At 70.9% G+C, this 165,865-nt stretch carries 147 protein-coding genes, 4 tRNA genes and 3 pseudogenes (1 of these 154 only partly in view); 88 read left to right on the plus strand and 66 right to left on the minus strand.

The features are described from left to right. Window positions 1–266, minus strand: partial view of a YtxH domain-containing protein gene (locus ACN6LD_RS00485; RefSeq protein WP_319189016.1) — the 5' portion only. 40 nt of this gene lie to the left of the window's left edge; the window shows 266 of its 306 coding nt (coding positions 1–266); the start codon lies at window positions 264–266; its stop codon lies off the left edge, out of view. Window positions 267–423: 157 nt separating this feature from the next. Here ACN6LD_RS00485 and ACN6LD_RS00490 point away from each other — a divergent pair. The 3 genes from ACN6LD_RS00490 (at window position 424) to ACN6LD_RS00500 (ending at window position 831) form a co-directional block, all read left to right on the plus strand. Beyond that, a tRNA-Asn gene (locus ACN6LD_RS00490) sits at window positions 424–496 on the plus strand. Between the two features lie 5 nt (window positions 497–501). Then, window positions 502–574, plus strand: a tRNA-Asn gene (locus ACN6LD_RS00495). Between the two features lie 180 nt (window positions 575–754). Continuing rightward, window positions 755–831: transfer RNA gene (locus tag ACN6LD_RS00500), tRNA-Ile, on the plus strand. A gap of 123 nt (window positions 832–954) precedes the next feature. Here ACN6LD_RS00500 and ACN6LD_RS00505 read toward each other — a convergent pair. Further along, window positions 955–1,632, minus strand: coding sequence for a tyrosine-type recombinase/integrase (locus tag ACN6LD_RS00505; RefSeq protein ID WP_445042163.1), 678 nt, complete (start codon window positions 1,630–1,632; stop codon window positions 955–957). Window positions 1,633–1,782: 150 nt separating this feature from the next. On the opposite strand from ACN6LD_RS00505, the pseudogene ACN6LD_RS00510 reads away from it, so the two are divergent. Next, window positions 1,783–2,229: pseudogene (locus ACN6LD_RS00510) on the plus strand (XdhC family protein); the annotation flags it as partial. A gap of 414 nt (window positions 2,230–2,643) precedes the next feature. On the opposite strand, the gene ACN6LD_RS00515 reads toward ACN6LD_RS00510, so the two are convergent. The 6 genes from ACN6LD_RS00515 to ACN6LD_RS00540 form a co-directional block, all read right to left on the minus strand. Beyond that, window positions 2,644–3,870, minus strand: coding sequence for a hypothetical protein (locus ACN6LD_RS00515; protein WP_445042164.1), 1,227 nt, complete (start codon window positions 3,868–3,870; stop codon window positions 2,644–2,646). Between the two features lie 118 nt (window positions 3,871–3,988). Beyond that, window positions 3,989–5,812 carry a LamG domain-containing protein gene (locus ACN6LD_RS00520; RefSeq protein ID WP_445042165.1) on the minus strand — a complete coding sequence of 608 codons (1,824 nt, stop codon included), beginning with the start codon at window positions 5,810–5,812 and terminating at the stop codon, window positions 3,989–3,991. 697 nt (window positions 5,813–6,509) lie between these two features. Then, complete coding sequence (locus ACN6LD_RS00525; RefSeq protein ID WP_445042166.1) at window positions 6,510–8,777, minus strand: LuxR C-terminal-related transcriptional regulator; 2,268 nt, start codon at window positions 8,775–8,777, stop codon at window positions 6,510–6,512. 1,340 nt (window positions 8,778–10,117) lie between these two features. Then, a complete protein-coding gene (locus tag ACN6LD_RS00530; RefSeq protein WP_319189030.1) occupies window positions 10,118–10,738 on the minus strand; it encodes an HAD family hydrolase in 621 nt (206 codons plus the stop codon). Between the two features lie 31 nt (window positions 10,739–10,769). Then, entirely contained in the window at window positions 10,770–11,759 is a 990-nt protein-coding gene (locus tag ACN6LD_RS00535) for an LLM class flavin-dependent oxidoreductase (protein WP_445042167.1), read from the minus strand. Window positions 11,760–11,859: 100 nt separating this feature from the next. Then, window positions 11,860–13,116, minus strand: a complete 1,257-nt coding sequence (locus tag ACN6LD_RS00540; RefSeq protein WP_445042303.1) for an MFS transporter — start codon at window positions 13,114–13,116, stop codon at window positions 11,860–11,862. Between the two features lie 117 nt (window positions 13,117–13,233). On the opposite strand from ACN6LD_RS00540, the gene ACN6LD_RS00545 reads away from it, so the two are divergent. Beyond that, window positions 13,234–13,995 (plus strand): DeoR/GlpR family DNA-binding transcription regulator, encoded by a 762-nt coding sequence (locus tag ACN6LD_RS00545; RefSeq protein ID WP_319189034.1) that lies wholly within the window; start codon window positions 13,234–13,236, stop codon window positions 13,993–13,995. A gap of 15 nt (window positions 13,996–14,010) precedes the next feature. Here ACN6LD_RS00545 and ACN6LD_RS00550 read toward each other — a convergent pair whose 3' ends face one another. Then, window positions 14,011–15,591, minus strand: a complete 1,581-nt coding sequence (locus ACN6LD_RS00550) for a GMC family oxidoreductase (RefSeq protein ID WP_445042168.1) — start codon at window positions 15,589–15,591, stop codon at window positions 14,011–14,013. A 172-nt stretch (window positions 15,592–15,763) separates the two neighbouring features. Here ACN6LD_RS00550 and ACN6LD_RS00555 point away from each other — a divergent pair, with 172 nt between their 5' ends. After that, on the plus strand, window positions 15,764–17,347 hold the full coding sequence (locus ACN6LD_RS00555) for a GMC oxidoreductase (RefSeq protein WP_445042169.1): 1,584 nt from the start codon (window positions 15,764–15,766) through the stop codon (window positions 17,345–17,347). A gap of 24 nt (window positions 17,348–17,371) precedes the next feature. Here ACN6LD_RS00555 and ACN6LD_RS00560 read toward each other — a convergent pair whose 3' ends face one another. Further along, window positions 17,372–18,979, minus strand: a complete 1,608-nt coding sequence (locus ACN6LD_RS00560) for a PucR family transcriptional regulator (protein ID WP_445042170.1) — start codon at window positions 18,977–18,979, stop codon at window positions 17,372–17,374. Window positions 18,980–19,105: 126 nt separating this feature from the next. Here ACN6LD_RS00560 and hisD point away from each other — a divergent pair, with 126 nt between their 5' ends. The 5 genes and pseudogenes from hisD to ACN6LD_RS00585 all read left to right on the plus strand — a co-directional run. Beyond that, entirely contained in the window at window positions 19,106–20,431 is a 1,326-nt protein-coding gene (gene hisD / locus ACN6LD_RS00565) for a histidinol dehydrogenase (RefSeq protein WP_319189040.1), read from the plus strand. Window positions 20,432–20,526: 95 nt separating this feature from the next. Continuing rightward, window positions 20,527–22,137: an APC family permease gene (locus tag ACN6LD_RS00570; protein WP_319189041.1), complete on the plus strand. Its 1,611-nt coding sequence runs from the start codon at window positions 20,527–20,529 to the stop codon at window positions 22,135–22,137. Next, window positions 22,134–22,802 carry a ThuA domain-containing protein gene (locus ACN6LD_RS00575; RefSeq protein ID WP_445042171.1) on the plus strand — a complete coding sequence of 223 codons (669 nt, stop codon included), beginning with the start codon at window positions 22,134–22,136 and terminating at the stop codon, window positions 22,800–22,802. Before ACN6LD_RS00570 ends, ACN6LD_RS00575 begins: the two co-directional genes overlap by 4 nt. 43 nt (window positions 22,803–22,845) lie before the next feature. After that, on the plus strand, window positions 22,846–24,633 hold the full coding sequence (locus tag ACN6LD_RS00580; RefSeq protein ID WP_445042172.1) for a thiamine pyrophosphate-binding protein: 1,788 nt from the start codon (window positions 22,846–22,848) through the stop codon (window positions 24,631–24,633). Between the two features lie 204 nt (window positions 24,634–24,837). After that, window positions 24,838–25,335 (plus strand): annotated as a pseudogene (locus tag ACN6LD_RS00585) (GlxA family transcriptional regulator); the annotation flags it as partial. Between the two features lie 196 nt (window positions 25,336–25,531). On the opposite strand, the gene ACN6LD_RS00590 reads toward ACN6LD_RS00585, so the two are convergent. Beyond that, window positions 25,532–25,972: an alpha/beta fold hydrolase gene (locus tag ACN6LD_RS00590; RefSeq protein WP_445042173.1), complete on the minus strand. Its 441-nt coding sequence runs from the start codon at window positions 25,970–25,972 to the stop codon at window positions 25,532–25,534. 24 nt (window positions 25,973–25,996) lie between these two features. Here ACN6LD_RS00590 and ACN6LD_RS00595 point away from each other — a divergent pair, with 24 nt between their 5' ends. Continuing rightward, the gene (locus ACN6LD_RS00595) at window positions 25,997–26,695 is read left to right on the plus strand and encodes a TetR/AcrR family transcriptional regulator (protein ID WP_445042174.1); all 699 of its coding nucleotides are present in this window, start codon (window positions 25,997–25,999) and stop codon (window positions 26,693–26,695) included. Here ACN6LD_RS00595 and ACN6LD_RS00600 read toward each other — a convergent pair. Beyond that, on the minus strand, window positions 26,590–29,058 hold the full coding sequence (locus tag ACN6LD_RS00600) for a SpoIIE family protein phosphatase (RefSeq protein ID WP_319189050.1): 2,469 nt from the start codon (window positions 29,056–29,058) through the stop codon (window positions 26,590–26,592). The two genes, ACN6LD_RS00595 and ACN6LD_RS00600, sit on opposite strands and share 106 nt — an antisense overlap. Before the next feature lie 139 nt (window positions 29,059–29,197). Between ACN6LD_RS00600 and ACN6LD_RS00605 the strand changes: the two genes are divergently transcribed. Then, the gene (locus ACN6LD_RS00605) at window positions 29,198–30,661 is read left to right on the plus strand and encodes an aldehyde dehydrogenase family protein (RefSeq protein WP_445042175.1); all 1,464 of its coding nucleotides are present in this window, start codon (window positions 29,198–29,200) and stop codon (window positions 30,659–30,661) included. Window positions 30,662–31,099: 438 nt separating this feature from the next. On the opposite strand, the gene ACN6LD_RS00610 is transcribed toward ACN6LD_RS00605, so the two are convergent. Beyond that, the gene (locus ACN6LD_RS00610) at window positions 31,100–31,552 is read right to left on the minus strand and encodes a hypothetical protein (protein WP_319197887.1); all 453 of its coding nucleotides are present in this window, start codon (window positions 31,550–31,552) and stop codon (window positions 31,100–31,102) included. Between the two features lie 141 nt (window positions 31,553–31,693). On the opposite strand from ACN6LD_RS00610, the gene ACN6LD_RS00615 reads away from it, so the two are divergent. Next, window positions 31,694–35,251 (plus strand): BTAD domain-containing putative transcriptional regulator, encoded by a 3,558-nt coding sequence (locus ACN6LD_RS00615; RefSeq protein WP_445042176.1) that lies wholly within the window; start codon window positions 31,694–31,696, stop codon window positions 35,249–35,251. 151 nt (window positions 35,252–35,402) lie between these two features. On the opposite strand, the gene ACN6LD_RS00620 is transcribed toward ACN6LD_RS00615, so the two are convergent. Further along, window positions 35,403–36,602 carry a N(5)-(carboxyethyl)ornithine synthase gene (locus tag ACN6LD_RS00620; RefSeq protein WP_445042177.1) on the minus strand — a complete coding sequence of 400 codons (1,200 nt, stop codon included), beginning with the start codon at window positions 36,600–36,602 and terminating at the stop codon, window positions 35,403–35,405. Window positions 36,603–36,667: 65 nt separating this feature from the next. After that, window positions 36,668–36,940, minus strand: coding sequence for a hypothetical protein (locus ACN6LD_RS00625; protein ID WP_319193221.1), 273 nt, complete (start codon window positions 36,938–36,940; stop codon window positions 36,668–36,670). Between the two features lie 750 nt (window positions 36,941–37,690). Between ACN6LD_RS00625 and ACN6LD_RS00630 the strand changes: the two genes are divergently transcribed. From ACN6LD_RS00630 to ACN6LD_RS00655, 6 genes are all read left to right on the plus strand, one after another. Then, window positions 37,691–38,782, plus strand: a complete 1,092-nt coding sequence (locus ACN6LD_RS00630; RefSeq protein ID WP_445042178.1) for a LacI family DNA-binding transcriptional regulator — start codon at window positions 37,691–37,693, stop codon at window positions 38,780–38,782. A 391-nt stretch (window positions 38,783–39,173) separates the two neighbouring features. After that, window positions 39,174–40,562, plus strand: a complete 1,389-nt coding sequence (locus ACN6LD_RS00635) for an ABC transporter substrate-binding protein (protein WP_319193224.1) — start codon at window positions 39,174–39,176, stop codon at window positions 40,560–40,562. 98 nt (window positions 40,563–40,660) lie between these two features. Continuing rightward, window positions 40,661–41,605: a carbohydrate ABC transporter permease gene (locus tag ACN6LD_RS00640; protein WP_415924926.1), complete on the plus strand. Its 945-nt coding sequence runs from the start codon at window positions 40,661–40,663 to the stop codon at window positions 41,603–41,605. Beyond that, window positions 41,602–42,540, plus strand: a complete 939-nt coding sequence (locus tag ACN6LD_RS00645) for a carbohydrate ABC transporter permease (protein WP_319193227.1) — start codon at window positions 41,602–41,604, stop codon at window positions 42,538–42,540. Before ACN6LD_RS00640 ends, ACN6LD_RS00645 begins: the two co-directional genes overlap by 4 nt. Before the next feature lie 46 nt (window positions 42,541–42,586). Next, complete coding sequence (locus ACN6LD_RS00650; protein ID WP_445042179.1) at window positions 42,587–44,713, plus strand: beta-galactosidase; 2,127 nt, start codon at window positions 42,587–42,589, stop codon at window positions 44,711–44,713. A 127-nt stretch (window positions 44,714–44,840) separates the two neighbouring features. Next, window positions 44,841–46,538, plus strand: coding sequence for an RICIN domain-containing protein (locus tag ACN6LD_RS00655; protein WP_445042304.1), 1,698 nt, complete (start codon window positions 44,841–44,843; stop codon window positions 46,536–46,538). A gap of 210 nt (window positions 46,539–46,748) precedes the next feature. Here ACN6LD_RS00655 and ACN6LD_RS00660 read toward each other — a convergent pair whose 3' ends face one another. Beyond that, window positions 46,749–48,179, minus strand: a complete 1,431-nt coding sequence (locus tag ACN6LD_RS00660) for a glycoside hydrolase family 43 protein (RefSeq protein ID WP_319193230.1) — start codon at window positions 48,177–48,179, stop codon at window positions 46,749–46,751. A 552-nt stretch (window positions 48,180–48,731) separates the two neighbouring features. Between ACN6LD_RS00660 and ACN6LD_RS00665 the strand changes: the two genes are divergently transcribed. The 3 genes from ACN6LD_RS00665 (at window position 48,732) to ACN6LD_RS00675 (ending at window position 54,732) form a co-directional block, all read left to right on the plus strand. Next, the gene (locus ACN6LD_RS00665) at window positions 48,732–50,300 is read left to right on the plus strand and encodes a sigma-70 family RNA polymerase sigma factor (protein ID WP_445042180.1); all 1,569 of its coding nucleotides are present in this window, start codon (window positions 48,732–48,734) and stop codon (window positions 50,298–50,300) included. 271 nt (window positions 50,301–50,571) lie between these two features. Continuing rightward, complete coding sequence (locus ACN6LD_RS00670) at window positions 50,572–52,878, plus strand: family 43 glycosylhydrolase (RefSeq protein WP_445042305.1); 2,307 nt, start codon at window positions 50,572–50,574, stop codon at window positions 52,876–52,878. A gap of 369 nt (window positions 52,879–53,247) precedes the next feature. Continuing rightward, window positions 53,248–54,732 carry a ricin-type beta-trefoil lectin domain protein gene (locus tag ACN6LD_RS00675; RefSeq protein ID WP_445042181.1) on the plus strand — a complete coding sequence of 495 codons (1,485 nt, stop codon included), beginning with the start codon at window positions 53,248–53,250 and terminating at the stop codon, window positions 54,730–54,732. A gap of 37 nt (window positions 54,733–54,769) precedes the next feature. Here ACN6LD_RS00675 and ACN6LD_RS00680 read toward each other — a convergent pair whose 3' ends face one another. The 11 genes from ACN6LD_RS00680 to ACN6LD_RS00730 form a co-directional block, all read right to left on the minus strand. Beyond that, window positions 54,770–55,831: a LacI family DNA-binding transcriptional regulator gene (locus tag ACN6LD_RS00680; RefSeq protein WP_445042182.1), complete on the minus strand. Its 1,062-nt coding sequence runs from the start codon at window positions 55,829–55,831 to the stop codon at window positions 54,770–54,772. A gap of 121 nt (window positions 55,832–55,952) precedes the next feature. Continuing rightward, complete coding sequence (locus ACN6LD_RS00685) at window positions 55,953–56,348, minus strand: macro domain-containing protein (protein ID WP_445042306.1); 396 nt, start codon at window positions 56,346–56,348, stop codon at window positions 55,953–55,955. Beyond that, complete coding sequence (locus tag ACN6LD_RS00690; protein WP_445042183.1) at window positions 56,345–57,274, minus strand: SDR family oxidoreductase; 930 nt, start codon at window positions 57,272–57,274, stop codon at window positions 56,345–56,347. The genes ACN6LD_RS00685 and ACN6LD_RS00690 overlap by 4 nt, the downstream gene beginning before the upstream one ends. Window positions 57,275–57,789: 515 nt before the next feature. Next, window positions 57,790–58,953, minus strand: coding sequence for an FAD-dependent oxidoreductase (locus ACN6LD_RS00695; RefSeq protein WP_445042184.1), 1,164 nt, complete (start codon window positions 58,951–58,953; stop codon window positions 57,790–57,792). A gap of 120 nt (window positions 58,954–59,073) precedes the next feature. Further along, entirely contained in the window at window positions 59,074–59,922 is an 849-nt protein-coding gene (locus ACN6LD_RS00700) for an LLM class flavin-dependent oxidoreductase (RefSeq protein WP_319198371.1), read from the minus strand. 271 nt (window positions 59,923–60,193) lie between these two features. Continuing rightward, window positions 60,194–61,288 (minus strand): glycoside hydrolase family 5 protein, encoded by a 1,095-nt coding sequence (locus ACN6LD_RS00705; RefSeq protein ID WP_319198218.1) that lies wholly within the window; start codon window positions 61,286–61,288, stop codon window positions 60,194–60,196. Window positions 61,289–61,817: 529 nt separating this feature from the next. Next, the gene (locus ACN6LD_RS00710; RefSeq protein WP_319198220.1) at window positions 61,818–62,855 is read right to left on the minus strand and encodes a rod shape-determining protein; all 1,038 of its coding nucleotides are present in this window, start codon (window positions 62,853–62,855) and stop codon (window positions 61,818–61,820) included. Window positions 62,856–63,285: 430 nt separating this feature from the next. Continuing rightward, window positions 63,286–64,818 carry an FAD-binding protein gene (locus ACN6LD_RS00715; protein ID WP_445042185.1) on the minus strand — a complete coding sequence of 511 codons (1,533 nt, stop codon included), beginning with the start codon at window positions 64,816–64,818 and terminating at the stop codon, window positions 63,286–63,288. 409 nt (window positions 64,819–65,227) lie between these two features. Continuing rightward, window positions 65,228–65,554 carry a CU044_2847 family protein gene (locus tag ACN6LD_RS00720; protein ID WP_057582924.1) on the minus strand — a complete coding sequence of 109 codons (327 nt, stop codon included), beginning with the start codon at window positions 65,552–65,554 and terminating at the stop codon, window positions 65,228–65,230. A 94-nt stretch (window positions 65,555–65,648) separates the two neighbouring features. After that, a complete protein-coding gene (locus tag ACN6LD_RS00725) occupies window positions 65,649–67,196 on the minus strand; it encodes a carboxyl transferase domain-containing protein (RefSeq protein WP_445042186.1) in 1,548 nt (515 codons plus the stop codon). Then, the gene (locus ACN6LD_RS00730; protein WP_319196759.1) at window positions 67,193–68,725 is read right to left on the minus strand and encodes an acyl-CoA synthetase; all 1,533 of its coding nucleotides are present in this window, start codon (window positions 68,723–68,725) and stop codon (window positions 67,193–67,195) included. The genes ACN6LD_RS00725 and ACN6LD_RS00730 overlap by 4 nt, the downstream gene beginning before the upstream one ends. 406 nt (window positions 68,726–69,131) lie before the next feature. On the opposite strand from ACN6LD_RS00730, the gene ACN6LD_RS00735 reads away from it, so the two are divergent. Beyond that, complete coding sequence (locus tag ACN6LD_RS00735; protein WP_445042187.1) at window positions 69,132–70,046, plus strand: ATP-grasp domain-containing protein; 915 nt, start codon at window positions 69,132–69,134, stop codon at window positions 70,044–70,046. On the opposite strand, the gene ACN6LD_RS00740 is transcribed toward ACN6LD_RS00735, so the two are convergent. Further along, a complete protein-coding gene (locus tag ACN6LD_RS00740) occupies window positions 70,036–70,635 on the minus strand; it encodes a hypothetical protein (protein WP_319196761.1) in 600 nt (199 codons plus the stop codon). The two genes, ACN6LD_RS00735 and ACN6LD_RS00740, sit on opposite strands and share 11 nt — an antisense overlap. A gap of 132 nt (window positions 70,636–70,767) precedes the next feature. Here ACN6LD_RS00740 and ACN6LD_RS00745 point away from each other — a divergent pair, with 132 nt between their 5' ends. Both ACN6LD_RS00745 and ACN6LD_RS00750 read left to right on the plus strand, forming a co-directional pair. Next, complete coding sequence (locus ACN6LD_RS00745) at window positions 70,768–71,541, plus strand: IclR family transcriptional regulator (protein ID WP_319196763.1); 774 nt, start codon at window positions 70,768–70,770, stop codon at window positions 71,539–71,541. Then, window positions 71,538–72,389 (plus strand): SMP-30/gluconolactonase/LRE family protein, encoded by an 852-nt coding sequence (locus tag ACN6LD_RS00750; RefSeq protein ID WP_319196765.1) that lies wholly within the window; start codon window positions 71,538–71,540, stop codon window positions 72,387–72,389. The genes ACN6LD_RS00745 and ACN6LD_RS00750 overlap by 4 nt, the downstream gene beginning before the upstream one ends. 104 nt (window positions 72,390–72,493) lie before the next feature. Here the strand turns inward: ACN6LD_RS00750 and ACN6LD_RS00755 are convergent, their stop codons facing one another. The 3 genes from ACN6LD_RS00755 to ACN6LD_RS00765 are packed head-to-tail and all read right to left on the minus strand — an operon-like array spanning window position 72,494 to window position 75,886. Beyond that, complete coding sequence (locus ACN6LD_RS00755; RefSeq protein WP_445042188.1) at window positions 72,494–73,894, minus strand: NAD(P)/FAD-dependent oxidoreductase; 1,401 nt, start codon at window positions 73,892–73,894, stop codon at window positions 72,494–72,496. Beyond that, the gene (locus tag ACN6LD_RS00760; RefSeq protein ID WP_445042307.1) at window positions 73,887–75,221 is read right to left on the minus strand and encodes an MAB_1171c family putative transporter; all 1,335 of its coding nucleotides are present in this window, start codon (window positions 75,219–75,221) and stop codon (window positions 73,887–73,889) included. The genes ACN6LD_RS00755 and ACN6LD_RS00760 overlap by 8 nt, the downstream gene beginning before the upstream one ends. Before the next feature lie 41 nt (window positions 75,222–75,262). Next, a complete protein-coding gene (locus tag ACN6LD_RS00765) occupies window positions 75,263–75,886 on the minus strand; it encodes a toxin-antitoxin system, toxin component family protein (RefSeq protein WP_445042189.1) in 624 nt (207 codons plus the stop codon). 292 nt (window positions 75,887–76,178) lie between these two features. Here ACN6LD_RS00765 and arfA point away from each other — a divergent pair, with 292 nt between their 5' ends. The 3 genes from arfA (at window position 76,179) to ACN6LD_RS00780 (ending at window position 79,494) form a co-directional block, all read left to right on the plus strand. Continuing rightward, window positions 76,179–77,693 carry an arabinosylfuranosidase ArfA gene (gene arfA / locus ACN6LD_RS00770; RefSeq protein WP_319197013.1) on the plus strand — a complete coding sequence of 505 codons (1,515 nt, stop codon included), beginning with the start codon at window positions 76,179–76,181 and terminating at the stop codon, window positions 77,691–77,693. A gap of 343 nt (window positions 77,694–78,036) precedes the next feature. Further along, window positions 78,037–78,495, plus strand: a complete 459-nt coding sequence (locus tag ACN6LD_RS00775; protein WP_319197011.1) for an RrF2 family transcriptional regulator — start codon at window positions 78,037–78,039, stop codon at window positions 78,493–78,495. Between the two features lie 348 nt (window positions 78,496–78,843). Further along, a complete protein-coding gene (locus ACN6LD_RS00780; protein WP_057582947.1) occupies window positions 78,844–79,494 on the plus strand; it encodes a DUF4360 domain-containing protein in 651 nt (216 codons plus the stop codon). 19 nt (window positions 79,495–79,513) lie between these two features. Here ACN6LD_RS00780 and ACN6LD_RS00785 read toward each other — a convergent pair whose 3' ends face one another. Then, window positions 79,514–79,879 (minus strand): DUF397 domain-containing protein, encoded by a 366-nt coding sequence (locus tag ACN6LD_RS00785; RefSeq protein WP_445042190.1) that lies wholly within the window; start codon window positions 79,877–79,879, stop codon window positions 79,514–79,516. A 45-nt stretch (window positions 79,880–79,924) separates the two neighbouring features. Between ACN6LD_RS00785 and ACN6LD_RS00790 the strand changes: the two genes are divergently transcribed. After that, complete coding sequence (locus ACN6LD_RS00790) at window positions 79,925–81,055, plus strand: FAD-dependent monooxygenase (protein ID WP_445042191.1); 1,131 nt, start codon at window positions 79,925–79,927, stop codon at window positions 81,053–81,055. Window positions 81,056–81,090: 35 nt separating this feature from the next. Here the strand turns inward: ACN6LD_RS00790 and ACN6LD_RS00795 are convergent, their stop codons facing one another. Beyond that, complete coding sequence (locus tag ACN6LD_RS00795; protein WP_319197006.1) at window positions 81,091–81,858, minus strand: intradiol ring-cleavage dioxygenase; 768 nt, start codon at window positions 81,856–81,858, stop codon at window positions 81,091–81,093. A gap of 418 nt (window positions 81,859–82,276) precedes the next feature. Between ACN6LD_RS00795 and ACN6LD_RS00800 the strand changes: the two genes are divergently transcribed. Together ACN6LD_RS00800 and ACN6LD_RS00805 are read left to right on the plus strand one after the other, a co-directional pair. Then, window positions 82,277–83,212: an arabinan endo-1,5-alpha-L-arabinosidase gene (locus ACN6LD_RS00800; protein ID WP_445042192.1), complete on the plus strand. Its 936-nt coding sequence runs from the start codon at window positions 82,277–82,279 to the stop codon at window positions 83,210–83,212. 169 nt (window positions 83,213–83,381) lie between these two features. Further along, complete coding sequence (locus tag ACN6LD_RS00805) at window positions 83,382–83,546, plus strand: hypothetical protein (RefSeq protein ID WP_415925053.1); 165 nt, start codon at window positions 83,382–83,384, stop codon at window positions 83,544–83,546. A gap of 6 nt (window positions 83,547–83,552) precedes the next feature. Here ACN6LD_RS00805 and ACN6LD_RS00810 read toward each other — a convergent pair whose 3' ends face one another. The 8 genes and pseudogenes from ACN6LD_RS00810 to ACN6LD_RS00845 form a co-directional block, all read right to left on the minus strand. Further along, window positions 83,553–85,409 (minus strand): pyridoxal phosphate-dependent aminotransferase, encoded by a 1,857-nt coding sequence (locus ACN6LD_RS00810; RefSeq protein WP_445042193.1) that lies wholly within the window; start codon window positions 85,407–85,409, stop codon window positions 83,553–83,555. Between the two features lie 183 nt (window positions 85,410–85,592). After that, window positions 85,593–86,648: pseudogene (locus tag ACN6LD_RS00815) on the minus strand (aldose epimerase family protein); the annotation flags it as partial. Between the two features lie 75 nt (window positions 86,649–86,723). Beyond that, on the minus strand, window positions 86,724–87,971 hold the full coding sequence (gene mmsB, locus ACN6LD_RS00820) for a multiple monosaccharide ABC transporter permease (protein WP_319196324.1): 1,248 nt from the start codon (window positions 87,969–87,971) through the stop codon (window positions 86,724–86,726). After that, entirely contained in the window at window positions 87,968–89,521 is a 1,554-nt protein-coding gene (gene mmsA / locus ACN6LD_RS00825; RefSeq protein WP_319196325.1) for a multiple monosaccharide ABC transporter ATP-binding protein, read from the minus strand. Before mmsA ends, mmsB begins: the two co-directional genes overlap by 4 nt. A gap of 32 nt (window positions 89,522–89,553) precedes the next feature. Then, the gene (gene chvE, locus ACN6LD_RS00830; protein ID WP_319196326.1) at window positions 89,554–90,660 is read right to left on the minus strand and encodes a multiple monosaccharide ABC transporter substrate-binding protein; all 1,107 of its coding nucleotides are present in this window, start codon (window positions 90,658–90,660) and stop codon (window positions 89,554–89,556) included. Between the two features lie 141 nt (window positions 90,661–90,801). Continuing rightward, window positions 90,802–91,773, minus strand: a complete 972-nt coding sequence (locus tag ACN6LD_RS00835) for a hypothetical protein (protein ID WP_319196327.1) — start codon at window positions 91,771–91,773, stop codon at window positions 90,802–90,804. A 121-nt stretch (window positions 91,774–91,894) separates the two neighbouring features. Next, on the minus strand, window positions 91,895–92,899 hold the full coding sequence (locus ACN6LD_RS00840) for a zinc-dependent alcohol dehydrogenase (RefSeq protein ID WP_319196328.1): 1,005 nt from the start codon (window positions 92,897–92,899) through the stop codon (window positions 91,895–91,897). Then, window positions 92,896–94,056 (minus strand): mandelate racemase/muconate lactonizing enzyme family protein, encoded by a 1,161-nt coding sequence (locus ACN6LD_RS00845; RefSeq protein WP_319196329.1) that lies wholly within the window; start codon window positions 94,054–94,056, stop codon window positions 92,896–92,898. The genes ACN6LD_RS00840 and ACN6LD_RS00845 overlap by 4 nt, the downstream gene beginning before the upstream one ends. A gap of 258 nt (window positions 94,057–94,314) precedes the next feature. Here ACN6LD_RS00845 and ACN6LD_RS00850 point away from each other — a divergent pair, with 258 nt between their 5' ends. From ACN6LD_RS00850 to yjfF, 6 genes are all read left to right on the plus strand, one after another. After that, window positions 94,315–95,211 carry an SCO2400 family protein gene (locus tag ACN6LD_RS00850; RefSeq protein WP_445042194.1) on the plus strand — a complete coding sequence of 299 codons (897 nt, stop codon included), beginning with the start codon at window positions 94,315–94,317 and terminating at the stop codon, window positions 95,209–95,211. A 508-nt stretch (window positions 95,212–95,719) separates the two neighbouring features. Further along, complete coding sequence (locus tag ACN6LD_RS00855) at window positions 95,720–96,763, plus strand: LacI family DNA-binding transcriptional regulator (protein WP_319187557.1); 1,044 nt, start codon at window positions 95,720–95,722, stop codon at window positions 96,761–96,763. 133 nt (window positions 96,764–96,896) lie between these two features. Next, window positions 96,897–97,901 (plus strand): ABC transporter substrate-binding protein, encoded by a 1,005-nt coding sequence (locus tag ACN6LD_RS00860; RefSeq protein ID WP_319187558.1) that lies wholly within the window; start codon window positions 96,897–96,899, stop codon window positions 97,899–97,901. 94 nt (window positions 97,902–97,995) lie between these two features. Further along, window positions 97,996–99,528, plus strand: coding sequence for a sugar ABC transporter ATP-binding protein (locus tag ACN6LD_RS00865; RefSeq protein ID WP_319187559.1), 1,533 nt, complete (start codon window positions 97,996–97,998; stop codon window positions 99,526–99,528). Further along, window positions 99,525–100,646, plus strand: coding sequence for an ABC transporter permease (locus tag ACN6LD_RS00870; protein ID WP_319187560.1), 1,122 nt, complete (start codon window positions 99,525–99,527; stop codon window positions 100,644–100,646). Before ACN6LD_RS00865 ends, ACN6LD_RS00870 begins: the two co-directional genes overlap by 4 nt. Next, entirely contained in the window at window positions 100,646–101,668 is a 1,023-nt protein-coding gene (gene yjfF, locus ACN6LD_RS00875) for a galactofuranose ABC transporter, permease protein YjfF (protein ID WP_319187562.1), read from the plus strand. Before ACN6LD_RS00870 ends, yjfF begins: the two co-directional genes overlap by 1 nt. Window positions 101,669–101,763: 95 nt before the next feature. Here yjfF and ACN6LD_RS00880 read toward each other — a convergent pair whose 3' ends face one another. Further along, on the minus strand, window positions 101,764–102,201 hold the full coding sequence (locus tag ACN6LD_RS00880; protein ID WP_445042195.1) for an ATP-binding protein: 438 nt from the start codon (window positions 102,199–102,201) through the stop codon (window positions 101,764–101,766). Between the two features lie 166 nt (window positions 102,202–102,367). Here ACN6LD_RS00880 and ACN6LD_RS00885 point away from each other — a divergent pair, with 166 nt between their 5' ends. Together ACN6LD_RS00885 and ACN6LD_RS00890 are read left to right on the plus strand one after the other, a co-directional pair. Continuing rightward, window positions 102,368–102,910 (plus strand): GntR family transcriptional regulator, encoded by a 543-nt coding sequence (locus ACN6LD_RS00885; protein ID WP_445042196.1) that lies wholly within the window; start codon window positions 102,368–102,370, stop codon window positions 102,908–102,910. Continuing rightward, window positions 102,907–103,764: a GntR family transcriptional regulator gene (locus ACN6LD_RS00890; RefSeq protein ID WP_445042197.1), complete on the plus strand. Its 858-nt coding sequence runs from the start codon at window positions 102,907–102,909 to the stop codon at window positions 103,762–103,764. Before ACN6LD_RS00885 ends, ACN6LD_RS00890 begins: the two co-directional genes overlap by 4 nt. Here the strand turns inward: ACN6LD_RS00890 and ACN6LD_RS00895 are convergent. Beyond that, window positions 103,761–104,234, minus strand: coding sequence for a MarR family winged helix-turn-helix transcriptional regulator (locus ACN6LD_RS00895; RefSeq protein WP_319187570.1), 474 nt, complete (start codon window positions 104,232–104,234; stop codon window positions 103,761–103,763). The two genes, ACN6LD_RS00890 and ACN6LD_RS00895, sit on opposite strands and share 4 nt — an antisense overlap. A 115-nt stretch (window positions 104,235–104,349) precedes the next feature. On the opposite strand from ACN6LD_RS00895, the gene ACN6LD_RS00900 reads away from it, so the two are divergent. Continuing rightward, on the plus strand, window positions 104,350–105,369 hold the full coding sequence (locus tag ACN6LD_RS00900) for an NADP-dependent oxidoreductase (protein WP_319187572.1): 1,020 nt from the start codon (window positions 104,350–104,352) through the stop codon (window positions 105,367–105,369). A gap of 97 nt (window positions 105,370–105,466) precedes the next feature. On the opposite strand, the gene ACN6LD_RS00905 is transcribed toward ACN6LD_RS00900, so the two are convergent. Then, window positions 105,467–106,642, minus strand: coding sequence for a serine hydrolase domain-containing protein (locus ACN6LD_RS00905; protein WP_445042198.1), 1,176 nt, complete (start codon window positions 106,640–106,642; stop codon window positions 105,467–105,469). 254 nt (window positions 106,643–106,896) lie between these two features. Here ACN6LD_RS00905 and ACN6LD_RS00910 point away from each other — a divergent pair, with 254 nt between their 5' ends. After that, window positions 106,897–107,742 carry an EI24 domain-containing protein gene (locus ACN6LD_RS00910; RefSeq protein ID WP_445042199.1) on the plus strand — a complete coding sequence of 282 codons (846 nt, stop codon included), beginning with the start codon at window positions 106,897–106,899 and terminating at the stop codon, window positions 107,740–107,742. Between the two features lie 272 nt (window positions 107,743–108,014). Here ACN6LD_RS00910 and ACN6LD_RS00915 read toward each other — a convergent pair whose 3' ends face one another. Beyond that, window positions 108,015–108,992 carry an aldose epimerase family protein gene (locus ACN6LD_RS00915; protein ID WP_445042200.1) on the minus strand — a complete coding sequence of 326 codons (978 nt, stop codon included), beginning with the start codon at window positions 108,990–108,992 and terminating at the stop codon, window positions 108,015–108,017. 15 nt (window positions 108,993–109,007) lie between these two features. Beyond that, on the minus strand, window positions 109,008–109,901 hold the full coding sequence (locus tag ACN6LD_RS00920; protein ID WP_445042201.1) for an SGNH/GDSL hydrolase family protein: 894 nt from the start codon (window positions 109,899–109,901) through the stop codon (window positions 109,008–109,010). A gap of 281 nt (window positions 109,902–110,182) precedes the next feature. Here ACN6LD_RS00920 and ACN6LD_RS00925 point away from each other — a divergent pair, with 281 nt between their 5' ends. Further along, window positions 110,183–110,677 carry a DUF3145 domain-containing protein gene (locus tag ACN6LD_RS00925; protein WP_319187578.1) on the plus strand — a complete coding sequence of 165 codons (495 nt, stop codon included), beginning with the start codon at window positions 110,183–110,185 and terminating at the stop codon, window positions 110,675–110,677. Window positions 110,678–110,803: 126 nt separating this feature from the next. Here the strand turns inward: ACN6LD_RS00925 and ACN6LD_RS00930 are convergent, their stop codons facing one another. The 5 genes from ACN6LD_RS00930 to ACN6LD_RS00950 form a co-directional block, all read right to left on the minus strand. Further along, window positions 110,804–112,084, minus strand: coding sequence for a beta-ketoacyl-[acyl-carrier-protein] synthase family protein (locus ACN6LD_RS00930; RefSeq protein ID WP_266717250.1), 1,281 nt, complete (start codon window positions 112,082–112,084; stop codon window positions 110,804–110,806). 102 nt (window positions 112,085–112,186) lie between these two features. Beyond that, complete coding sequence (locus ACN6LD_RS00935; protein WP_057583001.1) at window positions 112,187–112,435, minus strand: acyl carrier protein; 249 nt, start codon at window positions 112,433–112,435, stop codon at window positions 112,187–112,189. A gap of 81 nt (window positions 112,436–112,516) precedes the next feature. After that, window positions 112,517–113,548 (minus strand): ketoacyl-ACP synthase III, encoded by a 1,032-nt coding sequence (locus ACN6LD_RS00940; protein ID WP_319187580.1) that lies wholly within the window; start codon window positions 113,546–113,548, stop codon window positions 112,517–112,519. 9 nt (window positions 113,549–113,557) lie between these two features. Further along, on the minus strand, window positions 113,558–114,475 hold the full coding sequence (locus tag ACN6LD_RS00945; protein WP_319187582.1) for an ACP S-malonyltransferase: 918 nt from the start codon (window positions 114,473–114,475) through the stop codon (window positions 113,558–113,560). Between the two features lie 89 nt (window positions 114,476–114,564). Continuing rightward, window positions 114,565–115,770: a PucR family transcriptional regulator gene (locus tag ACN6LD_RS00950; protein ID WP_057583007.1), complete on the minus strand. Its 1,206-nt coding sequence runs from the start codon at window positions 115,768–115,770 to the stop codon at window positions 114,565–114,567. 179 nt (window positions 115,771–115,949) lie between these two features. On the opposite strand from ACN6LD_RS00950, the gene ACN6LD_RS00955 reads away from it, so the two are divergent. After that, window positions 115,950–116,642 carry a pirin family protein gene (locus ACN6LD_RS00955; RefSeq protein ID WP_319187635.1) on the plus strand — a complete coding sequence of 231 codons (693 nt, stop codon included), beginning with the start codon at window positions 115,950–115,952 and terminating at the stop codon, window positions 116,640–116,642. Here the strand turns inward: ACN6LD_RS00955 and ACN6LD_RS00960 are convergent. Further along, a complete protein-coding gene (locus tag ACN6LD_RS00960) occupies window positions 116,614–117,429 on the minus strand; it encodes a serine hydrolase domain-containing protein (RefSeq protein ID WP_319187584.1) in 816 nt (271 codons plus the stop codon). The genes ACN6LD_RS00955 and ACN6LD_RS00960 overlap by 29 nt on opposite strands. Before the next feature lie 33 nt (window positions 117,430–117,462). Continuing rightward, window positions 117,463–117,969, minus strand: coding sequence for a GNAT family N-acetyltransferase (locus ACN6LD_RS00965; protein ID WP_319187586.1), 507 nt, complete (start codon window positions 117,967–117,969; stop codon window positions 117,463–117,465). Window positions 117,970–118,065: 96 nt separating this feature from the next. Here ACN6LD_RS00965 and ACN6LD_RS00970 point away from each other — a divergent pair, with 96 nt between their 5' ends. After that, window positions 118,066–118,554: a MerR family transcriptional regulator gene (locus ACN6LD_RS00970; RefSeq protein ID WP_319187587.1), complete on the plus strand. Its 489-nt coding sequence runs from the start codon at window positions 118,066–118,068 to the stop codon at window positions 118,552–118,554. Further along, complete coding sequence (locus tag ACN6LD_RS00975) at window positions 118,551–119,567, plus strand: aldo/keto reductase (protein ID WP_445042202.1); 1,017 nt, start codon at window positions 118,551–118,553, stop codon at window positions 119,565–119,567. The genes ACN6LD_RS00970 and ACN6LD_RS00975 overlap by 4 nt, the downstream gene beginning before the upstream one ends. Here the strand turns inward: ACN6LD_RS00975 and ACN6LD_RS00980 are convergent, their stop codons facing one another. The 3 genes from ACN6LD_RS00980 to ACN6LD_RS00990 all read right to left on the minus strand — a co-directional run bounded on the left by ACN6LD_RS00980 (window position 119,568) and on the right by ACN6LD_RS00990 (window position 122,440). Further along, complete coding sequence (locus ACN6LD_RS00980) at window positions 119,568–120,419, minus strand: DUF4429 domain-containing protein (RefSeq protein WP_319187637.1); 852 nt, start codon at window positions 120,417–120,419, stop codon at window positions 119,568–119,570. Window positions 120,420–120,477: 58 nt separating this feature from the next. Next, window positions 120,478–121,695 carry an alpha/beta hydrolase gene (locus ACN6LD_RS00985; RefSeq protein ID WP_319187589.1) on the minus strand — a complete coding sequence of 406 codons (1,218 nt, stop codon included), beginning with the start codon at window positions 121,693–121,695 and terminating at the stop codon, window positions 120,478–120,480. Between the two features lie 115 nt (window positions 121,696–121,810). Continuing rightward, on the minus strand, window positions 121,811–122,440 hold the full coding sequence (locus ACN6LD_RS00990; RefSeq protein ID WP_445042203.1) for a TetR family transcriptional regulator: 630 nt from the start codon (window positions 122,438–122,440) through the stop codon (window positions 121,811–121,813). Window positions 122,441–122,506: 66 nt separating this feature from the next. Between ACN6LD_RS00990 and ACN6LD_RS00995 the strand changes: the two genes are divergently transcribed. Continuing rightward, window positions 122,507–124,126: an MFS transporter gene (locus tag ACN6LD_RS00995; protein WP_319187592.1), complete on the plus strand. Its 1,620-nt coding sequence runs from the start codon at window positions 122,507–122,509 to the stop codon at window positions 124,124–124,126. A 231-nt stretch (window positions 124,127–124,357) separates the two neighbouring features. Beyond that, on the plus strand, window positions 124,358–124,663 hold the full coding sequence (locus ACN6LD_RS01000; RefSeq protein ID WP_319187594.1) for a small hydrophobic protein: 306 nt from the start codon (window positions 124,358–124,360) through the stop codon (window positions 124,661–124,663). Between the two features lie 194 nt (window positions 124,664–124,857). Here the strand turns inward: ACN6LD_RS01000 and ACN6LD_RS01005 are convergent, their stop codons facing one another. After that, window positions 124,858–125,643: a potassium channel family protein gene (locus ACN6LD_RS01005; RefSeq protein ID WP_445042204.1), complete on the minus strand. Its 786-nt coding sequence runs from the start codon at window positions 125,641–125,643 to the stop codon at window positions 124,858–124,860. Between the two features lie 96 nt (window positions 125,644–125,739). Further along, the gene (gene aceE / locus ACN6LD_RS01010; protein WP_319187598.1) at window positions 125,740–128,487 is read right to left on the minus strand and encodes a pyruvate dehydrogenase (acetyl-transferring), homodimeric type; all 2,748 of its coding nucleotides are present in this window, start codon (window positions 128,485–128,487) and stop codon (window positions 125,740–125,742) included. Between the two features lie 448 nt (window positions 128,488–128,935). Here aceE and ACN6LD_RS01015 point away from each other — a divergent pair, with 448 nt between their 5' ends. The 6 genes from ACN6LD_RS01015 to ACN6LD_RS01040 all read left to right on the plus strand — a co-directional run bounded on the left by ACN6LD_RS01015 (window position 128,936) and on the right by ACN6LD_RS01040 (window position 133,520). Continuing rightward, entirely contained in the window at window positions 128,936–129,373 is a 438-nt protein-coding gene (locus ACN6LD_RS01015) for a DUF3052 domain-containing protein (RefSeq protein ID WP_319187600.1), read from the plus strand. 113 nt (window positions 129,374–129,486) lie between these two features. Beyond that, a complete protein-coding gene (locus ACN6LD_RS01020; protein ID WP_319187602.1) occupies window positions 129,487–129,945 on the plus strand; it encodes a peroxiredoxin in 459 nt (152 codons plus the stop codon). 113 nt (window positions 129,946–130,058) lie between these two features. Next, the gene (locus ACN6LD_RS01025) at window positions 130,059–130,634 is read left to right on the plus strand and encodes a TerD family protein (protein ID WP_057583419.1); all 576 of its coding nucleotides are present in this window, start codon (window positions 130,059–130,061) and stop codon (window positions 130,632–130,634) included. Between the two features lie 141 nt (window positions 130,635–130,775). Further along, on the plus strand, window positions 130,776–131,351 hold the full coding sequence (locus ACN6LD_RS01030) for a TerD family protein (RefSeq protein WP_057583039.1): 576 nt from the start codon (window positions 130,776–130,778) through the stop codon (window positions 131,349–131,351). A 181-nt stretch (window positions 131,352–131,532) separates the two neighbouring features. Continuing rightward, window positions 131,533–132,681, plus strand: a complete 1,149-nt coding sequence (locus ACN6LD_RS01035) for a DUF475 domain-containing protein (protein ID WP_319187605.1) — start codon at window positions 131,533–131,535, stop codon at window positions 132,679–132,681. Window positions 132,682–132,782: 101 nt separating this feature from the next. After that, window positions 132,783–133,520: a TerD family protein gene (locus ACN6LD_RS01040; protein ID WP_057583043.1), complete on the plus strand. Its 738-nt coding sequence runs from the start codon at window positions 132,783–132,785 to the stop codon at window positions 133,518–133,520. A 56-nt stretch (window positions 133,521–133,576) separates the two neighbouring features. On the opposite strand, the gene ACN6LD_RS01045 is transcribed toward ACN6LD_RS01040, so the two are convergent. Next, window positions 133,577–134,323, minus strand: a complete 747-nt coding sequence (locus ACN6LD_RS01045; RefSeq protein ID WP_319187608.1) for a TerD family protein — start codon at window positions 134,321–134,323, stop codon at window positions 133,577–133,579. 175 nt (window positions 134,324–134,498) lie between these two features. On the opposite strand from ACN6LD_RS01045, the gene ACN6LD_RS01050 reads away from it, so the two are divergent. The 3 genes from ACN6LD_RS01050 to ACN6LD_RS01060 are packed head-to-tail and all read left to right on the plus strand — an operon-like array spanning window position 134,499 to window position 139,093. Then, window positions 134,499–135,665: an HpcH/HpaI aldolase/citrate lyase family protein gene (locus tag ACN6LD_RS01050; RefSeq protein ID WP_319187610.1), complete on the plus strand. Its 1,167-nt coding sequence runs from the start codon at window positions 134,499–134,501 to the stop codon at window positions 135,663–135,665. A gap of 24 nt (window positions 135,666–135,689) precedes the next feature. Beyond that, window positions 135,690–138,275 carry a phosphoribosyltransferase gene (locus ACN6LD_RS01055; RefSeq protein ID WP_445042205.1) on the plus strand — a complete coding sequence of 862 codons (2,586 nt, stop codon included), beginning with the start codon at window positions 135,690–135,692 and terminating at the stop codon, window positions 138,273–138,275. Next, a complete protein-coding gene (locus tag ACN6LD_RS01060; RefSeq protein WP_445042206.1) occupies window positions 138,275–139,093 on the plus strand; it encodes an HAD family hydrolase in 819 nt (272 codons plus the stop codon). The genes ACN6LD_RS01055 and ACN6LD_RS01060 overlap by 1 nt, the downstream gene beginning before the upstream one ends. A 52-nt stretch (window positions 139,094–139,145) precedes the next feature. On the opposite strand, the gene ACN6LD_RS01065 is transcribed toward ACN6LD_RS01060, so the two are convergent. Further along, entirely contained in the window at window positions 139,146–139,364 is a 219-nt protein-coding gene (locus ACN6LD_RS01065; RefSeq protein WP_079041556.1) for an FmdB family zinc ribbon protein, read from the minus strand. Window positions 139,365–139,649: 285 nt separating this feature from the next. Here ACN6LD_RS01065 and ACN6LD_RS01070 point away from each other — a divergent pair, with 285 nt between their 5' ends. The 3 genes from ACN6LD_RS01070 to ACN6LD_RS01080 all read left to right on the plus strand — a co-directional run bounded on the left by ACN6LD_RS01070 (window position 139,650) and on the right by ACN6LD_RS01080 (window position 144,458). Continuing rightward, the gene (locus tag ACN6LD_RS01070; protein WP_445042308.1) at window positions 139,650–141,827 is read left to right on the plus strand and encodes a transglycosylase domain-containing protein; all 2,178 of its coding nucleotides are present in this window, start codon (window positions 139,650–139,652) and stop codon (window positions 141,825–141,827) included. Between the two features lie 48 nt (window positions 141,828–141,875). Next, the gene (locus ACN6LD_RS01075; RefSeq protein ID WP_319187616.1) at window positions 141,876–143,162 is read left to right on the plus strand and encodes a polysaccharide deacetylase family protein; all 1,287 of its coding nucleotides are present in this window, start codon (window positions 141,876–141,878) and stop codon (window positions 143,160–143,162) included. 138 nt (window positions 143,163–143,300) lie between these two features. Then, window positions 143,301–144,458 carry an amidase domain-containing protein gene (locus tag ACN6LD_RS01080; RefSeq protein WP_445042207.1) on the plus strand — a complete coding sequence of 386 codons (1,158 nt, stop codon included), beginning with the start codon at window positions 143,301–143,303 and terminating at the stop codon, window positions 144,456–144,458. On the opposite strand, the gene ACN6LD_RS01085 is transcribed toward ACN6LD_RS01080, so the two are convergent. The 3 genes from ACN6LD_RS01085 to ACN6LD_RS01095 all read right to left on the minus strand — a co-directional run bounded on the left by ACN6LD_RS01085 (window position 144,446) and on the right by ACN6LD_RS01095 (window position 147,337). Further along, window positions 144,446–144,997, minus strand: a complete 552-nt coding sequence (locus tag ACN6LD_RS01085) for a DUF4383 domain-containing protein (RefSeq protein WP_319187619.1) — start codon at window positions 144,995–144,997, stop codon at window positions 144,446–144,448. The genes ACN6LD_RS01080 and ACN6LD_RS01085 overlap by 13 nt on opposite strands. 109 nt (window positions 144,998–145,106) lie before the next feature. Next, the gene (locus tag ACN6LD_RS01090) at window positions 145,107–146,489 is read right to left on the minus strand and encodes a hypothetical protein (protein WP_445042208.1); all 1,383 of its coding nucleotides are present in this window, start codon (window positions 146,487–146,489) and stop codon (window positions 145,107–145,109) included. A 74-nt stretch (window positions 146,490–146,563) separates the two neighbouring features. Next, window positions 146,564–147,337 carry a DUF4097 family beta strand repeat-containing protein gene (locus ACN6LD_RS01095; RefSeq protein ID WP_319187622.1) on the minus strand — a complete coding sequence of 258 codons (774 nt, stop codon included), beginning with the start codon at window positions 147,335–147,337 and terminating at the stop codon, window positions 146,564–146,566. Window positions 147,338–147,495: 158 nt separating this feature from the next. Between ACN6LD_RS01095 and ACN6LD_RS01100 the strand changes: the two genes are divergently transcribed. Further along, a tRNA-Val gene (locus ACN6LD_RS01100) sits at window positions 147,496–147,567 on the plus strand. 86 nt (window positions 147,568–147,653) lie between these two features. On the opposite strand, the gene ACN6LD_RS01105 is transcribed toward ACN6LD_RS01100, so the two are convergent. The 3 genes from ACN6LD_RS01105 to ACN6LD_RS01115 all read right to left on the minus strand — a co-directional run bounded on the left by ACN6LD_RS01105 (window position 147,654) and on the right by ACN6LD_RS01115 (window position 150,074). Beyond that, window positions 147,654–149,009: a hypothetical protein gene (locus tag ACN6LD_RS01105; protein ID WP_445042209.1), complete on the minus strand. Its 1,356-nt coding sequence runs from the start codon at window positions 149,007–149,009 to the stop codon at window positions 147,654–147,656. Window positions 149,010–149,041: 32 nt separating this feature from the next. Then, complete coding sequence (locus tag ACN6LD_RS01110; RefSeq protein ID WP_445042210.1) at window positions 149,042–149,461, minus strand: hypothetical protein; 420 nt, start codon at window positions 149,459–149,461, stop codon at window positions 149,042–149,044. 100 nt (window positions 149,462–149,561) lie between these two features. Next, window positions 149,562–150,074, minus strand: coding sequence for a helix-turn-helix domain-containing protein (locus ACN6LD_RS01115; RefSeq protein ID WP_445042211.1), 513 nt, complete (start codon window positions 150,072–150,074; stop codon window positions 149,562–149,564). Between the two features lie 201 nt (window positions 150,075–150,275). Between ACN6LD_RS01115 and ACN6LD_RS01120 the strand changes: the two genes are divergently transcribed. From ACN6LD_RS01120 to ACN6LD_RS01250, 27 genes are all read left to right on the plus strand, one after another. Next, window positions 150,276–150,488 carry a helix-turn-helix domain-containing protein gene (locus ACN6LD_RS01120; protein ID WP_445042212.1) on the plus strand — a complete coding sequence of 71 codons (213 nt, stop codon included), beginning with the start codon at window positions 150,276–150,278 and terminating at the stop codon, window positions 150,486–150,488. Beyond that, a complete protein-coding gene (locus tag ACN6LD_RS01125; protein WP_445042213.1) occupies window positions 150,485–150,778 on the plus strand; it encodes a hypothetical protein in 294 nt (97 codons plus the stop codon). The genes ACN6LD_RS01120 and ACN6LD_RS01125 overlap by 4 nt, the downstream gene beginning before the upstream one ends. Before the next feature lie 80 nt (window positions 150,779–150,858). Continuing rightward, window positions 150,859–151,509 (plus strand): RNA polymerase sigma factor, encoded by a 651-nt coding sequence (locus ACN6LD_RS01130; RefSeq protein WP_445042214.1) that lies wholly within the window; start codon window positions 150,859–150,861, stop codon window positions 151,507–151,509. Next, window positions 151,506–152,273, plus strand: a complete 768-nt coding sequence (locus tag ACN6LD_RS01135) for a BN159_2729 family protein (RefSeq protein ID WP_445042215.1) — start codon at window positions 151,506–151,508, stop codon at window positions 152,271–152,273. Before ACN6LD_RS01130 ends, ACN6LD_RS01135 begins: the two co-directional genes overlap by 4 nt. Further along, on the plus strand, window positions 152,270–153,040 hold the full coding sequence (locus ACN6LD_RS01140) for a hypothetical protein (protein WP_445042216.1): 771 nt from the start codon (window positions 152,270–152,272) through the stop codon (window positions 153,038–153,040). Before ACN6LD_RS01135 ends, ACN6LD_RS01140 begins: the two co-directional genes overlap by 4 nt. Further along, window positions 153,037–153,336, plus strand: coding sequence for a hypothetical protein (locus ACN6LD_RS01145; RefSeq protein WP_445042217.1), 300 nt, complete (start codon window positions 153,037–153,039; stop codon window positions 153,334–153,336). The genes ACN6LD_RS01140 and ACN6LD_RS01145 overlap by 4 nt, the downstream gene beginning before the upstream one ends. Then, window positions 153,333–154,586 (plus strand): AAA family ATPase, encoded by a 1,254-nt coding sequence (locus ACN6LD_RS01150; protein ID WP_445042218.1) that lies wholly within the window; start codon window positions 153,333–153,335, stop codon window positions 154,584–154,586. Before ACN6LD_RS01145 ends, ACN6LD_RS01150 begins: the two co-directional genes overlap by 4 nt. A 78-nt stretch (window positions 154,587–154,664) precedes the next feature. Continuing rightward, window positions 154,665–156,131 carry a UvrD-helicase domain-containing protein gene (locus ACN6LD_RS01155; RefSeq protein ID WP_445042219.1) on the plus strand — a complete coding sequence of 489 codons (1,467 nt, stop codon included), beginning with the start codon at window positions 154,665–154,667 and terminating at the stop codon, window positions 156,129–156,131. After that, window positions 156,128–156,439, plus strand: coding sequence for a hypothetical protein (locus tag ACN6LD_RS01160; RefSeq protein WP_445042220.1), 312 nt, complete (start codon window positions 156,128–156,130; stop codon window positions 156,437–156,439). Before ACN6LD_RS01155 ends, ACN6LD_RS01160 begins: the two co-directional genes overlap by 4 nt. Continuing rightward, window positions 156,436–156,945, plus strand: coding sequence for a hypothetical protein (locus tag ACN6LD_RS01165; protein WP_445042221.1), 510 nt, complete (start codon window positions 156,436–156,438; stop codon window positions 156,943–156,945). The genes ACN6LD_RS01160 and ACN6LD_RS01165 overlap by 4 nt, the downstream gene beginning before the upstream one ends. An 85-nt stretch (window positions 156,946–157,030) precedes the next feature. Next, window positions 157,031–157,477, plus strand: a complete 447-nt coding sequence (locus ACN6LD_RS01170; RefSeq protein ID WP_445042222.1) for a WhiB family transcriptional regulator — start codon at window positions 157,031–157,033, stop codon at window positions 157,475–157,477. A 629-nt stretch (window positions 157,478–158,106) separates the two neighbouring features. Next, window positions 158,107–158,538 carry a hypothetical protein gene (locus ACN6LD_RS01175; protein WP_445042223.1) on the plus strand — a complete coding sequence of 144 codons (432 nt, stop codon included), beginning with the start codon at window positions 158,107–158,109 and terminating at the stop codon, window positions 158,536–158,538. Then, window positions 158,535–159,227 carry a hypothetical protein gene (locus ACN6LD_RS01180; protein WP_445042224.1) on the plus strand — a complete coding sequence of 231 codons (693 nt, stop codon included), beginning with the start codon at window positions 158,535–158,537 and terminating at the stop codon, window positions 159,225–159,227. The genes ACN6LD_RS01175 and ACN6LD_RS01180 overlap by 4 nt, the downstream gene beginning before the upstream one ends. Beyond that, entirely contained in the window at window positions 159,224–159,511 is a 288-nt protein-coding gene (locus ACN6LD_RS01185; RefSeq protein ID WP_445042225.1) for a zinc finger domain-containing protein, read from the plus strand. Before ACN6LD_RS01180 ends, ACN6LD_RS01185 begins: the two co-directional genes overlap by 4 nt. Beyond that, the gene (locus ACN6LD_RS01190) at window positions 159,508–159,801 is read left to right on the plus strand and encodes a hypothetical protein (RefSeq protein ID WP_445042226.1); all 294 of its coding nucleotides are present in this window, start codon (window positions 159,508–159,510) and stop codon (window positions 159,799–159,801) included. Before ACN6LD_RS01185 ends, ACN6LD_RS01190 begins: the two co-directional genes overlap by 4 nt. Beyond that, window positions 159,798–160,025: a DUF6011 domain-containing protein gene (locus ACN6LD_RS01195; RefSeq protein ID WP_445042227.1), complete on the plus strand. Its 228-nt coding sequence runs from the start codon at window positions 159,798–159,800 to the stop codon at window positions 160,023–160,025. The genes ACN6LD_RS01190 and ACN6LD_RS01195 overlap by 4 nt, the downstream gene beginning before the upstream one ends. Continuing rightward, window positions 160,022–160,297 carry a hypothetical protein gene (locus ACN6LD_RS01200; RefSeq protein ID WP_445042228.1) on the plus strand — a complete coding sequence of 92 codons (276 nt, stop codon included), beginning with the start codon at window positions 160,022–160,024 and terminating at the stop codon, window positions 160,295–160,297. The genes ACN6LD_RS01195 and ACN6LD_RS01200 overlap by 4 nt, the downstream gene beginning before the upstream one ends. Beyond that, window positions 160,294–160,437 carry a hypothetical protein gene (locus ACN6LD_RS01205; protein ID WP_445042229.1) on the plus strand — a complete coding sequence of 48 codons (144 nt, stop codon included), beginning with the start codon at window positions 160,294–160,296 and terminating at the stop codon, window positions 160,435–160,437. Before ACN6LD_RS01200 ends, ACN6LD_RS01205 begins: the two co-directional genes overlap by 4 nt. Window positions 160,438–160,439: 2 nt before the next feature. Next, window positions 160,440–160,946: a single-stranded DNA-binding protein gene (gene ssb / locus ACN6LD_RS01210; RefSeq protein ID WP_445042230.1), complete on the plus strand. Its 507-nt coding sequence runs from the start codon at window positions 160,440–160,442 to the stop codon at window positions 160,944–160,946. 9 nt (window positions 160,947–160,955) lie between these two features. Then, entirely contained in the window at window positions 160,956–161,243 is a 288-nt protein-coding gene (locus ACN6LD_RS01215; protein ID WP_445042231.1) for a hypothetical protein, read from the plus strand. Continuing rightward, window positions 161,243–161,428, plus strand: a complete 186-nt coding sequence (locus tag ACN6LD_RS01220; RefSeq protein ID WP_445042232.1) for a hypothetical protein — start codon at window positions 161,243–161,245, stop codon at window positions 161,426–161,428. Before ACN6LD_RS01215 ends, ACN6LD_RS01220 begins: the two co-directional genes overlap by 1 nt. Then, on the plus strand, window positions 161,425–161,961 hold the full coding sequence (locus ACN6LD_RS01225) for a 3'-5' exoribonuclease domain-containing protein (RefSeq protein ID WP_445042233.1): 537 nt from the start codon (window positions 161,425–161,427) through the stop codon (window positions 161,959–161,961). Before ACN6LD_RS01220 ends, ACN6LD_RS01225 begins: the two co-directional genes overlap by 4 nt. A gap of 66 nt (window positions 161,962–162,027) precedes the next feature. Beyond that, a complete protein-coding gene (locus tag ACN6LD_RS01230) occupies window positions 162,028–162,639 on the plus strand; it encodes a hypothetical protein (protein WP_445042234.1) in 612 nt (203 codons plus the stop codon). Beyond that, window positions 162,632–162,892 carry a hypothetical protein gene (locus tag ACN6LD_RS01235; RefSeq protein ID WP_445042235.1) on the plus strand — a complete coding sequence of 87 codons (261 nt, stop codon included), beginning with the start codon at window positions 162,632–162,634 and terminating at the stop codon, window positions 162,890–162,892. Before ACN6LD_RS01230 ends, ACN6LD_RS01235 begins: the two co-directional genes overlap by 8 nt. Then, complete coding sequence (locus tag ACN6LD_RS01240) at window positions 162,889–164,214, plus strand: hypothetical protein (RefSeq protein ID WP_445042236.1); 1,326 nt, start codon at window positions 162,889–162,891, stop codon at window positions 164,212–164,214. The genes ACN6LD_RS01235 and ACN6LD_RS01240 overlap by 4 nt, the downstream gene beginning before the upstream one ends. 67 nt (window positions 164,215–164,281) lie before the next feature. Beyond that, on the plus strand, window positions 164,282–165,244 hold the full coding sequence (locus tag ACN6LD_RS01245; RefSeq protein ID WP_445042237.1) for a hypothetical protein: 963 nt from the start codon (window positions 164,282–164,284) through the stop codon (window positions 165,242–165,244). A 127-nt stretch (window positions 165,245–165,371) separates the two neighbouring features. Continuing rightward, window positions 165,372–165,827, plus strand: coding sequence for a hypothetical protein (locus ACN6LD_RS01250; protein WP_445042238.1), 456 nt, complete (start codon window positions 165,372–165,374; stop codon window positions 165,825–165,827). Window positions 165,828–165,865 lie beyond the last annotated feature (38 nt).

Raw genomic sequence — 165,865 nt, forward strand, 5'->3', positions numbered from 1 at the left:
TTGACGTTGCGGTCGCGCAGCGAGCGCACCCGGCCCGCCACCGACTCCGGCATCCGGTCGCCGACCTTGTCGCTGACCGCGTGGTACGCCTTGCCCGCGTACTGGCGGCCCTGGTGGGCGGCGGTCTCGGCGGTGTTGCGCACGGCGGGGTTCTGGGCGACCTGCCGCGCCGACTTCTTCAGCTGCTCGTAGCGCTCGCGCCCGGCGCGCGTGCCCAGTACGTAACCGACAGCCAGTCCGACGACGAACGTGAGCTTGTAGCGCATGACGGCCACCCTTCCTCGAGTAGGTCCCTGGCACGACACCGGTGCCGGGGGGAACCGATTGGCGGAGCACCCCCCTGCTTGCGCTAATGTATGTGTCGCAGCGAGCGAGCGCTTCCTGGCGAATACCCAGCTAGGCACGTTCGATGCGACGAGGCATTCCCCTGTAGCTCAATTGGCAGAGCAGCCGGCTGTTAACCGGCAGGTTACTGGTTCGAGTCCAGTCGGGGGAGCTCGGTCCCCTGTAGCTCAATTGGCAGAGCAGCCGGCTGTTAACCGGCAGGTTACTGGTTCGAGTCCAGTCGGGGGAGCATCGTGAACGAGGACCCCATGGGGGTCCTTTTTCATGTGGTGTCACACCGGTGGGAACCGTGCAGGCCAGGGGTGCCGTCCCCGCGGTCGCGGCAAGGTCGACCAGCCGGAGCGTGAGATCGTATGAGCGGCTATGCTGCGGCAGACGGCGCGCACTCATGTACGCGACACGCCGCTATGGGGCGGTAGCTCAGCCGGTTAGAGCAGCGGACTCATAATCCGTCGGCCGTGGGTTCGAGTCCCACCCGCCCCACCACTTGCTACGCGGGAAGAAACCTTCTGACCAGGCGCTTAGTCGGTCAGGGGTGGGTACGGCAGGATCTTGGCGGCCCTACTTGATCACATTTTCATGATCGTGGGGACAAGTTGGGGACGCTGGTCACGCGGCGGGACGCAACGCCTCGTTCGGTTCATCCTCATCGGCCCCGGGCCTCTCGCCGGAGCCCTCTTCTGACTCGGGCTCAGGCTTGCCGCGTGCCTCCCTCGCAGGCCTCTCCTTCTTCTGCGGGGACCGGGGCACGACCGCGCTCGTCGACTCTGCCTCGGCGGTCATGAGCTGAGGCAGGACGCTCGTGTACGTGTCCGAGGTGATCTGGCGGGAGCTGTGCCCGAGCCGCTCCTGCACCACCTTGATGTCGGCCTTGCCGAGGAGCGCCAGCGTGGCGGACAGGTGCCGCGTGTCGTGCAGGCGGATCGGCGGAAGGCCGGACAGCTCCACGAGCCGGTTGAACCGTCGGCTGATCCAGTCGGGGTGCAGGGGCTTGCCGTTCTCATGGGTCCAAACTCGGTTGCTCTCGACCCAGGCCTTCTCTCCAGACCACTGCTCACGCTCCTTGGCCTGGGTGGTCCGCCATTCTCGCCACAGCTCGCGAGTCTGGGAGTCGAGGGTGACGGTGCGGACGCTGTCCTGCTTCGGGGCTTCGTCGTACTGCCGGTAGGCGACTTCAACGATCTGCGCGGAGATACGGAACCACGAGCGGGTCAGACACCGCCAGCGCCCGACGCGCGCACGGTCAACCCGAGGCCGTCCTGACCCTCCACGCCATCCCGTGATCAACGTGACTCTCCCCGGGGCCCTGGGCGTTCGTGATCAGCCAGTTCGGACAGGGCGAGGGTTCCGCAGGTAACCGCCAAGGCTTTCACATGTCGCGTACATCCGGCACGGCGAACACGGAGCCGGATGTTTTATTGACTGCGATTTTCCGCCACCGAGGTGGACGCCCGCACCGCGATCTGCGTCCTCACCCACGACGCCAAGTTCGACATCCCACTCCTGCGCCTGGCGCTGAGCCTCCCCGTCGGATACATCGGCGCCATGGGCTCTCGCCGTACCCACGAGGACCGCAACCAGCGGCTGCGCGAGTCAGGGATCACGACGGAACAACACAGCCGCCTCAACCCCCCGATCGGACTCGACCTCGGCGCCCACACACCCGAGGAAACAGCCATCTCCATCGCAGCCGAGATCATCGCCCACACCCACCACGGCACCGGCCGGTCCCTGTCCAGCGGCATGGGCCCCATCCACCCGGCCGCGACCAGTCATTCGCGACCAAGGTCGCCGGCTTCCTCGGAGCCCACCCGCAGCGGCCAAGCCACAGGCACTTGGCCGTACGCCGGGCGCCCCTGCGCGATCCGGTCCTGTACCGGCTGAAGGACTACGAAGTCTGCCTGCGCCGGGCTCTGGCCGCGTGCGTGCGCGTCGTCGAGTGGACTGGTGACCGCGGGGTGCCACGACACTGAGGACGGCGCGGGCCCGGCCCTGGTGGGTACGCCGAAGCACTTGCGCGAGCTTGGCGCTCAAGACCAGGGCGTGCGGCCGGCGGCGACCTCGGCCAGGTCCGCGGGGCGGCGGTGGGCCGGTGGCGCCAGGAGGCGGCGCCAACAGCCGGGCTCCTCGGCGAGGCTCTGCAGGTCCGGCCACAGACAGTGATCAGTCGGCGCCGGGCGCCCGTGCCGCTCGTACAGCCGGATGCGTGAAGTGCGGGTAGGGGTCCGGGTGACCCTGGACCCCTACCTGGTTTTCAGTTGTGCCTGACCGGACGGTGCGCCCGCACGGCGGGTGCCGCTAGAACACCACGATCGGCGCGTTCGGTCCGGGGTCGCGGTCGAATCGGAAGTTGAACCTGGCCTCGCCCTTGTTGCAGGCCATGGTGGTCAAGAAGCCGGATCCATATCCGTAACGGGCGTCGTCGCCGATGCAGGTGCCCCTCTTGACCGACTTGATCTTCAGCTGGCCACTGTCGTTCCAGTAGTCCATATCGAACATTTGGTCCAAGCTGCCGTCACAGCCGTACTGGCGCAGATCCCCGAAATTTGCGTCAAGACAGAAACCGCGGCTGGTTGTGATGTTGTACAGGCCGTTGCCGCGGGGGACGAACTTGAAGGACTCGTTGGCGTTGCGATCCGGATATGGGTGGCCGTTCGTCACCGAGTTTCCGATCCAGTCGCCCACCTCGAGGTAGCGGTTGCCGTCGTGGGCGTTGCGCAGATAGACGTCCGCGTTCGCGGCCAGACGGCGGAACATGACGGCAAAGTGATCGGATCCGAACCCACGGGCGACGCCCCCGTAGCCGGCGATCCGCTCGTTGGACACCATGTAGTCCAGTTCCCTACCACCTTGGTGGGTGGCAGCGCCGGTGATGTACCTGTGCCAACCGGGTCGGGTCGTGAGGTTGCGCGGCTCACGGTTCCAGTCGCCCATCGCGGCCCATATGCGGTTTCCCGCTATCGCGGAGATGCTCTGCAGCAACCCCGCGCCATCGCCGCCTCCGCTCGCCAGCGCGTGCACGCTGAAGAAGAGCGTATTGCCCGCTGTGATGCCGAGCGCCGGCCGGGACGTCGGAAGTCCGTTGTTCCCGTAGAAGGCGGGCCGGGCGATGTGCACCTGATTCACCGCTTGGTCGGTCAGAATGGCGATGTTGACCCGGCTGCTGTTACTGAAGTCGGTACGCACCCAGTAGATGTGCCAGTCGTGGCTCTGACCCTGCGGCCGCCACCGCCATCGCTGTACACGCCAGCCTGCCCACTGATTGTTGTCGCTCAGGTAGCGGGACGTCCACTCCAAAACGGCGCTTCCCGGTGGCCGAGGGCCGGTCTCCTGCAGCGAGACCACGTTGTAGCCGTTGTTGAGGATCTGCGGGATATCGGTCGTCCACTTGTTTCCGCCGCCCTGCATGTTGTAGGTGGCGGGCCGGTAGTCCTCCACCGCCGCCGAGGCGGGCTCCGGTGTCGCGAGTGTGACGAGCATGCCCGCCAGCATGGCTACCGCGAGCATCGGCAAGAGAAACTTCATCCGCGTTCGACCGCTGCCGCTGCAGTGTCTTCCGCGGAATTCCCTGGAAAGGGGAATCCTCATCGAGTGTCCTTTCTGACCGCGCCGGTAACGGCGCGGATGGCGGTTGAGCGGTCGCCTATGCGACGGTGTTCGAGCTGTTGGTGGTGTCGACCGGCGTGGGTGCTGTGACCGCTTGGATCACGACCTGGTTCGGGTAGGCAGCCAGCAGTGGATCGGTGACCGAGGACGGGGCGTCGGTTTCCACCACCACCTGGTCGCGCATCCCGTCGTAGTGGACAGACAGGTTGTAGACCGTCGAACCGTCGTCGGGTTGGGCCAGTCGCAGGGCCGCGTCCTGGACTTCGATGATCTGGGCGAGGGTGAACTGGGGGCTCTTCGCCGTGGTGGGCGTGGGCCACTCGGCCGGGACGTCCCCGTAGGAGGAGGTCCACCCCGGCGGCTTCTGCAGGTCGTCGATGTTGCCGGTGTAGTCCGACGGGAAGGTGATCACCGGTCCGATGTTGGGGTCGTCGAACGCCGCGAGGGCGCAGTTGTAGTCGGCGAGGGCCTGGACCTGCTCCCACTGCAGCTTCGTCGCGGCATCCCGCAAATCGTCCGCCGGCGCGGCGGTCCCCGACACTTCCCTGCCCGTGGTCCTCTGCTCCGGAGTGCACGTGCCGGGCGGCGGGGTGTAGCCCGGATAGGCCTTGAGCACGAGCTTGCCCGCGTACTTGGCGGCCAGCGGATCGGTGACCGAGGCCGGGGCGTCGGTCTCCGCCACCACCTCGTCGTGCATCGCGTCGTAGTAGACGTTCAGCTGGTAGGTGGTGTCACCGTTGGGCTGTACCGCCGCGTACACCGCGTCCTGGATCTCGGTGATCTGGGCGACCGTGAACTGCGGGCTCTTCGCCGTCGTGGTGGGTTTGGGCCAGGAGGTGGGGGACTGCCCGAATTCGTTGCTCCAGAGCGGCGGGATCTGCAGGTTGTCCATGTCGCCGGTGTAGTCGGACGGGAAGATCATCACCGGTCCGATGTTGGGGTCGTCGAACACCGCGAGCGCGCCGTTGTAGGAAGCGAGGGCCTGGAACTGCTCCCACTGCTCTGCGGTCCCGGTGGAGACCCAGTCCACCTCGGTGGCGGACAGGGCCCGGTTGTAGACGCGGAAGTCCCGCATCCGGCCGTGGAAGTACAGGTCCGAGGAGTACAGCGACCGGCCGAGGTAGTTCGCCGTCGTCGTCCCGCCGCCGATCGCGCCCGGGGTGATCGTCACGTTGGTGTTGCGGGCCTTCTCCACGCCGTTCTCGTACAGAATGCCGGTGTTGCCCGTCTGCGTGTACGTCACGTGCTTCCACATGCCGCGCGCCAGCTGGTACGAGGTTCCCGGCCGGGTCTGCTGCTCGGCAGGGAAGGCGCTCAGCGTGATCCCGGTGCGGAACTGGTTCCCGGTGGAGAACAGGTAGCCGTTGCCGCTGGTGCCGTTGGTGTTGCCGAACCCGTACAGGAAGTACGGCTTGCCCATGGTCGGGTCGATCCACACGTCGAACGAGACGGTGATCGAGCTGAGCCCCGACATGATGTTGTTCGGCACCTTGACGTACGTGTTGGAGCCGTTGAAGGCCAGCCCCTGGTCGCCGCCCCAGCCCGCGGCGCCGTTGACCGTGCCGTCACGGCCGTTGCCCGAGGAGTCGTGGGCCACCGTGCCGGACGTCTCGTCCAGCTTGTAGCGCAGCAGCAGACCATCGGTGATCTCGGCCTGCGCAGACCCGGCGGTCGCCAGCAAGCCCGCGACCAGCGCCAGCACCAAGGACAGGGCGGCGACGACAGCGGCGGACACCCGCCGCCACGGCCGGGCACCTGCGCGGACTGAAGGCGAGGCCGCCGGCGCGGCAAGACGACGACGCAGCGCAGACAGGGGGCGGGCGGTCACCTGCCCCGTGTCGGCCGCTTCGGTTCTTTCCATGATTTTCCTTTCGCGTGAAAGCGATGAGCAGACGCCCGATACGACGACTGCTGAATGCACCCGGCGGTGGGAAGCCGAGAACGGGCAGGAGGCTGCGAAGCGCGGAGAAGGCCCTCTCTCCGCTCTGAATTCGCATACGGGAAGGCGCGGCGGCATGCTCCTGCCAGTGCCGTGGCAGGCAACGTTTGCCCGTCAAGGAGCGGCGTCATGGGGGTCCCCCTGCTCGAGCGCAGCCGAGAACCTGGGGGAGCGTGCCGGGCGTCGCGACGGGGCGAACGTTGCCTGTCGGGGCACTAAGCACCCGCGGACGGGGTTGGCCGACACGGCCGGATACACGAAGGCCGTGCGGCAATCGCACGGCGGGCCGGGGGCCGCGTGCAGCGCGGCACGGAAAACGCCTGCCTCGGTCCGTTCCGCCGCCGTGTCCCGGGCGTGGCGGCGACGAACCAGGCCGAGGCTGTCATGCCCCCGGAAGGAACGGCAGGGTCTGTTCCCGCCACGGCTCTTCGCTGATCGCCATCGGTGTGTTGCAGAGGCCTCAGGCGCGTCCCTGGCTGACGGCTGGAAGCTCCTGGCGCAGGAGAGCCTGCCGTGGTGTGAGTCATGCGGACAGGATCGGTGCGGGTCCGCCCAAGGGAAACGGGTACTTCTGCCCACCGGGCCCCGTCCCAGGCCTGGGTATTTCTACGGGGTGGTCCTACGGGGTGGGCGTCTGGTTGGCTGTCCACCAGGACGCGATCCGGGCGCGGGAGCCGAAGTCGAGCTTGGTCAGGATGTTCTCGACGTGGCCGTCGACCGTGCGCGCTGAACGCCCGAGCTTCGAGGCGATCTGCCGGTTGCTCAGGCCCTTGGCGACCAGTGCCGCCACTTCGCGCTCGCGGGGCGTGAGCGGGCCGGGGCCGGCGGCTGCGGAGGTCGGCTCATCAGCGGGGTCCAGGACGTACTGAACGGCCCGGCCGGGCGTGGTGCCGTGGCGGCTGCCTTCCGCGAGCGCCTGCGCGTACGCGGCCAGACCCAGGGCTTCTGCAGCCGCCTTTTCGGAGCGTGTGTGCTGTTCGGCCATGTACGGGCCGAAAGCGGAGATGTCGGTACCGGCCGCTCTCCACAGGGCAGCCGCGGTGCCCAGCAGCCGGGCCGCCCGACCGTGATCGCCGCCGGAGGCGGTGGCCCAGGCGAGGAGTTCGAGCATCCGCGCCACCATCGGGTGGTCGTTGAAGCCCCGCATGTTCTCCAGCGCGGACCGGGCCAGCGCCTTGGCCTCCTCCCGGTCACCGCGGGCCCAGGCGTAGTGGCCCAGCGCCATCAGCGCCTGCGCGCGCCCCCACCGTTCCCCGCGCGCCTCGAAGGCGGCGATCACCTTCCTGCCCGTCGCCGCCGCACGGGGGTCCTGGGCATAGGCCTGGACGTTGGCCAGCGAGAGAAGCCAACTCATCGCTTCACGCTCATCGCCCAGCGCCGTGTGGGCAGCCAGGGCCTCCTCGTAGCGGGGGAGGCTCTCCTCGGGTCGCCCCCGGTAGTGGGCTGATATGCCGCGAAAGCCACTCGCCTGGGCGCGCAGCGACGGGTCGCCCAGCTGCTCAGCCAGTGTTTCGGCCTCGTCCAGCCACCGGTCGGCAGCAACCAGATCGCCCTGCGTCTGCGCCACCCATATGGCGGCGAGGAGCGCCTGGCCCCGCACGGGTGTCGGCTCGGGCGCCGCCGCGAGAATGCGGTCGAGTTGTCGGCGCCCCTCGGTGAGGAATCCGCCGACGATCCAGTGGAAGGCCAGCGCACCGGCCAGCGCGAGCCTGGCCTGAGGGTCGGTGTCCCAGCCCAGGGCCGCCAGCAGGTTGGGGTGCTCGGCACGCAGTCGGGCCAGATCCTGCACCTGGCCGGGGCCGTACCAGCCCTCGTGGATGCGCTGGGCGAGGGCGAGGAAGAAGTCGCGGTGCCGACGCAGGAGCGTGTCCTCCTCCCCGGATTCCGCGAGCCGTTCCCGCCCGTACTGCCGGATGGTCTCCAGCAGGCGGTAGCGCGGCAGGCCCTCGGTCTCGGTGGTCAGCACGACGGACTGGACGACCAGCCGGTCGAGCACATCCAACACCTCGCGCTCCGCGATCCCGTCCCCCGCGCAGACGCCGTCCGCCGCGTCCAGATCGAAACCCCCGGCGAACACCGACAGCCGGTTCCACAGCAGCCGTTCGACCGGAGCGCACAGCTCATAGCTCCAGTCGATCATCCCCCGGAGCGTGCGCTGGTGTGGCCAGGCGGTCGGGCTGCCGACATTGAGCAGTGCGAACCGGTCCTCCAACCGCTCCACCATCTGGTCGACCGTAAGGATGCGCAGCCGGGACACGGCGAGTTCGATCGCCAGTGGCAGTCCGTCCAGATCAGCGCACAACCGGGCGACCTGGGCCCTGTTCGCGTCGCTCACCTGGAACCCGGGCCGGACAGCGGCGGCCCGGTCCTCCATCAGGCGGGCCGCGTCCTGCGGAGACAGCGGCGGAACCGCGAAGACATGCTCGCCCGTGACGCCCAGCGTATGGCGGCTCGTCGCCAGGATGTGCAGCTCAGGGGCGGCGGAGAGCAGCACCTTCGCCAGCTCGGCGCAGACCCCGGCCACCTGCTCACAGTTGTCCAGCACCACCAGCACCCGGCGTTCCGCCAGATACCGCGCGAGCCGCTCCACGGCGGGCCGGGCGCCCAGGTCCGGCACGCCCAGGGCGGTCGCGACCGCATCCGCCACCGCCGCCGGCTCCTCAATCGGAGCCAACTCCACCAGCCACACCCCGTCCGGGAAGGTCTTCGCCAACCCGGCAGCCACCTCGAGTGCCAACCGCGTCTTGCCGACCCCGCCCGGCCCGGTGATCGTCAGCAGCCGAGCTTTCCCCAGCAGGCCGCTGACCTCACAGACCTCCGACTGCCGGCCGACGAAGCTGGTGAACGCCGCGGGCACATTCCCCGTGCGTGACGCCACTGTGGTCACAACTCTCACCTCCCTGCAGCCACCTCACAGAGCAGCTCGCCAAGGAGATTATCCCTATATGCGATGCGAGGGTCGACCCACGAGGTGCTCACCGAAAGCACTCGTCCAGTCACAGAGAGCACTGGCGGCCGGGCGGGTCGAGGGCATGGCCAGTGCCGTGCCTTGCTGCCGCTGTTCCTTCCGCACTGCCGCTGTTCCTTCCGCGCGAATTCAGGCCCCGGGACTCCGGGACTTCGTCACGGAGCCGCAGAGGAGGGCAGCGCGCGTCGCACCGACCAGTAGAGCCTCCACAGCCGCCCAGTCGGCGATGAGGAACGGGGCGCCCTATGGCAACGGCCTGTCGAGGACTCGAAATGGCATGGAGCCGATCCCGCCGGCTCGGGGATGGGGCTCCAAATTGCCCGCAGCGGATTGACCTTCCAACGGCTCTTGCCTCCGTGGGGGCACCAGCCGCCGGGCGGCGCGCATCGCCGTGCCGGCCCTCGCAGTGATCGCGGCGGCCGCCGCCCTGACGCTCCAGCACTCCCGGGACGCCACAGCGCGATGGAACACTTGGACAAGCAACGCCTGCGCGAAAGAGGCTCCTGTCACCGCAGACGACTGGTCCGCCTGCGGCCGAGCACTGATGACCGAGATCAACAACGCTGTTGACGGCCTATGTCGGCGGGCCGCCGCTGGGCGCCAACGGCAACCCTTCCGGCAGGCCTGGCAGGCGAAGACAGCGGAAAGTGTGGCTGCCGCTGTCTCCCGTGTGGCATCCGACCTAGGCCTGTACTTGAATGACGGGCAGCGCAAATACCACGTGCGCACTGTGGAACAACGCTGGAGTAAATACCGTTTACGGCCGGGAGACACGGCCCCGGGCGTACTGGCGTCGCCCAGTCTGGGCGGTGTCGGGACGCAGTCGGGACACAAGGGCAGGAACAGACTGACAAAGGCGAAGGGGTGTCGACACGGCCCGCCCCTTCTGACCTGCAAAAGCGTCATGAATGAGCGTGGACCAGCAAAGGCCGCCAAGATCCCCAAAGGACTCATAATCCGTCGGCCGTGGGTTCGAGTCCCACCCGCCCCACCTGTGCAGGTCTTTGACCTGCGGAAACGTCACATCTGGGGTGCGGATTCCGGGTGTTGGTCTACGGGGCTGAATCCCCTGCTCGTCAGTTCGACTCCGCTGCCGTCGGCGTCAGTCGAACGTCCAGACGCTCGCACAGCCCACCCACGACACCGTCCTGCAGCCGGTGGGCTGATACGTCTGCGCAGGTCAGAGTGACCTGTGATGGGCCGTCGAGCGTGTGGCGCGCCTGGTGTTGCAGCTCAGAGCGGAGGCGGGGGAGCGTCGCTCATCGGGAGGGCAGCCACGCGTCGACGACGGGCGTGAGTTCGGCCCGGCTGTCGAAGACGTGGCCGTTCATGCCGACGGCCTGCGCCGCGCGGACGTTCTCCTCGCGGTCGTCGACGAAGAGGAAGTCGGCGGGTGCGGCGTGCAGGGCGGTGACGCTGTGGCGGAAGGCGGCCGGGTCGGGCTTGGCGGCTCCGATCCGTCCGGAGAAGGCGACGTGGTCGAGGTCGTTCAGCCAGGGCTGGGCGGCGAGGAAGGCGTCCGCGTGGTCCGCGGGGATGTTGGACAGCAGGGCGACCCGGGCGCGGTCCCGCAGGGTGCGCACGTAGGCGACCATGTCGTCGTCGACGCGGGCCCAGCTGTCGATGTCGATGAGCCGCAGCTCTTCGATCGTGTCGGCGTCGGCGTCGCGGAACAGCGTGTGCAGTACGTCCGTCCAGTACGCGGACGCGGTGTGCCGGCCGGCGTCGTAGGGCGGGCGGTGGGCCCAGTAGGCCGTGGTGAAGGCGTCGGGGGAGGTGTGGCAGTGGGCGGCCATCTTCTCCAGGGCGCCCGGGCGTTGGTGGCGGGCAATGACCCCGAAGAGGTCGAAGAGCACGATGCGGCGGCGGTCGGTGGACATACGGATTCCTCGGGGTCTCGGGGTGTTCGGGTCAGTGCCGGTCGGGCAGCGCGCGGGCGAGCGAGTCCAGTGCGGCCAGGCGGTCGGGGCCCGCCGGGGCGAGGACGACGCTGGTCGCGCCGGCCGCGTGGCGGGCGTCGATCGCCGCGCGGGCCTGGGCGGGGGTGCCGGCGATGCTGAGCGCACGGACCCATTCGGCGGGCATCGTCTTCGCGAAGTGTCCGGCATCGGCGCTCGCGGCACGGTGTGCGCGCAGCTCCTCGGCGAAGGGCAGCGGGTCGATGTGCGCGGCCCACTGCGGCTCGCCGACCGACTCCAGGGTCGCGCGGACCCGGGTCAGGGCTGCTTCCTCGTCGTCGTCCACGGCGGCGGCGTCGTAGACGACGATCTCCGGAGAGTTCGCGGCGGCGGGGCCCAGGTTGCGCAGGGAGGCGGTGATGTAGCCGGGGGCGGCGGGCTCGGCCAGGAGCAGTCCGTCGGCGACCTCGCCCGCGACCGCCTGCGACTTGGGGCCACGGACGCCCAGGATCACCGGGGGCACGGTGTCCGGGATCTCGGTGAGGACCACGCCCTCGCAGCGCACGTACCGGCCGTTCGCGGGGCCGGGCTCACCGGCGACGAGCAGCCGCAGCGCTCTCGCGTACTCCTTGATCAGCGTCAGGGGACTTTCGGGCCAGGACCCGACCTGGCGCATCCAGCCGGGCATGCCGTGGCCGATGCCCGCGATGACCCGGCCGGGGTGGAGCTGGGCGAGGGTGGCCAGTTCCATCGCGGCGAAGGCCACGTTGCGGGCGCCGGCGGGCATGATCCCGATGCCGACGGTGAGGTTCGTGGTGGAAGCCAGGACAGTGGCGGCCTGGGCGACACCGCCGCGCCAACCGAGGTCCTCCACCACCCAGACCTGGTCGAATCCCAGCTCCTCGGCACGCCGGACGTAAGGCAGCACCTCGCCGACGGGGAGATCGAGCGGCAGCATGACACCGACACGGCGGCGGGTGGACGGTGTGCGGGAATCGGACATCGGGGGCTCCTTCGGCGAGGCGGGTTTCCATCCCGGCCCTGGTGACCCGGGGAGGAGAGCTTGTGCGGCACGGTTGTCAGGGACCGTGCCGCACAAGCGGTCAGTGGCGGCAGGCCGCGGTCTCGGTGTGGCGGGTGTGGTCGGCTTCCGGTTCGGTTCGGCCTGTGGGGTCGGCGGCCGGTCCGGTCCGGGCGGTGCGGTCGGAGCCGGTGCGGTCGGAGCCGGTGCGCAGGACGCCGGCGCCCACGGCGGTGGTCGCGCACAGCAGGGTCAACAGCACGAAGGCGTGGTTGAGGGCGACGACGTGGGTCAGCCAGCCGATCACGGCGGGGCCGGCGAGCATGCCGACGTAGCCGAGTCCGGCGACGCGGGAGACACTGGCTCCGGCGGCGGAGGGGTCGGCGTGCCCGGCCGCGCTGAACAGCTGCGGGACGCAGCCGGACAGGCCCAGGCCGAACAGCGCCCAGCCGGTGAACGCGGCCCACATCCACGGGCCGAGGGCCACCAGGGTGATGCCGACGGCGGCCATGGCCGCGCCGTGGCGCAGGATGGCCAGGGAGCCGAACCGGGTGGCGAACCGGTCGGCGAGCAGTCGGCCGATGGTCATGGCCGCGGCGAAGGTGCCGTAGGCGAAGGCCGCCGTGCCTGCGGAGGCGCCCAGGACGTCCTTCAGGTGCAGGGCGCTCCAGTCGTTGGCGGCGCCCTCGCACAGCATGACCATCAGCGCCAGGACGGCCAGCAGCCAGACCCGGCCCGTGGTGCCGCGGCCCTCGACGGCCGGTGACGTTCCGGTCTCCTCGGTGGAGTCCGGGCCCTCGACGGCGGGAGCGGCGGGCAGCAGGGCGCGTGCCGTGGTCAGGGCGACCACGACGCCCGCGGCTCCCATGGCGGCCATGGCCGCGGCCGGGGGCAGGCCGGCGCTCGCCGCGCCCGCTCCTGCGAGCGCGGCGAGGACACCGCCGACGGAGAACGTGGCGTGGAAACCGGACATGACAGGTCGGCCGTACGCCTTCTCCACGTGCACGGCGTGGGCGTTCATGCTCACGTCCAGACAGCCGTTGCAGAAGCCGAAGACCAGCAGCGCGGCGGCCAGCGTCCACGGATCGTGGGCGAGACCGGGCAGGAACAGGGTCGTGCCGCAGAGCGCGCCGCCGACGGGCACCACAGTGCGGGCGCCGAGGCGATCGGTGAGCGGACCCGCCACCTGCATGCCCACGAAGGCCCCGAGTCCGAGCACCACCAGCAGGCCGCCGAGTGCGGCGTGGCTGATGCCCACGTGCTCCTCGATCGCCGGGATGTGCACCACCCAGGTGCCCAGCAGGGTGCCGTACAGGACGAAGTAGACATAGGTCGCCATGCGGGCGGCTCGCAGGGAACGTTCCATGCAGACCACCATAACGAACATTTGGAGTGTTTGAAAGTCGGGAGAATGAACAAGTTGATTGTTCGTTTCTTGGTGGTGTTCAATCGCGCTATGAGCAACGCAGACCGGCACGGGCTGATCGCGAAGGTCGTCAGGGACTCCGGGGCCGCCACGGTCCAGGAACTCGCGGAGCTGACCGGCGCCTCGGAGATGACCATCCGGCGCGACCTCGACACCCTCGCCGCCCAGGGCGTCCTCGAACGCGTCCGGGGCGGGGCACGCACCCTCCTGCTGCGGGGCGAGGAGCCCCCCTTCGCGCTGCGCGCCCGTGACGCGGTCGAGGCCAAACGCCGGATCGCCGCCGAGATCTGCGCGCTCGTCGCCGACGGCGAAAGCGTCCTGCTGGACAGCGGCACCACCTGCCTGGAGGTCGCCCGCCTCCTGCGCGAGCGGCCTGTCACCGTGATGCCCCTGTCCCTGCAGGCCATCCAGCTGTTCGCCGAGACGCCCGGCCCGGCCACGCTGGTCGTGCCCGGCGGGCAGCCCCGCGCCGGCGAAGGAGCGCTCACCGGCCCCCTCGCCCTCGCCTCCCTGGCCGCCCTGCGCTTCGACACCGCCGTCATCGGCTGCTGCGGGCTGACCGCGGCCGACGGCCTGACCGCCTACGACCTCGAGGACGCCGCGGTGAAGAAGGCGGGCATCGCCTCCGCCCGACGTGTCCTCGCGGCCGCCGACGGCAGCAAGCTCGGCCACACCGCGTACGCCTACGTCGGCCCCGCGACTCTCCTGCACACCCTCGTCACCGACGCCACCGCGGCCGCCGACGAGGTCGCCGCGCTCGAAGGCGGCGGCACCGTCGTCCGGACCGCCTGACCTCGCGCCCCGGCGTCAGCCCGCCGACGTCCGGATGAAGGAGGCGGCCCGCTCGCCGATCATGATGGCGGGGGCGTTCGTGTTCCCCGTGACGAGGGTCGGCATGATCGACGTGTCCGCCACGCGGACGTTCTCCAGCCCGTGCACCCGCAGTTCATGGTCGACGACCTTGCCCATCATGCAGGTGCCCGACGGGTGGTAGAAGGAGAACGACTGCGTGCGGATGAAGTCGTCGATGTGCTGGTCGCTGTCCGACAGCGGGGCGAGTCCGGCCTCGGCGGCCCCGCGCAGATCCGACCCCAGCAGGGACGTCAGCCGCTGTTCACGGGCGATGCGCATGCACAGCCGGACGCCCTCCCGCAGCCGCCGCCTGTCGTCGGGGTCGTCGAGGTAGTTGTGGAAGATGCGCGGCTTGGCGTAGGGGTGCGAGTGCCGCAGCCGTACCGAGCCGCGGCTCGCCGGCCGGGCGACATAGGGGCCGAACGACATTCCGGGCTCGAGCGGAGCGGCCAGACCCTCGCCCCGGACGATGCCCAGGGCGGCGTGGACCTGGATGTCCGGGGCGGGCACGTCGTCGCCGGAGCTGAAGAAGCCGCCGGTCTCGTTCCACGCCATCGGGCCGGTGCCCTGCTCGCGCAGGAGTCGCTCCTCCGCGGAGGTGTCCGGTCCCAGGAGGGGCTCGGCGTCGCTGAAGAAGCTGATGAAGCACCCGGTGTGGTCCTGCATGTTCCGGCCGACGTCAGGCAGGTCGTGCAGCGGGGTGATCCCTCCGGCGGTCAGTTCGTCGGCCGGACCGACGCCGGACTGGAGGAGCAGGTGGGGCGAGTTGTAGGCCCCGAGGGACAGCACGATCTCACGGTCGACCCGGATCGTCCGCACGGCTCCGAGGTGGTCGACCTCCAGGCCGGCGGCCCGCGAGCCCTCGAAGCTCAGGCGCAGGGCGGTCGTCGAGGGAAGCACGGTGAGGTTCGGGCGACCCGCGGCCGGCTCCAGGAACGCGATCGCGCTGCTGCACCGCAGGCCGTTCCGCTGCGTGACCTGGTGGTAGCCCACGCCCTCCTGGTCGGCCCCGTTGAAGTCCGCGTTGTACTTGTGGCCCGCGTCCTGGGCCGCCTCGACCCACGCCGTCAGCAGCGGGTGGACGGAGTTGGGGTTGCTGACGGTGAGGGGGCCGCCGACGCCGTGGAAGTCGTCGGCCCCGCGCTCGTTGTCCTCGGACTTCTTGAAGAACGGCAGGACGTCGTCGTACCCCCAGCCCGGATTGCCGAGCCGCTCCCACGTGTCGTAGTCGTAGCGATGCCCGCGGACGTACAGCATCGTGTTCATCGAGCTGGTGCCGCCGATGGCCCGGCCGCGGGGCAGGTAGGCGCGGCGGCCTCCGAGACGCGGCTCGGGTTCCGTCTCGAAGTCCCAGTCGAACGCGGTCTTGAGCTGCTGCGAGAACAGCGCGGGGATCTCGAAGAGGCGGCCCCGGGCCGGCGGTCCCGCCTCGATCAGCGCGACCGTGACATCCGGGTCCTCGGACAGCCGGGCCGCCACCGCGCAGCCGGCCGATCCGGCCCCGACGATGACGTAATCGTATGTTTCCCTGTCCATTTCGCCTCCAAGAGCTGCTTCCTGGGAGAGATTAGAGACGCGACGCATGCTCAGCACATGCACGAAGTGAGCAACTCGGGCGGCAGTCGTTACCCATTCCGTGCATGGGCTGTATTCGGGCCGCTGCTTAGGCTCTCTTCGAAATACCGCGGCAAAGAGGGGACCCCGACCCATGTCCGACCCGGTCCGTCATGACTACACGCCCCCGGCGCTCCGGCCCGATGCCCTCGTCTCAGCCGACGCCGCCGAGGAGATCAGCGCCGATGTGCTGATCATCGGCTCCGGCATGGGCGGATCCTCGCTGGCCTGGGCGCTGAAGGACTCCGGTCTCGACGTACTCGTCGTGGAGCGGGGCCATTTCCTCCCACGTGAACCCGAGAACTCACAGCCGACCGAGATGTACATCAAGGGCAGGTACAAAAACGCCGGCTACTGGTACGACGGCGGCAGCGGCAGACCGTTCGCGCCCGGCGTGTATTACTGGGTCGGCGGAAACACCCGTTTCTACGGCGCCATGCTGCCGCGTTTCCGGCGCAGCGACTTCACCGAGGTGGAACACCACGAGGGCGTGTCGCGCGCCTGGCCTTTCGGTTACGACGACCTGGAGCCCTTCTACACCGCCATGGAGGAGTTGCTCCAGGTGCACGGGCAGACCGGTGAGGACCCGACCGAGCCGCCCCGCTCCAAGCCGTACCCGTATCCGGCGCTCCGGCACGAACCGGAGATCGAGAGGTTCTCCCGGTCGCTGCGCAGGCAGGGCCTGCACCCGTTCCACACCCCGAACGCCCTGAACATCAGCACGCAGGCCGATCGTGCCGCCGTGACGACCGCCGACGGCTGTCCGGACGAGACCGGTATGAAGTCCGACGCCGAGAACCGGCTCCTTCTTCCCGCGCTGAGCGACGGCGTGAAGATCCTCACGGGTACGGAGATCACCCGCCTGATCACCTCGCCCGACGGCCGGAAGGTCGTCGCCGCCGAGGCACGGCACGCGGGCCGTGTCCTGCGGATCAACGCCAAGACCTTCGCCCTCGCCGGAGGCGCCGTCAACTCGGCCGCGCTGCTGCTGCGTTCGGGCGGCGACTCACACCCCCGGGGGCTCGGCAACTCGTCCGGGCTGCTGGGCCGCAACTACATGGTCCACAACAGCACGTTCTTCGTCGGAGTGAACCCGCTGCGGACCAACCCCACCAAGTGGCAGAAGACGCTCGGCCTGAACGACTTCTACGAAGCCGGACCGGGAACGCGCTTCCCGCTCGGGAACCTCCAGATGCTGGGCAAGCTGCAGGCCCCCATGCTCAAGCCCGCACGTCCGTGGGCACCGACGTGGGCCCTGAAGCTCATGGCGGCCAGGAGCCTCGACATCTACCTGACGACCGAGGACCTCCCGTCCCGGGACAACCGGGTACGCGTGGACGGCGACCGCATCCTCATCGACTGGACCCCGACCAACCTCGCGCCCCACCACGAACTCGTGCGCCGGGTGACCCGGGCGGTCCGCAGGTCCGGCTATCCGCTGATCTTCACCCAGCGCATGGGCATCGAGACCAACTCCCACATGTGCGGAACGGCCGTGGCGGGTCACGATCCGGCCCGGAGCGTGCTCGACCCCCTGTGCCGCAGCCATGACGTCGAGAACCTCTGGCTGGCCGACTCGTCGTTCTTCCCGTCCTCCGCGGCGCTCAACCCGGCCCTGACGATCGGCGCGAACGCGCTGCGGATCGCCCCGTCCCTGGCCAGGGCGACGAAGGGCTGACCTCGCGACGGCAAGGGCGGTCGGTCAGGTCCGCCGCAGTGTCGGCTTGCGCAGCAAGTCATGTCCCCGTACGGCCAGTTGCAGCCGCTGCTGGTGGCTGACCTGCGCGAGGTCGAGACCGAGGATCTCGGAGAGCCTGTCGAGGCGGTGGTAGAGGGTGCGCCGCTGGATGAAGAGCTCCTCCGCCGCCCGCGCCTTGTTGCCGCCGCAGTCGAGGAAGGTCCGCAGGGTGGGCAGCAGCGGGTTCTTCGCCAGTGCGTCGTGCTCCAGGAGCGGACCGAGCTCGTCCTCGACGTAACGCCTGAGCTCGGGACCCTCGGACAGGGCGACGAGGAGACGCAGGGCCCCCAGGTCGTCGAAGTGACGCACTTCCGTGGTCGAGGCGGCCGCCGCGACGGACGCGGGGCTGCGGCTCTGGCGCAGCGCCAGCGGAAGTGCCGCCGGCTCCACGACGCGGCTGATGCCGGCCCGTACCCCGTGATCGGCCAACAGGGGCCGAACCTGGTCCGCGTCGGTCCGGGTGGGCAGGCCCACGACCGCCACGTCGAAGTCCCCGGTGTCGCCCACGACGGCGGGCCAGCCGGCCTCCTGCAACAGACGGGCGAGGACGTGGTCCTTGACGGTCTCCTCGTCCCCCGCCCAAGCCGTGACGACGATCAGGTCCCGCCCGCGCAGGTCCTGGCCGAGCGCCAGGCCGAGGATCACGAACCGCTCTCCCGTGATGTCGCCGAGCAGCAGCCGGTTGAGCAGCGCCGTCTGGCGCTGGGAGGCACGGGCGCCGCTCTCCCGTTCGCTCAGCAGCGAGATCGCGATGGCCGCGGCGGCCCGCTCCAGCGTGCGCAGCTCGGGCGGGCTCGGCCGCTGTCCGCCGTGCAGGAGATGCAGCCAGCCCCATGACTCGCCCCGGAGCACCACAGGCTGGCGGGCGCATGGCGCGACCTCACGGAACGAGGCCGCCGGGGCGGTGGGCGCCCCGGGGTCCTGCGGCGCGAGCGAGGGATGGCGTTCGTGGATCGCCCGGGAGTGCGCGCTCCACTCGTCCACGACCCGGTCGGCCTCCGGCGTCGCGCCGCCGTACGCCAGCGTCTGATGGGCGACGTCCTCCAGCACCACGGGGTGCCCGGTGCGCCGGGCCAGCTCCCTGACCACGCCGACGTAGTCCTCGTCCGCCAGGAGCAGGTCCATGAACGCCTGGCTGGTGGCCTCCTCGGCGATCAGCTGCTTGACGCGCATCCCGACCAGCACCTCGTGGACCTGAGCAGAGGTCTCCACGAACGGGATCTCGTCGGCGAGTCCCACCAGGGGCAGGCCGACGGCCTCCGCCTCCTCGATCACCGCCTCCGGCATGGAGTCGAACATGCGCCCGGCCAGTTCGATGACGAGGACGGCCGCGTGGGCGTCCGCGAGCCGCCGGATGAAGGCACGCTGCTCGAACTCCGTCGCGCCCATGCCGAGGCCGGCCGTCAGCAGCATCTCCTGACCCGTGAGAAACCGGTGGATGTCCGGGATCTCCCCGGTGTGCACCCAGCGCACGGGACGGTCCAGATTCCGCTCCCCGGCATACACCCGCACGGTGGTGCGCGAGAACACCTCGAGTTCCAGCGCGGTGCGAACCGTCAGGACTTCAGCCATGAGCCACGACCTCGGTGTGTGCAGGACCGGCGGCCAATATTGCACACGTTGTGCCTGTCGTCACATCCCCCGTTTCCCCAGACTTCAGGGCAAGCCCGCAGGCACGACCCCTGCAAGGAGTGCAGAGTGTCAGCTCAACGCAAGACCATCAAGGCTCCTGTCGCCGTGAAGACGGCACGGACCAGCCGTCCGGAAATCGTCGAGACCGTCGCGGACGTGATCGCCGACGTACGGGCCAACGGAGACGCCGCCGTGCGCCGCTGGTCGCAGAAGTTCGACGACTGGGGTCCGGAGTCCTACCGGCTCGGACCCGACGAGATCGCCTCGGTCGTCTCCTCCGTCCCCGAGACCGTCCTCGACGACCTGCGCTTCGTCCAGAAGCAGGTCCGCGGCTTCGCACAGGCCCAGCGTGACTCCCTCACCGACTTCGAGGTGGAGACGCTGCCCGGAGTGTTCCTGGGGCAGCGCAACATCCCCATCGGCGCAGCCGGCGCCTACGTGCCCGGTGGGCGCTATCCCCTCACGGCGTCGGCTCACATGACCGTCCTGACGGCCAAGGTCGCCGGTGTCGGTCGGGTCGCCGCCACGACCCCGCCGGACCGGGGAGCCCCGCCGCCCGTCAGCATCGCCGCGATGCACCTGGCCGGGGCCGACGAGATCTACGTCATGGGCGGGGTCCAGGCCGTGGCCGCCCTGGCCCTGGGCACCGAGACGATCGACGCGGTCGACATGCTCGCGGGGCCCGGCAACGCCTACGTGGCGGAGGCCAAGCGCCAGCTCTTCGGCGAGGTCGGCATCGACCTCTTCGCCGGACCGACGGAGGTGCTGATCGTCGCCGACGGCACCGCGGACCCGTTCGTGGTGGCGACGGACCTGCTGTCCCAGGCCGAGCACGGACCCGACTCCCCGACGGTGCTCATCACGACGTCCGAGGAGGTGGGCACGCGGACCGTCGCCTGGGTGGACGAGCTGCTGCCCGGCCTGTCCACCGGAGAGGTCGCCGGCCGAGCCTGGCGCGACCACGGCGAGGTGATCGTCGTCCCCACCCTGGACGCCGCCTACGCACTCGCCGACGAGTACGCCAGCGAGCACGTCCAGATCCTCACCGCCGAGCCCCGCGAGGCCCTGCACCGGATGCGCAACTACGGCGCCCTGTTCCTCGGGGACAAGACGTGCGTCGCGTACGGCGACAAGGTCATCGGCACCAACCATGTGCTGCCCACCCTGGGCGCGGCCCGCTACACCGGCGGTCTCTGGGTCGGCAAGTACCTCAAGACCGTCACCTACCAGGAGATCAGGGACGCCGGGTCCAGTGCCCGGCTCGGCGAGATCTGCGGCAGGGCCTCGCGCATCGAGAACTTCGAGGGACACGCGCGCTCCGGTGACGTCCGCGCCGCGCGCTACGGATCGGCCCCGCTGGACTGGGCCGACCACGCCTTCGAGCAGAGCTGATCCGCGATGACGGATCGCGCCTTATGCCGGCCCGCTGAAGCGGCCCGGCAGCCGTTCGACAAGGAGCACGTCCCCCTCGACCCACGGAGATCGTCATGTCAGCCACCGACAACGAGGCGCACACCGCGCCTCCATCCACCCCCAGAAGCCCCTCCGCCGGGGCCGCGAGCCCCGTCTCCTCGGCCGCGGACGCGGAACTGCTCGCCGTACTGGGCTACGAGCAGAAGTTCGACCGGAAGGTCAGCCTGTGGGGCAACTTCGCCCTGGGCTTCGTGTACCTCTCGCCCCTCGTGGGTGTCGTGTCCCTCTTCGCGGTCGGTCTGGCGACGGCCGGGGGACCGTCCATCTTCTGGATAGGCATCGTCGGGGCCGGGCAGTTCCTGGTCGCGCTGGTCTTCGGTGAGGTCGTCTCGCAGTTCCCGCTCGCCGGCGGGCTGTACCAATGGGTGAGACGGCTGTGGAACGGGCGCTACGCGTGGTTCAACGCGTGGATCTACATCTGCACCATCACCATCGGTATCACCAGCACCGCGCTCTTCAGCTCGGACTTCCTGGCCAGCCTCTTCGCGGGAACAACCGACGCGCCCGGCATCAGCTCCACCCCCGCCCAGCGTCTGTGGATCGCGATCGGTATGACCGTCGTCTGCCTGATCTGCAACTGTTTCGGCACCAGGACCCTGGCTCTGATCTCGAAGATCGGACTCGCCGCGGAACTGATCGGCATCGTTCTCGTGGGCTTCTACCTGCTGATCTTCGAACGGCACAACTCCGTCTCGATCTTCTTCCAGACCAGCAGCTCCAACCACGACAACTACCTCGTGGCCTTCGTCGCCGCCTCGCTCGTCGGACTCTTCCTCTTCTACGGCTTCGAGGCGTGCGGCGAGATCGCTGAGGAGGTCCCCAATCCCTCCCGCAGCATCCCGCGGGCCATGCAGCTGACCGTGGCCGTCGGTGGAGTGGCCGCGCTCCTCGCGTTCGTCGGGTACGCGCTCGCCGCTCCCGACCTCGGCTCGATCCTCTCGGGCAAGGACACCAACCCGATCCCCTCGATCCTGCAGAGCTCGCTCGGCATCGTGGGGACGAAGGCGGTGCTCACGGTCATCATCACGTCCTTCATCGCCGGTGTGATGAGCCAGCAGGCCGCCGCCAGCCGGATCGTCTTCTCCTTCGCCCGCGACGACATGTTCCCGGGCTCCCGCGTCTTCTCGAAGATCTCCCGCAAGCACCGCGTCCCCATGAACGCGTTGCTGGCCGTGAACGTCGCGCCGCTGCTGATCTACGTGTTCGTCTACTTCTCGCCCGACTCCCTCACCAAGATCGTGTCGTTCCAGGTGCTGGCCGGATACGCGGCGTTCATGATGGTCGTACTGGCCGCTCTGCGGATGCGTCTCAAGGGCTGGCGTCCCGCCGGAGCCTGGACCCTCGGCCGCTGGGGCTTCGTGGTGAACGTGGCGGCCCTGGTGTACGGCGTGCTCGGGATGATCCTGCTCGCCCTGCCCACCGGCGGTGCGGGGACCTCGTTCGTGGACCAGTGGATCGCACTCGTCGGCTTCCTCCTGGTCTCGGCGGTGGGCCTGGTGTACCTGCTGACCATGAAGCCGGACCGCAAGTCCACCGCGCCGGAAGGCGACGCCATGGAGGTGGCCGAGCGCCTGCGCAGCCGCGCCGCTGTCCTTGAGAGCACGACCGGAGGGAACCCCGCATGACACGCGTCCTGTATCTGTACGGAGGCTGGCCGGGGCACAAGCCCTACCAGGTGGCCGAGGAATGGGCCCTGCCGATCTTCAAGAACCTCGGCTTCGACGTCGACGAGACCAACGACGTCTTCTCCCTCGACGCCGACCTCACCGGCTACGACCTCATCGCCCTCAACTGGAACAACGCCCTGCTGTCCGAGGGGCTGACCACAGCCCAGGAGTCGAACCTGCTGAGGGCGGTGGAGAACGGCACCGGGATCGCCGCCTGGCACGGCGCGGCCGCCGCGTTCCGCACCAGCCTCAAGTACCACTGGCTCCTCGGCGGCAGCTTCCTCGAACACCCCGCAGGCGAAGGCGTGAAATACCCCTACGAGGTCACCGTCACGGACACCGGCCATCCCGTCACCGCCGGGGTCAAGGACTTCCGGGTCGCCTCCGAGCAGTACTACATGTCCGTCGACCCCAACAACCACGTCCTGGCCGAGACCGCCTTCACCGGAGAACACCTGCCGTGGCTGGAGGGAAAGACGATCCCTCAGGCATGGACCCGCACCTGGGGCGAGGGCCGGGTCTTCTACAGCGCGGTCGGACACGACCTGGACGACCTCCAGAACCCGGACGTCACCCGCCTGTGCACCCAGGGCTTCGCCTGGGCCGCCCGTCAGAACGTCTGACCCCTGACTCCACCGTCCGACCCGAGCTGATCGGAAACCCACCATGCCCGTCCTCACCGGAGGCCAGATCGTCGCGCGGACCCTGCGCAACTACGGGGTCGACGTCGTAGCCGGCATCCCCGGCCACGGCATCTGGTCACTGACCGACGCCTTCCTCGACGACGAGTCCAGGATCCCCTTCATCCAGACCTTCCACGAGCAGAGCGCCGTCCACCTCGCCGACGGCTACTACCGCGTCACCGGCCGCCCGCAGGCCGCGGTGACCTCCATCGGCGCCGGCGCGAGCAACACCGTCATCGGCATGGGCACCGCGTTCACGGACTCCACCAGCGTGCTCGTGGTCACCGGCGGCCCGCCGACCCACATGCGCGGCCACGGACTGCTCCAGGAACTCGACCGCTACACGGCCAACGACTTCCCCAAAGTCGCCGAGGCCGTCAGCAAACGGCACTGGGTCGTCACCCGGGTCGAGGAACTCCCCTTCGTCCTGCACCGCTGTTTCAACTCCATGCTGACCGGCCGCCCGGGCCCCGTGCACCTCGAAGTCCCCATGGACGTACAGGCCGAGGCCGCGAACGTCGAACTCCACGACCTGGAGCGCCGTATCCCGGTGGGCCGCCAGCACCCCGACCCGGAAGCCGTGGACCGCGCGGTCGACGTGCTGCGCGCGGCCACCCGGCCGGTCATCGTGGTCGGCGGCGGTGCGATCACCTCCGAGGCCTCCGACCAGGTCCTCGCGCTCGCCGAGAAGTGGCAGATCCCGGTCGTCACCACGTGGAACGGCAAGAGCGCCTTCCCCGAGGACCACGAGCTGTTCGCCGGCAGCGTCGGCCAGACCGGCACGATGACCGGCAACGCGATCGCCAGCTCAGCCGACGTCGTCATCTCGATCGGCTGCCGCTTCACCGACTGGTCCGCCTCCAGCTACGCCAAGGGCATCAGCTTCTCGATCCCGCCCGCGAAGCTCATCCACATCGACATCGACCCGCACGAGATCGGCAAGAACTACCCCGCCGAGGTGGGCATCGTCGCGGACGCCCAGCGGGCCGTGGCCGCCATCGTCGACTCCCTGCCCTCCCAGGGCGCCGACCGCTCCGAGTACCTCGCCGAACTCGCAAGCCTCAAGCGGGACTGGGAGGAGAAGCTCGCCGGCCGCCGCGACAGCGACCGCTTCCCGTTCACCTCACAGCGTCCGCTCGGCGCCCTGCGCAACGTGCTCCCGCGTGACGCGATCATCGTCGCGGGCTCGGGCAACACCCAGGGTGCGGTCAAGCAGACCTTCCCGGTCTACTCGCCGCGCACCCACCTCACCTCCGGCGGCTTCTCCTCCATGGGCTGGGCGATCCCGGCCGCCGTCGGCGCCAAGCTGGCCCGGCCGGAGAGCCCGGTCGTGTGCGTCCTCGGCGACGGCGACTTCCTGATGACCTCCCAGGAGATCGCCCTGAGCGTCACCGCCGGCGCACCGGTGATCTTCGTCGTCCAGAACAACGCGGGTTACATGTCGATCCGCGGCGGCCAGCGCAAGCAGACCTCGCGCCACATCGGCACCGAGTTCTCGCACCCCGACGGATCGCCGTACAGCCCCGACTTCGCGGCCATGGGCCGGGCCTTCGGGATCGAGTCGTGGAAGGTGAACGACGCCGCCTCCCTGGAGCCGACGCTGCGCAAGGCGGTCCAGTCCGGGGCCCCCGCCTTGATCGAGGTCCCCACGGACCGCGACGCCGCGGGCCCCTGGGTCCCCGGCTGGTGGGACTTCCCGATCCCGGCGTACATCACGGACGAGCGACAGGAGGAGTACAGCCGTACTCGGGCCACCGAGCAGCACCTCTGACGGTTGGCCCGCTGGTTGCCGGCGGCCGTGGCTCATGGCCGGGTCGACCGACCGTGCGGTCACCGCGACGGCACATGTCGACGATCCCGGCCTTGCCGCAGTGCACAGTCCGAGCAGCCGGCCGGCCTCGTCACCGAACGGGAGCGTCACGCCGGAGAGCTGCTGCGCCGGTGTGCGCTCTCCTCCAGCGCAGCCCGGACGCAGGGGGCCGCGTCCGGCCTGGACATCTGCCTCCATGTCGTACGCAAGGACCACGGCAGCGAGCTCGCCAACCGGGTGGCGCGGCGCTGCGTCGTACCGCCGTGGCGGGAGGGCGGCCAGGCGCAGTACATCGAGCAGCCCGTGCCCGACCCGTCCTCGGCGGGAACGGCGGCGACCCGGCAGTGGGCCCTGGAACGCCTCGACGAGCCGCTGACGCTCGCGGATCTGGCCGGGCACGCGCGGATGAGCGCACGGACCTTCGCACGCCGCTTCCAGGAGGAGACCGGCACCAGCCCCGGACGCTGGTTCATCCAGCAACGGGTCCACCGGGCACGGCAGTTGCTCGAGTCCAGCGATCTGTCCGTGGACCAGATCGCCGGCGAGGTGGGCTTCGCGACGGGAGCCTCGCTGCGACAGCATCTGCACGCGGCGATCGGGGTGTCCCCGCTGGCATACCGCCGTACGTTCCGTACGGCGCCGACGGGCCCGGGTCCCCTGTGAGCCAGGCCCCGAAACCGGGTCCTGGGCGTCCGGGTCCTGGGCGTCCAGGACCTGTGCTTCCGGGTCCTGGGCGGCATCGGGCCGGTCGTGGGGGCATACCCCGCCGGGCTCCGTGCCGGCGGGGTACGGCTGCCGCTCGGCGGTCACCGTGCCTGTCGGCGTGGGCGTCGGCGACCGTCTCGCGGCGGATGTGCGGTCAGCGGTCGAGGAAGGTGTTCACCTCGGTGCCGAACTTGACGGCGTACTGGTAGAGGAACCCGTGGCCGGCGTCCGGGTAGATGTGCAACCGGGCGTCGGGGAGGTGCTCGGACAGCAGGCGGGAGTTCTCGACGGGCATCAGGATGTCGCTCTCGCCGTCGGCGACCAGGACGGGCTGGAAGAGGGACTTCAGGCGGACCAGCTTGGACTTGTCGGTGATGCCCCACTCGGACCACGCGGTGAGCTGGTGATCGCGGGTGGCGAGGCTGGTGGGGGCGTCGGGGCCGGTGGTGCGCTGCCCGAGGCGTTGCAGGAACTCCTTCCCCGCGGCCTGGCTGGTGGGGGTGTTCTTGAAGAAAAGGAAGAGGTAGTCCTCGGGGCCGGGGTTGTCCTTCAGGCTGTGCCGCAGGATGTCGGGGTCGGTGGCGCGCTGGTCCACTCCGCCCAGGACGCCGGCGCCTCCATGGAGCAGGTCGCCGAGGCGGCGGGACCCGCCCGGATCACCGTTCACCGCCGGTTCGCGAACCGGCAGGCACTGCTGGAGGCACTCGCCGTCTCCGCGAAGCGGCAGCTCGTCGACGCCCTCGAGGAAGCCCGGCCGCAGGCCGCTCCCGCACTCGTGGCGCTGCACCGAGTGACGGCGAACGTCCTCCGCGTCAAGAACACCTGGCGCTTCACCCTCCGTCACGCCACGGCTCACACCCCCGCAGCCGCCGCCCTCCGCGAGGAGATCGACACCCACACCGTCGACCTCATGAACCGGGCGCAGCGCGAGGGGCTGATCGCCTCGGATGCAGACCTGGCGTGGACGCGGCAGGTGTACTACGCCCTCCTCGGCGAAGCCGTCGACAGGCCCGGCGCGGAGCAGGACCCTGCCGCACAGGATCCGGACGCAATGGCCACGCTCGTCATCGACGCACTCCTGCACGGCGCGGGCCCCGCGGCTGAGTCGTGCGGTCGGAGCCTTGGGAGCGTTGCCGGCCGACGAGGGAGGGGAGGGGGACGGTCGTGGCCTCGTCGGCCGCGTAGGCGGCCGGGGTGGGACCGCGGCTTCGATCAGTCCGTCTTCGTCGACGGCGGCGAGGTCGGGGAGAGGGCCTGTTCGGCCCAGATGGTCTTGCCGGTGTACGTCTGTCGAGTGCCCCAGCCCTGGGTGAGCTGAGCGACGAGGAGCAGGCCGCGGCCGCCTTCGTCGAAGGTGCGCGCCCGGCGCAGATGGGGACTGGTGTTGCTGGCGTCGGAGACCTCGCAGATGAGGTTGCGGTCGCGGATGAGCCGGAGCTGAATGGGGGCGCCGCCGTAACGGATGGCGTTGGTGACGAGTTCGCTGACCACCAGTTCGGTGACGAAGGCGGCCTCGTCCAGGCCCCAGGCGGCCAGCTGCCGGGTGGCGTCCTTGCGGGTCCGGGCGACCGCTGAGGGATCGGGCGGCACGTCCCAGGTGGCGACATGGGCCGCGTCCAGGGCGCGGGTGCGGGCCATCAGCAGCGCCACGTCATCGGCGGGGTGGTCCGGGAGAAGCGTTCGGAGCACGGTGTCGCAGGTGCTCTCCAGGGAGGGCGCCGGCCGGGCCAGCACCTTGCGCAGTGCGTCGAGACCTTCGTCGATGTCGCGGCCGCGGGCCTCGATGAGGCCGTCGGTGTACAGCGCGAGGATGCTTCCCTCGGGCAGCTCGATCTCGGTGACCTCGAAGGGCAGGCCGCCCAGCCCCAGCGGCGGGCCCGCAGGAATGTCCGGGAACACGACGGCGCCGTCCGGGGTCGCCAGCGCGGGCACGGGGTGGCCCGCGCGAGCCATGGCGCAGCGCCGGGAGACCGGGTCGTAGACGGCGTACAGGCAGGTCGCGCCGATGTCGCCGACGACGCCGTTCGCGCTTTCGGCCTCGGCGGACAGGTGGATGACCATGTCGTCGAGGTGGGTCAGCAGCTCGTCGGGCGGAAGGTCGACGTCGGCGAGGGTGCGTACGGCGGTACGCAGTCGTCCCATGGCGGCCGAGGCCTGGATGCCGTGGCCGACGACGTCGCCGACGACGAGCGCGACCCGGGCGCCGGACAGCGGGATCACGTCGAACCAGTCGCCGCCGACGCCGGCTTGCGCACTGGCGGGGAGGTAGCGGGAGGCGACGTCGACGGCGGCCTGCGGGGGCAGCCGCTGCGGCAGGAGGCTGCTCTGAAGAGTGAGGGAGTTGCGGCGCTCGCGGCTGTAGCGGCGGGCGTTGTCGATGCAGACGGCGGCCCTGGCGGTGATCTCCTCGCCCAGGAGCAGGTCGTCCTGCGCGAAGGGCTCCGGGTGCCGGTGGCGGGAGAAGGTGGCCACGCCGAGGGTGATGCTGCGGGCGCGCATCGGCACGGCCAGCACGGAGTGGAAGCCGTAGTGGCGCATCCGCTCGGCCCGGTCCGGGGTCTGGCTCGCCACCCGGTCCATCGCGGAAGCCGTCACGTTCTCGATCAGCGGCCGGCCGGTGGTCAGGCACCTGGCCGCGGTCGAATCGTCGGGGTACGCGGCCACGGTTCCGCGTTCCACCACGACCTCGGGGCAGCCCTCCAGGACGGACTGGTAGGCGACGCGGCGCAGCATGACGGGGCTGGGCGGCGAGCCGGCGCGCGGATCGTCGCCGCCCTCGATGGCGGGAAGCAGGTCGACGGTGACGAAGTCCGCCAGTTGGGGGATGGCCACGTCGGCGAGTTCCTGCGCGGTCCGGGCGAGGTCCAGGGTGCTGCCGATGCGGATGCTGGCCTCGTTGAGCAGGGCCAGGCGCCCTCGGGCCAGGTACTCCTCGGTCACGTCGTAAGCGGAGAGGAGCACTCCCCGTATCGTTCCCTCGGCGTCCCGCACGGGGGTGAGGAGGGTCGTCCAGACGCTCTCGCTCTCATGGCCCGCCAGGTGCAGGGACTGCTGCAGATGCTGCTGTTCGCCGGTCTCCAGCGCCCGCCGCATGCACTGTTCCGTCCGGTCGCTCTCCGGGTCGACCACGATCTCCGATACGCGCAGCCCCTGCATCGCCGCTTCGGGCAGACCGATCACCAGCTCCATGTTCGCGTTCGCCCGCCGTAGCCGCAGGCCGGTGTCGTAGAGCGCCGTCGTCATCGGGGACCGGGTGAACGCCCACGTCACCAGCGCTTCGTCGGGGAGCGGCGACGCCGGCCGGGCCAGGGGGGAGACCAGGAGCCACTCGCCGCGACCCGTCTTTTCGCCGTCGGGCTCCCGGCGGTGGGCCAGCAGGTTCACTGCGAGGCGGTGGCCGTCCCGGTGCCGGAGAGTCGCCGTCCCGTTCCACCTCGGCAGCGTGTTCAGCGAACGAAGCGTCTCGGCGGGCGGCTCCCCTGCGAGCAGCGACGCCGCGGGCCGGCCGATGACCTCCGTGGACGGGTATCCGAGCAGCTGCCGCGCTCCCTCGCTCCACCCGGTCACGATGCCGTGCGCGTCCACGCGGGCTCCGGCGGTGGCCGACTCGTCGATGGGGTCGTCCGGCCGCCACGCCGCCCGGTCGCCGCCGGCGGTGTCAGAACCCGTCATCGCGTTCATCCGCCCTCACTTCGGTCTTTCCACCGTGCGTCCCGGCCCGGCCACGAGCAACCTACGGGGAGATGGTCGGACATATATGCTCGATAAGGGCGTTAAACCTAAAAGATAGACCAATCCACCGGGGCTGGAGGGTCGTGCCATGACCGTCACCGACGACGAGACGTGGCCGGACGCGGCCGAATGGACCGGGAAGATCTACAGCGGCGGTTGGCGGCAGCCCGAGGGCGGTGTTCAGCCGGTGAACGAACCCGCCACGGGGGAGCGGCTGGCCGAGGTGGGCGTCGCAGCGCCCGCGGATGTCGCCCGGGCCGGGACCCAGGCCGCCCGAGCCCAGCGGGCCTGGGCCGCGACGGCGCCCCAGGAGCGCGCCGAGGTCCTGCTCTGCGCCGCCCGGGCACTGCGCGACAACCGCGGAGCGATCCGCGAGTGGATCGTCAGGGAGTCCGGAGGCGTCCCGGCGAAGGGCGACTACGAGATCGCGGCCGGACTCAGCCAGCTTGCGCAGGCCGCCGGTCTGGCGTCGCTGCCCCGCGGCGAGATCCTGAGCCCGCCTGCGCCCGCCCAGACCAGTTACGCCTGGCGGGTACCCCTGGGGGTGGTCGGCGTCATCAACCCCTGGAACGCCCCCCTGCTGTTCGCCATGCGGGCCCTGGCGCCCGCGCTGGTGCTGGGCAACGCCGTTCTGCTCAAGCCCGACCCCCATACGCCGGTGTCCGGCGGTGTCGTCGTGGCGCGGCTGTTCGAGGAGGCCGGACTGCCCGAGGGGCTGCTCCACGTCCTGCCCGGAGGCACCGGCACCGGTGAGGCGGTCGTGGCCGATCCCCATGTCGCCATGGTCGTCTTCACCGGCTCCACCGCGGCGGGACGGGCGGTCGCGCGCGCCGCGGGCGACGGGCTCAAGCGGGTGGCCCTGGAACTGGGCGGCAAGAACTCGATCGTCGTGCTCGACGACGCGGACATCGACTCCGCGGCGGCGGCCGGGGCGATGAGCTCCTTCGGCTATCAAGGGCAGGCCTGCGTCACCGCCGGACGTCATCTGGTGCACGCCGACGTCGTGGAGTCCTACACGCAGGCGCTGATCAGGCAGGCCGACGAGCTGCGGGTCGGCGACCCGCGCGAGGAGGGCGTGGCCCTCGGCCCGGTGATCAGCGAGCGCCAGGCCGCGAGGATCGAACGCATCGTGGACGAGAGCGTGGCCGCCGGTGCACGGGTGCTGGCGGGCGGACGCCGCGACGGGCTGTTCTACCCGCCCACCGTCGTGGACCGCGTCGAGCGGACCATGCCCGCCTTCACCGAGGAGATCTTCGGGCCGGTCGCGCCCGTCGTCGCGTTCCGTACCGACCATGAGGCCGTCGAGATCGCCAACGACACCGAATACGGCCTCACAGCGGCTGTGCACTCCGGTTCGACGGCGAGGGCCGCGGCCGTCGCCGAGCAGTTGCGCACCGGCATGGTGCACCTCAACGACGTCTCCGCCAAGGATGCCGCGAACGCCCCCTTCGGCGGGATGGGAGCGTCGGGCAACGGCTCCCGCATCGGCGGCACCGCCAACCTGGAGCAGTTCACCCAGTGGCGCTGGATGACGGTCCCGGGCTCCGTGTGACTGCGGGACCTCGGCAGGCCGTGGAGACCGGAGGCCCCGACGGCCTGTGCGGCCCGACGGCCTGTGCGGCCCGACGGCCTGTGCGGTCCGTACGGCCCGTGCGGGCTGCACGGACCGCACGGACCGCACGAAGGGTCCCCCCGACCCGACCCGACCCGACCCGACCCCCGACCCGACCCGGCCCGGCCCGGCCCGACCGCCCGACCGCCCCTTACGGACTCAGCCGGCGCCCTCGGGCAGTGGTTCGTCCAGGACCGGCCCACCCGGAACGGTTCGGTCCTAGGCGCGGGCCGCCCGCACCGCATGTCGGTTCCGGCACCCGATCTCGGCGGCGAGCCGGGCAGGCAGGCTGCCGCAGATGCCTGCCCGGCTCCGACACCGCTCGAGATCACGCCGCTGCAGGAGCCGCTCCGCGGTGTGCGACCTGGTGACGGGAGCTCACCAGGCGGTGTCGCCGCAGGCGCCGGCCCCGGTGCTGTAGTTGTGGACGCAGACCCGCGAGCCGGCGTTGGCGCCGTTCCAGTGGAAGCCGGTCGAGGCGCTGGTGTTGATCACCTCGTAGCCGTCGGACACGGACTTGTAGTCGTACGAGCCGATGACCTTGCGCTCCAGCCACATGACGCAGTCCGCACCGTTCCAGGACTGCACGAGCCCCTGGACGTAGCCGTCGGTGGACCTGCGGTTCATCCAGCCCTTGCAGCTCCCGACCGTGACGTCCTTGCCGGAGATGTAGTCGATGGACTGGACGCCGGCGGAGGACCTGGGCGTCGCAGCCTGGGCCTGGCTGATGCCGCCCAGCGAGGCGGCCAGGGCCACGCCCGAGAGGAGCGCGCCCGTCCGTACGGCCCACTTCACGCTTGTCGCTTCGTCGGCTCCTGTGCGATTACGCATGGTGTCTCCTAGGTTCGTCGGCCCGATTGCGAGGACGAGACCAAGGTGCGCGGCCGACCCTCGGCGAACCTTGGACAAACGTTGAATGGGCTGATCGAAGGTGTTGTGCCAGGGTGGCGACGTGAGACTCGGGGGCGTGCTGTGACGGTTGAGTTCGAATTGCTCGGCACTGTCGAGGCGCGTGCGGACGGCCGCGTCATCGATCTGGGCCATGCCCGGCAGCGGTGTGTCCTCGCCGTGCTGCTGGCGGACGCCAACCGCGTCGTTTCGGTGGACCGGCTCGTCGAGCGCGTCTGGGCCGACCGTCATCCGCAGCGGGTCCGCAACACGCTCTACGGCTACCTCTCCCGTCTGCGGCGCGCCCTGGCCGTCTCCGAAGGGGTGGACATCGTCCGGCGATCCGGCGGCTACGTCCTCGACGTCGAGGCGAGCGCAGTGGACCTCCACCGGTTCCGCGACGTCGCCGCGCGGGCCCGCGAGGCCGTGCGCAACGAGCAGGACGAGCAGGCTGCGACCCTGTTCGGGCAGGCACTCGGGCTCTGGCGGGGGGCCGCCTGCGCGGGTCTGGACACCCCCTGGATCAACGCCCTCCGTGACGCCGTGGAACAGGAACGCACTGCCGCCGAACTGGACCACACCGACGTTCGGCTCCGCTGCGGTCACCACACCGGACTGCCGGCCGAGTTATCCCCCCGGGTCGAGGCCCACCCACTGGACGAACGACTGGCCGGTCAGTACATCCTCGCCCTGTACCGCTGCGGTCGCCCGGCCGATGCCCTCAACCACTACGAGCGGACCAGGCTCCTGCTCGCCGAAGAGCTCGGCTGTGACCCCAGCCTCCCGCTGAAACGACTTCACCAGCAGATCCTCGCCTGCGATCCCGCACTGAACGTCCAGGCCGCCCGCCTCGCCGTCAGACATACGCCGGGATCGGCGCCCGCCCTCTCGCCGCGCCCGTCACCCGCGCCCGCCGCACGGGACGGCGGCGTCCTGCCCGGTCCGCCGACCCCGCGGCCGACCCGGACGAGCGGTCGTCTGATCGGGCGGGCAGCGGAGTTGACGGTCCTCGACCGTGCGATCGAGGACGCCCTGGCCGGTGCGCCGGGGGTGGTGGAGGTGGTCGGGGAACCGGGCATCGGAAAGACACGGCTGCTCGCCGAACTCGGCGAGCGTGCGGGACGGCGCGGCTTCGTGACCCTGGCCGGACGCAGCGTGGAGTTCGACCGGGCTCCGTACGGTGCGTTCGTGGACGCGTTGGACGACCACCTCGCCAGTGTGGACTTCCACCGGCTCCGGCAGGTCGGATCGTCTTTTGGCGCGTTCGCTCTGCTGAGCACGGTCTTCCCCGCACTCTGTGATCGTTTCCCGGCCGGGCCGGAGCCGGTGACGGCGGAACGTTACTGGTTGCACCGGGCGGTGCGGACGATGCTGGAGACGCTGAGTGCCGCCGGCGGGCTCGTGCTCAGCCTGGACGACCTGCAGTGGACGGACGACGGTACAGCCGAGCTGATCGACCATCTGGTACGGCACCCGCCGCGAACGCCGCTGCTGCTCGCCCTCGCCTACCGTCCCCGACAGGCGCCGCCACGACTGGCCGCGGCGCTGGCCCGGGCAGGAGCGGAGGGACGAGCGGCCAGGGTCGAGTTGGGTCCGCTGTCCCCGGCGGAGGGAGCGGAACTGTGCGGGGCCAGGGCAGATCACTGGCGCTTCCGACGACTGTACGAGGCCGGCGGCGGCAACCCGTTCTACCTGGAGGCGCTGACCCGAAGCGCAGCGAACGGAAGCCCGCCGGCGGCCCAGGTCGTCCCGGCGCCCGTCGCCGACGATCTGCCTCCGTCGGTGCGGGCCGCACTGCTGGAGGAGCTGGGCGGTCTGTCGGCCACAGGGCGGGTCTGTGCGCAGGCGGCCGCGGTGCTCGGCGACTCTTTCGACGCCGACATGGTGGCAGTCGTGGCACAGACCGGTGAGGCACAGGCACTTGCCGCCCTGGACGAGGTCGCGGAGCGGGACCTCATACGCCAGATCGGCTCCGCGCGCCAATTCCGGTTCCGCCATCCGCTGGTGCGGGCGGCGGTGTACCAGGGTGCGGGCGCCGGTTGGCGGATCGAGGCGCACACGCGGGCCGCGCACGGCCTGGCGCTGCACGGCGCGCCGCTGACCGCCCAGGCGTCGCACATCCAGCGTTCGGCGCGAGTCGGAGACGAACACGCCGTCGACGTGCTGGTTCGGGCCGCCCGCCAGATGATGACGATCGCACCGGCCACTGCCGCGCATTGGACGCAGGAAGCCTTGCGATTGCTCGGCGAGCAGAGCCGACTGCGGCCGGAACTGTGGCTCCAGCAGGCCACCGCGCTGGGCATGGCCGGACGGCTGCGGGAAAGCCGTGACATCCTGCGCACCGCCGCGTCCCTCCTGCCCGCGCGAGCACGGGGCCGACGGGCCCAGGTGATCGCCCTCCGGGCCACCATGGAGTGGGCGCTCGGCCGGTACGAAAAGGCCACCGCTCTCCTGCTGCGGGAGTTGGCGGACCACGACGGCCGGGTGGAGCCGGAAACCGTCACCCTCGAGTTGGGGGTCGCGGTGGTGGCGCTCCGTACGCACGACTTCTCCACGGCCGTCGACTGGGGCGAACGCGCGTTGCACTCCGCTGAACGTGTCGGCGACCCGCTGCAGACCACCGCGGTTCGCGCTCTCCTGGCACTGGCGCATACGTCGACCGGCGACGCCCGGTCCACCGACTACCTCGACCGTGTGGTGGAAGCAGTCGACGACACCGAGGACCAGCGACTGGCCGGGCGACTGGACACGCTCGTCATGACGGGCTGGGCGGAGATGCTCCAGGAACGCTACGACCCCGCGCTGCGCCATCTCGGCCGAGGCCTGGAATTGTCCCGTCGCACCGGTCAGAGCCTCGTGCTCGCCGATCTGCTCGCGGCCTCCGCCTACGCCCTGATGTGGCTCGGGCGCCTGGACGAGGCGGCGACCTACGCCGAAGACGCCCTGGAGGCGGCGTCGCTCGTCGGCAGCAGCGAGCCGCGCTCGTTGGCCGAGGCGGTGAGCGCGGCGGTCTCGTTGTGGCGGGGAGACTTCGCCGGAGCACTGAAGATCTGTGAGGAGTCACTCGCCACGGCCGGGCCCACGGCGGGCGCGCGCCGGTCGGCGATCGTCGGGATGCTCGGCCACACGCTGTTGCTCAACGGTGATCCGCAAGGCTGTGTCAGCAAGGTGCTCGAAGCGGGCGGCGGTCCGCACCTGTCCCGGTTCGAAGCCATGGTCCGTCCGATGTGGTTCCGGCTGCTGACCGGGGCGGAACTGGCTCTGGGGGACGTGGCAGCCGCCGAGGCGTGGGCCGACCGCGCAGCGGCCGCCTGCGCAGTCCCTGACGGGCCGTCCGGTCGGCGCGGGTTCGTGTTGCTGGCCCGCGCGGAGGTACAACTCGCCCGGCAGAACCCGGCAGCGGGCCCGACCGCGTGCCGGGCCGCTGCCGAGTTCCGCGCGGCCCGGATGCCCCTCAACGAGGCCATGGCCCGCCTGACGGCAGGTACCGCGCTGTCTGCCTCCGGCCGTGAGGCCGAAGGACTCGCGCAGTTGGAACAGGTGAAGGCCCTGTCGGTTGCCTGCGGGGCCCTCGCCGTGTCCCAAATGGCTGATCACGAACACCGGCGAATCGCGTCGACGGGACAGGACGGGGCACGGTGACTGATCACCCCGGGGACCGGCAGGCCGTCCACCGGGGAGCCCTGTCCCCTGGTACGGCTCGAAAACCGCGGGGGAGCGGCAGGCTACGTCCCCCGCGAGCAGCTCGCGGAGCCGGTCCCGGTCCGGCTCCGCGACGGTCTGATGCGATGCGTCAGGCAGGCTGGGCGGCGGAGTGCGCCTCCGGGGCGGGGGCGGGGGCGGGGCTCGGGGGCTCGGAGGGGTGGGGGTAGGAGGCCGACCGGTGCTGGAAGGAGAGGATCTTCGGGTTCAGGACGACGCCGTCGAGGATCTCGATGGCCTTGCCGACCGTGGCGTCGGCCGCCCAGGCCGCAGGGCCGCTCATGACCTTGCGCAGATAGGGCAGGAGTGCCTCGCTGATCTCCCACGTGGCCGAGTTCCACAGGTGGGACGGACTGTGGTCCACCGCGTAGTAGTGGCAGCCCGGCCCCACCGTGGGCATCGGCTCGCCGAAGGTGGTCGGACGGGCCCACGCGAAGCCCATGCCCGCGTCGCAGGCGACGTCGATGAAGAAGGTGCCCGACCGGAACAGGGCGAGTTCCTCGTCGTCGACGAAGGTCAGCGGCGCGTCGGTGTCCTGCCGGACGCAGTTGACGATGATGTCGAACCCGCTGAGGTACTCCGCGAGCGGCACGGGGCCGGCCGGGGTGAGTGCGCGCAGGCGCGACGGATCGTCCTCGTCCTCCTCGAAGTGGCTCATCACGACCGACGGCATCGGCGAGGCCACGGCCGCCGCGGCGCGTTGGGTGAGCACGGTGACGTCGGAGACCCCCATGGCGCCCAGGCCCGTGACCGCTCCGCGCGCCGTGGCGCCGAAGCTGATGACCACGGCGCGCAGACGTCGCCCGTAGCTGCCGGTCAGGCCGCCGAGCTGCAGGGCGTGCAGCACCGAGCAGTAGCCTGCGAGCTCGTTGTTCTTGTGGAACACATGGACGCTGAAAGCGCCTGTGGACGTCCAGTGGTTCATGGCCTCCCAGGCGATGAAGGTCAGCCGTCGGTCGATGCCGGACTGGGTCATCGTCTCGTCCTGCACACAGTGCGGCCATCCCCACAGCACCTGGCCCTCGCGCAGGTCGGCGACGTCGTCGTGCGTGGGTTTGGGCAGCAACAACACGTCGCACTCGGCGAGGAGTCGCTCGCGGGAGCGCAGGCCCGCCACGAGCGGTCCGAGCGCGTCGTCGGCGAAGCCGAACCGTTCGCCGTAGCCCTGTTCGAGGAAGATCCTCTCGCGTACGTCCGGGGCGATCCGGTCGAGGTGGGCGGGGTGCAACGGCAGGCGGAACTCGTTCTCCTTGCGGGAGGAGGCGAGCACTCCGAGACTCATCAGGCTCATACGCTTCCTCGTCATTTCGTTCGCTGCGCTCTTGGCGTGCTCGTCGTGGCTGACCGGGCTCCGGGTCAAGAGCGGTCGGGCCGGTGCCCGAGGACGCGATCGGCCAGCGGGAGGGGCGTCTCGTCCAGACCGTCGACCGACCCGCTCGCGATGCGTGCGCACGTTCCGCGGCAGGCGAGGAGCTGCTTGTCGGCATGGTGTGAAACCACCACCGCCTCCGTGTCGGGTGCGTTGCGGTAGTCGGTGGCGCAGATGAGACAGGCCAGTCCGGAGAGGACTTCCGCGGTCGGTTCGGGACGGCCGCGACGGCGGCCGGAAATCGAGTCCTGTGAATACATGCGTCTCGCATCCTCTTGATCGGTTCAGAGCCGTGCTGATCGGTTCGAACGTGCCGACCGGTCCAGGGCCGTGCGAGATGCCGGAACACCTCGGGGTGTCCCGGAAACCGGGAGATCCGCTACCGCGCTGCGCGGGACCGGGTACGGAAGACGGCGTGAGATGGCGAGCCAGGAGTCATGGTGCGGCTCATTTCCGGCCGGATCCGAGGTGACGCCGGCCTGTGCCGATGCCCGAGGGCGGCGGCCCGAGGGCGACGCCGAAACCGATGACGGCGTGCGAGGTGCGCTCGGTGCCGCAACCGTACTCCCTCCGCACCCGGCGTGTGCCGGGACGCCGGACCCCGGAGGCGACTCGCCGGGGCGTCACCGAGCCCTCGCGGGTTCTCCGGACGGGCATCGGGGAGCGGCAGGGAACACGGAGGGACCGCGAGGACGGGAACCTCGGGTGTCCGCGCGGCGGCCCTCCGCTCCGCGTCCGAGGCGCGTCCGCCCTCGCCCGGATCGCTGTACCTTTTCCGGCGAATGCTGACCTAGGGTCCCATGGTTCCCTGGTCATCCCGTTATCGACGGAATGATTCGTGCGGGACGAGGGCCGTCGAGGCGGGTGGCGTTGCCTTCGGATGACGGCAATGTTGCCTGAACCCTTGACGTGCCCGCTCCGGCTGCGTAGATATGTCTGCGCAGTCATGTCAGCGCAGTCATACACCGAACGGACCGCGTTGCCCGACTGTCGGAGATCAGGAGAGACCCATGGCACGACTCGCAGGCCGCAGCACCGGCACCGCACCACGCAGCATCGACGTGGCGCGGCTGGCGGGCGTCTCGCAGAAGACGGTGTCCAGGGTCATGAACGGTGAGCAGTACGTCTCCGGCGACGTGCGCCGACGTGTTCAGGAAGCCGCTGAGACCCTCGGCTACCGGCTCAACCACGCCGCCCGGGCCCTGGCCTCGGGCCGGACCCGGTCCATCGGCGTGGTGACGCTCGGCACGGCGCTCTACGGCCCCGCCTCGCTGCTGATGGGCCTGGAGCGGGCCGTCCGCGACACGGGATACACGCTCCGCGTGGTCAACACGGTCGAAGGCGACGCCGCGGGCATCGCCGGCGCCGTCGATTCGCTCCTCGACCAGGGCGTGGACGGCATCGTCATCTCCGAGCCGATCGACGAGGAGGGCGACGCCGACCTCGCCATCCCCGCCGACGTGCCGTTCCTGGTCCTCGGGGCGCCGCCGCCGTTCACCGTCCAGCGGGTGGTGACCGCCGGGCTCGTCGCCCACCAACTGGCCCGGGCCGTCACCGAGCACCTGCTCGGCCTCGGCCACCCGACCGTCCACCACCTCGCCGGCCCGCAGCGCTGGTACGCGGCCAGGGACCGGATGGAGGGCTGGCGGGCGACGCTGGCCGCGCACGGCAGGCGCGAACCGCCTGTGATCGCAGGCGACTGGTCGGCCGCCTCCGGATACCGGGCAGGACGCGAGATGGCCGAGGACCACGACGTCACGGCGGTGTTCGCCGCCAACGACGACATGGCCATCGGACTGATCCGCGGCCTGCTGGAAACGGGCCGACGGGTACCGCAGGACATCAGCGTCGTCGGCCTGGACGACATACCGCTGGCCGCCTACGTGACCCCGCCGCTGACGACGGTGCGCCAGCCGTTCGACGCGACGGCCCAGGACGGCCTCAAGCGTCTGGTGCACGCCATCGAGAACCCGGACTCCGACCCCATCCCGGCGGAGGACCCGCCGGTCAACCTCGTGGTCCGCTCCTCGACGGCGCCCCCGCCGAACCGCACGACCGCGTCCGCCCGGACGGCCCCCGCGCCCCGGAGGACCACGGTCTGACCGCCGGGCGCCCGCACCCTGTTCCCCGATCACGATGGGAGACCAGCCCACCCACAGCCCACAGCGCGCCACGCTCATCCGCCTCTCCCCCCACACCCGCACCCCGCACCCGAGTGCGCGAGCCGGCCCGGCCGTATCCGGTCGTCGCCGCGCCCACTCACCAGCGCGGGGCCCGGACACCGCTCCCAGAGCCGTCTGTCCGGGCCCACGCCCCCTCTCGCCTCCTCGGGCGTGAGCCCTTCTGCCGGCCGACGAGCGTGAGGCGCTCGGCCCCGCGGGGAATCCACACCCCGCCGGTCCCGCCGTCCCACCTGTCGAACCCGGCCTGCAGACGCCCCGACAGCACGTCGCCCTGTGCGCCGATTTCCCTACGCCCTCTGCGGAGTCCACCATGTCCGAATTCCTCTCAGCCGCCTCCTCTGCACCCCTGAACCGCCGCGGCTTCCTCGCCGCGACCGGAGCCCTGACGCTCGCGAGCGCGCTCTCCGCCTGCGGCGGCGGTGACAGCGGCTCCGGCGGCTCCTCCGCCAAGGCGGTCAGCCAGGCCGACATAGACAAGGCCATGAAGACGCCCACCGAGCTGACGTTCTGGACCTGGGTCCCGAACATCGACAAGGAGGTCGCGCTCTTCCAGCAGAAGTACCCGGCCATCAAGGTCAAGGTGGTCAACGCCGGTCAGGGCACCCCGCAGTACACCAAGCTGCGCACGGCGCTGAAGGCCGGCAGCGGCGCCCCCGACATGGTCCAGATCGAGTACCAGGCGATCCCGACGTTCACGATCACCAACAGCCTTCTGGACCTCCGGCCCTACGGCGCCGCCGCGTTGAAGAACACGTTCGTCGACTGGACCTGGGGGCAGGTCAGCGGCACGAACGGCGAGGTGTGGGCGATCCCGCAGGACACCGGCCCGATGGGGATGCTCTACCGGCAGGACATCTTCGACAAGCACGGCATCGCGGTCCCCACCACCTGGGACGAGTTCGCCGCCGCCGCCCGCAAGCTCCACAAGGCCGACCCCGACGTCTACCTCACCAACCTCGCCGCCAACCAGGTCGCCGCCTGGCACGGTCTGCTGTGGCAGGCGGGCGCCAAGCCGTACGTCACCTCCGGCAAGAGCGACATCACCATCAGCGTCGACGACGCCGTCTCGCAGAAGCTCGGCGCCTACTGGGGCGGCCTGGCGAAGGAAGGGGTCATCGGCGTCGAACCCGACTTCACCGACTCCTGGTACGCCGCGCTCAACAAGGGCAAGTACGCCACCTGGATCACCGCGGCCTGGGGCCCCGTCTTCCTCTCCGGCTCCGCCAAGGCCACCGCGGGCAAGTGGCGAGCGGCCCCGCTGCCGCAGTGGGACGCGTCCAAGCCGAGCTCGGGCAACTGGGGCGGTTCGACCACCGCCGTCATCCGGTCCACCAAGAACGCCATCGCGGCGGCCCAGTTCGCGAAGTTCCTCAACAGCGACCCGGCCAGCGCGAAGATGTTCGCCACCGAGCAGTTCTTCTTCCCCGCGACCAAGGCCCTGCTCGCGGACGCCTCCTTCGTGGGCGACGCGCCGGCCTTCTACGGCGGTCAGAAGGTGAACCAGGTCTTCGCCGACATCAGCTCCACGGTCAGCTCCTCCTTCCAGTGGCCCCCGTTCCTCGACCAGGCGGCCACCGACTGGACCGAGACCGTCGGCAAGTCCCTGGCCGACGGCGCCGACACCGCCCGCGCGCTCGGGACCTGGCAGTCGAGGCTCACCACGTACGCCAAGAAGCAGGGCTTCACCGTCAAGGGCTGACGGACCGCCGGGTCCCGCTCCGCGGCGCGGGACCCGGCCCGGTTCCCGCCCTCCCCTCGCCACCCTGCACAGCACCATCCTCTTCTCAGAAAGGGCCGATGATGACCGCCACACCCACGGCCTCCCCCAAGGGCCGACGTCGAGACGGGCCGGGACGCCCCGGGCGCGGCGGCGCGAGCCGGCGCCGGTCAGCAGGGCCGCTGTTCGTCGCACCGTTCATGGCGCTGTTCCTCCTGCTCTTCCTCGCGCCGCTCGGCTACGCCGCCTACCTCAGCCTCTTCCAGGAGCGGCTGATCGGCGGCACCGCGTTCGTCGGCCTCGACAACTACACGCAGGCCCTCACCGATCCGCAGTTCCTCCACGGCGTCGGCCGCGTGGCGCTGTTCTTCGTGATCCAGGTGCCCGTGATGCTGCTGCTGGCACTGCTGTTCGCGCTCGCCCTCGACAGCGGCCTGCTGCGGCTCGCCCGGGTGATCCGGCTCGGCATCTTCGTGCCGTACGCCGTGCCGAGCGTGGTGGCCTCGCTCATGTGGGGCTATCTGTACGGCCCGGACTTCGGCCCGTTCGCCCAGATCGCCCGGAAGATGAGCCTGCCCGTCCCCGACTTCCTCAGCGACGGCTGGATGCTCGGCAGCCTGGCCAACATCGTGACCTGGGAGTTCGTCGGCTACAACATGATCATTCTGTACGCCGCGCTGCGCACGATCCCGACCGAGCTGTACGAGGCCGCGGCCATGGACGGCGCAGGCGCCTGGCGCATCGCCTGGTCGATCAAGATCCCCGCCCTGCGCCCTGCGCTCCTGCTCACCCTGCTGTTCTCCGTCATCGGCAGCTTCCAGCTGTTCAACGAGCCCAAGCTGCTGATGAACATCGCCCCGGACGTCATCACGAGCTCCTACACAGCGAACCTCTACGCGTACACGCTCGCCTTCACCGGCCAGCAGGTCAACTACGCGGCCACGGTCTCCTTCCTCCTCGGCCTCGTCATCGTGATCGCCTCCTACGCCGTCCTGCTCACCGCGAACCGCAGGAGGACCCCGTGACCGCCCTCACGCACCCGGACACCGTCGCACCGGCCGACGAGCGCACCGGCGGAACGAGCCGCGGCAGGCGACGCCGGCCGTCGGGCCGCCGCCGCAGCACCCCGCTGACCATCGCGATGCTGGCCGCACTCGCCTACTTCCTCCTCCCGCTGCTCTGGCTGCTGATCGCCTCGACCAAGAGCACGCAGGACCTGTTCAACACCTTCGGCCTGTGGTTCTCGCACGCTCCGCAACTACTGACGAACCTCGGGGACACCTTCGCCCAGGACGACGGCGTCTTCATACGATGGCTGCTCAACACGGTCGTGTACGCGGGCGTCAGCGCGGTCGGCGCCGCGCTCCTCGCCGCCGCCGGCGGTTACGGCTTCTCCAAGTTCCGCTTCCGCGGCGACCGCACCGCCTTCAACCTGGTCCTCGGGGCGGTCATGGTGCCGACCACGGCCCTGGCGATCCCGACCTATCTGCTCTTCGCCAAGGCGGGCCTGGTCAACACCCCGTGGGCGATCATCCTGCCCTCCCTCGTCAACCCCTTCGGCCTCTACCTGATGCGGGTCTACGCCGAGGACGCAGTCCCGGACAGCCTCCTCGAGGCCGCCCGCATCGACGGCGCCGGCGAGGCCCGGATCTTCTTCCGCATCGTCCTCAGGCTGCTCAGCCCCGGACTGGTGACCGTCCTGCTGTTCACGCTGGTCGCGACCTGGAACAACTACTTCCTGCCGTTGATCATGCTGAACGACCCGGACCTCTACCCGGTCACCGTGGGCCTCTCCTCGTGGGCGGCCCAGGCGCAGAACGGCGGGGCGGGCGCCAGCAGCGACATGTTCGCCCTCGTCGTGACCGGCTCCCTGATCTCGATCATCCCGCTCGTCGTGGCCTTCCTGCTGCTCCAGCGGTACTGGCAGAGCGGCCTCGCCTCCGGCGGCGTCAAGCAGTAGCCCGCACCCCTCACCCCACTCCACGTCTTCCCGGAGGTTTCCCCCCATGGCGGCTCTGCCTGCCCGTGTCCTGTTCGGCGCCGCGTACTACCACGAGTACACGCCCGCCTACGATCCCGAACTCCGCCCGGACGAACGGCTGAAGACCGACCTGGACCTGATGGCGGAGGCGAACTTCAACGTCATCCGGGTCGGCGAGTCGGTCTGGTCGACCTGGGAGCCCAGCAACGGCAGCTTCGACCTCGACTGGCTCCAGCCCGTCCTCGACGGCGCCCACGAACGTGGCATCTCCGTCATCCTCGGCACCCCGACGTATGCGGCACCGCAGTGGCTGGCCCGCCAGTACCCGGAGATCACCGCGGAGCGTGCCACCGGGCAGCGGATGGGCTGGGGCGCCCGACAGGAGATCGACTTCACCCACCCCGCGTTCCGCTTCCACGCCGAGCGGGTGATCCGGAAGATCACGGCACGCTACGCCGACCACCCGGCGGTCATCGGCTGGCAGGTCGACAACGAACCGGGCCTGCACCTCTTCCACAACCGCGGTGTCTTCCAGCGGTTCGTGGACTGCCTGCGGGAGAAGTACGGCGACGTCGAGACCCTGAACCGCGAGTGGGGACTGGTCTACTGGTCGCACAGGCTGTCCGACTGGTCCGACCTGTGGACGCCCGACGGCAACGAACAGCCCCAGTACGACGTCGCCTGGCGGGAGTTCCAGGCTCGCCAGGTCACCGAGTTCATCGGCTGGCAGGCCGACATCGTCCGCGAGTACGCCCTCGACGGGCAGTTCGTCACCACCTGCATCTCGTACACCCGCCAGGGGGTGGCCGACGACGAGCTCGCCGCCCGTCTCGACATCGCCTCCGGCAACCCGTACTACGACATGCAGGACGGACTCCTGCTCCCCGACCCCACCCCCGACACCCACGAGCAGGTCTGGAAGACCACCGGCGTCTGGTCGATGTACCAGACCGCCGACTGGATGTTCTCCTCCCGCCAGGAGCCCTTCCTCGTCACCGAGACCAACGCCCAGAGCATCGGCTTCCCTTGGGACAACCGGCCGGGCTACGACGGCCAGTGGCGCCAGGCGGCCTGGGCGCACGTGGCGCGCGGCGCGCGGATGATCGAGTACTGGCAGTGGCAGACCCTGCGCTTCGGCGCGGAGACGTACTGGGGCGGCGTCCTCCCGCACAGCGGACGGCCGGGCCGCACGTACGCCGAAGTGGCCCGTCTGGGAGCGGAGTTCGAGAAGGCCGGCCCGCTGGTCGCCGGTCTCGAACCCGATGCCGACATCACGATGGTCTACTCGACGCCGAGCAAGTGGCTGATGCAGAAGTACCCGCCGCTCGCGACGCCCGACGGCGAACCGGACGCCGCCGCCTACCACCGACTCTTCGACCCCTTCTACCGCGGCGCCTTCGACGCGCGCCGCCAGGTGCGGATCGTGCACGCCCGACAGCTGGGGGACCTGACCTCCGAGGAGGCCGTACGCCGTCACCCCGTCCTCGTCGTCCCGGCTCTGTACGTCGTCGACGACGCCACCCTCGACCGGTTGGCGGCCTACGCCCACGCGGGCGGCCACCTGGTGCTCGGACCCCGTACCGGCTACGCCGACCACGAGGCCAGGGCCCGGCTCACCCCGGCCCCCGGCCGCCTCGCCGACGCCGCGGGGGCGACGTACGACGAATTCAGCAACCTCCAGCAGGAGGTCCCCGTGCACAGTGCGCCCGGCAGCCCGCTGCGGCTCCCGGAGACCGCCGCCGCGACCCGGTGGATCGAGTGCCTGAACGCCACCGACGCCGAGGTGCTCGCCGGGTACGACCACCCGCACTTCGGCCGCTGGCCCGCCGTCACCACCCGCCGTCACGGCACGGGCCGGGTCACCACCGTCGGCACGGCGCCCGGACGCGACCTCGCCCGGGCGCTCGCCGAATGGCTGGCCCCCGCCCCGAGCCACGCGTGGCGGGACCTTCCCGAGTCGGTCACCGCGACGACCGGCGCCTCTCCCGACGGCCGTCGGGTCCACATCGTTCACAACTGGAGCTGGGAGCCCGCACACGCGACCGTGCCGGCCGATCTCTCCGACGTTCTGGACGGCACGTCCGTTCCCGCCGGCGCACGGCTGGACCTCGGTCCGTGGGACGTCCGCGTGCTGGTCACCGCAACACCGTGATTTCCCCGAAGGAGGGGCAGTGAAGAGAAGAACCACAGCAAAGGCGCTGGGCAGCTCCATCGCGGCGGCGGCACTGCTGGCCGGCTCCGTGGCCGGCGCGCAGGCGTACAACCCCACGGGCGGCACCATGTACCAGCTGGGCAGTGAGCCGTGCCTGAAGGGGCGGGGCAACTGCGCGGTCTACCCGAAGTCGGCCGAACTCCCCGGCGGACGGCTGGTCGCGTCGTTCGAGAAGTCGACGGTCGTGACGTCGTCGGGCAGCGCGGCCGGACAGACCCTCCCGGTCTACAAGAGCGACGACGACGGAACGAGCTGGCAGCCGCTGTCGGAGGTCAAGGCGCCGGCGTACCTCTCCAAGGACCCCAAGTACGCCAAGTACACGAGCAACTGGACCAACCCGTACCTGTACGTCCTCCCGCGGAGCGTCGGCGGGATGAAGGCCGGCACGCTGCTCCTGGCGAGTGTCGTCTCCGGTGACGACGCCTACTACAAGGAGCACAAGGCGGCCGACCCGAACTGGACCCCGTCCAACGACGGGGACCGCAGCGATCTGGCCATCGCCCTGTACTCCAGCACCGACGACGGCAGGACCTGGAAGATCCAGAACGTCGTGGCGACCGGCGGCCGGCAGGGCGGCAGCGCGGGCGCGGTCGGCCAGAACATCGCCGCCGCCAACACGTACCGGCAGGTCGACCCGCTGTGGGAGCCGTACCTGATGGTCTACAAGGGCAAGCTGGTCTGCTACTACTCCGACGAGAACGACTACGTCGGCTTCGACCCGGTCACCGGCGTGCCCCGGAAGGACCCCGCCGACGACACGGCCACCGACTCGCACGGCCAGATCCTCGTGCACCGGACCTGGGACGGCAGGAGCACCGACTGGAGCGACCCCGTCGTCGACGTCTCCGGATCCGTCCAGGACATGGGCGGCGGCAAGACCGAGATCGGCGGCGGCCGGCCGGGCATGACCAACATCGTGCCCACGGCCGACGGCAAGTGGATGCTCACCTTCGAGTACTGGGGCGGCGGGGCGAACACCCGCTACGTCATCGCCGACGACCCGCTGAAGTTCTTCAAGGGCAGCCAGACGGGCATGTCGGTCGGCTCGCTGCCGGTCGTCGCCGGTTCCCGTCCGCTCGCCGGCGGCGGCAGCCCGGTGCTGATCCGGCTCCCCGACGGGCGCCTGGTCTACAACGCGGCGAACAGCGGCAGCGTCTGGGTCGACGACAGCGGACGCAGCGACGGTGTGTGGACGGAGTACCAGACGACGTCGCCGGCCGGCTACAGCCGCAACCTCCAGTACGTCGACGGCACCGGCCGCGTGGTGATCCTCAACAACCAGGGCACGTCCACGATCGCCTACGCCGAGGTCGACCTCGGTGAGTCGGCGGGCGCCTACTACCGGCTGGTCAACCGCAGGACCGGCCAGGTGATCGGCACCGGCAACAGGACGAACGACGCGAACCTCGGCAACGGGAACACGCCGGACGTGGTCCTGGAGGACTCCGGAGCGGCGGCGATACAGGACACCCAGTACTGGCATGTGGTGACCGAGCCCAACGGCGGTACGACCCTGCTGAACAAGTCCGGCGGTCGCGCCGCCGCCATCTGGACGGGCAAGGCCACCGCCGGGCAGCGCATCGGCCAGTGGGTCGACGACAGCTCGACGGGCAGCTGGACCCTCGTCAAGAGCTCGGACGGCTACTACAGGCTCCAGGCCGTCAAGAACACGAGTCTCTTCCTCACAGGCGCCTCCACGTCGGCGCCGCTGACCCTCCAGACGGCGGCCGACGACGGCTCGCAGGACTGGAAGCTCGTCCGCTAGCCACCGGTGGTCCGGCAGCCGTGCCGGACCACCGGATGTCTGCCGTTCGACGGTCGCCGGCCGGGACCGGGCGGCGAGGTAGGAGCCCGTGCGGTCCTCGGGGATGCCGGACAGCGGGGCGACCCGGGGCGGTCTCGCAGGTACGCGGAGCCGCCGCCCGCGGACGGGACGCCGACGCTCCCCCGTGGAGGCGCCGGCGTCCCGGTCGGGTCAGTTCGTCAGGCGGAAGGTGGCGTCGCTGCGTCCCGTCGCGGTGGTGATCGGGTCGAGCTTCAGGTAGTAGGCGTAGTGGCGGATGTAGTGGTCGGGGTGGTTGTAGGACTGGAACGACGACCAGCTCGGGTCGGCGAGCCCGGCGACCTGGCGGAAGGTGGCGTCGGCGGCGAACTGGGCGGTGCCGTCGTTGTGGACCAGCTGGAAGTCGTAGTTGGCGTGGCGCAGGAAGTAGCCGGGGAAGCTCACCGACTCGAAGGAGACGGTGCCGGTGCCCGCCAGGCCGGGCCGCATCCGGAACTGCGCGTCGGGGCCGGTGGCGTTCTGGTCGATGCGCACGTCGAAGTTGACGTGCTGCACGTACCGGTCCTGGAAGTTGTACGACTGGAGCCGCTGGGCGGGGGTGTTGGGGAAGCGTGCGAGGACGCGGCTTTCCTCGGCGGCCGTCAGGTTCATGATCCAGCCGTGGCGCTTCTTCGTGCCGCCCATGTTGTAGCTGCTCGAAGCCTGCTTCTGGTAGGAGGCCGGGTTGGCCGGGTCGGTCGTCAGGACCGGCATGTATCCGCCGCTGGAGGCGTACTGGTCGAGGTAGAGGGCCCACTTGTTGGTGCCGTTGAACTTCATCCACATGGGACCCTCGACCATCGACCCGGTCAGGCCGACGCCGGAGAGGTCGCCGAGGTTCGTCCAGGCGCCGAGGATCGAGTTGCTGCCCTCGAGGGTGATCTGCCCGTCGCCGGAGGCCCGCACGTAGCGGTAGGCGCCGACGCCCGACGGCATCTCGATGATCTGCGTGTCGATGATCTCCTGGGCGCCGGGGCGCTCGATGTAGGTCTGGGGGGTGGTGATGGTGTGGAAGTCGCTGGTGCGGGCGTAGTAGATGCGGTGCTTCGTCTTGCCGTTGAGGGGCACGTTCGTCGCCCAGTACAGGACGTAGTCGTTGGTCTGGGGGTCCCAGATCGCCTCGGGGGCCCAGGCGTTGCGCCCGTCGGGGATCGCGCCGGCGACGTTGAGCAGCCACGGCTGCGACCAGGTGGCCAGGTCCGTCGACTCCCACACCACCAGGTTGCGGCTGCCGTTGTTGATGGAGGAGTCCCAGGTCTGCCCGCAGCTGATGCACAGGTCGGTCGCGATGATCCAGTACTTGCTGCCGTCGGGGGATCTCACGAGTGCGGGGTCGCGCACTCCCTTCGTGCCGACCGTGGAGCGCAGGACCATGGCGCCGCCGTTGAGGTCGTTCCAGTGCAGGCCGTCCGTGCTGTGCGAGAGGTACATCTGCTGGTTGGTCGACCCCTCACCGGTGAAGTGCACCATCAGGTAACCGGGGTCGGCGGCCGCCGCCTGCTGAGGTGTGGTCAGGGACTGGGAGGTGAAGAAGAGGCCGACGGCGACCAGTATCGCCGCGAGCCGGGTGAGAACCCTTGACATGCGCGCTTCCTGTCTTTCTGCGGGTGCCGGGACGGGGGTGCAAGCGGGGTGTCAGGCGTGTGGCCGCGGGAGCCGGCCGACGAGCTGTTCCGTATCGGTGGATGCGGGAGCGCTCATGACGGAGGCCTCCTTGCTTCACACCGCGGAGCGGGGGTCGGAGGCGGGCCGGAGGTTCCGGCGGGCCCCACCTGGTTCGAAATTGCGAACATTGTTCGTGAATTCGGCAAAAGTTAAAGGGAGGTAAACGTGGGTGTCAAGAGGGGAGATGTCAGGAGAATCGGCGTTCCTCCCCTCGTCCTCGGGACGGGTCGTGCGGTGGACTGGTGCGGCGGGGTGGTGCGGCGGAGTCATGTGCAGGGGTCGTGCGCAGGGGTCCTGTGCAGGGGTCCTGTGCACCGGAGACGCGCCGACGCGTCGCGCATAACGAAAATCGCCGAACGGAACCGGGCGCGCGGTGGGACCTGGAAGCGACCCGAGCAGAACCTCCGGGTTTGCTCCTGGCACACTGTCGCCCGCGACAGATCGGCAAGGCGACGGGGCAGGTGAGGCGGGGTGCGCTCGCGGGACGCGCAGGAACGGCCGGACGTCGCCGTCGTCACGGCGGCGCGGGCCGGGGACCGACAGGCCTCGGAACAGCTCGTACGGGACTGTCTGCCACTGGTCTACAACATCGTCGGGCGCGCGCTGGACGGCCACAGCGACGTCGACGACGTGGTCCAGGAGACGATGATGCGGGTCCTGGACGGGTTGCCCGGGCTGGAGCGGCCGGATCGGTTCCGGTCCTGGCTCGTCGCCATCACCGTGCGGCAGATCCGTGACCGGTGGCGCAGGGGGCGGACCTGGCCGGCCGCGGATCCCCTGGAGGAGAGCGTCCACGACACGGACCCGCAGGCCGACTTCTCCGACCTGGTGGTTCTTCGGCTTGCGCTGTCGGGCCAGCGGCGGGAAGCGGTGGAGGCGACCCGCTGGCTGGAGGACGAGGAACGCGAGGTGCTCGCGCTGTGGTGGATGGAGAGCGCCGGTGAACTGACCCGCGGCGAGCTCTCGGCGGCCTGCGGCCTCACACCGCAGCATGCCGCCGTCCGGATCCAGCGGGTCAAGGAACGGCTGGAGACGGCGCGCGCCGTCGTCCGGGCCGTCACCGCCTCGCCGCGCTGCCCGGACCTGGCGGCCGCGCTCGGTTCGTGGGACGGGCGGCCGTCCGGGCTGTGGCGCAAGCGGCTGTCGCGCCATGTCCGGGACTGTCCGCAGTGCTTGTCGCGCTCGTCCGACCTGATACCGGCGGAGGGGTTGCTGGCCGGCCTCGCGCTGGTGCCGGTGCCGGTCGGCCTGGCCGGGCTGGTGCTGGCCGGGATGCCCGGGGCGGAGTCGGCCGGGGCGGCCGCCGGCGCGGGCACGCGCGCGGCGGGCGGTGCGAGCCGTACGGCACGGACGATCGGCAGGCTGGCCGCCAAGCCCGCGGCGGCGGCAGCCGCAGGCGCCGTCACGCTCGTGGCTGCCGGAGTGGCCTGGTACGCGGTCACGGGGTCGCACGAGCCGGCCCCGCGGCCCGCCGTCGCGGCCCCGCTGCCGTCCACGGACCCGTCCGTGTCGTCGTCGCCGAAAGAGCGCGCCGTGCGGACGCCGGCGCCGACACCCACACCCACGTCGACGCCGACAGCGGCCCCGGCGTCGGCCGAGGACCGGGTCTCGGGGCGGCGTGCCCTGCGGTCGGTCGACAGCCCCGGCGACTACGTGAGCCGGTCCGGCCGGTTCGGCGCCCTGGGCCCGGTCGGCGCCACCAGCTCCGCGACCGCCCGGCAGGCGGCCACGTTCACCTTCGTCCCCGGCCTCGCCGACCCGCGCTGCTACTCGCTCAAGGACGCCACGGGCAGGTATCTGCGGCACTACGCGTTCCGCATCCGGCTGGACGCCGACGACGGATCCGCCATCTTCCGGAAGGACGCCACCTTCTGCCCCCGCTCCGGTTCCACGGCCGGTTCGGTCTCCCTGGAGTCGTACAACTACCCCGGCCGCTACCTCCGTCACCGGGACGACCTCCAGCTGTGGCTCGACCCTTCCGAGGACACGGCCGCATACCGGGCAAGTCGCTCCTTCGTCCTGGTGAAGCCCTGGACCTGACGAAGCCCTGGACGTGACGAAGCGCTGGGCCTGAAGCCGAACGACCCCGCTGTGCAGGGCGCGTGACGCGCAACCGGGACCGGACAGCCGCACCGGAAGGAAGTCGTTCGACCTATCGGACATTGTTCGTAAAGTATTGACGTCGACTCGCGGCTCACTTCACACTCACGCAGCGCGATTGTCATACGGGCGGCACGTCAGCACCTCGGCCGAGGACGTGAACCCCCTTCTCAGGCATGCCTTCATCACAGGATGTGAACCCATGCACAGCGTGAGACTTCAAGGCCGTCGACGATGGTGGCCGGCCGCCGTGGCCGCCGCCGCGCTCCTGGCGGGTCTCGCCGGTCCGCAGACCCCGGCCCAGGCGGCGGAGATCACCGACGGTCTGGCGCTCTGGTACAAACTCGACGCGACCTCGGGCACCGTGGCGGTGGACTCCTCGGGCAACGGCCGCAACGGAACCGTCAACGGCGCCGCGGGCTGGTCGGGTTCGGGGCAGGGACTGACGTTCAACGGCTCCGACACCTACATCAAGGTGCCGGACGACATCCTGCGCGGCATGAACTCGGTCTCCGTCTCGATGGATGTTCAGATCGACGCCGCCCAGGCCACGCCGTACTTCCTCTACGGCTTCGGCAACACCGCCGACGGCGCCGGCAACGGGTACCTCTTCGCCACCGGCAACACGTTCCGGACGGCCATCGCCTCCGGGGGCTTCGCCACCGAGCAGAACACCCGGACCTCCACCGCGCTGCCGCGTTCGGTGTGGAAGCACGTCACCTACACCCAGACCGGCACCACCGGCATCCTCTACCAGGACGGCGTGGAGGTGGCCCGCAACACGTCGCTCACCGTCACGCCCGGCGCCGTCGGATCGGGCAACACCACCGCCAACTACATCGGCAAGTCGCTCTACAGCACCGACAAGCTGTTCAAGGGCAGGATCCGCGACTTCCGCGTCTACAACCGGGCGCTGGCGCCCGGTGAGGTCCTCGCGGTCAGCGGGAACACCACGGCGATCGCCGCGGCCGAGGACCCCTCGCTGAAGATCGCCGCCCTCGTCGACGACGCCACCAGCAGGGTCACGCTACCGGTGAAGGAGGGCACGGACCTCACCGCGCTCGCCCCGCGGTTGACCCTCTCCCAAGGCGCGTCCGTCAACCCGGCCTCAGGCACCCCGCGCGACTTCACCCACCCTGTGACGTACGAGGTGACCGGCTCCGACGGGACGAAACGCACCTGGACGGTCTCCGCGCAGATCATGAGGAGCCCGGTCCTGCCGGGGCTCACCGCCGACCCGAACATCGTCCGTTTCGGCGACACGTATTACATCTACCCGACCACGGACGGCTTCGCGGGCTGGAGCGGCACACGGTTCAGTGCGTACTCGTCGAAGGATCTGGTCCACTGGACGGACCACGGCGTCATCCTCGACCTCGGTCCTGACGTCAGCTGGGCCGACAGCCGGGCCTGGGCCCCGACGGCCACCGCGAAGAACGGCAAGTTCTACTTCTACTACTCCGCCGACACCAACATCGGCGTCGCGGTATCCGACTCGCCCACCGGCCCGTTCAAGGACCCTCTCGGCAAGCCGCTGATCGCCCGCGGCTCCCACCCCGGCCAGATGATCGACCCGGACGTGTTCACCGACGACGACGGCCAGTCGTACCTCTACTGGGGCAACGGCCACGCCTATGTGGTCCCGTTGAACGACGACATGGTCTCGTTCGACGCCTCGAAGATCACCGAGATCACCCCCGGCGGCTACAACGAAGGGTCCTTCGTCATCAAGCGCAAGGGCGCCTACTACCTGATGTGGTCCGAGAACGACACACGGGACGAGAACTACCAGGTCGCCTACGCCACGGGCTCCTCGCCCACCGGCCCCTGGACCAAAAGAGGCGTCATCCTGGAGAAGGACCTCTCGCTCGGCATCAAGGGCCCCGGTCACCACTCCGTCGTGCAGGTGCCGGGCACCGACGACTGGTACATCGCCTACCACCGCTTCGCCGTCCCCGGCGGTGACGGCACGCACCGCGAAACCACCGTCGACAAGCTGGAGTTCGACGCCGACGGCCTGATCAAGAAGGTCGTCCCCACCCTGAGCAGCATCGACCCCGTCTCCAGCGGCGTCACCCTGCCGACGAACACCGCGCGGTCGCTCCGGTCCGTCAACTTCCCCGGCCGCTACGCCGTCGTGCGCTCCGACAGCCTCGGCTACCTCGACCCCGTGACCTCCTCCAGCACCACGGCGGTCAAGCAGAGCGCCACCTTCACCGTCGTCCCGGGCCTGGCCGACGGCAGCTGCTACTCGTTCCGGGACGCGTCCGGCCGGTACCTGCGTCACAAGGACCTCCGCATCCGCGCCGACGCGAACGCCGGCACGACGCTCTTCGCCAAGGACGCCACCTACTGCGCCCGGCAGGGCTCGGTCACCGGCTCGGTCGGTCTCGAGTCGTACAACTACCCGGGCCGCTACCTCCGTCACTACAACTACGAGCTGCGCCTCGACACCTACCAGGACAACGCCACCTTCCGCGCCGACAGTTCCTTCACGCCGGTCAGCCCCTGGGCCTGACCGCGTCCCCCGCCCCCCGGCCTGCACCGGCGGGCGGCGCAGCACACAGAGGGCTCCCGCACGGACATGACGTGCGGGAGCCCTCTGCCGTCAGGCCCGTGTGAGGTCCATCGTGAGGTCATCGTGAGGTCTGTCGTGAGGGCCTTTGCGCTTTCAGGCCGGTGAAAGGGGGCTGTGGTCCTCCCGAACCGGTCACAGGTCTTGTCACCGGTGTGCGCGACGTGCCAATGTCCGGCCATGGTTACGTAACCATGGCCGGTTCACAAGGGTCCGAGTGCCTGTCTCCGGACCCGGCCCCTGGTTCCTCACTGCCTCGGCTCAGGTGGCGAACCCGCACTCCGCCCCGCGATTTCCGTCACTGGAGACGACATGACCAAGACCCCGACGAGGTCGAGAAGACTGGCCAGTGTGCTCATGGCCGGCTTCGGCGCGACACTCATGTTGCTGACCGCCCCCGCCACCGCCCTCGCCCAGCCGGCCGCCAGGACGTCGGCCGGCTCGTACGCGCCGGGCACGCCCGCGTCCAAGGGCGGTACGAGTGACTTCCGCGGAGTGAACTGGGCGGACCCGCGGGACAACTACGCCAGTGACGCCGTGGTGCCCAGCGGGCTGAAGGTCACCGACGACTACCGCACGGTGTACCGCACCGCGAGCCGCATGGTGAGCGGCTTCAAGAAGAACCTGGGCGCCAACACGCTGCGCCTGCCGATCAACCCGGCGACCGTGGGCACCGCCTGGTGGAAGTCGTACCGGGCGACGATCGACGCGGCCACGGCCCACGGTGACAAGGTCATCGTCAGCTACTGGGAGGCCGACACCAGCAAGGACGGCCTGGTCGACGACACGGCCGCCTGGAAGAAGATGTGGAACACCGTGGTGCGGGAGTACAGGCACAACCCGCGGGTCTACTTCGAGCCCATGAACGAGCCGCACGGCTACACCCTGGACCAGTGGGTGTCCGTCACCAGCGGCTGGCTCGCCCAGCACAAGGACGTCCCGCGCGGCCGTGTCGTGATCAGCGGTACCGGCTACAACGACAACGTCACCGGTGTCGGCGCGGCCCGCGCACTGCGGGGAACGCTGCTGTCGCTGCACTTCTACGGGTTCTGGAACAGCTACACCCAGCAGTCGGACTGGACCGCCGACCTGGCAGCCCGCCTCGGCAAGTACGCCGGCCGGACCATCATCGACGAGGCCGGCGCCCCGATGACCATCGGTCTGAACTACGGTGCGTGGAACGGCAACATCTACACCTCGTACCTCGCTGCCGTGGCGAACACCGCCCGCAGCAAGGGGATGGGGCTGGTGTACTGGCCGGGACTGCGGTTCGGCGACGCCTACTCGATCGAGTCGCTGGACTCCAAGGGCAACCTGGTGGACAACAGCGCCACCGGAGTCGCGCTGCTGCGCTGGGGATACGGCTTCGGCAAGACCCCGCCCGTCAACAACCTGCCGCCCGCGCCTCCCGGTGAGGTCCTGCGCGGAGTGGGCTCCGGCCGCTGCGTCGACGTGCCCGGCTTCAGCACGTCCAACGGCACCCAGCTCGACCTCTGGGACTGCAACGCCGGCGGCAACCAGTCCTGGAACTGGAACGCGGCAAAGCAGCTCACCGTCTACGGCAACAAGTGCATGACGGTGGGAGGCGCCGGAGCCGCGGCGGGAGACCCCGTGGTCATCGCCGACTGCACCGGCGCGACGGCACAGCAGTGGAACGTGAACGCGGACCTCTCGGTGACCAGCGTCGCGAACCCGGCGCTCTGCCTGGACGCGGCCGGAGCGGGCACCGGCAACGGCACGTCGGTCGACGTCTGGTACTGCAACGGAAGCACCAACCAGCAGTGGGCCAGGAGCTGACGCCTGCGCCCGATAACCGCGTCTGTCGCCGTACCGGTCAGCGCCGCCGTACCTCGCCTTCCGGCGAGGGCGGCGGCGCTCCGGTGCTCGCGCGGACGATCAGCCGGGTCGGCACGAGGGTCTTGTCGATCAGGTCGGGCCCGGTCCGGGCGATCTTGGTCAGCAGTTTCTGCAGGCTGAGCCGGCCGACCGCGGCGAAGTCCTGCCGCACGGTGGTCAGCGGCGGCCAGAAGGCCTGGGTCTCCTCCATGTCGTCGAACCCCACGACGCTGACGTCCTCGGGAATCCGGCGGCCGAGCTCGTGCAGGGCACGCATCACGCCGAGCGCCATGTGGTCGTTCGCGGCGAAGATCGCCGTGACCTCAGGCCGCCGCCCCAGAGTCAGCCCGTGCAGGTATCCGGAGCGGGTGGTCCAGTCGCCGTACAGCACCGGGGGCGCGGCGATGCCGGCCTCCTCCAGCGTGCGCCGCCAGGACTCGACCCGATGGGCCGCGGAGAAGGAGGTCGGGGGACCGGCGATGTGCCACACCTGCCGATGACCGAGGTCCAGCAGGTGTTCCGTCGCCTGACGGGCGCCCTGCGCCTGGTCGGTGTCCACCACGGTGTAGCCGGGGCCGGTGTCGGAGTCGACGACCACCATCGGGACCCCGGGCGGAAGGCTGAACTCCGTGTCGTCCAGGAGATGGGCCTCGAAGACGAGGATCACGCCGTCGACGGCCGCCTCGCTGAGCCGGTCGTAGGCCCCGGACAGCCTGCCCATCGTCGGATCCGGCACGGGGATGAGGGTGACCGCGTACTTGGCGAGCGCGGCTTCCTTGGCTATGGCGTCGAGCGTGCGCGTGTTCCCGAACGTCCTGAGCGTGAAGGTGATGACGCCGATCGTGTTGAACCGGCCGCTCTTGAGCGCGCGTGCGGCTCCGTTCGGCCGGTAGCCCAGCGCCTGCATCGACTCCACGACCCGCTGCCTGGTCGCCGGGTCGACGTTGGTGTGGCCGTTGGACACGCGCGACACCGTCTGCGGCGCGACGCCGGCGTGACGGGCGACGTCCGCCATCGACGGCCGGGGCCGTCCGGACCTGGACCTTTCCCCCATCGCCATGATCCCCTGTTTCCTTGTTTCCCCTGTTTCCGAGCCCTGACGACAGCCTAGGCCCACTCCCCGGGCGCCTGCGGCGCGAGGTCCCGCCCGTTCCTCGCCGCAAGACGCGCAGGACCGCGGGTCAGGGCCGGACGGCCGCGCCGAGGGCATGCCGGCAGGCCCGTTCGTCGTCCTCGCCGAACACGGCGAACACGACGCGGTCGAAACGGCCGGGGCGGGCGTCCCGCCAGTCGGTGACCGTGCGCAGCGCGACGGGAGTGGCCTCGCTCCTCGGGTAGCCGAAGACACCGGTGCTCACGGCGCAGAACGCGACGGTGCGGACGGCCGCCACCTCGGCGGCGAGGTCCAGGCAGGCCCGGTAGGAGGAGGCGAGCAGCCCCAGCCGGGGTACGGCCGGATCGGTCGCGAGCAGCCGCGGCGCCTCGCGGACGTGGGCGTCCAGGGAGTCAACCGGCCCGATAAGGGACCCGTGATGTTCAAATGCGACAGCCCGTGGGTGCTGACGCGCGTGTGTCAGCCCCGGGCGGCGCGCACGACGTCGGCGAGGGGCGTGGCGGGGCGGCCGGTGAGGCGGGGGACGGCGTCGCTGACGCCGTCGAGTTCGCCGGACGCGATGGCCGTGTAGGTGGACACCCAGGCGTCCAGCTGCCACGGCGGGGCACCGTAGGAGGCGCGGGAGGCATAGGCCTCCTCGAGCGTCTCCGGCCGGTAGACGACCGCGCGTCCGAGCTGCTCGGACAGGATCACGGCCGCTTCGTCCAGGGTCAGGGACTCGGGGCCGGTCAGGTCGTAGGCGACGCCGCTGTGGTCGTCCGGACGGGAGAGCACCGCGGCGGCCGCGTCGGCGATGTCGTCCTGGCCGACGAACGCGGCACGCCCGTGTCCGGCCGGACCGCGGATGACGCCGTCCTCGCCGGCCAGGTCGGGGACGAACTCGGCGTAGAGGTTGTCCCTGAGGAACGTGTACGCCAGCCCGCTCGCCCGGATGTGCTGCTCGGTGTGGAAGTGGTCGCGCGCCAGGGTGAAGGTGGCGTCGGGGGCCGCGCCGTAGAACGAGAGGTACACCAGGTGCCGTACTCCCGCTTCGGCCGCGGCGTCCACGAACGCCTTGTGCTGGGCGAGGCGGTCGGCGCTCTCGGAGGCGGACACCATGAAGACGGTGCGGACACCGGCGAGGGCCTCGCTCACCGCGGCCCGGTCGGCGTAGTCGCCGCGCACGGCCACCGCGCCGGGCAGCCGCGGAGCCCGCTCGGGGCGGCGGGCCACCAGGGTCTGCTGGACGCCCCGCTCGGCCAGCCGGCGGGCCACCCGCCCGCCGAGACGGCCGGTGGACCCGGTGACCGCGATCGCGGGGGCGGACCCCTCGGATGCCGCGGAGGTTGCGGGTGCGGCGGAGGTGGCAGAGGCCACGGGTGTTGTGGACGCTTCGGATGCCTCGGACATGAATGGGTCTCCTCGTGTGGTGACGTGGGTGCCCCGCCGGTACCCGTCAGGATTCGAGCCGGTCGAGGAGCCGGTCCGCCCCGAGGGGGGACGGAGAGGGCCCGCTCGCCGAGGTCTGAGGGTACGTCGGGGTGTCGGGGGTCGATCCGGACGAGGCGGGCCCGGGGCGTCCGGCGCACCACGTCCTCCATGGGCAGGCGGATCACCCCCGGGGTATTGAATCCGGCGCCGAGTTCCAGCACGAGCAGGCTGCTGTCCGTGGGCGCGGCCTCGAGCCACCGCACCAGCCGCCGGCCGCACCCTGTCCCGGGCGACGCCGGCGGTGAGGCCGTGGTCGGAGTCCTTCGCGTCGGCCACGGCCTCGTCGCCGGCGGCGAAGGCGTCGAGGACGCGCACGGGGCCGAACGCCTCCGCGTGGGTGCAGGTCGGCATCCTCGGGTACCGCAGCCGCGGGTCGCCGGGCGGACCGCGTCCTCGGGCCCGTCAGGCCGGCGCCGACATCGCGCCTGCCCGGGCTAGACCAGGCCGGCGTTCCAGTCCAGTTGGCGGGTGAGGGTGTCGCCGGCCGGGCGGGGCGGGGGCGGGCCGGCGGACGGCCGTGGGGCTGGGGTGTGGGTGCCGCGGGAGATGTTGCCGCTGACGGTGGTGTTGTGCTCCACGCGGGGGCGGCGGAGCGTCTCGTAGAGGGTGAGCGCGGACTCGTGGTCCGGGGCGTCGCGCAGGCACTTCGCGAGGATCACCGCGTCCTCCAGGGCCATCGACGCGCCCTGTCCGGTCGCGGGGGAGGCCGCGTGCGCAGCATCGCCGATCAGCAGCGTGCGGCCGGAGCGCCACGGGGTGCCGTTCGGGACCTCGGCGGCGTCGGTGACCAGCACGGGGGCCTTCGTGGACGCGACGATGTCCGCGGCGGCCGTTCGGTCCGGGCGCAGCAGCGGGACGAGCAGGTCGCGCCAGTGGCCGGGTCCCGCGTGCGCGATCTCGTCGGCGGTCAGCGGCTCGTCGGCGTCGACGCGGGCGAACCAGGAGGTCTCCCCGCCGGGGGACGTCATATGGCCGAAGGCGACCGCGCTGCCGCGGATCATGGTGATGCACGCCGTCTCGTCGACGTCGCTCACCGGAGCGTCGGCGGTGTAGCCGTAGAAGACGCGCTGCCCCGCGTGACACGGCACCGCGGTGGGGGCGGTCGCCCGGCGGACCGTGGAGTTCAGGCCGTCCGCGCCGAGCAGCAGGTCTCCGGTGGCCGAGCCGCCGTCCGCGAAGTGCGCGGTGACGCCCTCGGGGCCCTCCGAGACGCAGACGAGGCGCGCGCCGTGGACGATCTCGACGCCGCGCCGCACGGCCAGCGCCTGCAGCGCCGCGCTGAGCTCGCCGCGGCGCAGGCACCGGTACCGCAGCCGCGGGTCGCCGGCCTCCCCGAGGGGGACGTGGGCCGCCTCCGCGCCGGTCGCGTCCACGACGCGCATCGAGGTGAGCGGGAAGCCGAGCGAGGTCACCGCGTCCGACGCGTCGATCTGGGCGAGCGCCCGCAGGCCGTTGCTCGCGAGGGTGAGGAACGCGCCGACGTCCTCGGCGGAGTCGGGGTGCGCCTCGTACACGACGGCCCGCTGCCCCGCCTTCCGCAGCGCCAGCGCCGCCGCGGCGCCGGCGATCCCGCCGCCGATGACCAGTACGCGCGCCATCCCTGTCCCCGTTCTCTCCGTGTCCGGACGGGTCCGGACGTTTTCCGGACGTGCACGGGTCGTCCTGCCCGCGATCCTGTGCGGGGGAACGTCGGGGCGGTGGGCGGGAGTTCCCCGGCGTCAGCGCCCGAGGGACGCCAGCAGCGCCGCGAGCTGTCCGAGCGGTTCGGGGCCGACGATACGCAGGACGACGGTGTCCGCGCCGGAGGCGTGCAGGGCGCGGACGTCGTCGGCGGCCTGTGCGGGTGTGCCGGAGACGGTGAACACCTCGTCCTGCGGGCGGCCGAGCCATGCGCCGTGGCCCTCGGTGTGCGGGTGCAGGGTGCGGGCGACCTCGTCGGCGTCGTCGCCCACGCAGGCGAACGACAGCACGGTCAGGGTGTGCTCGGGGCCGGCGCCGCCCTTGGCGGTCAGGGCCCGGGTGTTCTCCAGGTCGCCCGGCCCGTGGCCCTCGGCGATCAGGACGCCGTCCGCGACCCGTCCCGCCAGTTCCAGTGAGCGGGGCCGGACCACGCCCGCGACCACCGGCGGGACCTGGGCGGGAGGATGCACCAACGCGATGCCGTCCAGGCGCACTTCACGGCCGTCCAGCTCGACCCGCTCACCGCGCAGCAACGCGCGCACGGAGGTGATCGTCTCTTCCAGCAGGGCCAGCGGCGACCGGGGGGCCACGCCGGCCGACTCCATCCACTCCCGCACCCCGTGTCCGACCCCGGCGACCAGCCGTCCGGGGAACACACGGGCCAGCGTGGCCAGTTCCATGGCCAGCAGCGCCGGGCTGCGCAGCGGGGCGGGGGCGATGCCGATGCCGACCCGGATGCGTGCGGTGGCTCCCAGTGCCACGGCCGCCGCCGACACCCCGCCGTTCCACCCGAGGTCCTCGACCACCCACAGGTCGTCCACGCCGAGCGTCTCGGCCTCCCGTGCGAACCCGGGCAGGCCCTCGGGCGCCCAGTCCCGGTCGTACATGACGCCGATCCGCACGCGCGCCTCGTGCGACTCGTGCGCCTTCTTCGCCTCGTGCGCCACGTTCGTCGTGTTCGTCATGGCTCGGAACCTGCTTCCTGTCAGGCCGCGGAGGCTCCGCACCGACGAGCGTCGGGGCGGAGCCTCCGGGGTGGGGGGAGTGGGGGGAGCGGGGTGGCGGACGGGGGTGGGGGGAGCGGGGTGGCGGACGGGGGTGGGGGGAGCGGGGTGGCGGGCGGGGTGGGGAGAGCGGGGTGGGCGAGCAGCCCCGGGGTCAGCCCTTGACCGGCTTGCCGCGGCCCCAGGCCCACGCGAGGCGGTCGGCGCCGGACTGGTTGGTGGTGGCCAGCCAGGGGCGGTCGGCGGGGCCGACGAGGGTCTGCACCGAGTAGATGTCGTCGGTGCGCAGACCCGGCCAGTACACCGAGCCCATCTTCAGTTCGCGGAAGGTGTCGGTGACGGCCTGGATGAAGTTGACGAAGTTGTCGTCCGGCGTCTTCACGTCGTAGTTCAGACCGGTCGTCATCGGGGCGCCGAACTCGTCCGCGACGGTACGGCTCGCGCAGTCGCCGATGCGCACCTTCAGGTCGGCCACCCACTGGTCGTAGGTCGCGTAGTCCTTCCAGAACCCGTAGTGGTGCAGGGAGAGGTACGTGCCCTTCAGGCGCGGGTCCGCGCAGACCGTGGTGACGTGGTCGTTGTAGCCGGCGCCGCTGACGAAGACGCGATTGCGCGGCACCTTGGAGTACGTCGACAGCCACTTCGCCGCGATGTCGGCCCACTGGGCGTCGGTGTAGCCGTGCGGCTCGTTCATCGGCTCGAAGTAGACGCGCTTGTCGTTCTTGTACGCCTTGACGACGGTGTTCCACATCGGCCAGTAGGCGGCCTCGTCGTCGATGAAGCCGTCCTTCTGGGCGCCCGTGCCCTCCCAGTAGGAGACGATGACCTTGAAGCCCTGGTCGGAGGCCGCGTCGATGACTCCGCGGTACGCCTTCCAGTACGCGCCGTTGACCGTGTACGGGTTGATCGGCAGCCGCACGGTGTTCGCGCCGAGATTCGCGCGGAACGCCGCGATGATCCGGGTCGCCTTGGCGTAGGTCTGCCGGTAGCTGTCCGTGGTCTTCAGGCCGGACAGCTGCAGGTAGTCGTCGGCGAAGTTGTCGCGTGGGTCTGCCCAGTTCACGCCCTTGAACTGGGTGGTGTCGGCGGCCGGCCGGGATCCGTGGTGCGCCGGGGAGGCGGCGGTGGGGGAGGCGGAGGCCGGGCTGCCGGCCAGGGTCGCGCCCGTGACGGCGGCGACGGCGACCGCGGCGAACGCGGCGCGCAGGCGGGGGGAGACGGAGGACGCTGCGGTGGGGGACTTGCGCATCTACGTGCCCTTTCAAGACGATGTTTACGTAACCATCGAGCTTCGCGGTGAACCCGCGGCACCCCCGAGGCGGCCCTGCGGTGGCGGGTGTTTACGTAAACATGGCGGCGCCGGAATCGTGGCACCCGGCCAGGTGATCGTCAAGGTTTCGCACGTGTGACGCCGGTAAAGCCGAGGTGTTCCCGTGCCTGCCGGTGCGTTCCCGCGCCCTGCGTGCCGGTGCGCAACGGTGCGTTCCCGTGCCCTGCGTGCCGGTGTGTTTCGGCGGGTGCCGGTGCCTGCCCGTTCCCTGCGTGCCGGTGCGTTGCGGTGCCTGCGCGTTCCCTGCGTGCCGGTGCGTTGCGGTGCCTGCGCGTTTCCTGCGTGCCGGTGCGTTGCGGTGCCTGCGCGTGCTCCGCGTGCCCGTGCGTTGCGGTGCCTGGGCGTGCCCCGCGTGCCGGTGCGTTCCCGTGCCTGCCCGCGCGGGTCCCCTCGGCGGCCCGCGCCCGGCGGCCCGCTCCCGGGGGTGCGGGGCCGCCCCGCGTGTCGCTCAGGCGCCCAGCGGGTTCAGGGTCAGCGGTTCGATCTTGCCCTCCAGCATCGCGCCCAGGCCCTGGGCGGCGCAGATGTCGGGGCGTTCGGCGATGTGCACCGGCATCCCGGTGGCCTGGCGCAGCATCTGGTCGAAGCCCGGCAGCAGGGCGGAGCCGCCGACCATCATGATCCCGCGGTCGGCGAGGTCGGCCACCAGGTCGGGCGGGCACTCCCGCAGCACTCTGCCGATGCCGTCCAGGACGGCGGTCAGCGGGGTCTCGATGGCGTCGCGGACGGCCGCGGTGTCGACCTGCACGGAACGGGCGAGGCCGGTCGCGACGTCCCGTCCGTGGATCTCGGTGGACGCGGGCCCCTGCGGCGTGAGGCCGTTGCCGGAGAGGGCGAGCTGCAGCGGCCGTACGGACTGGCTCGGCAGCATCAACTCGTGTTCGTGACGGAGGTGTTGCACGATCGCGTGGTCCACGGCCTCGCCGCCGACCGGGATGCGCTCAGCGGTCACGATCGAGCCGAGGGACAGCACGGCGACCTGGGTCGCGGCGGCCCCGCACACCATGATCATCGTGGCCTCGGGGCGCTCGACGGGCAGTCCGCAGCCGACGGCGGCCGCGATCAGGGTGTCGACGAGCTCGACGCGCCGGGCGCCGAGGCCCACCAGGGTCTCGATCGCGGCGCGCTGGGCGAGCGGGTCGGCGTCGTGCGGGGTGCAGGCGGCGGCCCGCAGGAACGGCTTGCGGCGCAACTGACGGCGGATCTTGTCGCCGATGAGATGGCGCAGCATGCGCTGCGCCATCTCGATGTCGACGACCGTGCCGCCGGAGACCGGGCGCACCACACGGATGTAGTGCGGGGTGCGCCCGGTCATCTTCTCTGCGAACTCGCCGACCGCGATCAGCGCGCCCGTGCGGGTGTTCACGGCGGCGGCGGACGGCTGGTCGACGACCAGCCCGGCCCCCTTCACATAGACCCGCGTCCGCGCCGCTCCCAGGTCGACGGCGAAGTGGCAGCGGCGCAGCTGCTCCAGACTGGCGGTCATGGCAGGTCCTCCCGAGAGCACAGACCGTGGGGGCCGCCGGTCGGCAGGCCTCCCTACGCATCGTGCGCGGGCGGGGAGGGGACCGCCCTTTCAGGTGGGCCGGGTGGGGCGCGGCTGAATGGGGGTTGTTCCGCAGACGGCGCGCGGTGAAGGGCGGTGAGGTGCGGCGAGGGGCCCCGCCCGTCGCCCTCGGCCCGCCGTCGGCCGGGCCGCGGTCTGCGCCCGCGCCCTGGAGCGCGCTGCCCCGTGCTCGCCCCGCGCCCCCGTACCCGCGCCGGACCTCGTACTCGCCCCGTGCCCCGTGCTCGCCCCGTGCCGCGGATCTGGTGCTCCCCCGTGCCCTGTGCTCGCCCCGTGCTCCGGGCCTGGTACTCCCGGTCCCCCTGTTCGTCTCGCCCCGTGCACCCGCCCCCTGCTCGTGCCCGTTCTGTCAGGCGAAGATGCCCTGGCCCGGGACCAGGATGCCCCGAGGGTCGTAGGTGCACTTGGCCGACTGCAGGGCTGCCCATGCCGGCCCGAAGTGGGCCTGCCAGTCCGCGGGGGTGAGGGGGATGCTGCCGACGGGGTAGTGCGTGCCGCCTGCCGCGGCGACCGTGTCGTAGGCGGAGCGGTTGACGGCCAGGAGGCGGTCGACGGCGGCCGTGTCGTCCGGCGCGGCCGCGCTCAGGATGTCGAAGAGGTACGACATCTCGTCGTCGGAGGTGCGCAGCAGCGGGGTGGTGAGACGCTCGCGCAGCAGGGGGTAGAAGAGGATGACGGCGCCGGGGCCGACGTCCGCCGGGGTGAGCCCGTCCAGCACCTGCGCGCCGAGGGCCGCGGCGGACGCGCCGGGGAGCATCAGGTTCAGCCACGGGTGGGCGAAGCCCCAGATGCCCGCCTCCTTCATGGCCGCGATGACGGGGGCGAGGCGGTCGAGGAAGTCGTAGTAGGGCTGGTCGGCGATCTGCACGGTGGCCGGGTCGTGGCGCAGGCCGCGCAGCAGAGCCGCGTCGTCGGGGGCGGGGCCGACCGGCGGGCCGTATGCCACCGCCTCCAGGACGTGGACGCCGAACGCGCCGGAGGCGTCCGCGTGGACCTGGCCCTCGACGTAGTCGAAGCGGCCCTCGTGGACGAGGACGCGCTGGTCGTCGAGGAAGGTCGCAAGGTCGCCGTAGGTCAGCTGGTAGCGGCGCACGGTCGTGGGCGCGGGCACCAGGCGCAGCGTGGCCTCCACGATGACGGCGCACTGGCCGAGGCCGGCCAGGACGGCGCGGAAGAGGTCGGGGCGCCGGGACGGGGAGCAGCGCACGAGTTCGCCCGCGCCGGTCACGACCTGCAGTTCCGTCACGTTGTCGACCTGGGCGCCGACCCGGTGGGCCTGGCCTCCGAGGCCGCCCACAGACAGCGTGCCGCCGACGGAGAGCTCGAGGTAGTCGGTGAACACGGGGGGTGTCAGGCCCTCTGCGAGGGTGGCCCGGGCGACCGCGCTCCACTTGGCGCCGGCGCCCACGGTGACCGTCCTGGACGCCGTGTTCACGGAGCCGATGCCCGAGAGCGGGGCGGTCTCGATGACGAGGCCGCCCTCGGCCTGCGCCTGGCCGAACGGGGAATGCCCCTGGCCGCGCGGCGCGACCGGCAGCCGGTGGTCGTTGCAGAAGCGGACCATGGCGACGACGTCGCGCACCGAGCCCGGGCGCAGCACCGCCGCCGGGCGGCGGTGCACGATGTGCCCGTAGTCGTCGGCGGCGGCGGTGAGCGACGGGGCGTCCGTGAGGAGGGTTCCGTCCAGCCGCGGGACCTTGGCGAGGGTCGCGGACGTCGCGGACGCGGAGGACGCTGAAGACGTGGACGCGGAGGCGGAGGCGGTCCCCGACTCGGCGGCGGTCGCGGCCCAGGAGCGGGACGCGGTGTCGAAGGCGACCACCGCCGCTCCGGTGACCGTGAGTCCGCGCAGAACGGTACGTCGGGACGGTGTGCGAGACATGCGTAATTCCACCTCTCGATCTTCATGAAATCTTCAAATCTCCCACAGCCTAAGGCAGTTCACCGCTTCAGCGGTTCGGACGTATGTGCCCGCGGCGGGTACCGCGCGCCCCGCCCCCGCTGCGACAAGGCGGGCGCCGCGAAAGCCGTGGACGACGAGCCCGCGGGGCCGGCTCGGGGACGGCGGGGGACGGCGAGGCCGGTCGCGCCGTCGCGCCGGCTTCCGTCGGCCATCCCGCAGGGACGGCACGGCCGGCGCGCCAGGCCGCTCGGCGAACGTCACCGACAGGGCGTCCGGCGCGGCCCGTCCCCGACAGGGGCGCAGGTCGTCACCTTGCGCGGGGTGACGGGAAAGCCCGTGCCGGCCACCCGGCCGCCGTTCTCGATCCGGGCGTGCCGTCCGGCGCTGTTCACGAGCCGGCGGAGGGCGACCAGGTCAGTTTCACGACGAGATGCCCCTCCGCCGTGCCCTTGGCGATGATGGCGCCCGTCTCCGCCGACAGCTTCACGCCGAACTCGATCTCGACGCCGTCGGGTTGCAGCGTCCCCTCCCGGAACACCCGCAGCGCGGACTCGGCGGCGGCGCGCACGCCCTCCAGGGCGCCCTCGAAGGTGCGGGCCGCCTGCACCGTCCCGTCGCCGCGGGCCACCAGCCGGGAACCGGACCGTCCCTCCGCGACCGCCTCCACGGCGACCACGGCGCCGTCGTCCGTCCTGAACTCCACCAGTCCGTCCACGGTCTCCCCCGTAACCCCTTCTCTGCTCCGCGTTCCACGTTCCGCGTTCCGCGCGGTCGTCCCTCCCGCACCGCCGCTCTGCGCGTCTTCATTGTCACGGACGGTGCGCGCGACTGTCCTGCGTTCCGTGCGCCTGGTCGGTGCGGATCACCCCGAGCTCCGCCAAGTCCTGCGGTCGCAGGCGCAGTTGATCCGCCGTCGCGTCCGCCTCCTGTGGGGGCCGCTTCAGGATCGCCGCCGCCGACTCCGGCGCGATGACGGAGAAATAGCTGTCCGGGGTCGCCCAGGTGCGCCCGGGAGCGGCCAGCGCCAGCGCGCCGCCGGAACCGCCCTCGCCGATCACCAGCGTGGTGAGCGGCGTGCGCGCGGCGGCGACCGCGCCGAACAGGTCCGCGATCGCCGCGCCGGCGCCCTGCCGCTCCGCCTGCGCGTCGTTGGCCGCGCCCGGCGTGTCCACCAGGGTCAGCACCGGGACGCCGAGCCGGCCGGCGAGCCGGATCAGCCGGGCGGCCGTGCGGTAGCCGGCGGGCCGGGTCGCCGCACCGGTCTGCGCCGCGTACGCGACCGTACGGCCCTGGTGCAGGCCGAAGCCGCACAGCATCCCCTCCGGGTCGGTCCCGCCGCACCGGTCGCCGGAGATCGCGAGCCGGTCGGTGAAGTAGGCGTCCAAGTAGGCCTGCGCACGGGGTCGTTCCGGCGCACGGGCGCGTCGCACCGCGTCCCGGCCGGTACGCGGGAGATCCGTCGCCCCGAGGGCGCCCGGCACGGGGGCGGGCTCGACCGGGGCCCGAGTGCCGGGCGCGGCGGAGGCGGGCGCATGCCCTGGGGGCGGCTGCGCGGGACCGGCGGGAGGCTGCGGGCCGGATGTGGTGTGCGGGTGCTGGGCGGGCTGTGCCGCCCTCGCCTCGGGCGCGTACGGTCCGCCGGGGGCGGCGGTTTCCTCCGTTGGTCGTCCGGCCGCGGTCGTCCCGCCGGTCAGGAGGCGCAGCCAGCGACCCAGTACGTCCCGCAGCTGCGTCACGGGCACCACCGCGTCCGCCGCCCCCGCCGTGAGCTGCGCCTCCGCCGTGTAGGCGGCCGGGTCGGCGTCCGGCGGCCGCACCCGTGAGCCGGCGAAGCCGACCTGCGCGCCCGGCAGCGCCAGCACCACGTCGGCGCCCGCGCCCAGGGTGGCCCAGCCGCCGCCGGTCGTCGGATCCCGCAGCACCGCGATCTGCGCCAGCCCGGCCTCCCGGGTGAGCGCCGACTCGCGTGCCACGCGCTGGAGTTGGGTGAGGGCCAGCATGCCCTCCTGCATCCTGCTGCCGCCGGTGGCGACCAACGGCACTACCGGCAGCCGGTGTTCGCGGGCGTACGCGTACGCCGCGACCAGCCGGTCGCCGGTGCGCTCGCCCAGCGAGCCGCCGAGGAAGCCGAACTCGAAGGCGATCAGCACCGCTCGGACCCCCTCGACGTCGGCGACGCCGCAGACCACGGACTCCGACTCGCCGGTGCGCCGGGCGGCGCGCTCGCGCGAGGCGTCGTAGCCGGGCCAGCCGAGCGGCCCGTCCGGCGGGGACTTCCGCTCCCCGTGCGGGAGTTCGTGGAACCCGTCGGCGACCAGGGCGATGAACTCCCGTGCGCTCGCTCGCTGCGCCGTCATGCCGGCAGCGCCCGCTTCATGATCTTTCCCATGTCGTTGCGGGGCAGGGCGTCCAGGTAGCGGACCGTGCGAGGTCGCTTGTGCGGGGCGAGGCGGAGGGCGACGTGGTCGGCCAACTCGCGCTCACCGGGCGGCGACTGCGGATCGGCCGGCACCACCCAGGCGACGACCCGCTCGCCGAGGTCCGCGTCCGGCTCCCCGGTGACGGCGGCCTCCCGCACCCCGGGATGCTCCAGCAGGGCGTTCTCGATCTCGCCGGCGCCGATCTTGTAGCCGCCGCTCTTGATGAGATCGGTCGCCTTGCGTCCGACGATCCGTACATATCCGTCGGGGTCGCGGACGGCCACGTCGCCGGTGCGGAACCAGCCGTCGGCGGTGAAGGCGGCGGCCGTCGCGTCCGGCCGGTTGAGGTACGCGGTGAAGAGGTTCGGCCCGCGCACCTGGATCTCGCCGACGCTCTCCCCGTCGTACGCCTCGACGACCGACCCGTCCTCCTCGACGAGCCGCAGCTCCACCCCCGGCAGCGGCACGCCGACGGTGCCCGCCCTGGCCTCCCCGTCGGCCCGCACGGAGGTGTTCATCAGCGTCTCCGTCATGCCGTACCGCTCGATCACCCGCCGTCCGGTGGCCTTCGCGATCCGCTCGTGGTCGTGCACGGGCAGCGCGGCCGAGCCGGACACCAGCAGTCGCGCCCCCGCGAGCGCCTCGGCGAGCCCGGGGTCGGACGGCAGGGCCTCGGCGATGCGGTGGTACATCGTCGGCACCCCGAACAGCATGGTCGCGCCGGCGGTCAGCTCCCGTGCGACGCCCTCCGTGTCGAACCGTCCCAGATGCCGCACCGACCCGCCCCGGCGCAGCGGCCCGAGCACCCCGAGCACCAGCCCGTGCACATGGAACAGCGGCAGTCCGTGCACGAGGACGTCGTCGCCGGTCCACTCCCAGGCGTCGGCGAGCGCGTCCAGGGTCGTGGCGATCGCCCGGCGCGGGATGACCGCGCCCTTGGGCGGCCCGGTGGTGCCGGAGGTGTACACGACGAGGGCGGGCTCCTCGTCGTCCGACGGCTCGTACGACGCCTCGCCGTACGACGCCTCGCCGTTCAGCGGCTCGCCGTCCGCCGCCGGACGCGCGCCGCCGTGCCCGTCCACGTCGACGTCGATCCGCGGCAACGCGCGCAACGGCGCGGGCAGTTCGTCGCCCGCGGCCGCCAGGACCGCGCTCGGCGCGCTGTCCGACAGGATGTGCCCGAGCTCCTTCTCGCCCGACTTGGGGTTCAGCGGCACGGCGGCCGCCCCGGCGAGCAGCACGCCCACCACGCCCACGGCGGTCTCGAGGGAGGACGTGGCCCACACGGCGACCCTTCCCCGCTCCCCGCCTCGCGCGAGCGGGTGGACGTCCGTCGCCTCCCGCACGCGTCCGCCGACGGCGCGGGCCGCCCCGGCGAGTTCCGCGTAGGACAGGGAACGCTCACCGAACCGCAGGGCGGGGCGGCCGGACGGATCGTTCGTCAGAGCGGGGAAGAGAGGCGACACGGGACGGACTCCTTGCACGGCTGAGGTGGGCGACAAGCAGGTTCCTACCCCATGCGCCGCGCCCGCACCTCCCCGTCCTGCCCGTTCCACCGCGCCTCGACCGCGCGGCCGAGGCCGACCGGGCCCACGCCCGCTCACGACGGCCGGGCCATGTGCGGTGACCCCGTGCAGGGTGGGCCCATGTGCGGTGACCCCGTGCAGGGTGGGCCCATGTGCGGTGACCCCGTGCAGGGTGGGCCCATGTGCGGTGACCCCGTGCAGGGTGGGCCCATGTGCGGTGACCCCATACAGGGCGGGCCCATGTGCGGTGAGCCCATGTGGGCCCGGTCAGGTCGGCCGGGCCGGTGCGGGGGCGGTCTTGTTAGCCTTCCGGTGATCGGACAGTCGTACGAACAGGGAGTCCGTCGTGGCCCGTATCGCGCTCGTCACCTACGACCCCCGGCCGGAGCCGAGCAAGGACGCCGACCTCCCGGTGCTGCTCGGCGCACTGCGTGAAGCGGGCGCGGAGGCAGACGGCGTCTTCTGGGACGACGCGGACGTGGACTGGGCCGCGTACGACCTGGTCGTCATCCGCTCCACCTGGGACTACAGCTGGCGGGCGGACGAGTTCGCGGCCTGGACCCGCAAGGTCGCGGCCCTCACCCGGCTGGCCAACCCTGCCGACGTGGTGCGCTGGAACGCCGACAAGCGGTATCTCGGAGAGCTGGCGGCGGCCGGGGTGCCGACCGTGCCGACACGCTACTTCGCGCCCGGCGAGCCGGCCGAACTGCCCGACGGCGACGAGTACGTGATCAAGCCCGCCTCCGGGGCCGGCGCGCGCTACGCCGCCCGCTACTCGCCCGACGGCCACGAGACGGCCGTCCGCCACCTCGCGCGGATGCACGCCGAGGGGCTGACGGCGATGGTGCAGCCGTATGTGCGGGGCATCGACGCCGGCGGCGAGCGCGCCCTGCAGTTCTTCGGCGGCCGCCTGCTGCACGCCAGCCGCAAGCGGGCCGTCCTCGCCCCCGGCGCCGCCTTCGACGCGGACAAGGTCGCCCACCCCGGCCTGGAGCCCTGGACGCCGTCCCCGGCCGAGCTGGCCGTCGCCGAGCGCGCCCTGGCCGCGGTGCCGGACGCGCCGGAGCTGCTCTACGCCCGCGTCGACCTGGTGGACGGCGACGACGGGGAGCCGCGGGTGATGGAGCTGGAACTGGTCGAGCCGAACCTCTTCCTGTTCCTGCACCCGCGGTCGGTGCCGCCCGTCGTCGCGGGCATCCTGACGGCTGCCGGGGCGGCTCCGGACGGCACGCGGAACCGGGGAGCCGCCGTCACTCCCTGACGGCCGTCCGCTGCAGCAGGCCCCAGGTGAACTCGGCGACGACCTCCCGCCGGGCCCCCCGCCCGTCCGGCGCGGAGAAGGCCAGTCCCCAGCGGGCGGGGGCGGTGCCCTCCAGGGGCCGGGCCGGGGCGAAGGCGTGGGCGGCTTCGTCGACCGTGCAGGACCAGGGGCTGAGGTCGGCCAGGGACTGCAGGAACGGCGGCCTTGCCCCCGGGGCGCGGACCAGCCACTCGTTCCAGACCGAGCCGTTCGGGGCGAGCAGCACCTCGAAGCGCAGGTCGGGCCAGAGCGGGAGCGGCCAGAGCCATGCCTCGCAGTCGAGGTCGCCGACGCGCCGGGCGGTTCTCGACTCGGGTTCGCCGAGGACCGAGCGGTGCCGGGAGAGCGAGCCCCGCGCGTGCGGGGAGTGGACCATCGCCTGCCAGCGCTTGTTGGCCTCCCTCATCTGCGTGAGGGAAACGCCCAGTTCGTGGCGGGCGTTCTCCACCAGATCCGGATTGTGATCGGCCATGCGGCGCAGCAGGACCAGCTGGAAGTCGAGCGGCGTGAACGAGCCCGCGAGGCGTTTCTGGGTCGGCATGCGCCCCATCCTGGACCACCGCGCGACTCACGACCATTGCCCGCCGCAACACCTTATGACAGCCTGTGTTCGTCATGCCGATCGCCTGTTGATATCTCGAACACGGGCACTGAGACTACAGACTAAGGGAGGGGGCCGGTCGTGGGACGCCTCGTACCTGCCGTGACCCGAGCTCTCGACATCCTCGAGCTCTTCCTCGACGGGGACGGTACGCTCTCCGCCCCCGACATCGTGCGCAAGCTCCAGCTTCCGCGCACCACCGTGCACGAACTCGTGACCACACTCTCCGCCCGGGCGTACATCGTGCCCGTCCCCGGACAACCCGGACGATACCGTCTCGGGGTACGTCCCTACCAGCTCGGCAGCCGGTACGCCGAGCAGCTGGACCTCGCCGCCGAGGGTCAGCAGATCGCGCGCACCGTCGCCGAAACGTGTGACGAGACGGTGCACGTGGCGATCCTGGAGGGGGCCGACGTCATCTACATCGCGAAGGTCGACTCCACGCACGCGGTCCGGATGGTGTCGGCCGCCGGCCGCCGTCTGCCCGCCCATTGCACCTCCGTCGGAAAGATGCTGCTGGCCTCGCTCCCCGAGCAGGAGCTCACCGCGCGCATCCCCGACGACGCCGAACTCGTGCGGATGACCCCGAACAGCATCACCGAGCCGAAGGCGCTGCGGGCGGCCCTGGCCGAGATCCGGGAGCGGGGCGTCGCGGTCGAGAACCGAGAGTCCAATCCGGACGTCAGCTGCGTGGCCGCGCCGGTGCGCGACCGCACGGGGCAGGTCGTCGCGGCCCTGTCCATCTCCGTCCCCATGATCCGCTGGAGCGAGGAGCGCCGCGGGGATCTGGAGCAGCTCGCCGTGAAGGGGGCCGGGGAGCTGTCCGAGCTGCTCGGCTACCGGAGCGCGGCATGACCACCCGGTACGAGGTGGCCGTGCGGGCCGGGGCGGTGCTCGGCGAGGGGCCGACGTGGGACCCGGCCGCAGGCCGGCTGCTCTGGATAGACATCCTGGGCTGCCGGCTGCACGCGTACGACCCCGCCACCGGCCGGCGCACGGTCCGCACGACCCACCAGCACGTCGGCGCGGCCAAGCCCCGGGAGGGGGGCGGCCTGGTCCTCAACCTGCGGGACGGCGTGGGCCTCCTCGATCCGGACGGCGGCTTCCGCTGGCTGCGCCACGAGCCCGTCCCGGGACGCCGTGCCAACGACGCGGCCGTCGCCCCGGACGGCTCCCTGTGGGCCGGCACCATGCGCTACGACGAGGCCCCCGGCGGCGGCACGCTGTCCCGCCTCACCGGCGAGGGGTCGGCCGAGGTGGTCCTCGACGACGTGGCGGTGAGCAACGGGACGGGCTGGAGCCCGGACGGCACGCTGATGTACTACGTCGACTCGCCGACGCGCCGCGTCGACGTCTTCGACTTCTCGGCGGACGGGCGGGCGTCCGGCCGGCGTCCCTTCGTGGCGATCGAGGAGGGGGCCGGGTTCCCCGACGGCCTCACCGTCGACGCCGACGGCTGCGTGTGGGTGGCGCTGTGGGACGGGGCCGCGGTACGCCGCTACACCCCCGCGGGCGTCCTGGACCGGCAGATCGACCTGCCGGCCCCGAGGATCACCGCCTGCGCCTTCGGCGGCCCGGACCTGACGGACCTGTACGTGACCACGGCCCGCGTGGGCCTCGACGCCCCCCACCCGACGGCGGGCTCCCTCCTGGTGCTCCCGAACGCAGGCCAGGGCGTGCCCCAACCGGCCTTCGCCGGCTGACCGACGCCCGCGCCTGACGGCCTGACGGTCTGTCGCCTGACGGCCCGACGCCCTGACGCCTGACACCCTTCCGCCCCCACCGGGAAGGGGCGGGCGCCGGGCGTCTACGGCAGGCCCGCCCGCTTGCGTTCGTCCACCGTCAGCGGGGGGCCGGGCAGGGGCGGGCGGAGAGGGCCGACGGCGGCCGCGGCCAGCGTGGAGGGGGACAGCAGAACCTGAGGGCCGCGTTCCAGCGACGTCACGTCCGTCACCCGGCGGGCCATGCGGCCGTTGCCGGTGGCGGTGAGCATCAGCCGGCCGACGTACGCGGCCACGAGCCGGTCCCGCCGGGTGGGGCCCGTCTCGGTCGCGCCGGGGTAGAACACGTCCTGGCCGACGGCGAGGTCCCAGGCGGTCGCGACGGGCCGGGCCACCGCCTTCTGCGCGCGCCGGGACAGCCCCGGCGCGCCCCACCCGTGCCGCCGGACCGTGTCGCGCAGGAGCACCGCGCTCTGCGCGGCGACCGCCAGGCCGTGCCCGTAGAGCGGGTTGTACGCGGCGAGGGCGTCGCCGAGGACGACGAAGCCGTCGGGCCAGGCGGGCGCCCGCTCGTAGAAGTGGCGGCGGTTGACGGTGGACCGGGTGAACGCCACCTCGGACAGCGGCTCGGCCTGTTCGAGGAGCTGCCCGATGACGGGGTGGCGCAGCTCCTCGCGGGCGAAGCGGACGAAGTCGTCGCCGTCGGGGGAGGGTTCGCCGCCCCGGGTGCCGTTGAGGGTGACGATCCAGCGGCCGTCCTCGATGGGCAGCAGGAACCCGGCGCGGCCGGGGCCGGCGTCCCGCGGGTCGGGCTGCACGTTGACGATCGGGTACCCGGAGCGGGCCGGCTCGGGCGCCAGGTACAGCCGGCTGGCGTAGGCCAGTCCGGAGTCCACCTCGCGCCGTTCCGCGGCCGGCAGCCCGAGCTCCGTCAGCCAGCCCGCAGCCCGCGACCCGCGCCCGCTCGCGTCGACGACCAGGCCCGCCTCGACGACGCGCTCCGCGCCGCCCTCCCGCACCCGCACGCCGGTGACCGCGCCCGCGTCCCCCACCAGCCCCGTCACCTCGGCCCCCGAGCACAGTTCGACCCGCTCGTCGGCCAGCACCCGGGCCCGGACCGTCGCGTCCAGGAGGTCGCGGCCGGCCAGGATCACGTGGTGCGACTCGGGCCAGCGGCGGAACCAGCCGCGCGGGCCGAGGACCACCATGTCCGTCGTCACCGGGGCCCGGCGCGCCCCGGCCGCCCGGAGCGCCCCGGTGGCGTCCGGCAGCAGCTCCTCCACCGCCCGCACCCCGCCCGACCACAGCATGTGGGCGTGACGTGCCTGGGGCAGCCCCTTGCGGGGTGCGGGGCCGTCGGGCAGCACGTCCCGCTCGATGACGACGACCCGGTCGGCGAGGCCGGTCAGGGCGACTGCCGCGAGCATGCCCGCATGGGATCCCCCCAGGACTACGGCGGTTCTGGCGGGGTTGGAGGGTTCAGTCATGCGTGGAGATGCTCTCTGCCGGGGCGGCCGCGCGGGCGCGGACCGCCTGGATGTCGTCGGGGTGGCGCAGGGCCTGGGACACGGCCTGGATCTCCCGCAGGAGATACGTGGTGTCCGGGCCGGAGACGGAGGGAGGGGAAGGAGAGGGAGAAGGAGAGGGAGAGGCGGACGCGGGGGACGTTGCGGGAGGGGCGGAGACCGAAGCGGGGGACGCCGCGGACGTGGCGGCGGCTCGGGGAGCCGGGGGAGCGACGGAAGCCGGCGAGGCGGCCCCGCCGTCGCTCCGCGGGGGCCGGGTCGCCTCGGGGGCCGCCGGGCGGTGCTGCGCGCGCTCCCGCGCCTCCACGGCGTCCAGCAGTGCCACGGCGGCGGCCAGGGCCTGGGCGCGGCCGCGTTCGACGCCGAGGGCGACGGCGGCGTCGTAGGCCCGGGCGCGCAGATCGTCGTCCAGGCGGCGGGCCAGCGGGAGGAGGGCGTCGCGGATGAACGTCTCACGGCGGATCAGCCGCAGTTCCGGGGTGGCGCGCAGGTCGAACGGCTCCCGGCCGCCGGTGACGCTCCGCATCAGCCGGGACAGCGGCTGCAGGCTCCGGTGGCGGCGGCGCACCCGCCACCGCTCCTGGAGGTACTGGCCGGCGTGCGGCACGATGAAGCCGATCGCGACGAGCGTGGCGGCGACGCAGGCGGCCGACGGCGCGATGCCGGTGTTCAGCCAGTCCAGGTCGTGCCCGGTCCAACGCGCGCCGACGGCCGTCAGCTTGGCCGCGCTGAACAGCAGGTTCGTCACATAGCCCGCCCCCAGGAAGCGCAGTCCCCAGCGCAGCCACGCGTCGAGGCCTTCGGTGCGGCTCCAGTTCCACACCAGACGGGCCGTGACCGAGCAGGCCACGGTGTGCGCGACCAGGTAGAGCAGGATCTCCTCGCGCATGAAGGGTGTGTTGGCGTAGTACGTGTCCAGGTCCCGGATGCGCTCCACGGGGACGTCGGCGAGCGCGAACAGCACCCACAGCGCGACCACCACCGCCGCGTAGACGGAGACCACCAGGCGGGTCGTCCGCCGGGTCTGGGCCGAGCGCTCGGTGCGTCCGTTGCGCCAGGCGATGATCAGCAGCAGCCAGGACGCGGACAGTGCCGTGAGCAGCGAGTACACCCAGGGCGCGGCGATGTTCGGCACGCCGGTGACCCGGTTGGTCCAGGCGATCGTCTTCGGCGCCGCGAAGACGAACACCGCGCAGCCGAAGACGAGCAGGCCGCCGACCGCGCGCAGCAGCGGGTCCCGCCAGAGCTTGACGATGCTGGGCAGCTTGATGGCCAGGGCGGCGCCCATCACCACCGTGGGCAGCCAGAAGGAGATGTACAGCCCGTGGGTCACCGCAGCGTCCCCCTGCGTCCGCGGTAGCCGAGGGTCCGCTGGACCGCGGCGGTGTCCGCGACCCCCGGGGCGGCGGACGGCCCGGAGCCGGCGAGGTAGCGCCGGAAACGGGCGGCCAGCCGGTGGCCGAAGTCGTCGGCCTCGGCCTCGTCGTCCTCACGGGAGCCGTTGCGGGCGGCGAAGGCCAGGGCGGCGGACTCCCAGCCGGAACGGCCGGCCAGGACGCCGGCGGCGACCGTGCCGAGGCCGTGGTGGTGGTGCCGGTGCCCGGCGTGCAGATGCCACAGTTCATGCCCGAGGATGACCAACTGCTGGACGGCCTCGGCCCGTTCCTCGACGATGACCAGATCGAAGTCCTGGAACTCCACCCAGAGCCCGGTCACGTCGATCTCGTCGGGGAACCGCTCGAAGCGCACCTCCACCGGCCGTCCGCCACGCCGCTCGGACAGTTCCTCGCACAGGGCCCGGCACAACTCCCGCACCCCTTCGGGCCGTTCGGCGCGTGCCCGCAGCGCGGCGGAGAGATCGCCGGTCAGCTCGCGCATGGCCGGGCCGGTCCTCGCGCGCCGCAGCATCGAGGCGATCCGGGCCGCCGTCCCGCGCGCGCCCGCGACGTCCATCGGCTCCCCCTTCCGGCCGCCCGGCGACGGCCGGTCCGAGACTACGCGGCTGGTTGTGTCCGCGTCACGAGAAGTCGTTGCACGGTCAAGGACAGAAAGCGCTGTCGGAAGTCGCGCCGAAGGCATTGACGAGCGGCCGTTGTGAAATCTACGGTCCGTTCGAAGTAGCGATCACGTTCCGGCATGTCGAACCGAGCGGCCCACCGGCCCACCAGGCCGCGACGCGACGGAGGAGGTCCGGGGAGGGCCGGCCGCCCGGGCGTCGGGGCGAGACCGAACCCGAAAGGCCAAGATGAGCACCGCCCGCTTCACCCTCGACCCCGCCTTCACCGTCGGCGAGGTCGACCCCCGTCTCTTCGGCAGCTTCGTGGAACACCTCGGCCGCTGCGTCTACACGGGCATCTACGAGCCCGGTCACCCCAGCGCGGACGCCGAGGGCCTGCGCACCGACGTACTGGACCTCGTCCGCGAACTCGGCGTCACCGCCGTCCGCTACCCCGGCGGCAACTTCGTCTCCGGCTACAAGTGGGAGGACTCCGTCGGCCCGGCCGCGGAGCGGCCCCACCGTCTCGACCTGGCCTGGCACTCGACGGAGACGAACCGCTTCGGCCTCTCCGAGTACATCGGATTCCTCCGCAAGATCGGCCCGCAGGCGGAGCCGATGATGGCGGTCAACCTCGGCACACGCGGCGTCGCCGAGGCCCTGGAGCTCCAGGAGTACGCCAACCACCCCTCCGGCACGGCCCTCTCCGACCTCCGCGCCGCCCACGGCGACAAGGAGCCGTTCGGCATCAGGCTGTGGTGCCTGGGCAACGAGATGGACGGCCCCTGGCAGACCGGCCACAAGACGGCCGAGGAGTACGGCCGCGTCGCCGCCGAGACCGCCCGCGCCATGCGCCAGCTGGACCCCGGCGTCGAGCTCGTCGCCTGCGGCTCCTCCAGCCAGTCCATGCCGACGTTCGCCGAGTGGGAAGCGACGGTCCTCGCCGAGACGTACGACCTCGTCGACTACATCTCGCTGCACGCCTACTACTGGCCCGAGGACGGCGACGTCGACTCCTTCCTCGCCTCCGCCGTCGACATGGAGTCGTTCATCGACAACGTCGTGGCGACCGCCGACCACGTCGGCGCGCGGCTCAAGTCGAAGAAGCGGATCAACCTCTCCTTCGACGAGTGGAACGTCTGGTACCTGCGCGAGTGGGAGGAGCACGCGAAGGGCCTCGAGCAGGGGGACTGGCCGCAGGCCCCACGCCTGCTGGAGGACAACTACAGCGTCACCGACGCCGTCGTCTTCGGCTCGCTCCTCATCGCGCTGCTGCGCCACGCCGACCGCGTGACGGTCGCCTGTCTCGCCCAGCTGGTCAACGTGATCGCGCCGATCCTCACCGAGCCGGGCGGCCCGGCCTGGCGGCAGACGACGTTCTTCCCGTTCGCGCAGGCGTCCCGGTACGGCCGCGGGACCGTCCTGGACGTGCGGGTGGACTCGCCGACGTACGAGACGCGCAAGCACGGCACGGCGGACCTGCTGCACGCCACCGCGGTCCGCGCCGAGGACGGCACGGTCACCGTCTTCGCCGTGAACCGCAGCCGTGCCGACGCACTGCCGCTGCAGGTCGCCCTGCACGGGCTGGAGCTGACGTCGGTCGTCGAGCACAGCGTGCTCGCGGACGCCGACCCGGACGCCCGCAACACTCTCGCCGACCCCGAGCGGGTCGCCCCGCACCCGGCCGAGGGCACCGCACTGACGGACGGCACGCTGACGGCGACGCTGGAGCCGCTGTCGTGGAACGTGATCCGGCTGGCGTAGGACCGGTCGGGGCCTGGACGGGGTCGGCGGCGGGCCTGGCCCGCGGCTGACCCCACCCGGTTTCCGGGCAGGGCGTCCGACCTTCCGGCAGGACCCTTCAGGAGCGGGGGTGAACGTCCGCTCCCGCGGAGCGGGGCAGGGACCGCGCAGGATCGCCGTGTGGGCGATCCGGCAGGTCATGGGACGGTCCGTGGCGGTGCGCAAGCTCAACTGCCGTTGGGCTCGGGGCAAGATGCCCGGCTGCGGCCGGATCCGCTTCCGCCGGCGGTCGAGTTCCGTGAACCTCGACCCCACCAGGTCGCCATCCCCCTCTGTCAAGAGGGGAGGATGTCAAAATGGACGCATGAGGATCTCGGCAAGAGCGGACTACGCGGTGCGGGCGGTGCTGGAGCTCGCCGTGCGGCAGGGCGGCGACCCGGTGAAGGCGGAGGCGATCGCCGCCGAGCAGGACATCCCGCACAAGTTCCTCGAGGGGATCCTCGGCGACCTGCGACGCGGCGGGATCGTCGACAGCCGGCGCGGCGGCGGCGGGGGCTACCGGCTGGCCCGCGACCCGGCGGCGATCACCGTCGCGGACGTCATCCGGGCGGTGGACGGCCCGATCGTGTCCGTGCGCGGCGAACGCCCGACGGGACTGGAGTACACGGGGTCGGCGCAACCCCTGCTGCCGCTGTGGATCGCACTGCGGGCCAATGTGCGCCGCATCCTGGAGGGCGTCACGATCGCGGACATCGCCGCCGACGCGCTGCCGGTACCGGTGAAGGAGCTGGCGGCGGAGCCGGCGGCCTGGGAGAACCCGTGAGCGCGACGGTCCGGGTCCCGCTCCGAGCGGCGGTCCGGGTCCGGCTCTGAGTGGCGGTCCGGGTCCCGCTCCGAGCGGCGGTCCGGGTCCTGCTCCGAGCGGGGGTACGGGTCCTGCTCTGAGCGGTGTGGAGTTCCTCGACGCCGGGACTGTCCGAGGCCTGTGGACGCAATGGTCAACTCCCATTGTTTTCCGGCGAGTTCGGGCATCCCGAGGGGTGTGAACGGGACTGGGTGAATGGCCGGAGTTCTACCTGGCCGCGCCTCAGTGGCATTCCTACGATGCGATCGCCCCCCCAGTTCTTCACAGGAACTCCACAGGTTTTCCGTTGAACCAAGGAGAGTGACCATGGCAAGTGGGCTGCTTCTGGGCGGCGCTGTCGCCGCTCTGATCACCGCGGCGGTGCCCGCGCACAACTCGTCCCCCGTGTTCGACAACCCGCCGCCGGACAAGATCGTCATCGATGTCGCCACGGTGAACGGCTCCGGCTGTCCCGCGGGCACGGCCGCCGTTGCCGTGTCCGAGGACAACACCGCCTTCACCGTGACCTACAGCGACTACCTCGCCCAGGTCGGCGGGGGCTCCAACCCCACGGCCTTCCGCAAGAACTGCCAGCTCAACCTGGTCGTCCACGTGCCGTCGGGCTTCACGTACGCCATCGCCAAGGCGGACTACCGCGGCTACGCCTCACTCCAGTCCGGCGCGAGCGCCGTGCAGCGGGCCTCGTACTACTTCCAGGGGTCGTCGCAGACGGTGTTCAAGAACCACAACTTCTCCGGCTCCTACAACGACAACTGGCAGGCCACCGACAGCACCGACTGGGCCCAACTCGTCTGGGCCCCCTGCGGAGTCCAGCGCAACTTCAACATCAACACCGAACTCCGGGTGAACGCGGGCTCGTCCTCGCCGAGCAAGGTCAGCTTCATGACGATGGACTCGACCGACGGCGACCTCAGCACCGTCTACCACATGGCCTGGCAGCAGTGCCCGGCGAAGTGAGCGGTCCGCGACCCTAGGGTCACTTCGCCGCGTGGGTCACGAACGCGGCCCACGCGGCGGGGGAGAGGGCGAGCTCGGGACCGCCCTCGGCCTCGGAGTCTCGGACATGGATCCGCGCGGGACAGGCGGCGCCCTCCATGCGGTCGCCGCCGCTGCTGCAGCCGGACCCGCTTCCGTCGAGCGCGACCTCGACCTCGACACAGTCGCCGGGCGTCCTGTACGGCGCGGAGGCGCCCGGCGCCGTCGCGGCGATCGTCGGCGAGCCGGCCGCCCGCCGGGAGGCGGTGGACCGTGCCCCGGCACCCGGCAAGACGGTGCGGGCGGAGGCCGACGTCCTCGACTCGCTGACCCTGGCGAAGAGGCCGCCGGTCTCCTGGGCGATCATGGGGCCTCGGCCCGCCGCGCGGTGGGCGGAGGGGGCGGGTGGGGCATGGGACGCGGTCGCGGTGCGGTGGTCGTCGGCGGGGGCATCGGCGGGCTGGCCGTGGCGATCGGGCTGCGCCGGATCGGTTGGGACGTGACGGTCCTCGAACGCGCCCCCGCCTTCGCCGACGTGGGCGCGGGCATCTCCCTGCACGCCAACGGGGTGCGGGCGCTGGACGCGCTGGGCGTCGGCGAGGCGATCCGCACCGTCGTGCGCCCGCTGTACACGGGCGGCACCCTCACCCCCGACGGCCGCCTGCTGTCCCGGATGGACGGCGCGGCCCTCGAGCGTCGGCTCGGCACGCCGGTCGGCGGTGTTCTGCGTGCCGACCTGCACCGCGTCCTGCGCGAGGCGCTGCCCGAGGGGTGCGTGAAGACCGGGGTGGAGGTGACCGGCGTCGACGCCGCGGGCGGGGACGCCGATCTCGTCGTGGCCGCCGACGGCGTCGACAGCCGGCTGCGCGCGGAGCTGTTCCCGGGACATCCGGGCGCGGTGCACAGCGGCTCGACGGTCCTGCGGGCCGTCACCGCGCGTCCGCTCCGCGAACCGCCCGCCGACCTGGAGCTGACCTGGGGCGCGGGGGCCGAGTTCGGGCACATCCTGTTCGCCGACGGCCGGGCCGAGTGGCACGCGGTGCTCACCGCACCGCCGGGCGTCCGCCACCCCGATCCCCTCGCCGAGATGCGCCGGCGCTTCCACGGCTGGCACGACCCCGTCCCGGCGCTCCTGGACGCGACCCGGCCGCAGGACGTCCTGCACCACGACGTCAGCGAACTGGTCACCCCGCTCCCGACGTTCACCGTCGGCCGGGTCGCGCTCCTCGGCGACGCGGCGCACGCGATGACCCCGAACCTCGGCCAGGGGGCCGGTCAGGCGCTGGAGGACGCGGCCGTGCTCGCCTCCTGTCTCGCGGCCGAGCCCACCACCGCGTCCGCGCTGCGCCGCTACGACGCGATACGGCGACCGCGCGCCCAGTCCGTTGCCCGCGCGGCCCGGCAGGCCGGCCGGATGGGGCACCGGCTGACGCATCCCGTCGCCATGGCCCTGCGCGACACCGCTGTGCGGCTGGTGCCGTCCGCGGTGATGCTGCGCGTCGCCCTCCGGCACGCCGACTGGACGCCACCGCACCTCGGGTGACGTCCAGCCGGGCGGGGGTGCTCACATGGCGGGCGTCAGCGTTCGACGCCGAGGGTGAGCGTTCCCGCGTAGCCCGACGAGGTCGAGCTGCCCAGCGCCGTCAGGGTGAGCAGGCCGGAGGCGGCCCCGGCGTCGTCGTAGATGGAGTCCTGGGCGAGGGTCGTGCGGGTGACCCTGTTGGTGGAGTACGGGGAGACCCGCGCGACGGCGGTGGTGATCGTCTCGTCGAAGAAGAGCTGGCCGGTATGCAGTTCCTGACCGCCGGTGAAGGAGCCGTCCGAGGTCAGGGTGACGTTCGTGTGGACCTTGACGTGGATGTGCACGCAGCGCCCGCGGTACCAGCCGGGGTAGACCGTGGTGATCGAGGCGACGCCGGACGCGTTCGTCAGGACGCCGCCGCGCAGGAAGGTGCCGCTGTCCGGCTCGGTGTGGCCGTTGTTGCCGACGAAGCCGGAGTACTCGCCGAGGGCGTCGGCGTGCCAGAGCTCCACCAGCGCGTTGCTGATCGGGACGCAGGTGTCGTCGTCGACCACCGTGAGGGCGAGCTTCAGCGGGATGCCCGCCTTGCCCTCGGTGATGTCGGCGCGGACGTACTGTCCGTCCAGGTAGTAGGGGCCTTCGGTCATCTCCTTGGTGAGGGTGCAGACGGCCGCGGCGGCGACGGGGGCGGTGCCGTCCGCTTCGGGGGTGGGGGCCTCGGGCCTGGCGGCGGCTCCGACGGCAAGGGCCGCCGCGGTCGCGCCCGTGGCGACGAGCACGGTGCGGCGTCCGATGGGGGTGCGCGCATCTGAAGTGTCTGTCATGAACACGGCACCTTAGGAACGGTTCCTGTACGGAGGCTGTCAGTCGGGCAAACCGGCGGAACGTCAAGGGCCTTGCAGGACAGGACAGGACGGCATGCCCGGGGTCGCCCTCATGGGCCCGCGATGCGGAGGCCGTCGTGGCTTTTCGGTGCTTTTCGAAGACTTTCGCGGTGGCGCGAGAACCGTTGACGCGCAAAGCGTTCGATTCTACGTTCACCGTCCGGCGACGCGACTGTCGTTCGGCGTCACGAACGGTGAAGTCCCCCACTGAAGGAGCGTTCGCATGAGCCGCACGCCCCGCACTTCACACCCGTCCCGCCTGTCACGTACACCCCGCCCGTCCCGCCTGTCACGTACATCCCGCCCCTCCTGCCCGCCCCGTACATCCCGCCCGTCACGGTGGGCGGCGCTGCTCTGCGTGCCGGCCGCGATCCTGCTGGCCCTGACGCCCTCCATCGCCTCCGCCTACCCCGACCCCGGCACCGTCACCGGGGCCACGGTCGTGCACGACCCGACGATGATCCGGACCCCTGGCGGCCGGTACCTGCTCTACGCGACCGGCGGCGGACTCTCCTACCGCACCTCCACCGACCGCAGGACGTACAGCGCGGGCGGCGACGCCTTCGCCGGCAGGCCCGGCTGGTGGTCGTCCTACGGCACCACCGAGGCCTGGGCGCCCGACATCTCGTACCAGGGCGGCAAGTACCTGATGTACTACGCCGTCTCCACCTTCAGGACCAACCGGTCGGCGATCGGCCTGGCCGTGTCGAGCACCGGCCTGCCGGGCTCCTGGAGCGACCGCGGCATCGTGTACACCTCCACCGCCTCGAACGACTACAACGCCATCGACCCGAACCTCTTCGTGGACGACGACGGCTCCTGGTGGCTGTCGTTCGGGAGTTTCTGGACGGGGATCAAGATGATCCGGATCGACCCGTCCACCGGCAAACAGCTCTCCTCCGACACCGCCCGGCGCTCCATCGCGTCCCGCGGCACCCCTCCGAACGCCGTCGAGGCGCCCTTCGTCGTGAAGCGCAACGGCTTCTACTACCTCTTCGCCTCGTACGACACCTGCTGCGCCGGCACCAGCTCCACCTACAAGGTCAAGGTGGGCCGCGCCACCAGCGTCACGGGGCCCTACCGCGACAGGAACGGCGTCGCGATGACCAACGACGGCGGCACACCGGTCCTGGAGTCGCACGGGCGCTACATCGGCCCCGGCGGCCAGTCGATCCTGCACGACACGGACGGCGACCTGATCGTCTACCACTACTACGACGGCAACACCAACGGCACGCCCAGGCTGGGCGTCAACCTACTGAACTGGAGCAGCGGATGGCCCGTCGCCTCCTGACCCTCCCGACCCTGCCGACCTGACCGCGCTGCTGCTCGCCCTGGCGGCCGGACAGCCTTCGGCGAGCGCGGCCACCTTCACCGACCCGGTCAAGACCCAGGAGGGCGCCGACCCCTGGATCTCGTACTACGTCCGCGTCGTCGACCAGTGAGCCGGCAAGGTCGGCGACGTGGCGAACTGCTCCACGGCGGCCGCGGCCGACGTCCGCCGGTGGACATGGCCGAGCAGCACCTGCCAGCAGTGGAAGCTCAGCCCCGTGCAGGGAAGTTCGGTGACGGCGGGTCCGTGGGTCCGCGGGTCCGCCGTCACCGAACCTCTCGCGCGTGACCCGTGATCTGTCCTAACCCGCCTGGCCCATCCCCGCGGCGTTCGGCCAGCTCTGGGCGTTGGGCCAGCCGGTCGCCGCGGCGGGGGAGAGACCGTTGGTGCCCCTGACCTGGGCGGCCGTGAGGCCGCCGCGGGCCGGGACGCCGGGCGGCGTCGGGCCCATCGGCGGGGCGGGAGCGACCGGCGCCATGGGCGGGGCCATCGCGGGGGACATCGCCGCGGGAGACATCGCGGCCGGCGACATGGGCGGAGGGGCCATGGCGGCCGGCGACATGGCCGCCGGATACATGGGCGGAGGCGACATCGCGGCCGGCGACATCGCGGCCGGCGACATCGCGGCCGGGGACATCGGCGGAGGCGCCATGGCCGCCGGGGCCATCGCCGCCGCCGGGGCCATGGGGGCCGGCGCCGGAACGGGGGCCGGGGCGGGAGCGGGCGCGGGTGCCGGGGCCGGGGCCGGGGCGGGCACGGACTGGGGGAAGATCTGTGCCGCGGCCGGCAGCGGCACCCCGGCGCCCTCGGACGGCGCGGGCTGCGCCGTCGCAGGGGCCATGGCCGGGGCCATCGCGGCGGCGGGCATCGCCGCGGCGACGGCGGCGGCGGCCGGGGCGGCGGCCAGTCCCGGCGGCGCCATGCCCATGGCCTGAGCGGCGAGGCCGGGCATGCCCGCCCCGTTGGTGACCAGCCGGTCCACCGCCGCCGTGCCCGAGCTGTAGCCGGCGCCGGCGCTCAGCTCGGGCACGGGGGCTCCCCTCCTGGTCCCGTACAGCACTTGCTCCATTCCGGACACCAGACGGCGCACGTCCACCTGGGGGCGCACCACGAGCCGCAGGAAGCGGCTCGACGAACCGATCTTGTTGCCGCACTCGCGGACCAGGATGCGGTGCTCGGCGAGCAGCCGGTCGCGCACCACGGTGCCCTCGGCGCCGACGGGCAGGCGCACGAAGAGGAAGTTCCCCTGGGAGGGGTAGACGGTCAGGCCCGGCAGGGCGCTGAGCTGGCTCGCCATGTCGAGGCGGTCCCGGCGTATCTGCTGCAGGCTCTGCGCGTACTCCGCGCCGTGCTGCTTGAGGATGAACACGACGTGTTCCGCGAAGGAGTTGAGGTTCCACTTCGGGAGCATCGAGCGGACCCGGCCGGCCAGCGCCGGGTTGGCGACCAGGTAGCCGAAGCGGATGCCGTGCAGGCCGAAGTTCTTGCCCAGGCTGCGCAGGACGATCACGTTGGGCCGCAGCATCGCCTCCTGGACGACGCTCGGCTCGGCCTCGGCGTCCGCGAACTCCAGGAACGACTCGTCGATGACGATCAGGTCCAGGTCGGCCATCGCGTCCATGAACTGGACGATGGCGTGCTTGTGCAGGAACCCGCCGTCGGGGTTGTTCGGGTTGCAGATGACCGCGGCCCTGGTGCCGCGCGCCCGGATGAACTCGGAGTACTGCGCGAGGTCCAGGGCGAAGCCGCTGGACTCCTGGAGCGGGAACATGTCGACCCGCTTGCCGGTCTCCATGGGCTGGTCGGTCCAGCGGCCGAAGGTCGGGACGGGGACGGCGAGGGACTCACGGACCAGCAGATGGTCGATCCAGGTGATCAGCTCGGTCGAGCCGTTGCCCATGGCGACGGCCTGCGGAGGGAGCTGCAGCAGACTGCACAGTTCCGCGGTGATCGTGTCGGCGCTGCTCGGGTAGTACGTGATGATGTCGCGCAGCCGGGCCGCCATCTCGTCGAACATCGCCGGGGTGGGGAAGTAGGGGTTGCAGGGTATGCAGAAGTCCACCGGGCCGACCCCCTCGCCGCCCTCCCGTGTCAGCGCCGCCATCGACGGGCTGTGCGCCGCGTTGTTGCGGAACAACGAGGAGACGTTGTCGGCCATGGAACCTCCGTATGGGGCGGGCCCGGCGGGGACGACCGGGCCCGTCGTCATTGGGTGGCCCGCGCGGGGGAGCACGGGCCGTCCATACATACGGGGGTTCGGGTGGTGGTGTTCAACCGCTGAGAAATCGGTAAGAAGTTGTGGTTTAGCTGTGAATCCGAGGTCGTCGGAGGTGCTGGCGGCTCAGGAGCCGAACGAATGGACCGTCGTCGTCCGGTACGTCTGCCCCGGGCGCAGCACCGTGGAGGGGAACGAAGGCCGGTTCGGCGCGTCCGGGAAGTGCTGGGTCTCCAGGCAGAGCGCGTCGCCCTGACGGTAGGTGCGGCCGCCGGCGCCGACGAGCGTGCCGTCCAGGAAGTTGCCCGAGTAGAACTGCAGGCCCGGCTCGGTGGTCGCGATGCTCAGGGTGCGGCCGGAGGCGGGGTCGCGCAGGACGGCGACCGGCTCGGGCCGGGCGGTGACGCCCTTGTCGAGGACGTAGTTGTGGTCGACGCCCTTGCAGTGCAGCGTCTGCTCGTGGGCGACGCGCAGATCCCGGCCGACCGCCTTGGCCGTGCGGAAGTCCAACGGGGTGCCGGCGACGTCGGCCGGTTCGCCGGTGGGGATGAGCCCCTGGTCCACGGGCAGGTAGCGGGCGGCGGCGATCTCCAGCTCGTGGTCGTGCACCGAGCCGCTGCCCTCGCCGGCGAGGTTCCAGTAGACGTGGTTGGTGAGGTTGACGACGGTGGCCTTGTCGGTGGTGGCCTCGTAGTCGATGCGCCAGTCGCCGCCGCCGGTGAGGGTGTACGTCACCGTCACCTCGAGCGTGCCGGGGTAGCCCATGTCGCCGTCGGGGCTCGTCAGGCGCAGGCGCAGACCGACGTCCGGGCCCTCGGTGAACGGCTCGACGTCCCAGACGCGCCGGTCGAAGCCCTCGGTGCCGCCGTGCAGACTCCGGTCCCCGTCGTTGAGGGGCAGCTGGTGGCTCTCGCCGTCCAGGGTGAAGCGGCCCGCGGCGATGCGGTTGCCGAAGCGGCCGATCAGGGCTCCGAAGTACGGGCTGCCGGCCACGTAGTCGTCGAGGGCGGAGAACCCGAGGGAGACGTTGGCGTACCGGCCGTCCCGGTCGGGGATCTCCAGAGACTGCACGATGCCGCCGTAGTCGAGGACCTTCAGCCGGGTCCCGCCGTTCTCCAGCGCCCAGCTGGAGACCTCGGTGCCGTCGGCCAGCACGCCGAAGAGCGTCTTCACTGTTTCCCGCCTTCCACTTCCCGTTGCCGCCCGCCCCTGGAAACACGAGCGGGCCCCGCCTTCCGGCGGGGCCCGCTCCTCGGTTCAGGAACCGGACTTGCGCTTGTTCCAGACGTCGAACCCGACCGCGATCAGCAGGGCGAGGCCCTTGATGACCTGCTGCCAGTCGGTGCCGACGCTCAGGAGGTTCATGCCGTTGTTCAGCACACCGAGGACGAGACCACCGATGATCGCGCCGAGGACCGTGCCGACGCCGCCGCTCATGGACGCGCCGCCGATGAACGACGAGGCGATCGCCTCGAGTTCGAAGTTGAGACCGGCCTTCGGCGACGCCGCGTTCAGCCGGGCGGCGACCACGAGACCCGCCAGGGCCGCGAGCACGCCCATGTTCAGGAAGACGAGGAAGGTGACCTTCTTGTCCTTGACGCCGGACAGCTTCGCCGCCGGCAGGTTGCCGCCGATCGCGTAGATGTGACGGCCGAAGACGGCGTTGCGCATGATGTAGCCGTAGCCGACCACCAGCAGGCCGAGGATGATCAGGATGATCGGCGCGCCCTTGTAGCTGGCGAGCAGCATCGTGACCGTGAGGACCGCGGCGGCGATGGCGACGAGCTTGAGCAGGAAGAGGTTCCTCGGCACCACGTCGAGCGCGAACTCCTGCTGACGCTTGCGGTCCCGGATCTCCTGGAGGACCACGAAGGCCAGCAGGGCGAAGCCCAGCAGCAGCGTGATGTTGTGGTAGTTGGTGTTCGGGCCGACCTCCGGCAGGAAGCCGTTGCCCATCTTCTGCAGACCGTCCGGGAACGGGCCGAGGGTCTGGCCCTTCAGGAAGATCTCCGTCAGACCGCGGAAGAGCAGCATGCCCGCCAGGGTGACGATGAAGGAGGGTATGCCGAGATAGGCGATCAGGAAGCCCTGCACCGAGCCGGCCGCCGCGCCCACGATCAGGCACAGCACCAGCGCGACGGGCCACGCCACGTCGTGCTGGACGGTGAGGACGGCCGCGAAGGCGCCCGTGAACGCCGTCAGCGAGCCGACCGACAGGTCGATGTGGCCCGCGATGATCACCAGCATCATGCCGATCGCGAGGATCAGGATGTAGCTGTTCTGCAGGACCAGGTTGGAGACGTTGCGCGGCAGCAGCAGGTCGCCGCCGGTCCACACCTGGAACAGGACGACGAGCAGGCCGAGCGCGATCAGCATGCCGTACTGGCGCATGTTGCGGCGCAGGCCGTCGAGCATCACCTGCAGCAGCCCGCCGCCGGAGGCGGAGCCCCCGCTCTTCCCGGGCGGCGCGGCCGCCGGGCTCTTGTCGGTCACGTCCGTGCTCATCGCGTTACCTCTTTGTCCTTCGTCATCTGACGCATCAGCACTTCCTGCGTGGCCTCGGCCCGCGGGAACTCGCCCGTGAGCCGTCCGGCGGCCATCGTGTAGATGCGGTCGCACATACCGAGCAGTTCCGGCAGCTCGGAGGAGATGAAGACGACCGCCTTGCCCTGGGCGGCCAGCTGGTCGATGACCGTGTAGATCTCGAACTTGGCGCCGACGTCGATACCGCGCGTCGGTTCGTCCAGGATCAGCACGTCCGGACCCGCGAAGATCCACTTGCTGAGGACGACCTTCTGCTGGTTGCCGCCGGACAGCTTGCCCACCGGCTCGAAGACGGTCGGAGCCTTGATGTTCATCGACTTGCGGAAGCCCTCGGAGACCTGCCGCTCCTCGTGCTCGTCGACCACGCCCCGCTTCGCGACCTTGTTCAGGGCGGTCAGCGAGATGTTGCGGTTGATCGTGTCGATGAGGTTGAGGCCGTAGTGCTTGCGGTCCTCGGTGACGTACGCGATCCCGTGGCCGATGGCCTCGGCGACCGTCTTCGTACGGATCTCCTTGCCGTCCTTGAGGACGGTGCCGCCCGCGTGCCGGCCGTAGGCGCGTCCGAAGACGCTCATGGCGAGCTCCGTGCGGCCCGCGCCCATCAGGCCGGCGATGCCGACGATCTCCCCGCGGCGCACCTGGATCGACACGTCGTCGACCACCTTGCGCTGCTGGTCGATCGGGTGGTGCACGGTCCAGTCGCGGATCTCCAGGGCCGGAGCCGCGTCCTTGTCCGCCGCCTCGTGCGGAGTGCGCTCGGGGAAGCGGTGGTCGAGGTCGCGGCCGACCATGCCGCTGATGATCCGGTCCTCGGTCGTCTCCGCCGACTTCACGTCGAGCGTCTCGATGGAGTGCCCGTCGCGGATGATCGTCACCGAGTCCGCGACCTTGCGGATCTCGTTGAGCTTGTGGGAGATGATGATCGAGGTGATGCCCTGCTTCTTCAGCTCCAGGATCAGGTCCAGGAGCTTGCCGCTGTCCTCGTCGTTCAGCGCCGCGGTGGGCTCGTCGAGGATGAGCAGCTTCACCTTCTTGGAGAGCGCCTTCGCGATCTCCACGAGCTGCTGCTTGCCGACGCCGATGTCGGCGACGCGGGTCTCCGGGTGGTCGTCGAGACCCACCCGCCGCAGCAGCTCCGAGGCGTGCCGCAGGGTCTCCCGCCAGTCGATGAACCCGCCCTTGGCGTGTTCGTTGCCGAGGAAGATGTTCTCCGCCAGGGAGAGGTACGGCGACAGCGCCAGCTCCTGGTGGATGATCACAATGCCGTGCTGCTCGCTCGCCCGGATGTCCTTGAACCGGACGACCTCCCCCTCGAAGAGGATGTCGCCGTCGTAGCTGCCGTGGGGATGGACGCCGGAGAGCACCTTCATCAAGGTGGACTTCCCGGCGCCGTTCTCACCGCAGATGGCGTGGACCTCGCCCTGACGGACGGTCAATGAGACGTCTGACAGCGCCTTGACGCCGGGAAAGGTCTTGACGATCGAGCGCATTTCCAGGACGGGTCCCGCCATGGTCGTGCCTTCCAATCCGTAAGGTTCGACGCTTACTTGAGCTGGTCCGCGGTGTAGTAGCCGCCGTCGACGAGCTCCTTCTGGTAGTTCGTCTTGTCGACGCTCACCGGCTGCAGCAGGTAGGCGGGGACGACCTTGGTGCCGTTGTCGTACGACTTGGTGTCGTTGATCTCGGGCTTCTTGCCGTTCAGGGTGGCGTCGACCATGTCCGTGGCGACCTGGGCGAGCTTGCGGAGGTCCTTGTAGACGGTCATCGACTGCTGGCCGGCGATGATCGACTTGACGGAGGCGAGCTCGGCGTCCTGACCGCTGATGACCGGCAGGGGCTTGGCGGCGGTGCCGTAGCCGTCCGACTTCAGCGCGGCGATGATGCCGATGGAGATGCCGTCGTAGGGCGAGAGCACGGCGTCGACCCGGCCGCTCTTGTACGACGAGGTGAGGATGTCCTCCATGCGCTTCTGGGCGGTGGCGCCGTCCCAGCGCAGGGTGGTGACCTGGGTCATCGCGGTCTGGCCGGACTTGACGACGAGCTTCTTGCTGTCGATGTACGGCTTGAGCACGCTCATCGCACCGTTGAAGAAGTACTTGGTGTTGTTGTCGTCGTTGGAGCCGGCGAAGAGCTCGATGTTGAAGGGGCCCTTGCCGGACGCCAGGCCCAGCTTGTCCACGAGGTAGGTGGCCTGGAGCTTGCCGACCTTCTCGTTGTCGAAGGACGCGTAGTAGTCGACGTTCTTCGAGCCGAGGATCAGGCGGTCGTAGGAGATGACCGGGATCTTGGCGTCGGCGGCCTGCTGGAGGACGTTGTTCAGCGACTTGTTGTCGATCGCCGCGATGATCAGTGCCTTGACGCCCTGGGTGATCAGGTTCTCGATCTGCGAGACCTGCTGGTCGGGGTCGTCCTCGCCGAAGACCAGCTTGGTCTTGTAACCCTTGGCCTTCAGGTCCTTCTCGACGTTGGCGCCGTCGGTGATCCAGCGCTCGGAGGACTTGGTCGGCATCGCGATGCCGATGGTGCCGCCCTTGGCGTCACCCGCCTTCTCCTCGCTGCCGCCTTCACCGGACTGCCCGCAGGCGGACAGGGTGAGGGCGAGGGAAGCGGCTCCGGCTATGGCGGCGAGGGCGGCTCTGCGGTTGCGCATGGTGATCATCCTTGATGTGTGTGCAGGGATCGGTCTCGCGCTGCGAAGGACGCTTCCGGAGCGACGCCGGAAAGACCGAGGAGCGATGTGTGGGATTCTGCGCGCCTGTGTCGGCTTCTGTGAAGCAAGGTTTCCGGAACGTTATGACCCGGCGTCGAACCTGTTCAGTTCACCGGGTAGTCGCGAGCCGAGGGGGGCCATGTCAATGTCCGCCCCATGGCGGGCGAGCAGGTCGAGGGCGAGACGTCCGCGACGTACCCGTTCCCGGGCTGTGGCGAGCGCCACATCGCGCATGTGGTGGCCGTAAGGGTAGATGCCCGGCGCCTTGGAGAGGCCGAACTTCAGGTAGAGCGGTGCGCCGCGCCGGATCAGCTCGGCGACCTCGTACATCCGAATGTACCCCCCGAGATCGTCGGGGGCCTCGATGTACATGTCCATGGGAGCGGCCGACACCCGCCGGATCTCCGTGAGATGATCGAGCGTCAGGTCGCTGGGCACGTTGACCGAGTCGGCGCCGAGACGCTCGTACACCGCGTACGCGGCCGGGTTGACGGGGCCGATGAGCGCCGACACCTTCAGCGTCGTGTCGGCCGGGATGACGCCGGCCGTGCGGGCGCGGTGCAGCGTCCACAGCACGCCCTCGTCGGCGACGAGCAGGCACTTGACGCCCAACTCCGTCGCCCGCAGGGCGTCTTCCACGCACCCGGCGACGGCGTCGTGCCCGCGGGCACGCGGTCCGCTGCCGCGGGAGTCGGTACGGGTCGAGCCGCCGATGTCCCAGGTGCCGCGCGGGCCGGTGAACAGGCACAGCTCGATGTCACGCTCGGCCGTGGAGTCGACCATGTCGGTGATCTCGGCGTCGGTCAGCATCCACACGCCGCTGCCCTGGCTGATCCGGTGGATCGGCACGTCGAGGCGTGAGGCCTCTTTCAGTATGACGGCCAGCGCTTCGGGGCCCTCGCACGAAGGGACCTCGGTGCGCCAGCGGCCGCCGCCCGGGAACCCGTGGGGTGAGGCGTCGGCGGGATCGAGAGCGGGCGCGCCCAGGCCGAGCGTGGCGAGCGCCTGCTCACCAGGTCGGCGAGCTGCCGTGGTGGAAGCGTCGGTGGTCACATGCCGTCCTTCGTGTTCGATATGTCGGTCAAGGTTCGCGGCTCAGGTCGTGCTGGGCTGGGTGTACACCGGCCCGGGACGCGTCAGGACGCCCCGAGCCGGCGTACGGCTTGGCGGGGGCCTACGGCCTGAGCAGCACCTTGCCCACCTTCGGATCACCGGAGCCGACCAGCTCGATGGCATCGGCGAACGCGGTCAGCGGCAGCTCGTGCGTGATGAGCGGCAGCGGATCGAGCAGCCCGGCCCCGAACACCCGGACCGTGTAGGCCCAGGCGTCCGGTGGAGCCCCGAAGACGGTGTGCACCTCCAGTTGCCGTACGACGAGGTCTGTCGGGTCCAGCCCGGCCGCACCGGGCGCCGGGATGCCCGTCAGCACCAGCCGGCCGCCGCGCCTGAGCAGCGAGGCGGCGGTCAGTGCGGCGGTCGTGGACCCTGCGGTCTCGATGACGACGTCGATGTCGTCCGGGAGTTCTTGGTCACAGGTGCGGAAGTCGGTGGCGCCGAACTGCCGGGAGAGCGCCTCCCGGTCGCCGCGCGTGCCGACGACCAGCAGTTCGGCGGGCGAGCCCGCCTTCAGGAACTGCACGGCGAACATGCCGAGCGTCCCGGTGCCGACGACGGCCACCCTCTCGCCCGGCAGGGCGTGCGCCTTGATCGCGGCGGCCGCGACGCAGGCCGCCGGTTCCAGCAGGGCCGCCGCGGTGAGGTCGGCGCCGTCGGGGAGGGCGTGCAGCAGCCGGGCCGGCAGGGTGAGGGTGGCGGCCATCGCCCCCGGCTGTGTGAAACCGGTCTCCTCGTACCCTTCCGTGCACAGCGTCGTCGCGCCCGTGTGGCAGCGGTCGCAGACCTGACAGTTGCGAAAGCCCTCACCCACCACCTTGCGGTCGACGAGCGACAGGGGAACGCCGGCGCCGACCGCCTCGACCGTCCCGGACCACTCGTGGCCGGGGGTCACCGGGTAGCGCACGTACCCCTCGGGCCGGTTGCCGTGGTACACCTCGCGGTCGCTGCCGCAGATGCCGGTCGCGTGGACGCGGACCAGCGCTTCGCCGGGGTCCGGCTGCCGCGGTTCGTGCGGGACGATGCGGTGCTCGCCCGGCGCCTCGACCACGACGGCTGTGCTCACTGCTCGGCGGCCTTCGGCTTGCGCTGTTCCCATCCCTCGGCCCAGAGGTCGAAGCGAGCCTGCTGCTGCGGGAATTCGGCGGCCGCGTCCACGTCCAGCTCGACGCCGAGCCCGGGCTTGTCGGAGAGGTGGAAGTAGCCGTCGACCACTTCGGGCGCGCCCTTGACGACCTTCTTGATCTCCGCGTCGGCGAAGTCGTTGAAGTGCTCGAGGATCTTGAAGTTCGGGGTGGCGAACCCGACCTGCAGGGAGGCGGCCGTGAGGACCGGTCCGCCGACGTTGTGCGGGGCGACGAGCACGTAGTGCGCCTCGGCGGTGGCGGCGAGCTTGCGGGTCTCCCAGATGCCGCCGATGTGACCGACGTCCGGCTGGATGATGTCGACGGCCTGGCTCTCGAACAGCTCGCGGAACTCGATGCGGTCGTGGATGCGCTCACCGGTGGCGACCGGGATGTCGACCTTGGCGGCGATCTTCTCCAGGGCCTTCAGGTTCTCCGGCGGGCAGGGCTCCTCCAGCCACGCGGGCTTGAAGGGCGCGAGCTCCTTGGCCAGCCGTACGGCGGTGGCGGGGGAGAAGCGGCCGTGCATCTCCAGCATCAGCTCGGCGTCCGGCCCGATGGCGTCGCGCACGGCCTCGATCAGGGAGACGGCGTACAGGCTCTGCTGGTGGTCCAGCTCGAAGTGCCCGGTGCCGAAGGGGTCGATCTTGAGTGCCTGGTAGCCGCGCTCCATGACGCTCCTGGCGGCCTTGTGGTAGGCCTCCGGGGTCCGCTCGGTGGTGTACCAGCCGTTGGCGTAGGCCTTGACCTTGTCGGTGACCTTCCCGCCGAGCAGCTGCCAGACCGGCACGCCGAGCGCCTTGCCCTTGATGTCCCAGCAGGCCATCTCGACGACCGCGATGCCCGACATCACGATCTCGCCGGCCCGTCCGTAGTCGCCGTACTTCATGCGGCGCGCGAGGTCCTCGACAGCGAACGGATCGGAGCCGAGGATGTGATTGGCCTCGGCCTCCTTCAGGTAGCCGATCAGCGCGTCGGTGTGACCCAGCATGCGGGTCTCCCCGACGCCCGTCAGGCCCTCGTCGGTGTGCACCAGGACGTAGGTCAGGTTGCGCCACGGCGTCCCGACCACATGCGTGCTGATTCCGGTGATGCGCACGGAAGTAAACCCTTCGGAGCCGTTCGAGATTTCGTCACGCGTTCGAAATGCTGACCAGACAGTAAAGACCGCGTGAGCGGGGTGTCAATGGGGCGAACAGGTATCACTTTCGACAGTTTCGGTGACGCTTTCGGACATTGGGTCGAGACGTTGTGGGGTAGGTCACTCTAGTTGACGCGCCGTATGGCCGGTTTCCCACACAACTTTCACAGGCGCAACCGGGAACGCGCTCTTCCGGGAACTTAGTCTCTCCGCGTCATGGACTACTGCCACCCGTGCCGACGGCACCTCAACGGCGCCCTCGCCTGCCCGGGGTGCGGCGCACCTGCCCGACAGCTACGCGCGTATCCGCAGGACGCGGACGGGCCGGAGCGATACGAGCCGGAGCGGTACGAGCCGGAACCGGCGGCCTACGAGCCGGAACCCCACGGTGACGCGTCGGCGCACGAGACGCCCGGTGCCACGTGGGACGACCGCGCCGCTCGTGACGATCGCGAACCTCCCGGCGAGCGCGACGATCCCGGCGTCGGGGGCGTCGGGGGCGTCGGGGGCGTCGGGGACGACGGGGCGCAGGGGCGGGCCGCGCGCCGCCGGGAGCAGGGCCGGGGCGGCCGACGGGGGCCGGGCGGCGCGCCCGGCGCACCGGACGTGAGCCGTCGCGACCGCAAGGCCTCCGCCCACCGCCGGCGCCGCAGGCGCGTGGTGCTGATCGGCGTCGGCTTCGTGCTGGCGGCGGGCGGCCTGAGCCTGGCCGAGCTGGGCGTGGACGCGCCGGGTTTCTCCTCGCCGGCCAACCCTGCGGCGGCCGGCGGGGAGTCGGCCGAGGTCGACGGGTCGGAGGCGGAGCCGAGTGCGTCCGGGCGGCCCCTGGACGACCGGGCCGGCACGGGCGAGGCCTCGCCCTCCCCGGACGCCTCCGTCTCGGCCTCCGCCTCCGGGTCTGCGTCGGCCTCGCCGTCCCCGACGGCCGGGACCGCCACGCCGGGCCCGGACAGGGAAGCCCAGTCGGGTGCCCGCCCCGGCTCCTCCGGGTCGAAGGCCCCGTCGGACGACGACTCGGGCGCCACCCCGGCCTCCGGCGCGTCGACGCCGGCCTCGTCCCCGAAGCCCTCGCCCTCGCAGACCTGCACCCGGTTCCTGTGGTGGTGCTCCTGAGGCTCCGCGGAGCCTTCCGGCGGCCCGTCGATGGTTGATTCTGCGCGCAGTTGTGCGGTTCGCCGGCCTGTTTGGACATCCCGTCCAGGGTGACGTGCAGGGCGTCCCCCGGGTGGCGAAGACCGTCCGGCGGGGCCCCGTCGAGGTCCGCGGCGACCGCAGGGGCCGCCGTCGGGCCTCCGCCCGGCCCGGGTGCCCGGATTCGCCAAAAGGGCTCGTGACCTGGCCATATGCGCCAACGGGACACTTCGCGTTATGGAACCGTGACGACCATTGCCCGCAACCCTCTTGACCGCCATGAATTGTTAGCGCTCACAATGACCTCCGCGTTCACCAGTCAACGCCCAACGGGGCAGGGGAGGTCGAGCGTCGTGCGCACAGCGTCCCGACTCGTCGTTTCCGTCGCTTCCGTTGGGTCCTCCGGGACCCCGGAGTGACATCCGCGGCGCGGAACACTCCGCCCGCATCGCAGGTCGTATCCACGAACGAGAGCCAAGGAGGGGCGCACGTGGCACACACCAGGCTTCGGCCGCCCACCATGGCCGACGTGGCACGCCAGGCCGGCGTGTCCCACCAGACCGTGTCCCGTGTGCTGGGGGATCACCCCAACGTGCGGGAGGAGACACGGGCCAGAGTGCTCCGCGCGATCGAGGAGATGGGCTATCGCCGCAACTTCTCCGCACGGGCCCTGGCGACCCGGCGCACCCGGACGCTCGGCGTGGTCGCTTCCGACACCACCCTCTACGGGCCGGCCAGCACGCTGTTCGCGCTCGAGGAGGCGGCACGCTCCGAGGGGTATCTCGTCTCGACGGTCAGCCTGCGCAAACTGACCATGGAGACGCTCTCCGAGGCCCTGGACCACCTCAGCGAGGGCGGGGTCGAAGGCGTGGTCGTCATCGCCCCGCAGCGGTCCGCGGTGGACGCGCTGGCCGAACTGCGTCACCCGTTCCCCGTGGTGATCGTGGGCAGCGGTTCGGGGGTGGACATCCCGAGCGTCAGCGTGGACCAGCATCTGGGGGCGCGGCTGGCGACGGGGCATCTGCTGGCCGCCGGCCACCGCAGCGTCTGGCATCTCGCCGGGCCCGAGGACTGGCAGGAGGCGGCCGACCGGGCCGCCGGCTGGCGGGCGACCCTCGAGGAGGCGGGCGTGGAGCCGCCCATGACGCTGTGCGGCGACTGGAGTCCGCTGTCGGGCTACCGTGCGGGCCAGGAACTGGCCGGCTGGGTGGGCCGGGGGCTGACCGCGGTCTTCGCCGCCAACGACCAGATGGCGCTGGGGGTGTTGCGGGCCCTGCGGGAAGCGGGGGTCCGCACACCGCAGGACGTGGCGGTGGTCGGCTTCGACGACATCCCGGAGTCGGAGTACTTCGCACCTCCCCTGACCACCGTCCGGCAGGACTTCGCGACGGTGGGCAGGCGCGGCATCGCACTGCTCCTGGAGCTGATCGAGGGCCGGCCGCCCGCCACGCCCCGGATCGCGATCGAACCCCAACTCGTCGTCCGCGCGAGTACGTTCCCTCAAACCGCTCAACCGGAGGGCGTACCCCGCTGACCTACCGTCGGCCGATATACGCAGCCGTGTGGCCGAAATTCCGAACAATGATCGACAGGCTGGACGCTCTGCAGCCGGTCCCCTCAAGTACCAGCAGGTCCGTCCCCGGGCCGGCTCTTCAAAGGAGAAGAACATGCTCAGCAGAAGGAACTTCCTCACCGTCGCGGTCGGCGTGGCGGCGGCGGGCGGCCTCACCGCCTGTGCCAAGAAGGACGACAGCTCCTCCGACTCCTCCTCCGGCGGCAGCAAGACGATCACGCTGGGCTTCTCCCAGGTCGGCTCGGAGAGCGGCTGGCGCAGCGCCAACACGGACTCCGTGAAGTCGGCCGCCAAGGAGGCCGGCTACAAGCTGCAGTTCTCCGACGCGCAGCAGAAGCAGGAGAACCAGATCTCCGCGATCCGCAGCTACATCACCCAGAAGGTCGACGTCATCGCCTTCTCGCCGGTGGTCGTCACCGGCTGGGACGCGATCCTCAAGGAGGCCAAGGCCGCGAAGATCCCGGTGGTCCTCACCGACCGCTCCGTGGAGACCTCGGACGACTCCCTGTACGTCACGCTCGTCGGCTCCGACTTCACCGACGAGGGCCGCCGCGCCGCCAAGATCCTCGAGAAGGTCATCGCCAAGGCCGGCCTCAAGGCCCCGGTGAAGATCGCCCAGCTTGAGGGCACCACCGGCGCCGCCCCGGCCATCGAGCGCGCCAAGGGCTTCAAGGAGGTCATGGACGCCGAGCACAAGGACGACTGGAAGGTCGTCGTCAGCCAGACCGGTGACTTCACCCGCGCCGGCGGCAAGCAGGTCATGGCGGCCTTCCTGCAGTCCAACCCGGACATCAACGTCCTGTTCGCGCACAACGACGACATGGCCATCGGCGCCATCCAGTCCATCGAGGCGGCCGGCAAGAAGCCCGGCAAGGACATCCTGATCGTCTCGATCGACGGCGTGAAGGACGGCTTCGTGGCCATGTCCGAGGGCAAGATCAACGCCATCGTCGAGTGCAACCCGCTGCTCGGCCCCCAGCTGATGGACGTCGTGAAGAAGGTCAAGAACGGCGAGAAGGTCGAGCGCTGGATCAAGACCAAGGAGGGCGACTTCATGCAGGACCAGGCCAAGGCCGCGCTCCCGAGCCGCAAGTACTGACCGACGCACCCACCGGCAGGGAGCCTCCGGCCGACCGAGCGCCATCGGTCCCGGGGCTCCCTGCGGGCCTGAACCAATCAAGAGGAGCGCTGCCATGGCAGAGCCGCGGCCCGTCCTGGAAATGGCGGGCATAGTCAAGGAGTTCCCGGGGGTACGGGCTCTGTCGGGCGTCGACTTCCGGCTCTTCCCCGGCGAGATCCACGCCCTGATGGGCGAGAACGGGGCGGGCAAGTCCACCCTCATCAAGGTACTGACCGGGGTGTACTCCCTGGACGGCGGCACGATCACGCTGGACGGCGCGTCCGTGCGTATCGCGAGCCCGTTGCAGGCCCAGCAGGCCGGCATCAGCACGGTCTACCAGGAGGTCAACCTCTGCCCCAACCTTTCGGTGGCGGAGAACATCTTCATCGGCCGTGAGCCCACCCGTATGGGCCGCATCCAGTGGAAGCGGCTGCGCCGCGAGGCCGCGGAGCTGGTGGACCGGCTCGGACTCGACATCGACGTCTCCGCCCCGCTGTCGTCGTACCCGCTGGCCGTGCAGCAACTGGTCGCGATCGTCAGGTCGTTGAACACCGGCGGCGGCGACGGACCGGGCACCAAGGTGCTCATCCTCGACGAGCCGACCTCCAGCCTCGACCGCGACGAGGTCCTGCAACTGTTCGCGCTGATGCGGCGGTTGAAGGACGAGGGCGTGGCGATCCTGTTCGTGTCGCACTTCCTCGACCAGATCTACGAGATCTGCGACCGGATGACCGTGCTGCGCAACGGCACCCTGGTCGGCGAGCACATGGTGAGCGACCTCGACCAGGTCGGCCTCGTCCAGCTCATGCTCGGCAAGGCGATGGGCCAGCTCGACGAGCTCCAGGAGCAGCAGCAGCGCGCCGAGGCGGGCGAGGGCCTGCTGCACGCGGAGGGCCTCGGCAAGACCGGCCGGATCGCGCCGTTCGACCTGGAGATCAAGAAGGGCGAGGTGATCGGGCTCGCCGGTCTGCTCGGTTCGGGACGCACCGAACTCGCCCGGCTGCTCTTCGGCGCCGACCAGCCGGACACCGGCACGGTGTCGATCGACGGCAGGCAGGTCTCGATGAGCGCACCGAACGACGCGATCGGCGCGGGCGTCGCCTTCTGCTCCGAGAACCGCAAGAGCGAGGGCCTGGTGCCCGATCTCACGGTGCGGGAGAACATCATCCTGGCCCTGCAGGCCTCCCGTGGCTGGACGCGGCCCATCCCGGCCGCCCAGCGCGACGAACTGGTCGCCAAGTACATCAAGGCCCTGGACATCCGCCCCGCCAACCCCGAGGCCAGGGTGGGCCAGCTCAGCGGCGGCAACCAGCAGAAGGTGCTGCTCGCCCGCTGGCTGATCACCCAGCCGAAGCTGCTGATCCTGGACGAGCCGACGCGCGGCATCGACATCGGCGCGAAGGCGGAGATCCAGAAGCTCGTCGTCTCCCTCTCCGAGGACGGGATGTCCGTGCTGTACATCGCGGCCGAGCTGGAGGAGGTACTCCGGCTCAGCCACACCATCGGAGTGCTGCGCGACCGCCGGCTGGTGGCGCAGATCGCCAACGGGCCCGAGATCACCACGAGCCGGATCCTGGAGACCATCGCGAGCGGAGAGCACCAGTGACCACGTCTTCGACCACCTCTTCCCGGTGGCGGGCGCTGACCCGGCACCATCTGTTCTGGCCGGTGGCGGTGCTCGTGCTCCTGCTGCTCGTCAACGTCCCCTTCACGCCGGACTTCTTCTCGATCAAGATGGCGGACGGCCACCTCTACGGCAGCCTCGTGTCGATCGTGCTGTTCGGGTCGCCGCTCATCCTGGTGGCGGTCGGCATGACTCTGGTCATCGCCACCGGCGGCATCGACCTCTCCGTCGGCGCCGTGGTCGCCATCACGGGAGCACTGGCCTGCTCGTACATCAGCGACCAGAAGGACCAGGGCGCGCTGTCCGGAGTGCTGCTCGCCATGGGCCTCGGCCTGCTGGCCGCGGTCGTCTGCGGTCTGTGGAACGGCTTCCTCGTCGCCCGGATGGGCATCCAGCCGATCATCGCCACCCTGATCATCATGGTCGCCGGCCGCGGTGTCGCCCAGCTGATCACCGACGGCCAGATCATCACCATCAACAGCGAGCCGTACAAGCTGATCGGCGGCGGCTACTGGCTGACGCTGCCGTTCTCCATCTTCGTGGTGGCCGCGGTCGTGGCCGTCACCGGGGCGCTGACCCGCCGCACGGCGCTCGGCCTGCTGGTGGAGGCCGTCGGCGGCAACGCCGAGGCGAGCCGCCTGGTCGGCATCAGGTCCCGTCGCATCAAGATCCTGGTCTACGTGTTCTGCGCGCTCTGCGCGGGCATCGCCGGCCTGATGATCAGCTCCAACACCTCGGCCGCCGACGGCAACAACGCCGGCCTGTGGATCGAACTCGACGCGATCCTCGCCGTGGTGATCGGCGGCACCTCGCTGCTGGGCGGCCGGTTCTCCATCGGCGGCACGGTGGTCGGCGCCCTCGTCATCCAGACGCTGACCACCACGATCTACACCATCGGCGTGCCGACCCAGACCAACCTGGTCTTCAAGGCCGCCGTCGTCATCGTCGTCTGCCTGCTGCAGTCCCCGAAGTTCCGCGACAAGGTCTTCGGCGCGAAGTTCGCCGCCCGGTTCGGCGCGAAGAGCGGCGCCAAGCCGGCCGCGACCCCGGCGGACCCCGCCGCGGCGACCGAGGCCGCTCCCAAGATGGAGGTGTCGTGATGAGCGCGACCACCCAGAGCCCCACGGCCTCCGAGAGCCGTACCCCGTCCAAGGCCGCGCGTCTGCTCGGCGACCGGCGGCTGCCCGTCGGCGTGACGGCCCTGCTGTTCCTCGTGATGTACGGGGTGGGCCTCGGCCGCTACCAGTTCTACGGGTTCGCCGAACCGCAGGTCTTCCTGAACCTGTTCATCGACAACGGCTATCTGCTGGTCGCCGCGGTAGGCGTCACCTTCGTCATCCTGTCCGGCGGCATCGACCTCTCCGTGGGCTCGATGATCGGCTTCACGACGATGTTCACGGCCTGGCTGGTGGAGCGCCAGGGGCTGCCGATCGTCGTCGTGATCCCCATGGCGCTGGCGGTGGGGGCCTTCGGCGGCTTCCTGATGGGCTATGTGATCCACAACTTCGAGATCCAGCCCTTCATCGTGACCCTCGCCGGCCTCTTCCTCTTCCGCGGTCTGTGCCTGGTCATCAGCAAGGAGTCGATCTCGATCGGCGACGCCTCGGTGAGCAGCATGGCCCAGGCGCAGGTGTCGCTGGGGATGGGCTTCGTGTCGATCGGCGCGATCGTCTCGCTGGTGGTCCTCGGCGTGGCGTTCTACGTCCTGCACTACACGCGCTTCGGGCGCCGGGTGTACGCGATCGGCGGCAACGAGCAGTCGGCCATGCTGATGGGCCTCCCGCAGGGCGGCACGAAGATCGCCGTGTACACGGTGAGCGGGTTCTGCTCGGCGCTCGCCGGTCTCCTGTTCACCCTCTACATCCAGTCCGGCGACCCGCTGCACGCCACCGGCATGGAGCTCGACGCGATCGCCGCGGTCGTCATCGGCGGCACGCTGCTGACCGGCGGCTCCGGCTATGTGCTGGGAACCCTGTTCGGCGTGCTGGTGCTCGGCCTCATCAAGAGCATCATCCAGTTCGAGGGCACGCTGAGCTCCTGGTGGACGAAGATCGCCACCGGTGTGCTGCTGTGCGCCTTCATCCTGGTCCAGCGCTTCATGACGACCCGGAAGAAGACCTGAGTCGAAGAGCGGTCCCGAAGCGGCCCTGAGCGGTCCCGAAGCGGTCCCGAGCGGTCCCGAGCGTGCCGTGCCGGCCGCGCGGGGCCGCTTGGCCGTCACCCGTCCGGCGACAGGAGAGCGCGGACGTCCGTCTTGAAGGTGACCCACACCGTCTTGCCGACGGCGTGCTCGGTGACGCCCAGGTCGTCCGACAGTTCCCGGGCCAGGTACAGGCCCCGGCCCGAGCACGCGTCCTCGGTCGGCGGGGCCGCGGGCGCGGGCCGGTCGCCGGTGTCGCGCACCGCGAGCCGCAGCAGATGTCCGTCGAGGGTCAGCGTCACGCAGTACTGCCGGCCCGGGGGCGCGCCGTGCAGCAGGGCGTTCGTGGCGAGCTCCGACGCGCACAGCTTGACGTCGTCGAGCCGTTCGAGGCAGCCCCAGTCCGTGAGGGCCTGCTGGACGAACGCGCGTGCGGCCCCTACGGAGGCGCGCGTGCGGGGGAAACGACGTTGCCGTGACTGGTGCCGGGACAGGGGCACGGGGGGCACCTCCATGGTTCAGGGGCGTCCTGCGGCGAGACCTTACTGTTGTTCGCGAAAGGTAACAAGGTCGCCAGGGGTGGCTGAGGGTGGCTGAGGGTGGCGGTTGGCGGATGAGGCAAGTCGCCTACCGTGTAGGGCGGCAGGGTCGCAGGAACGGTCGGCCGTACAGGAGGACGTCGTGGGTGGGAGCGGTTGGGTCAGCACGTCGTTGCCGTATCTGACGCCATGGGACCCCGGGCGGGGCGACGCCTGGGCGGCCGAGGCGGCGGCGCAGGGCCGGCGCGGCGGTCAGCGCATCGTGCACGCCGGTGAGACGCCCGCCCCCGCCGAGGTCGCGGCGCTGCTCGGCGTCCCGGAGGGCGATCCGGTCGTGGTGCGCCGGCGGCTGATCCTCCTCGACGACGAGCCCAGCGAGCTCACCGACACGTACTACCCGGTCGCCATAGCCGGCGGCACCCGTCTCGCCGGCCTGGCCAAGATCCCCGGCGGTGCGCTCACGCTGCTCGCCGAGCTCGGACACGTCGGCGTCCTCGTCCGGGAGGACGTGACGGCCGGGATGCCCGACGAGGAGGAGCGCCGAGCCCTTCGGACCGCCGTCGAGGAACCGGTCCTGCGGCTGGTCCGGCTCACGCTCGACCGCGACGACCGGCCGATCCAGGTCGACCGTATGGTGATGCCTGCCCTCCGGCAGAGGCTGCGCTACCAGATCAGGATCGGATGACCGTGCCCAAGGCAGAACCGGAAGCCGTCGACCGCCGCTCCCTCCATGAGCGCATCGCGGCCGATCTGCGTGACGACATCATGAGCGGAGAGCTCGCTCCCGGCGCCAACCTGCCCACCACCGCCCAGCTGAAGGAACGGTTCGGGGCGTCCAGCGCCACGGTCCAGAAGGCTCTGCGACTCCTCAAGGAAGAGCTGCTGGTCGTCGGTCGGGCGGGCGCCGCCGTCACCGTCCGAGCGCACCGCCGGCGCACGGTCAGGCCCGCCGACCTCGCGCGGCCCGCCGAGCCCGGGACGCCCTACCGCTGGCTCACCGAGGCCGCCAAGCACGGCACGCACGCCCGCACCGAGCTCCTCGAGGTCGCGGAGCGCCGCCCGCCCGCCGACGTCCGCGCCGCCCTGGACCTGCCGACGGACGGCGCCGCCCTGCTGCGGAGCCAGATCCTCCTGGTCGACGACGAGCCGGCCGAGCTGGTCGAGTCCTACTACCCGCTGGACATCGCCCGCGGCACGCCCCTGGCCGAGCGCCGCCGGATCAGGGGCGGCGCCCCCGCCCTGCTGACCGAGCTCGGCCATCCGCCCCGGCTGAGCACGGACCGCGTCTGTGCCCGCGTCCCCACCCAGCACCAGTACCAGGCACTCCGGCTCACCGGCGGCATGCCGGTGCTGCGCACCCTGCGCGTCGTCCGCGGCGACGACGGCCGTCCCGTCGAGGTGACCGTCATGGTGAAGGCGGGCCATCTCTACGAGCTGCAGTACGAGTTCACCTCGCAGGAGCGGCAGGAGCGGCAGGAGCGGCAGGAGCGGCAGGAACCGGAGGAACCGCAGGAGCGGCAGGAGCCGGACGGGTCCTAGGGGTTGCCGCCCTCCGTCGCCAGCATCCGCTGCAGCAGCCCGCGCAGCGCCACCCGCTCCTGCTCCGCCAGTCCCGCCAGCGGCTCCCGCGCGAACCGCAGCGACTCGCGCAGCCCCTTGGCGACGTCGCGGCCCTCGTCCGTCGCCGCCGCCAGTTTCACCCGGCGGTCGGCCGGGTCGGGGCGGCGTTCGACCAGGCCCCGGGATTCCAGGCGGTCGACGATGCCGGTCACGTTGGACGGCTCGCACTTCAGCTTCTGCGCCAGCTTGCGCATCGGCAGCGGCTCCCGCGAGAGCAGGCTCAGCAGCCGGGCCTGCGCCCCGGTGAGGGAGTGGTCGGCGGCGGCGTCCTCGTAGTCCTCGTAGAAGCGCGCCACGACCTCGCCGATCAGTTCGACGACCTCCGAGGTCAGAGCGTCGGGCAGGGAGGTCGGACCAGCTGGGCGAGGGGTCGGATGTGAGGCGGCCATGGATCCAGGGTACCCGTTTACTTGACATCCTGAAATATTCAGGAGCATGGTTGTTTCAGGTAGTGAAGCATTTTCGCAGCACAGCATTCTCCCGCACAGGAAAGGCAGCCCCCTCATGACTGACTCGGCCCTCCCCTCCACCGGCCGCGAATGGCGTCTGCTCAGCCGTCCCGTCGGCTGGCCGAAGCCCGAGGACTTCGAGCTGGCCGAGACGGAGATCCGCCGACCCGGTCCGGGTGAGGTGCTGGTGCGCAACGCGTATGTCTCGGTGGACCCCTACATGCGCGGCCGCATGAGCAGCGCCAAGTCCTACGTCGCCCCCTTCGAGCTGGGCAAGGCCATGCAGGGCGGGGCGGTCGGCGAGGTCGTCGCCTCCGAGGCCGAGGGCATCGCGCCCGGCGACCACGTCCTGCACTTCGGCGGATGGCGCGAGTACGCGGTCTTCGCCGCAGAGCAGGCCGTCAAGGTCGACCCCGACGCCGCGCCCCTGTCCACCTACCTCGGCGTCCTCGGCATGACCGGCCTCACCGCCTACGCCGGACTGCTGCGCACCGCCTCCTTCAAGGAGGGCGACTCCGTCTTCGTGTCGGGCGCGGCCGGCGCCGTCGGCAGCCAGGTCGGCCAGATCGCCCGGCTCAAGGGCGCCTCCCGGGTCATCGGCTCGGCCGGCTCCGACGACAAGGTCAAGCTCCTGGTCGAGGAGTACGGGTTCGACGCCGCCTTCAACTACAAGAACGGCCCCGTGGCGGAGCAGCTGCGAGCCGCCGCCCCCGACGGGATCGACGTCTACTTCGACAACGTCGGCGGCGACCACCTCGAGGCGGCCATCGGCTCCCTCAACGAGAAGGGCCGCATCGCGATCTGCGGCATGATCTCCGTGTACAACAACACCGAGCCGGCCCCCGGCCCGAAGAACCTCGCCCGCCTCATCCAGACCCGCGGCCGCATCGAGGGACTCCTCGTCGGAGACCACTACGACCTGCAGCCGCAGTTCGTCCAGGAGGTCGGCGCCTGGGTCCGCTCCGGTGAGCTGAAGTACCGCGAGACGGTCGTCGAGGGCATCGAGAACAACCTCGAGGCGTTCCTCGGCGTCCTGCGCGGCGACAACACCGGAAAGATGATCGTCAAGCTCTGACCCCGACCGCCCGGACCCCCGGCCCGCGCTGCGCCGTCGGCCGGGAGCGCTCGCCGCGCACACCGCCCGTCCTGCCGCCCCCACCGGCCGCCCGCCGTCAGGGCCGTGCCAGGGCCGCGGCGTGCGCCGCCTTCGCCAGCCGGTCGTTCTCCGGCGCGGCGCCGCCCGGGAAGGCGAACCGGCGGCGCGTGTAGCCGTAGGCGAGCCCGCTGCGCGGGTCCGCGAAGGCCTGGCAGCCGCCCGCCCCGCTGTGCCCGAACGCGCCGACGCCGAGGAACGGGTACCAGTTGTCCGCGGTCGCCTGGAAGCCCAGCCCGTACGCCTTGTGCGAGCGCGCCACCACGTCGTAGCCCACCGAGTGCAGCTGTCCGAACTCCGCCGCGGTGTCCTCCTTCAGCAGCGGCGCCTTCCCGTCGGTCTCGCTGATCGCCGCCGCGTACATGCCGGCCAGTCCGCGCGCCGACGCCACCCCGCCCACGGAAGCCGGCCCCCGGGACCGGATCAGCGGGTCGTTGGGCAGCAGTTCGAGGTCGGTCGGCTGGGCGCCGTGCCGGTTGAAGGCGACGGCGGCCAGGGTGTGGGGCCCGCCGGGCAGGTCGTCCAGCAGTGCCCGCTGCTCGGCGGTCGGCGCCATCGGCTGTGCGGTGCGGAACCGCGGTTCGTGCGCCGCCGGCAGCCCCAGGAAGAAGTCCAGCCCGTACGGGACGCGCACCCGCTCCGCGTACACATCCTGGAGGGTGCGGCCGGTGGCCCGCCGGACGACCTCGCCGGTGAGCGCCCCGATGACCAGCGCGTGGTAGCCGAAGGCGGTGCCCGGCCGCCAGAACGGCCGCTGGTCGGCCAGGCGTTCGGCGAGCTGCCGGTCGTCGGCCAGTTCCTGCGGCGAGAACCCGCCGTCCGTGCCGACCACCCCCGCCCGGTGCGCGAGCAGCTCCCGCAGGGTCAGCGCCCCCTTGCCCTCGGCGGCGAACTCCGGCCAGTAGTAGGTGACTTTGCGGTCCAGTTCCAGGGTGCCCTCCTGGACCAGCAGCGCGACCACCAGATGGGCGGCGCCCTTGGTGGACGAGTAGACCCCGTAGAGGGAGTCGGGTCCGGCGCCGTCCGCGGACGCCCACAGGTCGACGACCCGCCGGCCGTGCACATACGCGCACAACTGGCCTTCGTAGTCAGGCTGTTCGTTCGCCACGAACGCGGCGAACTCCTCCCGCACCGCTTCGAATCCTTCGGCGACGCTGCCGTGGATCTCCTTCGTCGTCCGAGTCAATCGAGTCATCCGTTCTCCTCAACCAGCCCGCTGCTTGCGTGTGTCCTGGTGATCGACGCCTGTGCGACCTGCGGGAACTGCCCTTCGGACGATCCCGGACATGGGGTTCCGGGATCGTTGCTTCCGGAGATCGGTACGGCGGGGTGTGCCTGTTCGACTCAACTGCGGCAGGGGGGCGTTGGTGTCACCGATGCCCCGGATGGCCCATCCGGGCCCCCTCGGGCGCCCGATTGTGAGGTGAGCATGGCCGATAGAGTTCGGTCATGCGCGATCTCGGGGTGGGTTTCCGGTACCTGCTGAAGGGCCAGCGGTGGGTGGCCCGGCACGGCAGGCAGTACGGGTTCGGGCTGGTCCCCGGCCTGATCACGCTCGTCCTCTACCTTGCGGCCCTGGTGGCGCTCGCGGTGTGGGGCGAGGACTTCGTGGGGTGGGCGACGCCGTTCGCCGACGACTGGAGCAGCCCCTGGATCGGCCTTTTCCGCGGCTTCCTCACCGCCGTGCTGTTCGCTCTCGGCCTTCTCCTCGCCGTCCTGACCTTCACCGCCGTGACCCTGCTCATCGGGCAGCCCTTCTACGAGAGCCTCTCCGAGCGGGTCGACCGGGACGTCTCGCCCGACGGCACGGCCCCCGAGTCCGGGCTGCCGCTCTGGCGGGAACTGTGGATCTCCGCCCGGGACAGCCTGCGCGTCCTGGCCCGCGCGCTGGTGTGGGCGGTGCTGCTGTTCGCCCTCGGGTTCATCCCGGTCGTCGGCCAGACGGTCGTGCCGGTGCTGGGGTTCTTCGTCACCGGCTTCTTCCTCACCGAGGAGCTCGCCGCCGTCGCCCTCCAGCGCCGCGACGTCGACCTGCGCGCCCGCCTCGCCCTGTTCCGCACCCGCAAGACGCTGATCTGGGGCTTCGGCACCCCTCTGGGGCTGGCCTTCCTGGTCCCCTTCGTCGCCGTGTTCCTGATGCCGGGCGCGGTCGCCGGGGCCACCCTGCTCGCCCGCGAACTGCTCGGCGAGGAGATCTCCGAGGGCGACGGGGCGGACGACGCGGACGCGGCGGACGGCGGAGACGGCGCCGGTGCGTCCCAGGCGTCCGGGCGGCCCGGCGCCACGAACCGGTGACGCCGCCGCTCGGGGCGGCGACGAGAAGGCGCCACGGCGGAGACGGCCGTGCCGTCGGCGTGCGGGGACGAGGCGGACGACCGGTGGTTCTTTGTGAAGGGTTCGTACGAAATCCAGGCGGGCCGCTCGAACCCCGACCGGAGGAACACCGCGCCGATTAACGTGTGATCAGGCGACCGTCGCCCCCTTGAACAGCCCCGGTCCGGGACCTGACCCCTGGACCGGGGCAATGCTTTTTTCCGGGCCTGGCCGGCCCCTCGGCTTCTGTGGGCCTACCGGGTCGAGAAGCCGTACACCGTCTCCGACCGGTAGACCTCGCCCGGCCGTAGGACCGTGCTCGGGAACTCCGGGCGGTTCGGCGAGTCGGGGAAGTGCTGGGTCTCCAGCGCGACGCCCTGGCCGGGCGCGAACGGCTCGCCGAGGTGGTCGGCGGTGTACAGCTGGAGCCCCGGCTCGGTCGTCGCCACCGTCAGCACCCGTCCGGACGCCGGGTCGTGCAGCTCGGCCACCTCGGCGGGCGCGTCGGTGACGCCCTTGTCGAGCACGAAGTTGTGGTCGTAGCCGGAGTCGACCTTGCGCGAGGCGCGGAAGTCGAAGCGGGTGTCCGCGACCGGCGCGAGCTCCCCGGTCGGGATCAGGTCGGCGTCCACCGGCGTGTAGCGGGCGGCGGCCAGCCGCAGCTCGTGTCCGCCGGCGCCGCCGCTGTCGGGGCCGCCGAGGTTGAAGTAGCTGTGGTTGGTCAGGTTGACCGTCGTCGGCGCGTCCGTGACCGCCTCGTACACGAAGCGCAGCGCCCCCGACCCGTCGAGCGTGTACGTCGCCGACACCTCCAGCCGGCCCGGAAAGCCCTCCTCGCCGTGCGCGCTGACCCGGCTCAGCCGCAGCCCGTGCTCGACCGGCTCCACCTCCCACACCCGCTTGTCGAAGCCGCGGGCGCCGCCGTGCAGGGAGTTCGGCGCGTTGTTGGGCTCCAGCGCGTACGTCAGGCCGTCCAGCCGGAAGCGGGCCTGCGCGATCCGGTTGGCGTACCGCCCGACCAGCGCGCCGAGGTAGGGCTCGGGGTGGGTGAGATAGCCGTCCAGATCCGCGAACCCCAGGACCACGTCCGCCGGGTGGCCGTCGCGGTCCGGGACCTCGACGGACTGCACGATCCCGCCGTAGGACAGGATCCGCACCCGGGTGCCCGCCCGCTCCAGGGTCCAGCGGTGCACCGCGGTGCCGTCGGAAAGTGTTCCGAAGTGTTCGCTCATGGGCGGAACTTTAGGTCACGAGCTCTTCGCGGTGACCTTGCGATACGCCATCTCCGCGAGCCGCGCCTGCCCGTCCTTGCTCGGATGGAACCAGTCCCAGTGACTCAGCTGGTCCGTGCCGAACCGGAAGTCGTACACCGCGCCGCCGTCGAACCGGCACCGCGCGTCCTTCGCGCAGACCTCCCTCAGCACCGTGTTGTACGCCTCCACCCGCTTCTGGACGGTCGCCCGCCGCAGCGTCGCCGCCGAGTCCAGCGCGTCCGCGTCGCCCAGCATCGACGGACAGAGGCCCAGCTTCCACACCTGCTTGCCCAGCGCGTTCGTCCGCCCCTGCGACCACAGCCGTTTGAGGTTCGGCACGCTCGCCACGTACACCTGCGCCTTGGGCAGCGCGCGCCGCAGCGTGCCGAGCGCCTCCTCGAACTGGGCGCGGAAGTCCGCCACCGGCGTCATCGCCGCCGTCGACTGCCGGCACGCGTCGTTCGCGCCCGCCATCACCGCCACCAACTGCGGTTTCTCCGCCGCCGCCCGCACCATCTGGGCCGGCAGGTCCGCCATCCGCGCCCCGGTCTCGGCATGGTTCCAGCTGTGCGTGGCCGCCTTCGCCGCGCCCAGCAGGCGGACGGCGAGACTGTTCACCTCGGCGCTGCTGCCGGTCGCCCAGGACACCTCGGGGCAGTCCGCGAGGACGCCGCAGGCGTCGAAGCCGCGCGTGATCGAGTCGCCCACCGCCGCAACCGAGTCGGGGCTGGAGTCCCACAGCGACGTGGGCGACGGCTTCGCCTGCCGGGCCCGGGTGCCCGACGCCCCCGCGTCGCCGCCCCCCTGCGCGTCGCAGCCGGCCAGCCCCAGGACGGCCGCCGTCGTGCCCGCGAGCAGGGCCCGCGCGTGCCGGTCTCGCATCCGCATCCGCTGGTGTTCCCCTCTACTTCGCCGACTCTGTCCGATCTTCGAACACGCTCTCCTCATGACAACGCGCGGGGGTTCCCGGCGAATGACACCCACAAGATGGAACGCTCCATGCCCGCACAGGCGTCCTGCCGAGTGAAAGGCGGACGTTTCACGGCACTGGGACCGACGGTACGTCACACTCCTTGCGCCGCCGCACGGTAGCCTCGCCATCAGCGCGGCTGCCTGCCACCGCCGCCCTGTCAGCCTGCAAGACTGTCCCGCTCTGCCCGGAGGTCCCGGTGACGACACGTGGAGTTCTGTACGTGCACTCCGCGCCGCGCGCGCTGTGCCCGCACGTCGAATGGGCCGTCGCCGGGGTGCTCGGCACGCGCGTCAGCCTCGACTGGATCCGGCAGCCCGCCGCGCCCGGCACCTGGCGCTCGGAGTTCTCCTTCAAGGGCGAGGCCGGCACGGCCTCCAAGCTGGCCTCCGCGCTGCGCGGCTGGCAGATGCTGCGCTTCGAGGTCACCGCCGAGCCCTGCGCCACGGCCGAGGGCGAGCGCTACAGCTGCACGCCCGACCTGGGCATCTTCCACGCCGTCACCGGCATCCACGGCGACATCCTGATCCCCGAGGACCGGCTGCGCGCCGCCCTGCTGCGCAGCCGGCGCGGCGAGACGGACCTCGAGGCCGAACTCGCCAAGCTCCTCGGCAAGCCGTGGGACGACGAACTGGAGTCGTTCCGGCACGCGGGCGAGGGAGCCCCGGTGCGCTGGCTGCACCAGGTGGTGTGACCCGCCCCGTCTCCCGGCGCCGCGCGAAACCGCGCGGTCAGCCCCGCCGGCTCGCGGCCGGCCCCCCGACGCCGAGTGGCCCGGACCCCCGTGAGGGTCCGGGCCACTTCGCGTGGACTGCGCGGATCAGACCGTCCGGAACGCCAGGACGACGTTGTGCCCGCCGAACCCGAACGAATCGTTCAGGGCGGCGATACGGCCCTCGACGGGCAGCTTGCGCGCCTCGCCGCGCACGATGTCCGCGTTCGCCTCGGCCTCGGGGTCGAGGTTCTCGACGTTGATGGTGGGCGGGGCGATCCGGTTGTACAGCGCGAGCACGGTGGCGACGGACTCGACGCCGCCCGCGCCGCCCAGCAGGTGACCGGTCATGGACTTGGTCGCGGAGACCGCGAAGTGGTCCGCGTCGTCGCCGAAGACCTTGCGCAGCGCCTTCAGTTCGGCCACGTCACCGGCCGGCGTGGAGGTGGCGTGCGCGTTGACGTGCACGATCTCCGCCGGGTTCAGGTCGGTGTTGTCCAGCAGGTTCTGCAGGGCGTGCGCGATGCCGCGGCCCTCGGGCTCCGGCTGCACGATGTCGTGGCTGTCGGCCGAGATGCCCTGGCCGACGGCCTCGGCGTACACCCGGGCGCCGCGCGCGGCGGCGTGCTCCGCGGACTCCAGGACGATCACGCCGGCGCCCTCGCCCATGACGAAGCCGTCGCGGGCGACGTCGTAGGGACGCGAGGCGGCCTGCGGGTTCTCGTTGTTCTTGGACATCGCCATCATGTTGCCGAACGCGGCGATGGGCAGCGGGTGGATCGCCGCCTCGGTGCCGCCGGCCACGACGACGTCGGCGCGGCCCGTGCGGATCATCTCGATGGCGTAGCCGATGGCCTCCGCGCCCGACGCGCACGCCGAGACCGGCGTGTGCACGCCCGCGCGGGCGCCCACGAGCAGACCCACGTTGGCGGACGGGCTGTTCGGCATCAGCATGGGCACGGTGTGCGGGGAGACGCGGCGGACGCCCTTCTCCTTCAGCACGTCGTACTGGTCGAGCAGAGTGGTCACGCCGCCGATGCCGGAGGCGATGACCGCGCCGAGCCGGTCGGGGTCGACCTTGCCGTCACTGCCGTCCTCACCGGCCTTGCCGGAGAACCCGGCGTCCTTCCAGGCTTCCTGGGCCGCGATCAGCGCGAACTGCGCCGAGCGGTCCAGCTTGCGGGCCTGCGGCCGCGGAATGACCTCGAGGGGCTCCACCGCGACCGGGGCCGCGATCTTGACGGCCTGATCGGCCGCCCACTCCTGGGACAGTGCCTTGACGCCGGACTTGCCGGCGACGAGGCCCTCCCAGGTAGAGGCTGCGTCGCCACCCAGCGGTGTGGTTGCGCCGATACCGGTGACGACCACGGTGCGATTGGTCGGGCTCACGGATTCTTTCTCCAACGTTGCGAGGAGGACTGCCCCCGCCTCAGCGGGGAGAACGGCGCCACCGCCGGGTGGCGGGGCAGTTCAGCCCAGGTGATCGGTAGATCAGGCCTGGTGCTTGAGGATGTAGCTCGTCGCGTCGCCGACGGTCTTGAGGTTCTTGACGTCCTCGTCCGGGATCTTGACGTCGAAGCGCTCTTCGGCGGCGACGACGACCTCGACCATGGACAGCGAGTCGACGTCCAGGTCGTCGGTGAAGGACTTGTCCAGCTGGACGTCCTCAACCGGGATGCCGGCGATCTCGTTCACGATGTCGGCGAGACCGGCGACGATCTCTTCCTGAGTGGCGGCCATGTGGCGCTCCTTCTTTGCTTTTCCAGAGGGTGTGGCTGGGGGTGTTTCCCGTCCCGGACCGGATGATCCGGCACGGAGTGCCTAGGGGAGGGTAACGACAGTGGCTGCGTAGACGAGACCCGCCCCGAATCCGATGACGAGCGCGGTGTCGCCGCTCTTCGCCTGACCGGTCGCCAGAAGCCGCTCCATCGCGAGCGGGATCGAGGCGGCCGAGGTGTTGCCGGTGGTGCGCACGTCACGGGCGACCGTGACCGTCTCCGGCAGCTTGAGAGTCTTCACCATCGAGTCGATGATCCGCTCGTTGGCCTGGTGCGGGATGAAGACGTCCAGTTCGTCGGCGGTGATGCCGGCGGCGTCCAGCGCCTCCTTGGCGACCTTCGCCATCTCGAACACGGCCCAGCGGAAGACCGCCTGGCCCTCCTGCGTGATCGCCGGGAACTTGACGTTGCCCTTGCTGTCGAGCGGGAGCTTGGTCACGTCCCCGGCGTGGAACTCGTTCCACGGCACCGTCTGCTTGATGGTCTCGGACTTGTCGCCCTCCGAGCCCCACACGGTCGGGCCGATGTGCGGTTCGTCGGACGGGCCGACGACGACGGCGCCGGCGCCGTCGCCGAACAGGAAGGCCGTCGCACGGTCCTCCAGGTCGGTCAGGTCGGACAGCCGTTCCACGCCGATGACGAGCACGTACTCGGCGGATCCCTCCACCACCATGCCCTTGGCGAGGGTCAGGCCGTAGCCGAAGCCCGCGCAGCCGGCCGAGATGTCGAACGCGGCGGCCTTGTTCGTGCCGAGCCTGTCGGCGATCTCGGTCGCCACGGCCGGGGTCTGCTTGAAGTGCGAGACGGTCGAGACGACCACCGCGCCGATCTGCTCGGCGGTGATGCCGGCGTCGGCGATCGCCTTGCCGGACGCCTCGACCGACATGGCGGCGACGGTCTCCTCGTCGTTCGCCCAGTGCCGGGTCTCGATGCCGGAGCGCGAGCGGATCCATTCGTCGGACGAGTCGATCGTCTCCAGGATCACCTCGTTGGGCACGACCCGGGTCGGCCGGTAGCCGCCGACGCCGAGGATGCGCGCGTACGGAGAGCCCTTACTGGGCTTGATCTTCGCCATCAGGGCTCCTCAGGCGACGCCGTGCTCGGCGATGAGCTCGCGAGCGGCGTCGAGATCGTCGGGGGTCTTCAGCGCCAGCGTCTTCACGCCGGGCAGGGCACGCTTGGCGAGGCCGACCAGGGTGCCGCCGGGGGAGACCTCGATGATCGCGGTCGCGCCGAGTTCCTTGAAGGTCTCCATGCACAGGTCCCAGCGGACCGGGTTGGCGACCTGGCCGACCAGCCGGTCCAGGATCTCGGCGCCGGTGGACACGGACTGCCCGTCCTTGTTGGAGACGTAACGGACCGTCGGGTCGGCCGGGTCGAGCTCCGCGGCCGCCTTGGCCAGGGACTCGACGGCCGGCGCCATGTGGCGGGTGTGGAACGCGCCGGCGACCTTCAGCGGAACGACCTTGCGGACGCCCTCCGGCTTGTCCTCGATCAGCGCGGCGAGCTGCTCCAGCGTGCCCGCGGCGACGATCTGGCCCGCGCCGTTGATGTTCGCCGGGGTCAGCCCCAGCTTCTCCAGGTGCGCGACGGAGACCTCGGGGTCGCCGCCGAGCAGTGCGGACATGCCGGTCTCGGTGATCGCGGCGGCGTCGGCCATGGCCAGGCCGCGCCTGCGGACCAGGCCCAGCGCGGCGGTGTCGTCGAGGACGCCCGCGAAGACGGCCGCGGTGATCTCGCCGACGCTGTGGCCCGCGACGGCGCCGGGCGTGATGTCGCCGAGCGCCGCGGCGGAGACGAGCCCGGCCGCCACGAGCAGCGGCTGGGCGATCGCGGTGTCGCGGATCTCGTCCGCGTCGGCGTTCGTGCCGTAGTGCACCAGGTCGAGATCGATGGCCGTCGACAGGGCACGCAGACGGTCCTCGACACCGGGAAGGTCGAGCCAGGGAGTCAGGAAGCCGGGCGTCTGGGCGCCCTGGCCGGGAGCGACGAGTACGAGCACTCTCACACTCTCTCTTGGGGACGGCCGAAGCCGCCCGTGGGGACAGGGACGAAGAACGGCAGGGGGTTTTGTGGACCCCCGACAAAAAGCTAGCTCTGCGGATCTCCATCGACCAGACGCCCCAGGATCAGCGCGATCCGGAGCGTGAACGCGGAGCGTACATCCGAAGGCGACCAGCCGGTGACGTCAGTCACACGTCGAAGCCGGTAGCGCACGGTGTTCGGATGCACGAAGAGCATCCGGGCGGCCCCTTCGAGACTGGACGCCTGTTCGAGATAGACGGAGAGCGTCTCCAGGAGAGCCGACCCCGCCTCCTCCAGCGGTCTGTAGATCTCCTCCACCAACTGCTCACGCGCGCCGGGATCGCCGGCGATCGCGCGCTCCGGGAGGAGATCGTCCGCCAGGACCGGCCGGGGTGCGTCCTGCCAGGCGGAACACGCCTTGAGCCCGGCCGCGGCGGCCTGTGCGGACCGGGTCGCGGCGAGCAGGTCGGGCACGACGGGCCCGGCCACCACCGGACCGGCGGCGAACGGCCCGATCAGGGACTTGGCGACGGCCAGCGGGTTGTCGCTGCCGCCGGCGATCACCACCAGCCGGGAGCCGAGGACCCCGGTGAGCACCTGGAGCTTGGAGTGCCGCGAGGCCCGCCGGATGGCCTCCACGGTCAGTTCCGAGTCGCCGTCCGGGGCGGTGCCGAGGACGACGCACACGTGCTCCGGCGAGTTCCAGCCGAGCGCGGCGGCCCGGCTCACGGCCCCCTCGTCGGCCTCGCCGCTGAGGACGGCGTTCACGACGAGCGACTCGAGCCGGGCGTCCCAGGCGCCGCGGGCCTCGGCGGCCTGGGCGTACACCTGGGCGGTGGCGAACGCGATCTCCCGGGCGTACACCAGCAGCGCCTCGCGCAGCACGTTCTCGTCACCCGGGGCCGCGACCTCGTCGATCGCGGACTCCATGACCTCGATGGTGGTGCGCACCATCTCGACCGTCTGCCGCAGCGTGATGGCCCTTGTCAGCTCGCGCGGCGCCGTGCCGAAGACATCCGTGGAGATGGCCTGCGGGGCGTCCGGATGCCGGAACCACTCGGTGAAGGCGGCGATGCCCGCCTGGGCGACCAGCCCGATCCAGGAACGGTTCTCCGGTGGCATCGCCCGGTACCACGGCAGTGTCTCGTCCATCCTCGCGATGGCCTGGGCGGCGAGGCTCCCGGAGGACTTCACCAGCCGCTTCAGCGTCGCGGGGTGGGAGTGGACGGCGTGCGCCGCGGGTTCGGGATGACTGGTTTCGGGTTCGGGCACGGGACAAGACTGCCTCATCGGGGCGGCGGCGTGCGCCGCCGGGTCGCAGGTGGGGACGTCCCGTCGCGACCGGAAGGTCCGCTCCCGGCGTGCTCCCGGCCTCCTCCCGGACCTTTCCCCCGCGCGCCCGTCGCGGCCGGGCCCCTGCGGCCCGCCGACGGGTCTACCGTGGTCGCGTGATGGACGTGCGGCGCGCCGACGAGCGCTTTCGGGGCGGGGACCGGGCGGCCGGGATCGACACCCGGCACGCCTTCTCCTTCGGCCCCCACTACGACCCCGACAACCTCCGCTTCGGCGCGCTGATCGCCTGCAACGAGGAACGCCTCGCGCCCGGCGCCGGCTTCGACGAGCATCCCCACAGCCACACCGAGATCGTGACCTGGGTGATCGAGGGGGAGCTGACCCACCGCGACTCGGCCGGCCACGAGACGCGGGTCCGCCCCGGCGACGTGCAGCGGCTCAGCTCCGCGGCCGGCGTACGGCACGTGGAACGCAACGACGCCGACGTCCCGCTGGCCTTCGTGCAGATGTGGCTGGCCCCGCTGGAGGCCGGCGGCGACCCGTCCTACGAGATCGTCCGCGGCATCGCCGACTCCACCCCGTACGCCGTCCCCGAGTCCGGCGCGATGCTGCACGTGCGGCGCCTCGGCGCGGGGGAGCGGACGGCCGTCCCGGACGCGGAGCACGTCTACGTGCACGTCGTGCGCGGCGAGGTGCGGCTGGACGGCGAGAAACTGGGACCGGGCGACGCGGCCCGTGTCACGGACGCCGAGGACCTCGAGGCGGTGGGGCTGAGCAGCGCCGAGCTGCTGGTCTGGGAGATGGCCCGCCCGCCCGCGGCGACTACACCTCGGCCAGCACCGCGTCCGTGAACGGCGGCCAGGCCTCGACGGCCCACGGCCCGAAGGCGCGGTCGGCGAGCGCGACGGCCGCGACGCCCGCCTCGGGGTCCACCCACAGGAACGTGCCGGACTGGCCGAAGTGTCCGAACGTGCGCGGCGACGACGAACCGCCCGTCCAGTGCGGCGACTTGGAGTCGCGGATCTCGAAGCCGAGCCCCCAGTCGTTGGGGTTCTGGTGCCCGTACCCCGGCAGGACGCCCTTCGTCCCCGGGTACTGCACGGTCATCGCCGCCGCCACCGTCCGCGGATCCAGCAGCTGCGGCGCCTGCAGCTCGGCCGCGAACCGCAGCAGGTCCGTGACGGTCGACACGCCGTCCTTGGCCGGCGAGCCCTCCAGGGAGGTCTGCGTCATCCCCAGCGGCTCCAGCACCGCCTGCCGCAGGTACTCCGCGAACGGGATGTCCGCCGCCTTCGCGATGTGGTCGCCGAGCTGCTCGAAACCGGCGTTGGAGTACAGCCGCCGTTCACCCGGGGCCGCGGTCGTCCGGTGCTCGTCGAAGGCCAGCCCGGAGGTGTGCGCGAGCAGATGACGCACCGTGGAACCGGCCGGCCCCGCGGGCTCGTCGAGCTCCACCGCGCCCTCCTCGTACGCGACGAGGGCGGCGTACGCGGCGAGCGGCTTGGTGACCGAGGCCAGCGGGAAGCGCCGGCCGGCCGGGCCGTGGGTCCCGAGGACCGTGCCGTCGGCCCGTACGACGCCCGCCGCGGCGGAGGGAACCGGCCAGTTGTCGATCAACGCGAGACTCTTCAGCGACATGCCGACGAGCCTATGCCGTCCGCTCCGCGCGCCTCACAGCAGCAGCTCCATCAGGGGGTCCGGCTTGGCGCGGAAGCCGAGCGAGGCGTAGAGCGGCGCGGCGTCGGCGGACGCGGTGAGGTGGACCTGCGCGGCGCCCCGCGCCCGGAACCACGCCAGCAGCTCGTCCATGCACGCGCGTGCGTACCCGCGTCGGCGGGCGTCCGGATCGGTGGCGACGGAGAAGACGAAGCCGGTGGTCCCGCGCGGGTTCCGGGACCGGCCGATCCGGTACTCGATGGTCCCCACGACCAGCGCCGCCAGCGCCCCGGGCCGCTCCGGGTGCTCCACGACGAAGGCCGCGAAGTCCCCGTCCGGATCGGCCAGTCGCGCCCGCAGCGTGGGCAGCGACTCGGCGTGCCAGTCGACGGACCCGCCGGCCGACCCACCTGCCGGGGCCCCGGGGGACACGTCACCGGGGGACACCGAGTCGATCATCACCTGGCGCAGCCGCAGCACTTCCGCGGCGTCCTCGGGCAGGGCCCGGCGTACGAGACTCATGCCCGCACGCTAACCGGCGCGATCTCACCGCGTCGCCCGGATTTCTTACCGGTTTCGCTTGCTTGGAGCGCACTCCAAGGCCATAGCGTGGTGGCCATGACGGTGTTGCAGACCACGCCCGTGACCATCGAGCAAACCCCGAGCCCCGCAGACGTCTGCTCCGCGCCACCCCCGCGGCACCCGCGCCCCGACGGACAGGACAGCTACACGATCAGCGAGGTCGTCGCCTTCACCGGGCTCACGGCCCACACCCTGCGCTGGTACGAGCGGATCGGGCTGATGTCCCACATCGACCGCTCGCACACCGGCCAGCGTCGTTACAGCAACCGTGACCTGGACTGGCTGGACCTCGTCGGCAAGCTGCGGCTGACCGGCATGCCGGTCGCCGACATGGTGCGGTACGCCGAGCTGGTGCGCGAGGGCCAGAGCACGTTCGGCGAACGCCACAGGCTTCTCGAGGCGACCCGACGGGACGTACGGGCCCGGATCGCCGAGCTCCAGGACACGCTGGCCGTGCTCGACCGGAAGATCATGTTCTACGCGGACGCCACCCGCACCCCCGAAGGCGAAAGGACCGCCCGATGACCGACCGCAGGATACCGACGGCACCACTCGGCGAGCACGGCCCCGAGGTCGGCGTCCAGGGACTCGGCTGCATGGGGATGAGCTTCGCGTACGGCCCCAGGGACGCCGACGCGTCCCGGGCCACCCTGGAACGCGCTCTCGAACTCGGCGTCACGCTCTTCGACACGGCGGACGCGTACGGCGCGGGCGAGAACGAGCGGTTCCTCTCCCCGTTCTTCAAGGCGCACCGCGACGACCTCGTGATCGCGACGAAGTTCGCCCTGTCGATCCCGCCGGAGGACCCGACCAGGCGCGTCATCCGCAACGACGCCCCCTACATCCGCGAGGCCGTCGAGGCGAGCCTGCGGCGCCTGGACGTCGACGTCATCGACCTCTACTACATGCACCGGCGCGATGTGAGCGTGCCGATCGAGGACACCGTCGGCGTGATGGCCGAGCTGGTGCGCGAGGGCAAGGTGAAGCAGCTCGGTCTGAGCGAGGTGACCGCCGCCGAGCTGCGGGCCGCGCACGGCGTGCACCCCATCGCCGCCGTCCAGTCGGAGTGGTCGCTGTTCAGCCGAGACATCGAGGCGCAGGTCGTCCCGGCGGCCCGCGAGCTCGGCGTGACGCTGGTGCCGTACTCGCCGCTCGGCCGGGGTTTCCTCACGGGCTCCTTCGCCGACGCCGCGACGGACCTCACCGACGGCGACTTCCGCCGCCGCCAGCCCCGCTATCACGGTGCGAACGCGGCCGCCAACGCCGTGCTCCTGGAGCCGATCCGCGAGGTGGCCGAGGCCCACTCCGTGACACCGGCGCAGATCGCCCTGGGCTGGGTCCAGCAGCAGTCCCGGGTGCACGGCCTGCCCGTCGTCCCCATCCCGGGCACCTGCAAGCCGGGCCGGGTCGAGGAGAACGCGGCGGCGACGGCCGTGGAGCTGACGGCCCAGGACCTGGCGCTGCTGGAGCCGATCGCCGGCAAGGTGGCCGGCGACCGCTACGCGGACATGTCGTTCGCGTCCGCCGGCCGCGAGTGATCACAGCTCCGACAGCAGCTCCGCCTTCTTCACGGAGAACTCCTCGTCGGTGACCAGTCCGGCCCGGTGCAGCTCCCCGAGGTGACGGATGCGGTCGGCGATGTCGGAGGGATCGCGACGGGGGACCGAGGCCGGCACCATGGCCGCGGGCCCCCGGTTGCGCACGGCCGCCAGCACCGCCGCCGCGAACGGCAGCGACTCGTGGACCGGTCCGTAGCCGAGACCGAAGACGACCGTCGCCGGGTCCTGGTCGGCCGGCTCCGTGGTGGGCTCGCCGCGCAGCAGCCGCAGGTGCCCCTCGAACAGCTCCGGCGAGCGCCACTCCACCCCGGTCAGCTCGGACACGGCGAAACTCTGGTCGCCGGCCTTCCACTTCGCCGACGACGCGCCCGTCCAGAACCACCGGAAGCGCACCGTGCGCCCGTCGAACGACGCCTTGCCGTCGTACGCCTTGAAGGACAGCGGCCCCTCGGGGGCGTCCACCAGGAAGCGGTCCGCGGGACCGGACCCGGTCAGCCGCGCCCGCAGTTCGTCGGCGTAGTACTCGGCGAGCGTCTCCCGTTCGGCGGGCAGCACCAGCCGGTACGGATCGCACCCCTCCTTCAGCTGTCCCGCGGCCGCCTCCATCAGCGGATCGGCGCCGGGCCGCGGCTCCGCGCGCAGCACGACCGTCCCCCGTCGTCCCGGGGTCAGCGTCACCCGGGCTATGGCCGCCGTCGGAATCCGGCGCTCTCCCAGCGCCGACAGCAGCTTGGGCGTGCGCAGCCCTCGTTCGTGACGGATGAGGACGGAGTCGGAATCGAACTCCCAGGCGGCATGAAATCCGGCCAGTACGTCACCCATGCGGCTCATCGTATGCGGGACACCCATTCTTCGTCCCCTCCCCGCGCGCACCGCAATTCCTGCGTCTCTACGCGCGTCCGGCCTTCGTCGTGTCGGACAAATCCGTCGTGCAGTCGTCATCGTCGTGGGCGCACTCCACCGAGCCGTACGCGCCGGTGCCGATCTCGGCGAAGTTGCGCAGGCTGTCGGTCCCGGGTTCGAAGTAGCCTCCGTGGCCCTTGGCCTCCCGTGCCGACAGCACCCGCGCACCGAACTCCCGCGCCATCGGGTCCTCGCCGTGACCGAGGCCGCCGACCTCCAGATGCGGCACGTCCTGGATCCAGTCGTCGGCGTCCCGCATCGCCCACACCCGGGCGTCGGTGCCCAGTTCTGAGGCGTTCTCCACGCGCATCCCGGGACTGCCCGCCACCGCGATGTCGGCCACCCGCTCGGGCATCGTGTGGGCGGCGACCCCGCAGACCACGGAGCCGTAGCTGTGGCAGAACATCGCCACGGGCGCGCCGCCCGGCAGCGCGTCGACGAGGGCGTTGAGCCGGACGGCGCCGTTCACGGCGCGCATCGCGGTGGCCGAGTCGATGCCCAGCCCGTCGGGGGAGGTGTAGTCGGCCCAGGCGATCACGGCCGTGCGCGTCGAAGGGCTCGCCTCGCGCTCTTCCGCGTACAGCGCCTGGGCCATGCCGACCGGCGCCGAGTACTTGCGGTTGGTGCGCTGGAAGGTGAGCAGGTCGGTGTCGACGCCGGGGACGACGATCGAGATCCGGTCCGCCTCGTCGAGACCGCCGAACACCTCGGCGGCCCGGCCCGAGCCCTCCGGGTCGAAGGCGAGGATCTGCCGGCCGGGGGCGCTCAGCGCCTCGTAGCGGTGCATCCGGCGTTCGGCCAACTGCTGCCCGGCGGGCGAGAGTCGGCTGTCGTGCGTCCGGGTCCGCTCGATCGCCGCCTGCCGCAGCAGCGCGAGGCGGTTGGCGCGATAACGCAGCCCGGTGGGGGCGCCGTTCATGTTGCCGACGGTGAGCGGGTACTTCTGCGTGAGCGCGGTGCGCTGCGTCGCGGTGAGCGAGGAGAAGAAGCGGGCGAGCCGCGCGGGGCCGGAGTCGAGGTCCGGCAGCGCGCGGCCGGCGAGCCGGCCGTGCTCCCAGGCGGTGCGCGAGGTGTGCAGGGCGCTGGTGTCCCGTTGCTGGCGGACGGCGGTCCAGCCGGTGGTCGCCAGCATCACGAACACCACGGCCAGAGTGGCGAGGGTGCGCCAGACGCCGAGTTGCGGGGAGGTGTCGAAGGAAGTCACTGAAAGGACACACTAGGAGAACGAGACGGTCTCGAGTGACCCAAGTGACGGGGATCACGTTTCGTTCGGCGTGGGAATGGTCATGAAGACCCTCAGGCCTTGCGCCGGGAGACCTTCAGGCCGTGCGCCAGTCCCCCAGCAGTGCGGGTCCCACCCCGTCGAGGTACTCCGCCGTCAGCGCGCGGATCCCGTCCAGGCTGAAGTCGTCGCCGACGGACCACTGTCGCTCCGTCACCCGCATCACGCCGCTGAAGACGGCGACCGCAAGCCGGGGCCGGGGGTCGGCGTCCACGTCGAGCCCCTCGCGTACGGCGATCACCCCGGCGAGGTCCTCCTCGACCTCCGTGGACCGCCGCAGATGCGCGGCGAGCAGCACCGGCGTCGACTCGATCACCCGGTACATGCGCAGATACTGCTCCACCGGCGCGACCGACTCCACGACCTCGTTGATCGAGTGCCAGCCCTCCAGCACGGCCTGCCGCAGCGCCTCCAACGGCGGCTCGTGCGGCGGGCGTTCGCGCACCGCCTGCACGAACCGGTCCACCGTCATCTCCACCAGGGCGAGCGCGGCCTCCTCCTTGCCGGCGAAGTAGCGGAAGAAGGTGCGCTGCGAGACGTCGACCGCCTCGGCGATCTGATCGACCGTCGTCTCGTCGTACCCCTGGGAGGTGAACAGCTCTACGGCGGCCCGCAGCAGCGCGTCCCGGGTGCGCTGCTTCTTGCGTTCGCGCAGTGTCGTCGGCATATGTGTCAGTTACCGACTTGTGAACTCGTTTGTCAATTGTCAGTGGCTGTCACTAGCCTCGAACGCATGACTAGTCAGACCACCATCGACTCGACGGGTCCGGGGGGCAAGGCGCCGGCGGACCGATCGGACGGGCCGCCCGCCAAGGGGCTGCGCGGCCACCCGTGGCTCACCCTCATCACCGTCGCCGTCGGCGTCATGATGGTGGCCCTCGACGGCACCATCGTGGCCATCGCCAACCCGGCCATCGCCAGTGACCTGGGCGCCACGTTCGCCGAGGTGCAGTGGATCACCAACGCCTACTTCCTCGCCCTCGCGGTCTCCCTGATCACCGCGGGCAAGCTCGGCGACCGCTTCGGCCACCGCCAGACGTTCCTGATAGGCGTGGTCGGCTTCGCCGCCGCCTCCGGCGCGATCGGCCTGTCCGGCAGCATCGGCGCGGTCGTCGCCTTCCGGGCGCTCCAGGGCCTGTTCGGCGCCCTGCTCATGCCGGCCGCGCTCGGCCTGCTGCGCGCGACCTTCCCGGCCGAGAAGCTCAACATGGCCATCGGCCTGTGGGGCATGGTCATCGGCGCCTCCACCGCCGGCGGCCCGATCCTCGGCGGGGTCCTCGTCGAGCACGTCAACTGGCAGTCGGTGTTCTTCATCAACGTGCCGGTCGGCGCGCTCGCCCTGGTGCTGGGCGTGCTGATCCTGCTCGACCACCGTGCGGAGAACGCCCCGCGCTCCTTCGACGTCCCCGGCATCGCCCTGCTCTCCGGCGCGATGTTCTGCCTCGTCTGGGCCCTGATCAAGGCTCCGGCCTGGGGCTGGGGCGACGGGAGGACGTGGGCGTTCGTGCTCGGTTCCGCGGTGCTCTTCGTGGCCTTCGCCGTGTGGGAGTCGAAGGTGCGCGAGCCGCTGATCCCGCTGGCGCTGTTCCGGTCGGTCCCGCTGTCGGCGGGTGTGGTCCTCATGGTGCTGATGGCGATCGCCTTCATGGGCGGTCTGTTCTTCGTGACGTTCTACCTCCAGAACGTGCACGGCATGAGCCCCATCGACGCGGGCCTGCACCTGCTTCCGCTGACCGGCATGATGATCGTCGGCTCCCCGGTGGCGGGCGTGCTGATCACCAAGCTCGGCCCGCGCATCCCGCTGGCCGGCGGCATGGCGGCCACCGCGATCGCCATGTACGGCATGTCCACGCTGGAGACGGACACCGGCAGCGGTGTCATGTCCGTGTGGTTCGCGCTGCTGGGCTTCGGCCTCGCCCCCGTCATGGTCGGCGCGACCGAGGTCATCGTCGGCAACGCTCCGATGGAGCTGTCGGGTGTGGCGGGCGGTCTCCAGCAGGCCGCCATGCAGATCGGCGGCAGCCTCGGCACGGCCGTGCTGGGCGCCGTGATGGCCTCCAAGGTGGACGGCGACCTGCCGGCCAACTGGAAGGACGCGGGCCTGCCCGAGCTCACCCCGGCGCAGCTGGACCAGGCCTCGGAGGCGGTCCAGGTCGGCGTGGCGCCGGTCGCCAAGGGCACCCCCGAGGCGGTCGCCGCGAAGATCGCGGACGTCGCCCACGACACGTTCATCTCCGGTATGAGCCTGGCCTCGCTGGTCGCCGCCGGGGTGGCGGTCGTCGCCGTCTTCGTCGCGCTGCTCACCAAGCGCGGAGAGAACGCGGAGGCGGGCGCGGGCGTCGGTCACATCTGACGGGATTTCGGCGACTTTCCCCTATCAGGGTGACAGCGCTAAAGGTCTCTCGCCTTCGGCACGCGTCACAGGTCACAGTGGGTCAAGCCCTCCGGATGGCAGGGCCCGCCAGGGCTGTGGCGCGCTGTCGGGGGGGGAAAGCGCGCCGACCGCCCGGCGGCCGCGGGGCATGGACCGCGTTTCACGGGTTACCCGTTCATCGAAACATCCCCGGAATCCAGGGAGTTGACGATGGCCGGATTCGGAAACGGCGCCCGCAGGTACCCCCGCTCGCCTGGCCGCACCAGGTCAGGGACCGGGCCGGACAGCGCGACGCTCGGCATCATCGGCCTCGTCTGCGCGGTCGCCGGATTCTTCGCGCTGGGGATCGTCCTCGGCCCCGCGGCGATCGTGTGCGGCTGGCTGGCCATGGGCCGCACCTGGGCGGGCCCCCGTCCGGTACCGGCCCTGGTCGCGGTCGTCCTCGGCGCGATCGACACCCTGCTGGCCCTCGTCTGGCTGGCGGGAGCGGCGGGCACGGGCAACGGGCTGCTCTGACCCAGGCCTACGGCCGGCCCGATGTCCGGCCCCGGCCGGATGTCCGGCCTCGCGCCGATTGCCTCCCCCGCGCCGATCTCCGGCCCGCCCCGGGCCTGCGGTCCCTGCCCTGCGGCCGTGAGCGGTCGCCGCGGCGACCTCTCCCGGGGCGGCTTTCCGGCCGACGCGGCGGCTTCCGGCCGGGCGGCTCCCGGCTAGCGGGGCGGGCGGCCGGCGGTCAGGGACGGGGCCTTCCGGGCGCCGTCCCGCAGCGCCGCGACCTCGCTCCGCAGCGCCCTCACCTCCTCCGTCAACGCCAGGATCGCCTCCGTCTGCGCGCGTTCCTCGACGTCGTCCTTCTCGAACCGCTCGATGAACCACGCGGCGATGTTCGCGGTCACCACACCCAGCAGAGCGATCCCGGAGAGCATCAGCCCGACGGCGATGATCCGCCCCAGGCCGGTGGTCGGCGAGTGGTCCCCGTACCCCACGGTCGTCATCGTGGTGAACGACCACCACAGCGCGTCACCCAGTGTCCGGATGTTCCCGTCCGGCGACTCGCGCTCGACCGACAGCACGGCGAGCGAGCCGAACATCAGCAGTCCGACGACCGCGCCCACGACGTAGGTCGTCATCCGGATCTGCGAGGCCATCCGGGCCCGCCGGCCCACCAGCAGCAGCGTCGAGACCAGCCGCAGCAGCCGCAACGGCTGGAGCAGCGGCAGCACGACCGCGCACAGGTCCAGCCAGTGCGTACGGACGAACCGCCGCCGCCCGGTCGTCAGCGCCAGCCGGATCAGATAGTCCGCGGCGAACGTCCCCCACACGGTCCACTCGACCGCGGTGCACACCACCGTCGTCGAGGGACCGGCCGAGGTGTCCACGATCGGCACCGCGTAGGCGACGGCGTACATCACGGCGAGGGCCAGCAGGGGCCGTTGCGTCCACTGCTCCCACCGGTCCTGCCGGTCCCACCGGGGCTGCGCCGTTCCTTCGTGCATGGTCGCATAGTAAAGAACGGGTAAGGGCGGTGAAGCCCGAAGGGCGGTGGAGCCCGAAGACTCCACCGCCCCTCGTCCGCCCGGGTCGTGCGGAGACTACGCGTCGCCCCCGGCGGCCCCCGGGTCCGCCGCAGAGACGTCCAGCAGCTGGTACCGGTCGATGGCCTGCTTCAGCAGCGACCGGTCGACCTTGCCCTCCCGTGCCAGCTCGGTCAGCACCGCCACCACCACCGACTCGGCGTCGATGTGGAAGAAGCGGCGAGCCGCCCCGCGGGTGTCGGCGAAGCCGAAGCCGTCCGCGCCCAGCGACTGGTACGTGCCCGGCACCCATCGGGCGATCTGGTCCGGCACCGACCGCATCCAGTCCGAGACGGCCACGAACGGCCCCTCGGCCCCGGAGAGCTTGCGCGTCACGTACGGCACCTGCTGCTCCTCCTCGGGGTGCAGCAGGTTGTGCCGCTCGACCTCGACGGCTTCGCGCCGCAGCTCGTTCCAGGAGGTCGCGGACCAGACGTCGGCCTTGACGTTCCAGTCCTCGGCGAGGATCTTCTGCGCCTGGACCGCCCACGGGACGGCCACGCCGGACGCGATGATCTGCGCCGGGATCGACCCCGAGGCGCCCTCGCTGAAGCGGTGGATGCCCTTGAGGATGCCCTCGGCGTCCACGTTCGCCGGCTCGGCGGGGTGCTGGATGGGCTCGTTGTAGACGGTCAGGTAGTAGAAGACGTCCTCGCCGTGCGGGTGTTCGGCGGAACTGCCGTACATCCTCCTGAGCCCGTCCTGCACGATGTGCGCGATCTCGAAACCGTAGGCCGGGTCGTAGGCGACGCAGCCCGGGTTGGTCGAGGCGAGCAGCTGCGAGTGGCCGTCCGCGTGCTGGAGTCCCTCACCGGTCAGGGTCGTACGCCCGGCGGTCGCCCCCAGGACGAAGCCGCGCGCCAACTGGTCCGACATCTGCCAGAACTGGTCGCCGGTGCGCTGGAAACCGAACATCGAGTAGAAGACGTAGACCGGGATCAGCGGCTCGCCGTGCGTGGCGTAGGCCGATCCCGCCGCGATCAGGGAGGCGGTGCAGCCCGCCTCGGAGATGCCGTCGTGCAGCATCTGACCCGTCGGCGACTCCTTGTACGCCAGCAGCAGCTCGCGGTCGACCGACTCGTACTGCTGGCCGAGCGGGTTGTAGATCTTCGCACTCGGGAAGAAGGAGTCCATGCCGAAGGTGCGGTACTCGTCCGGCGCGATCAGCACGAACCGCTTGCCGAGCTCCTTGTCCCGCATGAGGTCCTTGAGGAGCCGCACAAAGGCCATGGTCGTCGCGATGGACTGCTGGCCCGAGCCCTTCTTCACGCTCGCGTACGTCTTGTCGTCCGGCAGCGCGAGCGGTTCGGAGCGCACCACACGGGTCGGGACGTAGCCGCCGCAGCTCTTGCGGCGGTCGTGCATGTACTGGATCTCCTCCGAGTTCCGGCCGGGGTGGAAGTACGGCGGCACGCCGCCTTCCAGCTCCTTGTCGGAGATCGGCAGGTGCAGCCGGTCGCGGAAGCCCTTCAGGTCGGCGACCGTCAGCTTCTTCATCTGGTGCGTGGCGTTGCGGCCCTCGAAGTTCGGGCCCAGCGTCCAGCCCTTCACCGTCTTGGCGAGGATGACCGTCGGCTGACCTGTGTGCTCCACGGCCGCCTTGAACGCCGCGTAGATCTTCCGGTGGTCGTGACCGCCGCGGCCCAGGTGCAGGATCTGGTCGTCGGTCATGCCCTCGACCATCGCGCGCAGCCGGTGGTCGTCGCCGAAGAAGTGGTCCCGGATGTAGGCGCCGGACTCGGTGGCGTACGTCTGGAACTGACCGTCCGGCGTCGTGTTCATCCGGTTGACGAGGGTGCCGTCGCGGTCCTGCGCGAGCAGCGGGTCCCACGACCGGTCCCAGATCAGCTTGATCACGTTCCAGCCGGCGCCCCGGAAGACCGACTCCAGCTCCTGGATGACCTTGCCGTTGCCGCGCACCGGCCCGTCGAGCCGCTGGAGGTTGCAGTTGACCACGAAGGTCAGGTTGTCCAGGCCCTCACGTGCGGCGATCGTCAGCTGGCCGAGCGACTCCGGCTCGTCCATCTCGCCGTCCCCGAGGAACGCCCACACGCGCGACTTCGACGTGTCGGCGATCCCGCGCGCGTGCATGTAGCGGTTCATCCGCGCCTGGTAGATCGCGCCGATCGGGCCGAGGCCCATCGACACCGTCGGGAACTCCCAGAAGTCGGGCATCAGGCGCGGGTGCGGATACGAGGACAGCCCGTGCGGCGCCTTGGACTTCTCCTGGCGGAAACCGTCGAGGTTGTCCTCGCTGAGCCGGTCGAGCAGAAACGCGCGCGCGTAGATGCCCGGCGAGGCGTGGCCCTGGAAGAAGACCTGGTCGCCGCCGTCGCCCTCGTCCTTGCCGCGGAAGAAGTGGTTGAAGCCGACGTCGTAGAGGGACGCAGAGGAGGCGAAGGTGGCGATGTGGCCGCCCACGCCGATGCCCGGCCGCTGGGCTCTGGACACCATGACGGCCGCGTTCCAGCGGGTCGCGTTGAGGATCTTGCGCTCGATCTCCTCGTTGCCCGGGAAGAACGGCTCGGCCCTGGTGGGGATCGTGTTGACGTAGTCCGTGCTGCGCATCTCGGGCACGGCCACGCGCTTCTCGCGGGCCCGCTCGATCAGGCGCAGCATGAGATAGCGGGCCCGCTCCCGGCCGCGCTCGTCGATCGCGGCGTCGAGGGAGTCGAGCCACTCCTGGGTTTCCTCGGGATCGAAGTCAGGAACCTGACTCGGAAGGCCGCCAATGATGATCGGGTTGCGATCGGATCCGGAAGCCACGCTGTTCCTTACCTGTCAGAGGGGCTGTGTGGGGCTGGGTGGGGCTATGGGTCTCGCTCGGCGCCTCCCGGGCGTCACGCGGATGGCTCCGCCTGGCTCCCGGGCGCCTGCACCGCCCCATCGTCTACCTAGGCGCCGCAAACGTCATCTCTACCCCTAGGTAACAGCAGCCTGTTCGCATCTCGTACCCTTGGATGGTTCTCAAATGCGCAAACAGGGCAGATAGGTGTGGTGTACGTCACCATTCGTCCGCATCGTGTGCTTGGAGTTGCGTCGAGACGGCCAGGATCGTCACCGTTTCGGCGGTCCGAACCGCCGGGTACTTGCGCGATCCGTCCCGTCCGTGTGGACTACGGCCAATGCCTCGCGCACGCGCGTGGCTGAGATTCCCCCCAGCCCTGGACGGGCCCGGGGGAACCCCATCCGAATCAAGATCAGGAGGCAACCCGTGAGCGCGACCGCGGACCACGCGGAGGAGCGGACCAGCCCTGCCGTCAGGCTGGGTTTCCAGCCCGAGCAGGTGGTCCAGGAGATCGGCTACGACGACGACGTCGACCAGGAGCTCCGCGAGTCCATCGAGGAAGTCATCGGCAGCGATCTGGTGGACGAGGACTACGACGACGTCGCCGACGCCGTGGTGCTCTGGTTCCGCGACGATGACGGAGACCTGACGGATGCGCTGGTGGACGCCACCACGTACATCGAGGAAGGCGGGTCGATCCTCCTCCTGACGCCGAAGACCGGCCGTACGGGATACGTGGAGCCGAGCGACGTCTCCGAAGCCGCGACGACTGCGGGTCTGTCGGCCAGCAAGAGCGTCAGCGTCGGCAAGGACTGGAGCGGCAGCCGGCTGGTGACGCCCAAGGCGGCCAAGTCCAAGAAGTGATGTGACGTGCGGACGGGCCGGGCTCACGCCTTCGGCCCGTCCGTCGGCCTTCGGCGGCTGCTGCGTAGGGTGGGTCTCACCCAGACAGCCCCACCCGAAGGGACATCCAGGCGATGGCGATCCAGGTCGGCGACAAGGCCCCCGACTTCGAGCTCAAGGACAACCACGGCCGGGCCGTGAGGCTCTCCGACTTCCGGGGCGACAAGAACGTCGTCCTGCTCTTCTACCCCTTCGCCTTCACCGGTGTGTGCACCGGGGAGCTGTGCGAGGTGCGCGACCACCTGCCGCAGTTCTCCGACCGCGACACCCAGGTGCTCGCCGTGTCCAACGACTCGATCCACACCCTGCGCGTCTTCGCCGAGCAGGAGGGCCTGGAGTACCCGCTGCTCAGCGACTTCTGGCCGCACGGCGAGGTGTCCCGGGCCTACGGCGTCTTCGCCGAGGACAAGGGCTGCGCGGTGCGCGGCACCTTCGTCATCGACAAGGAGGGCGTCGTGCGCTGGACGGTCGTGAACGCCCTGCCGGACGCCCGCGACCTCGGCGAGTACGTCAAGGCGCTCGACACCCTGTGATTCTTCGGCCCCAGGGCCTGCGTGCTTCGGGAACCCGTCACTAGGATCGACACGTTGATCCGATATCCGACGCATCACGGGGCTCCCCGCCCCAGAGACCAATGGAGGAGTTCGTGGGAGTCAGCCTCAGCAAGGGCGGCAACGTATCGCTGACCAAGGAGGCCCCGGGCCTGACCGCGGTCATCGTCGGTCTGGGGTGGGACGTCCGCACCACGACCGGCACCGACTTCGACCTGGACGCCAGTGCGCTGCTGGTGAACAACGCCGGCAAGGTCGCCAGTGACGCCAACTTCGTCTTCTTCAACAACCTGAAGAGCCCCGACGGCTCGGTCGAGCACACCGGTGACAACACCACCGGTGAGGGCGAGGGCGACGACGAGGCGATCAAGGTCAACCTCGCCACGGTCCCGGCCGACGTCGACAAGATCGTCTTCCCGGTGTCGATCTACGACGCGGAGAACCGCCAGCAGTCCTTCGGTCAGGTCCGCAACGCGTTCATCCGCGTCGTGAACCAGGCCGGCGGCGCCGAGATCGCCCGCTACGACCTCAGCGAGGACGCGAGCACGGAGACCGCGATGGTCTTCGGCGAGCTGTACCGGCACGGCGCCGAGTGGAAGTTCCGTGCCATCGGCCAGGGCTACGCCTCGGGTCTGCGCGGCATCGCGCAGGACTTCGGCGTCAACGTCTGAGTCACCCGCACCACCCGAGTCACCCGATCGTCCGACCCCAGGCGCCGCACCGTTCTCACGGGCGGCGCCTGGGGGTCCCCTCCGGGGGTGCAGGACAACCGAAGAGACTGCCTGAGCACGACCTAGGGGAGGACCAGCAATATGGGCGTCACGCTCGCCAAGGGGGGCAACGTCTCCCTGTCCAAGGCCGCGCCGAACCTCACTCAGGTGATGGTCGGACTCGGCTGGGACGCGCGCTCCACCACCGGAGCCGCCTTCGACCTGGACGCCAGCGCCCTGCTGTGCACCGGCGGGCGGGTCATGGGGGACGAGTGGTTCGTCTTCTACAACCAGCTCCAGAGCCCGGACGGCTCGGTGGAGCACACCGGCGACAACCTGACCGGCGAGGGCGAGGGCGACGACGAGTCGCTGATCGTGAATCTCCTCAAGGTGCCGCCGCAGTGCGACAAGATCGTCTTTCCCGTCTCCATCCACATGGCCGACGAGCGGGGCCAGACCTTCGGTCAGGTGTCCAACGCGTTCATCCGCGTCGTCAACCAGGCCGACGGCCAGGAGCTCGCCCGCTACGACCTCAGTGAGGACGCCGGCACGGAGACCGCGATGATCTTCGGCGAGCTGTACCGGTACCAGGGCGAGTGGAAGTTCAGGGCCGTGGGACAGGGGTACGCGTCGGGTCTGCGGGGCATCGCGCTCGACTTCGGGGTGAACGTCTCCTAGGTCCCGCATTCCGCACGGAGGCCGGCTACCGATCGGTACGGGGCCCGCCCGCCCCCTACGGAGCAGTCGACCCTTAGACTTCGCAGCTGGAAGTCAACGTTTCGTAAAGCCGAGTACGGCGCGGGGGAAACCCGCCCTCAGATCCGTCTGGGGGGACCCCCAACACAGGATTGGGTAGCCAGTGCTTCTGAAAACTTTCGGCTGGTCGTTCGCGATCACCGCGCTCGGCCTCGTCGCAGCGGCCTTCTACGGGGGGTGGGAGGCGCTCGGCATCGTGGCGATCCTCTGCATCCTGGAGATCTCGCTGTCGTTCGACAACGCGGTGGTCAACGCCGGGATCCTGAAGAAGATGAGTGCCTTCTGGCAGAAGATCTTCCTCACGATCGGCGTGCTGATCGCGGTCTTCGGCATGCGGCTGGTCTTCCCCGTCGTCATCGTCGCCATCAGCGCCAAGATCGGTCCGATCGACGCGGTCGACCTCGCGCTCAACGACAAGGACCAGTACCAGCAGCTCGTCACCGACGCCCACCCGTCGATCGCCGCGTTCGGTGGCATGTTCCTGCTGATGATCTTCCTGGACTTCATCTTCGAGGACCGGGACATCCAGTGGCTGCGCTGGATCGAGCGCCCGCTCGCCAAGCTCGGCAAGGTCGACATGCTGTCGGTCTGCATCGCGCTGATCGTCCTGCTGATCACGTCCTTCACCTTCGCCACGCACGCCCACCAGCACGGCGGGGCCCACGTGGACAAGGCGGAGACGGTCCTGATCTCCGGCATCGCCGGCCTGATCACGTACATGGTCGTCGGCGGTCTCTCCGGCTACTTCGAGGACAAGCTCGAGGAAGAGGAGGAGCGGGAGCACGAGGAGGAGGAAGAGGCCGCGCGCACCGGCAAGCAGCGCCCGGCGATCGTCCTCGCCGGCCAGGCCGCGTTCTTCATGTTCCTCTACCTCGAGGTCCTGGACGCGTCCTTCTCCTTCGACGGAGTGATCGGCGCCTTCGCCATCACCAACGACATCGTCCTGATGGCCCTCGGCCTCGGCGTCGGCGCGATGTACGTCCGGTCCCTCACCGTGTACCTGGTCCGCCAGGGCACCCTCGACGACTACGTCTACCTGGAGCACGGCGCCCACTACGCGATCGGCGCCCTCGCCGTGATCCTCATGGTCACCATCCAGTACCAGATCAACGAGGTCATCACCGGCCTCGTCGGCGTGGTCCTGATCGCCTGGTCCTTCTGGTCCTCCGTGCGCCGCAACAACGCGCTGGCAGCGGCAGAGGGAAAAGCGACGGCCTCGGACGACAAGACTGAGGTCTCGTCCGGGGTGTGATCACCTTCTGCGGGAGGAACGCTCTGAGCGGGGCGGCCGGTGAGGAAACTGTCCTCCACGGCCGCCCCGCCGGTTTTCATCATGGGACGTGGGGGCGGGGAATGGGCATCTTCGACGGGCTCCTGGGCAGCCGCGCGACCGACTTCGACTCGGGCAACGCGGCCACGAACGCAATCGAGCTGACCAAACGGCACAGCCAGGTCTCGCTCACCAAACAGGGGGCCGCCACCGGCAACCTGCGGGTCAACCTGGCCTGGCGGATGCGGACGTCCGACATCGGAGGGCCCCAGCGGGAGAGCCTGCTGCGGCACCCGTTCAAGGCGCTGCGGCCGCCGGAGGTCGTCGGGCACAGCCAGAGCATGGTCAACGTCGACCTCGACCTCGGCTGCCTGTACGAGCTGGCCGACGGGACGAAGGGCGTCGTGCAGCCGCTCGGCGGACTGCTCGGGGACGTGAACGCGGCGCCGTACGTCAAGCTCAGCGGCGACGACCGGTTCGGGTCGGCGTCCGGCGAGACGATGTACGTCAACCTCGACCACCGCGACGAGATCAAGCGGCTGCTCGTCTTCGTGTACATCTACGACCAGACGCCGGCCTTCGACCGCACCCACGCGATCGTCACGCTGTACCCGAGCAACGGCCCGCGGATCGAGATCGGCCTCGACGAGCGGCACCCCCAGGCCCGCTCCTGCGCGGTGGTGATGATCGAGAACGTCAAGGGCGAGCTGATGGTGCGCCGCGAGGTGCGGTTCGTCTACGGCTTCCAGGCGGAGCTGGACCGGCTGTACGGGTGGGGGCTGCAGTGGGGGCGCGGCTACAAGACCAAGGCCGAGCGGTAGCGGAGGTCCTCCGGGGCCCACCCGGAGCCTTCGGCCGCTCGGCGTCCTCGGCGTCCTCAGCGTCCGACGAACTGCGGTCCCTGCGGCGGCAGCCGGAACGAGCCGTCCGGGTAGCCGTAGCCGTAGGTCGGCAGGCTGGCCGGATAGCCGTAGGCGGGCGGCTGCTGGGGGACGGCCGACGTGGGCCGCTCCGGCGGCAGCGGCTGCGACAGGCTGGGCGTCTGCGGAGCCGGCGTGGCGGCCTCGGGGACGTCGGCCTCCTCGGACTCGTCGACCGAGATGCCGAAGTCGGTGGCCAGCCCCTTGAGGCCGTTGGAATAGCCCTCGCCCAGTGCGCGGAACTTCCAGCCGTCGCCGCGCCGGTACAGCTCGCCGCAGATCAGGGCCGTCTCCTGGCCCGTCTCGGGGCGGATGTCGAAGGTGGCCAGCGGCTCGCCGTCGGTCGTCGCGTCGTACAGCGCGATGGTGAGGGCACGTACGCGGTCGAACGTGACGCCGTCCGCCGAAGCGGTCAGGAGAATACGGCCGACGCCGGACTCGACACCGGACAGATCGGTCTGGATCGTGTCGGTGAGGCCCTCGGCGACCCGCTTCTTGCCGAGTCGCCACACCTTCCCGGAGGGGTGCCGGGGCTGGTTGTAGAAGACGAAGTCCTCGTCGGAGCGCACACGGCCGTCGAGACCGAGGAGCAGCGCGGAGGCATCGACGTCCGGGACCCCCTGCCCGGGGGTCCAGCGCAGCACGGCGCGCACCGTGGTGGCTTTCAGCGGGACGTTCGACCCCTTCAGCATCGCGTGCGTCATGCGGTCATCCTGCCTTCTCGGGCCTGCTCACGACAACGCGGGGTACTCGGCGACCTACATGGACGAGTTACCTGAAATTCATGCCCTGGGGGAACCTGGGACATGGATCCCTACGTACTATTACCGGCCACCTCTTGCCGAATCCATGCCATACCTTGCACCACGGGGGAGATTCATGCGTCATTTCGGGCACCTCGCCCCTGAGGTGCGACAGCGCCTGTTCCACCGGGAGCCGTGCGTCTTCGACCCGGACTCGCCGGCCAGGCTGCTCTCCGCGGCTCTGGGCGCCACGCTCTACAGCCCGGCCACCCGGCCCCGGCTGGCGGACGACGTCGTCAAGCAGACCGGGCGCGGCGTGGTGTCGATGGTGCTGTGCCTGGAGGACTCCATCGGCGACGAGGACGTCGCGGCCGGCGAGGAGAACCTCGTCCGGCAGTTCGCCGACCTCGCGGACCGGTCGGGCGTGGAGCTCCCCCTGCTTTTCATCCGGGTGCGCACGCCCGAACAGATCCCCGACCTGGTCCGGCGTCTCGGCGGCGCCGCGCGGCTGCTCAGCGGATTCGTGTTCCCGAAGTTCACCGAGGAGCGGGGCATCCCCTTCCTGGAGGCGCTGGCCGGTGCGGAGGCGGCGAGCGGGCGCCGCCTGTTCGGCATGCCCGTGCTGGAGACGCCGGAGCTGATGTACCGCGAGTCGCGGGTGGACGCCCTGGAGGGCATCGCCCGCGCCGTCGACAAGTACCGCAGCCGGGTCCTCGCGCTGCGCCTCGGCGTGACCGACTTCTGCTCCGCGTACGGGCTGCGCCGGGCGCCCGACATGACCGCCTACGACGTCCAGATCGTCGCCTCCGTGATCGCCGACGTGGTGAACATGCTGGGGCGGGCCGACGGCAGCGGGTTCACGGTGACCGGGCCGGTGTGGGAGTACTTCAGGGTCCCCGAGCGCATGTTCAAGCCGATGCTGCGGCACAGTCCCTTCCTGGAGGGGCAGGCCGTGGAGCTGCGCGAGAGACTGATCGAGCACGCGATGGACGGTCTGCTGCGCGAGATCTCCCTCGACCAGGCCAACGGCCTGCTGGGCAAGACCTGCATCCACCCCTCGCACGTGCCGGCCGTGCACGCGCTGTCCGTGGTCAGTCACGAGGAGTACAGCGACGCGGCGGACATCCTGCGGCCGGAACGCGGCGGTGGGGGTGTACTGCGGTCGCAGTACACGAACAAGATGAACGAGGTGAAGCCGCACCGCGCCTGGGCCGAGCGCACCATGCTGCGCGCGGAGGTCTTCGGCGTCGCGCACGAGGACGTCAGCTTCGTCGACCTGCTCGCAGCCGGCATTCCCGGCTGAACACACCTCACGATCTAGGGACGCATGAGAAACGCAGTGAACAACGGGGTCTGGTCCGGGACCTGGGTCGCCGAGCGGCTCGGACTGGAACTGGTGGGCGACGACGCGCTGCCGCAGATGCTGGGGCTGGCCCTGCGCCGCAACCCCAAGCGGGCGCATCTGCTGGTCTCCCACGTCCTCGGCAAGCACGTCCCGCAGTCCCCGGCGGTCGTCCACGGCCACGGCCTCGCTCTCGGGTGCCGCGTGCGGGAGCTGCTCGGCCCCGAGGAGGCGGCGAAGGCGGTCGTCCTCGGCTACGCGGAGACGGCCACCGGCCTCGGCCACTGCGTCGCCGACGGCGTCGGCGTCGCCGCGTACCTGCACTCCACCCGGCGCCCGGTCCCGGGCGTCGCGACGGCGGGCGGCTTCGAGGAGTCCCACTCCCACGCCACCTCCCACCTGCTGCTTCCGGAGGACCCGACGCTGCTGGTCGGCGACGGCCCGCTGGTGCTGGTGGACGACGAGTTCTCCACCGGCAACACGGTGCTGAACACGATCCGGGACCTGCACGGGCGCTATCCGCGGGAGCGGTACGTCGTCGTCGCCCTCGTCGACATGCGCTCGGCGGCCGACGCGGGCCGCCTCGACGACTTCGCCCGCGAGATCGGCGCCCGGGTGGACCTGGTCGCCGCCGCCTCGGGCGCCGTCCGCCTCCCGGAGGGGGTGCTGGAGAAGGGACAGGCCCTGGTCGCCCGGCACGAGGCGGAGGCCGCCGCGAACGGTGAGCGGTCGGCCGCGGGTTCGTCGGGGCCGGTCGCGCAGCTCCCCGCGCCCCTCGAGGACGTTGCGGCCGACGCCCGCCGCGACACCCAAGGCGCGCACCCGGCAGACGACCGCACCGGGCAGACGTCCCCCCGGGGCAGCGCGACCCGCGTGGACCTGCACTGGCCGCGCGGGCTGCCGGACGGCGGCCGGCACGGGTTCACCCCGGCGCACCGGGACCGGCTGGAGGCCGCACTCCCGGCCATGACCGCCCGCCTGGCGGAGGCGATACCCGGCGACGCCCGGAGCGTCCTCGTCCTCGGCTTCGAGGAGCTGATGTACACCCCGCTGCGGCTGGCGCGGGAGCTGGCGGAGGCCGTGCCCGCAGAGGTGCGCTACTCGACCACCACCCGCTCACCCGTCCTCGCGGTCGACGACCCCGGCTACGCGATACGCAGCCGAATCGTTTTCCCCGCCCACGACGAGCCCGCCGACGGCCCCGGCGAGCGCTATGCCTATAACGTCGCAGGCGGCGGCTTCGACGCCGTCGTCGCCGTCGTGGACTCGGTGGCGGACACCCCGTCGCTGCACGCCCCCGACGGCCTGCTGTCCCGCCTCGCCGCGCACACCCCGCACGTCGTCCTCGCGGTCGTCCCCTCGTACGTCCCCGAGCCGCTGTACGCAGCCGCACTGCCGGAAAAGAGATCCCTCATGCTGCCCGAGCCCCTTCGCGGCCCCGCCTTCTCGTCGTACGCGCCCGAGGAGGTCGGCTGGCTGCTCCAGGACCTCTCGGACGTGACGCTGGAGGCGCCGACCGAGGAGCGGGAGGAGGCCATCCAGAGCGGCGGCGCGCACTACGCCGAGTCGCTGCCCGTCGAGTACCAGCCCAGCGAGCAGTACCAGGAGCTGTTCCACGCGGCGCTCAAGACCTCGGCGGCGCGGATCGCGCAGGCCGTGGGCGTCGTCACGGAGACCGTGATCGCCGAACGGTCCCCGCGGCCTGTCCTCGTCTCGCTCGCCCGCGCCGGGACCCCGGTCGGCGTGCTGATGCGCCGCTGGGCGCAGTTCCGGCACGGTCTCGACCTGCCGCACTACGCGGTGTCGATCGTGCGCGGCCGGGGCATCGACGCCAACGCGCTGCGCTGGCTCGCGGCCCATCACGACCCGCGGGACGTCGTGTTCGTCGACGGCTGGACCGGAAAGGGCGCGATCACCCGGGAACTGGCCGCGGCGGTCGAGGAGTTCGAGGCGGGCGGCGGTGCGGCGGGCTTCGACCCGGAGATCGCGGTGCTGGCCGACCCGGGCTCCTGCGTGCGGACGTTCGGCACCCGCGAGGACTTCCTCATCCCGTCCGCCTGCCTCAACTCGACCGTCTCGGGGCTGATCTCACGGACCGTCCTGCGCGCCGACCTGGTCGGCCCGGACGACTTCCACGGCGCGAAGTTCTACCGCGAACTCGCCGGCGTGGACGTCTCGACGGACTTCCTGGACGCCGTGGCCGCCCGCTTCCCCGAGGTCGCGGAAGCCGTCGGCGGCGCGGTGAAGGAACTGCTCGCCGGCGACCGCACACCGAGCTGGGAAGGCTGGGCGGCGGTCGAGCGGATCAGCGAGGAGTACGGCATCCACGACGTCAACCTGGTCAAGCCGGGCGTCGGCGAGACCACCCGGGTGCTGCTGCGCCGGGTGCCGTGGAAGATCCTCGCGCGGGCCGGGGCGGGCGCCGACCTGGACCACGTGCGGCTGCTCGCCGGACAGCGAGGGGTGCCCGTCGAGGAGGTCGGCGACCTGCCCTACACCTGCGTGGGGCTGATCCACCCGCAGTTCACCCGCGGCGCGACCGGCGCCGACGGCAAGGCGGTGACGGTCTGATGCCGGTTCTGGTGGCGAGCGACCTCGACCGTACGCTCATCTACTCGGCGGCGGCCCTGGCGCTGACCATGCCGGACGCCCGGGCGCCTCGGCTGCTGTGCGTGGAGGTGCACGAGGCGAGACCGCTGTCGTTCATGACCGAGACGGCGGCGCAGCTGCTCACCGACCTCGGGGACGCGGCGCTGTTCATGCCGACGACCACCCGGACGCGCAAGCAGTACCAGCGCATCAACCTCCCCGGGCCTCCGCCGAAGTACGCGATCTGCGCCAACGGCGGCCATCTCCTCGTCGACGGGGCGACCGACCACGACTGGCACGCACGTGTGCTCGCGCGGCTGGCCGACGAGTGCGCGCCGCTCGCGGAGGTCCAGGAGCACCTGGCGAAGACGGCGGACCCGCTCTGGCTGCGCAAGCAGCGCGTCGCCGAGGACCTGTTCGCCTACCTCGTCGTGGAGCGCGAGCTGCTGCCCGAGGAGTGGGTGAAGGAGCTGGCGGCCTGGGCGGAGAACCGCGGCTGGACCGTGTCGCTCCAGGGCCGCAAGATCTACGCCGTGCCGAAGCCGCTCACCAAGAGCGCGGCCGTGCGCGAGGTGGCCCGCCGTACCGGCGCCGAACTGACGCTCGCGGCGGGCGACTCGCTGCTCGACGCCGACCTGCTGCTGGCCGCGGACCGCGGCTGGCGTCCGGGCCACGGCGAGCTGGCCGACGCGGCCTGGGCGGCCCCGCAGATCACCGCCCTGCCGGAGCGTGGCGTGCTGGCGGGGGAGCGCATTCTGCGGGAGTTCCTCAGGGACTGCCGCGGAACCCGGCCCGCGTAAAGGGCTGCAAGCGGTACATGACCGACGGAAAGGGTTTCCGTCGGTAACACCTTCAGGAACAGCAGCCCCCGCCGCAGCAACCGCCTCCGCCCCCGCCGCCCGCTTGTGGCGCGGGGGCGGATTTCGTTCCGCCGACGGCCACCGTGGACAGAAGTTTGACCGTATCGTCGTGCCCGGCGGGGCAGTCCGCGGGGTCGGCGGACTGTGCCATCGGGCGGCTCAGTTCGAAGGTGTCGCCGCAGGTCCGGCAGCGGTACTCGTAGCGAGGCATGCGGTCAGACTAAGCCCCTATGCTCGGAGACGGTGTCAGCAGTTTTAGCTCTGTTCACTTCTGTCACTTTCTTATGTGGAGAACTTGCGAAGAGCGCTGGTAATTTGAGAGCGCCGCGCTGAGCCCCGAGGTCGAAGGGTTCACTGTTTGCGGCCGCGTCAACGGCAACCATGTCAGGCCCTCGTAAGTCTGTACGTCTGCCTGCGAGCAATACGGAGTGCGGGAGGGAGACGGGTCGTGACCCAGGCGGGGCAGGGGGAGGAGCCCCAAGAGCCGGATGCCACCATGCAGTTGAAGGTGCCGCCCGCTTTCCAGGCGGACGAGACCATGCAGCTGCGCGTGTCGGACATACCGGTCGAGCCGGATATATCCCAGGGGGGTGCCGACGGTGAGGCGCGTTCGTCGAAGAATCGGCGCAAAGCCCCCCGGCCTCCCCTGCATGTCCGCATTTCCGCCGCTCTGGGCCCCCGGCTCGCCCCGCTCCTCGCCGTGCTGGCGCCATATGTGTCTCGTGTCACTCCGTACGTCCGCAAACTGCGCCCGCAGTACCCGCGGCCCGGCCGTGACGACTGGCGGCGCTGGATACCCTCCTGGCGGCAGTGGCTCGGCGGGGTCCTCAGCTCCATAGGCCTGAGCGCCATGTTCCTGGTCGTCGCCTACGCCGCCACCGACATCCCGGACAATCTCAACACGTATGCCACACAGCAGGACAACGTGTACTTCTGGGCCGACGGGACGCCGATGGCCCGCACCGGCTGGGTGCAGCGGCAGGCGATGCCGCTGAAGGACATCCCCGAGGACGTCCGCTGGGCCGTGCTCTCCGCGGAGAACGCGAGCTTCTACAGCGACCCCGGCATCTCCTTCAAGGGCATCGGCAGGGCCCTGTTCCGCACCATCGGCCAGGGCGACACGCAGGGTGGCTCCACGATCACCCAGCAGTACGTGAAGAACGTCTACCTGAACCAGAACCAGACGATCAGCCGCAAGTTCACCGAGGCGATGATCTCCCTCAAGCTCGACAACCAGATGAGCAAGGACGACATCCTCGAGGGCTACCTCAACACCAGCTGGTTCGGCCGCGGCACCTACGGCATCCAGCGCGCCGCCCAGGCCTACTACGGCAAGGACGTCGGCGAGCTCAACGCCAGCGAGGCCGCGTTCCTCGCCTCGCTCCTCAGGGGCGCCGGCCTGTACGACCCGACCCTCAACTCCGCCAACCGCGCCCGCGCCGTCGAGCGCTGGTCGTGGACCCTGGACCGGATGGTCGAGACCGGCAAGCTGTCGAAGGCCGAGCGCGCCACCTACACGAAGTTCCCCGAGCCGCTCAAGGCCAACCCGCTGTACGACACCGGCGAGCAGAGCGACTACCTGGTGGAACTCGCCGCCCAGTACGCCAAGAAGGCCGGGAACATCTCCGACAAGGACTTCGACCTCGGCGGCTACCAGATCTACACGACCTTCGACAAGAAGCGCGAGGCCCAGCTCACCGACGCCGTCGCCAAGGCCCGCGACAAGGCCCTCAAGGACGATCCGAAGAACGCGAAGGCCGCCCACTACGGCGCCTCCTCGGTGGCCGCCGACGGACGGATCCTCGCCGTGTACGGCGGCCCCGACCACCGTACGCAGGGCTACAACGAGTCCAACGCCACCACCGTCCCGGCCGGCAGCGCCTTCCTGCCGTTCGTCTACGCGGCCGGGCTCGAGCACGGCGTCCACAAGACCCGCGACGGGGCCACCACGCCCGTCACCGGTGACTCGCTGTACGACGGCAACGACAAGGTGCCGGTGAAGACGCCCGAGGGCCCCTACTGGGACCGCAGCGGCAAGCAGGTGGCCGCGCAGAACGACGGGGGCAGGTCCTACGGGCAGATCTCCCTGCGCCGGGCGCTGGAGCTGTCGGTGAACACGCCGTTCATGCAGCTCGGCATGGACACCGGCCTGGACCTGGTGCGCGCCAGCGCCGAGAAGTCCGGGCTGCTGCCCTCCAGCTTCGGGGCGCAGGTGCCGGCCCTGACCATGGGCAGCGCAACGCCCAGCGCGATCCGCATGGCCAGCGGCTATGCCACCTTCGCCGCGGACGGCAAGCACACCGAGCCGTACTCGGTGCGCCTGATCACCAAGAACGGCACCAAGGTCGTCCTGGACACCCCGACCGCCGACCGCGCGATCAGCGCGCGCGTGGCCAGGGAGGTCAGCTCCGCGCTCGCCGACTCCTTCCGCACGGCCCACCCCGCCGACACGCCCGCCACGCCTTCCCGGGTGGCCGGCAAGGCGGGCACCACCCAGGGCGACACCGCCGCCTGGTTCGTCGGCTCCGCCAAGTCCGTGTCCACGGCGGTCGTCGTCTACCGCATCGACCTCACCAAGAGCCTCGAACCGCTTCCCCTGAAAGGCATCGCAGGCACGACCCAGAAGAGCGTCCCCTACGGCATCTGGTCAGGTGCCATGAGCCCGCTCGGCTGACCACCGCGCAGGCCCCCGCGTCCCCAGAATCCGGAGAATGAGCCGCACATGAAGTCACCGTCGGGCCGCCGCCGCAAGGCCCCGGCAACAACGCGCCACCCCGCTGCCACGCACCCGGGGTTCCTGACGCTGGCGGCGCTGCTCGTCGTCGCGTCCCTGGTGGCCGGATATCTGGTGCTCAACCGCACGGCGAACACCGAGCCGACGGCGTCTTCGGGGGACAGCAAGAAGGCGTCGGCGGGGGCCACCGAGGAGCCGGCGTGGGACGGCAAGACACATGTCCTGGGGGACGGGTCCACCTCGTACACCGGTCCGCAGAAGGGTGAGCTGAAGGCGGTCCCGCTCAAGCCGGGGGAGAAGCCGCCCCAGTTCGTGGTCTTCTCCTGGGACGGCGCGCTCATGGGCGACGACGGCCTCTTCGAGCACTACCGGAAGATGGCCGAGCAGTACAACGCGCACATGACCTTCTTCCTCACCGGCATCTACCTGCTGCCCAAGAGCAAGAAGGACCTGTACTCCCCGCCGCAGCACCCCAAGGGCTCCGCGGCGATCAGCTTCCCCACCGACGAACACATCCGCACCACGCTGGAGCAGCTCGGCGAGGCGTGGAAGGAGGGGAACGAGATCGGCACCCACTTCAACGGCCACTTCTGCGGCGCCAAGGGCGGCGGGGACTGGAGCGTCGAGGAGTGGAAGAGCGAGATCGACCAGTTCTACAAGTTCGTCGAGAACTGGAAGACCAACACCGGCTACAAGGACATCGCCCCGCTGCCCTTCGACTTCAAGAAGGCGGTCGTCGGCGGCCGTGCGCCCTGCCTCGAGGGCCAGGCGAACCTGCTGAAGGCCGCGAAGAGTTACGGCTGGCGTTACGACGCCTCCTCCGCCGGCGACTTCCAGATCTGGCCGACGAAGAAGAACGGCATCTGGGACTTTCCGCTGCAGATGCTCCCTTACGAGGGCGGTAAGTACCAGGGCCTGTCCATGGACTTCAACTTCCTGTACAACCAGTCGAAGGGGGAGGTCGAGGGCAACCCGGCCGAGTACCCGCAGTGGGAACAGGAGACCGCCGACGCCTATATGGCGGGCTTCAACCGCGTGTACTACGGCAGCAGGGCCCCGCTCTTCATCGGCAACCACTTCGAGGAGTGGAACGGCGGCATCTATATGAAGGCCGTCGACCAGATCATCGAGAACGTGTGCACCAAGAAGGACGTCAAGTGCGTGTCCTTCAAGGAGCTCGCCGACTGGATGGACGTCCAGACGCCCGCCACGCTGGAGCGGCTGCGCACGCTGGATCCCGCGCAGAGCCCGGACTGGTCGACGGTCGTCAAGTGACCGCCGGGGGACGGCGGGTGAAGTAACCAAACCTCAACCGCAACCCCCTTCACAACAGCCACACACTCCGTGCAAGGATGCCCTCCTCGGCATCCCATCGCCGGGGCAAGAGGGGAAACATCAGTGAAGTCAAGGAAATTGAAGGCGACACGCCGCCGCGTCGCGATACTCGGGGCCGCCGCCACCTCGGTCGTCGCCGGAGTGGCGCTGCTGCCCAACTGGTCCGCGGGCGCCGCGGTCGTCGACGACCCCACGGTCGACGCCAAGACGAAGGCCACCTTCCAGAGGCTGGCCGACGCGGTCTTCACCGACCGTACCGACGCGCTGGTCACCGGCGCGCAGGGCGACCGGTCGAAGCCGCTGACCGACGGTTTCTCGGGCGACGTCAAGCTGAGCTCCGGCACGGCCCGCACGGAGGACGCTGCGCTCTCCACGCTCGGCCAGCGCAAGGAGAAGCTGGCGAAGGCCGGCGAGAAGTACAGCAAGGCCGCCACCACCGTCACCCTGAACGCCACGCGCGTGACGGGCCGCACGGCCAAGGCCGCGGTCACCGAGACCACGACCCTGACCTACGCCCAGACGCGCGGCAACGCCCCGAAGACCACCGGGTTCCAGGCCAGGCACGAGCTGACGTTCAGGGCCGACCAGCAGGGCAACTGGCAGCTCACCACCATCCGGGACACCGACCAGGGTGGCCTCGCGGTGAACACGCTCTCCAAGCCGACGCCGACGGTGAAGGTGACGACGGCGGACGACACCATGCCGAACGCCCAGCGCGCGGCGACCACCCGCAACCCGGCCGCCGTGCCGAAGACGGGCACCGCGTACGACTACAAGGCGATGGCGGCCTACGCCGAGAAGTACGTGTACACGTACAACAAGGACTACCCGGACTTCAACAACCACACCGCGGGCGGCGACTGCACCAACTTCGTCAGCCAGTCCCTCAAGGCCGGCGGCTGGAAGCACGTCCCGGGCTACGTGTACGACTACACCAAGTGGTTCGGCAACGCCGACATCCAGTCCGACTCGTTCGTCGGCGTCAACGAGTGGTCCTGGTTCGCCCAGAACTCCAAGCGGACCACCCCGCTGGCCAACGTCTACCAGCTCGAGGTCGGCGACGTCCTCCAGATGGACTTCGACCGCGACGGGTCCAAGGACCACACGATGATCGTCACGGCCAAGAGCAACGGCGTGCCCTACGTGACGTACCACTCGAACAACACCCTGCGCAGGTCGGTGGCGAGCCTTGTCGCCTCCTACCCGACGGCGTACTACTACGCCTACCGCACCTGATCGGGGCTCACCGCACCTGATCCGGCCGGCCCGTCGCTCCCCTCGGGGTGGCGGGCCCGCCAGTACGGGTTGTCGTGCGGCAGGGCGGACCCCACCCTGCCGTACATCCCGAACACCATCAGCAGGATGCCGATCACAAAGCTGAGCATGCAGTTCTGGATCTCGAAGGCCAGGAAGTTGTAGTCCGTCTCCAGCAGGGCCATGTTCAGGAACCCGCTGAGGATGAACAGCACGCCGAAGACCATGTTCAGGGTGGACGCGACGTTCCCGCCGATCACCATGCCCGCGACGAGCAGCAGCCCGACCGCGACCGACAGCCAGCTCAGCGCGCCGTTGGTGTTGAGGCTCCACACCTGGTCCCCGCCGGTGTCGAAGAAGCCGATCCTGTCGATGATCCCGAAGACGCCGAAGACGATCAGACCCAGGCCCATCAGCCCCGCGCCGATCCGGTAGACCAGGTTCAGCCGGTGATCGACGGGCAGATGGTCGTCGATCCTGATCCGCCGTTTCGAGCCGGAACGCAGTGCGTGCGTCGCCATCTCCGCCTCCCGATAGGTGAGACATGCCGACAGAAGGACGTCACGTGCCCGGAATGTCCGCACGTGCCCTCGTCATCCAATATCCGCCCGTCGAGCGTCGGGGGCAATGTCAGTGCCCGGTGCCGCGCTCCTCGCGGATCCGGGCCACGGTGCCGGCGACCGCCTGCCGGACAGCCTCCGTCTCGGTGAGGAAGTGCCAGTAGTCGGGGTGCCGGCCCTCCAGCGCGGCGATCGCCCGCTCCAGCCGGGCCACCGACTCGTCCAGCGGACGCGCGTGCCGCGGGTCGGGCGTGTTGCGTCCCGCCATGGCCAGCCGCTGGGCGTCCCGGATCGCGAACCGGGTCCGGTCGATCTCCGCCTGCGGATCCTTCTGCACCGCGTTCAGCCTGCTCAGCCGATCGCCGGCGGCCGACACCGCCTCGTCCGTGGTGTTCAGCAGCGCCCGCACCGTGGACAGCAGCGCGGTGGCGTCCGGCCAGCGCTGCGCGTCCCGTGCGGCCTGCGCCTCGGCCAGCTTCGCCTCGGCCTGCCGGACGTTCTCCCCGGCCTGGTCGGGAACATGCTGCAGGTCCTGCCAGCAGGCCGCCGTGAACCTCCGGCGCAGCTCGCTGAGCACCGGATCCACCTGTCCGGAGCGGGTCGTGAGCGCCTGCGCGCGGGTGCGCAGCGAGACCAGCCGGTGGTCGATCTCGGCGGCCCGCTCCGGCAGCCGGCCGGCCTCCGCGCGGACCGCCTCCGCCTCCCGCGCGACCCGTTCGGCGCGCTCCAGGGTCTGCGGCACCCCGTGCCGGCCCGCGCCCTGGTTCAGCATCGTCAGCTCCGGCGCGAGCGCCGCCAGCCGGGCCGCCAGATCGTCCGCCCGCAGGCCGCTCCCCCGGGCCGCGTCCAGCGCGCCGGAGGCGGCCAGCAGCGCCTGCCGGGCCCGCTCCACGGCCGGCGCGAGCCGGGCCAGCTGCGTCTCGGCCTTGCCGAGCAGTGGCCCCAGTCCGGCGGCGAACCGGTCCAGCTCCTGCTTGACGCGGCCCAGTTCCTCCTTGGCGCGGGTCAGCCGGCGGCACGCCTGGGCGGCCGCCGACGCCTCCAGGTCGTCCCGGTCGAGATCGTGGGCGTCCACCGCGTCGATGTACTGGTGACTGGCCTCGTCGATACGGCTGCCGACGGCCTCGAAGTCGGAGACCGCGCGCCGGGCGGCCGGCGAGTCGTCCACCGCTTTGATGGTCTCGATCGAGATCCGCAGATCCCGCTGGGCGCTGTCCAGTTCGTAGAACGCGGCGGCCGCCGCGTCCTTCGCGGCCTGGGCCTCGGCGCGCTGTTCCTCCGACCGCCCGCCGAACCAGCGCCGGGTGCCGCCGCCGGCGAACGCCGCGGGCAGCGCCAGCGCGGCTGCCAGTGGGAGGGCGACGAGGATCAGGGAGTCCTGCAGCGCGGCCAGCGCGCGACGTGCAGCGCGCGGCGGCGACGGCGAGTACGGCCGTACTGGTGTCGCCGTCACATCCCTCTCCCGTGCTGTGATCCGCCCTGCCCGGTGTCATTCTCCCACCGGTTAAGGACGAACACACGGGCCGGTTAGTTCGCGTTCCGGACGGTGACTTTGCCGTCGGCGGTGCGTGCGCTCACCACATGGGCGCTGGCCTCGTCGCGCGGCACGGACACGTCCACCCCGCCGTCGTCGGTCTCGGTCGTCACGCGGTACGTGGCCGCGGGCAGCGCGATGGTCACCGAGCCGTCGTCGCTGACCGACTCCACCCGGTCCGGGACGCTGCTGAGGGTGAGGCGCACCGAGCCGTCCTGGGTGTGCGTGGTCACCGAGCGGGCGGCGACCTCGGCGCGGACCGAACCGTCGTCCGTGCGCAGGTCCAGCGGTCCCGTGGAGTCGGTGACGTGCACGGAACCGTCCTCGGCGTGCACGCTCAGCGCGTCCCGGAAACCGCGCGCCCGCACGCTGCCGTCGTCGTCCTCGACCTTCACGGCGACCCCGCGGGGCACCTCGATGCGGTGCTTGGCCGCGCAGTCGGCGACCACGCCGGAGCAGTGCATCCGCAGCGTCAGCCGGTCGTCCTTCATCGACCAGGTCACCTCGGGTTTCCCGCCGACGACGACCGAGCCCTCGAACCAGCGGGTGACGTCGACCTTGCCGGCCTCGGCGTCCTGTGACGCGACGATCTCGAGCGCCGAGTCGTCGGAGTCGATCGTGAGGGTGCTGCCCGAGATGCCGAACGTCCGGTGGTCGGGATGGTCGTCGTCCGCGGCGGAGGCGCCGCACGCGGTCACGCCTGCCGCGAGTGCCACGACGGCCCCGGCGGCGAGGACCGAGCGGGCGAAACGGGTGGTACGGACCATGGCGATCTCCCCCTGGGCTGCTTGACGATGCGCTTACGACGGTAGGCAGCCGCAGGCCCCGGGACGATCCGGCACACTCCCGGATCAGGGGTGGGGGTAACCCCCGATACGGGTTTGCGGGGCACGTGCCGCGGCCATGTAGGCTGTCGACTCGTCCTGGGTGCGTAGCTCAGGGGTAGAGCGCCTGCCTTACAAGCAGGATGTCGGCGGTTCGAAACCGTCCGCGCCCACACAGGTCAGAGGCCCCTTGCATGATCAGCAAGGGGCCTCTGTAGATCATTTAGGGGATATTCGGGAGATCAACTCCCGGGAGCCCTCACGCCACGCTCCGCAGCGCCGAGCGCCGGCCACGCTTCCACCGTTCCGCCAGACAGTCCAGCCGATGCCTGCGCATCTCCGGCGTGACGTGCTCGTACGTCCCCTCGATGTCCTTCGGCACCCACCCCATCGTTGCGAACCGTAGGGCCCGGTCCACGCGGTCCTCCTTCATCCACGTGTCGTGGGTGTGCCGTGCCCCCCGCATCGTGAAGCCGGGCAGGATCGGCTCCCACTCCTCCCGGCCGGCGTACCCCCGCTTCCGTGGGATCGCCTTCCGTCCGTCGGCAGCCGGCCGCAGGTGCCGCGAGGCGAAGTTGCCCCGGAGCCAGAACGTCCCCTTCGGCGTCGAGAACGGGTGCTCGTGCGGCCACGCCTCGATGTGGTCGGCCAGACGCTTCACGAGGAACTCAGGAACGTCGACCTCCCTCGCCGAATACTTGTTCTTCGGCGGCCCCAGGTACACCTCCAGGCGGCTCTTCGGAGGCTTCTTGCGGTTCGCCTTCCAGCCCTTCTCCCGGCACCTCTCCAGGCGCTTCTCCTCGGCCGTGTGCCAGGCCGCCAACCCCTCGTCGTCCAGCTCGATCGGGTCCTCGTGCAGAGCGCCGACCTTCGGGTCCACGCGGATGACGTGGCGGACGACGGTCCGGCCGTCGACGCGGTCCTCACGCTTCAGAAGGCAGTTGTCCTTGTGCAGCCCAGCCAGCTCGCCCCAGCGCAGGCCCAGGTAGCAGTCGGTCAACATCATCAAGCCCTGAACCCCGCCCATCCGCTGGTACATCGCATGGACCTCGTCCGGCTGCGCCCACACCTCCTCTTCGTCGTCAGGGGTGTGATCCGTCCCCACGAGGATGCGCCGGCCGAACAGCTTGTTCGTCGGGATGTACCCAGCGTCCTCCGCGCCCGAGAGGATGCTGGAGAGCAGGCTCCGCGCCTGAGCGACGGTGGCCGGGTCGTGCGCACCCTGAGGCTTCGAGACGCGGGTGGCCCAGGCCTGGACCGCGAAGACGTTGTTCACGTCCTTCAGCGGCGTGTACTCCCACTCGGGCATCAGGAGCTTGTCGAGGAGGTAGGCCCTGCTCGAATGAGTGCGAGGGCGCCGACGGTTGGCCGTCTTCCAGACCTCCACCCAGGCGCCGAACGGCATGGACAGCCTTGCCGGGTCGATCCAGGTTCCCGCCCGGATCGCGGCTTCCTGCTCGTCGCCCCACGCCTCCGCGGTCTTCTTCGTGGGGAAGCCGGACTCGGTCAGCCACGGCGGCTGGTGCCCTGGTGGTGCCTTGTACTTGCAGCGCCAGGTGAACTGGCTCGTCTTCTTCCCGTTGCGGACCTTGTAGACCTTCTCCGCATAGGCCATTGGTTACCCCCTGCTTGGAGTCCGGCTGGGGGTCAGATGGCCTCAGGCGCGCCGTAGCGCGCGGGCTGGCGCTCCCAGTCCGGTGAACGTTCGGACTGATGGCGGGTGATCGCGTCGGCGGCCCTCTGTGTGATCAGGCCGTCGCGCACGACGTACCTGATGTAGGTGGCCCGGTCGTCGACGACGATCGCGCACCCGCGCTCCATGTCCGGGTCCAGCTCCATCCAGATGGGGATGCGCTGCCCTCTCGGTGCGTCTGTTGTGCGCGGCTTCCACCGCAGTGCTTGCTGTGTGAAGACCTGAGTGAACGCCTCAGCGCCTTCGTCTGTGATGTCGTCCCAGTGGAAGTAGAAGACGCACGTGGCGCTGTCCTCTTCCGGGTTGATGTGATCTTTGATGTAAGGCGCGAACCAGGCGCCGTGAACTCGCTCCACTTCGATGGTCAAATGCATGCAGCACACCCCGATCCGCCGAGTGGTGCCCCCTCTCGGTGACGGTCCGTGCATGCAACCATACTCACGGCTGCAACGCGAGTGGTCTGCGTGAACTCCTCTAACTCTCTGCAACCTCGCCACGGTCTGACGAGATGCCCTGAAGGTGCCGACGCGCTTGTCTGTAGCGGGCCGCGATGCGTTCCACTTCCTCCGGCGTCGCGTCCTTCCTGCCCTGGAGTACGACGATGATCTGACCGTCGGATTCGTCGGGGCCGAGATTGAACACCTGGCTCTCGAGGACTTTGCCCGAGCGCAGCTCGTGCTCGACGAGCGGTGAAAGGCCGAGCCCTTGCGGCGCGGTGTTGCCGCCGGCTGCACCGTCTTCGGGGGTCATGGTCGGCTCGCCGCCGGCGAGGACCTGCCCGACGGAGCCGTCGGCCCACCCCAGCAGCCGCGCGTAGGCGCGCACCGTGGTGGGCGTGACCTGCGAGGCCTTCTCGCTTTCCATCTTCTGGATGGTGCTGCGGCCTACACCGAGAGCCTCGGCTGCCTCCGGCTGCGTGATCCGAGGGCGTTTCCGCAGGCGCGCTGCTTTGAGCTCTGCGCCGAGCCGTGCGAAGTCCTGGTCCATGCCCCCATGATGCCGCATCGGGTTGCACGCGGATAGCACGGATCCGGCGCATTGACCTGCGCACATTGAGTGCATTGTCCGCCCCTGGTTGCATCTCACGCCCCTTGCGAGCTGCCGCGCCACTCCATATTGCTTGGATTACGAGCAGAAGATGCATGAGAGTGCTTGCTTAGGTAGGCAGAGTGCGCTTAGATCGTCCACGTGAGACCCAACGGACAAGCAATTCGCGCCTTCCGTATCGCTCGGAATCTGAGCCTTCGCCAGGTAGAGAAGCAGACCGGCCTCAACCGAGGCTGGCTCTCCCGCCTGGAGCGTGGCCAGATCCAGACGACGGCAGACGACAAGGTCCGGCAGGTCGCCACGGTGCTCGACATCAGTCCTGACCTGCTGAAAGCCAAGGAGAAGAAGCCGTGACCAGGACGAAGGCCACGCGCAGGCACCAGTCCAAGCTCAAGCGCCTCCTCGCCGCCAGCGCCGCACAGCGCCTGGCCGTCGACGAAGGCTCCGAGTTCCGCCGGTGGACGCCGGAGGAGGTCGTCGAGAAGCAGCTGCTGCCCTACCGCAGCGTGCGCGTCCTGAAGCAGCGCTGCTACCGGCGCGAGATCCACCACCACCTCGACGGCGGCCGGATCACCTTCACCGCCGAGGACCTCCGCAAGGAGAACGAGCGCACGGCCGTCGAGCCGTTCGCGAAGCCGGCCTGACACCACGAGAGCCGCCCCGGATGCGACCCGGAACGGCTCCCTGCACAACACAAAACCCACCTGAGAGAAGGGATCTGGCTGTGTCTTCCCAGGCTAACGCCAAGATCAGCGCCACGGGAGGCCCCGTAACGGCCGCCCTGGTGGCCCAGGCAGCCGCGGGTGACCGCGACGCCTTCGCCACCCTCTACAACGAGTACCGGCCGGACGTGTACCGCTACCTCAAGCGGCGCACCCAGAACCACACGCTGGCCGAGGACCTCACCAGCGAGACGTTCATCCGCGCACTCCGCAACATCGGGACATTCGCCAGCCGCCCTGGCTCCGGCGGCGTCGGTGCCTGGCTGTGCGTCATCGCCCGCAACCTCCACACGGACCACTGCAAGGCGTCGCGCACTCGCCTGGAAGTGTCGACGCCCGCTCTGGCCGGCGCCGACGACCAGATGTCCTGGCTGGAGTCCCTGACTCCGACGGGCGAGTCCGCGGAGTCCGCGGTACTGCGACGGCTGGACGCCGCAGAGGCCGCCGCCATCGTGCGGGCCGCCATGGGCTCGCTCACCCCCTCCCAGCAGCAGGTCATCCAGATGCGATTCCTGGACGAACTGCCGCTGGCGGAGGCCACCGCCCGGCTCGGCCGCAAGACCAACGCGGTGAAGACGCTCACGGACCGAGCGAAGGCCGGCCTGCGAGCGGGCGTCCGCCGCAATCTCGCCTCCGAGGAGCTGGCCGCATGAACAAGAACCTCCCTCAGACCATGCAGGTCATCTGCGCGGCGATGGCCTCCAGCGGCAGCGACCCGGCCGCCATTGCTCACGCCCTCGACAGCGCGCGTCTCCTCGTCGACCCGGAGCGGTCGTTCGGCACGCTCCTGCACCGCACCCCCGGCGGCGGCTGGGCGCGCGAGCACCCGGAGCACCAGGAGCAGACCGAGCTGGAGCAGCAGGCACTGGCCTGGGACACCTCCTGCGAGCGGGCCCGCCAGGTAGCGGCCGTCATCGAGGGGCACATCGGTCAGCACCCCGAGTTCCAGAACCTCCAGTTGGACGGGGACCGCATCCTGGTCGCCCTGCACGTGACGGATCAGGCGCAGTGGGGCGGGTGGCGGCGCTACTTCGGCATCACGCACGACAAGGAGCAGCCGCTCCCGTACGCCGTGGCCGGGGACGGCTACCGCGATGGCGTCAGGGTCTCGGTCATCGCGTACGACCTGCCTCAGACCCGGGCGCGGGCCGCGCAGTCCGCGAAGCGTCCGTTCCAGCTGGACGGGATCGTGTACGACCTGGCCCGGCCGCAGCGCGACGGCCAGGGCGGCGTCTGGTACTTCCACGGCCAGCGGACGGCGGACGGCATGCCGCTGCTGGTGATGGACGGCCGGCCGGAGCGGTGCACGCTGGCCAACATCGTGCGGCAGGTCGGCCCGCTGACGGCCGTCACGACCGCCCCGTCGGCGCAGGCCACGCCCGTCACGACGGGTGCCGAAGGTGGTGAGACTGAATGACCGCCCAGCCGCTGAGTACGTACATCGAGACATCAAGCGTCCCACTGCTTTGCGATGACGCGGTGGAGCTCGCCCGCGAGACACTCGCGGAAGCTGCCTCCGCCGACATCCATGACCACAGCGCCATGGTGAACGCCGCGGTGAGTCTGGGCCTCCGGCTGTCCCGCCTGATCGAAGCGGTGCAAGTCGTCCAGGACGCGCCGAGGGCACAGAGCGAGCCGATTCGCGATGTCGAGACCGCCGTCCGTGAACTGGGTGCCCTCCCGGTCCCTGCCGGAAGCGAGCCGACGTTCTTCCGCCCGGGCCGGACGTACACCCAGAACCTCCCCTTCCGGGCGCCGGAAGACCGGCCTTCCTTCCAGTGTGTCGGCGTTGGCCGGCACCCCTCGAAGGACGGTGCACTGCGGGCCCTCGGGTTCGAGCAGCCCGGCGCGGGCCGACCGTGGGCATCCGCCGCCCAGCGCACGCAGGAGTGGGATGAGGGGTGGGTCGACCTCGGCCCGACGAAGCCCGACCGGCTGACGCAGGCCTTCGCACCCACTCAGGCCCTGCGCGAGGACGAGCCCGCCGAGGTGTTCGTGCCGCAGACCGAGCGGTCGTACTGGGTGAACATCGCCACCGCCCTGAACGCTGCGCACTCGGTCGGGATGCCGGTCGGTATCGACCTCGACGGCACTCTCACGGACCACAGCGCGTGGTCCGTGGTGTGGGACCGGTCCGTGGAGCGGTGGACAGTCGCCGGGTACGACACGGAGGTCGACCAGTGACCGCGTACACCACCGTCTTCAAGGCCCTCACCGCTGGCAGCGCTCTGCGCCCGGGCGAGGCCGCCCAGCTGCTCGCCGCACTCCGTCAGGAGACCGGCGAAGAGCTCGCGGACGCCATCGAGACGCAGCTCGACGGCAAGTTCCGCCGAACCGGGGACGACACCGACGCGAGCTTCCGTAAGAAGCGCGTGCGCTACGGCATCTCGATGCGCATCGTCAACGCCCTCCGCGCGCTCGCCAAGGCCCCCCACCTCTCCAACTTCCCGCACCAGCGCAACAACCGGAGCACGTCATGAGCACCTTCACCTTCGCGCCTGCCACCCGTGAGGCGGCCAAGGCCCGCATCGCTCTCCAGGGCCCCGGCGGGTCCGGCAAGACCAAGACCGCGCTCCGCATGGCCGAGGGCCTTGCGGCCGGCGGCCCCATCGGTGTCGTCGACACCGAGCGCGGTTCCGCCCTCAAGTACGCGCCGGTCCCGGGGCGTCCCGACATCGAGGCGCACGAATTCGCTCACCTGCCGATGGCGTTCTGCTCCCCGGAGAACCTCATCGCCGCGGTGAAGGCCGCCGAGGAAGCCCGCCTCGCCGTCCTGATCATCGACTCCTGGTCGCACTTCTGGGCGGGCAAGGGCGGGCTCCTCGCGCGAGTCGAGGAAGAGGGCAAGAAGATCAGCGGCGGGAAGTTCTCCGCCTGGGACCCGGTCAACAAGCTGGAGCAGGACATGCTGGACGCCCTGCTCGGCTTCCCCGGCCACGTCATCGTCACCATGCGGACGAAGAACGACTACGAGCTGAGCGGCGGGAAGGTCAAGAAGCTGGGCGTGAAGACCGTGCAGCGCGAGGGTGCCGAATACGAGGTCGACGTCGTGGTCGACATGGTCGACGGCACGGGCACCGTCACCAAGACCCGGTACACCGCCCTCGACGGCGCCTGCGTTCACCACCCCGGCGAGGACTTCGCCGAGGTGATCCTGGAGCAGCTCGGCCAGGGCGTGGACCCCGTCCAGGTCATCGTGGACGAACTGGTCGCCGACGGCCTGACGTATGACCGGGCCCTGGACCTCCACGGGCAGGCCAACAGCCGGCGTCTCCTCGGTGCCGACCTCCTGCACCCGAAGACCGGCGAGCCCGCGAAACTCGGGAACGTCATCAAGGAGTACGGGCAGGCCGTCAAGCCCGTCACGACGGGCGTCACGAACGCCCCGTCAACCCCGTCGGCACCGCCCGCCGGACAAAACCAGAGCGCCCCGGCGGCCACCCCGAGCAACGCCGGGCAGGAGCAGGGCCCGACGCCCGTCAGCGCCCCGCAGATGCGGATGATGCACGCCCTGTTCAACAAGCTCGACGTCAAAGGCCGAGACGACCGCCTCCATGCGACCTCGCTGATCATCGGCCGCCCCGTGGGCTCCGCGAACGAGCTGCTCATGGGCGAGGCGAAGGACCTCCTCGACACGCTCACCAACTACAGCGAGCGGGACAACGCCGCGGACGAGTTCGCCGCCATGGTCCAGGGCCTGGACGACGCGGCCCGCCAGCCCGTCGGCTGATCCACCACTGACCGCGGGCCCGCCCCGACCCCATGCGGGGCGGGCCCGCACCTTCCAGAGAGGAGGTGCACCCCAGTGGTGAACCCCACCCCAGAACAGGCCGACGCGGTCAACGCGTACGGCGACGGGCTGGACCTGGTCCTCCAGGCCGGCGCAGGCTGCGGCAAGTCGAGCACGCTCAAGATGATCGCGAAGTCGGACCGGCGGCGCCGCATGACGTACGTCGCGTACAACAGCGCGATCGCCGCCGACGCCCGCCGCAGCTTCCCGTCCAACGTGATGGCGAAGACGGGCCACGGCCTCGCCTTCGACCAGCGGTACGGCCAGCGGCTCAACCGGCCGCGCCAGACCGCGCACCAGGCCGCCCAGGCACTCGACATCCGCAAGATCCTCGGCATCGTGGGCGCGACCCCCTCGATCCTCACGGACCTCGGCGGCATGAAAGCCATGACGTCCAAGATCATCATGAGGATGGCGCTGGACACCGTAGAGCGGTTCTGCCACAGCGCCGACCCGGAGATCACCCAGAAGCATCTGCCGCACTTCGACGGACTGAAGAAGAACCGCGGCGAGGTCCTGAAGCTGGTCCTCCCGGTCGCCCGCGCAGCGTGGGAGGACCTGAAAGAGGACGAGAGCGTCCTCAACCTCAACCACGACCACTACCTGAAAATGTGGGCCCTCAGCCGGCCGACCATCCCGACGGACGTGGTCCTGCTCGACGAAGCCCAGGACACCAACGACGTTCTCTCCGCCGTGCTCTTGGACCAGGAGCACGCCCAGCGCATCGCCGTCGGCGACTCCGCCCAGCAGATCTACAGCTGGCGCGGCGCCAACGACGCCCTGCAGAAGTTCGTGAACGAGCTGGGCTGTCCCGAGCTCACGCTGTCGCAGTCCTTCCGGTTCGGCCCGGCCGTCGCGGCCCGCGCCAACGTCTGGCTCCGCCTGATCGGTGCCCCGCTCCGCCTCACCGGCTGGGAGGCCGCCGAGTCCACCGTCGGCCCACTCGACGCCCCGGACGCGATCCTGTGCCGTACCAACGCCGGCGCGATGGGGATTGTGATGGAGGCCTTGGCTGCGGGGCGGAAGGTCGCCCTGGTCGGAGGTGGCGGCGACATCAAGCGGCTCGCCTGGGCCGCCGAGGCCCTCCAGGGCGGACAGCCCACCGATCATCCCGAGCTGATGGGCTTCGCGTCCTGGGACGACGTCCGCCAGTACGCCACCGAGGAGGACGGCTCCCTCGAGGTTCTGGTGAAGCTCATCGATGAGCACGGGCCGGATCGGATCGTCGCGGCCGCCGACGGGCTGTGCTCGGAGCAGCAGGCCGAGTTGGTCGTGTCGACCGCGCACCGGTCGAAGGGCCGTGAGTGGCCGGCCGTCCGCATCCACGCGGACTTCCGGGCGCCGAAGCCCGACCAGAAGACTGGCCTGGTTGTCCTCTCGCGCGAGGAAGCCCGGCTCGCGTACGTCGCGGTGACCCGGGCGCGCGAGCAGCTCGACGACACCGCCCTCGCCTGGGTACGCGACGTGACAGCGGTGAGCGAATGACCGTGGAGTGGACCGGGCGTATGCGCGCTCGGGCGACGACGTACTGCTGGCGCGGCGGACACCGGGCTGACCACGTCCTCTACGAGATCCGCGATACGCAGGCCAACCGCAGCGGAACCGACCGCATGTGCTGCGCCTGCGGGAAACACACCTACGGTTGGGGCTGGGAGCATCAGTTCTGGCTGCGCGAAAGGCAGAAGGAACTGGTCCGGGCGATCCTGACGGCCCTCTGGCTTGCTGACCAGATCGTTCGGTCCGCTGGCCGCCCCGCTGAGCAGCTGAGCCTGTTCAAGGCGGTGAGCGGATGAAGCCCCGGCTCCGCGAAAGCGAGTTCGGCGTGCCGGTCGGTCGCCGGAGGGACTGGATCCCGGTCACCACTCTCGCCGTGCCCACCGTGTGGATGGCCACCGCCGACGGCCTGGTCTGTCTCGATCTGATCGCGGTGGAGCTTGCGGCGAACGGCCTGCGCAAGGGCTGGAAGCTCACGCCCGACGAGGCCCGGTTCACCGCTCGCTTCCTGCTCGACCGCAAGGTGCCGTACTCGGTCATCTCGCAGCGGGTGGGGGCGAGCACGGACACTCTGCGGTCCTGGTTTCCCGGCGAGATCGCTCCGGCGAGCGCGCAGCTGGCCCGTCCGCAGGCCCGGCCTCAGTGCGGGACTCGCCGAGGCACCCGGCGCGGCTACCGCTGGCACCGTGCACGGCTCGAAGTTCCGTGCACGGACTGCGCGGAGGGCAACAAGGCCGCCGAGCGCCACTACAAGGAGCACGGCACGTACATCGGTGCCCCGATCTGCACCGAGGCCGCCGCGTGACGGGCGTCGACGGCACCCGTCACGTACCCGCCGACGGCCGCGATTCGTTTGATCATGCCCGGCTTTCCGGCGCGAAGGAGTGGTGATGGAGACCAACCGCGAATGGGAACTCAGGGCCATCTGCCGTGGCTACGACCCGGAGATGTGGTTCTCCATCTCCAAGCCGCTGACGGCTGAGGCCAAGAGGCTCTGCACGCAGTCGTGCCCAGTCCGGGAGGAGTGCCTGGAGGCGATCCTCTCCCGGGAGGCGGAGACGGCGGAGACCTGCCGCGCTGGCATCGTGGCCGGCCTGACGGGCAGGCAGCGGGCGGCGCTCGACCGGGCCCGGCGTCGTGAGCAGGGCGCCGTGAAGAAGAAGCCGGCGAAGCCCAAGGGCGCGGGTCGGCCTCTGTCGCCGTGCGGCACGGAGGGCGGATATCAGCGGCACGTCCGCAAGAAGGAGCCGGTCGACCAGGCCTGCAAGGACGCGCACGCCCTGGCGCACCGCGAATACCGGCGCACCGGCTCCACCCGGGTTCCCGCAACCCGCTGACCGCCGGTGGCCCAGCGGATGAGACCGGCCGCTGGGCCACCGGCCACCACCCCTAGGGAGACATACACGTGGGCAGCCGCCTCTACGTCGAGGTGCTCGACTACGCACCGACGACGCTGACGCACCGGGAGAAGCTCGCTCTCTCGGTGCTGGCGGACGACGCCCGGGACAGCACGAGGATCACCTGGTCCTCGGTCGAGTCCTCGAAGATCCTCCGCCGTGCGCAGGTGTCGCGCCCTCAGATCTACGAAGTGATCAAGGCCCTCGTGAAGAAGGGCGTCCTCGAGAAGGTCTCGGCCGGCCAGAAGAACGGCACGGCCAAGTACCGGATCCTGCCCCTTCAGTGTCCGGAACTCGCAGACGCTGACGACGTCGCTCAGAGTCCGGATTCCCCGGACACTGACGAACTTCAGCGTCCGGAAACACCGGACCCTGGACCCGAACTTGAGTGTCCGGAATCCCCGGACACTGAACCGGCTCAGCATCCGGAAACTCCGGACACTGACGCTGAACCCCAGTGTCCGGAAAACCCGGACACTGACGAGTCTCAGTGTCCGGAAACACCGGACGTCAGTGTCCGGGAATCCCGGACGCCTACTCTCTCTCCTCTCTCTACAGGACCTCACTCTGTGGGGGACCCCTCGCCGTCGACTGGCCCTCAAGACGACGCACCAGACGAGGTCCTCGAGGGCGAGCCCGTCGACGACGCCGAGGCCGACAGCACCGACGCACCCGTCACCGCCCAGACGATCGTCGGCGAGTGGCTGGACCGCTGCGCCGACCGCCCGCCCTCCCGCGTCATCGGCCAGCTCTCCCGAGAGATCCGCGTCCTCCTCGAGGAAGACCGCATCCACCCGGACTGGATCCGCCGCGGCATCGCCCGCTGGATGCAGAAGAACCTCCACCCCGCCACCCTCGCCAGCGTCGTCCACGAGGTCATGAACACCACCGGCCCGGGCGCCCCCGCCAACGCTCAGTCCGCCGGCGAAACCGTCTTCGACCGCGCCCGGGCCCGCGCCGCCGCCCGCGCCGCAGCACGCCAGGAAGGACAGACCCAGTGACCGAAGAAGAAGCCGTCCAGATCGCCGAGTACGTCGCCGCGGCCTGCCCCGTCCAGAAGTTCGGCGAGTACACCCCCGACGTCTGGGGCGAGATCCTCGCCCCGTACGCCGTCGACGAGGCCCGCGCCGCCGTCATCGCCGTCGCCCGCCGCCAGCCCTTCGTGTCCCCGGCCGAGATCGTCACCGAGATCAAAGCCCGACGTGCCGAACGCATCGAGGTGGCGAACATCGTCTACGACGGTGACCCCCTCGAGACTGGCGCCGCATCCGCCGCCGCCCTCCGTGAGATCATCCGAGCCGCTGGAGACGGCCTCACGGGCCCCCGCAGCATCCGGGCGTCCCTCGGGGCCGGAGAACGGCCCGCGCTGCCCCCAGGCACTGATCATGGCCCGTACGAGGGTCGCGCAGCCGCGGCGCGCGCCGCCATCGGCAAGATGCCGCCCGGACGCGGAGGCTCCAGCGACCCGCGCGCCCGCGGCTGCCGCCGATGCGGAGCCGCCCCCGGCAGCAGCTGCACCACCGGCGGCCGCCGACGCCGAGACGTCCACCCCATCCGCCTGGAAGACACCCAGCGCGCGGCCGCCGGCCTGCCGCTGTCCGACCTCGACGCCGCCGAGGCCCGCATCAAGGCAGCCTCCGCCGCCGCCCTCACCCGCGACGACCACGACCAGGAGGCCGAGGCGTCATGACCGCCCTCCCGCAAGAGCGCAGGCCCTACCGGTTCGCCGCCATGGCCGTGCAGTGCACCTGGTGCCGCGCACGCATCGGCGAGCTCTGCACGAACCAGCGAGGCACACAGGACCGGCGCCGAGACGTGCACGCCGCACGACACGGCGACTGGGTCAGGGTCATGTCAACCCAGTGCCCTGAGCGCATCTGCCAAGCCCCCGCCGGACAGCCCTGCACCCTCACCCCCAACGCCCACCAAGCCCGCATCACCGCGGCCAACACCCCGACCACCACCACGCCATGAAGCCACTCCTCCCATGCCGAGACTGCCGCCGCCTCCTCCTCTGGACCATCACCGAGGCCGGGAAGCGCCTGGCGGTCGACCCCGACCCCGACCCCGCCGGCAACGCCGCCGTCTGGCGCGACGGAACCGGCACCTGGCGCTCCCGACGCCCCAGCGCGGACCTCCCCCTCACCGGCTGGGAGCGACTCCACATGCCGCACATCGCCACCTGCCCCGACCGCGTCCAGCAACTCGCCCTCCCCATGGGCGTGACCAGCCTCGACGCCCACCGCCGAAAGAGACGCCGATGAAAGTCGTCCGCTGCAGCTTCTGCCCCCAGCTCCTGCTCACGCCGGAGTCCCGGGCTCGCGGCTACGGCCCGATCTGCGGCCAGAAACGCGGCCTCATCCCGAAGCCGACACCCCGTCACCGGGCCCTGACGACACCCGTCAAGCCCGTCACGACGCCCACCGTCCACCCCGACCAGACGGCCATCCCCATCCAGCCCGAACTGCCGAAGGACCTCCTTCCGTGACCGGACCTGAGCACTACCGCGAGGCCGAACGCCTCCTCTCCGAGGCCAGTTTCACCAGCGTCACCGGCAATCCCGTGACCCGCCAGGGTCTCCCCAGGCGGCCCGAGGAGCGCGACGCCCTCACCGCCCGAGCCAGCGTCCACGCCACGCTCGCCCTGGCCGCCGCCACCGCCATGCAGGCCCCCGTCGACGGAGCCGAGCCCGGCATGAGCAGCCCCGAATACCAGGCCTGGTACGACGCCGCCGGCGTCAAGCCCACCACCGAGAAGTGACCGTGCACTACGACGGCCACCACACCGCCCCGCGGACTGCCCTCGAAGCCGCTCAGCGCCTCGTCGCGCTCGGCCACCACGTCCACATCATCGCCAGCAACGAATCCCGCTGCCTCAGCGGCCACTGCAAGGAGAACTGACCTTGTCTCTGCCCACCCTGACCGGCGTCGGCCGACTCACCAGCGACCCCGAACTCCGCTTCACCCAGTCCCAGAGGGCCGTCGCATCCGTGACGCTCGCCTTCAACTCCCGCCGCCTGAACAAGCAGACGAACGAATGGGAGGACGGAGACACCTTCTTCGTCCGCGGCACCGCATGGGAGCGCCTGGCGGAGAACGTCGCCGAGACCCTCGCCAAGGGCATGGAGGTCCTCGTCACCGGCGACCTCCGCACCGAACGCTGGGAGAAAGACGGCCAGAAGCACGAGCGGCCGGCACTCCTCATCCGCTCCATCGCGCCCAACCTGGCGTACGCCATCGCCGCCGTGTCCAAGGACGCCGCCGGCCAGCAGAACGGCCAGAGCAGCCAACGTGCCACCGGACGCCCCCAGCAGGGCCAGACCCAGCGCTCCCGCCCCGCCAGCCCGCCCGCCGACGACCCCTGGGCCGTCGACGCCGCCAAGGGCTACAGCGACGAACCGCCCTTCTAGGAGACCCAGATGAGAACCGTCTCCATCGTCATGAGCATCTTCGCCGCAGCACTGCTCACCAGCTGCGACGGCCCCAGATACGACTGTGAAGGCGCACCGCTGCGGCCCTCGCCCGTCGCCCAGGCCGCACCCGTGGCCCCCGACAAGCACCGGCCGCCCCGACCCACGCGGCCGGCCAGCAAGCCGCACCCGACCAAGCCCCAGCCCAAGTCGACGTGGAAGAAGCCGAAGTCCAAACCCGGCACGACGCCGACCCCCACACCCCACCACGACCTCGACGAATGCGACGACGACTGATGGCCGCCATCCTCCGCCTGCCTGGCGGCACTCGAGACGCCTCGGAAATCGTCGAAGCCCTCCTGGTCGCCGCCCAGGCCCGCGAGACCACCGCACCCGAACTCGCCACCCGCTGGCGCCGCATCGCCGACAACATCGGCGACGCCCTCGACACCCTCCCACCACCACGACAGGACACCGAATGAAGATCTACTACGACACCGAATTCATCGACGACGGCACCACCATCGACCTCATCAGCATCGGCATGGTCCGCGAAGACGGCGCCGAGCTGTACGCCGTCAGCAGCGAGTTCAACCAGACCGCCGTACGCCAGAACCCCTGGCTGCTGCAGAACGTCTGGTCATCGCTGCCCATCCGCAAGAACCCGCCCGGCATGCGAGGCATCGACAAACTCGACAACGACCACCCCGACGTCCGCCCCCGAACACAGATCGCCCGCCTCGTCGCCGACTTCATCCTCGACACCCCCGACCCCCAGCTCTGGGCGTACTACTCCGCGTACGACCACGTCGCCCTCGCCCAACTCTGGGGCCCCATGATCAACCTCCCGGCCGGCATCCCCATGCAGTCCGACGACATCGTCACCGCCGCCAAGCTCGCCGGACTCACCCCCGACGACCTCCCCAAGCAGGCCGACGGCCACCACAACGCCCTCGCAGACGCCCGTCACAACCGAGTCATGGCCGAGCACATCGACAGCGTCATCAACCGCTGACCCACACCCACCGAGGACAGGGACCCCACGCAGGGACCCACCTCCGGCCACCACACCGGAGTAATCATGTCCACAACAACAAAGCACCGCCGCAGGAACCAGGACCCGGAACCGGTTCGCCCCCGGTTCGCGCGCCTGTTCCGCCGCCGCACCCCCTCCGCATCGGCCTTCGCCCCTACGCCCCCGCGGACCGACGGCGAGCACATCCTCCGCCTCACCCAGGACCTGAACGCCGCCCTGGCCGAGGCCGCGCAGTGGAAGCGCCACGCTGACTCGTTCGAGCAGGATCGCGAGAGCGCCGTCGAGGCCCTCCTCGGCTGCATCGCTCAGCGCGACGGAGCGTACAGCGAGCGCGCAAAGCTCCTCGCCTGGATCACCGCACTGCACCCGGCGACCTCCGTGATCACCCAGTCGCCCGACGCAGACGAGGTCGGCTGGCAGTTGCTCTACCTCGTCGCCGGCGGCTGGCAGATGTCCTGGCACATCCACCCCCGCGACGCCGACCTCTTCAAGCACGTGACCGTGGTCGACGTGACCGATCCGAGGGCGCAGTGGGACGGGCACGGCACGGTCCAGAAGTACGAGCGGATCCGCGGGCACGTCCGGCTCCTGGCGCTCGACAACCTGGGCGCTGACGGGGCGTCGACGGCCGTCACCGCGGAGCAGCGCAGTGCCTGACACCTCCACGAAGACCGCGCCCCGGGCACTCCCCGAAGCCCGCCTGGCCGAGATCCGCGCGATGAAGTTCACAACCGGCCTGAACGCAGCGTTCGGCCACTTCGACACCGACGCCGAGCGCGACCTGTACCAGCTCGCCGCCACGTGCTGGAACGCGCTCCAGGACCTCCTCCGCGACCACGCCCACCTCACCAAGGCCAGCGCCGAGACCGCCGAGGCCCTCGCCCAGTGGGAAGGAAACCCCAACCCGTGACCAACATCGCCTTCGTGGACTGCGAGACCACCCACCTGTCCGCCGTGCTCGGCGAGGCCTGGGAGGTCGCCGTCATCCTCCGCGAACAAGACGGCGAGCGGACCACCGACACCGAGTGCGTCTGGCAGTTCGCCATCGACCGGACGACCGCCGACCCCGAAGCCCTGCGCATCGGCCGCTTCCACGAACGCCACCTCGTCGACCCCACCTGGGGAGCAGCATGGACCGGCCCCGGCCCGGTCATCCCCCTGAGCCGCGAGAGCGCCGTCGAAGCCATCGTCCGCGTCCTCTCCGGTGCCGTGCTCGTCGGCAGCAACCCCGGCTTCGACGAGCGGTTCCTCCGCAAGCTGGTCGGTCCTGGCGGCGCGCAGTGGCACTACCGGCCGTACGACATCGTCCAGCTCGCCGCCGCGAAGATCGGCGCGCAGGCGGCCGGCCCCCTGCCCTGGTCGTCGTACGTCATGTCCCGGGCGATCGGAGTCGAGCCGCCCACCGCCGAGTCCGCGCACACCGCGCTCGGCGACGCCCGCTGGGCCCGCGACGTCCACGACGCCGTGATGGTCCGGGAGAAGTTCCCCCTGTCCTTGGAAGGCCGCGCGCAGCACGCCATCGGCCTGTACACCCAGACCGCCGTCGAGCTGGAAGACGTCCGCCGGGAGCTGGCGCAGACGAAGGCCGCCCTCGCGGAGCAGAAGGCGAGTCACGATCCACGGCTCCGCTGCCTGATCATCAAGACCGCCCCCGACCGGGACCAATACGTGGGCTGGTCCAACATCTGCGAGATGCCGGCCGGAGTGTGGTCCCGGGAGGCCGCCCTGGAGTACGGCTTCCCGCCCTCCCGTCTGGACCGTGCGGACCAGACCGGCACCTCTTCGCACATCGACGACGGTGCGTGGGACGACCCGGGCTTCATCGCCGAGCAGCGCGGCTGGCTTCGCCGGGACCTGTTGGGCGACTACGCCGTCGAGTACCTCCTCGGCGACCGGGAGGCCGCGTACGCCCTGCTGGAGCCGCTCGACAGCGACCCGGGCGAAGCCCCTCCGAAGCCCGTCATGACGGGCGAGCAGCCGTGTACCTGCACCTTCAGCGACGCCTGCGACCAGTGCCCCGACGACGACCAGGACGACGACGAGCTCGAGGAGGGTGGCGACGCCGACGGCGACGTCTTCGAGCTGATCTCCGAGATCGCCGGACGCCTCACCGACGCGACCGACGGCGACGAGTACCACGCCGTCGGCCTCATCTCCGACCTCGCCAACAGCCGCAAGACCGTTGCCGACGCGCGCACCGCGCTCGCCGAGCTCACCTTCCGACACGTCTGACCGGACCGGCCGCCCGCGCGGAAGTCGCGGGCGGCCGGCACCCCACCATCCCACCCCAGGAGCAGCGATGGCCGGCCCGCCCTGCGGCAACAACCCCCGCCACCAGCTCACCCCCGGCGACACCGAGGCCGTCGCCGACTTCCGTGCCTACCTCGCCGCCCGCGCCCAGGAGCAGTACATGTCTATGAACGACCGTCCCGCCGCCCTCGACGGCCTGCTCGGCTACGTCGCCGACAGCCTCCCCGACGAGGGCGAAGCGACTGCCCGGGCCCGCGCCGCCCTCGCCCCGCTGGAGGCGAAGCTCCGCGAGCACAAGGCCCAGGAGCGCGCCGGGATCCGCTCAGCCACCCTCCGCGAAGCGATCGACGTCGCCCGCGAAGAAGGCAACCGCCTCGAAGAACTGGCCAGCATCGCGACGGCCCGGGGCGCCCGCTCCGTCGCCTACCTCCTCCGCAAGCTCCTGGTGAAGGAGCAGCCCCCGGTCGGCCAGCCCACGCCAGCCGAATCGACCAGCCTCGACCGCACCCCCCTTGCCCGCTCCGTCCGATACATCGTCCGTGGCGCTCCCGACGTGCCGGACGAGTACAACGCAACCCGCACCATCACCCCCACCGAGGTCACCTTCACCTATCCCGCCGTGCCCGACGCGCAGCTCGGCCGCGTCCACGCCTACGTCAAGGGCTGGTGGAAGCAGGACGGCGCCCGCGTTCACGCCGAGGCCGTCGGCCGGCACTTCACCGGCGACCTCGCCGACTGGCCGCAGTGGCTCGCGGCCGAGGCCCGCCGCCACGACCCGGCCGCGGCCGAGCGCGACGAGCAGGAAGCACAAGCCCACCTCGACCAACTCGCGGACCTTCGCCCGCCCATGGACCTGATCCGGGATGCCGCGAACTACCTGTCCGCCCTGCACGGCTCCGTCGGCCGGCACGACAACCTCGCCGCCAACCTCAACTGCGCCGGGTGCGAGCTCCTGGACCGGCTTCGGGCCGAGCAGCGCCGCCAGCCCCGGCCCGTCGACGGGGCGTCATGACGGGCGTCGTCGCGTACATCGTCCTCGTCGCCGTGATCACCGCCATCCTCTGCTGCCACCACGGCGCAGACGGCCGGGCCATCGGCCGAGCCACCCTCCGCATCCTCCGCCCACACAGGAGCCCCCGTTGACCGCCGCCGCCCGCTTCGCCGCCACCTACGCAGTCCTCACCGCCGCCCACGAAGTCGCCGACCACTGGATCCAGAGCGACGCCCAGGCCACGGTGAAGGGCAACCGCGACGCCAGCGGAGTCCGCGCCTGCGCTGCGCACGTCGCCACGTACACCGCGACCCAGGCCCTCGCCCTCGCCGCCGTCCAGCAGGCCACCGGCATGCGCCTGTCCTGGCGCCGGGCCGCCCTCGGCCTCGCCATCTCCGCCGCCACCCACTACGCCGCCGACCGGCAAGGCGGCCACTGGCGCGACGAACAGCCCCGCGGCGTCGTCCGGCTCGCCACCGTCACCGGCCACGCGGGCTGGCTCGCCCGAGACCCGAACGCCGGCTACCTGATGGACCAGGCCTGGCACAAGGGCTGGATCGGCGTCGCCGCCCTCATCGCTGCCACCGGACGCGAGACGCAGTGACCCCGCACCGCCGCACCGCCCGCGCCGTCATCCTCGGC

This window comes from Streptomyces sp. SAS_272 (genome assembly GCF_052543235.1).

What these genes read in the sequence shown, in the direction of transcription:
- ACN6LD_RS00860 (WP_319187558.1), top strand. Translation starts at nt 96,897, where the DNA reads ATGCTCAGCAGAAGGAACTTCCTCACCGTCGCGGTCGGCGTGGCGGCG.
- ACN6LD_RS00635 (WP_319193224.1), top strand. Translation starts at nt 39,174, where the DNA reads ATGTCCGAATTCCTCTCAGCCGCCTCCTCTGCACCCCTGAACCGCCGC.
- ACN6LD_RS00560 (WP_445042170.1), bottom strand. Translation starts at nt 18,979, where the DNA reads ATGGCTGAAGTCCTGACGGTTCGCACCGCGCTGGAACTCGAGGTGTTC.
- ACN6LD_RS00675 (WP_445042181.1), top strand. Translation starts at nt 53,248, where the DNA reads ATGACCAAGACCCCGACGAGGTCGAGAAGACTGGCCAGTGTGCTCATG.
- ACN6LD_RS01030 (WP_057583039.1), top strand. Translation starts at nt 130,776, where the DNA reads ATGGGCGTCACGCTCGCCAAGGGGGGCAACGTCTCCCTGTCCAAGGCC.
- ACN6LD_RS01190 (WP_445042226.1), top strand. Translation starts at nt 159,508, where the DNA reads ATGAAGCCACTCCTCCCATGCCGAGACTGCCGCCGCCTCCTCCTCTGG.
- ACN6LD_RS01170 (WP_445042222.1), top strand. Translation starts at nt 157,031, where the DNA reads ATGGAGACCAACCGCGAATGGGAACTCAGGGCCATCTGCCGTGGCTAC.
- ACN6LD_RS00775 (WP_319197011.1), top strand. Translation starts at nt 78,037, where the DNA reads ATGAGGATCTCGGCAAGAGCGGACTACGCGGTGCGGGCGGTGCTGGAG.
- mmsB (WP_319196324.1), bottom strand. Translation starts at nt 87,971, where the DNA reads ATGAGCACGGACGTGACCGACAAGAGCCCGGCGGCCGCGCCGCCCGGG.
- ACN6LD_RS00605 (WP_445042175.1), top strand. Translation starts at nt 29,198, where the DNA reads ATGACCGTCACCGACGACGAGACGTGGCCGGACGCGGCCGAATGGACC.
- ACN6LD_RS00905 (WP_445042198.1), bottom strand. Translation starts at nt 106,642, where the DNA reads ATGACTCGATTGACTCGGACGACGAAGGAGATCCACGGCAGCGTCGCC.
- ACN6LD_RS00540 (WP_445042303.1), bottom strand. Translation starts at nt 13,116, where the DNA reads ATGGCGACCTATGTCTACTTCGTCCTGTACGGCACCCTGCTGGGCACC.
- ACN6LD_RS00980 (WP_319187637.1), bottom strand. Translation starts at nt 120,419, where the DNA reads ATGAGCCGCATGGGTGACGTACTGGCCGGATTTCATGCCGCCTGGGAG.
- ACN6LD_RS00620 (WP_445042177.1), bottom strand. Translation starts at nt 36,602, where the DNA reads ATGAGCCTGATGAGTCTCGGAGTGCTCGCCTCCTCCCGCAAGGAGAAC.
- ACN6LD_RS00705 (WP_319198218.1), bottom strand. Translation starts at nt 61,288, where the DNA reads ATGCGCAAGTCCCCCACCGCAGCGTCCTCCGTCTCCCCCCGCCTGCGC.
- ACN6LD_RS00900 (WP_319187572.1), top strand. Translation starts at nt 104,350, where the DNA reads ATGACTGACTCGGCCCTCCCCTCCACCGGCCGCGAATGGCGTCTGCTC.
- ACN6LD_RS00785 (WP_445042190.1), bottom strand. Translation starts at nt 79,879, where the DNA reads ATGATCGCCCAGGAGACCGGCGGCCTCTTCGCCAGGGTCAGCGAGTCG.
- ACN6LD_RS00535 (WP_445042167.1), bottom strand. Translation starts at nt 11,759, where the DNA reads ATGTCCGATTCCCGCACACCGTCCACCCGCCGCCGTGTCGGTGTCATG.
- ACN6LD_RS00790 (WP_445042191.1), top strand. Translation starts at nt 79,925, where the DNA reads ATGGGACGCGGTCGCGGTGCGGTGGTCGTCGGCGGGGGCATCGGCGGG.
- ACN6LD_RS01075 (WP_319187616.1), top strand. Translation starts at nt 141,876, where the DNA reads ATGAAGTCACCGTCGGGCCGCCGCCGCAAGGCCCCGGCAACAACGCGC.
- ACN6LD_RS00765 (WP_445042189.1), bottom strand. Translation starts at nt 75,886, where the DNA reads ATGGACGTCGCGGGCGCGCGCGGGACGGCGGCCCGGATCGCCTCGATG.
- ACN6LD_RS00520 (WP_445042165.1), bottom strand. Translation starts at nt 5,812, where the DNA reads ATGGAAAGAACCGAAGCGGCCGACACGGGGCAGGTGACCGCCCGCCCC.
- ACN6LD_RS00545 (WP_319189034.1), top strand. Translation starts at nt 13,234, where the DNA reads ATGAGCAACGCAGACCGGCACGGGCTGATCGCGAAGGTCGTCAGGGAC.
- ACN6LD_RS00725 (WP_445042186.1), bottom strand. Translation starts at nt 67,196, where the DNA reads ATGACGGCGCAGCGAGCGAGCGCACGGGAGTTCATCGCCCTGGTCGCC.
- ACN6LD_RS00750 (WP_319196765.1), top strand. Translation starts at nt 71,538, where the DNA reads ATGACCACCCGGTACGAGGTGGCCGTGCGGGCCGGGGCGGTGCTCGGC.
- ACN6LD_RS00650 (WP_445042179.1), top strand. Translation starts at nt 42,587, where the DNA reads ATGGCGGCTCTGCCTGCCCGTGTCCTGTTCGGCGCCGCGTACTACCAC.
- ACN6LD_RS00695 (WP_445042184.1), bottom strand. Translation starts at nt 58,953, where the DNA reads ATGGCGCGCGTACTGGTCATCGGCGGCGGGATCGCCGGCGCCGCGGCG.
- ACN6LD_RS01020 (WP_319187602.1), top strand. Translation starts at nt 129,487, where the DNA reads ATGGCGATCCAGGTCGGCGACAAGGCCCCCGACTTCGAGCTCAAGGAC.
- ACN6LD_RS01150 (WP_445042218.1), top strand. Translation starts at nt 153,333, where the DNA reads ATGAGCACCTTCACCTTCGCGCCTGCCACCCGTGAGGCGGCCAAGGCC.
- ACN6LD_RS01065 (WP_079041556.1), bottom strand. Translation starts at nt 139,364, where the DNA reads ATGCCTCGCTACGAGTACCGCTGCCGGACCTGCGGCGACACCTTCGAA.
- ACN6LD_RS01215 (WP_445042231.1), top strand. Translation starts at nt 160,956, where the DNA reads ATGAGAACCGTCTCCATCGTCATGAGCATCTTCGCCGCAGCACTGCTC.
- ACN6LD_RS00760 (WP_445042307.1), bottom strand. Translation starts at nt 75,221, where the DNA reads ATGGGCGCCGCCCTGGCCATCAAGCTGCCCAGCATCGTCAAGCTCTGG.
- ACN6LD_RS00530 (WP_319189030.1), bottom strand. Translation starts at nt 10,738, where the DNA reads ATGTCCACCGACCGCCGCCGCATCGTGCTCTTCGACCTCTTCGGGGTC.
- ACN6LD_RS00955 (WP_319187635.1), top strand. Translation starts at nt 115,950, where the DNA reads ATGGACGTGCGGCGCGCCGACGAGCGCTTTCGGGGCGGGGACCGGGCG.
- ACN6LD_RS01055 (WP_445042205.1), top strand. Translation starts at nt 135,690, where the DNA reads ATGAGAAACGCAGTGAACAACGGGGTCTGGTCCGGGACCTGGGTCGCC.
- ACN6LD_RS00715 (WP_445042185.1), bottom strand. Translation starts at nt 64,818, where the DNA reads ATGTCTCGCACACCGTCCCGACGTACCGTTCTGCGCGGACTCACGGTC.
- ACN6LD_RS01135 (WP_445042215.1), top strand. Translation starts at nt 151,506, where the DNA reads ATGAACAAGAACCTCCCTCAGACCATGCAGGTCATCTGCGCGGCGATG.
- ACN6LD_RS01105 (WP_445042209.1), bottom strand. Translation starts at nt 149,009, where the DNA reads ATGGCCTATGCGGAGAAGGTCTACAAGGTCCGCAACGGGAAGAAGACG.
- ACN6LD_RS00630 (WP_445042178.1), top strand. Translation starts at nt 37,691, where the DNA reads ATGGCACGACTCGCAGGCCGCAGCACCGGCACCGCACCACGCAGCATC.
- ACN6LD_RS01085 (WP_319187619.1), bottom strand. Translation starts at nt 144,997, where the DNA reads ATGGCGACGCACGCACTGCGTTCCGGCTCGAAACGGCGGATCAGGATC.
- ACN6LD_RS01060 (WP_445042206.1), top strand. Translation starts at nt 138,275, where the DNA reads ATGCCGGTTCTGGTGGCGAGCGACCTCGACCGTACGCTCATCTACTCG.
- ACN6LD_RS00970 (WP_319187587.1), top strand. Translation starts at nt 118,066, where the DNA reads ATGACGGTGTTGCAGACCACGCCCGTGACCATCGAGCAAACCCCGAGC.
- ACN6LD_RS01140 (WP_445042216.1), top strand. Translation starts at nt 152,270, where the DNA reads ATGACCGCCCAGCCGCTGAGTACGTACATCGAGACATCAAGCGTCCCA.
- ACN6LD_RS00710 (WP_319198220.1), bottom strand. Translation starts at nt 62,855, where the DNA reads ATGACCGCCAGTCTGGAGCAGCTGCGCCGCTGCCACTTCGCCGTCGAC.
- ACN6LD_RS00550 (WP_445042168.1), bottom strand. Translation starts at nt 15,591, where the DNA reads ATGGACAGGGAAACATACGATTACGTCATCGTCGGGGCCGGATCGGCC.
- ACN6LD_RS01095 (WP_319187622.1), bottom strand. Translation starts at nt 147,337, where the DNA reads ATGGTCCGTACCACCCGTTTCGCCCGCTCGGTCCTCGCCGCCGGGGCC.
- ACN6LD_RS00920 (WP_445042201.1), bottom strand. Translation starts at nt 109,901, where the DNA reads ATGCGGATGCGAGACCGGCACGCGCGGGCCCTGCTCGCGGGCACGACG.
- ACN6LD_RS00895 (WP_319187570.1), bottom strand. Translation starts at nt 104,234, where the DNA reads ATGGCCGCCTCACATCCGACCCCTCGCCCAGCTGGTCCGACCTCCCTG.
- ACN6LD_RS00850 (WP_445042194.1), top strand. Translation starts at nt 94,315, where the DNA reads ATGGACTACTGCCACCCGTGCCGACGGCACCTCAACGGCGCCCTCGCC.
- ACN6LD_RS00640 (WP_415924926.1), top strand. Translation starts at nt 40,661, where the DNA reads ATGATGACCGCCACACCCACGGCCTCCCCCAAGGGCCGACGTCGAGAC.
- ACN6LD_RS01195 (WP_445042227.1), top strand. Translation starts at nt 159,798, where the DNA reads ATGAAAGTCGTCCGCTGCAGCTTCTGCCCCCAGCTCCTGCTCACGCCG.
- ACN6LD_RS00580 (WP_445042172.1), top strand. Translation starts at nt 22,846, where the DNA reads ATGCCCGTCCTCACCGGAGGCCAGATCGTCGCGCGGACCCTGCGCAAC.
- ACN6LD_RS00595 (WP_445042174.1), top strand. Translation starts at nt 25,997, where the DNA reads ATGGAGCAGGTCGCCGAGGCGGCGGGACCCGCCCGGATCACCGTTCAC.
- ACN6LD_RS01050 (WP_319187610.1), top strand. Translation starts at nt 134,499, where the DNA reads ATGCGTCATTTCGGGCACCTCGCCCCTGAGGTGCGACAGCGCCTGTTC.
- ACN6LD_RS00940 (WP_319187580.1), bottom strand. Translation starts at nt 113,548, where the DNA reads ATGGCGAAGATCAAGCCCAGTAAGGGCTCTCCGTACGCGCGCATCCTC.
- ACN6LD_RS00680 (WP_445042182.1), bottom strand. Translation starts at nt 55,831, where the DNA reads ATGGCGATGGGGGAAAGGTCCAGGTCCGGACGGCCCCGGCCGTCGATG.
- ACN6LD_RS00600 (WP_319189050.1), bottom strand. Translation starts at nt 29,058, where the DNA reads ATGAACGCGATGACGGGTTCTGACACCGCCGGCGGCGACCGGGCGGCG.
- chvE (WP_319196326.1), bottom strand. Translation starts at nt 90,660, where the DNA reads ATGCGCAACCGCAGAGCCGCCCTCGCCGCCATAGCCGGAGCCGCTTCC.
- ACN6LD_RS00935 (WP_057583001.1), bottom strand. Translation starts at nt 112,435, where the DNA reads ATGGCCGCCACTCAGGAAGAGATCGTCGCCGGTCTCGCCGACATCGTG.
- ACN6LD_RS00960 (WP_319187584.1), bottom strand. Translation starts at nt 117,429, where the DNA reads ATGTCGCTGAAGAGTCTCGCGTTGATCGACAACTGGCCGGTTCCCTCC.
- ACN6LD_RS01185 (WP_445042225.1), top strand. Translation starts at nt 159,224, where the DNA reads ATGACCGCCCTCCCGCAAGAGCGCAGGCCCTACCGGTTCGCCGCCATG.
- ACN6LD_RS01160 (WP_445042220.1), top strand. Translation starts at nt 156,128, where the DNA reads ATGACCGTGGAGTGGACCGGGCGTATGCGCGCTCGGGCGACGACGTAC.
- ACN6LD_RS00610 (WP_319197887.1), bottom strand. Translation starts at nt 31,552, where the DNA reads ATGCGTAATCGCACAGGAGCCGACGAAGCGACAAGCGTGAAGTGGGCC.
- ACN6LD_RS01040 (WP_057583043.1), top strand. Translation starts at nt 132,783, where the DNA reads ATGGGCATCTTCGACGGGCTCCTGGGCAGCCGCGCGACCGACTTCGAC.
- ACN6LD_RS01005 (WP_445042204.1), bottom strand. Translation starts at nt 125,643, where the DNA reads ATGCACGAAGGAACGGCGCAGCCCCGGTGGGACCGGCAGGACCGGTGG.
- ACN6LD_RS00660 (WP_319193230.1), bottom strand. Translation starts at nt 48,179, where the DNA reads ATGTCAAGGGTTCTCACCCGGCTCGCGGCGATACTGGTCGCCGTCGGC.
- ACN6LD_RS00890 (WP_445042197.1), top strand. Translation starts at nt 102,907, where the DNA reads ATGACCGTGCCCAAGGCAGAACCGGAAGCCGTCGACCGCCGCTCCCTC.
- ACN6LD_RS01045 (WP_319187608.1), bottom strand. Translation starts at nt 134,323, where the DNA reads ATGACGCACGCGATGCTGAAGGGGTCGAACGTCCCGCTGAAAGCCACC.
- ACN6LD_RS00990 (WP_445042203.1), bottom strand. Translation starts at nt 122,440, where the DNA reads ATGCCGACGACACTGCGCGAACGCAAGAAGCAGCGCACCCGGGACGCG.
- ACN6LD_RS00910 (WP_445042199.1), top strand. Translation starts at nt 106,897, where the DNA reads ATGCGCGATCTCGGGGTGGGTTTCCGGTACCTGCTGAAGGGCCAGCGG.
- ACN6LD_RS00865 (WP_319187559.1), top strand. Translation starts at nt 97,996, where the DNA reads ATGGCAGAGCCGCGGCCCGTCCTGGAAATGGCGGGCATAGTCAAGGAG.
- arfA (WP_319197013.1), top strand. Translation starts at nt 76,179, where the DNA reads ATGAGCACCGCCCGCTTCACCCTCGACCCCGCCTTCACCGTCGGCGAG.
- ACN6LD_RS00515 (WP_445042164.1), bottom strand. Translation starts at nt 3,870, where the DNA reads ATGAAGTTTCTCTTGCCGATGCTCGCGGTAGCCATGCTGGCGGGCATG.
- ACN6LD_RS00555 (WP_445042169.1), top strand. Translation starts at nt 15,764, where the DNA reads ATGTCCGACCCGGTCCGTCATGACTACACGCCCCCGGCGCTCCGGCCC.
- ACN6LD_RS00690 (WP_445042183.1), bottom strand. Translation starts at nt 57,274, where the DNA reads ATGTCCGAGGCATCCGAAGCGTCCACAACACCCGTGGCCTCTGCCACC.
- ACN6LD_RS01110 (WP_445042210.1), bottom strand. Translation starts at nt 149,461, where the DNA reads ATGCATTTGACCATCGAAGTGGAGCGAGTTCACGGCGCCTGGTTCGCG.
- ACN6LD_RS00795 (WP_319197006.1), bottom strand. Translation starts at nt 81,858, where the DNA reads ATGACAGACACTTCAGATGCGCGCACCCCCATCGGACGCCGCACCGTG.
- ACN6LD_RS00995 (WP_319187592.1), top strand. Translation starts at nt 122,507, where the DNA reads ATGACTAGTCAGACCACCATCGACTCGACGGGTCCGGGGGGCAAGGCG.
- ACN6LD_RS01245 (WP_445042237.1), top strand. Translation starts at nt 164,282, where the DNA reads ATGGCCGGCCCGCCCTGCGGCAACAACCCCCGCCACCAGCTCACCCCC.
- ACN6LD_RS01230 (WP_445042234.1), top strand. Translation starts at nt 162,028, where the DNA reads ATGTCCACAACAACAAAGCACCGCCGCAGGAACCAGGACCCGGAACCG.
- ACN6LD_RS00700 (WP_319198371.1), bottom strand. Translation starts at nt 59,922, where the DNA reads ATGTACGACCGGGACTGGGCGCCCGAGGGCCTGCCCGGGTTCGCACGG.
- ACN6LD_RS01225 (WP_445042233.1), top strand. Translation starts at nt 161,425, where the DNA reads ATGAAGATCTACTACGACACCGAATTCATCGACGACGGCACCACCATC.
- mmsA (WP_319196325.1), bottom strand. Translation starts at nt 89,521, where the DNA reads ATGGCGGGACCCGTCCTGGAAATGCGCTCGATCGTCAAGACCTTTCCC.
- ACN6LD_RS00740 (WP_319196761.1), bottom strand. Translation starts at nt 70,635, where the DNA reads ATGGGGCGCATGCCGACCCAGAAACGCCTCGCGGGCTCGTTCACGCCG.
- ACN6LD_RS00880 (WP_445042195.1), bottom strand. Translation starts at nt 102,201, where the DNA reads ATGGAGGTGCCCCCCGTGCCCCTGTCCCGGCACCAGTCACGGCAACGT.
- ACN6LD_RS01000 (WP_319187594.1), top strand. Translation starts at nt 124,358, where the DNA reads ATGGCCGGATTCGGAAACGGCGCCCGCAGGTACCCCCGCTCGCCTGGC.
- ACN6LD_RS00575 (WP_445042171.1), top strand. Translation starts at nt 22,134, where the DNA reads ATGACACGCGTCCTGTATCTGTACGGAGGCTGGCCGGGGCACAAGCCC.
- ACN6LD_RS00570 (WP_319189041.1), top strand. Translation starts at nt 20,527, where the DNA reads ATGTCAGCCACCGACAACGAGGCGCACACCGCGCCTCCATCCACCCCC.
- ACN6LD_RS01220 (WP_445042232.1), top strand. Translation starts at nt 161,243, where the DNA reads ATGGCCGCCATCCTCCGCCTGCCTGGCGGCACTCGAGACGCCTCGGAA.
- ACN6LD_RS01070 (WP_445042308.1), top strand. Translation starts at nt 139,650, where the DNA reads ATGCAGTTGAAGGTGCCGCCCGCTTTCCAGGCGGACGAGACCATGCAG.
- ACN6LD_RS00965 (WP_319187586.1), bottom strand. Translation starts at nt 117,969, where the DNA reads ATGAGTCTCGTACGCCGGGCCCTGCCCGAGGACGCCGCGGAAGTGCTG.
- ACN6LD_RS01165 (WP_445042221.1), top strand. Translation starts at nt 156,436, where the DNA reads ATGAAGCCCCGGCTCCGCGAAAGCGAGTTCGGCGTGCCGGTCGGTCGC.
- ACN6LD_RS00975 (WP_445042202.1), top strand. Translation starts at nt 118,551, where the DNA reads ATGACCGACCGCAGGATACCGACGGCACCACTCGGCGAGCACGGCCCC.
- ACN6LD_RS00780 (WP_057582947.1), top strand. Translation starts at nt 78,844, where the DNA reads ATGGCAAGTGGGCTGCTTCTGGGCGGCGCTGTCGCCGCTCTGATCACC.
- ACN6LD_RS00915 (WP_445042200.1), bottom strand. Translation starts at nt 108,992, where the DNA reads ATGAGCGAACACTTCGGAACACTTTCCGACGGCACCGCGGTGCACCGC.
- yjfF (WP_319187562.1), top strand. Translation starts at nt 100,646, where the DNA reads ATGAGCGCGACCACCCAGAGCCCCACGGCCTCCGAGAGCCGTACCCCG.
- ACN6LD_RS00810 (WP_445042193.1), bottom strand. Translation starts at nt 85,409, where the DNA reads ATGGCCGACAACGTCTCCTCGTTGTTCCGCAACAACGCGGCGCACAGC.
- ACN6LD_RS01115 (WP_445042211.1), bottom strand. Translation starts at nt 150,074, where the DNA reads ATGGACCAGGACTTCGCACGGCTCGGCGCAGAGCTCAAAGCAGCGCGC.
- ACN6LD_RS00625 (WP_319193221.1), bottom strand. Translation starts at nt 36,940, where the DNA reads ATGTATTCACAGGACTCGATTTCCGGCCGCCGTCGCGGCCGTCCCGAA.
- ACN6LD_RS00655 (WP_445042304.1), top strand. Translation starts at nt 44,841, where the DNA reads ATGTACCAGCTGGGCAGTGAGCCGTGCCTGAAGGGGCGGGGCAACTGC.
- ACN6LD_RS00755 (WP_445042188.1), bottom strand. Translation starts at nt 73,894, where the DNA reads ATGACTGAACCCTCCAACCCCGCCAGAACCGCCGTAGTCCTGGGGGGA.